The sequence below is a fragment of the Testudinibacter sp. P27/CKL/0425 genome (assembly GCF_052931395.1).
On sequence record NZ_CM128801.1, the window covers coordinates 2361206 to 2591891 of the forward strand.

The 230686-nt window shown below is 46.7% G+C and carries 217 protein-coding genes, 2 tRNA genes, 5 pseudogenes, 1 CRISPR repeat array and 1 riboswitch (2 of these 226 cut by a window edge); of the genes and pseudogenes, 88 read left to right on the top strand and 136 right to left on the bottom strand.

Annotation, left to right across the window (positions count from 1 at the left end):
• The 3 genes from ACUHGC_RS11645 to mobA all read right to left on the bottom strand — a co-directional run.
• On the bottom strand, positions 1-290 hold the beginning of the coding sequence (locus tag ACUHGC_RS11645; protein WP_446833451.1) for an ABC transporter substrate-binding protein. The gene continues 1309 nt to the left of window position 1, outside the view; the window shows 290 of its 1599 coding nt (coding positions 1-290); it begins with the start codon at positions 288-290; its stop codon lies off the left edge, out of view.
• Positions 291-419: 129 nt separating this feature from the next.
• Entirely contained in the window at positions 420-1802 is a 1383-nt protein-coding gene (locus ACUHGC_RS11650) for a DHA2 family efflux MFS transporter permease subunit (RefSeq protein WP_446833452.1), read from the bottom strand.
• Positions 1795-2946 (bottom strand): molybdenum cofactor guanylyltransferase MobA, encoded by a 1152-nt coding sequence (mobA, locus tag ACUHGC_RS11655; RefSeq protein ID WP_446833453.1) that lies wholly within the window; start codon positions 2944-2946, stop codon positions 1795-1797. The genes ACUHGC_RS11650 and mobA overlap by 8 nt, the downstream gene beginning before the upstream one ends.
• A gap of 75 nt (positions 2947-3021) precedes the next feature.
• Here mobA and ACUHGC_RS11660 point away from each other — a divergent pair, with 75 nt between their 5' ends.
• The 6 genes from ACUHGC_RS11660 (at position 3022) to ACUHGC_RS11685 (ending at position 6559) form a co-directional block, all read left to right on the top strand.
• The gene (locus ACUHGC_RS11660; protein WP_446833454.1) at positions 3022-3288 is read left to right on the top strand and encodes a YihD family protein; all 267 of its coding nucleotides are present in this window, start codon (positions 3022-3024) and stop codon (positions 3286-3288) included.
• Positions 3289-3318: 30 nt separating this feature from the next.
• Positions 3319-3945 carry a thiol:disulfide interchange protein DsbA gene (dsbA, locus tag ACUHGC_RS11665; RefSeq protein ID WP_446833455.1) on the top strand — a complete coding sequence of 209 codons (627 nt, stop codon included), beginning with the start codon at positions 3319-3321 and terminating at the stop codon, positions 3943-3945.
• Between the two features lie 274 nt (positions 3946-4219).
• Positions 4220-4552: a DUF413 domain-containing protein gene (locus tag ACUHGC_RS11670; protein WP_446833456.1), complete on the top strand. Its 333-nt coding sequence runs from the start codon at positions 4220-4222 to the stop codon at positions 4550-4552.
• A complete protein-coding gene (locus ACUHGC_RS11675; RefSeq protein WP_446833457.1) occupies positions 4527-4655 on the top strand; it encodes a hypothetical protein in 129 nt (42 codons plus the stop codon). Before ACUHGC_RS11670 ends, ACUHGC_RS11675 begins: the two co-directional genes overlap by 26 nt.
• A 36-nt stretch (positions 4656-4691) precedes the next feature.
• Positions 4692-5786, top strand: a complete 1095-nt coding sequence (gene trmA, locus ACUHGC_RS11680; protein ID WP_446834904.1) for a tRNA (uridine(54)-C5)-methyltransferase TrmA — start codon at positions 4692-4694, stop codon at positions 5784-5786.
• A complete protein-coding gene (locus ACUHGC_RS11685) occupies positions 5786-6559 on the top strand; it encodes a class I SAM-dependent methyltransferase (protein WP_446833458.1) in 774 nt (257 codons plus the stop codon). Before trmA ends, ACUHGC_RS11685 begins: the two co-directional genes overlap by 1 nt.
• A 69-nt stretch (positions 6560-6628) precedes the next feature.
• Here the strand turns inward: ACUHGC_RS11685 and ACUHGC_RS11690 are convergent, their stop codons facing one another.
• The 5 genes and pseudogenes from ACUHGC_RS11690 to ACUHGC_RS11710 all read right to left on the bottom strand — a co-directional run bounded on the left by ACUHGC_RS11690 (position 6629) and on the right by ACUHGC_RS11710 (position 17894).
• Positions 6629-7378: an OmpA family protein gene (locus tag ACUHGC_RS11690; RefSeq protein ID WP_446833459.1), complete on the bottom strand. Its 750-nt coding sequence runs from the start codon at positions 7376-7378 to the stop codon at positions 6629-6631.
• A 70-nt stretch (positions 7379-7448) separates the two neighbouring features.
• On the bottom strand, positions 7449-13937 hold the full coding sequence (locus tag ACUHGC_RS11695; RefSeq protein WP_446833460.1) for a YadA-like family protein: 6489 nt from the start codon (positions 13935-13937) through the stop codon (positions 7449-7451).
• Positions 13938-14408: 471 nt separating this feature from the next.
• Positions 14409-14610 (bottom strand): annotated as a pseudogene (locus ACUHGC_RS11700) (transposase); the annotation flags it as partial.
• Between the two features lie 195 nt (positions 14611-14805).
• Positions 14806-15450: a superoxide dismutase [Mn] gene (sodA, locus tag ACUHGC_RS11705; RefSeq protein WP_446833461.1), complete on the bottom strand. Its 645-nt coding sequence runs from the start codon at positions 15448-15450 to the stop codon at positions 14806-14808.
• A 173-nt stretch (positions 15451-15623) separates the two neighbouring features.
• Complete coding sequence (locus tag ACUHGC_RS11710) at positions 15624-17894, bottom strand: NADP-dependent malic enzyme (RefSeq protein ID WP_446833462.1); 2271 nt, start codon at positions 17892-17894, stop codon at positions 15624-15626.
• A 235-nt stretch (positions 17895-18129) separates the two neighbouring features.
• Between ACUHGC_RS11710 and rsuA the strand changes: the two genes are divergently transcribed.
• A complete protein-coding gene (gene rsuA / locus ACUHGC_RS11715) occupies positions 18130-18825 on the top strand; it encodes a 16S rRNA pseudouridine(516) synthase RsuA (protein WP_446833463.1) in 696 nt (231 codons plus the stop codon).
• Positions 18826-18849: 24 nt separating this feature from the next.
• Positions 18850-20052 (top strand): Bcr/CflA family multidrug efflux MFS transporter, encoded by a 1203-nt coding sequence (locus ACUHGC_RS11720; protein ID WP_446833464.1) that lies wholly within the window; start codon positions 18850-18852, stop codon positions 20050-20052.
• Positions 20053-20215: 163 nt separating this feature from the next.
• On the opposite strand, the gene pfkA is transcribed toward ACUHGC_RS11720, so the two are convergent.
• The 5 genes from pfkA to ung form a co-directional block, all read right to left on the bottom strand.
• Positions 20216-21181 (bottom strand): 6-phosphofructokinase, encoded by a 966-nt coding sequence (pfkA, locus tag ACUHGC_RS11725; protein WP_446833465.1) that lies wholly within the window; start codon positions 21179-21181, stop codon positions 20216-20218.
• A 165-nt stretch (positions 21182-21346) separates the two neighbouring features.
• A complete protein-coding gene (locus ACUHGC_RS11730; protein WP_446833466.1) occupies positions 21347-22246 on the bottom strand; it encodes a cation diffusion facilitator family transporter in 900 nt (299 codons plus the stop codon).
• A gap of 15 nt (positions 22247-22261) precedes the next feature.
• Complete coding sequence (locus ACUHGC_RS11735) at positions 22262-22840, bottom strand: hypothetical protein (protein WP_446833467.1); 579 nt, start codon at positions 22838-22840, stop codon at positions 22262-22264.
• A 3-nt stretch (positions 22841-22843) separates the two neighbouring features.
• Complete coding sequence (yaaA, locus tag ACUHGC_RS11740; RefSeq protein ID WP_446833468.1) at positions 22844-23620, bottom strand: peroxide stress protein YaaA; 777 nt, start codon at positions 23618-23620, stop codon at positions 22844-22846.
• An 81-nt stretch (positions 23621-23701) separates the two neighbouring features.
• Entirely contained in the window at positions 23702-24373 is a 672-nt protein-coding gene (gene ung, locus ACUHGC_RS11745; RefSeq protein ID WP_446833469.1) for a uracil-DNA glycosylase, read from the bottom strand.
• Positions 24374-24683: 310 nt separating this feature from the next.
• Here ung and grcA point away from each other — a divergent pair, with 310 nt between their 5' ends.
• Both grcA and ACUHGC_RS11755 read left to right on the top strand, forming a co-directional pair.
• The gene (gene grcA, locus ACUHGC_RS11750; RefSeq protein ID WP_446833470.1) at positions 24684-25067 is read left to right on the top strand and encodes an autonomous glycyl radical cofactor GrcA; all 384 of its coding nucleotides are present in this window, start codon (positions 24684-24686) and stop codon (positions 25065-25067) included.
• Positions 25068-25370: 303 nt separating this feature from the next.
• Positions 25371-25718 (top strand): annotated as a pseudogene (locus ACUHGC_RS11755) (GNAT family N-acetyltransferase); the annotation flags it as partial.
• A gap of 237 nt (positions 25719-25955) precedes the next feature.
• On the opposite strand, the gene ACUHGC_RS11760 reads toward ACUHGC_RS11755, so the two are convergent.
• Together ACUHGC_RS11760 and ACUHGC_RS11765 are read right to left on the bottom strand one after the other, a co-directional pair.
• Positions 25956-26792 carry an SDR family oxidoreductase gene (locus tag ACUHGC_RS11760; protein ID WP_446833471.1) on the bottom strand — a complete coding sequence of 279 codons (837 nt, stop codon included), beginning with the start codon at positions 26790-26792 and terminating at the stop codon, positions 25956-25958.
• Between the two features lie 14 nt (positions 26793-26806).
• Positions 26807-27634: a formylglycine-generating enzyme family protein gene (locus tag ACUHGC_RS11765; protein WP_446833472.1), complete on the bottom strand. Its 828-nt coding sequence runs from the start codon at positions 27632-27634 to the stop codon at positions 26807-26809.
• Positions 27635-27956: 322 nt separating this feature from the next.
• Here ACUHGC_RS11765 and ACUHGC_RS11770 point away from each other — a divergent pair, with 322 nt between their 5' ends.
• Positions 27957-28172 carry a hypothetical protein gene (locus tag ACUHGC_RS11770; protein ID WP_446833473.1) on the top strand — a complete coding sequence of 72 codons (216 nt, stop codon included), beginning with the start codon at positions 27957-27959 and terminating at the stop codon, positions 28170-28172.
• 148 nt (positions 28173-28320) lie between these two features.
• On the opposite strand, the gene ACUHGC_RS11775 is transcribed toward ACUHGC_RS11770, so the two are convergent.
• The 8 genes from ACUHGC_RS11775 to ACUHGC_RS11810 form a co-directional block, all read right to left on the bottom strand.
• Positions 28321-28443 (bottom strand): hypothetical protein, encoded by a 123-nt coding sequence (locus ACUHGC_RS11775; RefSeq protein WP_446833474.1) that lies wholly within the window; start codon positions 28441-28443, stop codon positions 28321-28323.
• Positions 28444-28485: 42 nt separating this feature from the next.
• Positions 28486-35597: a CRISPR direct-repeat array (repeat unit 28 nt; unit sequence TTTCTAAGCCATCTGTGTGATGGCTAAC).
• Between the two features lie 132 nt (positions 35598-35729).
• Entirely contained in the window at positions 35730-36377 is a 648-nt protein-coding gene (gene cas6f, locus ACUHGC_RS11780; protein WP_446833475.1) for a type I-F CRISPR-associated endoribonuclease Cas6/Csy4, read from the bottom strand.
• A gap of 6 nt (positions 36378-36383) precedes the next feature.
• Positions 36384-37376, bottom strand: coding sequence for a type I-F CRISPR-associated protein Csy3 (gene csy3, locus ACUHGC_RS11785; RefSeq protein ID WP_446833476.1), 993 nt, complete (start codon positions 37374-37376; stop codon positions 36384-36386).
• 20 nt (positions 37377-37396) lie between these two features.
• On the bottom strand, positions 37397-38350 hold the full coding sequence (gene csy2 / locus ACUHGC_RS11790; protein WP_446833477.1) for a type I-F CRISPR-associated protein Csy2: 954 nt from the start codon (positions 38348-38350) through the stop codon (positions 37397-37399).
• On the bottom strand, positions 38347-39699 hold the full coding sequence (gene csy1 / locus ACUHGC_RS11795; RefSeq protein ID WP_446833478.1) for a type I-F CRISPR-associated protein Csy1: 1353 nt from the start codon (positions 39697-39699) through the stop codon (positions 38347-38349). Before csy1 ends, csy2 begins: the two co-directional genes overlap by 4 nt.
• 9 nt (positions 39700-39708) lie before the next feature.
• Positions 39709-43113: a type I-F CRISPR-associated helicase Cas3f gene (gene cas3f, locus ACUHGC_RS11800; protein ID WP_446833479.1), complete on the bottom strand. Its 3405-nt coding sequence runs from the start codon at positions 43111-43113 to the stop codon at positions 39709-39711.
• A gap of 643 nt (positions 43114-43756) precedes the next feature.
• Complete coding sequence (cas1f, locus tag ACUHGC_RS11805) at positions 43757-44725, bottom strand: type I-F CRISPR-associated endonuclease Cas1f (protein WP_446833480.1); 969 nt, start codon at positions 44723-44725, stop codon at positions 43757-43759.
• 402 nt (positions 44726-45127) lie between these two features.
• Entirely contained in the window at positions 45128-46333 is a 1206-nt protein-coding gene (locus ACUHGC_RS11810; protein WP_446833481.1) for an aspartate aminotransferase family protein, read from the bottom strand.
• Positions 46334-46539: 206 nt separating this feature from the next.
• Between ACUHGC_RS11810 and ACUHGC_RS11815 the strand changes: the two genes are divergently transcribed.
• Positions 46540-46773, top strand: a complete 234-nt coding sequence (locus ACUHGC_RS11815; RefSeq protein WP_446833482.1) for a recombinase RecA — start codon at positions 46540-46542, stop codon at positions 46771-46773.
• Here the strand turns inward: ACUHGC_RS11815 and tldD are convergent.
• From tldD to ACUHGC_RS11860, 9 genes are all read right to left on the bottom strand, one after another.
• Positions 46770-48215 carry a metalloprotease TldD gene (gene tldD / locus ACUHGC_RS11820; RefSeq protein WP_446833483.1) on the bottom strand — a complete coding sequence of 482 codons (1446 nt, stop codon included), beginning with the start codon at positions 48213-48215 and terminating at the stop codon, positions 46770-46772. The genes ACUHGC_RS11815 and tldD overlap by 4 nt on opposite strands.
• A gap of 28 nt (positions 48216-48243) precedes the next feature.
• Positions 48244-49722, bottom strand: coding sequence for a ribonuclease G (rng, locus tag ACUHGC_RS11825; protein ID WP_446833484.1), 1479 nt, complete (start codon positions 49720-49722; stop codon positions 48244-48246).
• A 184-nt stretch (positions 49723-49906) separates the two neighbouring features.
• A complete protein-coding gene (gene murA, locus ACUHGC_RS11830) occupies positions 49907-51184 on the bottom strand; it encodes a UDP-N-acetylglucosamine 1-carboxyvinyltransferase (protein ID WP_446833485.1) in 1278 nt (425 codons plus the stop codon).
• A gap of 44 nt (positions 51185-51228) precedes the next feature.
• On the bottom strand, positions 51229-51483 hold the full coding sequence (locus tag ACUHGC_RS11835; RefSeq protein ID WP_446833486.1) for a BolA family protein: 255 nt from the start codon (positions 51481-51483) through the stop codon (positions 51229-51231).
• Positions 51484-51503: 20 nt separating this feature from the next.
• Positions 51504-51833 (bottom strand): STAS domain-containing protein, encoded by a 330-nt coding sequence (locus tag ACUHGC_RS11840; RefSeq protein ID WP_446833487.1) that lies wholly within the window; start codon positions 51831-51833, stop codon positions 51504-51506.
• Positions 51834-51842: 9 nt separating this feature from the next.
• Complete coding sequence (gene mlaC / locus ACUHGC_RS11845; protein ID WP_446833488.1) at positions 51843-52487, bottom strand: phospholipid-binding protein MlaC; 645 nt, start codon at positions 52485-52487, stop codon at positions 51843-51845.
• A gap of 40 nt (positions 52488-52527) precedes the next feature.
• Complete coding sequence (gene mlaD / locus ACUHGC_RS11850; RefSeq protein ID WP_446833489.1) at positions 52528-53025, bottom strand: outer membrane lipid asymmetry maintenance protein MlaD; 498 nt, start codon at positions 53023-53025, stop codon at positions 52528-52530.
• A 40-nt stretch (positions 53026-53065) separates the two neighbouring features.
• Positions 53066-53851 (bottom strand): lipid asymmetry maintenance ABC transporter permease subunit MlaE, encoded by a 786-nt coding sequence (gene mlaE / locus ACUHGC_RS11855; protein WP_446833490.1) that lies wholly within the window; start codon positions 53849-53851, stop codon positions 53066-53068.
• A complete protein-coding gene (locus tag ACUHGC_RS11860; protein ID WP_446833491.1) occupies positions 53848-54642 on the bottom strand; it encodes an ATP-binding cassette domain-containing protein in 795 nt (264 codons plus the stop codon). The genes mlaE and ACUHGC_RS11860 overlap by 4 nt, the downstream gene beginning before the upstream one ends.
• Before the next feature lie 198 nt (positions 54643-54840).
• Between ACUHGC_RS11860 and lptC the strand changes: the two genes are divergently transcribed.
• The 7 genes from lptC (at position 54841) to ACUHGC_RS11895 (ending at position 59699) form a co-directional block, all read left to right on the top strand.
• Entirely contained in the window at positions 54841-55422 is a 582-nt protein-coding gene (gene lptC / locus ACUHGC_RS11865) for an LPS export ABC transporter periplasmic protein LptC (RefSeq protein WP_446833492.1), read from the top strand.
• Positions 55403-55909: a lipopolysaccharide transport periplasmic protein LptA gene (gene lptA / locus ACUHGC_RS11870; protein WP_446833493.1), complete on the top strand. Its 507-nt coding sequence runs from the start codon at positions 55403-55405 to the stop codon at positions 55907-55909. Before lptC ends, lptA begins: the two co-directional genes overlap by 20 nt.
• Before the next feature lie 20 nt (positions 55910-55929).
• Positions 55930-56655: an LPS export ABC transporter ATP-binding protein gene (gene lptB / locus ACUHGC_RS11875; protein WP_446833494.1), complete on the top strand. Its 726-nt coding sequence runs from the start codon at positions 55930-55932 to the stop codon at positions 56653-56655.
• A gap of 32 nt (positions 56656-56687) precedes the next feature.
• Positions 56688-57197: a PTS IIA-like nitrogen regulatory protein PtsN gene (gene ptsN / locus ACUHGC_RS11880; protein ID WP_446833495.1), complete on the top strand. Its 510-nt coding sequence runs from the start codon at positions 56688-56690 to the stop codon at positions 57195-57197.
• Positions 57198-57229: 32 nt separating this feature from the next.
• Positions 57230-58087 (top strand): RNase adapter RapZ, encoded by an 858-nt coding sequence (gene rapZ / locus ACUHGC_RS11885; protein ID WP_446833496.1) that lies wholly within the window; start codon positions 57230-57232, stop codon positions 58085-58087.
• A gap of 7 nt (positions 58088-58094) precedes the next feature.
• Positions 58095-58171: transfer RNA gene (locus ACUHGC_RS11890), tRNA-Arg, on the top strand.
• 214 nt (positions 58172-58385) lie between these two features.
• On the top strand, positions 58386-59699 hold the full coding sequence (locus ACUHGC_RS11895) for an anaerobic C4-dicarboxylate transporter (RefSeq protein WP_446833497.1): 1314 nt from the start codon (positions 58386-58388) through the stop codon (positions 59697-59699).
• A 50-nt stretch (positions 59700-59749) separates the two neighbouring features.
• Here the strand turns inward: ACUHGC_RS11895 and arcB are convergent, their stop codons facing one another.
• From arcB to miaB, 30 genes and pseudogenes are all read right to left on the bottom strand, one after another.
• On the bottom strand, positions 59750-62104 hold the full coding sequence (arcB, locus tag ACUHGC_RS11900; RefSeq protein WP_446833498.1) for an aerobic respiration two-component sensor histidine kinase ArcB: 2355 nt from the start codon (positions 62102-62104) through the stop codon (positions 59750-59752).
• 124 nt (positions 62105-62228) lie between these two features.
• Complete coding sequence (locus ACUHGC_RS11905; RefSeq protein WP_446833499.1) at positions 62229-63089, bottom strand: phosphoribosylaminoimidazolesuccinocarboxamide synthase; 861 nt, start codon at positions 63087-63089, stop codon at positions 62229-62231.
• A 142-nt stretch (positions 63090-63231) separates the two neighbouring features.
• Positions 63232-64149 carry a UDP-3-O-acyl-N-acetylglucosamine deacetylase gene (gene lpxC, locus ACUHGC_RS11910; RefSeq protein ID WP_446833500.1) on the bottom strand — a complete coding sequence of 306 codons (918 nt, stop codon included), beginning with the start codon at positions 64147-64149 and terminating at the stop codon, positions 63232-63234.
• A gap of 33 nt (positions 64150-64182) precedes the next feature.
• Positions 64183-65397 carry a cell division protein FtsZ gene (gene ftsZ, locus ACUHGC_RS11915; RefSeq protein WP_446833501.1) on the bottom strand — a complete coding sequence of 405 codons (1215 nt, stop codon included), beginning with the start codon at positions 65395-65397 and terminating at the stop codon, positions 64183-64185.
• Positions 65398-65469: 72 nt separating this feature from the next.
• Positions 65470-66747, bottom strand: a complete 1278-nt coding sequence (gene ftsA, locus ACUHGC_RS11920) for a cell division protein FtsA (RefSeq protein ID WP_446833502.1) — start codon at positions 66745-66747, stop codon at positions 65470-65472.
• A 26-nt stretch (positions 66748-66773) separates the two neighbouring features.
• Positions 66774-67586: a cell division protein FtsQ/DivIB gene (locus ACUHGC_RS11925; RefSeq protein ID WP_446833503.1), complete on the bottom strand. Its 813-nt coding sequence runs from the start codon at positions 67584-67586 to the stop codon at positions 66774-66776.
• 3 nt (positions 67587-67589) lie between these two features.
• Positions 67590-68516 (bottom strand): D-alanine--D-alanine ligase, encoded by a 927-nt coding sequence (locus ACUHGC_RS11930; RefSeq protein ID WP_446833504.1) that lies wholly within the window; start codon positions 68514-68516, stop codon positions 67590-67592.
• 16 nt (positions 68517-68532) lie between these two features.
• Positions 68533-69972 carry a UDP-N-acetylmuramate--L-alanine ligase gene (gene murC / locus ACUHGC_RS11935; RefSeq protein ID WP_446833505.1) on the bottom strand — a complete coding sequence of 480 codons (1440 nt, stop codon included), beginning with the start codon at positions 69970-69972 and terminating at the stop codon, positions 68533-68535.
• 37 nt (positions 69973-70009) lie between these two features.
• A complete protein-coding gene (gene murG / locus ACUHGC_RS11940) occupies positions 70010-71065 on the bottom strand; it encodes an undecaprenyldiphospho-muramoylpentapeptide beta-N-acetylglucosaminyltransferase (protein WP_446833506.1) in 1056 nt (351 codons plus the stop codon).
• Positions 71066-72253 (bottom strand): putative lipid II flippase FtsW, encoded by a 1188-nt coding sequence (gene ftsW / locus ACUHGC_RS11945; RefSeq protein ID WP_446833507.1) that lies wholly within the window; start codon positions 72251-72253, stop codon positions 71066-71068. It lies immediately after the preceding gene.
• A gap of 1 nt (position 72254) precedes the next feature.
• Entirely contained in the window at positions 72255-73589 is a 1335-nt protein-coding gene (gene murD, locus ACUHGC_RS11950; protein WP_446833508.1) for a UDP-N-acetylmuramoyl-L-alanine--D-glutamate ligase, read from the bottom strand.
• Between the two features lie 30 nt (positions 73590-73619).
• On the bottom strand, positions 73620-74702 hold the full coding sequence (gene mraY, locus ACUHGC_RS11955) for a phospho-N-acetylmuramoyl-pentapeptide-transferase (protein ID WP_446833509.1): 1083 nt from the start codon (positions 74700-74702) through the stop codon (positions 73620-73622).
• Positions 74696-76072 carry a UDP-N-acetylmuramoyl-tripeptide--D-alanyl-D-alanine ligase gene (gene murF, locus ACUHGC_RS11960; RefSeq protein WP_446833510.1) on the bottom strand — a complete coding sequence of 459 codons (1377 nt, stop codon included), beginning with the start codon at positions 76070-76072 and terminating at the stop codon, positions 74696-74698. Before murF ends, mraY begins: the two co-directional genes overlap by 7 nt.
• Entirely contained in the window at positions 76069-77544 is a 1476-nt protein-coding gene (murE, locus tag ACUHGC_RS11965; protein ID WP_446833511.1) for a UDP-N-acetylmuramoyl-L-alanyl-D-glutamate--2,6-diaminopimelate ligase, read from the bottom strand. The genes murF and murE overlap by 4 nt, the downstream gene beginning before the upstream one ends.
• A gap of 9 nt (positions 77545-77553) precedes the next feature.
• On the bottom strand, positions 77554-79380 hold the full coding sequence (gene ftsI, locus ACUHGC_RS11970; protein WP_446833512.1) for a peptidoglycan glycosyltransferase FtsI: 1827 nt from the start codon (positions 79378-79380) through the stop codon (positions 77554-77556).
• 10 nt (positions 79381-79390) lie between these two features.
• Positions 79391-79711: a cell division protein FtsL gene (gene ftsL, locus ACUHGC_RS11975; RefSeq protein WP_446833513.1), complete on the bottom strand. Its 321-nt coding sequence runs from the start codon at positions 79709-79711 to the stop codon at positions 79391-79393.
• A 3-nt stretch (positions 79712-79714) separates the two neighbouring features.
• Complete coding sequence (gene rsmH / locus ACUHGC_RS11980; protein WP_446833514.1) at positions 79715-80683, bottom strand: 16S rRNA (cytosine(1402)-N(4))-methyltransferase RsmH; 969 nt, start codon at positions 80681-80683, stop codon at positions 79715-79717.
• Positions 80684-80784: 101 nt separating this feature from the next.
• Complete coding sequence (gene mraZ, locus ACUHGC_RS11985; RefSeq protein ID WP_446833515.1) at positions 80785-81243, bottom strand: division/cell wall cluster transcriptional repressor MraZ; 459 nt, start codon at positions 81241-81243, stop codon at positions 80785-80787.
• A gap of 290 nt (positions 81244-81533) precedes the next feature.
• Positions 81534-83507 (bottom strand): tRNA(Met) cytidine acetyltransferase TmcA, encoded by a 1974-nt coding sequence (locus tag ACUHGC_RS11990; protein WP_446833516.1) that lies wholly within the window; start codon positions 83505-83507, stop codon positions 81534-81536.
• Positions 83508-83525: 18 nt separating this feature from the next.
• On the bottom strand, positions 83526-83993 hold the full coding sequence (ybeY, locus tag ACUHGC_RS11995) for an rRNA maturation RNase YbeY (protein WP_446833517.1): 468 nt from the start codon (positions 83991-83993) through the stop codon (positions 83526-83528).
• On the bottom strand, positions 83990-85087 hold the full coding sequence (locus ACUHGC_RS12000; RefSeq protein WP_446833518.1) for a PhoH family protein: 1098 nt from the start codon (positions 85085-85087) through the stop codon (positions 83990-83992). The genes ybeY and ACUHGC_RS12000 overlap by 4 nt, the downstream gene beginning before the upstream one ends.
• 132 nt (positions 85088-85219) lie before the next feature.
• Entirely contained in the window at positions 85220-85666 is a 447-nt protein-coding gene (rpiB, locus tag ACUHGC_RS12005) for a ribose 5-phosphate isomerase B (RefSeq protein ID WP_446833519.1), read from the bottom strand.
• Entirely contained in the window at positions 85666-86565 is a 900-nt protein-coding gene (gene alsK / locus ACUHGC_RS12010; RefSeq protein ID WP_446833520.1) for an allose kinase, read from the bottom strand. The genes rpiB and alsK overlap by 1 nt, the downstream gene beginning before the upstream one ends.
• A gap of 13 nt (positions 86566-86578) precedes the next feature.
• Positions 86579-87256, bottom strand: coding sequence for a D-allulose 6-phosphate 3-epimerase (gene alsE / locus ACUHGC_RS12015; protein ID WP_446833521.1), 678 nt, complete (start codon positions 87254-87256; stop codon positions 86579-86581).
• Positions 87257-87276: 20 nt separating this feature from the next.
• Positions 87277-88221, bottom strand: a complete 945-nt coding sequence (gene alsC, locus ACUHGC_RS12020) for a D-allose ABC transporter permease (protein WP_446833522.1) — start codon at positions 88219-88221, stop codon at positions 87277-87279.
• Positions 88211-89761, bottom strand: a complete 1551-nt coding sequence (alsA, locus tag ACUHGC_RS12025; protein ID WP_446833523.1) for a D-allose ABC transporter ATP-binding protein AlsA — start codon at positions 89759-89761, stop codon at positions 88211-88213. Before alsA ends, alsC begins: the two co-directional genes overlap by 11 nt.
• A gap of 62 nt (positions 89762-89823) precedes the next feature.
• Positions 89824-90762 (bottom strand): D-allose transporter substrate-binding protein, encoded by a 939-nt coding sequence (alsB, locus tag ACUHGC_RS12030; protein ID WP_446833524.1) that lies wholly within the window; start codon positions 90760-90762, stop codon positions 89824-89826.
• Positions 90763-91094: 332 nt separating this feature from the next.
• Positions 91095-91952, bottom strand: a complete 858-nt coding sequence (alsR, locus tag ACUHGC_RS12035; protein WP_446833525.1) for a transcriptional repressor AlsR — start codon at positions 91950-91952, stop codon at positions 91095-91097.
• Positions 91953-92046: 94 nt separating this feature from the next.
• A pseudogene (ggt, locus tag ACUHGC_RS12040) lies at positions 92047-93654 on the bottom strand (gamma-glutamyltransferase); the annotation flags it as partial.
• Between the two features lie 210 nt (positions 93655-93864).
• Positions 93865-95295 carry a tRNA (N6-isopentenyl adenosine(37)-C2)-methylthiotransferase MiaB gene (gene miaB, locus ACUHGC_RS12045; protein ID WP_446833526.1) on the bottom strand — a complete coding sequence of 477 codons (1431 nt, stop codon included), beginning with the start codon at positions 95293-95295 and terminating at the stop codon, positions 93865-93867.
• A 210-nt stretch (positions 95296-95505) separates the two neighbouring features.
• Here miaB and ACUHGC_RS12050 point away from each other — a divergent pair, with 210 nt between their 5' ends.
• Entirely contained in the window at positions 95506-96681 is a 1176-nt protein-coding gene (locus ACUHGC_RS12050) for an FAD-dependent oxidoreductase (RefSeq protein ID WP_446833527.1), read from the top strand.
• Positions 96682-96828: 147 nt separating this feature from the next.
• Here the strand turns inward: ACUHGC_RS12050 and ACUHGC_RS12055 are convergent, their stop codons facing one another.
• The gene (locus ACUHGC_RS12055) at positions 96829-98235 is read right to left on the bottom strand and encodes a multicopper oxidase domain-containing protein (protein ID WP_446833528.1); all 1407 of its coding nucleotides are present in this window, start codon (positions 98233-98235) and stop codon (positions 96829-96831) included.
• Positions 98236-98248: 13 nt separating this feature from the next.
• Positions 98249-98977, bottom strand: a complete 729-nt coding sequence (locus ACUHGC_RS12060; protein ID WP_446833529.1) for a 1-acylglycerol-3-phosphate O-acyltransferase — start codon at positions 98975-98977, stop codon at positions 98249-98251.
• A 93-nt stretch (positions 98978-99070) separates the two neighbouring features.
• On the opposite strand from ACUHGC_RS12060, the gene lpxH reads away from it, so the two are divergent.
• Complete coding sequence (gene lpxH / locus ACUHGC_RS12065; protein WP_446833530.1) at positions 99071-99796, top strand: UDP-2,3-diacylglucosamine diphosphatase; 726 nt, start codon at positions 99071-99073, stop codon at positions 99794-99796.
• A 57-nt stretch (positions 99797-99853) separates the two neighbouring features.
• Here the strand turns inward: lpxH and dsbB are convergent, their stop codons facing one another.
• From dsbB to msrB, 3 genes are all read right to left on the bottom strand, one after another.
• Positions 99854-100390 (bottom strand): disulfide bond formation protein DsbB, encoded by a 537-nt coding sequence (gene dsbB, locus ACUHGC_RS12070; RefSeq protein ID WP_446833531.1) that lies wholly within the window; start codon positions 100388-100390, stop codon positions 99854-99856.
• A 12-nt stretch (positions 100391-100402) separates the two neighbouring features.
• Entirely contained in the window at positions 100403-101947 is a 1545-nt protein-coding gene (gene nhaB, locus ACUHGC_RS12075; RefSeq protein WP_446833532.1) for a sodium/proton antiporter NhaB, read from the bottom strand.
• A gap of 133 nt (positions 101948-102080) precedes the next feature.
• Positions 102081-102473, bottom strand: coding sequence for a peptide-methionine (R)-S-oxide reductase MsrB (gene msrB / locus ACUHGC_RS12080; RefSeq protein ID WP_446833533.1), 393 nt, complete (start codon positions 102471-102473; stop codon positions 102081-102083).
• A 292-nt stretch (positions 102474-102765) separates the two neighbouring features.
• Between msrB and gapA the strand changes: the two genes are divergently transcribed.
• The gene (gene gapA, locus ACUHGC_RS12085; protein ID WP_446833534.1) at positions 102766-103776 is read left to right on the top strand and encodes a glyceraldehyde-3-phosphate dehydrogenase; all 1011 of its coding nucleotides are present in this window, start codon (positions 102766-102768) and stop codon (positions 103774-103776) included.
• Positions 103777-104050: 274 nt separating this feature from the next.
• Positions 104051-104938, top strand: coding sequence for an IS256 family transposase, variant Zn-binding type (locus tag ACUHGC_RS12090; RefSeq protein WP_446834861.1), 888 nt, complete (start codon positions 104051-104053; stop codon positions 104936-104938).
• A 130-nt stretch (positions 104939-105068) separates the two neighbouring features.
• Here ACUHGC_RS12090 and ACUHGC_RS12095 read toward each other — a convergent pair whose 3' ends face one another.
• The 4 genes from ACUHGC_RS12095 to serB form a co-directional block, all read right to left on the bottom strand.
• Complete coding sequence (locus ACUHGC_RS12095) at positions 105069-106583, bottom strand: carbon starvation CstA family protein (RefSeq protein WP_446833535.1); 1515 nt, start codon at positions 106581-106583, stop codon at positions 105069-105071.
• 310 nt (positions 106584-106893) lie between these two features.
• Positions 106894-107076 carry a DUF5363 domain-containing protein gene (locus ACUHGC_RS12100; protein ID WP_446833536.1) on the bottom strand — a complete coding sequence of 61 codons (183 nt, stop codon included), beginning with the start codon at positions 107074-107076 and terminating at the stop codon, positions 106894-106896.
• Between the two features lie 43 nt (positions 107077-107119).
• Complete coding sequence (locus ACUHGC_RS12105; protein ID WP_446833537.1) at positions 107120-107611, bottom strand: YajQ family cyclic di-GMP-binding protein; 492 nt, start codon at positions 107609-107611, stop codon at positions 107120-107122.
• 41 nt (positions 107612-107652) lie between these two features.
• A complete protein-coding gene (gene serB, locus ACUHGC_RS12110; RefSeq protein ID WP_446833538.1) occupies positions 107653-108609 on the bottom strand; it encodes a phosphoserine phosphatase in 957 nt (318 codons plus the stop codon).
• Positions 108610-108716: 107 nt separating this feature from the next.
• Between serB and ACUHGC_RS12115 the strand changes: the two genes are divergently transcribed.
• From ACUHGC_RS12115 to ACUHGC_RS12135, 5 genes are all read left to right on the top strand, one after another.
• Positions 108717-109403 carry a YtjB family periplasmic protein gene (locus ACUHGC_RS12115; RefSeq protein WP_446833539.1) on the top strand — a complete coding sequence of 229 codons (687 nt, stop codon included), beginning with the start codon at positions 108717-108719 and terminating at the stop codon, positions 109401-109403.
• 101 nt (positions 109404-109504) lie between these two features.
• Positions 109505-110566, top strand: a complete 1062-nt coding sequence (locus tag ACUHGC_RS12120) for an ABC transporter substrate-binding protein (protein ID WP_446833540.1) — start codon at positions 109505-109507, stop codon at positions 110564-110566.
• Positions 110553-111569 carry a FecCD family ABC transporter permease gene (locus ACUHGC_RS12125; protein WP_446834905.1) on the top strand — a complete coding sequence of 339 codons (1017 nt, stop codon included), beginning with the start codon at positions 110553-110555 and terminating at the stop codon, positions 111567-111569. Before ACUHGC_RS12120 ends, ACUHGC_RS12125 begins: the two co-directional genes overlap by 14 nt.
• The gene (locus ACUHGC_RS12130) at positions 111559-112368 is read left to right on the top strand and encodes an ABC transporter ATP-binding protein (protein ID WP_446833541.1); all 810 of its coding nucleotides are present in this window, start codon (positions 111559-111561) and stop codon (positions 112366-112368) included. The genes ACUHGC_RS12125 and ACUHGC_RS12130 overlap by 11 nt, the downstream gene beginning before the upstream one ends.
• On the top strand, positions 112346-113083 hold the full coding sequence (locus tag ACUHGC_RS12135) for a substrate-binding domain-containing protein (protein ID WP_446833542.1): 738 nt from the start codon (positions 112346-112348) through the stop codon (positions 113081-113083). Before ACUHGC_RS12130 ends, ACUHGC_RS12135 begins: the two co-directional genes overlap by 23 nt.
• Positions 113084-113251: 168 nt before the next feature.
• Here the strand turns inward: ACUHGC_RS12135 and tnpA are convergent, their stop codons facing one another.
• Positions 113252-113716: an IS200/IS605 family transposase gene (gene tnpA, locus ACUHGC_RS12140; RefSeq protein WP_446833543.1), complete on the bottom strand. Its 465-nt coding sequence runs from the start codon at positions 113714-113716 to the stop codon at positions 113252-113254.
• A 193-nt stretch (positions 113717-113909) separates the two neighbouring features.
• Positions 113910-114176: a 30S ribosomal protein S20 gene (gene rpsT / locus ACUHGC_RS12145; protein ID WP_446833544.1), complete on the bottom strand. Its 267-nt coding sequence runs from the start codon at positions 114174-114176 to the stop codon at positions 113910-113912.
• Between the two features lie 289 nt (positions 114177-114465).
• On the opposite strand from rpsT, the gene murJ reads away from it, so the two are divergent.
• The 6 genes from murJ (at position 114466) to ACUHGC_RS12175 (ending at position 122097) form a co-directional block, all read left to right on the top strand.
• A complete protein-coding gene (murJ, locus tag ACUHGC_RS12150) occupies positions 114466-116034 on the top strand; it encodes a murein biosynthesis integral membrane protein MurJ (protein WP_446833545.1) in 1569 nt (522 codons plus the stop codon).
• 47 nt (positions 116035-116081) lie between these two features.
• Entirely contained in the window at positions 116082-117023 is a 942-nt protein-coding gene (ribF, locus tag ACUHGC_RS12155) for a bifunctional riboflavin kinase/FAD synthetase (protein WP_446833546.1), read from the top strand.
• Positions 117024-117229: 206 nt separating this feature from the next.
• Positions 117230-120052 (top strand): isoleucine--tRNA ligase, encoded by a 2823-nt coding sequence (gene ileS / locus ACUHGC_RS12160; protein ID WP_446833547.1) that lies wholly within the window; start codon positions 117230-117232, stop codon positions 120050-120052.
• 99 nt (positions 120053-120151) lie between these two features.
• Positions 120152-120661: a signal peptidase II gene (gene lspA, locus ACUHGC_RS12165; protein ID WP_446833548.1), complete on the top strand. Its 510-nt coding sequence runs from the start codon at positions 120152-120154 to the stop codon at positions 120659-120661.
• Positions 120658-121602 (top strand): 4-hydroxy-3-methylbut-2-enyl diphosphate reductase, encoded by a 945-nt coding sequence (ispH, locus tag ACUHGC_RS12170; RefSeq protein WP_446833549.1) that lies wholly within the window; start codon positions 120658-120660, stop codon positions 121600-121602. Before lspA ends, ispH begins: the two co-directional genes overlap by 4 nt.
• A gap of 162 nt (positions 121603-121764) precedes the next feature.
• The gene (locus ACUHGC_RS12175) at positions 121765-122097 is read left to right on the top strand and encodes a ComEA family DNA-binding protein (protein ID WP_446834906.1); all 333 of its coding nucleotides are present in this window, start codon (positions 121765-121767) and stop codon (positions 122095-122097) included.
• 43 nt (positions 122098-122140) lie between these two features.
• On the opposite strand, the gene ACUHGC_RS12180 is transcribed toward ACUHGC_RS12175, so the two are convergent.
• On the bottom strand, positions 122141-122290 hold the full coding sequence (locus ACUHGC_RS12180; protein WP_446833550.1) for a hypothetical protein: 150 nt from the start codon (positions 122288-122290) through the stop codon (positions 122141-122143).
• 16 nt (positions 122291-122306) lie between these two features.
• Positions 122307-123767 (bottom strand): membrane-bound lytic murein transglycosylase MltF, encoded by a 1461-nt coding sequence (mltF, locus tag ACUHGC_RS12185; RefSeq protein WP_446833551.1) that lies wholly within the window; start codon positions 123765-123767, stop codon positions 122307-122309.
• 149 nt (positions 123768-123916) lie between these two features.
• On the opposite strand from mltF, the gene purL reads away from it, so the two are divergent.
• Positions 123917-127810: a phosphoribosylformylglycinamidine synthase gene (gene purL / locus ACUHGC_RS12190; RefSeq protein WP_446834907.1), complete on the top strand. Its 3894-nt coding sequence runs from the start codon at positions 123917-123919 to the stop codon at positions 127808-127810.
• A gap of 294 nt (positions 127811-128104) precedes the next feature.
• Positions 128105-128947 carry an IS256 family transposase, variant Zn-binding type gene (locus ACUHGC_RS12195; RefSeq protein ID WP_446833552.1) on the top strand — a complete coding sequence of 281 codons (843 nt, stop codon included), beginning with the start codon at positions 128105-128107 and terminating at the stop codon, positions 128945-128947.
• A 99-nt stretch (positions 128948-129046) separates the two neighbouring features.
• Here ACUHGC_RS12195 and ACUHGC_RS12200 read toward each other — a convergent pair.
• From ACUHGC_RS12200 to rpsU, 4 genes are all read right to left on the bottom strand, one after another.
• Positions 129047-129123 (bottom strand) — tRNA-Ile (locus ACUHGC_RS12200).
• 174 nt (positions 129124-129297) lie between these two features.
• Complete coding sequence (rpoD, locus tag ACUHGC_RS12205; protein ID WP_446833553.1) at positions 129298-131157, bottom strand: RNA polymerase sigma factor RpoD; 1860 nt, start codon at positions 131155-131157, stop codon at positions 129298-129300.
• A gap of 92 nt (positions 131158-131249) precedes the next feature.
• Entirely contained in the window at positions 131250-133001 is a 1752-nt protein-coding gene (dnaG, locus tag ACUHGC_RS12210) for a DNA primase (RefSeq protein ID WP_446833554.1), read from the bottom strand.
• A gap of 174 nt (positions 133002-133175) precedes the next feature.
• Positions 133176-133391: a 30S ribosomal protein S21 gene (gene rpsU / locus ACUHGC_RS12215; RefSeq protein WP_034614227.1), complete on the bottom strand. Its 216-nt coding sequence runs from the start codon at positions 133389-133391 to the stop codon at positions 133176-133178.
• 238 nt (positions 133392-133629) lie between these two features.
• On the opposite strand from rpsU, the gene tsaD reads away from it, so the two are divergent.
• Positions 133630-134649: a tRNA (adenosine(37)-N6)-threonylcarbamoyltransferase complex transferase subunit TsaD gene (gene tsaD / locus ACUHGC_RS12220; protein ID WP_446833555.1), complete on the top strand. Its 1020-nt coding sequence runs from the start codon at positions 133630-133632 to the stop codon at positions 134647-134649.
• Positions 134650-134698: 49 nt separating this feature from the next.
• On the opposite strand, the gene ACUHGC_RS12225 is transcribed toward tsaD, so the two are convergent.
• A complete protein-coding gene (locus ACUHGC_RS12225) occupies positions 134699-135526 on the bottom strand; it encodes a glycerophosphodiester phosphodiesterase (RefSeq protein ID WP_446833556.1) in 828 nt (275 codons plus the stop codon).
• Between the two features lie 214 nt (positions 135527-135740).
• Between ACUHGC_RS12225 and ACUHGC_RS12230 the strand changes: the two genes are divergently transcribed.
• The 6 genes and pseudogenes from ACUHGC_RS12230 to ACUHGC_RS12255 all read left to right on the top strand — a co-directional run.
• Complete coding sequence (locus ACUHGC_RS12230; RefSeq protein ID WP_446833557.1) at positions 135741-136811, top strand: ABC transporter ATP-binding protein; 1071 nt, start codon at positions 135741-135743, stop codon at positions 136809-136811.
• Entirely contained in the window at positions 136808-137677 is an 870-nt protein-coding gene (locus tag ACUHGC_RS12235) for an ABC transporter permease (RefSeq protein ID WP_446833558.1), read from the top strand. The genes ACUHGC_RS12230 and ACUHGC_RS12235 overlap by 4 nt, the downstream gene beginning before the upstream one ends.
• On the top strand, positions 137674-138516 hold the full coding sequence (locus ACUHGC_RS12240; protein WP_446833559.1) for an ABC transporter permease: 843 nt from the start codon (positions 137674-137676) through the stop codon (positions 138514-138516). Before ACUHGC_RS12235 ends, ACUHGC_RS12240 begins: the two co-directional genes overlap by 4 nt.
• Before the next feature lie 40 nt (positions 138517-138556).
• Positions 138557-139642, top strand: a complete 1086-nt coding sequence (locus ACUHGC_RS12245) for an extracellular solute-binding protein (RefSeq protein WP_446833560.1) — start codon at positions 138557-138559, stop codon at positions 139640-139642.
• A gap of 63 nt (positions 139643-139705) precedes the next feature.
• On the top strand, positions 139706-140830 hold the full coding sequence (locus ACUHGC_RS12250) for an ROK family protein (protein WP_446833561.1): 1125 nt from the start codon (positions 139706-139708) through the stop codon (positions 140828-140830).
• A 74-nt stretch (positions 140831-140904) separates the two neighbouring features.
• Positions 140905-141340 (top strand): annotated as a pseudogene (locus tag ACUHGC_RS12255) (IS481 family transposase); the annotation flags it as partial.
• 95 nt (positions 141341-141435) lie between these two features.
• Here ACUHGC_RS12255 and ACUHGC_RS12260 read toward each other — a convergent pair.
• From ACUHGC_RS12260 to lsrA, 7 genes are all read right to left on the bottom strand, one after another.
• Positions 141436-142101, bottom strand: a complete 666-nt coding sequence (locus ACUHGC_RS12260; RefSeq protein ID WP_446833562.1) for a hypothetical protein — start codon at positions 142099-142101, stop codon at positions 141436-141438.
• A complete protein-coding gene (gene lsrG / locus ACUHGC_RS12265; protein ID WP_446833563.1) occupies positions 142088-142402 on the bottom strand; it encodes a (4S)-4-hydroxy-5-phosphonooxypentane-2,3-dione isomerase in 315 nt (104 codons plus the stop codon). Before lsrG ends, ACUHGC_RS12260 begins: the two co-directional genes overlap by 14 nt.
• Positions 142403-142473: 71 nt before the next feature.
• Entirely contained in the window at positions 142474-143352 is an 879-nt protein-coding gene (lsrF, locus tag ACUHGC_RS12270) for a 3-hydroxy-5-phosphonooxypentane-2,4-dione thiolase (RefSeq protein WP_446833564.1), read from the bottom strand.
• 20 nt (positions 143353-143372) lie between these two features.
• Positions 143373-144389, bottom strand: a complete 1017-nt coding sequence (gene lsrB / locus ACUHGC_RS12275; protein WP_446833565.1) for an autoinducer 2 ABC transporter substrate-binding protein LsrB — start codon at positions 144387-144389, stop codon at positions 143373-143375.
• 62 nt (positions 144390-144451) lie between these two features.
• Positions 144452-145459, bottom strand: a complete 1008-nt coding sequence (lsrD, locus tag ACUHGC_RS12280; protein WP_446833566.1) for an autoinducer 2 ABC transporter permease LsrD — start codon at positions 145457-145459, stop codon at positions 144452-144454.
• A 35-nt stretch (positions 145460-145494) separates the two neighbouring features.
• Positions 145495-146469, bottom strand: coding sequence for an autoinducer 2 ABC transporter permease LsrC (lsrC, locus tag ACUHGC_RS12285; protein ID WP_446833567.1), 975 nt, complete (start codon positions 146467-146469; stop codon positions 145495-145497).
• 9 nt (positions 146470-146478) lie between these two features.
• On the bottom strand, positions 146479-147993 hold the full coding sequence (lsrA, locus tag ACUHGC_RS12290; RefSeq protein WP_446833568.1) for an autoinducer 2 ABC transporter ATP-binding protein LsrA: 1515 nt from the start codon (positions 147991-147993) through the stop codon (positions 146479-146481).
• Positions 147994-148253: 260 nt separating this feature from the next.
• Between lsrA and lsrR the strand changes: the two genes are divergently transcribed.
• The 4 genes from lsrR to ACUHGC_RS12310 all read left to right on the top strand — a co-directional run bounded on the left by lsrR (position 148254) and on the right by ACUHGC_RS12310 (position 152346).
• Entirely contained in the window at positions 148254-149216 is a 963-nt protein-coding gene (gene lsrR / locus ACUHGC_RS12295) for a transcriptional regulator LsrR (RefSeq protein WP_446833569.1), read from the top strand.
• Between the two features lie 38 nt (positions 149217-149254).
• The gene (lsrK, locus tag ACUHGC_RS12300) at positions 149255-150832 is read left to right on the top strand and encodes an autoinducer-2 kinase (RefSeq protein WP_446833570.1); all 1578 of its coding nucleotides are present in this window, start codon (positions 149255-149257) and stop codon (positions 150830-150832) included.
• 145 nt (positions 150833-150977) lie between these two features.
• Positions 150978-151811 carry a class II glutamine amidotransferase gene (locus tag ACUHGC_RS12305; protein ID WP_446833571.1) on the top strand — a complete coding sequence of 278 codons (834 nt, stop codon included), beginning with the start codon at positions 150978-150980 and terminating at the stop codon, positions 151809-151811.
• 7 nt (positions 151812-151818) lie between these two features.
• A complete protein-coding gene (locus ACUHGC_RS12310) occupies positions 151819-152346 on the top strand; it encodes a SprT family zinc-dependent metalloprotease (protein ID WP_446833572.1) in 528 nt (175 codons plus the stop codon).
• Here the strand turns inward: ACUHGC_RS12310 and ACUHGC_RS12315 are convergent.
• The 5 genes from ACUHGC_RS12315 to dapF all read right to left on the bottom strand — a co-directional run bounded on the left by ACUHGC_RS12315 (position 152295) and on the right by dapF (position 155549).
• Complete coding sequence (locus ACUHGC_RS12315) at positions 152295-152636, bottom strand: helix-turn-helix domain-containing protein (RefSeq protein ID WP_446833573.1); 342 nt, start codon at positions 152634-152636, stop codon at positions 152295-152297. The genes ACUHGC_RS12310 and ACUHGC_RS12315 overlap by 52 nt on opposite strands.
• On the bottom strand, positions 152626-152961 hold the full coding sequence (locus ACUHGC_RS12320; RefSeq protein WP_446833574.1) for a type II toxin-antitoxin system RelE/ParE family toxin: 336 nt from the start codon (positions 152959-152961) through the stop codon (positions 152626-152628). Before ACUHGC_RS12320 ends, ACUHGC_RS12315 begins: the two co-directional genes overlap by 11 nt.
• A gap of 152 nt (positions 152962-153113) precedes the next feature.
• Positions 153114-154022 (bottom strand): tyrosine recombinase XerC, encoded by a 909-nt coding sequence (gene xerC, locus ACUHGC_RS12325; protein WP_446833575.1) that lies wholly within the window; start codon positions 154020-154022, stop codon positions 153114-153116.
• Positions 154023-154715: a DUF484 family protein gene (locus ACUHGC_RS12330; protein WP_446833576.1), complete on the bottom strand. Its 693-nt coding sequence runs from the start codon at positions 154713-154715 to the stop codon at positions 154023-154025.
• A 9-nt stretch (positions 154716-154724) separates the two neighbouring features.
• On the bottom strand, positions 154725-155549 hold the full coding sequence (dapF, locus tag ACUHGC_RS12335; protein ID WP_446833577.1) for a diaminopimelate epimerase: 825 nt from the start codon (positions 155547-155549) through the stop codon (positions 154725-154727).
• Positions 155550-155687: 138 nt separating this feature from the next.
• Between dapF and ACUHGC_RS12340 the strand changes: the two genes are divergently transcribed.
• Together ACUHGC_RS12340 and ACUHGC_RS12345 are read left to right on the top strand one after the other, a co-directional pair.
• Entirely contained in the window at positions 155688-155924 is a 237-nt protein-coding gene (locus ACUHGC_RS12340) for a hypothetical protein (protein ID WP_446833578.1), read from the top strand.
• Between the two features lie 6 nt (positions 155925-155930).
• Positions 155931-156509, top strand: a complete 579-nt coding sequence (locus tag ACUHGC_RS12345; protein WP_446833579.1) for a thymidine kinase — start codon at positions 155931-155933, stop codon at positions 156507-156509.
• 109 nt (positions 156510-156618) lie between these two features.
• On the opposite strand, the gene rfbA is transcribed toward ACUHGC_RS12345, so the two are convergent.
• Both rfbA and rfbB read right to left on the bottom strand, forming a co-directional pair.
• Positions 156619-157500: a glucose-1-phosphate thymidylyltransferase RfbA gene (gene rfbA / locus ACUHGC_RS12350; protein ID WP_446833580.1), complete on the bottom strand. Its 882-nt coding sequence runs from the start codon at positions 157498-157500 to the stop codon at positions 156619-156621.
• Between the two features lies 1 nt (position 157501).
• The gene (gene rfbB, locus ACUHGC_RS12355) at positions 157502-158587 is read right to left on the bottom strand and encodes a dTDP-glucose 4,6-dehydratase (protein ID WP_446833581.1); all 1086 of its coding nucleotides are present in this window, start codon (positions 158585-158587) and stop codon (positions 157502-157504) included.
• A gap of 235 nt (positions 158588-158822) precedes the next feature.
• On the opposite strand from rfbB, the gene infA reads away from it, so the two are divergent.
• The gene (gene infA, locus ACUHGC_RS12360) at positions 158823-159041 is read left to right on the top strand and encodes a translation initiation factor IF-1 (protein WP_034612205.1); all 219 of its coding nucleotides are present in this window, start codon (positions 158823-158825) and stop codon (positions 159039-159041) included.
• A gap of 80 nt (positions 159042-159121) precedes the next feature.
• On the opposite strand, the gene lnt is transcribed toward infA, so the two are convergent.
• Positions 159122-160702, bottom strand: coding sequence for an apolipoprotein N-acyltransferase (gene lnt / locus ACUHGC_RS12365; RefSeq protein WP_446833582.1), 1581 nt, complete (start codon positions 160700-160702; stop codon positions 159122-159124).
• Positions 160702-161592 (bottom strand): CNNM family magnesium/cobalt transport protein CorC, encoded by an 891-nt coding sequence (corC, locus tag ACUHGC_RS12370; RefSeq protein WP_446833583.1) that lies wholly within the window; start codon positions 161590-161592, stop codon positions 160702-160704. The genes lnt and corC overlap by 1 nt, the downstream gene beginning before the upstream one ends.
• Before the next feature lie 221 nt (positions 161593-161813).
• Between corC and ACUHGC_RS12375 the strand changes: the two genes are divergently transcribed.
• Positions 161814-162068 carry an AbrB/MazE/SpoVT family DNA-binding domain-containing protein gene (locus tag ACUHGC_RS12375; RefSeq protein WP_446833584.1) on the top strand — a complete coding sequence of 85 codons (255 nt, stop codon included), beginning with the start codon at positions 161814-161816 and terminating at the stop codon, positions 162066-162068.
• 3 nt (positions 162069-162071) lie between these two features.
• A complete protein-coding gene (locus tag ACUHGC_RS12380) occupies positions 162072-162416 on the top strand; it encodes a type II toxin-antitoxin system PemK/MazF family toxin (protein WP_446833585.1) in 345 nt (114 codons plus the stop codon).
• Between the two features lie 56 nt (positions 162417-162472).
• Here the strand turns inward: ACUHGC_RS12380 and ACUHGC_RS12385 are convergent, their stop codons facing one another.
• The 13 genes and pseudogenes from ACUHGC_RS12385 to purM all read right to left on the bottom strand — a co-directional run bounded on the left by ACUHGC_RS12385 (position 162473) and on the right by purM (position 175667).
• Positions 162473-163897 carry a sucrose-specific PTS transporter subunit IIBC gene (locus tag ACUHGC_RS12385; RefSeq protein ID WP_446833586.1) on the bottom strand — a complete coding sequence of 475 codons (1425 nt, stop codon included), beginning with the start codon at positions 163895-163897 and terminating at the stop codon, positions 162473-162475.
• A gap of 182 nt (positions 163898-164079) precedes the next feature.
• On the bottom strand, positions 164080-164673 hold the full coding sequence (locus ACUHGC_RS12390; protein ID WP_446833587.1) for a porin family protein: 594 nt from the start codon (positions 164671-164673) through the stop codon (positions 164080-164082).
• Positions 164674-164762: 89 nt separating this feature from the next.
• A complete protein-coding gene (gene holA / locus ACUHGC_RS12395; protein WP_446833588.1) occupies positions 164763-165803 on the bottom strand; it encodes a DNA polymerase III subunit delta in 1041 nt (346 codons plus the stop codon).
• A gap of 28 nt (positions 165804-165831) precedes the next feature.
• Complete coding sequence (locus tag ACUHGC_RS12400; RefSeq protein ID WP_446833589.1) at positions 165832-166338, bottom strand: LPS-assembly lipoprotein LptE; 507 nt, start codon at positions 166336-166338, stop codon at positions 165832-165834.
• 127 nt (positions 166339-166465) lie between these two features.
• Complete coding sequence (leuS, locus tag ACUHGC_RS12405; protein ID WP_446834908.1) at positions 166466-169048, bottom strand: leucine--tRNA ligase; 2583 nt, start codon at positions 169046-169048, stop codon at positions 166466-166468.
• Between the two features lie 184 nt (positions 169049-169232).
• Positions 169233-169535, bottom strand: a complete 303-nt coding sequence (locus ACUHGC_RS12410; protein ID WP_446834909.1) for a heavy-metal-associated domain-containing protein — start codon at positions 169533-169535, stop codon at positions 169233-169235.
• A 44-nt stretch (positions 169536-169579) separates the two neighbouring features.
• Positions 169580-169930, bottom strand: a complete 351-nt coding sequence (locus ACUHGC_RS12415; RefSeq protein WP_446833590.1) for a hypothetical protein — start codon at positions 169928-169930, stop codon at positions 169580-169582.
• Positions 169905-171019 (bottom strand): annotated as a pseudogene (locus ACUHGC_RS12420) (transglutaminase-like domain-containing protein). The gene ACUHGC_RS12415 and the pseudogene ACUHGC_RS12420 overlap by 26 nt, the downstream one beginning before the upstream one ends.
• A 133-nt stretch (positions 171020-171152) precedes the next feature.
• Positions 171153-171974 (bottom strand): bis(5'-nucleosyl)-tetraphosphatase (symmetrical) ApaH, encoded by an 822-nt coding sequence (apaH, locus tag ACUHGC_RS12425; protein ID WP_446833591.1) that lies wholly within the window; start codon positions 171972-171974, stop codon positions 171153-171155.
• A gap of 10 nt (positions 171975-171984) precedes the next feature.
• The gene (gene rsmA, locus ACUHGC_RS12430) at positions 171985-172827 is read right to left on the bottom strand and encodes a 16S rRNA (adenine(1518)-N(6)/adenine(1519)-N(6))-dimethyltransferase RsmA (RefSeq protein ID WP_446833592.1); all 843 of its coding nucleotides are present in this window, start codon (positions 172825-172827) and stop codon (positions 171985-171987) included.
• Between the two features lie 90 nt (positions 172828-172917).
• Positions 172918-173865, bottom strand: coding sequence for a peptidylprolyl isomerase (locus tag ACUHGC_RS12435; RefSeq protein WP_446833593.1), 948 nt, complete (start codon positions 173863-173865; stop codon positions 172918-172920).
• A 120-nt stretch (positions 173866-173985) separates the two neighbouring features.
• Complete coding sequence (gene purN, locus ACUHGC_RS12440; protein WP_446833594.1) at positions 173986-174624, bottom strand: phosphoribosylglycinamide formyltransferase; 639 nt, start codon at positions 174622-174624, stop codon at positions 173986-173988.
• Positions 174621-175667 carry a phosphoribosylformylglycinamidine cyclo-ligase gene (gene purM, locus ACUHGC_RS12445; protein ID WP_446833595.1) on the bottom strand — a complete coding sequence of 349 codons (1047 nt, stop codon included), beginning with the start codon at positions 175665-175667 and terminating at the stop codon, positions 174621-174623. The genes purN and purM overlap by 4 nt, the downstream gene beginning before the upstream one ends.
• Positions 175668-175924: 257 nt before the next feature.
• Here purM and upp point away from each other — a divergent pair, with 257 nt between their 5' ends.
• From upp to hda, 3 genes are read left to right on the top strand one after another with little or no spacing between them, the layout of a single operon-like run.
• Positions 175925-176551 carry a uracil phosphoribosyltransferase gene (gene upp, locus ACUHGC_RS12450; protein ID WP_446833596.1) on the top strand — a complete coding sequence of 209 codons (627 nt, stop codon included), beginning with the start codon at positions 175925-175927 and terminating at the stop codon, positions 176549-176551.
• 26 nt (positions 176552-176577) lie between these two features.
• Positions 176578-177840 (top strand): uracil-xanthine permease family protein, encoded by a 1263-nt coding sequence (locus tag ACUHGC_RS12455; RefSeq protein WP_446833597.1) that lies wholly within the window; start codon positions 176578-176580, stop codon positions 177838-177840.
• Between the two features lie 20 nt (positions 177841-177860).
• Entirely contained in the window at positions 177861-178562 is a 702-nt protein-coding gene (hda, locus tag ACUHGC_RS12460) for a DnaA inactivator Hda (RefSeq protein ID WP_446833598.1), read from the top strand.
• Here the strand turns inward: hda and arsC are convergent.
• Positions 178557-178907, bottom strand: coding sequence for an arsenate reductase (glutaredoxin) (gene arsC / locus ACUHGC_RS12465; RefSeq protein WP_446833599.1), 351 nt, complete (start codon positions 178905-178907; stop codon positions 178557-178559). The genes hda and arsC overlap by 6 nt on opposite strands.
• A gap of 124 nt (positions 178908-179031) precedes the next feature.
• Here arsC and ACUHGC_RS12470 point away from each other — a divergent pair, with 124 nt between their 5' ends.
• Together ACUHGC_RS12470 and thiC are read left to right on the top strand one after the other, a co-directional pair.
• Positions 179032-180102, top strand: a complete 1071-nt coding sequence (locus tag ACUHGC_RS12470) for an AI-2E family transporter (protein ID WP_446833600.1) — start codon at positions 179032-179034, stop codon at positions 180100-180102.
• A gap of 138 nt (positions 180103-180240) precedes the next feature.
• Positions 180241-180344: riboswitch (TPP riboswitch) on the top strand.
• 128 nt (positions 180345-180472) lie between these two features.
• Positions 180473-182407 (top strand): phosphomethylpyrimidine synthase ThiC, encoded by a 1935-nt coding sequence (gene thiC, locus ACUHGC_RS12475; RefSeq protein WP_446833601.1) that lies wholly within the window; start codon positions 180473-180475, stop codon positions 182405-182407.
• A gap of 68 nt (positions 182408-182475) precedes the next feature.
• On the opposite strand, the gene bcp is transcribed toward thiC, so the two are convergent.
• Positions 182476-182943 (bottom strand): thioredoxin-dependent thiol peroxidase, encoded by a 468-nt coding sequence (gene bcp, locus ACUHGC_RS12480; RefSeq protein ID WP_446833602.1) that lies wholly within the window; start codon positions 182941-182943, stop codon positions 182476-182478.
• A 188-nt stretch (positions 182944-183131) separates the two neighbouring features.
• Here bcp and dapA point away from each other — a divergent pair, with 188 nt between their 5' ends.
• Positions 183132-184031: a 4-hydroxy-tetrahydrodipicolinate synthase gene (gene dapA, locus ACUHGC_RS12485; RefSeq protein WP_446833603.1), complete on the top strand. Its 900-nt coding sequence runs from the start codon at positions 183132-183134 to the stop codon at positions 184029-184031.
• A gap of 66 nt (positions 184032-184097) precedes the next feature.
• On the opposite strand, the gene ACUHGC_RS12490 is transcribed toward dapA, so the two are convergent.
• Positions 184098-185450 (bottom strand): TolC family outer membrane protein, encoded by a 1353-nt coding sequence (locus tag ACUHGC_RS12490; protein ID WP_446833604.1) that lies wholly within the window; start codon positions 185448-185450, stop codon positions 184098-184100.
• 109 nt (positions 185451-185559) lie between these two features.
• Here ACUHGC_RS12490 and nudF point away from each other — a divergent pair, with 109 nt between their 5' ends.
• Both nudF and cpdA read left to right on the top strand, forming a co-directional pair.
• Entirely contained in the window at positions 185560-186177 is a 618-nt protein-coding gene (gene nudF / locus ACUHGC_RS12495) for an ADP-ribose diphosphatase (RefSeq protein WP_446833605.1), read from the top strand.
• Between the two features lie 162 nt (positions 186178-186339).
• Positions 186340-187170 (top strand): 3',5'-cyclic-AMP phosphodiesterase, encoded by an 831-nt coding sequence (gene cpdA / locus ACUHGC_RS12500; protein WP_446833606.1) that lies wholly within the window; start codon positions 186340-186342, stop codon positions 187168-187170.
• A 457-nt stretch (positions 187171-187627) separates the two neighbouring features.
• Here the strand turns inward: cpdA and pntB are convergent, their stop codons facing one another.
• A complete protein-coding gene (gene pntB, locus ACUHGC_RS12505) occupies positions 187628-189001 on the bottom strand; it encodes a Re/Si-specific NAD(P)(+) transhydrogenase subunit beta (protein ID WP_446833607.1) in 1374 nt (457 codons plus the stop codon).
• Between the two features lie 10 nt (positions 189002-189011).
• Complete coding sequence (pntA, locus tag ACUHGC_RS12510) at positions 189012-190544, bottom strand: Re/Si-specific NAD(P)(+) transhydrogenase subunit alpha (RefSeq protein WP_446833608.1); 1533 nt, start codon at positions 190542-190544, stop codon at positions 189012-189014.
• A 251-nt stretch (positions 190545-190795) separates the two neighbouring features.
• Here pntA and sfsA point away from each other — a divergent pair, with 251 nt between their 5' ends.
• Together sfsA and htpG are read left to right on the top strand one after the other, a co-directional pair.
• Entirely contained in the window at positions 190796-191527 is a 732-nt protein-coding gene (gene sfsA / locus ACUHGC_RS12515) for a DNA/RNA nuclease SfsA (RefSeq protein WP_446833609.1), read from the top strand.
• A 391-nt stretch (positions 191528-191918) separates the two neighbouring features.
• Positions 191919-193805, top strand: a complete 1887-nt coding sequence (gene htpG, locus ACUHGC_RS12520) for a molecular chaperone HtpG (protein ID WP_446833610.1) — start codon at positions 191919-191921, stop codon at positions 193803-193805.
• Between the two features lie 72 nt (positions 193806-193877).
• On the opposite strand, the gene ACUHGC_RS12525 is transcribed toward htpG, so the two are convergent.
• From ACUHGC_RS12525 to ACUHGC_RS12540, 4 genes are read right to left on the bottom strand one after another with little or no spacing between them, the layout of a single operon-like run.
• The gene (locus tag ACUHGC_RS12525; protein WP_446833611.1) at positions 193878-194834 is read right to left on the bottom strand and encodes a phosphatidate cytidylyltransferase; all 957 of its coding nucleotides are present in this window, start codon (positions 194832-194834) and stop codon (positions 193878-193880) included.
• A gap of 4 nt (positions 194835-194838) precedes the next feature.
• Positions 194839-195447 carry a lysophospholipid acyltransferase family protein gene (locus tag ACUHGC_RS12530; protein WP_446833612.1) on the bottom strand — a complete coding sequence of 203 codons (609 nt, stop codon included), beginning with the start codon at positions 195445-195447 and terminating at the stop codon, positions 194839-194841.
• Positions 195444-196094: a CDP-alcohol phosphatidyltransferase family protein gene (locus tag ACUHGC_RS12535; RefSeq protein WP_446833613.1), complete on the bottom strand. Its 651-nt coding sequence runs from the start codon at positions 196092-196094 to the stop codon at positions 195444-195446. The genes ACUHGC_RS12530 and ACUHGC_RS12535 overlap by 4 nt, the downstream gene beginning before the upstream one ends.
• Positions 196091-196861, bottom strand: a complete 771-nt coding sequence (locus ACUHGC_RS12540; protein WP_446833614.1) for a 4'-phosphopantetheinyl transferase family protein — start codon at positions 196859-196861, stop codon at positions 196091-196093. The genes ACUHGC_RS12535 and ACUHGC_RS12540 overlap by 4 nt, the downstream gene beginning before the upstream one ends.
• Positions 196862-196920: 59 nt before the next feature.
• On the opposite strand from ACUHGC_RS12540, the gene ACUHGC_RS12545 reads away from it, so the two are divergent.
• Together ACUHGC_RS12545 and ACUHGC_RS12550 are read left to right on the top strand one after the other, a co-directional pair.
• Positions 196921-197634, top strand: a complete 714-nt coding sequence (locus tag ACUHGC_RS12545) for an AzlC family ABC transporter permease (RefSeq protein ID WP_446833615.1) — start codon at positions 196921-196923, stop codon at positions 197632-197634.
• Positions 197627-197953, top strand: coding sequence for an AzlD domain-containing protein (locus tag ACUHGC_RS12550; RefSeq protein WP_446833616.1), 327 nt, complete (start codon positions 197627-197629; stop codon positions 197951-197953). The genes ACUHGC_RS12545 and ACUHGC_RS12550 overlap by 8 nt, the downstream gene beginning before the upstream one ends.
• On the opposite strand, the gene ACUHGC_RS12555 is transcribed toward ACUHGC_RS12550, so the two are convergent.
• Positions 197954-198082, bottom strand: a complete 129-nt coding sequence (locus tag ACUHGC_RS12555; protein ID WP_446833617.1) for a hypothetical protein — start codon at positions 198080-198082, stop codon at positions 197954-197956. It abuts the gene before it with no gap.
• Positions 198083-198341: 259 nt separating this feature from the next.
• Between ACUHGC_RS12555 and metK the strand changes: the two genes are divergently transcribed.
• Positions 198342-199496, top strand: coding sequence for a methionine adenosyltransferase (metK, locus tag ACUHGC_RS12560; protein WP_446833618.1), 1155 nt, complete (start codon positions 198342-198344; stop codon positions 199494-199496).
• Positions 199497-199523: 27 nt separating this feature from the next.
• Here the strand turns inward: metK and ACUHGC_RS12565 are convergent, their stop codons facing one another.
• Together ACUHGC_RS12565 and plsY are read right to left on the bottom strand one after the other, a co-directional pair.
• On the bottom strand, positions 199524-199757 hold the full coding sequence (locus ACUHGC_RS12565; RefSeq protein ID WP_446833619.1) for a plasmid mobilization protein: 234 nt from the start codon (positions 199755-199757) through the stop codon (positions 199524-199526).
• Between the two features lie 79 nt (positions 199758-199836).
• Entirely contained in the window at positions 199837-200439 is a 603-nt protein-coding gene (gene plsY / locus ACUHGC_RS12570) for a glycerol-3-phosphate 1-O-acyltransferase PlsY (protein ID WP_446833620.1), read from the bottom strand.
• A 98-nt stretch (positions 200440-200537) separates the two neighbouring features.
• Here plsY and folB point away from each other — a divergent pair, with 98 nt between their 5' ends.
• On the top strand, positions 200538-200894 hold the full coding sequence (folB, locus tag ACUHGC_RS12575) for a dihydroneopterin aldolase (protein WP_446833621.1): 357 nt from the start codon (positions 200538-200540) through the stop codon (positions 200892-200894).
• Complete coding sequence (locus tag ACUHGC_RS12580; protein WP_446834910.1) at positions 200894-201802, top strand: DMT family transporter; 909 nt, start codon at positions 200894-200896, stop codon at positions 201800-201802. Before folB ends, ACUHGC_RS12580 begins: the two co-directional genes overlap by 1 nt.
• On the opposite strand, the gene yigB is transcribed toward ACUHGC_RS12580, so the two are convergent.
• Positions 201788-202498, bottom strand: coding sequence for a 5-amino-6-(5-phospho-D-ribitylamino)uracil phosphatase YigB (gene yigB / locus ACUHGC_RS12585; RefSeq protein WP_446833622.1), 711 nt, complete (start codon positions 202496-202498; stop codon positions 201788-201790). The two genes, ACUHGC_RS12580 and yigB, sit on opposite strands and share 15 nt — an antisense overlap.
• Before the next feature lie 126 nt (positions 202499-202624).
• Positions 202625-204049: an aspartate ammonia-lyase gene (gene aspA / locus ACUHGC_RS12590; RefSeq protein WP_446833623.1), complete on the bottom strand. Its 1425-nt coding sequence runs from the start codon at positions 204047-204049 to the stop codon at positions 202625-202627.
• Positions 204050-204286: 237 nt separating this feature from the next.
• On the opposite strand from aspA, the gene ACUHGC_RS12595 reads away from it, so the two are divergent.
• The 3 genes from ACUHGC_RS12595 (at position 204287) to groL (ending at position 206864) form a co-directional block, all read left to right on the top strand.
• Entirely contained in the window at positions 204287-204757 is a 471-nt protein-coding gene (locus tag ACUHGC_RS12595; RefSeq protein ID WP_446833624.1) for an FxsA family protein, read from the top strand.
• Between the two features lie 132 nt (positions 204758-204889).
• Complete coding sequence (locus tag ACUHGC_RS12600) at positions 204890-205180, top strand: co-chaperone GroES (RefSeq protein WP_446833625.1); 291 nt, start codon at positions 204890-204892, stop codon at positions 205178-205180.
• Positions 205181-205223: 43 nt separating this feature from the next.
• Positions 205224-206864 (top strand): chaperonin GroEL, encoded by a 1641-nt coding sequence (groL, locus tag ACUHGC_RS12605; protein ID WP_446833626.1) that lies wholly within the window; start codon positions 205224-205226, stop codon positions 206862-206864.
• A gap of 262 nt (positions 206865-207126) precedes the next feature.
• On the opposite strand, the gene ACUHGC_RS12610 is transcribed toward groL, so the two are convergent.
• Positions 207127-208986, bottom strand: a complete 1860-nt coding sequence (locus tag ACUHGC_RS12610) for an SLC13 family permease (RefSeq protein ID WP_446833627.1) — start codon at positions 208984-208986, stop codon at positions 207127-207129.
• 98 nt (positions 208987-209084) lie between these two features.
• Complete coding sequence (locus ACUHGC_RS12615) at positions 209085-209546, bottom strand: LexA family protein (protein WP_446833628.1); 462 nt, start codon at positions 209544-209546, stop codon at positions 209085-209087.
• 368 nt (positions 209547-209914) lie between these two features.
• On the opposite strand from ACUHGC_RS12615, the gene sstT reads away from it, so the two are divergent.
• From sstT to ACUHGC_RS12640, 5 genes are all read left to right on the top strand, one after another.
• Positions 209915-211174: a serine/threonine transporter SstT gene (gene sstT, locus ACUHGC_RS12620; protein WP_446833629.1), complete on the top strand. Its 1260-nt coding sequence runs from the start codon at positions 209915-209917 to the stop codon at positions 211172-211174.
• A gap of 86 nt (positions 211175-211260) precedes the next feature.
• Positions 211261-212721: a molybdate ABC transporter ATP-binding protein ModF gene (modF, locus tag ACUHGC_RS12625; protein WP_446833630.1), complete on the top strand. Its 1461-nt coding sequence runs from the start codon at positions 211261-211263 to the stop codon at positions 212719-212721.
• An 18-nt stretch (positions 212722-212739) separates the two neighbouring features.
• The gene (locus tag ACUHGC_RS12630; RefSeq protein ID WP_446833631.1) at positions 212740-213663 is read left to right on the top strand and encodes an SPFH domain-containing protein; all 924 of its coding nucleotides are present in this window, start codon (positions 212740-212742) and stop codon (positions 213661-213663) included.
• 20 nt (positions 213664-213683) lie between these two features.
• Complete coding sequence (locus tag ACUHGC_RS12635) at positions 213684-214130, top strand: NfeD family protein (RefSeq protein ID WP_446833632.1); 447 nt, start codon at positions 213684-213686, stop codon at positions 214128-214130.
• An 11-nt stretch (positions 214131-214141) separates the two neighbouring features.
• Positions 214142-214735 (top strand): NAD(P)H-dependent oxidoreductase, encoded by a 594-nt coding sequence (locus ACUHGC_RS12640; RefSeq protein ID WP_446833633.1) that lies wholly within the window; start codon positions 214142-214144, stop codon positions 214733-214735.
• A 32-nt stretch (positions 214736-214767) separates the two neighbouring features.
• On the opposite strand, the gene mprA is transcribed toward ACUHGC_RS12640, so the two are convergent.
• Complete coding sequence (gene mprA, locus ACUHGC_RS12645) at positions 214768-215277, bottom strand: transcriptional repressor MprA (RefSeq protein ID WP_446833634.1); 510 nt, start codon at positions 215275-215277, stop codon at positions 214768-214770.
• A 246-nt stretch (positions 215278-215523) separates the two neighbouring features.
• Between mprA and ACUHGC_RS12650 the strand changes: the two genes are divergently transcribed.
• The 3 genes from ACUHGC_RS12650 to dctM all read left to right on the top strand — a co-directional run bounded on the left by ACUHGC_RS12650 (position 215524) and on the right by dctM (position 218512).
• Positions 215524-216528 carry a TRAP transporter substrate-binding protein gene (locus tag ACUHGC_RS12650; RefSeq protein WP_446833635.1) on the top strand — a complete coding sequence of 335 codons (1005 nt, stop codon included), beginning with the start codon at positions 215524-215526 and terminating at the stop codon, positions 216526-216528.
• Between the two features lie 67 nt (positions 216529-216595).
• Positions 216596-217219, top strand: a complete 624-nt coding sequence (locus ACUHGC_RS12655) for a TRAP transporter small permease (protein WP_446833636.1) — start codon at positions 216596-216598, stop codon at positions 217217-217219.
• A 9-nt stretch (positions 217220-217228) separates the two neighbouring features.
• A complete protein-coding gene (dctM, locus tag ACUHGC_RS12660; RefSeq protein ID WP_446833637.1) occupies positions 217229-218512 on the top strand; it encodes a C4-dicarboxylate TRAP transporter large permease protein DctM in 1284 nt (427 codons plus the stop codon).
• Positions 218513-218580: 68 nt separating this feature from the next.
• On the opposite strand, the gene ACUHGC_RS12665 is transcribed toward dctM, so the two are convergent.
• The 4 genes from ACUHGC_RS12665 to rsmC form a co-directional block, all read right to left on the bottom strand.
• Positions 218581-219867, bottom strand: a complete 1287-nt coding sequence (locus tag ACUHGC_RS12665) for a hypothetical protein (protein WP_446833638.1) — start codon at positions 219865-219867, stop codon at positions 218581-218583.
• A 5-nt stretch (positions 219868-219872) separates the two neighbouring features.
• The gene (gene dcd, locus ACUHGC_RS12670; protein WP_446833639.1) at positions 219873-220454 is read right to left on the bottom strand and encodes a dCTP deaminase; all 582 of its coding nucleotides are present in this window, start codon (positions 220452-220454) and stop codon (positions 219873-219875) included.
• Positions 220455-220464: 10 nt separating this feature from the next.
• Positions 220465-221139, bottom strand: a complete 675-nt coding sequence (udk, locus tag ACUHGC_RS12675; RefSeq protein WP_446833640.1) for a uridine kinase — start codon at positions 221137-221139, stop codon at positions 220465-220467.
• Between the two features lie 64 nt (positions 221140-221203).
• The gene (gene rsmC / locus ACUHGC_RS12680; RefSeq protein ID WP_446833641.1) at positions 221204-222202 is read right to left on the bottom strand and encodes a 16S rRNA (guanine(1207)-N(2))-methyltransferase RsmC; all 999 of its coding nucleotides are present in this window, start codon (positions 222200-222202) and stop codon (positions 221204-221206) included.
• Between the two features lie 74 nt (positions 222203-222276).
• Here rsmC and ACUHGC_RS12685 point away from each other — a divergent pair, with 74 nt between their 5' ends.
• From ACUHGC_RS12685 to vapC, 4 genes are all read left to right on the top strand, one after another.
• Positions 222277-222702: a DNA polymerase III subunit psi gene (locus ACUHGC_RS12685; RefSeq protein WP_446833642.1), complete on the top strand. Its 426-nt coding sequence runs from the start codon at positions 222277-222279 to the stop codon at positions 222700-222702.
• A complete protein-coding gene (rimI, locus tag ACUHGC_RS12690; protein ID WP_446833643.1) occupies positions 222699-223142 on the top strand; it encodes a ribosomal protein S18-alanine N-acetyltransferase in 444 nt (147 codons plus the stop codon). The genes ACUHGC_RS12685 and rimI overlap by 4 nt, the downstream gene beginning before the upstream one ends.
• 115 nt (positions 223143-223257) lie before the next feature.
• Positions 223258-223488, top strand: coding sequence for an antitoxin (locus ACUHGC_RS12695; protein ID WP_446833644.1), 231 nt, complete (start codon positions 223258-223260; stop codon positions 223486-223488).
• On the top strand, positions 223488-223880 hold the full coding sequence (gene vapC / locus ACUHGC_RS12700; protein ID WP_446833645.1) for a type II toxin-antitoxin system tRNA(fMet)-specific endonuclease VapC: 393 nt from the start codon (positions 223488-223490) through the stop codon (positions 223878-223880). The genes ACUHGC_RS12695 and vapC overlap by 1 nt, the downstream gene beginning before the upstream one ends.
• A 54-nt stretch (positions 223881-223934) precedes the next feature.
• Here the strand turns inward: vapC and ACUHGC_RS12705 are convergent, their stop codons facing one another.
• A complete protein-coding gene (locus tag ACUHGC_RS12705) occupies positions 223935-224276 on the bottom strand; it encodes a zinc ribbon domain-containing protein YjdM (protein ID WP_446833646.1) in 342 nt (113 codons plus the stop codon).
• 96 nt (positions 224277-224372) lie between these two features.
• On the bottom strand, positions 224373-224636 hold the full coding sequence (locus ACUHGC_RS12710) for a GrxA family glutaredoxin (protein ID WP_446833647.1): 264 nt from the start codon (positions 224634-224636) through the stop codon (positions 224373-224375).
• Positions 224637-224790: 154 nt separating this feature from the next.
• Here ACUHGC_RS12710 and nfsA point away from each other — a divergent pair, with 154 nt between their 5' ends.
• From nfsA to ycfP, 3 genes are read left to right on the top strand one after another with little or no spacing between them, the layout of a single operon-like run.
• Complete coding sequence (gene nfsA / locus ACUHGC_RS12715) at positions 224791-225528, top strand: oxygen-insensitive NADPH nitroreductase (protein WP_446833648.1); 738 nt, start codon at positions 224791-224793, stop codon at positions 225526-225528.
• A gap of 11 nt (positions 225529-225539) precedes the next feature.
• Positions 225540-226496, top strand: coding sequence for an ATP-grasp domain-containing protein (locus ACUHGC_RS12720; RefSeq protein WP_446833649.1), 957 nt, complete (start codon positions 225540-225542; stop codon positions 226494-226496).
• 51 nt (positions 226497-226547) lie between these two features.
• The gene (gene ycfP, locus ACUHGC_RS12725; protein ID WP_446833650.1) at positions 226548-227087 is read left to right on the top strand and encodes an alpha/beta hydrolase YcfP; all 540 of its coding nucleotides are present in this window, start codon (positions 226548-226550) and stop codon (positions 227085-227087) included.
• Positions 227088-227127: 40 nt separating this feature from the next.
• On the opposite strand, the gene gloA2 is transcribed toward ycfP, so the two are convergent.
• The 3 genes from gloA2 to nfo form a co-directional block, all read right to left on the bottom strand.
• Positions 227128-227535: an SMU1112c/YaeR family gloxylase I-like metalloprotein gene (gene gloA2, locus ACUHGC_RS12730; protein WP_446833651.1), complete on the bottom strand. Its 408-nt coding sequence runs from the start codon at positions 227533-227535 to the stop codon at positions 227128-227130.
• A 16-nt stretch (positions 227536-227551) separates the two neighbouring features.
• Positions 227552-228049, bottom strand: a complete 498-nt coding sequence (locus tag ACUHGC_RS12735; RefSeq protein WP_446833652.1) for an NlpC/P60 family protein — start codon at positions 228047-228049, stop codon at positions 227552-227554.
• Positions 228050-228225: 176 nt separating this feature from the next.
• Positions 228226-229074 (bottom strand): deoxyribonuclease IV, encoded by an 849-nt coding sequence (gene nfo, locus ACUHGC_RS12740; protein WP_446833653.1) that lies wholly within the window; start codon positions 229072-229074, stop codon positions 228226-228228.
• Between the two features lie 69 nt (positions 229075-229143).
• On the opposite strand from nfo, the gene ACUHGC_RS12745 reads away from it, so the two are divergent.
• The 3 genes from ACUHGC_RS12745 (at position 229144) to ACUHGC_RS12755 (ending at position 230547) form a co-directional block, all read left to right on the top strand.
• Positions 229144-229710 (top strand): TorD/DmsD family molecular chaperone, encoded by a 567-nt coding sequence (locus ACUHGC_RS12745; RefSeq protein ID WP_446834911.1) that lies wholly within the window; start codon positions 229144-229146, stop codon positions 229708-229710.
• Positions 229711-229957: 247 nt separating this feature from the next.
• Positions 229958-230233 (top strand): type II toxin-antitoxin system RelE/ParE family toxin, encoded by a 276-nt coding sequence (locus tag ACUHGC_RS12750; RefSeq protein WP_446833654.1) that lies wholly within the window; start codon positions 229958-229960, stop codon positions 230231-230233.
• An 11-nt stretch (positions 230234-230244) separates the two neighbouring features.
• Complete coding sequence (locus ACUHGC_RS12755; RefSeq protein WP_446833655.1) at positions 230245-230547, top strand: HigA family addiction module antitoxin; 303 nt, start codon at positions 230245-230247, stop codon at positions 230545-230547.
• Here ACUHGC_RS12755 and yccS read toward each other — a convergent pair.
• Positions 230524-230686, bottom strand: partial view of a YccS family putative transporter gene (gene yccS / locus ACUHGC_RS12760; protein WP_446833656.1) — the 3' portion only. The gene runs 2030 nt beyond the window's last position; the window shows 163 of its 2193 coding nt (coding positions 2031-2193); its start codon lies off the right edge, out of view; it ends in the stop codon at positions 230524-230526. The genes ACUHGC_RS12755 and yccS overlap by 24 nt on opposite strands.

Genomic DNA, 230686 nt, shown 5'->3' on the forward strand with positions numbered 1-230686 from the left:
TTCACGCCTTTACGCAGATGAAAAGTATATTCCAGCCCGTCGTCGCTGATATCCCAGCTTTCCGCCAAGCCCGGCTCTAAATTAGTGGTGCCGCGTTCAAATTCGACCAAACGGTTATAAACCTGCTGTGAACTGGCGTTATACGACAAGCCGTCCATCACCAATGCAGGGCTAAAGCCGGTCGGCGAGCGACTGGTGCAATTGATAAAGGTGTCTTTGTCAGCGGCTTGTGCCACTGTGCTGAGACCGACTAAAAGTGCGGTCAGCGAAAGTTTGCTGCGTAATTTCATAGAATCTCCCGAAGAATAAAGTAAAGTATCGAGTTTGATGTGGCTGCTACAATACCGTTGTCCGGCGTATTTCAAAAGATCAAAATCATCTTGATTATAACCAAATCATCTAAAAAATAGCCAGCCAGATTATTGATTGTGGCGACTCATGTTTTCGCCGTCATGGGCGTCGAGTTTAAGGATTAACCAAAGTTGCAAAACCCCGATTGCCGCTACGGTGAAGAAAGTGTAACTGAACGCCTGCGCAACCGCACTTTGATCCAGCATTTCCAAATAAATGTTCAACACCACCGCCGCGAACGCGATCCCCAAGCCCAAACCGACTTGTTGGGTCACACTCAGCAGCGTGCTGCCTTCACTGTTGCTCTCTTTGGAAAATTCGCTGATCGTCAGGGTGTTGGTGGCGGTAAACAGCGTGGACATTGCCGCGCCGTACAATACTAGCGGCGGCAAAAGCCACCAAACCGACCAACTTTTTTGCATTAAACCGAACAAAATCAAGCTGCTGCACAGCAAGAAAGTGGCCGCAAGCAACACCTTTTTATAACTGAAGCGGATCAACAGCGGGCGCAGGAACGGTTTGCAAAAAATTGAGCTAATCGCAATCGGCGCCAATAGCCAACCGGCAATGTCCGCCGGATAACCGTAGGCGACTTGCAACATCAGCGGCAATAAAAACGGCGCGCCCGAACCGCAAATCCGCAACACCAGATTCACCTGGGTGCCGATATTGAAAGTGCGGTATTGAAACAGTGAAAAGCCGATTAACGGATTGCTCACCTTGCGCGCATAATAAAAATACAGGGTGAACAGCGCCAAGCCCGCCACCAGCACGATGATCGCCGAGCCGACGTTAAACGTGCGGTTGCCGATCATATCCATGCCGAGGGTGATGCCGACCAACGCGCCGCCGAACAGTAAAAAACCGAGCCAGTCGAAACGGAACACGCTGCCGGTCATATTCAGCATAAACAGGCCGCACAGGAAAAAGCCCAGCACCCCAATCGGAATATTAATCAAAAAAATCCAGTGCCAGCTGGCATAAGTCACCAGCCAGCCGCCGAGAATCGGGCCGACAATCGGGCCGATCAGCCCCGCCATCACCATCATATTTAAAGCGGAAATAATCTCGTGGCGCGGCACACTTTTTATAATCGCCAAACGTGCGGTCGGCATCATCAACGCGCCGCCCGCGCCCTGTACAATTCGCGCCAAAATCAAGGTGTCCAAACTCACCGCCAACGAACAAAAAATCGAGCCGACAATAAACAGCACGATTGCCGAACGGAACACCGTCAGCGTGCCGAAGCGATCCGCCAACCAGCCGCTGAGCGGGATCAGCAGCGCCACTGTTAACGCATAACTAATCACCGCCAGCTGCATTTCCAGCGGTGCTTCATGCAGATCGGCGGCAATCGCCGGCAGCGCAGTGTTTAGAATGGTCGCGTCCAACGTTTGCATAAAAAGTGCGGTCGATGCCACCCACGCCAGACCTTGATAACTTTTACTCATATCCTGTCCGTTGTTGATTTTCGGCTGCCAGCCACTGTGCGATAAACTCGGCAATCTGCGGCACGGCGTTTAAATCTAAGCGCCGTATCGACGGCGCAATCGCGTTTGGCAATGCGTAATCGGTCGCCAGCGCCAACACATAATGATCCACTTCCGGCAATGGTTTGCTTAAGGTTTGGCGGTGCAATAAAATTTTCGGCAACGGCTCGTGTTTAAAGCCTTCCACCAGCACTAAATCGCTCAACGCCGGATCGAGTTGCTGCGCCAAATAACCGAGTGAAACCGCACTTTGCGCCGTTTCAGTTGTGTTTGGCGTTTCGGTCATCAATGCCCAACGCTGATCGCACGCCACCGCCACTTGCGACGCGCCCGCTTGAGTCATGCGCCAGCTGTCTTTTCCCGTTTTGTCGGTGTGGAGATCGTGATGAGTGTGTTTGATCACCGCCACTCGCAACCCTTTTTGCTGCAATTGCGGTAACAGTTTTTCCAACAGCGTGGTTTTGCCGCTGCCGCTATAGCCGCTGATGCCGAGCATCGGAATCGGGCTGACCGCACTTGTGGTGCTACGATTGATTTCGTCCAGTTGCGACAAATAATTAAAATTGGCAAACGCCTGCGGCTGATCGCTGAAATCGACCACCACATGGCGTTGCGCCCGCATAAAATCACGCACCTTGCGCCCGCCGTCGAGCAGATATTGCTGTAAATTGGCGATCAGCCTTTTGTTCATCAACACAAACGTCGGGTGCTCACGCTCGCCATCGCTGACATACGCCAAATCCAGCGCCGCTTGCTGCACTGCACTTAACAAACGCGGCGCCAAATCCAACGGCAGAAACGGCGCATCACAAGGCACGAACAGCACCCATTCCGTTTGGCTGTGTTTTAGCCCGCTTAACATGCCGCTTAACGGTCCGAGAAAGCCGTCCAACTCATCGCTAAACTGCAGCAAACCGCACTTGGCATAGTGTTGTTGGTGACGGTTGGCATTAATCAAAATCTGTTGCACCTGCGGCTGCAAACGTGCCTGCACATGAACAACCAACGGCTTGTGCTGCAACAGTTGCAATCCTTTATCCGCGCCTTGCATTCGTCGCGACAATCCGCCGCATAAAATCACCGCCGTCAGCTGTTGTTTATTCATACAATCTCTCTTTTGCAATTCCGTTGTTCGGTGCTATCATTGCACAAATCAAAAATGAAACCTATAGGACAAACTATGAAATGTCATCGCCTTAACGAAGTGCTGGAACTGATTCAGCCGCACTGGTCGCAAGATCCGGATCTCAGTTTAATGGAATTTTTACAAAAAATCGCTGTCGAAGCTGGGTTCGACAAACCGATTGCCGAACTGAGCGACGAAGTTATCATTTATCATCTGAAAATGCGCGGCACGGACAAACACGAGCCGATTCCGGGCATTAAAAAAGATTATGAAGACGATTTCAAAACCGCACTTTTAAAAGCGCGCGGCATTCTCAAATAACTGAATTTACTTTTTCAAATAAGGATATGTATGAAAAAACTACTTTTGATTTTGGCAACTCTGTTCAGCGTTAACGCAGCGCAAGCCGCTGACTTTGCACCACAGGAAAGCAAACACTTTATCACCGTTGCACAACCGGCTACGGTCGATAAAGAAGTGATTGAATTTTTCTCATTCTACTGCCCGCATTGTGCCAATTTCCAAATGGAATATAAAATCCCGCAAGCGATTCAAGACAAAATGCCAGAAGGCACTCAATTCGTGAAATACCACGTTAACTTCTTAGGCCGCGCTTCAGAAGATTTAACCCGCGCGTGGGCATTCGCAATGGCGACCAACAACACCGATTTAGTTGAAAACGCGCTGTTCGAAGCGGCACAAGCCAATAAAATCAACAGTATGTCCGATATTCGCGAAATCTTTTTAGCCAAAGGCATCAGCGCCGAACAGTTCGACAACGGTATCAACAGCTTTGCGGTGAACGGCTTGGTGAACAAGCAGGTGAAAGCCCTTGAGCAATATCAAGTGCGCGGCGTGCCGGCATTTTTCGTCAACGGCAACAAGCAAATCAACATGAGCGGTTTCAGCGATTCCGCCAGCGTGGAACAATTTGTTGAGAATTACACCAATACGGTTTTGTATTTGTTGAACAAGTAACCTCCCCCAGCCTTCGGCAGCCCCCTCCGTAAACGGAGAGGGCGAAGCAAATTTTATTGCTTGTAATTGATGATAAACACAATTTTCTCTCCCTCCGCTGGCGGAGGGAGATGTCCGAAGGACAGAGGGAGGCACGGGCGATTTTCCGCCAAACTTGCCTCACCACAAAAGCCACCGGCAGAAATTTCCGCCATAATACAAAAAAAAGTTGACTTATTTTTATGAGTTGGTTTAATGCTTGCCGACTTATCTTTCGTATTATAGAGGAACCATTATGGCTGAAAGTTTTAGCGTAACCCGCCGCTTTTTTGATGACAAAAACTACCCGCGCGGCTTTTCCCGCCACGGCGATTATACCATTCGCGAATCCGACACTTTAGAAAAACACGGACAAGCGTTTATTGAATTGGATCTGGGCAACCGTGCGCCAGCCACTGACGAAGAAAAACAATTCGTTGCCGTTTGCCGCAAAGAGCGCGAGCCGGAAACTTTCTTTGAAAAAACCTGGTGCAAATACCGTTCGCGCATTGCCAGCGTTAAACGCGTTTACACCTTGTCCGGACTGGCTGCCGGCGATAGCGTTGACGATTACAGCAACAACGACTAAACAGCCGCATAATTCCGTTGGCGCACGCGATGTGCGCCTGCCTTACAAACCGCACTTTTCTTCTGCCGAACGGCAAAAAGTGGTACACTTGCCGACATTCTGATTTTAACAACGAATTTCCCTGATTATGCCAAACGCTATGCAATCCCTGCCGACTGCCGATTATGCTCAACTGTTAGCCGACAAACACCACGCACTACAACAGCTGCTTGCACCGTTTTCCGCCCCTGAGATCGAGGTGTTCGCCTCTGCCGAACAACATTACCGTATGCGTGCGGAATTTCGCATTTGGCACGATCAAGGCGAGATCTATCACATCATGTTTGATCCGCAGACCAAGCAACGTTATCGGGTCGATCAATTTCCGGTGGCAAGCCGCTTAATCAACCGCATGATGAGTGCCATTTTGCCGCTGTTGCAACAACAGCCGATTCTGCGCCATAAACTGTTCCAGATTGATTATCTCAGCACCGAAAGCGGAAAAATTATCGTCAGCCTGCTGTACCATAAAAAGTTGGACGACCAGTGGCAGCAACAGGCGCAGGCATTGCGCCAACAGCTGCAACAGCAGGGTTTTGACTTGCAACTGATCGGGCGTGCCAGCAAGCAGAAAATCAGCCTTGAGCAAGAGTATGCGGACGAAGTGCTGAGCATTAACGGCAAAGCCTACACCTATCGCCAAGTGGAAAACAGCTTCACTCAGCCGAATGCCGGTATCAATGTCAAGATGATCGAATGGGCACTGTCTTGCACCGAAAACAGTGACGACGATTTGTTGGAGCTGTATTGCGGCAACGGCAATTTTTCGGTGGCATTGGCGCAGAATTTCCGCAAAGTGCTGGCGACCGAAATCGCCAAACCGTCGGTGGCAGCGGCACAGTTCAACATTGCGGCAAACGGCTGTGATAACCTGCAAATTATCCGAATGTCGGCAGAAGAGTTCACCCAAGCCATTCAAGGCGTACGCCAATTTAACCGCCTTCAGGGGATTGATTTAAGCGATTATCAATGCAAAACCGTGCTGGTTGATCCGCCGCGTGCCGGTTTGGATCAGGACACCGTGAACATGGTGCAACAATACGAGCGGATTTTATATATCTCCTGCAATCCGCATACCTTGTGCGATAACTTAAACAGCTTGTGCCAAACCCACCGAATTGAACGGGCAGCGTTGTTTGATCAATTCCCTTACACCGATCACATGGAAAGTGGTGTTTGGTTAGTGAAACGTTGATGAGCATTCAGCTGGTATGCGAAGCGGCAGCCAAGCAAACAGCGTTTGACCGCACTTGCCAAACTCTCGGCTTGCAGCACGATCCCGATGCGATTTTAGCCCTAGTGCAAACCGAAGTGCGGTTAGAATTGCGCAAACTTGACGAACCGAAATTAGGCGCGGTAGCGGTGGATTTTGTCGGCGGTGCGATGGCGCATCGGCGCAAATTTGGCGGCGGACGCGGCGAGGCGGTGGCAAAAGCGGTCGGTATCAAACAAGCTTATCTGCCAACGGTGATTGACGCCACCGCCGGTTTAGCGCGCGATGCATTCGTGTTGGCGGCGATCGGCTGCCAAGTGCGGTTAATCGAACGCCAGCCGGTGGTATTTGCGCTGTTGCAAGACGGCTTGCAACGCGGTTATCAAGATCCTGAGATTGGGGACTGGCTGCAACAACGGCTGCAACTGCTGCCTTGCCACAGCCTGACCGCACTTGATCCGCCCAACGACTGCGCCGATGTGGTCTATCTCGATCCGATGTATCCGCATAAACAAAAAAGTGCATTAGTGAAAAAAGAGATGCGGATTTTTCAGCATTTAGTCGGTGCTGATCTTGATGCTGATCTATTGCTTCAGCCGGCATTGCAATTGGCAAAAAAACGCGTGGTGGTGAAACGCCCCGACTACGCGCCATTTCTCGCCGAGCAGAAACCGCACTTCAGCCAAACCACCAAAAATCACCGTTTTGATGTGTATATGGGGCTGGCGCCAAATTCAGCAATTGATTCTCAATAAATGCGAAAACAAAAAAACCGCACTTGCCGTTGAACAGCCAAGTGCGGTTGGAATAAAGTTTAACCGGCGTTATTTAGCCGAGATGACCACACGGCGGTTGGGTTTCAAACAGTCACGCAATGCCTGCCCCTGCTCCGCTTCGCACGCTACAACTTGATCCGCTTTTCCATAGCCGACTGCACTAACCGCACTTGGCGCAAAACCTTGTTGAACGAAATACGCTTTTACCGCTTCGGCACGACGTTGCGACAGTGCCAAATTATAGCGGTCTGATCCCAAACGATCGGTATAACCGGCGATCTCAACCGCATTCACCTGTTGCGATTTCAAACCACTGATCACACCGTCAAGCACATTTTTACCTTTCGTCGTCAACCCTGCCGCATCAAAATCAAACAAAAAATCGCCTGACAACTCAAACTGGTTATTACAGCCTGCCGGTTTCCAGAAGAACGATTGTGCGTTCATATCGGTGTCGAACAACACTTTGAATTGACAGATTTTATGCACACCATTTTGACGATAGTTGAACACATAATCCCATTCGCGTACCGCGAACAATCCTTCTAAATGATGCGGACGACCGATTAAATAATACAGCTGATCTTTGTTCATGCCCGCTTCGATTTGGCGCACATTGTCCCAATTTGGCCAAATGCCGTATTGTGAGCCGCTATAATTTACGCCAGCGTCTTCGATTTTCGGGAAAATCGGTTCATCGGTGGTGCCGTCGGCTTTAACATCGCTTAAACGACAGCCGGTCAGGGTTGCTGCAACAACCAACGGTAATAATAATGCTGATAATTTAAATTTTTTCATATTGATAATCCTGTTCGTTAAATCGCTCGGATATAAACCGCACTTGTTGGCAAGTGCGGTTTACGCTGTATTACCACTGATAACCCACGCCAACACCGCCGGTTAAATCACCACGGCTGTTATGCGACGCATTCAATTTCAGGATAACTTTACCGTTATCCGAAATGCGAGACACACCCAAGGCAACCGCATTTTGCGATTTGTGCGCCCCTCCGGCAACCGCCACCATTGAATGACCCGGCAAGTAAGCTTGTGGCAAGCTTGCCATTGCCGCGGCTGTCGCGCCCACGCCGTCAATATCTTTCGCCAAGCCGTCAACTCGGTTGCTCACGTTGTTGATCGCTTGATTGGTGCGATGTAACTGGCTGCCATTGACCACTTGCTTCGAGTCGGCAGAAATTTCGCCGTCTGCGACGTTATTGATCGTTTGGCTGTTAGCGTTGATGCCGTCTTTGCTAATATAGGTTTTATCACCTACTTTGTAGCTGTTTGCCGTCACACTGGTGAAGGTCGGCGTATCGCTCATTTTCACCTTGATATTGCCTTTGCCGTCAGACTCGGTGCTGATATTTTTGCCGTCGCCCTGAATGTTTACCGTGCTGCCCAATGTCGCCGCATAAGCAGTGCCACTGTCGGCGCCGAAGGTGATCGGCTTAATCACTTCGTTATTCAAGGCGTTCAATGCCGCGCCCACTGAGTTGGCAGTTGTTGTTCCACCCTGGGTGCCGGTGATGGTATAGGTCGGCGCGGTCACTTTGCCGTCTTTATCCACCGTTGAACCGCCGCCAAGTGCGCTCGCCACCGATTGCGCAGTGCCGTGTAACTGGCTGCCGTTAATCGCATCGGTTGAGTCGGCATTCACTGCACCGTTGGCAACGTTGGTCAGTTGCATTGGTTGATCACTCACAATCCGCACTTTCGCCGGTGTTGCCGGTGTCAGCGTGATAGTGCCGTCGGCATTGGTTTGTGAGCTGTAGAAATTGCCGCCCACATTGGTCAAGGCGTTGCCGCTCGCATCCAAATACTCCATCGGCAAGCCCACGACGTCAATTTCATAGCTGTAGTTGCTTTGCGCATCTTTCGCTATCGCAGAAGTTTGGGTGTTTTTGCCGTGGTTGACGGTGACGGTTTGCCCTGCGACTTCGCTCGGATCTTGTGCCGGAGATTGTTCTTTATCCCCTTCAGTTGCTAACTGCCATGGTGTGCCATTGCCGATTGCACCGGTATCACCTGTAGCGCCGGTCGCACCTGTAGCTCCAGTAGCACCTGTAGCTCCGGTTGCACCTGTGGCTCCAGTAGCACCTGTAGCACCTGTAGCACCTGTAGCACCTGTAGCACCTGTAGCACCTGTAGCACCTGTAGCACCTGTAGCACCTGTAGCACCTGTAGCACCTGTAGCACCTGTAGCACCTGTAGCACCTGTAGCACCTGTAGCACCGATTGTACCATCTTTACCGTCTACGCCATCTTTGCCATTGGCTCCAACGTCACCTTTTTCACCTTGAGCACCGGTATCACCTTTTTCGCCTTGGTCGCCTTTCATCACTTTCGCGCTAATGGTGATCTCTTGTCCATCTGATGAGATGTCAATATTATCGCCGGCGATAAATTTAATGGTGTCACCGAGCTTCACGGCTTCGGATATTGCGCCATTCTCTGAGTATTTGACACTAGTATTGGTGCCATTGCTTTTACCAATGCTAAAGTTCCAGCCGCTGTTCATCACGGCAAACAGTTGGCTGCCATTAATGGTATCGGTGCTGTTTGCTGCGATCAAACCGGGCGCAACATTTTGAATGCGGCGGGTTTGCAGCGTGCCGTCTGCATTCGTGCCACCGCCAACGCTAACCACACCCACCACTTGCTCGCCACCGGCAAAATCCAACGTTGTGGTGTCGTTAACTTTATAGCTCAGATAATCCTTCGCGATACCTTTGGTTCGCATATTATCATCTGCTAAATACGCGGTAGAATCACCCAGGAATACCGAATTTGCAACAGTATTTTTCACCTGATTACCCAGCACGAATACGTTTTGATGTTGCACGCTGTTGTTATAACCGACAATCGCTGAATTAGACGCATCAGTTTCATCTTTAATACCGTCGGCAGTGGTGATTACGCCGTTAGCATCACGCGTTACCGCCGCACCGCCAAGATCATTCCGACCACCGAAAATAAAGGCATTGCTGGTCGATTTTCCGACCGCATTGTTATATCCGTAAGAATAGCTGTAGCTGCCGTCAATAATCGACGGATCACCAATCGCACTTGAACCGACACCGCGTACAATATTGCCTAAACCGATTGAAATCGTGTTCACTGCCAAGGCTTGAGCGCCGTAGCCGATAGCGATCGCGTTGTCGGCATCTTTACCTAAAACAGCTTCGGTACCGATTACAACCCCGTTATCCACATTATCGCCCACGGTTACATTACTGCCGCTGATAAAGTTATTGGTCAAATTGGTTCCCAAATAGGTCTCTTTCGGCGAACGTTTAAATCTAGTCTCGGAGTCAGAACCATCAAAATTAGCGGCGCCGTCATCCCCGTCATGGAATGAGAGTACCACATTGCGTTGAGCCAAATTATCGGCATCCGCCCCTTTCAGCTTGTTGAAATTACCCATTACGATATTTTCATTAGCATTTTCAACGCGGTTATAGCTCCCTGTGACCACCGTGTTATCGATATTCGTACCGATATTGCGATAGCCGTTTAACGAGTTAAAGGCACTGAATGTGCTGTAGCCGTCACTGATATTCTGCGCGTTGTTCAAATAGTTGAATCCGTTTGGTTCGCTGCCGCTCAAACGGTTTCCTACCCCGCTCAAAGTTGAAAACAGCGCATAATCCGCATGGTTGCCCGAACCGAAAGTGCTGACCGACGCCAACTCGCCGAGATTGGCAATTTCACCCAGAAATTTTTGCGGATCAGAAATGTTTTCTTCACCCAACAGCCCGCCTAACCACATTGCACCGGTTGTCGGGTTATACAGGTTTAAATAACTGTTGCGCACGCTGTTGCCGACACCGATCTGAATCGAGCCGTTGCTGGCTTCTGAACTGTTTGCCACCCCGTTAATAATGCTCGACATGCCGTCAAAATATTTCGGCGTGCTATCGGAAAAATTAGACGTGCCGGTAACACTGTTCCAAGAGCCGGAAATGGTGGACGCAAAACCACCCGCGGTGAAGACCACTTCAGGAACTAATCCAAAAAATGTTGCCGGTCTCAGCATCACTTGTCTGCCGTTATTTTGAATCACCGAACCCGTACCCATAATGGTGCTGTAAGTGGCACCACCGTATGAGTTCGTACCAACTGTTGTCGAACCTCGATAATTTTGATGGTTCGCACCATTGTAAGTCGGATTGTTGCGATGACCGATATCAATCGCATTTTCCGTAGAGAGCGCCCCGGCACCAATGGAGATCCCCGACGTGGCATTCGGTGATTTTACCCGACTGGAGACACGATCATTCTGTGCCACCGCACCTTTACCAATCGCAATGCCGTTTGCTTGATGATAGGTTCTTGCACCGTCACCAATCGCCACACTGCTTTCCGTACCGGCTGCCGCCTGCCCGACTGCAACCGCACTTTTCACTGCCGATGAATTTGCTCCGATTGCAGTGGCAAATTCGCCTCTGGCATTAGCATTATAACCAAGCGCACTGGCATGTTCTACCGTTGCTTTTGCAGACACACCAATTGCCGTTGCACGAAGTGCGGTTGCTGTTGCACCAGAACCGACTGCGGTTGCATTGGTTGCTGTCACCGTCGCAGCGGTTGTTGCCGTATTCAGTGCCGCTTTAGCATCCGTTTCCGCCTTGGTCAGGGTTGTGATTTCAGCGTTCAATGTCGCAATCGTTGCGGTATAGGTATCAATTTGTGTTTGTGCCGCTGTTTTGGCTGTATCTGTTGTCGCAACAGCCAAAGCGGACTGTGCGGCTGAAAGCTGGGTTTGTGCGGTGCGAAGTGCGGTTTGTTTAGTCGCTAAATTGGTGCGTGCAGTATTTAACGCCGCTTGCGCTTCATCAATGGTTTTACGCACTGAACCTGCGGTGTTGGTTGAATCTCCGGCAAACGCAGCATTACCGATCGCGGTATTATTTGTGCCGTAGGCTTGAGCGCCTGTTCCCTGTGCTAAACTGCTGGTGCCGTAAGCTTTGCTGTTATAGCCTGATGCCGACGAATAATTGCCTGCCGACGCGGCATTAACGCCCATAGCCATACCACTGCCGCCTACTGCACCGTCATTTCTTGAGTTGTTGTTATTACTGTCAATCTTATTCGCATTCACGCTGAAATAACGGGTTTTATCTCGATTAATGGTTTCAAAAGCACGATACAACTGGCTGCCGCTCACCGCATCGGTGCTGCCCGATGCAACCAAGCCTGCCGACACCCCTTGAATCCGACGATTGCCGACCGCAACCACGCCCACCGGCGTGCCGCCAGCAAAACTTTGAGCATTGTTGAATAGATTTTCAGCGGCATAGGTAACCACACCCGCGGTGCCGCCTGTTTTCGCGGCGGTTGCATTCGATTGATTCCCCAAATAAACCGAGTTGGCAATGCTGGCACTCACATTTCGCCCTAATACAAACGTATTTTCTGCTGCAAGTCTATTGCCGACACCAACCGCAGCCGAATATCTCGCTGCCACATTGGTGATACTATTACCCTGCCCCACTAAAGTTGAATACATTAGTTTATTGGCATCTGTTGTGCCGTCAGGGAAATTAACAATCTCTGCGGTATTGCTCTGACCGAAAGCGTACACGCTACTACTGCTGATTGCGTTTGACACCCCGACGGCAACGCTGTTGGTGGTTGGAGTGGTGTCGGCGGGAACCACGCCGCTGACCGCTCTGATACTTTCACCTACACGGTTCCCCTGCCCCATCGCCACCGAATTAGACACCGTGCCGAGTGCATTGTTGCTATTGCCGGTTAACGTAATATTCTGTGCTTTGTTTGTGCCGTCGCCCAAGGTATTGGAATAACCGGTTACACCGCTGGTTGTGGTATTATCTTTAATGGTATTCAAACCACCGGTTACAGTGACTGAAGCAATCCCCACTTGCGTATCACCTGCTGAGGCAAGTGTTTGGTTAGACGCACCGGTAATAATGACACTGGTTAATTTTCCTTCAAGTTTTGTATTGCTTACACCATTAACCACCGTTTGCGTTACCGCATTTTTGCCGTCACCCAACGTATTGTTATAACCCTCAATCGTGCTGTTGGATACATTGGATTTTACGGTGTTCGTACTGCCTGAAACAGCAACCGCGCTAACCGCAGCCACGTTGCCGTTAGCACCCGCCACGGCAAGGGTTTTATTGTTGTAACCGGTAACGCTGGTATTGCTTACCACGCCAGCAAGATTATTTTGTGTGCCGTTTACCGTTGCAGCTGTAATTTTATTTGTGCCATCACCAACAACATTGTTTGCTCCTTCAACAGTGCTGGTAGCCACATTACCCTGAACTCGATTACTAAATCCGTCAACCAACACCGACGTTACCGCTAAATTACTGCCGTCACCAACGGTATTGCTGTTTCCGCTGACAGTAACGCCGTTTAGATTTCGATATAACGTATTGCTGTTGCCGCTCACAGTCGTTTGCTGAATATTACGGCTTGCATCCGCATTGTTCTGTGCCGGGTTCAAGATCCCGACTTTATTTGATGAGCCGACAATATTGCCATAACTGAGTTTTAAGATCTGATTTGATAATCCGGTGATCGTTGAATTGCTTGAGGAGCCTGTGGTGTTAGTTACATTGTCTGTTGCAGCTGCGCTGATTGTCCCCACTAAATTACTAGAACCGTTGACGTGTACATTATTATTGTTTGCCGCAACGGTATTTGAATTGCCTTGAATGGTTGAATGCTGGTTACTATTACCTAAAGTATTTTTATAGCCTGCAATATTGTCAAATGTATTGCTGTTACCCAGTGTATTTTCATTACCGTTGATTACGGTATTGGTGTTGCTGTTGCCTAAGACGTTTTTATAACCTGACACATTATCATAGTTATTGCCTGTTCCTAGTGTGTTTTGATTTCCTACAACCGCACTTTGTTGAGAGCTACCGCCTACATTATTTGAATTGCCAACAACCGATGTATAATTGGCACTGGCTGCTAAGCTGTTTGATGTACCGATTGCAATCGCTTGTGTTGTATTGGCTACAGTTGACTTACCTACTACGATAGAATTTGTACCGGTAACACTTGCTCCATTGCCGACCGCAACAGTGCCCGTGCCCGCCGCACTTGCACCGTCACCACACGCCACTGTATTTGTTCCTGTTGCCGTGCCGACTGCCGTTCCGGCTGAATCAACACAAACCGCATTCACTGCGTGAGCGACAGGGCTAACGCTAAAGCCCGCCAGCAAAACGCTCGAAAGTAAAAATGCCGAACCTAACGTGCCAAGCACCACGCCGGAACGCGAACTGCGGGAATATCCGCTTGCCAACTCTGAAACCGCAGTCCATGTTTGTGTCGATTTGTTCCAAATTACTTTGTATAGCTTATTCATTTTAGCTCCCATAAGCTCCATTTGACATTAAATAACAAATTAAAATCATTTCATTGCATTAAAAAACAAAAAAACGATCAGCGCAGAATAAAAAACATTTTGTTTATTATATTTCATCATTTTAAATTGACAATGACTTATAATTTTATTGCTGAATTATTTTTATATTTAATTGATATTACAAATAAAAGGAAATTGGCTTGTATTGTCATGTTGGCGTAATCAAATGGAAAGCAGGTTGAAGTTGTGACTGATTGATGAAAACAAATTAGGAAGTGTAAATAAAAACATATTTCGGCTAATTTTTTAGCCGACAATGTGAGCGGGAGAGGTAAAAATTATTTTGGAGTGAAAATTAAATAGATCAAAATGAAAGTGCGGTTTTTCAACCGCACTTCAGACCGCTCAACTCAGATGAGATTGCGCCCGCGATCATGCCCATCAGCAGGAAAAAAAGCAGCCGCACCATTCAGCGTTTTTCTTCATATTTTGTGCAATAGCCGCTAAAAAGCACTGCATTTGCATCTTGCTCAGCCCTCTAAAGCCGGCATAACGGTGTCCGTGATGTTGTTTGGCGTCGGTAAAGGCGCTTGCCTTGCGTTGTGAGCCTCATTCGATTCTCCTGATCGACACTTTCCTGATAAATATGTCGTGCAATCACTTTCTCCCCTTTTTGCACACTAAGTGGTCTTGAGGCACGAGCTCTTGGGTGATGGTTTCGATGGTGTGTTGGTGTGGCTGCGGATTTTTTAACATAGGGTATTCCTTTTATTGATACCCTTATTAGATCAAAGGCCTAGCAAAATGTCTAGACCTTTATCCGCTGTCTGAAAGCACTCATCCGGGTGCTTTTTTCATCTTGATAAGATTATTTATCTTGGCAACCGCAACCGGCTAATTTCTTTTCAAAGCGGGCGCTGGCTTCGTCCCAGTTGACGACGTTCCAGAAGGCTTTGATGTAGTCCGGGCGACGGTTTTGATATTTCAAGTAGTAGGCGTGTTCCCAAACGTCTAAGCCTAAGATTGGGTAACCTTCAACACCGGCAACGTCTTTGCCCATTAACGGGGAATCTTGGTTCGCAGTGGAAACAACCGCCAATTTGCCGTCGTTGATCAATAACCATGCCCATCCTGAACCAAAACGGGTTGCCGCCGCTTTTTCAAATTCAGCTTGGAACGCTTCCACCGAACCGAAATCACGCACGATTGCGTCTTTCAATGCGCCTTGTAAGGTTGTGCCTAATTTCAGGCCTTTCCAGAACAGTGAGTGGTTTGCGTGTCCACCGGCATTGTTGCGAAGTGCGGTACGTTTGTCGGCAGGCAGTTTGTCCAAGTTGGCAATCAGTTCGCCCAGGCACTTGTCTTGAAATTCGCTCAATCCTTCCAGCGCCGCGTTAGCATTGTTAACGTATGCTTGGTGGTGCTTGGAATGGTGAATTTCCATGGTTTCTTTGTCAAAGTGCGGTTCTAGTGCATCGTATGCGTAAGGTAATTCAGGTAGAGTATAAGCCATTTTAATCTCCTCATTAGTTGAATAAAAAATGCTATTAAAGGCTTTTTGTTAGGAAAAGCGGGGTGAATTTTCTCGATCAGTATAGCAAAAAAATTGATCAAGATCATTAAATGTTTATTTTGTGTTAAAAAAAGAGCAGGACAATCCTGCTCTTTTGGGATTAGTGCGTGATGTTAGGCTTTCGACTCATTCACCGCCGCAACCGCAACCATGTTGATGATCCGGCGCACGGAGGAAACCGGCGTCAGAATGTGAGCGGCTTTGTTAACGCCCATCAAGATTGGCCCGATGGTGATCGGCGTTGCGGTGCCCTGCAGCAAGTTTAAGCTGATACGCGCCGCTTCCATGTTCGGCATGATCAACACATTTGCCGCCCCTTTGAGCGGGCTGTCAGGCATGATCTCTTTGCGCAGGCTTTCGGTGAGCGCCACGTTACAGTGCATTTCCCCGTCGATAATCAGATCCGGCGCTTGTTGTTTAACCAATTCCAGCACTTTGCGCATTTTAACCGCACTTGGATCATCAATCGAACCGTAGTTGGAGTGAGAAACCAGTGCGACTTGCGGTTCAATCCCGAAACGGCGTACTTCCGCAGCGGACATGATCGTGATATTGGCAAGCTCTTCCGCCGTCGGGTTTTGGTTTACAAAGGTATCGGCGATAAACAAGTTGCCGGTCGGCAATACCAAGCCGTTGACGGTTGCCGGAATCAAGCCGTCTTTTACGCCGATCACTTCTTTAATGCAGCCCAGGTGTGAGGCATAAGGCCCGACCAAACCGCAAAGCATTGCATCACCGATGCCTAATTCCAGCAACATAGTGCCAAGTGCGGTCGGGTTGTGCATCATTTTACGTTTTGCGCCGGATAGCGTCATGCCTTTGCGTTTTAATTTTTGGTAATACGCGCTGCAACACGCATCATAATGCGGGTTGTTTTCAATGTCGATGATCTCAAAATCGCGCCCTTGTTCAAGGTGCAAGCCTAATTTTTTGATTGTTTGTTCAATCACATTGGTGCGCCCCAACAGAATCGGCGTAGCAATGCCCAAGGTGGCGATCTCTTGCACTGCGTGCAATACGCGGGTTTCTTCGCCGTCGGTTAAGATCACACGTTTTTTGTTTTGTTTGGCTTGCGCAAACACCGGCTTCATAAACAGATTGGTTTTATAAACGAATTGGGTCAATTTTTCGATGTAAGCATCAAAATCGGTAATCGGACGAGTGGCGACGCCGCTGTCCATTGCGGCTTTCGCGACTGCCGGCGCGATTTTCACGATCAAACGCGGATCGAACGGTTTTGGAATCAGATAATCCGGACCAAACGACAATTCCGCACTGTCGCCATACGCGGAAGTCACCACTTCGCTTTGCTCGGCAAGTGCCAGGTCGGCAATTGCATACACCGCCGCCAGTTTCATCTCTTCATTAATGGTGGTGGCACTCACGTCCAACGCGCCGCGGAAAATGAACGGGAAACAAAGCACGTTGTTCACCTGGTTCGGATAGTCGGAACGGCCGGTGCAGACGATCGCATCCGGACGAACAGCTTTGGCAAGCGGCGGCAGGATTTCCGGCTCAGGGTTGGCAAGGGCTAAAATCAGCGGGCTTGGTCCCATGGTTTTTACCATCTCTTGCGTCAATGCCCCGGCAGCCGAACAGCCTAAGAAAATGTCGGAATTTGGCACGGCATCGGCAAGGGTGCGTTGGCCGTTGTCGTCAATCGCGTACAGTTTTTTGGTTTCGTCCATGCGATCGTCACGATTTTTGTAGATAACCCCTTTAGAGTCGCAAACCGTGATATTTTCGCGTTTCATGCCCAGTGAAACCAACAGGTTCAAACAGGCAATCGAAGCCGCACCGGCGCCGGAAGCGACCAAACGGACATCTTCGATTTTTTTGTTTACAATCCGCAAACCGTTGATCACGGCGGCGGCAGAGATAATCGCGGTGCCGTGTTGATCATCGTGGAAGACCGGGATTTTCATGCGTTCGCGCAGTTTTTGCTCAATATAAAAACATTCCGGCGCTTTGATGTCTTCAAGGTTAATCCCGCCGAAAGTCGGCTCTAAAGAGGCGATAATGTCGACGATTTTATCCGGATCTTTTTCGTCGATTTCAATGTCGAACACATCGACACCGGCGAATTTTTTGAATAACACGCCTTTACCTTCCATCACCGGTTTACCGGCTAATGCGCCGATATTGCCCAATCCCAAAACCGCGGTGCCGTTGGAGATCACCGCCACCAGATTGCCTCTGGCGGTGTAGCGGTAGGCAGCGGAAGGATCCGCCTGAATTTCTAAACAAGGCTCGGCAACCCCCGGGGAGTAGGCTAATGCCAGATCGCGCTGTGTTGCGAGGGATTTGGTCGGAGTGACTTCAATTTTTCCCGGAACCGGAAATTCGTGAAAATCGAGGGCGGCTTGACGTAGTTGTTTATCCATTCTTGGTTTCCTCATGGCATGGGTGAACGTAATTGATCAGATTATCGAAATAAAATGTTATCAACGTTAAAAATTGGAAGAAATTATACTCCTTATTTTTACAAATTTAAAAACCCATAAAGGAGTATGTGATACAGCACACAGAATTTTTTTTGTTTTAAAATTTAATCCTGCCTGTATCTTTGGTTTGAAACAGGTACAATACACTGTTTATGGATCAAAAGGTTTCAAAATTGTGCGCTTGGATAAATTTTTAGCAGAACAAACGGGGTTGAGCCGATCACAGGTGACTAAAATGTTGAGTGGCGGGCTGGTTGAACTGAATGGTGCCTCGGTGAAGTCGGGGGCAACGCAAATCAGTCGGGCGGATCAAATTCTGTTTGACGGCGAGCCGTTACACTGGCTGGAAAGCGGGCAATATTTGATGTTGTATAAGCCGCAGGGCTACATCTGTTCGCATGACGACGGCGAATACCCGACGGTTTATCAATTTTTTGATTATCCGTTAAAAAACAAACTGCATGCCGTCGGGCGCTTAGACGTAGACACCACCGGGCTGGTGTTGCTGACCGATGACGGACAATGGTCGCACCGCATTACCTCACCGAAATATCACTGTGAAAAAACCTATTTGGTGACCCTTGCCGATCCGATTGAAGGCAATTATCAAAGTGCGGTCGAACAAGGCATTTTACTGCGCGGCGAGAAACAGCCGACCAAGCCGGGCAAATTGGAGATCATAGACGATTACAACCTGAACCTGACAATCAGCGAAGGGCGTTATCACCAAGTTAAACGGATGTTTGCCGCGCTCGGCAATAAAGTCGTCGGGCTGCACCGCTGGCGAATCGGTGAGGTCGTCTTGGACGAACAGATGGACGAAGGCGAATACCGCACTTTGACACCAATGGAAATTGACAGCTTTAACTAGCCGTTGCAACAACTGGATCAACTCATGCTACAAACAGAACAAATCAGACAGATTAAGAAAAGCCCCGTATTCGTATTAATTTTAGGTATTCTGGCAATGCTGCCGCCGCTGGCAATCGATATGTATTTGCCTTCGTTTTTGGATATTGCCCGAGATTTGGCTGTCAATTCGGAGCGGGTGCAGAATACGCTGGCGCTGTTTACCCTCGGCTTTGCCATCGGGCAGTTATTATGGGGGCCTTTTGCCGACAGCTTCGGGCGCAAACTGCCGATTATGATCGGTACCTTGGTGTTCGCCGGTACCGCACTTTTCTTGACTCAAGTCGATAATATTGAAAATTTCCTGCTGTTGCGCTTCATTCAAGGCTTCTTCGGTGCGGCGCCGGCGGTGGTGTTGGGGGCATTGCTGCGTGATCTGTTCTCGAAAAACTACTTCTCTAAAATGATGTCGATGATCATGCTGGTGTCGATGATTGCGCCACTGCTTGCGCCGTTTATGGGCGGTTATCTGGCGAAGTTTTTCCATTGGCACTCGATTTTTTATGTGTTGGCATTTTTCGGCATTTTAAGTTGTGTGCTGGTGTGGTGGAAAATTCCCGAATCGCACGCGGTCGAAAAACGCGTGCCGTTTAATCTGGGCATCGTGTTGCGCAATTTCGCCTCGCTAATCCGCGTTAAAGCGGTGGTTGGTTATGTGTTAGCGGGGGCATTTTCGTTTGCCGGAATGTTCTCGTTCCTGACGTCCGGCTCGATTGTGTATATCGATATTTATCAGGTCTCTCCCGAACATTTCGGTTATTTTTTCATTATGAATATGAGCGTAATGATCCTGTTCACCTCGATTAACGGGCGCATGGTGGTGAAAGTCGGCGCGGAAAAAATGTTGCGTTTCGGCTTAACCCTACAATTTCTTGCCGGTTGTTGGCTGCTGCTGGTGGCGCTGTTTGATTTCGGCTTTTGGCCAATGGCGCTCGGTATTTCGGCGTTTGTCGGCATGCTTTCCACCATCGGTTCGAATGCCATGGCTGCGATTTTAGATCGCTTTCCGCAGGTGGCGGGCACCGCCAACTCACTTGCCGGCACCATTCGTTTCGGCATGGGCGCGGTGGTCGGCTTTTTAATTTCACTGGTGCCAATCACCAGTGCGGTGCCGATGTTGCTGTCGATGTTTTTATGTACGCTACTTTCGGTGCTGAGTTATTATTTTTTGACTTATCGCAGCTTATAAGTACACAGTTAAATAGAGATAAGTAATATCAGAGTCTGATGTATAAGCAGATTGGTCTACTATGCCATTACAAAGAGCGAATGGGGAAGTACCGCACTTTAACCGTAGAAGATCACCATAAAAAAACCCACCGACATCGGTGGGCTTGCTCATTTCAAAGTGATTAATACAACTTTCTTGAGGCTTCGAACCAGTCTGCTTTAAACGGACGTTTCATGTTGGTAATCGCATCAATAATATCGTGGTGCACCAGTTTTTCATTTTGGATCCCGATGCAGCGTCCACCGATACCTTCTTTCAGCAATTCCACCGCATAAACGCCCATGCGTGAGGCAAGAATGCGGTCGAATGCGCAAGGTGCGCCGCCGCGTTGAACGTGGCCTAAAATGGTGGCACGGCTTTCCAATTTAACACGCGCTTCAATTTCTTTTGCTAATTCGTTCACATCACAGATGTGTTCGGTGATCGCGATGATCGCATGGCGTTTACCTTTCTCAAAGCCGTATTCTACTTTTTTGATCAACGCTTCGCGCTCAAACGGACGCTCCGGCACTACGATGAACTCACAACCACCGGCAATTGCCGCGCCTAAAGTTAAATCACCGCAATGGCGCCCCATGATTTCGATAATCGAAACGCGTTGGTGCGAGCTTGAAGTGTCGCGCAGGCGGTCAATCGCTTCCAGTGCGGTTTCAAGTGCGGTTTGGAAACCGATAGTGTAATCAGTGCCGGCGACGTCGTTATCGATCGTGCCCGGAATGCCGATACATGGGAAACCGTATTCTTCGGTGATCAATTTTGCGCCCATGTAAGAACCGTCACCGCCGATGACCACTAACGAATCAATCCCGTGTTGGCGCAAATTTTCCACCGCTTTGGCGCGCACCGCCGGATCTTTAAATTCCGGGAAACGTGCCGAACCTAAAAATGTACCCCCGCGTCCAATAATGTCGGACACGGAAAAACGTTCTAATTTCTTGATATTATTATTATATAATCCCAAATAACCGTCATATACGCCATAAACTTCCATGCCTTCGCACAGCGCCGCACGCACCACGCCACGAATGGCTGCATTCATGCCCGGCGCATCACCACCGCTGGTTAAAATAGCAACTTTTTTTACCATGTTGAGTTACCTTCTATTTAATTTTGATTGAAAAATAATGTTGTGTGTAGGGTACACGATCCCTTGTTCAGTCTCTATAAAAAAATGATTTTTTCGTGATATTTTTATCGCCTTTTAACATTTTATCAATTTTGTGTTTCGATTTTATGACAAACTCAAAACACTTCAGTTTTTCAGTAATTGCTGCTCTTTTTGCACCACCGAGGTCGGCTCTTGGTGAATGATAATGTCCGACATCGGGAACGCCATCAACAGCCGGTTTTCCAGGTTGTCAGTGATTTGATGCGCTTTCCATAACGGCAGGTTATCGTCCAGTTCCAAATGCAGCTGAATAAAGCGAATCGCACCGGATCGGCGGGTGCGCAGATCGTGAATGCCGATAATTTCTGCTTGGCTGGAGGCAATTTTCCAGATTGTGTCGATCTCATTTTCAGGCAAAGTGCGGTCTAGCAGCAGTTGAACCGCTTCAAACAGCATTTTTAGCGCATTCAGCAGAATATAAGCCGCGATCAGCAGCGCAAAAATGCCGTCAGCATACAGATAGCCAAATGCACTCAACCCCAATGACACTAATACCGCCACATTCATCAGTAAATCGGTTTCATAATGCAGTTTGTCGGCACGAATTGCAGGGCTTTGGGTTTTGCTGATCACATAGCGTTGGTAACGAATCAATACAAATGTCAAAATCAGCGTGATCAACGTCACCACAATGCCAAGCGCTGCCGATTGCAGCGGCTGCGGATTGATAATCCGTTCAACGCCTTGCAGCAACAGCAAAATCGCCGAGCCGGAAATAAACGCCCCTTGAATCAAGGTCGCCAACGATTCCGCCTTGCCGTGCCCGAACGAGTGGTTGTCGTCGGCAGGCATCAACGAAAAGCGCAAAATGATCATGCTGGTAAAAGACGCTAGCAGGTCAAGCAACGAGTCGATAATCGACGCTAACATACTGACCGAGCCGGTCTGCCACCATGCAACGCCTTTGATTAAAATCAGGCTAAGTGCGGTACACACCGCAAAGATCGACGCCCGACGAACCAAGCGCCCGTACTTTTCATACATACTCTCACCGCTTTATTATTGGCACTGCCATTGCCAAGGTTGTTGTTGCAACCGGGTTAAATGCTGACGGGCGCGCGGATAAATTTTGCGCGCCAGAAACGCCGCTTCCTGCGCTTTTGGCTGCGCTTTGCCGTTCACGCTGTAACGATATTGAAACTCTAAAAAGCCGCATTGGTCGATATTTTTACCTTTGCTCAGTTCCACACCCCAATCGCTAAACTGGCGGCTCGGGCGGTAGATCAACATCGAATACAGCGTCTGCTGATCGATTTTCAGATCCGCCAAGGTGTTTTCACTTTGCTGATAGCTGCGCTGGCGCAATTCCAAACGCTGTTGTAAACTCAGCCCCTGTTTATTTTTATCGAAAAATAAGGTCACTTTTTCGCGCGATGTGGTGTCGCCGTTCGGGTTATACACATAGCGCACCATTTCGGTCAAATCCAAAGTTTTGCCGCGCTGAAAGGTTTTTCCGTTAAACCGCACTTTGCTGTCGGGCTGAAAAGTCAGCGGGTTTTCGATTGCGGTCGGCTCAACCGTACACCCGCTTAGCCAGATAATCAGCGGCAGCAGCCAAAAATAGCGTTTGTTTTTCATCGTTTAATCCTGTGAATCGCGTTTAAACACCAGTTCATCGGCGCTGGACTGCGCTTCATCGAACCAATATCCGCCCAAATCGAAGCGCGTTAATTCCTCCACCGTCGAAGTGCGGTTTTGGATCATATAACGGCACATCAAACCGCGCGCTTTTTTGGCGTAGAAACTGATCACTTTATACTTGCCGTTTTTAAAATCTAAAAAGATCGGCTTCACAATTCGCGCGTTTAACGCCTGCGGTTTCACCGCCTTGTAATATTCATCTGATGCAAGATTGACTAAAACAGTGTCCTGTTGCTGCTCAAGTGCGGTTTGCAGCTGCTCGGTGATCACCTCGCCCCAAAATTCATACAGATTTTTGCCTTTCGGGTTATTCAGTTTAGTGCCCATTTCCAAGCGGTACGGCTGCATCAAATCCAGCGGTTTCAACAAGCCGTACAGCCCCGACAGCATTCGCAGATGCTGCTGTGCATACAGCACCTCATCACGGGTCAAACTCTCGGCATCCAATCCGGTATAGACATCGCCTTTAAACGCATAAATCGCCGCTTTGGCATTTTGCGAATGATGTTCCGGCTGCCATTCGGCAAAGCGCGCGACATTCAGCCCCGCCAGTTTGTCACTGATGTGCATTAACGAGCCGATTTGCGCCGGCGTCAATTCACGACAAACCTCAATCAACTGCTGACTGTAGTCGGTTAATGTCGGTTGGGTGAAGTCAAATTGAGGCGTTTCGGTTTGAAAATCCAGCGTTTTCGCCGGAGAAATGATTGCTAACATAGGGCTTCCGTGAATGAAGTAAACAGGGCGCGATTATAGCAAGAATCACGCCAATTCTCTAATCCTGAACCGCACTTTTACTTAAATCGTCGACGGCAAATGCCAATCAATCGCCGCCTGCCCGTGTTGCGCTAAATAGGCGTTGGCTTGTGAAAAATGGCGGCAGCCGAAAAAGCCGCGATGCGCCGACAGCGGCGACGGATGCGGCGCGGTTAAAACACTGTGGCGCTGGCGATCGATAAACTGCCCTTTTTTCTGCGCATGGCTGCCCCACAACAAAAATACCAGGTTTTCGCGGTGCAGATTCAATTGGCTGATTACCTTGTCGGTAAAGGTTTCCCAGCCGAATTTAGCGTGCGAATGTGCCTGCCCGCGTTCGACGGTCAACACCGTGTTCAGCAGCAGCACGCCCTGCTCCGCCCAATGGCTTAAATAGCCGTGTTGCGGAATTTGGAAACCGTCAATATCGCTCGCCAATTCCTTATACATATTCAGCAACGACGGCGGTGGCGCGATCCCCGGCTTGACCGAAAACGCCAAGCCGTGCGCCTGATTCGGGCCGTGATACGGATCTTGCCCTAAAATCACCACTTTCACCCGATTAAACTCAGTCAGTCGAAAAGCGGTGAACACTTCGTCGTGCGGTGGATAAACGGTTTTACCGCTCTTTTTTGCCTGCTCCACCTGCGCCATAATATTTAAAAAATAAGGCTCATTTTTTTCCTGCCCGATCGCATCATGCCATGTTTTCATTGCTTGTCCCTCAATTGCCGTTTTGGAAATTATAGAAAAAGTGCGGTGAAAATCCTAGCGGCTATTTGTATTCGGCTGATGATTTTGTTAGCAAGATGTAAATGCAAAATAAAATATCCGTTAATATTCAGCATTGGGTTTTGGCATTTATTTGACCTAGGTCAAATAAATAGATTTGCGTGTGAAATAGTGAGTTGTTCTGGGTCAATTAAACTTAAATTTATTTGAAAGTTTCAACCAAAGTGATAAAATTCTGAGCAATTAAGCAACGATTTTAATCCACCCACGATAATATTATTGGAGTTCTATTATGATTAAAGGTATTCAAATTACACAAGCGGCTAACGACGATTTATTAAACTCTTTCTGGTTATTGGACAGCGACAAAGGCGAAGCGCGCTGCCTGTGCGCCAAAGGCGGCTACGCAGAAGATCAAGTTGTGGCAGTGAACGAATTAGGTCAAATCGAATATCGCGAATTGCCGGTTGACGTGGCGCCGACTGTGAAAGTTGAAGGCGGTCAACACTTGAACGTGAACGTATTGCGTCGCGAAACCTTGGAAGATGCGGTGAACAACCCTGAAAAATACCCACAATTAACCATTCGTGTTTCAGGTTATGCGGTGCGTTTCAACTCATTAACGCCGGAACAACAACGCGACGTTATCGCGCGTACTTTCACTGAAAGTCTGTAATATTGCCGATCAAAGCGGATCGACAATAAACAAAGAATGCCTTTATTGAAAAATAGAGGCATTTTGGCATAGTAGACAAAAATGTGGCTGAAATTTCGTGCTAAAGTGGCAATATTCAAAATCGACAATTGGAACACCGCCATGCAATACAACGCATTCAATCAGCCGATCGGCAATCCCGTTGCCGATCACCCGCCCGCCACTTTGCCCGACGCAAGCGGCTTTAACGGCAGCAGTTGCCTGCTCGAACGGCTAAATTACGCCAACCATTTTGCCCTGATTTGCGATTGCTACCTCAACCACATGGATCCGCAAGATTGGACTTATCTGCCGATTGATCCGCCACGCAACGAACAGCAAGTGCGGTCGCTGGTGCAACAATTCACCCCCGCCAACGGGCTATATTGTTATGTGATCATGGATCCGCAGCGACAATCGGTGCTCGGCACTTTCTGCCTCATGCGGGCTGACACCGCAAATCGCAGCATCGAAATCGGCTGGGTGATATATTCCAATCGCTTAAAACGCAGCAAAATGGCGACCGAAGCACAATTTTTATTGATGCAATATGTGTTTGATCAACTGCGTTTTCGCCGTTATGAATGGAAATGTGATGCGCTCAACGCGCCGTCACGCAATGCCGCACAACGGTTAGGCTTTCAACACGAAGGCACATTCAGAAACGCCGTGGTTTACAAAGGGCGAAATCGCGACACTGCCTGGTTTTCGATCATTGAAGACGACTGGGCAACGATAAAAACCGCACTTCAGCGCTATCTTGCCTCAATCAATTTTGATTCACAACACATCCAACGGAAACCGTTGCGCGATTTTTTAACGTACGCTTTATTCGCCAGTTCTCACCCAAGATATGCTCAGCAAGTGCGGTTAGTTATGCGGCAAACCCGCCCCGCCATACCAATACGCGGCACTCACGCCGCCGTCCATCAGCAAATCACTGCCGGTGATAAAACCACCGTCTTTGCCCATCAGCAATTCTGCCACTGCCGCCACCTCATCGGGGCTGCCGCCGCGCCCAACCGGGCTGTTGGCAAGCATGGTTCGGTACATTGCACCGCGCGTTTTACTGTTTAATTCAGCCAGCGCTAGCGGGGTGTAGATGATGCCGGGGCTGATGCAGTTGACGCGTGCGCCGCGTTTCGCCCAGCGTACGGCTTCCGCCTGCACGCGCAGGGCATTACCGCGTTTGGCGATTTGGTAGGCATACAGGCTGTCGTCTATGGTTTTGACTAGTGACAAATCGAGCAGCGCTTCGATGGGCGTGGTGGCAAGGGCGCAGTTTTCTTCCACGCTTAAGGGCGGCAGACGGTCGCTGGATTGCGAACCGATCACCACGGCGGAACCACCACGGGCAATAATATTGCCGAACAATTCTAACACCAGCGCCGTACCGTATAAATCGACTCGGCACACGGTTTGCGGCGTGGCTTGCGAAGGCGACACGCCGGCAAAATGAATTACGCCGACCACCTCACCAAGCGCACCCGCCAGATCCGCCAATGCTTGCACCGAAGTGCGGTCAGCAACATCGGTTTGCACGGTTTGACATTCAAACCCCGCCTCACGCAAGCTCTGCGCAGCGGCTTCAGCATTTTCCAAACGTACATCCGCCAGCAATACTCGCTTGCCCACGCTCACACGGCGGGCGCAGGCAACAGCAATCGCACCGGCGCCGATAACTACGATAACATCTTTATTCATCATCACTTACTCCCCTCTTATTTAGGCTCGGCCACCAATCTGAAACCGATGCTGATACCGCGGTAATCGGCGGAATACGGTTTGCGCCATGCACTGTACCAGCCGCCGGCGGTGCTGTGCCAACTGCCGCCGCGCACGGTTTTGTCGCCGGTGGGGGCGGAAGCGTAATCAGCGCGCCAAGCATCTTGCCCCCATTCCCACGCATTGCCGTAAATATCATACAAGCCCCACGGATTCGGTGCTTTTTGGCCGACCGGATGCGTGCCGCCGCTGGCAAAATCTTCGCCAAACCAAGCATAACGCCCCAAATCGGCGCGGCTGTCGCCAAAGAAATAGCGGCTGCGGCTGCCTGCGCGTGCGGCATATTCCCATTCAGCTTCTGTGGGCAGGCGGTAGCGGTATTGTGTGTCTTGCGCGTTTAAGCGGGCGATAAATTCCTGCGCGTCACGCCACGATACGGTGGCAGGGTGGTTGGGGCGGGTAATCCGAGCGGCCATGCCGGGCAGGTTGTAATATGGATTGGAGCGGTCGCGCACATACGGGTTTTCACCCATCACGTTTTCCCAATCGGCCTGCGTCACCTCGTGTTGCGCCAGATAAAACGGGCGCGCAATGGTTTCTGTGTGCGCCGGTTGTTCGCGCCGGTCGACGCCGGTTTCGTTAGAACCCATGACAAACTGCCCGGCAGGAATGGCTACAAACTCCATGCCCAACCGATTGCGAACGTTTTCAAACGGCGCCCCCCTTTCAACCACCGCCGCAGCACCCTGCTCTGCCTGATTCGGCGTGTCGGCACTGCACGCAGCGGAAAAGCTTATCGCCAAAAGTGCGGTTAGCTTACGCATACTGTTCTCCTAAAAACGCAAAATTTGAATAAATTAATAGTAACGCGTTTGCCGCCGCCGATTAAGCGCGTAAACTTGCATAAACTTATGAATAAAATTCACGAATTTGCGAATGGACCACAAGTTAAAACCGCACTTATCTTCCAAAATTGACGTTAGGCAAATTGAAGCTTAAGTGAATTGGTTTGCAGCTTCAACCTGCCACTGGCGTGGAATAAGGTGTATATCGAGCGGATAGAATAACGATAAAGTGAAACACCGCCAAAGTGCGGTTTCGCAGTGACGGCAAGAAAGACTGTTTGCTGAAAAAATAAGGAACATCATGTCTTTCCAAACCTGGCTGCTGTTTGTATCGGCCACTTTTTTTATTTCCGCCACGCTCGGCTCCAATATGCTGTTGGCGTTCCAATTCGGCTTGAATTACGGTTTCAAAAAAACGCTCTACACGCTGGTCGGACTCACCCTCAGCTTGCTGATGCTGCTGATGCTGTCGCTGGCGTTTGAAATCATGAGAATCGCCGCCTGCTATCTGGCGTGACTCGGCGTGCGTTTGTGGCGGGATGCGGCGGGTTTGCTGTGGGATATGTGGCAGGCGCGTTAAATGCCTGTCTGAAAACCGCACTTTCATTGTGAAAGCGGCTTTCAGATAGGCTTTTTTCTGCCTAAATAAAACACAATACCCTATTTCACTGCTGTAAAATGGCTTCTACCACGGCATCAGGTTGCGATAAAATCGGCATATGGCTGGCGGCAATGCGGGTAGGCGTTGCACCGATTTGCTGTGCCAGCTTTTGTTGTACCTCAGGCATAAGTGCTTGCTCTTGTTCAGTAAGAACATAATCGGCATGGCATTTCTAAGCCATCTGTACGATGACTAATAAATTAACAAATAAGCCTAACTCATTGAGTTATTTCTAAGCCATCTGTGTGATGGCTAACGGTGAGGGAGCGGGAATGTTTTCCCTGTCCTCTTTCTAAGCCATCTGTGTGATGGCTAACTTGTTCTTTTACTACACGATTAAGATCAATATTTTCTAAGCCATCTGTGTGATGGCTAACAAATGATGCATTCGATTGTAGTGATCTCGCAATTTCTAAGCCATCTGTGTGATGACTAACTTAGGGGATTAATTATGAGCGCTCGAATTAGTTTTCTAAGCCATCTGTGTGATGGCTAACTTGCCACGCCGTCGCCACGTTTTTAAACGTTTTTTCTAAGCCATCTGTGTGATGGCTAACGTAGACCCCTTTCAAGCTTCCCTTTTTAAGCATTTCTAAGCCATCTGTGTGATGGCTAACAGGCAATATCAAAAAAGCCAGCGAAGCTATCGTTTCTAAGCCATCTGTGTGATGGCTAACAAATCGGCTTGCCTTTTTCACTTTCGCTGTCATTTCTAAGCCATCTGTGTGATGGCTAACATAAATCATAATTTGCCGGATGGTTGGTTGTGTTTCTAAGCCATCTGTGTGATGGCTAACTGATTAAAATTGACGACATATCCGATATGGGCTTTCTAAGCCATCTGTGTGATGGCTAACCTGATCATCAACAATATCAGCTACCTCATCCGTTTCTAAGCCATCTGTGTGATGGCTAACACTGGCGGCAGTTGGCAGTGCGACTGAAATCTTTTCTAAGCCATCTGTGTGATGGCTAACATCAAGATAAAACCCTTTCTGTGTGGTTGTAGTTTCTAAGCCATCTGTGTGATGGCTAACCTAACAAGCTACCGCTTTTAAATGCAGGCGTTTTTCTAAGCCATCTGTGTGATGGCTAACAGACGAGATAGGCTCGCTTGAGATAATAAAAATTTCTAAGCCATCTGTGTGATGGCTAACCAGCACCGACCCTTTTTTCTCTACGATATTTCTTTCTAAGCCATCTGTGTGATGGCTAACATAATCATGATTATATAGTCAAGCATTATTTTTTTCTAAGCCATCTGTGTGATGGCTAACTTATTTCTGTATTTGTAAGATAATTCACCAGTTTTCTAAGCCATCTGTGTGATGGCTAACTCACTTTTGAAACATCCATATTGAGTATAGATTTTCTAAGCCATCTGTGTGATGGCTAACAGCTTCATCATCACTAGATGAGCGGCAGTCAATTTCTAAGCCATCTGTGTGATGGCTAACGAGAACAGAAAGAGGGAAAGTGAGGTTTTTAGTTTCTAAGCCATCTGTGTGATGGCTAACGATAACCATTCCGAGCGAACCCCCTTTTTTTATTTCTAAGCCATCTGTGTGATGGCTAACGGTCTCAATCCGCATACTTCGGGATTTTCTTGTTTCTAAGCCATCTGTGTGATGGCTAACATATTTCTTTAAAAATCACACACATTTCATTTTTTCTAAGCCATCTGTGTGATGGCTAACTTATCATTGACCCGCATGTAAAACCAACAGCATTTCTAAGCCATCTGTGTGATGGCTAACATTCTGCGCTAGATTGGTGGCTCATTTGTAACTTTCTAAGCCATCTGTGTGATGGCTAACGAAGTGCGGTTGATGGTCGCGAAAATGCAAGCTTTCTAAGCCATCTGTGTGATGGCTAACGTTAATGGTTGATTTTTGTTTGCCCTTGTAACTTTCTAAGCCATCTGTGTGATGGCTAACGGTGGCTTGAGCGCACAGGCGCGTGATGTGATTTTCTAAGCCATCTGTGTGATGGCTAACGATACAAGGTATATGACGATAATTAGGAAAAATTTCTAAGCCATCTGTGTGATGGCTAACAGTTAGCGTTAGATCTGGCTGGCTTGCAGCAATTTCTAAGCCATCTGTGTGATGGCTAACACAGTCTTGCAATATGCGACACAAATTACAGGTTTCTAAGCCATCTGTGTGATGGCTAACGTTATCACAGCTTAATCGTAAGGTTGATGAGCTTTCTAAGCCATCTGTGTGATGGCTAACTTGAGTATTCGTTAGTTGGGGCATTTCTGATTTTTCTAAGCCATCTGTGTGATGGCTAACGGTCTAATGTGTCCATGTTTCCCCCTCATATCTTTCTAAGCCATCTGTGTGATGGCTAACCCTTTCTGCAATTGGTTTGCCGTCTATGCGTGTTTCTAAGCCATCTGTGTGATGGCTAACACAGAAGTGAATTTTGGTGGCGAGATTATCCTTTTCTAAGCCATCTGTGTGATGGCTAACACAGAAGTGAATTTTGGTGGCGAGATTATCCTTTTCTAAGCCATCTGTGTGATGGCTAACTTATTTCTGTATTTGTAAGATAATTCACTAGTTTTCTAAGCCATCTGTGTGATGGCTAACAACCTATTTAATCTATTTACTATTCTGCTAACTTTCTAAGCCATCTGTGTGATGGCTAACATAAAGCCTTTTAACAACAATTCATGCAATATTTTCTAAGCCATCTGTGTGATGGCTAACTGTTGAGCGACATGAAGCCCCGCGCTATGCCGTTTCTAAGCCATCTGTGTGATGGCTAACTACTGTTCGTGACTTGGTAGTTTCGCCAGTGCTTTCTAAGCCATCTGTGTGATGGCTAACCAATAATACAATATACTCATCAAGACGAGATATTTCTAAGCCATCTGTGTGATGGCTAACGGATGTAAAACATCAGCAGCCTTTTAGTTAATTTTCTAAGCCATCTGTGTGATGGCTAACATCAAGTCCAACTGTATCAATGGCGTGATCGTTTTCTAAGCCATCTGTGTGATGGCTAACCCGAACAACGGGCCGCAGTTAAAGCCAAATTCTTTCTAAGCCATCTGTGTGATGGCTAACACTGATTTAAAAGAGCCTCGATTAACCTTTGATTTCTAAGCCATCTGTGTGATGGCTAACTCGATAATGTTAGCCTTGTTTCGACACAAGGCTTTCTAAGCCATCTGTGTGATGGCTAACTGCAATTGCTTTTCCGCCCGTTTTAGATTGGCTTTCTAAGCCATCTGTGTGATGGCTAACTCTGATAAACAATTTGTTTATTATTGCGTTGATTTCTAAGCCATCTGTGTGATGGCTAACACAAGTTCACCGACGGTGATTTTTTTCTATCATTTCTAAGCCATCTGTGTGATGGCTAACTTACTATCCAAACTCTTTCCCACAAAGTAATGTTTCTAAGCCATCTGTGTGATGGCTAACGACGAAATCAATAAATCCTACGGCAGCCTTGATTTCTAAGCCATCTGTGTGATGGCTAACCGTGTTCGGACTGAAATCAAACCCTTTTGAGCGTTTCTAAGCCATCTGTGTGATGGCTAACTATAACATTCTCAACGGGAGAAAAGCTGTTTATTTCTAAGCCATCTGTGTGATGGCTAACATTTGCTGTCCGATTTGAGTAAGTTGCCTAGATTTCTAAGCCATCTGTGTGATGGCTAACTAATAATTATATTGCTATAATTATCACCGCGTTTTCTAAGCCATCTGTGTGATGGCTAACCGGTTGCGCGAGAATATGCACGCCATCGGCAATTTCTAAGCCATCTGTGTGATGGCTAACATTATTTATAAGCGCGGCGAAGGCTATATCATTTTCTAAGCCATCTGTGTGATGGCTAACTCACCCACTTTAACTCTAGTCAGTCGCACGCCTTTCTAAGCCATCTGTGTGATGGCTAACCGGTCATGAAGTGATGAACCAACTTGCCGATCTTTCTAAGCCATCTGTGTGATGGCTAACAACCAAATGTAAGCGTTAAGGTGATCAATAACTTTCTAAGCCATCTGTGTGATGGCTAACATCGATAAGCATTTTATTGTCATCTTCCAACCTTTCTAAGCCATCTGTGTGATGGCTAACCCTGTATCTGCCACGTCTTGACTTCATACTCATTTCTAAGCCATCTGTGTGATGGCTAACGGTGAGGGGTTTTTGCTAGCAAAACAGCTACATTTCTAAGCCATCTGTGTGATGGCTAACGTACCTCGATGTTGCCACTGATACCGCTTGATTTTCTAAGCCATCTGTGTGATGGCTAACCTTTTTCTGCTGCAATGTCAGCAGCGTTGTTCTTTCTAAGCCATCTGTGTGATGGCTAACCGACTAATCTTGCGTTACGGCTTGAAGAGGCGTTTCTAAGCCATCTGTGTGATGGCTAACCAGTCGTGCTGTAAAACTCCGTCCTTTAGGGCTTTCTAAGCCATCTGTGTGATGGCTAACCCGGAGATATCTCCCTCAATCAGTAAGATTTCTTTCTAAGCCATCTGTGTGATGGCTAACTCCTCCCCTTATACTCCATAGCAATTAAACAATTTCTAAGCCATCTGTGTGATGGCTAACCGATCAGTTTGTTGGCGCGTCTACCGCTTGAGTTTCTAAGCCATCTGTGTGATGGCTAACGGGTTAGATTGAGTGCTGAGCGTGCATTAGAATTTCTAAGCCATCTGTGTGATGGCTAACCATTATAAAAATGTTCAAACGTTAATTTTTCGGTTTCTAAGCCATCTGTGTGATGGCTAACTAACCCGTCCGTTATTGTCGTAATCAATGCGATTTCTAAGCCATCTGTGTGATGGCTAACTTTCTAATTGATTTGTCAGATAAGGTTGGATCTTTCTAAGCCATCTGTGTGATGGCTAACAATAACGCGGATATTTCTCTTCCGTTCAATGCTTTCTAAGCCATCTGTGTGATGGCTAACTCTGGTAACGATAATTGCTGAGATTTGTGTAATTTCTAAGCCATCTGTGTGATGGCTAACGTATAGTCTGTTATTTTAGTGTCTTTCGGTATTTTCTAAGCCATCTGTGTGATGGCTAACTAGACAATGACACAGGAGTAACAACCCAATGATTTCTAAGCCATCTGTGTGATGGCTAACTGATAAATCGTGGCTCGTGCAGAAATATGGGATTTCTAAGCCATCTGTGTGATGGCTAACAATTGGATACAATGAAATCATCTTACCTAAGATTTCTAAGCCATCTGTGTGATGGCTAACATGCATTGGTATACGGCAATGCATGGGTATATTTTCTAAGCCATCTGTGTGATGGCTAACTGACTATTTCCGGTTGTTGAATTTGATAATTGTTTCTAAGCCATCTGTGTGATGGCTAACTCCCTGAATATTGCAAAGCTATGTACGTTCGATTTCTAAGCCATCTGTGTGATGGCTAACATTTAATGAGTACCCAGTCATGGCTTTAATAGTTTCTAAGCCATCTGTGTGATGGCTAACTTATTGCGTTGAATACTTTGGAATGCGTCATCTTTCTAAGCCATCTGTGTGATGGCTAACGAGCTTTTAAATGACGAAACCGATCAGCTAATTTTCTAAGCCATCTGTGTGATGGCTAACAAGAAAGGAGGCGCTCCATCTATACTCAATATTTTCTAAGCCATCTGTGTGATGGCTAACTTTACTCCCCGTGTAATTATCCACACTGATAATTTCTAAGCCATCTGTGTGATGGCTAACGTCCAATTTTGGCATTGGGTAAAACCTTAGGCTTTCTAAGCCATCTGTGTGATGGCTAACGCTTGAACTATGAGTATGAAATTAATGTGTGATTTCTAAGCCATCTGTGTGATGGCTAACTTGATCTGACTGTTTAACGCATTAGCTAGGTCTTTCTAAGCCATCTGTGTGATGGCTAACTTAACCTCAACTTCACCTGTAGCCACGTTAATTTTCTAAGCCATCTGTGTGATGGCTAACTTTCAGCTATTCTTCCTGATGTTTTGCGTTCCTTTCTAAGCCATCTGTGTGATGGCTAACATTTTATTTTTCCTTTATTTGGTTTTCGGCATTTTCTAAGCCATCTGTGTGATGGCTAACTCCGTGATTATTTGTCGCTGCCAATGTCGGTTTTTCTAAGCCATCTGTGTGATGGCTAACATAGCTTGACATCCTCCCCGCCATAAAGTGCAGTTTCTAAGCCATCTGTGTGATGGCTAACTGTTTGAGCGAGTGCGACGCGGTGAGCAAGACTTTCTAAGCCATCTGTGTGATGGCTAACACATCATACTTAATCGTTAGATAAATTTTTAGTTTCTAAGCCATCTGTGTGATGGCTAACATGACGATGCAGTAAAGTTTATTGCGGAATTGTTTCTAAGCCATCTGTGTGATGGCTAACGGGGCTATGTAATACCGATAGATGTGGGTGGTTTTCTAAGCCATCTGTGTGATGGCTAACATTACTTTCTTGATACCGATGATGAGCTTCTATTTCTAAGCCATCTGTGTGATGGCTAACCGATCAGTTTGTTGGCTAGACTGCCGCTGGAGTTTCTAAGCCATCTGTGTGATGGCTAACTTTCAGCGCGAGGCTGACAAGGCGGGGCTGTCTTTCTAAGCCATCTGTGTGATGGCTAACTGCTGTTTTTCAACTTTGCTAAGCTTGCGATATTTCTAAGCCATCTGTGTGATGGCTAACTAATTGTCCGTCAACATATTCATATCCAGCGTTTTCTAAGCCATCTGTGTGATGGCTAACAATCATGGACACTTGACGGACGCCATTATGCATTTCTAAGCCATCTGTGTGATGGCTAACGGTTTGGGAAAAGCAGTTACAAATATCCGAATGTTTCTAAGCCATCTGTGTGATGGCTAACTTGAAAATATCTCAAAATTGCTACGTCGGTTCTTTCTAAGCCATCTGTGTGATGGCTAACTTTAACGCTGACCATTGTTTAATAATCACACTTTTCTAAGCCATCTGTGTGATGGCTAATCATCAGTGCCTGATATTACTGCGTTAAGCAAATTTCTAAGCCATCTGTGTGATGGCTAACTGTAAGCAAGCAGGAAACCGCTTCTTGCATTCTTTCTAAGCCATCTGTGTGATGGCTAACCACTTGCTGGAGAGCCGGTCCAGTTGCGTAATTTTCTAAGCCATCTGTGTGATGGCTAACATCCATTAACGTTTCTCCCGGAGACTTAGGTGTTTCTAAGCCATCTGTGTGATGGCTAACGAGAAATATCCGCGTTATTACAGGGCGTTGATTTTCTAAGCCATCTGTGTGATGGCTAACAAGACTATTATCTGCAAAATAACAGTCAAAGCAATACTCTAGTGAGAAGATCATACTTTGACCATTATTTTTGGCAGTTTTATAATAATTTGATAAATAACATATTTTAAAAGAGCGTTGAAAAATAGGTTTTTACCATGTCGGTACGGTGGCTGTACTGCTTAATCCGTAACTATTAAACCTTCCCTTAACCGCACTTTCAGTCAACGTTTGCTCTATTTCCAAAGAATATTGCAATTGAGAATGCAGACTTTGGATTTTAATAAACGGGCGTTCTTTCAAAATTGGATTATGATAGTGCGCCACAGACTGTTTATAGGTTAATTGATGTTTATCCGCAAACGTTTGAATCCGTTCCTCTTTCGCCGCCTCAAAACTGAGTTGATGTTTTTTAGCATAGGCTCGAGTAATTCGGTCATTATTTGATTTTTGCCGTAATCGGCTGACAATCAAATGCTGCGTGATGTTATCCGGCACTGGCTGTACACTGCGAATATGAACGTAATCGGTAAGTCGTACAAGCCATTGAGGTAAATTCAGTTCCTTAAGTTCTGCCTTAGAATGTGCGAACACACGCAGTTTACAACCGAGCGTTTTAACCGATTGCTCTGTATCTTCAACACATCGATATTCCGGAAAACTGACGCCGATGTCGCTGCGATTCTCTGAATCAAGCTGCTCTACTAGCGCCAAATGCAGCTGAGTATAAAGCTTGCTCCAGATAAAATAAGGCGAAATCTCCGGATTTTTGATAATCGTGATCTCTTGGTAATACTGCATAACGCACTACTCCTTGCCACTGGCGCCGAACACCCCACCACGGATCAAAATACCAATCACGTAGTGTTGTTGTTCCGCTTCCGGTTTCTCGCCTTTTATGATCCAATTATCAAATAACGTATAAAAATCCTGTTTTTGTTTTGGTTGACGATAGGCTTTCCCCATGGTGGTTACCGCCCCATAAGGTTCAATCGCAATCGGAAATTCAGCATCGAGATACCAAGTATCAACCGTGCGAATTGCATTGCTGACTTTTTGTGAGTGCATTCCCCCTTTATTATTGATTTGATAAAGAATTTTGCTTTTCTTATTTCCAGTATCCAGCACCAATTCTTGGGACGGATACACTTCTTGTCCGTAGCCAATTTTCACGCTGGCTTCAATTTCCAGTAAAGTAAACGCCTCACCGGAAAAGCCTTTTTCAATCCAGCCAGCGACTTTCTGCACATTCTCATCAACAGGAAACGCATTCAGACTATAATCCAACGCATCTGAAATGGTTACCGATTCCTGACCGCACTTGATCTGAATTTGAATTGTTTCTGCGCCGACACGATTACGCCACAACCAACGGGCATTAATTAAATTGACGGCATAACGCTGCGCCAACACCGAAAAGCCATGTTCGTTCAAATAACCTCGCACCGTTTCAACCAATGCTGCTTGATATTCTTGATTATTGCAAACACTCGGTTTGCCGCAGAAAGGCAACACTTTACAAGTCCATTTTACAACCAAGGTGTCATTTTCGGCATCTAACGCCGCCATATCCACTCGTTGTAAATTGGCTTTTTCAATTTCTGCGTCAAGCTTAGCAGGATCGTTGATAATGGCATTCTTCAAGCGATTACTGATAGTGCCTCGCACCGATTTTTCACGAATGTTGACCGCACTTTCCTCCGCAGTCGGATCGTTACTATTCCGTTGTGAGAAAAAGGCATCGGAAATATCCAGTTTACGTTCAAATGCTAAGACGCTGGCAACAGTTAATTTACTCATTGTATTCTCCTTTTATAGAACTAAATATGATCTGTTTGGTTCGGTTGAATGGTTAAATAAAGATGTTTTTCAGCATCGTGGTGGTAATGCCAAAATGCTTGCTGAATATCATCGATTCGATGGGGGAAAACCCATTTTCCCAAGCTATAAACCGCTTCGACGTATTGGCTGCCGTATTCGGGATTGCGGCTATGCTGCATAACTCCCGGCTCAAAACACGCTGAAATACCTTGAAAACCTAACGGTATCGGCACTAACCAACCACGCCCACTTTTTTCCGACTTCGTGTACCAATCCACCCCGCCGTGTTGGTTTGATTCCGGAATATGGCGCAACGTAACCGCTTCAATCAAAGCGTCAAGTGCGGTCGCTGCAGCGTTTTCTTGCTGCAACGTTTCGGTGATCGCTTGCAAATCTTGCTGTGCGTTCATCAATACAAACGCCGGCAATAAGTAACGTTTAATTTGCTCCACATCTTCCGCAGCCACATAGCGCACCGGTTCATAATTTGCCAGCCCCATCACGCTGCCACCGGCAAGACGCTGTTGTTGAATCCATTGTTGGCTAAGTGTGATTAGCGTCTGAATATGCTGTTCGACATTCCAAATATCATCGGTGCGCACTTCAACAACCAGTGTTAGCAGCAGATCGCATTTGCCCTCTTCAATAATGGAAGCCGTTGAACCGTCTTTTTTAACCGGATTGCGAGTTTGATTAAAGGTGAAATCACTGTAACTGCTTTGGCGATAGGCTTTCACTTCGCATTGATGACAGGCAATAAGCACACCGTCTAACGACAAATGCGACAGTGATTGGTGTTGTTCTAATCGGCGAGACATGGCATGAAATGCACCGAGAAACCCGCTAATTGCCGGAAAGCCGTAAGTAAGCGGGCTAGAAATAGCGTTGGCATTTTGCACCTTTACCCGATTGAACACCAAATATCCGGCAATTGCTTTTGTTTGCATACTCATTGGAACACCTCCTTACCACTTAACAAGCTATCCTTGATCACATCATTCATCACCCCACGCCATTCGCTATGTTCGGGATCGGCAAAATCATCTTTAATTGTTTTGAAGTGTTGTTTCAGCTCATAATTCAGCCAATTCGCAAACCGCTCTGCGACTTTTTCACGCCAACGTCCTTCATTGCGGTCAATTTTAAACTGTTCCTGATCAGCTAATTCCGCACGCTGCGGATCTAACCATAATTTTTCGTGATAATTTAATTCAAGCGCCGTTGTCCAGCCCGGCGCTTTACTGCTTTGAATCGCCATAGCCTGCTGTAAAATACGAAATAAAATATCATCTAAAATAGATTCTCGAGCATTTCGAATCCTGAAACTTTTATAATCCCTTTCAATCAGTTTAAATAGCGCCTCTAACGGTTCTCTGCAAATATAAGCTAAGTTTTTAGCAAAGATACTCTCTGTTCTTGCACCAATTCTCAAACCTCGTTGCCGCTGAAAGTGCGGTGGTAAAGAAGGCAACAAATAATTTCGCCCGCCCTGTTTGCTCATCAATTGGCTGACATTCTGTGGCTTAGTTCCACCTAATTGAGTTGTCGCAGTATTTAATATGCTGAGGTAAGGTTTTTGCTCTGCGGTTTTCTTAAAACGATTCTCTCTTGCCGTTTTATTTTCTTCAGAAAAGCGCAACCCAATAATGCGTTGGTAAAATTCGTGCGTTAACACGGAAGGATAGAGCGGAATAATACAACGGTAATTTCCCGTTCCGAGCGAAAAGAGCAATTGCTTATTGCGTTCGTGAGTAGTCGGTTCCTGTAATTCACTGGATAACGCCGCTTTAAATTGGCGTTGATAATGTGCCGATAGCGTTTTATTTTCGGCAAATACGCCGTCTAATAATGGGCTATCCTGCATAATCAAAGCCCGAAGTTTCGTTGGGCTTTCACCAATATTTATATCAAAAAAAGCGGCTAAGGGCAGTGCCGCAGCATTGCCGTTAGCATCTAATAAAAGGCTATCAATACTCTGTGAGCCGACCAGCCCTATAGGCAAAGTGCGGTCAGTCTGAAAATTGATATTATCACCTTTGGCATCAGGGTGAATCCCTTTCGAGATATGCGTACCAAATTTCAACTGCTTCGCCATGCGTTCCGCTTCGACAATCCAGTTGTCCAACTGATATTTTTTCCGAGTGCCTGCTAATGATGCCTCCAGCTCGCTGACTTTAGCCAAATCATTTGTCTCTTTTGCTTTCGCCAACTGCTTGCGTTCAGCTTCGGTTTTCTTCTCATATTGAGCGGTTAGAAATGCCTGAACCGCACTTTTAATCTGCTCGCTGGTAATCTGCTCCATATTGTCTCCTTATTTATTACGCCAAAATCCCAGCCATTCATTAAAAAACCAACCGTGTCGATTTTCGTCCAACGTAACACACGAATAAGTGATGGCTAAACTTTTTAAACTGCGCTGTTCTGAGTTTTGCTGCTGCAACTGCGCAAGTGCGGTTTCTAAATCAATACAAAGCCAAGCACTCAATTGTGGATTTTGAAATGTGATTGGCTCATATCGAACATAATGATTATGTCGAGCAGACGCTGCTAAAGTCAGCTTTCTCACCTGCTCAGATGAATACACATCAAAACCGTCATCACTCGGAATCAATAACCATTCGTCCTCAGCTTTTCCCGCACGAAACGGGCTCAACACTTGCAAATGGCTGGTTGCCCGATTAGAGGTTGCAGTTTCACTCCAATAGGCATTAACAAAGTTAATCTCGTCGTGATTTAACAGATCTTTGATCACCTGATGTTCCAGATCCGCCAGAATCTCCTGTGGCTGAAGTGATTCCGGCTTGGCAATTCTGACGATGGAATCCACGCTTTGTAGCTGTTCGGCGGGCATGAGCTGAGTCATATCATGCGTTGCCAGTTTGAATTGTTCGCTTTCATATCCGGGTTTGGTAAATCCCACAGCTTCATGCTGCAAGGCACGAATATTTTTCTGTAGAATCAAAAGATTAGCCGATTCCGCTTTTTTATCCGGACGATGTCGCCAAATTCGCCCTGCCAACTGAATAATTGAGCGCATTGACGACGGTTCCACAATCGCCCAATCATAATCGTGATCACGTCCCACCTCGGCGACCGGTGTCGCCAATACAATAAAAATATGCTGTTTTGCCGGATACTGTTTTATTGCTACACAAATGTCAGGCTGTTCAAAAAGGGATTCCGGACGTGCGGCATCACGCTTCAAAGTGCGGTCTAAACGACTCTCTAAGATATTGCGCAGCAGCAACAGTTGCCTTGCATGATAACAGCACAAATGAATATGCACGTCCTCATGCAGTTTCACTGCCCGATTAAACGCATTGGCAAGCTGAACAATGTTGATCGTGTTGGCTATCCGAATCAAACCGACACTCACCGCCTCCGCTTTTTTCGGATGTTGAATATGATGTCGTTGATGTAGTAATAGCGCTGAATCTGCCAAACATTGCGCTAACTCATCAAAAAATTGAGTTGGGTTATCCTTCCGATATTGCACATTCAACGGCATCACTTCCGCCATTCGCCGCACAGACTGTTGTTGCAAAAAGAGGATCCGCTTGATAACAAACGCAAGATGTTCACGTTCAAAATTAGCACTATGCTGGCATTGAATCGTTTTCATTGCTTTGTCTTGTTCGTCAATCCAAGCGCACACCACATTCGGCAAGCGCTTGCCGTAATGACGATGATAGGCGGTTCTGCCCGCCAAATAGCTGTTGAATAATCCTTGAATTAAATCCGGCGGCAACGTTGCCGATGACAGCAAAATCCGTCCGCCCAACAAACCGACCAAATGCACTAAGCGAGTTAAAGCCGGCAAATCCGCTTGGTCAAAATCATCGGGTTCATCCAAAATCAGATCGCTACTTAACAAGCGCAAAATCGGCAACATATATTTGCCGCCACGCTTGCACTCGCTCGCCTGAATCAGATGATCAACCGTACACACCGTAATCGGTGAAAACAGCAGTTGTTTGGCTTTTGAGCTATCCAGAATTGTTTCTAAATTTAAATTGTCGAACTGGCTGTAATCAAGCGTCGAATCGACAAAGCCTTCAACAATCTCATCTGCCGATTCACTTCCCCATGCCGTTTGCAGCGCTGGATTCTCATCTAATTCATTTTCTATTTCTTCTGGCTGCTCCGATTTGTCTGCAGAGCCTGAATTTAACATTTCATATAATTTACGCTGTGCACTGCCGCCGACCAAAATGGCTAGCTGTGCCGCATTCAAGCCTAAATTATCACGGTAACTTTGACCGGTTTGCAATGTCAGCACTCTTAGCCCCAATGCCACCGTAAAGCGTGCGCCTTGTGTTTTATCCGCCAACGCATACATAATTCGAGCATTACCGATGGTTTTTCCGCAGCCGGTTGATGCCATATTGACACCAAAAAAGCCGTTTTCTTGCGATAATTCCTGCACCGATTTTGCCAGTTGAAACGCTTTATTTTGCCAAGTAAATCGAGGAATCGCCGTATTTTTAATCAAGCTGTCTTGCTGAATCAATCGAGGCAGTTCAGCCGCAACAATCGGTAAAACACGAGCAAATTGTGCCGCTGCACCCGCAACGCCCAGCAAATGCTCGTCTAACGTTTGCTTAACCTCTTTGGTGGTTTTATCGGTATTCGCCCACAGCGTAGCGAACTCTTTAGCTCCACTCACTCTGCGCTTATCATCACGATCAAGGCTGGAATAATGATAATCCGCCATCATCAAACATAATCGTGAAAACTGTAGTAATAATGTATCTTCAATCGGTTTACCACTCTGCGCCGCCAGCTCACTGAGCTGCAACAGCGGTTGATGTTGTAACGCTTTTCTCGCCCAGCGCTTTACTGCTTTTTGCCAAGCCGGACTGGCTAAAATCAAGGTATCAAACTGCCAATACTCCTCTTGTTTCGACTTCGGCAACGCCTCCTGTGCCGTTGGATTTTTCACCCAGAAATCAACGGCTTTCATGTGCTGATAAACTCGCAGCAATGCTTCTCTTAAGTATTGTTTATCTTGTTTTCGCTGCTTAATCTGACCGGAATTATAGTGAACCTTATCAAAAGGTGCTGTTCGGTGGTGGGTAACAATCAGCCAAGCAATCCATTGTGCTAATGGCGGGAATGTGTCAACTTTTGCCGCATCACGCTGCTGTTGTAAAAAATCTTGAAGTGAAATTGTAGGGTTTGCCAAATAGGCTTTAATATCAGCAAGGCGTGTCAGCCACATTTGATCGTTACTACAGCCCTGCAGCAGCCATTCAAAAATTTTAAGAGAGATCCACTCATGCCGATAAGGATCGCCTTTGACCGCACTTTGTCGTAATTTCCCTTGAAAGCCCACAGTCGATTTGCCTAAATCGTGCAGCAATGCCGCCAAGGTCGCTATAATCTGAATGCTAGCAATACAATGATTTTCCCACTCGCTGTGCAATAAATTACGCCGAGTATGATTCACCGGCACAACGCCCTGTAAATTAAAACGCTGTCGATTGCCGACAATCCATAACAAATCCGAGCGAGAACGTGAACGAATCCAATGGCAGCTGACGGCAGTATTTTTGCTGGCGGTTTGCCGCAATAATCGCCGTACTGTTTGCAAACCGTCATCGGTGATCACCGTTTGCCAAGTATTATCGCCAATCCGATTCGCAAACGCATCTAACACTTTTCTGCTGCGGGTAAGCGCCTTCTTTTCACACTGGCTGACAAAAATCACCATCATACTGCTTCACCTACCGCCACTAAACAGATTTAATTCACAATTGAAAAATTGTACTCTTCTTAATAATTATTTATCAAACAGTTAAATCGGAAAATTTGCCTTTCATCACATTAATTCAGTCAATATTTTCTGCCATCGGTGCGATGGCTAACACTCGCGGGAACGCTGCTATATGGTGACCAATTTTCTAAGCCATCTGTGTGATAACTAACAAGAATACTTTTCGACAAATAACCGGTAAAACAATAAGATAAACATCAAAGCTAAATTATCCCGTTATTTTCTCAACGCCTGTAATTATTTGATAAATAATATATTTTAAAAGAACAATTCAAACAGGTCGCATTTCAAAAATAAGCTAAGTGCGGTTAAGGAGCCCCTAACCGCACTTTAACGTCTATATCACATACGTAGTGAGCATATCCGAATCCTTGGTGAGTGACCGATCGCACTAAAGCCGGTTTCAACCTTAGATTGATTAAATACTAACCTTCTTACCACAAAATTTCAAACCAAATGTTATTTAATATAATTATTAATTATTGACGTCCCACTGAGATTTTCGTATATACTATAGATCTACTGCTACAGTAGCTTAGAAAAAATATTATTTTATATAGAGTTAACTATCCAACCGATAGGTTCATTCACTGGCGTTATGTTCTAACGCCAGTTTTTTCACCACATCAAACATAAAATCCAACACACTATGTTGTGTAAAAGCCCTTAGGCATTCCTGCCGAAATTCTTGCTCGCTTGCTTGTTCCTTGGCACAGATAAAAGCAAGTGGCAACACGATGGCATCTTTCACTAAATCAGCAATATCAAACACCAATGCGCCACGACGAGTTTTGCCGTGCATAACCGCAAAGCCGTGCGGAATACCTAGCACCCACGTTGTGGTTGCCGCTAGCCCATAAGCTAAATAATTGCCGTGATTGAGAAAAATATTGGCTCGATCTCCGGCATCTCTATCGCGGGTAAATTCGCCATTCTGCGTGGTTTGTGCCGCAAATTTATACAGTTTTTTGGTAAAGCGTGCTTCCTGCTGCAATAATGCGCTAACATCCCGCTGCGAATCCAAATCTTGTAATTGCTGCAACAAAAGTGAATTTAATTCCTGATTTGCCGTGTCAAAACCTTCCGCCTTTAACTCTCGGTCTTTACTCCACGTTTGTTGTAAAAACTGAATCCGAGCTTGCTGTAAGCGTTTTGCCGCCTGAAAACGCTTTTCATCATCAAACCACCAGCTTAGCCAACCTTGCACATATTCTGTCGGGCGATATTCACTTTGTGGTGTCAGCCACTCTATTTCCGTTCCCATAAAGAGCGGTGTGCCGCCCCCGCCACTAAACCCGACTAACACGCCTGCCGCTGCCAACATTCGAATCGCAGCTTGGGTGATCGACGTTCCGGTTCCCAAAATAATACTGGTGGTATTGGCAATCGGAATATTCCAATACAAATTTTCTTTTTTGGTTTCAGTTAGATATAAAATTCGCCCGTCTTTTTGCATAACACGGCAATGTTCAAGATAATAAATATTCGCTCGTTTACTATGTAAAATCGTTTTTAAATCTGACGGGGCTAAATATTGATTAGAATGTTTCATTGTATCTCCTGCGAACTAAAAAGATAACTCAATATCCTATTTCCATAATTAGACAATTATTTCTAAGATTATTTGTTTCGAGCTCAATAATTACTAATTTTTAATATAAAATTCATCCACTTTTTTAATAAACATCATCTAATTTAGATGAGGAATTTATAACATAGATAATGATTAAATTTGAGAAATAAACTATTTATACACTGTTTATTTAATATGTTAAACCATTAAAGGAAAGATGGCTAAGCAAGTAATACCACAAGAAAATATCATTATTAAACAAGGAATGGCTGTTGCTTTTAAAATTAGTGATATTAATAAACAAAAAAATCTGCCTATAAAAATTGATTATATTCATTTAACTTTTAAAAGGCAGATCAATACTTACTCTTGGTTTGTATATTATTCCGATAACGAATCCAACATTTGCTCGAAACGTTGCATTCCGAGGGAAAATTCGTCATCGCTGATGTTCAGTGCCGGGGCGAAACGCAGCACGTTGGGTCCGGCGACTAAGATCATTAAGCCGAAGTCATTGGCTTTTTTGCACAGATCCGCCGCTTTGCCGTGGTATTTTTCAATTAATTCGACGCCGACCAACAGCCCTTTGCCGCGCACTACGGTAAACAGTTTGGCTTTTTGATTAAGCTGTTCCAGCGCTTGAATCAGTTGCTGCGAGCGCTTTTCCACTTGCTGTAAAAAGTGCGGTTCGCTGATGATGTCCACCACTTTCGCCGCCACCGCACACGCCAGCGGGTTGCCGCCAAATGTGGTGCCGTGTACGCCCGGCGCGAAACTTTTCGAGATTTTGTCGCTGGTCAACATCGCACTGATCGGGAAGCCGTTCGCTAACGCTTTGGCGGAAGTCAGGATGTCGGGCACCACGCCGTATTGCATATACGAGAACAGCGCGCCGGTGCGCCCTAAGCCGGTTTGCACTTCATCGAAAATCAGCAACGCTTGATATTGATCGCACAACTCGCGCAGCCCTTGCAGAAACGCCGGCGTCGCCGGTTGAACGCCGCTTTCGCCTTGGATCGGTTCGACGATAATCGCGCAGGTGTGATCGTCGATCACCGCTTTCACCGCGTCTAAATCGTTAAACTGCACATGGATAATATCCGCCGGTTTCGGCCCGAAGCCGTCGGAATATTTCGGCTGCCCGCCGACGCTGACGGTGAACAGCGTTCTGCCATGAAAACTCTGTTTAAACGAGATAATTTTGCTTTTTTGGTAACCGAAATGATCGACTGCATAACGCCGCGCCAGTTTCAGCGCCGCTTCGTTGGCTTCCGCGCCGGAATTGGCAAACATCACACGCTCGGCGAAAGTTTTTTCCACCAGTTTCGACGCCAATTCCAACACCGGTTCGTTAGTGAACCAGTTGCTCGAATGCCACAAGGTTTCGCCTTGACGCTTCAGCACCTCGACCACTTCATCCGGACAGTGCCCCAACGCATTCACCGCAATGCCGCTGGTGAAGTCGATATAATCCTTGCCGCTTTGATCCCAAACCGTGCTGCCTTTGCCGCGCACCGGAATAAAATCCGCCGGGCTGTAATTTTGAATTAAGACCTGATCAAAGGTCGCTCTGGTGTATTGTGTCATGGTTGTTCCTTAATCTGATTAGCGCGTGTACGATAAATAAAAGTGCGGTCCAATAAATACTTTGTCTAAAATAAAACGATTTGCGCAAGCAATCAATAGTTATCGAAAGGTAATTTCTCAAGCGCGGTGTTCCAGTTGAATCTCGCTTCGCCTTTATGTCATACTTGAATGAAACTTAACCAAATACACAGCGAGAGGAAATGATGATGTTTTCAGCATCCGAAAGGGAACAACTACTACAAATCAAAGGCGTAGGCAATACCATTATCGCACGACTGGAGCAAATCGGCATTCACTCTTTCGAACAATTGGCAAATGAATGTTATGAGGATATTTGCCGCCAAGTGGCGGAAATGCTGGATAGTTCCTGCTGGCGGAACAGCCCGCAAGCCAAAGCGGCGATTAACGCCGCGATTGAATTGGCGAAACGTCGGCGTTAGTTAGTGCCGCCGACGGTAATATTGTCGATTTTCAACGCAGGCTGCCCAACACCGACCGGCACGCTTTGCCCCTCTTTGCCACATACGCCGATGCCGGGATCGAGTTCGGATTTATCGGCGACCATTGAGATGTTTTGCATCACTTCAATTCCGCTGCCGATCAAGGTGGCGCCGATCACTGGCTTGGTGATTTTGCCTTTTTCGATTAAATAGGCTTCGGCTGCCGAGAACACAAATTTGCCCGAGGTGATATCCACCTGCCCGCCGCCAAAGTGCGGTGCGTAAATGCCTTGATCCACCGAGGCAATCAGATCGTCAAAATGGCTTTCACCTGCCAGCATATAGGTGTTGGTCATGCGCGGCATCGGCAAATGCGCATAGGATTCGCGCCGTCCGTTGCCGGTCGGGGCGACGCCCATTAAACGCGCGTTCATTTTGTCCTGCATATAGCCTTTTAAAATACCGTTTTCGATCAATACATTGCGCTGGCTCGGCACGCCTTCGTCATCGACGGTTAATGAGCCGCGACGATCGGCAATCGTGCCGTCATCAACAATCGTACACAGCGGTGAGGTGACCAATTCACCGATTTTGCCGCTGAACAGCGAGGATTTTTTACGGTTGAAATCGCCTTCCAAGCCGTGCCCAACCGCTTCATGTAGCAGCACGCCCGGCCAGCCTGCGCCCAGCACCACCGGCATCATGCCCGCCGGCGCTTGCACCGCACTTAGCTTGACTAACGCTTGCCGCACCGCTTCTTTGGTGAACCACACTGCGCGACTGACACCTTGATAATCCTGCAAGAACCAATCCAACGAGAAACGCCCGCCCGCACCGGCGCTGCCGCTTTGACGTTTGCCGTCTTGTTCCACCAGCACCGACACCGACAGCCGCACCAACGGGCGAATATCCGCCGCCAATGTGCCGTCACTTGCCGCCACCAAGATTTCCTCATACAGCGAATTTAAACTGGCGGAAACCTGAATCACGCGCGGATCTTCGCGGCGCGCGGTTTGGTCGATCAAATGCAGCAGTTCGATTTTTTTCTCACGACTTAAACTTTGCAGCGGATCGATCGCTGCATAGCGCATTTCCGCCGTCGTCGGTTTTAAAATAATCGGCGTGCGGGTTGAGGCCTGTGCTTGAGCGATGCCTTTGCTGGCGTCAACGCATTGCAGCAGTTGTTCCAAATTGATTTGATCGGCATACGCAAAACCGGTTTTCTCACCACTGACCGCACGCACGCCCACGCCGCGATCGATATGAAAGCCACCCTCTTTGATAATACTGTCTTCCAGAACCCAGTTTTCGTCGGTGGACGATTGAAAATACAGGTCGGCATAGTCAATGTCGCGATCGGAAAAACGATCTAAAATGTTGGCTAATTGCGAAAGTGACAGGTTGTCGGCTGCCAATAAATTGGATGATACTTTTGTTAACATGAATGTTCTCTGTTTAAACGCGTTGTCGCTACATGATGACAACGTCAAATTGTTCCTGATTGTAAAACACTTCGGTTTTAATCTGCACTTGTTTGCCGATAAACACTTCCAACTCCGCCAAAATGCCGTGCGCTTCCTCGTTGATCAGATAGTCCGCCACCGCTCTTGAGGCGTAAACCAAGAATTGTTCGCTGTCGTATTGGTGGTGAATCCGCACGATTTCGCGCACGATTTCATAACTGACGGTTTCCACGGTTTTCAAACTGCCGCGCCCTTTGCACGCCGGACATTCGGTGCATAAAATATGTTCCAAACTTTCGCGCGTGCGCTTGCGGGTCATTTCGACCAGACCTAACTGGGTAAAACCGTTGACACTGGTTTTCACCCGATCGCGCGACAGCGCTTCGTTCAGCGATTGCAACACCCGCTCGCGGTGTTCCTCGCTTTGCATATCAATAAAATCAATGATGATGATCCCGCCCAGATTGCGGAGTTGTAGCTGCTGCGCGATAGTTTGGGTGGCTTCAACATTGGTGTTGAAAATGGTTTCCTCTAAATTTCGGTGCCCGACAAAGCCACCGGTGTTGATGTCAATCGTGGTCATCGCTTCGGTCTGTTCAATAATCAGATAGCCGCCCGATTTCAAATTCACCCGCTTTTCCAGCCCGCGCTGAATCGCATTTTCCACGCCGTACAGATCAAACAGCGGCTGATTGCCTGCATACAGCGCCAGCCGTTCGGTCAATTCCGGCATAAATTCTTGAGTGAAAGTTTGCACTTCCTGAAAGGTCAGTTTGGAGTCAATCCGAATCAGATCAATCGGCGTGCCGACAAAATCGCGCAATACCCGCTGCGCCAGCGCCAATTCGCCGTATAGCATTGAACGGGTCGGGTATTTCAGCTTGCGCTCCATCACTTTGCGCCACAGCCGTTTGAGGAATTGTGCGTCTTGCTGCAATTCGTCCTCGGAACAACCTTCCGAGGCGGTGCGCACAATAAAGCCGCCCAATTCATCACAATAGCCTTCCACCAACTCTTTCAGCCGCGCACGCTCTTCTTCGCTTTCGATCCGCTGCGAAACGCCGACATGGCTGTTTTCCGGCATAAACACCAGATAACGCGACGGCAGCGTGATGTCGGTGGTCAGGCGTGCGCCTTTGGTGCCGAGCGGATCTTTCACCACTTGCACCACGATGTCTTGCCCTTCACGCACCAATTCGCTGATGTCTTTCACCACGAATTGTTTTTTCTCGGATTCGTCAACGCATTCGGTGTGCGAAACGATGTCGGAAGCGTGCAAAAACGCCGCTTTTTCCAAGCCGATGTCGACAAATGCCGATTGCATTCCGGGCAGCACCCGCATCACCCGTCCTTTATAGATGTTTCCGACCAAACCACGTTTGGCTTCCCGTTCGATATGCACTTCTTTCAGCACGCCGGTATCAAGCAGCGCAATTCGGGTCTCGTTTGGTGTGACATTCACCAATAACTCTACACTTGAGGCCATACTATATCCGTTCTCTTTTTAAATTAATGCGTTGTATTCTATCGTAAAACCGCACTTGGCAGAAATTGGATTTGCATTTCGTCGGGTTATTTTTTTGTTATTGTGATGAAGCGCAAAAAGAAACCCGGACAAGCCGGGTTTTAATTGATCCGTTATCTTAAAAAGACAACATAAATACAAAACATTACTGCTCTACTTCCGCCTCAGAAAAACGTTCGATCCGAGCGCCTAAGCCGCGAAGTTTTTCCTCGATATGTTCGTAACCGCGATCGATGTGGTAAATGCGATCGACCACTGTTTCGCCGTTGGCAATACAACCTGCCAGCACCAAACTTGCCGATGCGCGCAGATCGGTTGCCATCACTTCCGCGCCGTTCAAGGTGGAAACGCCGTAGCAAATTGCAGTATTGCCTTCGATATCGGCTTTCGCGCCCATCCGCACCAATTCCGGAATGTGCATGAAACGATTTTCAAAAATGGTTTCGGTGATCACACCGGTGCCTTCCGCCACCATATTTAACAGTGTGAATTGTGCCTGCATATCGGTCGGAAAGCCCGGATGCGGAGCGGTGCGAATGTTGACCGCTCTTGGTCGATAGCCCAGCATATCCAGTGTAATGGTGTCTTCGGTGGTGTCGATTTGCGCACCGGCTTCGCGCAGTTTTTCAATCACCGCGTCCAGTGTGGAAGCGCGCGTGCCACGGCAGACAATTCGCCCGCCTGAAATGGCAGCGGCAATCAAGAAAGTGCCGGTTTCGATTCTGTCCGGAATCACATGGTGTTCTGCGCCACCTAAACGCTCAACGCCTTCAACCGTGATTAAATCGGTGCCTGCGCCGCTGATTTTCGCACCCAGTTTGTTCAGGAAAAGTGCGGTATCAGTGATTTCCGGTTCGCGCGCCGCATTTTCGATAATCGTCGTGCCTTTCGCCAAAGTTGCCGCCATCATCACCGACAAAGTCGCGCCCACGCTGATTTTGTCCATTACGATGTTCGTGCCTTTCAAGCGACCGTCAACAAATGCTTTAACATAGCCGTCTTCCAGTTTAATTTTCGCACCCAATTTCTCTAAACCGGAAATATGCAGATCCACCGGACGTGCGCCGATAGAACAGCCGCCCGGCAGGGAAACCTGCCCTTGGCAGAAGCGCGCCACCAGCGGCGCCAACGCCCAAATCGAGGCACGCATGGTTTTTACCAGTTCATAAGGGGTGACGAAATTATTGATGTTGGATGCATCCAGATAAATCGTGTTGTTGTCTCTTTTTTCAACCGCTACGCCCAATTTTTTTAAAATTTTCAGTGTTGTGGACACGTCTTTCAAGTCAGGTACATTGGTCAATGTCACCGGTTCTTCCGCCAAAATCGCGGCAAACAGAATCGGCAATGCCGCATTTTTTGCGCCTGAAATATCTACGCTGCCTTTTAAACAGGTTTTACCGTAAATACGAAACTTTTCCATGATTTTTCCTTTTACTTGCTTTGCTGCTGTAATTCGAGATTAACTTAAAGTCCGTTCAATAACCGCACTTGCTGCCATTTTGCGACCGTGAAGGTTTTGATTGATAACGCATGAATTTCATTGGTTGAAATGTATTGCATTAACGGGGCGTAGATCAGCTGCTGCTGTTTCACTTTGCTGATTGAGGCAAAATCGTCACTGACAGCGGTCACGTTAAAGTGTGCGTTTTCGCCGCTGACATACACTTCGTCTAAATTCAGTTGCTCGCGCAAAATCGTTTCTATTGCTTGTGCGTCCATTGATATTTTTCGTTCCTTGATTACTGCTGTATAAAAGGGGTTAACCACTGTTCCAGATCGTACAATTCGGCAAAATCCTGCACCAAGTGCGGTACCGCAGTTAATTTCACCGTGTTGCGCTGCGAATAGTGATGAAGAATTTCACATATTAACACAAAACCGGCAGAATCCAGCGTTTCCAGATGATTTAGTTCAATATATAGGCAAGACTCGACGGGTAAATCGGTATTTTCGGCAAATAGCAAAGCACGCCGCTGCCAGAGTGGCAACAGCGTGCTGCGGGTTAAATCGCCGTTTAGTTGCAGGTGCAGCTCTTTTTCACTGTGGCTGACATTCCATTCAAAACTCAAATCGACACCTTATTTTTCCAGTTTAATCGGCACGGCGGCGCTTTTCTCAATTTGTGCCGTCAGCGCGTCGATCCCTTGCTGGCGCAGAATATTGCTCCATTCGTTTTTCTTGGTTTCGACCATGCTCACGCCTTCCGCCGCCATATCGTAGGCTTGCCACTCGCCGGTGCGGGTGTTTTTGCGCCATTTAAAATCCAGTTTCACCGGCGCCGCGCCGTTGGTTTGGATAATATTGACCCGAATGCTGACAATGCTTTGATCGCCAATCGGTTTTTCCTGTTCAATCTGAATTTGCTGATTGTTATACATGGTCAGCACTTGCGCATAAGACTGCTCGATGAAATTAGCAAACGCATTGAAAAACTGGTCGCGCTGCGCAGGGGTGGTGCTTTTGAAATATTGCCCCAGCACCAATGAACCGGCGTAGTTAACGTGAATATACGGCATCAATTCTTGTTTCACGATAGTGCGCACCTGATTCGGATTTTGCTGAATTTTCGCCTGATTGCTGCTGATTGAGGCAAACAGTTTGTCCGACGCTTGTTGCATCAGTTTATACGGGTTATCCGCCGCCGAGGCGTGCACCGTCGTGAACAGCGCCATAACCAATACCGCACTTGTGGCAAACCATTTGTTTAACATTCTTTTTAACATTAACTTTCTCCTGTCTGATAGCCGTGAATCGGTTCAACGGCTATTCTGTTGTTGCGTCGGTCTGTTTGTTCTCGCTTTTATCGCCGTAAAGGAACTGACCGATTAAATCTTCCAACACCATTGCCGAAGTTGTGTCGTGGATCGTATCTCCATTTTTCAGCATGGCAATTTCACCGTCATCGAATCCGATGTTCAGTGCAACATATTGTTCTCCCAGCAAGCCGGAAGTCTTAATCGAAAGCGAGCTGGTTTCGGGAATCTGATCAAATTGTTGATCGATACTCAAGCTGACTTTCGGCAAATAGGTTTGCGGATCCAGATCGATCGCCGTGACCCTTCCGATCACCACACCGCCGGTTTTTACCGCTGCCCGTACTTTAAGACCACCAATATTGTTAAAAGTTGCTTGTAAATTATAACTTTTGCTTTCGCTGAAGCCCTGCACGTTGGTTACACGCAAGCCTAAGAACACCAGCGCGGCGATCCCTAACAATAAAAATAATCCGACCCAAAATTCATATTTAATAGTTTGACGCATTTTTCTTTCCTTTGCTGTCTCTTGAACGATTCGTCAAGCGTTAATTCCCGCCGAACATCATGGCGGTTAAAATAAAATCCAAAGCCAATACGGTCAATGACGCGTGCACCACGGTTTTGGTGGTAGCACGGCTGATCCCTTCCGATGTCGGGCGCGCGTCATAGCCGTTAAACAGTGCAATCCACACCACAGCGACGGCGAAAACCGCACTTTTAATAATTCCGTTGAGAATGTCGGTACTCCAGCTGACCGAATTTTGCATCACCGACCAGAAACTGCCGCCGTCCACGCCTTTCCAGTCAACGCCGACCAGTGAACCGCCCCAAATGCCGACCGCCACGAAAATCACGGTCAGCACCGGCATCGAAATAATCCCCGCCCAAAAACGCGGCGAGATCACCCGACGCAGCGGATCAACCGCCATCATTTCAAGGCTGGAAAGCTGTTCGGTGGCTTTCATTAAGCCGATTTCAGCGGTCAACGCCGATCCGGCGCGTCCGGCAAATAGAAGTGCGGTCACCACCGGCCCCAATTCACGCAGCAGCGATAACGCCACCAGCTGCCCCAAACTGCTTTCGGCGGCAAACCCGACCAGCACCACATAGCCTTGCAGCCCGAGCACCATGCCGATAAACAGCCCGGATAACAGAATAATCAACAATGACTGCACGCCCAGCACATACAGCTGTTTTATCAATAACGGGAAATATTTTTTCGGCTGCGGCACGCCGACCAATGCGCCGTACAACATAAACGCCGAACGCCCCAGTGCGCGAAACACGCTGATCACCGAAGCGCCCAATTTGGAAATGGCTGAACTGATCATACAAATAACTCGTCTATATAATTTTCGGCAGGATAGTGGAACTGCACCGGCCCGTCTTCGTTGCCCGCCAAGAATTGGATCACGCGCGGATCGTCGCTTTGTTTCAGTTGTTCCGCGGTGCCTTCGGCGATGACCGTTTTATCCGCCACGATATACGCATAATCGGCGATGCTCAACACTTCGCTCACATCGTGGGTCACCACAATTGATGTCAGATGTAGGGTTTTATTCAGCCGTTTAATCAGGCTGACGATCACGCCCATGCTGATAGGATCTTGCCCGGTGAACGGTTCATCATACATTACTAAATCGGGGTCGAGCGCCACCGCTCTTGCAAGGGCAACCCGGCGTGCCATGCCGCCTGATAATTCCGACGGCATTAAATCCGCCGCGCCGCGCAAGCCGACCGCTTCCAATTTCAGCAACGTCAACTGGCGAATCAATGCTTCCGGCAGATTGCTGTGTTCACGCAGCGGAAATGCCACGTTGTCAAAAGTAGAAATATCGGTGAACAGCGCGCCCGACTGGAACAGCATTCCCATTCGCTTGCGCAGTTGGTACAGTTTGGCATTGGATAGCCGAGTGATGTCTTTTCCGTCGAACAGAATTTCACCGGATTCGGGGAACAGTTGCCCGCCAATCAGCTTTAACAACGTGGTTTTTCCGATGCCCGACGGCCCCATAATTGCGGTGATTTTGCCGCGTTCGACTTTCAGGTTCAGCCCCTGATAAATCGTTCTTGAACCGCGTTTGAAGGTGAGATCTTTCACTTCAACCAAATAGTTATTCATTTTCCGCCTTGTGTTGCGCTGCGCATTTGTCATCTTTGCCGAGAGGCAATTAGGCGGAATCTTGTATGAATTTCAGGGTAATGTCAAATATTCACCGCACTTGAAGCGCGATTAATTGTGGCGGACTTGCCTAAAAGCGGCGAATTTATGTTAGAATTTCGCAATAATAAATTCTGACAATACTTAACAGGAAAGCGAATGAATTTTCGTTGGAACATTGTCTTGGTTGTGATTGCACTCGGATTGCTGGCTTGGTATTACTCGCTGAACCAACAAGACGAAAGTGTTTTGAGCGCTCGCATTCAAACCAGTGACAGCCCCGATTATGTGGCGAACCGCATGAAAACCACCCTGTATTCCGTTGACGGTCGCAAACAATATGTCGCCACCGCCGATCAGGTGGAATATTTTCAACAGAACGGCGATACGGTATTTAAATTTCCGGTGGTTTACTTATTTGAAACCGCCAAAGACAGCAATAATCTGGTGCGCAGTTGGAAGCTGAGCGCCGATCAAGCTAAAATTGACAGCAATAAAATCCTGTATCTTGATGATAATGTGACGATTGAAAGCCTGCTGCCGGAAAGCAAAATCCACAGTTTGAAAACCTCAAGTGCGGTTGTCAATTTAACGACACAAGATATAACATCTGATACAATGGTTAGTGTTGTTGGTCAAAGTTTCACCACCACAGGGAAACGCTTGGTCGGCAATCTTCGTCAACAGGTCGCAACATTAAAAGAACAGGTGAAAACTCACTATGAAATCCAAACTCATTAATTCCTTGACCTTGGTCACTGCGTTGGCGCTCTCTTTTTCCGCCTCCGCGTTAAAAAGTGACACTCAGCAGCCGATTAATATCAGTTCAGATAATCAGTCGTTGGATTTGGAAAATAATATTGTGACTTTTTCCGACAATGTGGTGATTACCCAGGGATCGATCCTGATTAATGCCAACAAGGTCACGATTATTCGCCCAACCAACGACAGCGGCAAAGAGAAAATTGAAGCCACCGGCAATCCGGTGACTTTCCAGCAGCAATTAGATAACGGCAAACCGATTAACGGCAAAGCCAGTAAAGTGAATTACGATTTAGGCAGCCAATATCTGGTGCTGACCGGCAATGCACAGTTAAAACAATTAGACAGCCAGATCAATGCCGAAGTGATCACTTATGATGTGCAGCAACAAAAAATGATTGCTAAAAACAGCGGAAAAGGACGGGTGAAAACCATTCTGTATCCATCCCAGCTACAGCAGAAATAAAAATAACAGGTTAAGATTCTATGTCTATTCTTTCGGCACAAAGTCTGGCAAAATCCTATAAAGGTCGCCAAGTGGTGCACAATGTCAGTCTGAACGTAAATTCCGGCGAAATTGTCGGCTTACTGGGTCCGAACGGCGCCGGTAAAACCACCACTTTTTATATGGTGGTCGGCTTGGTCAAAAGCGATCACGGCTCAATTAAAATTGATGATCAAGATATTACCCTGCTGCCGATGCACAATCGCGCTCAACAAGGGATCGGCTATCTGCCGCAGGAAGCCTCGATCTTCCGCCGTTTAAGCGTGTATGACAACCTGATGGCGGTGTTGGAAATCCGCAAAGATCTGACGCCGAAACAGCGCAAACAGCGCGCCGAGGAGTTGATTGAAGAATTTCATATCGATCACATTCGCAATAATTTAGGGCAATCGCTGTCAGGTGGCGAACGCCGTCGGGTGGAAATCGCGCGGGCGTTGGCGGTGAATCCGAAATTTATTTTGTTAGACGAGCCTTTTGCCGGTGTCGATCCGATTTCGGTGATTGATATTAAGAAAATTATTTTACACCTCAAAGATCGCGGTTTGGGCGTGTTGATCACCGATCACAACGTGCGCGAAACCTTAGACGTGTGTGAGCGCGCTTATATTGTCAGCGCCGGCAACATGATTGCCACCGGAACCCCGCGCGAAATTTTAGAAAATGAAGATGTGAAACGAGTATATTTGGGCGATCAGTTTAAATTATAGATCTGTTCCCGCCCAATCAGAGACGTTGTATTATGAAATTGACTCATTTGCTTAGCTTAGACAATATTCGTCAAGGCTTGATGGCATCTAGCAAAAAAAGAGTGTTGGAAATCCTGAGTGAGATTGTCAGCACACAAACCGACGCCAAGCCTAGGGCGTGTTTTGAACACTTATGTGAACGGGAAAAAGTTGGTTGTACCGCACTTGGCGGCGGCATCGCCCTGCCACATGCCAAACTGGCTGAAGGCAATCAACCGATTGCGGTGTTTTTGCAATTAGCCAATCCGATTGATTATAAAGCAGCGGACAACCGTGAAGTGGATTTGCTGTTCGCCCTGTTTATTCCTGAAAATTTATGTAGCGACTGCAAGCTGATGCTACCTGAAATCGCAAAAAAATTAAGCAATAAAACCATCGTAAAACAGTTGCGTGCCGCACACAGCAAAGAAGAGATCTGGGATATTTTTTCTAAACTGGATCTGCACAACGAAGAAGTAGAAGCACCGGAAAGCGCGCCTGAAGTCGCTTTAAGCGAAGCATAGCGAAAAAACCGCGGGACTTAAGAGGAATACTTATGGAACTGATCATCATCAGCGGCCGCTCCGGCTCAGGCAAGTCCGTCGCTTTACGCGTGTTGGAAGACATCGGCTACTACTGCATTGATAATCTTCCGTTGGCGCTGTTCAGCGAAGCGATCGAGCTGCTGACACAAAAACAGGACGCCGTTGCGATCAGCTTAGATATTCGAAATATGCCGGAATCGCCCATTCAAATGGAACGGTTATTGAGCAAGCTGCCGGAAAGTATTAAAGTCCGAGTGGTGTTCCTCGACTGCGAACCGAATATTTTAATCCGCCGTTATAGCGATAGTCGCCGTTTACACCCGCTTTCAGTCAAAAACATGACGCTGGAATCCGCAATTGAATTTGAGCGCGAGTTATTAGAACCGCTATTCCAACACGCGGATTTGGTGTTAGATACCTCAACCATTTCCACTCACGAACTGGCAGAAAAATTGCGCCAATTTCTGCGCGGCAAGTCAGATAAAGAGCTGAATATTGTGTTTGAATCGTTCGGTTTCAAATACGGCATTCCTTTAGATGCCGATTATGTGTTCGATGTGCGCTTTCTGCCCAACCCGCACTGGGATCCGCAACTGCGCCCAATGACCGGACTGGATGAACCGGTGATCGATTTTCTCAATCGACATAACGAAGTACATAACTTTATCTACACCACCCGCAACTATATCGAAACCTGGTTGCCGTTATTGGAACAAAACAACCGCAGCTATTTAACCATTGCTATCGGCTGCACCGGCGGCAAGCACCGTTCAGTTTACATTGCACAACAACTCGGCGAGTATTTTTTAAGCCGCGGCAAAAAAGTGCAGATTCAGCATTTATCATTAAGCAAACATAAAACCGCTTAATCTTTACGGACGTGTAGCTCAGCCGGATAGAGCAATCCCCTCCTAAGGGATAGGCCGGCGGTTCAAATCCGCCCACGTTCGCCATTCTGCATTTCAATTTTATCAAAATCTGCCTTGTTTTTGATATAAAGCCCGTTTTCGCGTATTTACACTTCTTTTTTATTTTGCACCTGATAAAATATGCGCCATCTGATTTTACCTGCTTGACATTGGCTACAGGTCAAAATTTGATTTCCAATCAACGTTCTCTTTTATCATAGAGAATATCATTATTTATAACGAAAACAGTGGAGCAATTATGTTTTTAATTCAATTTGCTATTGTCTTAATTTGCATCCTGATTGGTGCGCGGATTGGGGGAATAGGACTTGGTGTCATGGGGGGCGTGGGCTTAGCGATTTTAGCCTTTGGATTCGGCTTACAACCTGCGGGATTACCAATCGATGTTATGTTAATGATCATGGCGGTCGTTTCAGCCGCAGCGGCCATGCAGGCGGCGGGCGGTTTAGACTATATGATCAAAATTGCGACCAATATTTTGCGCAAAAATCCAAAATATATCACATTCATGGCGCCAGCTGTGACTTGGACTTTTACCGTATTAGCGGGAACCGGGCACGTTGCTTATTCTGTATTACCGGTTATTGCCGAAGTTAGCCGTCACAACGGAATTCGCCCTGAGCGTCCGCTGTCAATGGCGGTTATCGCATCGCAATTTGCGATTGTTGCCAGCCCGATTGCAGCGGCGGTGGTTGCGGTGGTTGCTTACCTTGAGCCACAAGGCATTCATTTAGGCGATGTATTGATGGTCACGATGCCGGCAACCATTCTCGGTTTGGCTTTGGCTTGTGTGTTTGTTAATAAAATGGGCAAAGAGCTGAAAGACGATCCCGGCTACCAACGTTTGCTGCAAGATCCGGAATATGTCAAAAATAACCATTCCGATATTAATCCGGCTGAAATTCAAATCAGCAAAACGGCTAAAATCTCAGTCGGTCTATTCCTATTCGGCGCATTGTTAGTCGTTCTTATGGGCGCATTTCCGGCATTACGTCCGGCATTTGACGGGAAACCGATGGGCATGGCACACACGATTGAAATCGTGATGCTGTCGGTCGGTGCGTTGATTATCTTATTATGCAAGCCAAACAGCAATGCGATTACTCAAGGCTCAGTGTTCCACGCCGGTATGCGTGCGGTGATTGCGATTTTCGGTATTGCATGGTTGGGCGATACCTTAATGCAAGCACACATGACCGAAGTGAAAGAAAGCGTGAAAGTGTTGGTTGAAACCGCACCTTGGGCGTTTGCTTTTGCCTTATTTGTACTATCGGTTTTGGTTAATAGCCAAGGCGCAACGGTTGCTACGTTGTTCCCGGTGGGGATTATGTTAGGTATTCCTGCACCGATTTTGATCGGGGTATTTGTGGCGGTAAACGGTTATTTCTTTATTCCGAACTACGGCCCGATCATTGCCTCAATCGACTTTGATACCACCGGCACCACCAAAATCGGCAAATACATCTTTAACCACAGCTTTATGATCCCTGGGCTATTGAGTATGGTATTCAGCATCTGTTTTGGTTTGTTGTTCGCCAATCTGTTCCTGTAATATCTTACAGTGCTAAAAAAATACCGCCGATTGGCGGTATTTTTATTTTATTAACGGCTGATTAGCCACTTTTTCAATGCCTGCAATGACGACTGCCACTCTTGGAGCATCGCCACCCAACGGGCAATATTCTCTTGCCAGTTTTCCGCATCCTCATGCTGTGCCGCTTCTGCCACATCGCGAATCGCATTTAAACCGATTGAGGCTGCCGCGCCTTTGATTTTATGCGCATCTTCCGCCACCGCCTTTTTCCGGCTGTGATCGGCTTGATATTGCTTGTAATGCAGATTCAGCTCGTCCACATAAGTCGGCATTAACTGTTCAAACAGCTCTACACTCGCCAGCACTTTGTCTTTGCCCAGCAATTCAATCAGCTCACTTAATAACGGGTAATCAAACTGTATTGCCGCTTGTTTATGTTCACTTTCCGCCGGCAACGTGGTCGGCTCAGGCGCAAATCCATCTTCATCAAACAAGTATGCCAACGTGGTATTCAGCGCCTCTTGCGATAACGGTTTCGACAACACATCATCCATCCCTTGCTGCAAATAATCGGCTTTGCTGTTCATCACGTTCGCCGTCAACGCCACCAGCGGTGGCAGATAATCAATTTCATCCTCTTGATATTCACGTCGCAGGAGCTGAGCAATATCAAAGCCCGACATATCCGGCAGTTGAATATCCAACAACAGCAGATCATATTCACGCTGATGAAATTTTTCCAACGCTTCACTGCCGCTCATAGCGACATCGACCTGATGCCCCAATTTTTCCAACACCGATTTGGCAACAATGATATTCACCTCAATGTCTTCCACCAGCAGGATAGTCAAAGTGCGGTTCACCGCTTGGCTTGGCTGGGGGGCAAGTGCGGTCAGCGCAGCAATTTGCGGTGCTTTCACTCGTAGAGTAAAGGTCGTACCGACATTTTCCTCGCTTTCCACCGTTAAATCGCCGGACATCAATGAAGCGATCTGTTTCGAGACCGCCAGCCCGATCCCGCTGCCGAGCGCGCGCATATTGTCCTGCGATTTCACTTGGTAATACATGGTAAAAATTTTGTTCAATTCGGTTTGCGGGATGCCGATGCCACTATCGCTGATTTGAAAACTGAGCTCGTCCTCACCGGTTTTAGCAACCGACAACCGTACCCAGCCTTGCTTGGTAAATTTCACCGCATTACTGATTAGATTCCACAGCATTTGGTTTAAACGAATCGGATCGATCCGCACCCATTCCGGCAAATCATCAGCCAGCTTCATTTCGAATCTCAGATTTTTCTGCTCCGCCATTACCGAAGCGATATTATGAATGTCATTCAATAACCCGTTGAAATCGCAATCTTTTTCAAACAACTCGATCCGGTGAGTTTCAATTTTCTCCAGATCGACTAAATCATTAAAAATATGCCCGAGTGAGACCGCACTTACCTTAATAGTTTGAAGATAATTCCGCTGCTGTTCGCTCAACTTGCCGTCCAGCAAAATGCGGCTTAAGCCGATAATCCCGTTCAGCGGCGTTTTCAATTCATGGCTAATCGTAGTCATCAAATTGGTTTTATCACGGCTGTTTTTTTCAATCGCTTCCCGATAAGTGGTACGCTCGGTGATGTCGCGCCCGAATGCGATGATCATATTTTGTTTGCTGATTTTATCGTAGTACGGCACTTTCAGAATTTCAAAGCACGCAGCCCGCCCGTCTGGATAATACAGCCACTGCTCATAGCGCCTCCCTTGCTTCTCACGACTGACCTGCAAATCACTTTCAATCGCTTTTTTTGCTGTCCGCTCGCTATACAGATCAAGCGGCGTCATCAATTTCAGCTCGTCACTTTTTTTGCCGGTCAGCTGTTCCATCGCCCGATTTGCGCCCAGAAAACGGTGATCTTCGCCACGATAAAACACCAAATCCGGCGAGGCATCAAAAAAGGAACGTAACAACTGGGCACTCTGTTCCAATTCCAATTGAATACGTCCGCGCTGTTTAATCTCCAGCTCTAAGTGCAACAACGCGGAAGTCAATTCCTGTTCTGCCTTGGCTCGCTCTTCAATTTCACGGCTCAACAATAGATTTTTTTTGTTCAATTCCTGATTCAGTTGGTAATCCTGCATTCGCAGCACTTTCAGCTGCACCAGCGTTTTTTCCGCGCCTTGCCGTGCCAGTTCTAATTTTTCAACAATCACCAAGAAAAAATAGATCACAAAAGGTGCGGAACACAGTCCGAAAATCACCGAACGCAGAATATCGCCCCAATCAAGCGAACCGGTGAATAACAGCGTGCTGCCGGCTTGGATCAACAACGCATAAGCCGCCAGAATCAACAAGCCCAACACGGAAAACTTGATTTTGCCGATGCGGATAATCCAGTCAATGTAATTTTGCAGATAGATTTTTACGTTTTTCATAATACTATTTTTAGATTCGGGTTAATTCGGCTGCTCAACAAGAACATTCACTTGAAAAATAGGGGCGGATCTACAATCCGCCCCTAGTCAGTGATGAAAGTGCGGTTTAAACCGCATAATTCAGTTATTTCGTCAGCAATTCCAAGGCTTCTCGGTATTTATCGACCGTTTTTTGGATCACATCCGCAGGGACTTTTGGCGCTGGTGGCTGTTTATTCCAGCCGCTTTGTTCCAACCAATCACGGATAAATTGTTTATCAAATGACGGCGGATTCGTGCCTTCTTGGTAATTTTCAATCGCCCAAAAACGGCTGGAATCCGGTGTTAACACTTCGTCCATCAGCGTCAATACCCCATTTTTATCCAAGCCGAATTCAAATTTGGTATCACAGATGATAATTCCTTTGGTCAGCGCATATTCCGCCGCAGCGGTATATAGTGCAATCGCTTTTTGTTTAACTTCTGCCGCCAGCTCTTTTCCGATTAGCTGTTCACACTGCGCATAACTGATGTTTTCATCGTGATCGCCCACTTCGGCTTTGCTGGACGGGGTGAAAATCGGTTCCGGTAGTTTGCTCGCTTCTTGCAGCCCTTCCGGCAATTCTAACCCGCAGATTGTGCCAGTGGCGCGGTAATCTTTCAAACCGCTACCGGTCAGATAGCCACGAACAATCGACTCGATTTTCACCGGCGTTAAGCGTTTGCACACCACCGCGCGATCTTTGACTTGATCGGCTTCTTCTTTCGGCAACACATCATACACCGTATCGCCAGTAAAGTGGTTCGGCATAATATCCGCCAGTTGTTTAAACCAGAAATTGGAGATTTGGGTTAAAATTTCACCCTTCGCCGGAATCGGATCGTCTAAAATCACGTCGAACGCCGAGAGGCGATCGGTCGCCACCATCAACATTCTTTCGTCATCGATCTCATACAGATCCCGCACTTTACCCGAATAAATTTTCTTTAAGCTGATTTGTTGCATTGCTTTGTCCTATTTCAAGAAGTTCCGTATCAATAACCGTTTTATTGTAGCGCACTTTAAACCGCACTTTGTATTTTTTAAGCCTTGCACCATGAAAAAAGCCATATTTCAATTGAAATATGGCTTTTTGTGAATCTTCGGCTTAGATCATAATCTGAGCAGGCACTAAGTACCCTTGAGGAACGCTCGCTTCGCGCTCAAAGGTGACATATTCCCACGCTTCCTGATCCGCCAACACCGCTCTTAGCAGTTTGTTGTTTAATCCGTGTCCGGATTTATAGGCTTTAAACGCGCCGATGATATTGTGGTTCGCCATATAAAGATCGCCAATCGCATCTAATAGTTTATGCCGCACCAATTCATCTTTAAAGCGCAAGCCGTCTTCATTCAGAATACGGTAGTCATCTAACACAATCGCATTATCTAGACTGCCACCCAGTGCCAAGCCTTGCGCTTGCAGATATTCAATGTCTTTCATAAAGCCGAACGTACGCGCACGGCTGATTTGTTGAATAAACGCTTGGGTTGAAAAATCCAGTTTATAATTGGTTACATCACCGGAAATCGCCGGGTGTTTGAAATCAATAGTGAAATCCAAGTGGAAACCGTTGTACGGTTTAAATTCCGCCCATTTATCACCGTCTTCAACCCGCACCGTTTTTTTAATGCGAATGAATTTTTTCGCTGCCGCCTGCTCTTCAATACCGGTGTCTAACAGCAAATAGATAAACGGTGCCGCACTGCCGTCCATAATCGGAATTTCCGGTGCATCGACTTCAATAATAATATTGTCGATTCCCAGTGCCGCCAAGGCAGAATTGATATGCTCGACGGTGGAAACTCGCACGCCGTCGTCATTTACCAAACAAGTACACAACATCGTGTCACGAATCGCATCGGCATTAGCTACAAAGCTGACAGGCGGATTCAGATCGGTACGACAATAGATCACGCCGGTATTGACTTCAGCCGGGCGCATGGTCAAGGTGACCTTTTTCCCGCTGTGCAATCCGATACCGGTGACTTTTACACTCTGTTTTAATGTTCTTTGTTTAATCATAATATCTGAGTACCTTTTTAGATACAGTGCCGCCTAGTCGGCCTGATTGCGCAAGAATGACGGAATATCAAATAAGTTATTTTCATCAAATTCTTTCGGTTTGGCAACTTCAGCCCCGACGGCTGTTTTATTGCCATAATTATTATATCCCTGATTATTAGACTGCTGCTGCGAATTAAAGTTCGATTGTCCTTCAAAACCGGATTGCACCGGGTTCGCTTGTGGCGCCGGAATATTATTTGCTTTCGGCGTAATCACTTTCAATTCGTGTTGTTCTTCTTTGCTGCCAATCCCGGTTGCGACGATCGTCACGCGAATTTGCTCGCTCATTTCCGGAATCAGGGTGCTGCCGATAACCACGGTCGCATCTTCTGAAGCAAACGCCCGCACGGTGTCACCGACGGTAGAAAATTCATCTAATGACAAATCCATACCGGCGGTAATATTCACCAACACACCGCGCGCACCGGATAAATCCACATCTTCTAATAATGGGCTGGCAACCGCATCTTGCGCCGCTTTATCGGCACGACCGTCACCGACTTCGCCGTTGGCGATACCGGTTCCCATCATGGCGTGTCCCATTTCCTGCATCACGGTTTTCACGTCGGCGAAGTCCACGTTGATCAAACCCGGAGAGGTGATCATATCGGAAATACCACGCACCGCATTACGCAAAATTTCATTGGCTGTCGCAAAGGCATTAACCAGGGAGATATTTTTGCCTAAGACTTTTAATAATTTTTCATTCGGGATGACGATCAAGGAATCGACGAATTTAGACAATTCACGAATGCCCATCTCTGCCAATTGCATCCGTTTTTTGCCTTCAAAGCTGAATGGCTTGGTCACCACCGCAACGGTCAAAATGCCTAATTCTTTAGCAATTTGCGCAACAACTGGAGCGGCACCGGTTCCGGTTCCACCACCCATACCGGCTGCGATAAACACCATATCCGCCCCTTCTAGGATATTACGGATCGCGTCTTTATCATCTTCCGCCGCTTGGCGACCGACGTTCGGATTCGCACCAGCACCGAGGCCTTTGGTTGTATTGCCACCGATTTGTACAGTCTGTTTAACCAAACTTTTACGCAAAGCTTGCGCATCAGTGTTAATTGAGAAAAACTCAACACCGTGCATTTCTTCCTGCACCATATGATTAACGGCATTACCGCCACCACCACCAACACCGACAACTTTAATTACGGCATCAGTAATGTCGTCAAACTCGATAGGCTCAAACATATATTCTCCCCGTTATGTTTGTTTTATTTTGCAAACCAATAATTTTCTATTCTATGCGATAACCGGAAATTATCAAAACTGATTTTTTATCATTGTAAAAAATTTAACGATATTTTCCTTGATTCCCGACACCACACCAATTGAACCGGCGGAGGAATCTCGTTGTCGGATTTCGTCGGCATTATTGTAGTTATGGTGCAACAACCCCAACACTGTCGCATATTGCGGTTTATTGACATAATCAGTCAAGCCCGCCAAATTTAGCGGCGTACCAACCCGCACTTGCGGTCCGAAAATATCGGCGGCACATTCGATAATGTCTTCGATTTGCGAGCCGCCACCGGTTAATACCACGCCGGCAATCAAATCGGATTTAATTTGTTTCGCGTCCAGTTCATGCTTCAGCAGCGTCAACTCTTTTTCTACTAATTTCAACAGCTCCTTATAACGCGCTGCGGTGACCACTGACAACATCTCTTTTGCCAAACTGCGCGGTGCACGCCCGCCGACGCTTGGCACTTCAATTTTCTTATCTGGATTATTGCGTGCCGGTGTGACCGCACTTCCGTAAGCCACTTTAATCTTTTCGGCTTCCATTCTGGAAGTGCCAAACGCATACGCCACATCATCGGTAATTCGATTGCCAGCGTAAGGAATCACTTTGCTGAAACGCAGTGCACCGTTGGTATAGACAATAATATCAATCGTACCGCCACCGATGTCGATTAAGCACACACCCAGCTCTTTTTCATCTTCGGTTAACACCGAATAGCTCGACGCCAAGCCGGAAAACACCACTTCATCAACTTTAAGACCGGCGCGCAACACTGCTTTTTTCAGATTATTCAACCAACTTTGATGACAGGCAATCAAGTGCGCTTGCGCCTGTAAGCGTACGCCTTGCAAGCCGAGCGGATTTTTAATATTCAACTGTTTATCAACAGCAAATTCTTGCGGAATGACGTGCAAAATGCTCAGCCCTTCGCCCATTTTGACCGATTGTGCGATATTCATCGCACCTTCAATCTCATCTTGGGTGACTTCGTCATTTGCAATCGGCACCAAGCCGCTTTCATTGAGGCTTTGGATATGTTCGCCGGTGATCGCCAATGAAACACTGACAATCTGGCAATCAGCAATCGATTCCGCTCCTTCGATCGCGCGTTGGATCGAGTTAACCACCGCATCCAAATCGGTGATACTGCCGCGATCAATCCCTTTTGACGGGCTACTGCCTACGCCAAGTACATTGACGACACCGTCCGGCAGGACTTCGCCCACCACCGCCACGACTTTGGAAGTGCCGACTTCCAGTCCTACTTTGATTTTCGCTTCAACAATCTTTGCCATATTTGTTTTACTTAGTTGTCAATTAATTAATTTCCGTTGCTCTCTGCCGGCGTTTGTACCGCTTGCGGCATCGCTTTAAAGCCGACCGCCGCGCCACGGTTATACCGCAAATCCACATAATCCAGCACTTGATGTTCAGGCACTTCGATTTGCGGGTAGATCGTGGCAAACCGTTCTATTTTTTGCTTCCATTCGCCACGCCCTAATTTCAATACAATGCCGTTGCTCAGGCTGACCTGCCAAGCGCCGCGTCCGTCAATCTGCATGGCTTGCAACGTCATATTTTTCGCTTTTAACGCATTGCTGATTTGATACCAAGCCGATAACACTTCACGGCTCTGAAAATCGTTACCTTGCAAGGCAGGCAACTGTAAATTGCCGCGTTTTTCCGCCGGTAGGCTAAAAATCGCACCGTCTGCCGCCAATAACTGATCACCGTTCCATGATGCCACCGGCGAATATTCCGCCACTGCAATGCTCAATTTGTTCGGCCAAAGCTTGCGCACCAGCGCGCCTCTGACCCACGGCATTTTTTCAATTTGCTGCTGAATGGCTTTCACATCTTGTGAAAAATAGCCTTGCAATTCGCCAAACTCAACCAAACTGTCTCGAATATCGTTATACGAGGTGTACTGAGGCTGTCCGACGACGGCAAACGAATTTAGCGGCTGTGAATCCAACGAGGCTAAAAAATCTTGCCAATGTGTGTAGCAATAATAACCAAATCCTACGCATAATATCACAACTAGCGATTTAAGCGGCAGAAAAAACTTAAAACCGCTCTCCTCCGCTCGTTGCGGCTGAATGCGTTGCTGACTCCGGTTAGGTCTTACCGCCATAACTTATACACTCAACTCCAAAATCTTCACCACCAGCTGCTCGAAACTGTAGCCGTTGACTTTTGCCGCCATCGGGAACAGGCTGTGGCTGGTCATACCCGGTGTGGTGTTGACCTCCACCAGATTAAAACGTCCTTCAGCGTCTGCCATCACATCCACTCGACTCCAACCGCGACAGCCGACGCTATCATACGCCAATTTCACCAAATCTTTCAGCTCCTGCTCACGCGCTTCGCTCAAGCCTGCCGGGCAGAAATATTGAGTATCATCCGAAATATATTTCGCATTGTAATCGTAAAATTCTGCGCTCGGCTGAATACGAATCGGCGGCAACACTTCGCCGTCCAGCACCGGCACAGAATACTCTTCACCGGCAAGCCATTCTTCGATCAGCACGGTTTCATCATATTGAAACGCATATTCAACCGCACTTTGCAGATCTTCGGTGCGTTTTACTTTGGTTAAACCGACACTCGAACCTTCCAACGACGGTTTCACCATTAACGGCAAACCTAATTTAGCCACCACCGCTTGCGGATCAAAGCCTGCAAAACGGGCTTTATGCACCACTTCCATTTCGGCAACCGGCAAACCAAAACCTTTCCATAACATTTTGGTGCGCATTTTATCCATGGTTAAGGAGGAGGTCAGCACGCCGCAGCCGGTATAAGGAATGCCTAAAAATTCCAACACGCCCTGCACCGTGCCGTCTTCGCCGCCACGCCCGTGCAGAATATTAAACGCTCGATCAAAACCTTGCAGTTTGAGCTGTTCCAAGCTCACTTCTTTAGGATCAACGCCATGCGCATCGAAACCTTGGCTTTGTAATGCTTCCAGCACCGCTTTACCTGAATTGAGCGAAACTTCACGTTCCGCCGACGTGCCGCCGTATAACACGGCAATTTTTTGTTGTTTTAACGCTTTCATCATTTACCCGTATTCGCTCTTATTTTTTATTATTCCACAAATCCATTAAATTTCGGGATAATTTACTTACGCTGCCGGCGCCCTGCGCCAACACCAAATCTCCGTCTTGCAATACTTGTTCCATAATCTGTGGCAATTTTTCGGCATCCGACAATAAAATCGGATCGACTTTACCCAGATTGCGGATAGAACGGCACAAGGCGCGACTGTCCGCACCGGCAATCGGCTCTTCGCCCGCCGCGTATACGTCGAGCATAATCAGCACGTCCACATTCGACAGCACTTGCACGAAATCATCAAACAGATCACGAGTGCGTGAATAACGATGCGGTTGGAACACCATCACCACCCGTTTATCTTGCCAGCCTGAACGCGCTGCTTCAATCGTCACATTCACTTCTGTCGGGTGATGGCCGTAATCGTCCACTAACATCACTTTGCCACACGGGCGTTCAAACACACCGAGCTGATCAAAACGGCGCCCTGCGCCTTGGAAATCCGCAAGGGCGGTCAGAATCGCCTCATCACCGATGCCTTCCTCTTTCGCCACTGCTAACGCGGCAATCGCATTCAGCGCATTGTGTTTACCCGGCACATTCAACACCACCGAAATACGTTTGCCGGACGGATAAATCACATCGTATAACCCTTGAAATGCGGTTTGGCGATAATTTTCAATTCGATAATCGGCGTGTTGGCTGAAACCGTAAGTGATCACTTGCCGCCCGACACTTGGAATAATTTCCTCTAACTCTTTATCATCGGCACACATCACCGCCAAGCCATAGAAAGGCAAGTTATGCAGGAAATCAATATAAGTCTGTTTCATTTTGGCGAAACTGCCTTGATAAGTTTCCATGTGATCCGGTTCGATATTGGTCACCACCGACACCATCGGCTGCAAATGTAAGAAAGAAGCGTCACTCTCATCGGCTTCGGCGATCAGATAACGGCTTAATCCCAAATGGGCATTGGTGCCGGCGGACTTCACCAAGCCGCCGTTGACGAAAGTCGGATCCAATCCGGCTTGCGCGTAAATCATCGCGATCATTGCGGTTGTTGTCGTTTTGCCGTGCGTGCCGGCAATCGCAATGCCGTGACGGAAGCGCATGATTTCCGCCAACATCTGTGCCCGCTGGATCACCGGAATCCGCGCTTCGCGTGCGGCAACAACTTCCGGGTTATCGGCTTTAATCGCGCTGGATACCACCACCACACTAGCTTCTTTGACGTTCACCGCTTCATGCTTAAAAAAGATTTTCGCGCCTAATTGCGCCAAACGCCGAGTCACCGCACCGTCGGCAATATCCGAGCCGGTCACCACATAGCCTTCGTTCAGCAACACTTCGGCAATCCCGCCCATTCCGGCGCCGCCGATGCCGACAAAATGAATCTGTTTTACCCGACGCATACCCGGCACAAAATCACGCAGGCGTTTTTGAAAATCATGTTCTTCCATTCTTTTTACTCTTTTCTCTTTTTGATACTTAAATTCATTATTCAGCAACGCTGACAATGACTTCCGCCACCCGATCCGCCGCCAGCGGTTTCGCCATAGTTTTGGCTGTTTCCGCCATTGCCGCCAGTTTATTGCGATCAAGCTGCTGCAAAAGTGCGGTGATCCGCTCCGCGTTCAGCTCACTTTGCGGCACGATCGTCGCCGCGCCGACGTCCGCTAAATAGCAGGCGTTCAAATATTGCTGCTGATCTTTATGCTGAAACGGCACAAAAATCGCCGCACTGCCGACCGCGGCGATTTCACACACCGTCAACGCACCAGAGCGGCAAATAATCAGATCCGCCCAAGCATAGGCTCGCGCCATATCATCAATAAATTCCGTCACTTGTACATTGGCATTTTCAGGGTAACGAGCCTGAATGCTTTCGACATTGCCTTGTCCGACTTGGTGGCGAATTTCCAGCGGTTGTGTGGCTTGCTTCGCCACTTCCGGCATCAATAAGTTTAGCACGCGCGCCCCTTGACTGCCGCCGACCACCAGAATTTTCAACGCGCCTTCTCGCTGCTGATACCGCACTTGCGGTTCCGGCTGCTCAAATAGCGCCTGACGCACCGGATTGCCGACTGCTTCGGCATCAGCGAACGCCTTCGGAAACGCTTGCAGCACACGGGTTGCAATTTTTGCCAGCCATTTATTGGTCAGCCCCGCCACCGCATTTTGCTCATGCAGCACAATCGGCACGCCGCACAGTTTTGCAGCAATCCCGCCCGGGCCGGAAACGTAGCCGCCCATCCCTAACACCGCGTGCGGGTGATAGCGTTTAATGATTTTGCACGCCTGCCAAACCGCTCTTGCGATCGCAAACGGCGCCACTAACAAGGCCTTCAAGCCTTTGCCACGCAAGCCGGAGATCTGGATAAATTCGATCGGAATACCGTGTTTCGGCACCAAAGTCGCTTCCATTCGATCACGCGTGCCCAGCCAGCAAATCTGCCAGCCTTGTTGTTGTAATTTTTGTGCGACCGCAATCGCCGGGAAAACATGACCGCCGGTTCCGCCCGCCATCACTAATAACCGTTTTTGTTCCGTCATTTAATCGTCCCTCAAATGTGCATGCCCGCGCATCAGCCGATTTTCGTGGTCGATACGCAATAAAATGGCAATCACCAGCGCATTAATGATCAAACTGGAGCCGCCATAACTGACAAACGGAAAAGTAAACCCTTTGGTCGGCAAAATCCCCATGGTCATGCCCAAATTAAAAGCACCTTGGAAGAAAAACCATGCCACAACCCCAAATGCAAAATAACCGCCGAAGCGCTGCTCTAACAATAACGATTCTTTGCCGATTTTCAGAATGCGGAATAACAGCAGCGTGAACAGGGTGATCACCGCGATAATTCCGATCAAGCCAAACTCTTCGCCGACGATCGCCATAATAAAGTCAGTGTGCGCTTCCGGCAGATATTCCAGTTTTTGAATCGAATTGCCTAACCCGGTTCCCCAAAATTCGCCGCGCCCGAATGCGATCAGCGAGTTACTCAGCTGAAAGCCGGAACCGAACGGATCGGCAAACGGATCGGTGTACGACGTTAATCGTTTCAAGCGATATTCTGAGGTAAGAATCAGTAGATAAATCGCAAAAAAGCCCAACACCGCCAAGGCGATAAATTGGAAAATTTTGGCGCCGACCATAAACAACATCATAAACACGATAAAGCCCAGCACTACGCTGCTACCCAAGTCGGGCTGAAACAGTAGGAAGCCGGAAATCAGCACCAACACCACGGTTGGCTTGACCACGCTTAACTGTTTGTTGCGCACTTCATCATAACGGCGCACAAAATAGCTGGAGAGATAACAAATCAGCGCAAATTTCACAAATTCCGCCGGCTGGAAATTAAAGAGCACCAACGGAATCCAGCGTCTTGCGCCGTTTACCGTTTTGCCGATGCCCGGCACCAGCACTAACACCAGCAACAATAGCGCAATCAACAGCAAATACGGACTCCATTTTTCCCATTTCTCGACCGGAATAAACACAAAAATATACGCAGTCAGACAGGCAAGCGCCATATACACCAAATCACGCAACGCAAAGTGGAACGGATCATCGTATAAACGGCTGCCTTCGGCGACCGAGGCGGAGGTGATCACCACGAAACCTAAGGTCATTAGCGAGATAAACAGCCAAAACAGTGCGCGATCATACAGCAGATTATTCGGCACAATTCTGACCCAACGCTCCGTTCCTGATTTGATCAAATCCCAACCCGACATTTTATCCCTCTGCTCCGGTTGCCAAGCGGGCAAACATTTCGCCGCGCTGTTCAAAATTTGCAAACTGATCCAAGCTGGCACACGCCGGCGACAACAGCACCAAATCCCCCGCCTTCAAGTGCGGTCGTAATTCGGCTACCGCCTGTTGCATGGTGTCAAACAGCTGACTTTGTGTTGAAAGGGCTGCCAATGCCGCGCCGTCGCGCCCGAAACAATATAATTGGATATGCGGCTGATTGACCGCTTTTGCCAATTCGGAAAAATCCGCGCCTTTGCCGTCGCCGCCGAGTAACAGATACAGCGTGCCTGCTACTTCTAAACCTTGCAACGCCGCCAACGTACTGCCGACGTTAGTGGCTTTCGAGTCATTAATCCAAGTGATTCCGTCTTGACGTTGAACTAATTGAAAGCGGTGATCCAAACCGGAAAATTCGCACAGCGCATGGCATGAAGCGGCGCGTTCAATCCCAGCAGCATCAGCGAGCGCCAGTGCCGCCAAGGCATTCATATAATTATGACGCCCAACTAATTGCATTTCGTCGGTTGCCAACACCGCTTGCTTGTTCACTGCCAATAAAGTGCGGTCATGTTGTTTTAACAGATGATAATCACCTTGCTCACCAAAACGCAGCGGTGCAACCGCACTTTGCGCTACGGCTGGCATCGTGAGCGGATCTTCATCATTGATAATGCAGGTTTCCGCCCCTTGATAAATCATCAATTTTGCTTGACGATAAGCATTTAAATCCGCATAGCGATCCATATGATCTTCGGTCACATTCAGTACCGTCGCCGCTTTGGCACGCAGTGACGTGGTGGTTTCCAGTTGGAAGCTCGATAGCTCCAGCACATACAAATCACAATCGTGTTGCAACAGCGACAACGCCGGAATCCCGATATTGCCGCCCATGCCGACTTTTTTGCCGGCGGCTTTTGCCATTGCCGCCACGAGTGAGGTGACGGTGCTTTTGCCGTTTGAACCGGTGATCGCGATAATCGGCGCCTTAGCTTCCCGGCAAAACAATTCAATATCGCCGACCACTTCCACATCGTTCGCAAGTGCGGTTTGCACTTCCGGCGTAGCCAATGCCAAGCCCGGGCTGATGACAATCAAATCCGATTCCAACAGCCATTGTTGTGGAATCTCACCAAAATGCGCCTGTTTAACAAACGTCGGCAAACTAGGCTGTTTTTCTAACGGCAAATTGCGGGTATCAATCACCCGCAAGTCTACATTTTTATCTTTAAAAAATTCAATACAAGAAAGGCCGCTCTTACCTAGCCCCAAGACGGTGACTTTCTTGCCGCGGTAATCATAGCTGTTATCCGGTTGCATGATGTTGGTATCCTCGTTTGGCAGTCGCGATTAACGCAGTTTCAGGGTGATTAACCCCAATAACACCAACACCAACGAGATAATCCAAAAACGGATAATCACGCGCGGTTCCGGCCAGCCTTTCAATTCAAAATGGTGGTGAATCGGCGCCATGCGGAAAATGCGCTGTTTGCGGATTTTGTACGAACCGACTTGCAAAATCACCGAAATGGTTTCCATCACGAACACACCACCCATCACCAACAGCAGAAACTCTTGGCGCACCAATACCGCAATCGTGCCTAATGCGCCGCCCAACGCTAACGAGCCGACATCGCCCATAAACACTTGCGCCGGATAGGTATTGAACCACAAGAAGCCTAACCCTGCGCCGACAATTGCGGTGCACACAATCACCAGCTCGGCACTCAATTTGATATACGGAATATGCAGGTAGTCGGCGAAATTCACGTTGCCGGTCGCCCATGCTACGAATGCAAAAGCGCCCGCCACCAACACGGTCGGCATGATCGCCAAGCCGTCCAAGCCGTCGGTCAGGTTGACCGCATTACTGGTGCCGACAATCACAAAATAGGCTAGCACAATATAAAACAGCCCCAACTGCGGCATAATTTCTTTAAAAAACGGCACCACCAAACGGGTGGCGTTAGTGTCTTTGCCGATCGCATACATCGCAAACACCGCGACCAATGCCACCACCGACAACCAGAAATATTTCCAGCGCGCGATTAATCCGTCGGTATTTTTGCGCACCACTTTGCGATAATCATCGACAAACCCGATTGCGCCGTAGCTGAACAGTACAAACAGCACACACCACACATAGGCATTGCTTAAATCCGCCCATAACAAGGTGCTCAATCCAATCGAAAACAAAATCATCACCCCGCCCATAGTCGGCGTGCCGCGTTTGCTGAAGTGGCTTTCCGGTCCGTCGTGGCGCACCACTTGTCCGATTTGCAGCATTTGCAGACGACGAATCACTTTCGGGCCAATCCAAAGCGAGATTAAAAGTGCGGTCAGCAGTGCAATAATTGAGCGAAAGGTCAAATATGACACCACATTAAAAATTGAATGATATTGGACTAAATAATCCGCCAACCAAACTAACATAATTTATCCTTCAATGAATCGATCACCTCTTCCATTTTCATGCTGCGTGATCCTTTTGCCAACAATACGACATTCTTTTTGTTGTTTGATTGTTGGTGAATTTGTTGTTGTAAAAATAAAACCAGCTCTGCTTTGTCGTCGAAATGTTTTCCGTGCGACAATCGGCTGATCACCTCGCTTTGCTTGCCGAAACTGACGACAAGATCCAGTGCTGCCTGTTCGGTAAATTCCGCCACTTGTTGATGGCAAAGTTGACTATTCTCGCCCAATTCCGCCATATCTCCAACAACAAAAATGCGAAATCCGGCATAATTTTTTAACACCGCAATCGCCGACTCCATCGAATCGACATTGGCGTTGTAAGTATCGTCTAACAACAAAATATTCGGCTGAACTTGAATCGGATATAATCGCCCCTTAACCGCTTGTTTTTGCTCTAAACCGCACTTCACCTGCATCAAATCCGCCCCTGCCAACATGGCAAGTGCGGTCGCCGCCAACGCATTGCTGACATTATGAATGCCTAAATAGGGCAGCTGAATTGCAATGCTGCCTTGCGCTGTCACCAAGGTGAAATCCGCACCTTGTTGATGCAGACGGATTTGATCGGCATAAAAGTCTGCTTCCGGCTGAGAAAGCGAAAATGAATAGTGTCGATGGTTGCCAATTTCTTGTTGCCAGTCAGCAAGATAATGGCAATCTAAATTGATCACCGCACAGCCGCTTTCAGCTAAGCCACGGTAAATTTCGCCTTTGGCTTTTGCCACCCCTTCCAGTGATCCGAAACCCTCTAAATGCGCCGCCGCTACGTTATTAACTAACGCAACATTCGGTTGCACCAAATCAGTGGTATAGGCAATTTCACCGACATGATTCGCCCCGAGCTCTACCACCGCAAATTGATGCTGCGGCTCTAAGCGTAACAGTGTTAACGGCACACCGATGTCGTTGTTAAAATTGCCTTGAGTGAACAGCACTTGCCCTTTTTGGCTCAAAATTGCCGCTGTCATCTCTTTCACCGTGGTTTTGCCGGACGAGCCGGTCATCGCCACAGTGGTCGGCGCTAATCTGGCTTTGAGCCACTTTGCCAATTGCCCCAACGCCAAACGCGTGTCCGCCACCACTAACTGCGGAACATTAATGTCTGCTTGCGCTTTTTCAACCACCAAAGCGACAGCGCCTTGTTCGACGGCTTGTGCAAGATAATTATGTGCGTCAAAATTGCCGCCTTTGAGCGCAAAAAACAGCGCGTTTTGGCTCGCTTTGCGGGTGTCGGTGGTGATTTGCGACACCACAATTTGCGCGCCGTTTGTGCCAATCAATTCGGCAGACAAAATTTCTGCCAATTGGCAAATATCCAAATTAATCATTGTTGTTCTTCTAACATAAGTTGCTGCACGATTTCTTGATCGGAAAAATGCAGTTTGATATCGCCGATAATCTGGTAATCTTCATGCCCTTTACCGGCAATCAATACCACATCGTCAGCCTGTGCCTGCTGTATCGCATATTGCAATGCCAATTCGCGCCCGTGGATTATGCTGGCATTCTGCGGCTGTTTTAATCCCGCTTGAATATCTTGCAAAATCAACGACGGATCTTCGGTGCGCGGATTGTCATCGGTTAAGATCACTTCGTCGGCAAATTGTTCGGCAATCGCCCCCATTAACGGGCGCTTGCCGCTGTCGCGATCGCCACCGCAACCAAACACGCACCACAACCGCCCTTTGCAATGCAAACGTGCCGCTTGCAACGCTTTTTGTAACGCGTCGGGCGTGTGAGCATAATCGACAATCGCCATCGGGCGGTTTTTGGCGCTGAACATTTCCATTCGCCCGCAAACCCCATTCAATTGATTGACCGTGACGCACAATTTCGCCAAAGAGTAACCCAGTTGCAGCATGGTGGCGGTCACTAATAACAGATTGCTGACATTAAACGAACCGATTAAACGGCTGCGCAGCTCGCCGCTGCCCCAACTGGACTGAAAGCCGATCGTTGCGCCGTCATCATGGAACGCAATTTTTTCGGCATACAGATAAGGGTGGTGATCAATCTGATAATTCGGATCGCAGCTCACCGCCACCGCTTGTGGCAATTGCGCCAGCCATTCCGCGCCGATTTCATCATCAGCGTTGATCACTTGATTTTCACAATCAAGTTCGCTGAACAGTCTGAACTTGGCTGCCGCATAGGCTTGCATGGTTTGGTGATAATCCAAGTGATCACGGCTGAGATTAGTGAAAAGTGCGGTTTTAAAGTGCAAGGCTTCAACGCGATGTTGTACCAAACCGTGCGATGACACTTCCATCACCGCAAATTCTGCGCCTTGCTGCACAAAATCGGCTAAGTTGGCTTGCACTTCTGCCGCCGAACCGGTGGTGTTCGCCGCTTCCACGGTTTTACCGTATAGCCCGTTGCCAATCGTTCCCATCACCGCCGACGGTTTGCCCAACAGTTGCACCCATTGCGCCAGCAGTTGTGCCACGGTGGTTTTGCCGTTCGTGCCGGTGACGCCGACCAGCGTTAACTGTTTTGAAGGATGATTGTAAAATTCGCCGGCAATCGCGGAAAGATGTTTATCCAGTTGATAATAATGAATAATCACAACGTTTTGCTGCGTTGTGATTGTTAGGTGTTGTTCGGGCGCTTCGGTCTGCGCCAAGACCGCACTTGCCCCCTTTTCGAGCGCCTGCAAAATGAATTTTCGCCCGTCTTGCCGGTGTCCGATCAGGGCGACAAACAAGTCGTCCGTTTGCACTTTGCGACTGTCTAGCGTGATGCGCTGCAGTGACAGTCGGGGAAGTCCTTGCAGAGAAAAGAGCTTCGCCAATCTTTGCATAACCGCCCCTTAATTAATGTGACTCGGCTGTGAGGAAACCGATGATTGCTGTTGATCTAAACGAATGATCCGTGCGGCGGTCTCTTCTTCGTTCAAGGCATCCGGCTTCACATTTTGTGAGCGCAAAGTGTGCCCCATAATTTTCGAGAACACCGGCGCGGAAATCGCACCGCCGTAATATTTTCCGGCTTTCGGTTCATTAATCAGCACCACCAGCGCATAGCGCGGATTGCTGATTGGCGCAACGCCTGCGGTATAAGCGATGTACTTATCGACATATTTGGCGTTTTCGAGTTTTTTCGCCGTACCGGTCTTAATCCCGACGCGGTAACCGTCAACCATCGCAGCTTTATTTTTAATCGCCACTTTTTCCATCATGTTGACCACTTCACGGGTGTTTTTCTCAGAAAATACGCGATTGCCAATCACCGGCGGATCCACTTTGGTGATCGACAGCGGGCGGTAAATCCCGAAACTGCCCAAGGAAACATAGGCTCTGGCAAGTTGCAATGGCGTCACGCTGATACCGTAGCCATACGACACGTTCGCCCGTTCAATATCCGACCAACGTTTACGCTCGGCATTCAATAATCCCGACTGTTCGCCGACCAGCCCAAGATTAGTCGCAGTGCCCAACCCGGCATGTTTATAAGTATCCATTAACACATTCGGCGGCATCCGCAATGCAAGGCGGCTGACCCCGCGGTTACTGGAGTTTTCCAGAATCTGATCAAGGGTTTGTCTGTCGCGCGGCGCCACGTCTTTGATCTCATGGCGGTTCAATACCAACGGCCCGGTGTCAATCACTTCATCGCGGCGCACCGCACCTTGCTGAAGTGCGGTCAGCACCACAAACGGTTTCACGGTCGAACCCGGTTCAAAGGTATCGGTAATCGCGCGGTTACGCATTAAATCCGCTTTCACGCCGGTGCGGTTATTCGGGTTATATGACGGTGCATTCGCCATCGCCAACACTTCGCCGGTGCGAATATCCACCAACACCGCAGTGCCGGATTCGGCTTTATTTTCAGCAACCGCTTCTTTAATTTGGCGATACACCATGGATTGCAGCTGCTCATCAATACTCAAGGTCACATTGTGCGCGTCATATTTCTTGGTATCGTCAACCGCTTCCACCATGTTGCCGTAGCGATCTTTACGATAAGTACGCGAACCGTCTTGTCCGATCAGCAGCTTATCAAAACTTTTTTCGATCCCTTCGATCCCAACACCGTCAATGTTGGTGTAACCAATCAAATGTGCGGTTTCTTCTACTTTAGGATAAAAACGGCGGAATTCGGTTTGTAGGGTCACACCCGGAATTTTCAACTCACGTGCATATTTCGCAACGCTCGGCGTCACTTGGCGCGCCAAGTACAGAAAGCGGCTTTTTGGATTTTTACTGATTTTGTCTTTTAAAATTTTATTTGAAGTGCCAATCGCATCTGCCAAGGCTTTCCAACGTTCTTGATCCTGCAACGAGCCCTTTTCAAAAATTTCTTTCGGATCGGCAACCACGGAAAACATCTGCACGCTCACCGACAACCATTGTCCGTTGCGATCTAAAATCATACCGCGCGAGGAGTGGATCGCCTGTGTACGCAACGAACGCTTGTCCGCTTCTTGGTTCAACTTTTTCGAGCTGCTGATTTGCACATCAACCGCGGTCGCCACCAGCGACGCCATGCTGACCAAAATCACGCTGATCACCGTCCAATAGCGCCAACTGACGAAAGTGTTCATCGGTTTCGCCGCACTTTTCGCTGTGGTTCGGGCGGCAGCACTACTGTTGAGTTGCGCGCCCTGCCGGTTTTTATTTTTGTTAAATATCGCCATTGCCAGCACCCTAGTGATTGTTTTCAATAATAACCACTTGTTGATCAGAGCTGACATAGCCCATCTTCAAGCGGTTTGCAATGGAAGTGATCCGCACATTGTCATCCAGTGTCCGTTCTTCCAGCTTTAAATTAATATATTCGTTTTCCAATGCTTGTTTTGCCAGAATCAATTCGCCGTTTTGCGCGTTCAACTGGCGAGTTTGGTGGATAATCCAAATCGTCGCTACCGCACTTCCGACCATTGCCAGCCATAGCAACAACGCAATTTTGTTTGAAACAAACAAGTCGTCCAAAATCAATTTTCTTAACGGATAACGTTCGCCGCTCATCTCTTATCCCATTCTTTCCGCTACACGCAACACCGCACTTCTGGAACGCGGGTTTTGCTGTTGTTCTTGTTCGCTCGGCATAATCGCTTTGCCGATCGTTTTTAAGGTTTGGTTACGTTCGATTTGATCTTCGCGCAGCGGGATCCCTTTCGGAATCTCCACGCCTTTGCTCTGTTTGCGCATAAAGCGTTTCACCATGCGATCTTCCAGCGAATGAAAGCTGATGATCGACAATCGTCCTTGTGGCGCCAGTACTTTTAATGCCGATTCCAGCGCACGTTCCAATTCGTCCAGTTCACTGTTGATAAAAATCCGAATCGCCTGAAACGAACGGGTTGCCGGATGTTTGTGTTTGTCTTTAAACGGCACGGCATCGCTGATCAGCTGCGCCAGTTGCAAAGTACGGTTTAAGCCGCTTTCGCCGTTCTCACGCGCAGTCTTATTAAAATTCACAATCGCGGTGGCGATCCGCTTGGCAAACCGCTCTTCGCCAAAGGTTTTCAACACCCACGCCAAATCGTCAATTGAAACCTGCTGCAACCATTGTGCCGCCGAAAGCCCTTGCGTGGTGTCCATTCGCATATCCAGCGGGCCGTCATTCATAAAGCTGAAACCGCGCTCCGCTTCGTCGAGTTGCGGCGAAGAAATGCCTAAATCCAGTAAAATTCCGTCAACTTTGCCGGTTAACGCCTGCTGCTGACAAATTTCCTCAATCTGCGAAAATGCGCTGTGCACAATCATAAAACGAGGATCTTGGATCATATTTGCTTCCGCAATCGCTCGCGGATCGCGATCGATCGCCAGCAACCGTCCGTTGTCGCCCAATTGAGAAAGTATCAGGCGTGAATGTCCGCCACGCCCAAAGGTACCGTCAATATAAGTGCCGTCTTTTTTTACCGCTAATCCTTGCACGGCTTCGTTTAACAGCACCGTGATATGCGGATTTTTATTCTGTCCTACAGGCAAACTCATATTTTTATTCCATTTGATTAAAATGGGTTCGCGGCATATCCATATATGCCGCTTGCCCTGCTAGTGCTGCCGCCACCGGCGGAAAGATTGTTCTTTCTCTTTTACAATGACAGCGTTTTTAATTCTTCCGAGAGAGCGAATGCGCCGCTGCTGCCGACTTCAATATCTTCGGCAATTTGCGCCAGCCACGCTTCTTCACTCCAGATCTCAAATTTGTTCAACTGCCCGACCAACATGATATTTTTATCGAGTTTAATGTGGTTGCGCAGAGTCGGGGTCAATAGGATTCGCCCGCTTTTATCCAGATTGCATTCGCTGGCATAGCCCAGCATCACCCGTTGTAAACGGCGCTGCTGCGGTTCAAAGTTGGAGAGTTCGGATAATTTCTTTTCAACGATTTCCCATTCATTCAGTGGATATAACAATAAGCAAGGCTGGCGAATATCAACGGTGCACACCATCTGCCCCTCGTTTTGTTCTAAAATTTCGGCGCGATAGCGGGTAGGCACGGCAAGCCGTCCTTTGCTATCTAAGCTGACTGAAGTCGCACCACGAAACATAGAAGCCCTATTTTTTGCTGATTGTTACCACAATTTTCCACTGAATGGCGATTTCGGTCATTTTATCCCACAAAACCCCACAATTCACCACTTCAAACTAAGTTTATTATCTGAGCACGCTTGTTGCAAGTTTTTTGTCAATTATTTGTGTGGTAAGGATCACATTTAATCGATTATTTTTTAAGCATTTTGTGGAATAACAAGAATAGAGAACACCAATTAGGGATTTCGTCTCAAGTATTTTTACTTGACCGGTTGCTGAACTGAAGAAAAAGCGCTTAATTGTAAAGTTAGTAAACTTCAGCCACTTTTTGGCGCAGGCGTGCCAATTTCTGCTTTTTGCTTAAATCAGCGAGCTGTAAGAGGGGCGATAACCCCAAGTACGGTCGGCTTGCCGCTAGGCGGCGAAGTACAGGATAAGTGGAGGCCAAAGTGCGGTTGGTATAGGCAAAACCGTGTAATTGACGTTGATCATCAAGCGTCAATTGCCAATCAATTGGCGGGAAATCCAGCCGCTGTTGCAGCCTTGCTAGCAGCGGATGTTCACTGAGCGGGAAATTGCGCAAAAATTGCTGTTCCCCTTGTTGGCACAAATGTTCGCCTTGCGCCGATAGCGGGCAAATCGCCATTGCGCTGTAACAGCCGCTGCTGGCTTCGGTGCGGCTGCTGAGATGCAACAGTATAAAACCGCACTTTTGCCAAAAATCCGCCAGTGCGTCGCTGTAGCCGAAACTGACTGAGATAAAATCCAGCTTGTCACGGCAATCAGCAATCAGTTTCCGAACCAACTGCCGCCCCAAGCCCTGACGCTGCAATGGCGGTGGCAGTGCGATTCGGGAGATCCGCAGCGATCGCAATTTGCACGCCGCAGGTAAATCGGCTTGAAAGCACAACGCCTGTGCCACTAAATTGCCGCTAGGTCGTCGTTCACCACGCCAAATTTGTGCGATCAACGTTGGATCGTCCATTCCACCCTCAGCAATCGCCCAAATAGCGCCGCCAATTTCTCTGCCATGTTGCAACAGCCAAAAACGCTGTGCTTGCCCATCGAGTAAACGCCGCAAATCAAGCGGCGAAGTGCGGTAGTGCGCCAGTGTCAGCTGGCGATAAACTGCCAGCAGCTTGGTACGATCCGCCACCAGCTCCGGCTGTGTGATTTCCGCCAATCGTGGCGGCTGCTCTGAGGTGTCTGTCGGCAATGGATTATCGCTAACCGATTCCTCTAAACACAACAACGCTTGAATCCAGCGCTCCAGCGGATCGTTTTGCGGATAGCGCAGCGGCTGTTGCAGATGCAAAATTTCACAACTGCGCTGCAAGTACGGTTTGAATTTCAGTTCAAAGCCGCGCCCCGTCCCTTCGTAACCATGAATGGTGGTGGTGAATAAAATATGCTGAAAGTGGCGACTAAATAACGTCAGCATTTCCAGCGGAATCATCGCCGCTTCATCGACAATCAACCAATCTGCGCAGAACGCCTCGGAATTGCTTTCCAGCTGCGCCGCCAGCGCATCGGGAGCGATAAAGTGCGGTTTATGATTTGGACAGTGGGCATACAACGTTTGCACCGCACGTTGATTTGGAGCGGTCAGCCACACCGTTTGCGTTGCACCCAGTTTTTCCGCCAACATACCTGCCAGCGCAGATTTGCCGCGCCCTCGGGCGGCGGTTAATAAGTAGCAATCCTGCTGTGCGGCTAAGATTTGGTTCAACACCTGCTGTTGTTGCTGAAGTGCGGTCGGTGACAACTGCCAGATTTGATGTGAACACTGCGGCAACTCAAATGGCGTATGCTGTGATTGATAACAAGGAATATGATGAGCCTTGATTGACGCTTGTAGCCAGCGATAAAAATGCTGCGGCACAATCGCATCGCTCGTGCCATTCCAGCGCGTTGAATCATAATCTTGACAGGTTAATAGCCGATGCCAGTCGGGCAACAGCAGCAACAGTACGCCGCCCGCTTTCACCGTTGCCGCCACAATCGCCAGTGCCTCTAAATTCACGTTTAAACCGTCTGCTTGGCGTGCGTCATAAATTGCCAGTTCAAACTCTTGCCCTAACAGGTTTTTGGCTTGCGAAAACGGGTAAAACCCCCCGTTTTGAGGCAAATTTTCAATCGGAACAGCAGAGGTATAAACCGCACTTCGCCCAGTATTGGCGGCAAAAAAGCGGCGCAATTGTGGTTGCAGCCAATCATCATCGCCACTCAAAATCGCCACGCGGCGGAAAAACTGCTCGTCTATTGGCATTGCTGTTGTCATGCGCGATCGTAGCCACTACTACTGCTTTTCACTCAAGTACGGATCGTCAAAACCCAGCTGCTGCATAATATCGCGCTCTAGGCTTTCCATTTCCTCAGCTTCGTCATCTTCAATATGATCGTAACCCAACAAATGCAAACAGCCGTGCACCACCATGTGCGCCCAGTGTGCCAGCAACGGTTTTTGCTGCTCGTCGGCTTCACGTTCGACCACTTGGCGACAGATCACCAAATCGCCCAATAACGGCTGTTCCACTTCGGCAGGCGATTCAAACGGAAACGATAGCACGTTGGTCGGGTAATCCTTGCTGCGATAAGTGCGGTTCAGCATTTGGCTTTCGGCCTCGTCCACAATCCGCACCGTCATTTCTAAGTCATCAAGGGTTGGCTTCACCGCACTTTGCGCCCATTGTGCGATTTGCGCTTCACTCGGCAAACCCTGTTGGTTTTCACTCGCCAGTTGTAAATCAATAATCAAATTTTTCATGCCGATTCCACCTGCGCTTGTAACCGCTCTTGTTGTCGCTCTAATTTACGTTGCTCTGCTTGCTGCTGGCGGCGGATTTCATCTTCCTTTTCCCAAATTTCATAGGCTTGCACCACTTTTGCCACCACCGGATGGCGCACCACATCGCCGCTTTCAAAGAAGTTAAAGCTCAATTCCGGCACATTTTGCAGCACTTCCATCGCATGTCGCAAACCGGATTTCTGGCTGCGTGGCAAATCCACTTGGGTGACATCACCAGTGATCACCGCTTTGGAATTAAAGCCAATACGCGTTAGAAACATTTTCATCTGCTCAACCGTGGTATTTTGGCTTTCATCGAGAATAATAAAGGCATCATTCAATGTGCGCCCGCGCATATAGGCAAGTGGGGCAATTTCAATCACATTGCGTTCAATCAACTTCTCCACCCGCTCAAAGCCGAGCATTTCAAACAACGCATCGTAGAGTGGGCGCAGATATGGCTCGATTTTTTGCCCTAAATCGCCCGGTAAAAAGCCGAGTTTTTCCCCGGCTTCCACCGCAGGACGGGTCAGCAAAATCCGTCGGATTTCCTGTTTTTCCAACGCTTCAACTGCCGCCGCCACCGCTAAAAACGTCTTACCCGTGCCCGCAGGCCCGATTCCAAAACTGATGTCATGGCGCAAAATATTGTGCAAATATTGAACCTGATTCGCTCCACGTGGCTTGATCACCCCGCTCTTGGTTTTAATCGCCGTGGCGTGAACTTTCGCACCTTTTTCGCTCTGTTCTTGGTTGTCCGCCTGCGACAAAATTCGGCTCTCCTGAATGGCGATATGTACATCTTCCGGCTCCAGTTCTTTAATTTTGCCTTTGAGCGGCGCAGTTTCGGCGTACAGCTGCTTAATCAGCTTCGCCACCGCTTTCAGCCTCGCCCCGACATGCGAATCCTGCGCCTCGGATTTCAAACTGAAACGAAAATCGCGTCTGGCAATTTGCAGATTAAACGCCTTTTCGATCCGCTGCAGATGATCGTCAAACACCCCGCAAAGCGATTGCAAACGCGCATTATCCTGCGGCTCTAAGGTAAAAGATTCAATAATTTGCTCGCTCAAAACTGCCTCACTACTTGTTAGATTGCGTGAAATTAGTATAAAGGTTTTTCGCCAGATTGGGAAAGGAAAGAAAACTCAAGTGCGGTTATTGTACCGCACTTGGGGTGGTTTATTTAAATTGCACAAGTAGTATTAATAACTTTCAAAATGCTCAATCATTTCAAGTCGTTTCTGATGTCGCCCTCCATCATAAGATGTATTCAGCCATAGGGTTGCTAAAGCTAATGCCTTTTCTTGCGAGATAATATTTGCACCAAAAGCAATAATATTACTGTTATTATGCTCACGCGACATCAATGCACTAAATTCATCAGCACATAAAGCACAACGGATACCCTTAATTTTGTTAGCAGCAATTGAAATACCAATACCAGTGCCACAAATTAAAATCCCTGAATTCACTTCCCCAGAAACGACTAAACTTGCAACTTTCTCAGCATAAACAGGATAATCTGTCCGCTCTGTCGAAAGCGTTCCTGCATCAACAATGTGATAGCCTTGCTTTTCCAATTTTTCAATTAAGAATTGTTTATGCACCAAACCGATATGATCAGAGCCAATCGCGATTTTTTTACTCATTATAATTCTCCTTGAATTGCACACAATGCCGCACCAATTGCACCGTTAAATGAAGATGACGATGCCTTCAATAAGGTTAATTGATCATGAGGCAATGGTTTTCGAGCATAGGATAAGCAATATTTTTTTAATGTAGAATAAGGAAAATCCTTCATATCCATAACCCCTCCACCTAAAACCACGGCATCAGGATCAAAGAGATTGATACAAGTCCCCACTGCTTTAGCAACTCTTATTAAATAGCGATGTATAAATCCATCCGCTTCTGCATAGCTAAATAGGTCATCAATTGGATAATTTTTAGCTGAACTATCGTACCAGCGCTTTAAAGCAATCCCAGAACAATTCGTTTCTAAACATCCATAATTTCCACACCCACAACATAAATCATCATCACCATAAGGGATATGCCCTAGCTCTCCTGCTACGCCATGTGCGCCTAAAAATATTCGTCCTTCATTCCACACCGAAAATCCCATACCTGTACCTAAATATAATCCAAGCACCAATTTATCTTTTAAATTAAAATGTGAAACATCATATATAAGTTGCAAATTAACATCTCTCTCCAACCGCACTTCACAGTTAAAAGTATGACGAAGATAAGGTGCTAATCGATTAAACTCATGTTGAGATATGGATAAATTAGGAACCGATAACACTTGTTGGCGATCTCGTGATATTGCTGCTGGCAATCCTATTACTATACCCTGAACAGAATATCCCTTTGAATAGCCATAACAAAAATCTCTTACTCCTTGTAAAAAGCTCTCTCCAATAATGTCTTTTGTTTTCTTTTTCTCTGTTATCAGTATTTCATTCGATAATCCCATAAGGCAAATTCGAGTATGCGTAGCCCCCATATCAACACCAATAACTACAGCTTTTTCTGTTAGCATACTGCCTCCAAACCTAGCAATATTGTGATAGATTTTCTTGCATCATATTCCATGCTTTTTCAATGTTTGGATCGTTATTGAATAGCCCCGATGTACCCACAATCAATACATCTGCACCAGCATTAATCAGTATTTCATAAGTATTTGGATTGCAAGAACCGTCTATCTCGATTTCATAAGATAAGCTATTATTCTCTCTGAATTCTTTAAGTTCAGTGATTTTGGTTAGCATTTCGGGAATAAAGGACTGTCCTGCAAACCCAGGATCGACAGTCAATACTGTAACTTTATCGACTTTATGTAGATAGTATTTGGCAAACTCAATTGATGTTTCAGGATTAAATATCAAACCGACTTTCATTCCTAAATTTCTAATTTTTTCAAATAGCCTAAATGCTTGACCGGAGATCGTCTCTACATGGACGGTCACCATATCGCAACCTGCAGCAGCTAAGTCATCAATATAGTTTTCAGGATTCGTTACCATAAGATGGCAATCCAAAGGGCTTGTCGAAATTTTATTCACCTGACTAACAAAAAATGGAGATAATGTAATATTAGGAACATAGTGTCCATCCATAATATCAATATGAAAATATCCAACTTTTTTATCTAAAAATTCAATTTGCTCTTTAAATTTAACTAAATCCATGCACATTAAGGATGGTGAAATTAAAATGTTTTTATTCATAAATCCCTCTACTATTAAAATTAACGACTTATCAATCTATCTAAAGCTACCGCAGCAATAATTAATCCACCCATTACAACAAGTTGGTAATAGGTTTGCACTTGAAGAATATTCAAACCATTATTAATAGTTCCAATTATCAAGCCGCCAATTACAACTGAGAAAATTCTACCTTTACCACCAAAGAAGCTTGTGCCACCAATAATTGCGCTTGCAATTGCATAAGTTTCAAACCCAACTCCCGCTAATGGTTCTGCGGCGCCTAATCTGGCAGTTGATACAACTCCAGCTAATCCAGCACATATTCCTGAAATAATAAATACAGCTAAGGTATGAAATTTAACATCAATACCTGAATAATAGGCTGACTCTTTATTTCCGCCTAATGCATAAATATTTCGACCTAATCGCATTTTAGTTGTTAAAAACCATAGAAATATCGCAATGACAATCGCAAATATGACAGGGACAGGAATACCTATTACACTCTGTGCAAAGAAATCAACAAATTCAAAAGAAAAACCGTATACTGAATTAGCATCAGAAATAACTAATGTCATACCACGAAAAATCGCATTGGTTCCCAATGTAATAATAAAAGGGTGTAATCCAGTATAATTCACTAATAACCCATTAATAGCGCCTAACCCGCCTCCGACGAAAACACCACCAATAACAGATGCCCATAAGGGATCAAAGCCCGCTAACATTAATTTAGCTGTCACCATACCTGATAACGCTAAGATTGCACCAACAGATAAATCAATTCCTGCAATCAGAATAGCGAAGAACTCTCCCATACCGATTAATACTGTTACTGAGCTTTGAACAAATATTTGCTGAATATTATTTCCAGTTAAAAAGTATTGCGGAGAAATAGAACCAAAAATAACAACAATAATTGCAAGTATAAAAAATGTTCCATATTGCTCCCAAAACTCAGGGAAATTAAATTTATTTTTCATTGAAAGTAACTCCTTCTCCATCTGGCAGTGCCCAACTCATAATTAATTCCTCTGTCAATCTATCATCATTATCTAATATGGCTGATATTTTACCCTCTCTAAATACTGCAACCCTATCACATACTGACATTATTTCAGGTAACTCTGATGACACCATCAATATTGCCTTTCCATCATTTGCTAACTCTCTCATTATTTTATATATTTCTGCCTTAGCTCCAACATCGATTCCTCTTGTTGGCTCATCAAATATAATAACTTTAGGTTCGCAAGCCATCCATTTAGCAATAATGACTTTTTGTTGATTCCCTCCAGATAACTCCGTGATATTTTGTTCAATAGACGAACACTTTATTGATAATGCTGTCTTTTGTTTCTCTGCTAATTTAATCTCATTCTTTGTATTAAAAGTGCCAAAAGCCCCCTTAAAGCCACCATCTTTTAGACTTTTGGAAAGTGCAATATTCTTATTTATAGTAAAATTAGGAAAGAATCCATTTTCTCGCCTACTTTCTGTAATATATGCCATTCCTTTTTTTACTGCGTCAAATGGAGATGTTGGTGTTATTTTTTCATTATTTAAATAAACTTCTCCTTTTGTTTTTTTGTCAACACCAAAAATACAATTCATTAATTCTGTTCTTCCAGCCCCAACCAATCCAGCAAATCCTAAAATCTCTCCTTTATTCAATAAAAAAGAGATATCATTAACTTGCTTTTTATTCTTTCCAGTTAAATTTCTCACCTCAAAAACAACATCATTATCTACTTCACTTCTATGAACTTGTTTAAAATGAGATTGCAATTCCCTTCCAACCATCAATCTTATTATATCTGCATTAGTCACATCTTTAATCATTCCAGATGTAATACTTTCACCATCTTTTAACACTGTATATCTATCACATATCTTTCTTATTTCATTTAATTTATGCGAAATATAAATAATAGCCTTACCATCCTTTCTCAATTGATTCATTATTAAAAATAGATATTCAATTTCCGAATTAGTCAAGGATGAGGTAGGTTCATCCATAATAATAATATTTACATCAGAGATCAGTACTTTAGCGATCTCAATCATTTGCTTATAAGATATTGAAAGCTCTGAAACCTTCTGATTTAAATCAACTTTAATCCCTAATCTTAGAAGGATAATTGCTGCCTGAACACGCATTGTTTTCCAATCAATAACAGGAATGCCAAAGATTTTTTTATATAATAATCTTCCTATATATAAGTTTTCTAATACTGTAAGCTCATCAATAAGACTAAGCTCTTGATAAATAATTCCGATACCTAATTCAGATGCGATCTTATGATCTAAATATTCATATTCACTTTCTTGTATAGTTATTTTTCCAGATGTTGGCTTATGGATACCGGATAGAACTTTCATTAAAGTTGATTTTCCTGCTCCATTCTCACCTAATAAAGCATGAATCTCATGGGTATAAATATCAATATCAACATGTTTTAATGCTCTAACCATACCAAAATTCTTAGATATCCCCTTCATACTGACTAATAATTCATTCATAAAAACCTCGCTTAGAAGTAGGGGATGGGGATAATGACTATCCCCATTTTTTAATAAAAGATTTATTTAGTAACTAAAATTGAATCAATCGTTTCAAAATTAGGTTCTTGTTCTACAGGGATTTGTTTTCCGCTTTTAACAGCATCGACTAATATCACCAATCCTTTAGCCCCGATTTCGGCTGGGTTTTGTGCGATAGTTGCAGTTAATTTTCCTTCCTCAACCATTTTTTTAGCTTCAGGCACTCCATCAGTACCAACCACTAATACGGAATCAAGCTTTCCAGCATTAATTACAGCTTGAGCAGCTCCCATTGCCATTGTGTCATTAGCTGCATAAAATGCTTTTATGCCGGTATTGCGAGACAAAACATTCGTCGCAACATCTAGTGCTTTAATTCTGTCCCAATCTGCAGGCTGACTTGCTACTAATTTAATTTGAGGGTTCTTTTCAAAAACTTCAGTTGCCCCACGCCGACGAGCCTCACCTGAAGCATTTCCTGCTTTTCCCTCAATAATTGCAACTTCTCCGCCTTGCTCTCCTAATCTATCTACAATAAACTGAGCCGCTTTTGCCCCAACAGCAACATTATCTGTTGTAATAAATGCCTCAACGTTCCCCTTTGCTTTACGTAAATTATCTAGATCGGCCTTTTCATCAAGATTCACCAAATAAATTCCTTGCCGGTAGGCTTTAGCGGCAGGCATGACCAAATTTGCTGGCGATAAAGGCGCAAACGCGATCCCCTTATATCCTTTATTGATCAAATCTTCGAAAAGTTGTAATTGTGATTGATAGTCTCCTTCCGAAGGGGAGGCAAAGATATCTACCGTCACATCTAATTTTTGCGCTTCTTCTTCAATCCCCTGTTTCATTTCAACCCAAAAAGGATTAGACAGTGTTTTCAAAATCACTGCATAATCAGCAGCTTTTGCCGCCATAGAAAATGCCATTCCTAAAATAGCTAAACAGGAAGCAATTACTCTAAAGTTCTTTTTCATGATTCGTCCTCATTTTTAGTTACCAATACCTGTCAAGTTTTAATCTGAACAGAGATAATGCCAATCACTGAACTCACCACTCATACTTTACGGCTGATGTGATTCTGTACAGATGTTCGTATTTATAGCACTAAAATCGATTAAAAAAAGCGATCAACTTCACGGTATAATGTTTTTTGTGAAGTTTTTTTCGAGAAGGACTGATTTTAACGGTGGATATGATTAGATGAATTTTATATAACAATTTGAAAAATAAGTAATTCCCAATATTGAATGAGATTCAATTTATCTTTAGGTATTGATTGATATGATAATAAACTTAAGATGATCATCTATTTCTGACGGAAATAGTCTGTAATATGAAGTGTTTTCTCTAAATTCACTTCTGAAAATGCCATATTCTGCAATGCTACAGAAACAAAAAAGGCATCGACAAGAATTAACTGGAGAATGCGCGCAGATGCATTTTTGCCTAATAATGGTGTATCAGGCGCCGGGGTACAGATAACAAAATCAGATAACTCTGCAATTGGTGAAGTGTAACTATTTGTAATACATATAATTTTTGCGCCATTTCGTCTTGCTACACTGACTGCTTCTAATAAGTCGCTCGTTTTGCCTGAATGCGATACCACAAGCACAACATCCTCGCCACTTAACATTGAAGCTGACATCATCATCAAATGAATATCTCGGTATGTATTACAACGAATTCCTAGCCTTAAAAATTTGTGAGCAATATCGTCTGTAACGGTGTTAGAACCACCGGCGGCATATAAATCTCGATTTTTGGCATAAAAAAAATGTTTTGCCGCCTCCTCTATTACTTTAGAATCAATTATCGATTTACCTTCTTTGATAGTCTGTAACGAAATATCAAAGACTTTATGCACCAGCTCATGAACCGTATTATGTTCTGACAGCTCAATATCAATTGTATTTTTATCATGAAAATAGCGCGATAAATTAGCTCTTAAATCACGGAAGCCACTAAAACCTAATAATTTTGCAACTTTAACGACCAAAGCCTCTGAAACCGAAAGACTTTTGGCAACCGTATGAAGTGCGGTTTTGTTTGTTAAATTTTTTGGATTCAGTAGCCACTCCACAATTTTCTGTTCAGAAGAGGTCATATTTTCTTGAATCATTCTGATTTGTGGAATTAGTGATTCAGATTTTTTACTGTTCAACTATGTAATCTCCATGAAAATTTCTGGCTGTTATTTTATTTATAACACTTAACTGGGCTTGATTCCTAGAACTACCTCACAAAAATTTATATGTGATGCGGATTTCGTCCGGCAGCCATTGGTGATGCACTCGCGGCACCATAATCGCTTCCGCCGGATTCATACCATAATCAATGGTATTCACGATGCTTTGCTTGCAATACCGTTGTGATAATCCGCGCGCCGCCCGGGCTTCCTGTGACCAACCACGGTTTATCGTCTTTCATCACGATCGTTGGTGTCATCGAGGATAACGGACGTTTTTTTGCTGCCACAGCATTGGCATCGCCGCCAATCAAGCCGAACGCATTTGGCACACCCGGTTTGGCTGAGAAATCATCCATTTCATTATTCAGCAAAATTCCAGTGCCTTCGGCAACAATACCGCTGCCGAAATTTAAGTTTAAGGTATAGGTTACCGCCACCGCATTACCGGCTTTATCCATAATCGAATAATGCGTGGTTTGATCGCTTTCATAAGGATGCGGTTTTCCCGGTTTGATCTCCGCCGAAGGGCGAATGCTGTCGGCTTTAATGGTGGTCGCCAATTCATCGGCATATTTTTTCGATACCAACCCTTTCACCGGAATGTTGACAAAATCCGGATCGCCTAAATATTCGGAACGATCGGCATACGCCAGTTTCATGGCTTCCGCATAATGGCGAATGGATTTGGCACTATTTTGCCCATACTCTTGCAGCGGGTAACGTTCTAAAATATTTAAAATTTGTACTAAATGGATCCCGCCGGAGCTTGGCGGAGGCATGGTGACTACTTTATAACCACGATATTCTCCCTCAATCAGTTGGCGTTCGACCGTTTGATAATTTTTCATATCTTCTAAAGTAATCAAGTCGCCATGTTTTTCCATTTCAGCCACAATTTTTTGTGCGATCTCACCCTGATAAAATGCACTGGCGCCTTGCTCGCTAATCAAACGCAACGAGTTAGCTAAATCTTTTTGCACTAGCAGATCGCCAACGCCTAACGGCTCGTCACCTTTAAAGAAAATCGCCTTGCTATCCTGCCATTTGCCGAGATTCTCTTTTTCTGTGGCAATCGTTTGCCCCAGGGTATCACTCACCACAAATCCTTTTTCTGCTAGCTCAATTGAAGGCGCGATCACCTGTGCCAAAGACATGGTGCCCCATTTTTTCAATGCGTGCTCCATGCCTGCAACCGTTCCCGGCACGCCGACAGCAAAGTGCGTGAACAACGATTTGCCGTCAACCACATTGCCATCTTTGTCTAAATACATATCCCGAGTAGCTTTTAACGGCGCCATTTCGCGGAAATCCAGTGCAGTGCAATGCTTTGCTTACTCTTGGCATCATACACCACCATAAAACCGCCACCGCCGATATTGCCGGCATTCGGCAACACCACCGCCAATGCAAACCCAACCGCAACCGCCGCGTCAATCGCATTGCCGCCTTGCTTTAGGATATCCAGCCCGACCTGAGTCGCTAATGCTTGCTCAGTCGCTACCATGCCATTTGCCGCATACACAGGATGAAAAATATCCATGCTCTGATCATAGCGAATCGACGCCTGTTGGCTTTGAGTCGGGATCACGTTCGCAGCAAAGGCTGGCGCCGTAATCGAGGCACTAAATACGGAGAGTGTGAGTGAGGTAATCAGGAAAGATTTATTGAATTTCATCAAAATGCTCCTTATGTATTAAAGTTTCAAATGACTGTAAATTTAATATCTCTTTCACAATAGCATTCAAATCTTAAAAAGCAATAATTGATAAATATTTTTTATATTAAAATTTAATTTGATGAATAATTTATAAAAATAACCGGTAATTATTAAAAAACCCTTTTGCTAGCTTCATAACAAAAGGGTTTTTATGATTATCAAATGATGTTACAAATTCACCACATACTGCCCCACGCCCAGTTCATCTTCTTGGCGGGTGCGTTGGATCACGCTTTGTGGGCTTTGTTGCACGCGCAAGCCCATTTGATCTTCGGTGCGCACCACATCGCCACGCAGCGAGTTGGTCCACACGTCGGTGATTTTAATATCCACAAATTTGCCAATCATGTCTGGCGTGCCAGCGAAATTCACAATGCGGTTGGTTTCGGTTCTGCCTGTCAGTTCCATCACATCTTTTTTCGATGGGCCTTCCACTAACACGCGTTGTTCCGTGCCGAGCATTTTACGGCTGAACTGCATAGCTTGTTGGGTGATGCGTTGTTGTAGCAAATATAACCGCTCTTTCTTCTCGTCTTCGCTCACATCATCTAGCATATCTGCCGCTGGCGTGCCGGGCCGTGCGGAGTAGATGAAGCTGAAACTCATGTCGAAATTTACTTGTGCGATCAAATCCATCGTTTGCTGGAAATCTTCCGTGGTTTCCCCCGGGAAGCCCACGATAAAATCGGAGCTAATTTGAATCTCTGGGCGCACTTGGCGTAGTTTGCGGATAATCGCTTTGTACTCCAGTGCGGTATGGTTACGTTTCATCATCGTTAACACGCGATCAGAACCGCTTTGTACCGGCAAGTGTAAGAAACTCACCAATTCAGGCGTATCACGGTACACATCTACAATGTCATCAGTAAATTCAATCGGGTGGCTGGTGGTGAAACGCAAGCGGTCAATGCCGTCAATTGATGCCACCAGACGCAATAATTCAGCGAAAGTACAAATGCCGCCGTCAAAAGTTGCCCCACGGTAAGCGTTCACGTTTTGCCCCAATAGGTTCACTTCACGCACGCCTTGTGCAGCGAGTTGTGCGATTTCAAACAGCACGTCATCAACAGGGCGGCTCACCTCTTCGCCACGGGTGTAAGGCACCACGCAGAATGAACAATATTTGTTGCAGCCTTCCATAATGGAGACAAATGCGGTTGGGCCTTCAGCTTTTGGCTCTGGCAAACGGTCAAATTTTTCAATTTCAGGGAAGCTGACATCTACGACTGAACTTTTGCCGCCGCGAATTTGGTTCAACATTTCAGGCAAGCGGTGCAGAGTTTGTGGTCCAAAAATAATATCCACATACGGCGCGCGATCACGAATGTGCGCGCCCTCCTGAGATGCCACACAGCCGCCCACGCCGATCACTAAATTCGGGTTGGATTTTTTCAGATCTTTCCAGCGCCCCAATTGGTGAAACACTTTCTCTTGTGCTTTTTCACGGATCGAGCAGGTATTCAGCAGCAGCACATCGGCTTCATCGGCATTTTCGGTTAATTCAAAGCCGTGCGTGCTATTTAATAAATCCGCCATTTTTGATGAATCGTATTCGTTCATCTGGCAGCCCCAGGTTTTAATGTGTAATTTTTGTGTCATGATTCGTTCTTCGTTAGGACGCGGTTATCGACCGCACTAATAGTTAAGATTAAGGGTGAGGCTCATGTTGCCATGAGTTCAAGCCGCGCTATTCTACCGATTTGCATGATTGCTGACCAGTAAAAAGCGATTTTATTTGTGATTTACTTTAGAAAATGGCGTGCTGCGAGTAGAATAAACCGCAATTCAATCAGACGGTAAGGGGCGGATATGCAACATCAACAAGCGGTGATCATTGTCGGCGGCGGCATGGTTGGCTCGGCGGCTGCGCTAGGGTTGGCGCAATTGGGTGTGAAGGTGCATTTAATTGAACGCGCTCCACTACCGCACTTTGCCCCTGAACAGCCGTACGATATTCGCATTTCTGCGATCAGCGCCGCGTCAGTCGCACTTCTTCAGCAGTTACAAGCGTGGCAAAGCATCAAACAGATGCGCGTTTGCCCGTATCGTCATTTGGAAACGTGGGAAATTGACGGCTTTTCCACCCGTTTTTCCGCCGAGGATCTGAATTTGCCTGAATTAGGTTATATGGTGGAAAACAATGTGCTGCAACTTGGGTTGTGGCAGCAATTTAGTCATTACCCGAATTTGAGTTGCAGTGTCGGCACGGACATTCAGCAGATTGAAAAATGCGATGACGATCACTGGCAGATCACCCTAACGAATGGCGAACAATACACTGCGCCGTTGTTGTTAGCCTGCGACGGGGCAAATTCTCAACTTCGTCCACTGGCTGGCATTGGGCTGACGGGCTGGCAATATCGCCAAAGCTGCTTGTTAATTTTAGTTGAAACCGCACTTGAGCAGCAAGATGCCACTTGGCAGCAGTTTTTCCCGAGTGGCCCTCGTGCCTTTTTGCCGCTGTTGGGCAATCAAGGTTGTTTGGTGTGGTACGACAGCCCTGAGCGAATTCGCCAGCTGCAACAACTGTCATTAGATAAACTCGATCACGCCATTGCCAGCGCATTCCCTGCTCGTTTAGGCAGCGTGAAAAGCCGCAGCACCGCGGCGTTTCCACTGACGCGCCGCCATGCGCAAGCGTATGTGAAAAACGGCATTGTGCTGTTGGGCGATGCGGCGCACACCATTAACCCGTTAGCAGGGCAAGGGGTGAATTTGGGCTTTAAAGATGTGAACGTGTTTTTATCCGTGGTTGCTGAGGCACAAAAGTGCGGTCAGGCTATTCATAATCCTGCGGTGTTAGCGCGCTATCAGCGGTTGCGCAAGCCTGATAATCTGTTGATGCAAAGCGGCATGGATCTGTTTTATAAAGGTTTTAAGCACGATCTGCTGCCGCTAAAAATCGCACGTAATTTGGCGTTATTGGCGGTGGATAAGGCAACACCGCTGAAAAAGCAAGCGTTGAAGTATGCGTTAGGCTTGTAGCTGGGCGCTGGTTATTCTCGGTTGGTTGTGATTTAACGATCGGGTTTTGCCGATGGCGCGACTGATTTTTCTCTTTCAACTGTAGTGTGGGCTTGCCAGCCCACTTACATTTCAGAGTAAAACGTCAGTCCGCAATGTGATGAACCGTTACTGCACCACCAACATACCCATACAGCCTTTATCCGCCAACATTAAATCACTGCTGCCAAAGGTGAAAGGATAATTATTCGACGAGGCATGATCAAATTTCACCAGCAATGAAATATTGCCGTTCAACCACACGGTATCTCGCCAGCTTAATTGTGAAGCATCCACCAATTGCCCGTTAAATGATTCCAACATGAATCTCGCCCCTTGCACGCTAAAGCCAATTGGCGAAGTGGCGGTTAAATTCCAACGTTCATACGAACCTAATTTCGCATTCACATCAATACGGCGCGGATCAAATTTTTGGCGGTTGATTAAGGCGTTATCCACATCAATCACAAAGTCACGCTGCTGCGCCACCTCCACCTGATGCGAAAGTTGCTCCGCGCGCTGAAAATCCGGTTTTTGATTAAACACCGAAAGCAAGCCGTCAGGACGCAGCTCCAACACGGTGTTATCCACAAGCTCGTCATCATCGGCAAACCAAGCGGTCAATGAATCCAAAAAGCCGCGTTTTTCGCCGCTGATCAACGACACATTGCCGCCTTCATTCAGATCAACCAGTATCTCAATTCGTTCGCCCGGCGGCACAAATACTGACCGCACTTCGCGCAGTTGCGGCAAGAAGCCGAGACTGCCTGCCAGCACAAACAAGCTGCGTCCGTCATCAAGACTTAATTGGTAACTACGGGAAACCGAAGCGTTCAAAATGCGCAGCCGCACCCAGTCACGCGCCACATTGAGATAAGGCGCTTCACCGCCGTTAACGAACAGTCGGTTGCCCAAAAAGTGTTGTTGATTCAAGTTGAACAGCTGTTCACCCTGACTGTTCAAACTTAAATCTTGTAAAATTAATGGAATATCATTAATCCCGTATTTATTCGGCAAATTGGCTTTGCGGCTTTCGGCGTCATCAATCAACCACATTCCCACTAAGCCGCGATACACCTGATAGGCGGAATGCGCCAAGGTATCGGCATGATACCAGCAAGTTGCTGCGGGTTGAGTAATCGGCACAATCGGCGACCACGAGGCGGACGGCTGAAACTGTCGCCCGATACCGCCATACAATTCTCCACTCACCTGCAAGCCCTGCAAGCTGAGCGAAACCGCCTGCGGCAGCTGGTTACTATAGTTCAGACGAACGAAATCGCCTTGCTTACAACGAATCGTCGGACCGAGATACAAGCCGTTAAATCCCCAAGCCTCAACTTTTTTATTGTGATCAAACACCCGATTGCTGCTTCCCATTGTCAGCAACACCGGACGACCGCGTCCAATGTCCAACAATGGCGGAATATGCAACGGCTGCTTGCCGGCGGCTATCGCCAGCGGCGGGCAAACCGCACTTGCTCCCAGCAGGCCGGCGTTTTTCAGTAATTTTCGACGAGATAAATCGGGTTTCATCTGAGCCTGCCGTTTAAGCCTTGGTGGATTGTGCAATTTCTTGATCAAGTTGCTCAATTTTCTGTTTCATCACCGCATGGCAATGATTCATCAGTTCGCGTACGTTTTCACGGTTGTAACCAGAGGTGTCAATTGGCGGCAACATTTCACAAATCACTTTGCCGTTGTCCCAACGGTTCAAATCAATTTTATTGTGCAAATTGCTGCAGCACACCGGCACAATCGGCACGCCCGCCGCAACTGCCGCATGGAACGCCCCGGTTTTAAATGGCAGCAACCCGCGACCACGGCTGCGCGTGCCTTCCGGGAACATCCAGATCGATACCTTATCTTGATTGATCCGTTTTGCTAACTCGCCCATGGTCGAGTGCGCTTTGCTTTTATTGTCACGATCAAGCAAGATATTGCCACTTGCCCAATAAAGTAGCCCGAAAAACGGAATAAACGCCAAGCTTTTTTTACCTACGCTCACAGTTCGCGGTCTGACCATATAAGCCATCGTCACCATATCATAGTTATTTTGGTGGTTACCGATATAAATACACGACCCGTTATTGTCTGCATTCGGCGCAAAACGGTGTTCGACTTCAATGCCAAATAACGGATGCAGGCGCCCAAACCAACGCGCGACCACGCCGACATTGCTTGGGTTTTTAAAACGGATAAGCGAATAAATCGTTCCTAAGATACAGATTAAAAGTGCGACGAAAATCACCGCAACAGCACGCAAAAATAATAACATAGACACATTCCTAAAAATTTTGCTAGAGTATAGCGAAAATAGCAAAATATGTGTATCAAATCAGCATAATTCCAATAAAAATAGACCGAAAACATGACAAAAACCTATTTTATTGCCGATCTACATTTAAGCGAGCAGCAACCGCACTTAACCGCACTTTTCACCCGATTTATGCGCGAAGAAGCCGTGCAAGGGGAAGCGTTATATATTTTAGGTGATCTGTTTGATTTTTGGATTGGCGATGATGAAAACTCCGCCCTTGCACAACTGGTGCAAGCAGAAATTAAACGCCTAACCGAACGCGGTATTCAGGTTTATTTTCAGCACGGCAACCGCGATTTCTTACTTGGTATACGTTTTGCACAAAAGTGCGGTCTGGTGCTATTAGGTGATTATCATGTGATCGATTTATACGGCGCGCCAACATTATTATGCCATGGCGATACGCTGTGCACTGACGATCTGAATTATCAGCAATATCGCAAGAAAGTTCATACTCGCTGGCGGCAGCGGATCTTTTTGTGTTTGCCGTTATGGATTCGCTTATGGATTGCCAATAAAATCCGCCGTAAAAGCCAGAAACAAAAAACGGAAAAGCGCGCCGAGATCATGGACGTTAATCCGGATTTTGTGGTGAAAATCATACAACACTTTAACGTAACTCAACTGATTCATGGACATACCCACCGACAAGCAACACATCAAATTGATACGGAAAACCGCACTTTTACTCGAATCGTGCTTGGCGATTGGCGCGACAGCGCACCATTTTTAGTTTATACACAAAACAGGTATCAGTTTGATGAAATTAAGGCATAACAGACAAAGAGCGGTTTTGAAAACCGCTCTTTAGCATTTATTCGCTTGATATTATGGTTATTTAAATAAATTCCGGTGGCGTGAACGAGTTGGTTTCAATTGGCTAATCAACACCAATCCTAACACCAAAATATAAGCGGCAAACACCACAATCAGCCATTGCGGCATGGCGAAGCCCAGGAATGACCATTGCAGTTCGCTACATGAGCCGTAAGCTTCGAACATTTGCGGCAGCCATTTGTTTAACGGCAACGTAGTTGGAAATTCCACCATCAACGGACATTGATTCCACGGTGCCGGATTAAGTTGGTAATCCGTATGCTGTAACGCCAGCAACAAGCCTTTCACCGCACTGAACAAGCCGATTGCCAATGCCAGTAAGCGAATCAGCAGCGAACGCGGTGCTAACATTCCAATGATTGCCGCCAATGCAATTCCAAGAATCGCCACCCGTTCATAAATACACATCACGCAGGGTTCAAGTTTCATGCCGTGCTGAAAATACAAGCCCGCGCCCTCAAATGCAATACAAGAGAGCAGCAACAAAAACCAACTGCCGCGACTGAGCGAGGCTTGCTTTAAATAACTGAACATTCGCTTTCCTTCTTATGGTGTAACAAGCAGACCGAGACTTTCAAACCAAGGCATCAGTTTCGGTAAAAATAATTCTACTGATATTAACCCAACTAGCGATAAAACGATAGTATAAGGTAAAGCCATGTAAACCATTCGCCCATAAGATAAGCGAATTAATGGCGCAAATGACGAAGTCAGCAAGAATAAGAACGCCGCTTGTCCGTTCGGCGTCGCGACCGACGGCAGATTGGTGCCGGTGTTAATCGCCACGGCAATCAGTTCAAATTGCGACTGAGAAATAGTGCCCGCCGTGAGTGCCGCTTTGGCTTCATTGATATATACCGTGCCGACAAATACGTTATCGGAAATTGCTGAGAGCAAGCCGTTAAAAATATAAAATAGCGCTAATTGCGTTTCTTCTGACGCATTCAAAACGAATTGAATAATCGGTTGGAATAACCCTTGATCGATAATCACTGACACCACTGCAAAGAACACCACCAACAAGGAAGCAAACGGCAGCGCGTCTTGAAATGCTTTGCCTAAGGCGTGTTCCTCGGTCACGCCGCAGAATGCCGTTGCCAGAATAATCACGCTCAAACCGATTAAACCGACCGCCGCCAAATGGAAGGCTAAGCCGCAAATCAGCCAGATTCCGACTAATGCCTGAATATACAACTTCGCACGATCCTGATCGCTCAGTTTACGGGCTTGTTCGCGTTCATAACGAGCCAATACCACCCACACTTTTTGCGGTAAGCGTTGTCCGTAGCCGAACACTTTAAAGCGTTCTAATGCAACACAAGTTAAAGTTCCGCAAATCAACACCGGCAAAGTGACCGGCAGCATTCGAAGGAAAAATTCACCAAATCCCCAGCCGGATTGCGCAGCAATAATCAAGTTTTGTGGTTCCCCAACCATGGTCATCACCCCACCAAGTGCGGTTCCGATTCCAGCGTGCATCATTAGGCTGCGTAAGAAACTACGAAACTGTTCCAACGTATTGCGCGACATATCAATTTTTTGGTCGTTAAAAATATCGTCGGAATTATCATCGAAGGTATAACCGGACGCCACTTTATGATACACCGCATAAAATCCGGTGCCGACGCTGATAATCACCGCCACCACGGTTAACGCATCTAAAAAAGCGGATAAAAACGCCGAACAGAGACAAAATGCCAGCGAAAGGCGTAGTTTAGAATGGATTCCCAATAATAACTTGGTGAAAATAAACAGCAGCAACTGCTTCATAAAGAAAATTCCCGCCACCATAAACATCAACAGCAACAGAACTTCAATATTCGCCATTACCTCGTGCATAATTTGATGCGGCGTGGTCATGCCGATAAAAATCGCCTCAATAACCAGCAATCCCCCTGCCTGCAACGGATAACATTTTAATGCCATTGCCAAGGTAAAAATAAACTCGGCGACTAATAGCCAGCCAGCCCAAAAGGGGCTGATAACAAAATAAACAATCGGATTAATAATTAAAAACCCGACAATACACAGCTTATACCAATCCGGTGTTTTCCCTAAAAAATTACGCAAAATCGCACGACTATAATTCATTTTTTTGTCCTGAAATGCTTTTTAATTTAAATATGATAATAAATTGAAGCCTATTGTAATCAAGATTGCTCAAAAGGATAGGTTCGTTGTGAGCGAATGTAAAAAAATGCTAGCTAAATCACATTTTAACGAACTAACCTTCGATTCGTTCTCCGTTCGCTTGATCTTCAAAAATCAGCGAAACCGAGTTGACGCAAAAGCGCAAACCGGTCGGCGGCGGACCGTCGTCAAAAACGTGTCCCAGATGAGAATCACAATGCCCGCAGCGAATTTCGGTGCGATGACGTGCCAGGCTGTAATCATCCAAATAACGAATCGCCTGATCCGAAACCGCCTGATAAAAACTCGGCCAGCCGCAGCCGGCATCAAATTTGGTGTCCGAAAAGAAAAGCGGCGAATCGCACAATAAACAGCGATACAATCCGACATTCTGTTGTTGCAATAATTTTCCGCTAAACGGCCGCTCGGTTCCCTGTTCCAGACAAATTCTCCGCTGTTCCGCACTGAGTTGTTCTTTGGTTTTCATATTTTCCCTTAAATTTCATCTCCTAAACTGAAGCCATTCTAAAACAAAATACGGCAAAATATCTTGATTTTTCTGCCTCTATACCTCTTTTTCATTATCTGCTATATTTTTCCCGCTATCTTGACTTGCCTCAATAATTTGTTGTTTCAGGGCGAGGTAAACCTGTGATATACTTCACAGAGTTACATGAAACTGCCATTACGCAGGAAAACACTACGAAATGTAATGTTTTTCGGCAAAATAGCAGCGAAATGTAGTAATTTTGTTAAACTTAATGAAGGGTAAAAATCTCATGGCAATTAAAATTGGTATTAATGGTTTTGGCCGTATCGGTCGTATTGTTTTCCGTGCAGCGCAACAACGTGATGATATCGAAGTTGTTGGTATCAACGACTTAATCGATGTTGACTACATGGCTTATATGCTGAAATACGACTCAACTCACGGCCGTTTCGACGGCACAGTTGAAGTGAAAGACGGCAACCTAGTTGTTAACGGCAAAAGCATTCGTGTAACAGCTGAACGTGATCCGGCAAATCTGAAATGGAACGAAATCGGTGTTGATATCGCTGTTGAAGCGACCGGCCTGTTCCTGACTGATGAAACCGCACGTAAACACATTACTGCCGGTGCTAAAAAAGTTGTTTTAACCGGTCCATCTAAAGACAACACCCCAATGTTTGTTAGTGGCGTAAACTTCAGCGAATACGCAGGTCAAGATATCGTTTCTAACGCATCATGCACCACTAACTGCTTGGCGCCTTTGGCTCGCGTTATCCATGAAACTTTCGGCATCAAAGACGGTTTAATGACCACTGTTCACGCAACCACTGCAACTCAAAAAACTGTTGACGGTCCTTCAGCGAAAGACTGGCGTGGCGGTCGCGGTGCGGCACAAAACATTATCCCTTCATCAACCGGTGCTGCTAAAGCGGTAGGTAAAGTATTGCCTGCATTGAACGGTAAATTGACCGGTATGGCGTTCCGTGTTCCTACACCAAACGTTTCTGTGGTTGACTTGACTGTTAACTTAGAAAAAGCAGCTTCATACGAGCAAATCAAAGCAGCTATCAAAGACGCGGCTGAAGGTAAAACATTCAATGGCGAATTGAAAGGCGTATTAGGCTATACTGAAGATGCTGTAGTTTCTACTGATTTCAACGGCTGTGCGCTGACGTCTGTATTTGATGCAGACGCCGGTATCGCATTGACTGACACTTTCGTTAAATTAGTTTCTTGGTACGACAACGAAACCGGTTACTCAAACAAAGTATTAGACTTAGTTGCTCACATTGCTAAATAATTGAGCAGACCGTTGTGATGAAATACCGCACTTCAAGTGCGGTATTTTTTTATCTGTCGATTGAGGATTCGATTCTCTGCCAAATAAACCTAAAGTGCGGTTCGGAAAGAAAGACTATCCGTCAGCTCACATTACGCCTTACTTTAAGCACAAAAAACCTCGGCATAGTAGACAAAAATGTGGCTGAAATCTCGCTTAATCCCTTATAGAATAAGGCGTTAAGTGAGATTTTTTAAAATGACCAAAAAATTGCTATTTCTGTGGTTCAGAACACATTAAAAAACACGGTAAAAATTCAGGCAAGCAACGCTATAAATGCTTGGATTGTTTACGGACATATTCTCACACAAATTACCTTCAATCCGCCCAAATCTGGCACGATTACACCGTCGGAAAACAGACGTATAAGCAGCTTGCGTTAACCTATGATTGTTCGGTCAGGACTATCCAAAGGCACCTGAAAAAAGCCCCTAAAACGCCACTCAGCACACCGCAAACCACAATGTTGAATCTTATTATGGATGTCACTTTTTTCGGGCGACAATTCGGCGTATTAGTCATAATGGATTCCCGCTCAAAAAAGGTGATTTACCACCAAATCGTTCGTACCGAAAAGGACATTTACTATACCAAAGCCATCAATCGATTGCGTAAAAAAGGATTTATTATTCAATCTATTACTTGCGATGGGCGACGGGGCTTATTGAAAGATATATTTAATACGCCAACCCAAATGTGCCAATTTCACCTTGTTGCAATGGTGATTCGCAAGCTGACGAGAAACCCTAAATCCGTTGCCGGAAAGGAACTGAAAACAATGGTTAAAACACTCAAGCAGAGTCACAAAAATGACTTTTATGTCCGTTTGCATCACTGGTTTTTGCAGCATAAAGCTTACTTAGAAGAACGGTCTGATATACCCGATAATCAGGGTAAATTTCCTTATAAACATCGCAAATTGAGAGGGGCTTATGCCAGTATTAAACGCTATATGGATTACTTGTTTGTCTTTGAAAAATACCCGGAGTTACGGATAGAAAAAACGACAAATCGGCTGGAAGGGCTGTTTAAGGATTTAAAGCAGAAATTATCCGTTCATAATGGACTAAACCGAAGGAATAAGATTATGTTTATACAGGATTTTTTGAATAAAAAGAGCTAGAAAAACTAGCGCTTTAAGAGGAGTAGCCACAAAAATGTCTAATAGAAGCTTAGATCTCAAAATCAGCCACATTTTTGGCTACTATGCCAAAACCTCGCGTAACGGCGAGGTTTTTCATGGTTAAGACAAATTAACCGGCGACTTCTGAATCCGGATCGCCGTTGGCGATTGGTTTTAACATCAGGAAGAACGCTAAGGTAATAACAACCGTGATAGCAAAACCGACGTAAACCGCAGTTTGATATTCTAAACCGAAGCCAATCGGCGCGTATGCCAAGAAAGTCGTACAGACAGTCGTCATAAAGATCGCTGGAATAGTACATACCCAGTGGAACTTGTTATAGCGGTATAAGTAAGCTGCTGCCACCCATAACATTACGGTCGCCGTTGTCTGGTTCGCCCAGCCGAAATAACGCCATAAAATAGAGAAGTCTACTTTTGACACCGCAAAACCGACCGCAAACAATGGGATCGCGATCATCAGACGTTTAGCAATATTACGTTGATCTAAGTGGAAGAAATCCGCAATTAACAAACGAGCTGCACGGAAGGCAGTATCGCCAGAGGTAATCGGCAGAATAACCACGCCTAACACCGCTAACACACCACCGAACACGCCCAGCATACCGATAGCCGAATCATACACCACTTTAGACGGTGTACCGGCTGCAATCGCGGCATTCATCGCTTCGGAAGATTCATAGAAACTCAAACCGACCATACACCAGATCAGTGCGATAACCCCTTCACCAATCATCGCACCGTAGAAAATAAAGCGACCTTCTTTTTCATTTTCGGTGCAACGTGCCATTAACGGAGATTGTGTGGCGTGGAAGCCGGAAATCGCACCACAAGCAATCGTGATGAACAGTAACGGCCAAATCGGCAACCCTTCTTTCGGATGCAGATTTTGCAGGAAAGTAGAGAAATCAACATCCATGCCGATTGAGCGGAACATCGGAATACCGTTCCAGATTAATCCTAACAGCATACCAACTGTCATAAACAACAATAATGCGCCAAACAGCGGATAAACTCGACCAATAATTTTGTCAATCGGCACTAAGGTGGCAATGATATAGTAAACAAAAATAATCGTAGTCCAAATCACCAAAATTTGCGCATTGCTTACGCCTGCATCTTCATTCACTGCACCGACAGCACCGGAATTCAATAAATCACCGGTAATATTGGTTAACAACGATGCCGGACTTGCCACAAACACCACGCCCACTAATAACAACAATAAAATTGCCAACACATTCATAAAATGTTTGACCGGTTGTCCTAAGTATTTACCGGCTAAGAACGGAATATTCGCCCCTTTATTACGGATACTGAGCATTCCGCAGAAATAGTCGTGTACCGCACCGGCAAAAATACAGCCGAATACAATCCACAACATTGCCACCGGACCATATAACGCCCCCAAAATCGGTCCGAAAATCGGGCCTGTTCCGGCGATGTTTAATAACTGAATTAACCAGATTTTTTTCTTTGACATCGGCACATAGTCTACGCCGTCCGCCATTTGATGCGCAGGTGTCGCTCGCGCGGGATTGATTTTGAAAATTCGTTCGATAATCGAACCGTAGATGAAATAACCAGCGAGCAGTAATGCAACGCAAAGTAAGAACCATAACATAGTAAGCACCTCAAAAATTTGACATATTAGGGTGCGGGCATTCTACCAGAATTTATGATGAGTGAAAGAAATGTAAAAAAATATTGAATAATTTTATATCAGAAATGTGATAAAAAACACAATTTGTCTACAAGCTGGCTGCAAACATGAACAAATAATCAGATTAATCCCCCATTTCGAGGTAGCAAAACTGCCATTCTGTTGCCGGAATAGAATCGCTCCGCTGCCGATAAAACCCAAATAACCCCCCCACTTCAATTGAAGTGCAATCGAAGCAGGGGGTTATTCTTGATGCGGTGGCGATTAGAGATTATTTCGTTTCGCCTGCGTTATCTTTCTTTTCCAGTTCCGGATCTTGTTTCACAATCGGCACGCAACGACGGCAGCCGCCGCCTTGATCAACGCCCATGTCGCTGCAAAGCTCGTTGTATTTATCCAATACTTTTCTGAATAAGCCTTTTTTCTGCGTTGCAGACTGTTCTTGTTGTCCCATATCTTTCCCCTAAATAAACGATTCGCCGTAGATAACTTGTCGACTAATCACGGAAATTATTAAATTGGAACGGCTGCCCCAATTCCGCACTTTTCACTAACTGAATCACCGCTTGCAGATCATCACGCGATTTACCGGTCACCCGCACTTGATCGCCTTGAATCTGGGTTTGCACCTTAATTTTGGCGTCTTTCACCAGTTTGGTGATTTTTTTCGCCATCTCGGTTTCGATCCCTTGCTTAATTTTTACTTCTTTGCTGTAAATTTTGCCGCTGTGCTCAAATTGATCGTCAATATCCAGCGAATTATTTTCAATTCCACGTTTAATCATCGCATTGCGCAGAATATCCAACAGCTGATCCACTTGGAAATCCGACTCGCTGCTGACTTTAATTTTGACGTCTTTTTCGTTCAGCTCAATCGTGGCGTGAACGTTTTTAAAATCCCAGCGGTTGGTCAAATCACGGTTGGCATTTTCCACCGCATTTCTGACTTCGTGGACGGTTACTTCCGATACGATATCAAAAGAAGGCATAATTTATTTCTCCTAAATCTCAATTTTTTGGTTTTTAATATTTAAAACGCCAGCATTTGAAAACGGCGATTTGCCTCTAATAATAACAAAAGTGCGGTCAAATCGGCAAAGTTAATCACAATCTGTGCTTGTTGCTGCACTTTTGGTTTAGCATGAAACGCTACGCCATAACCTGCTTCAGTCAACATCGGCAGATCATTTGCCCCATCACCGATAGCAATAGTGTTCTGCTGGCCAATGGCAAAGGTTTCGCGCAAACGGTTCAAGGTTTCCGCTTTATACGCCGCATCGACCACCTGCCCGACCACTTGCCCCGTCAGAAAGCCGTCGGCGATTTCCAATTGATTCGACACTGCCGCATCTAATTTTAAGTTTTGCTTTAAATAATCGGCAAAATAGGTGAAGCCACCGGAAGCAATCGCGGTGCGCCAGCCGTGCTGTTGCAACACTTGCAGAGTTCTCTCCAAACCGGGCATCAACGGCAGCTTCGACCGCACTTGCTGTAAAATACTTTCCGACGCACCTTTTAACGTGCCGACTCGGCGACGCAAGCTCTGCTCAAAATCCAGTTCACCACGCATTGCCAGCTCGGTGATTTCCGACACCAGTTCGCCGGTTCCCGCCAATTTGGCAATTTCATCAATACATTCGATCTGAATGGCGGTCGAATCCATATCCATCACTAACAAGCCGGGCTGCTGCAATTGCGGCGCTTCGCCTAACACCGCCAGATCCAATTCCAACTGATGTGCCGTTTGCAGCAATGTCGGGCTTGACTGGGTTTTTAATATCACGGCAACGTACTGTTCTGTCACCCAAGCATCGCACAGCAACAACGCTTGTACGCTGCGTTCGGAAAAAGCCAACAGCTGCGCTTTATCCAGCGCTTTGCCGTACAGCACAAATGTGTGCTGCGGCGCGCCGGTGGCATAAGTCGGATTTAATTCAGCTGGAAATTTCCAAAAACCGGTGATCGTATTTAAAGCGTGTTGTGGCATAATCGTTCCAGAATGTTTTAATATGCTATAATTTGCGGTTGCTGGGCGTTATTAATAGCATAATTTGACAGTTTTGAACATTGATTTGAAATGGATACGAGGCGACGTTGGTCTATTTAAACAAAGAAAAAGTCATTAAATCGGCTTTATTGCTGACGATTATTCTGGCTTGCGCAGCGATTATGAGTGTGATTCTGTACGGCGTGAACCAGTTTAAGGTCGGTTCGCAGCTCGCCAGCATCAATCAGGTCTCTTATCTGTCGCATACTCTGGTGCGCCAACAGGCGAATCTACTGTCAGTGCTGTTAGTCAACAACGCCAAAACCGAAAGCCTTACAGATAGTCTCGATCAATTCCGCTTGCAGGAGTTTGTACTCGACGCCACAGTCTATTCTGCGCAAGGCACCATTCTGGCACAAAGCAGCAACAATTTTAATTTTCGCCAACGAATCAGCTTAGATAACTCGGGCAGCGATGAAAACCACAGCAGCCAGCAAATCGTCGAACCAATTCACTCCGCCTCACGCGGCTTGCTCGGTTATCTGCGCGTCACCTTCGACACTCAATACGGCGGGCAAAGCAGCCAAAATAAAATCAATGCCTTGTTTCATCATCTGTACGGCGAACTGATTATCGTATTCCTATGCGGTGCACTCCTCGCCAGCAGCATTCACTATTTCCTACGCAAGCGACGTAAAATCGTGGTGATCAATAAAGAGGGTAAAAGTGCGGTTAAAGCAACTGTTAATAACCCTGCACGGCAATTCCATTCCAGACGAAGAAAATTTAGATAGCAGCTAACTTCAATCCGATTTGGATTTATTTGAACTTCCCTACAATTACTGATAACATTCGATATATAAAAAAATATATCACGATATAGAAAGGGAACTCTATGTTATTCAAGAAAAAATTAGCTTTTTTAGCTACACTCATCTGCTGCTGTATATCTTTTTCAGTAAGCGCACAGCGAACCGTTGTCGATCAATTAGATCGTGAAGTGATCATTCCCGATCAGATTGAAAGAGCGGTTATCTTACAGCACCAAACATTAAATATTGCCGTACAACTCGACGCCACTAAGCAAATCGCCGGCATATTATCTAATTGGAAAAAGCAATTAGGCAAAAACTACCAACGACTTGCCCCAGAACTAGATCAATTACCAATGCCGGGCGATTTAAACCAAGTCAACTTGGAAAGCCTTTTAAGTCTTAATCCTGATGTCGTTTTTGTGACTAATTATATTTCACCCGAAATTATCAAACAAATTAGTGATGCTGGCCTGCCCGTGATTGCGATATCGCTGCGCATTTCATCCGAAGATGAAAAAGCAAAATTAAATCCGTCTCTGGAAGATGAAGACTATGCCTATAACGAAGGTTTAAAACAAGGAATCCGCTTGATTGCCGAGGTGTTCAACAAACAGCCACAAGGCGAAGCATTAATTCAAGCCGCCTTTGCTAACAGACCGCTCTTGGCTAAGCGTTTAGCAAATGTCAGTGCCGAGCAGCGCATAAAAGTATATATGGCAAATCCTGATTTAACGACCTATGGCTCCGGAAAATATACCGGATTAATGATGAATCATGCCGGAGCCAATAATGTTGCTGCAAGCACAATCAAAGGCTATCAGCAAGTTTCATTAGAAAACGTGTTAGATTGGAACCCCGAGGTTATCTTCGTACAAGATCGCTATCCGGATGTTGTCCCACAAATTACCGCTTCTGCGGAATGGAAAAATATTAATGCCGTCAAAAACCAGCAAGTCTTTTTAATGCCCGAATATGCTAAAGCTTGGGGATATCCAATGCCTGAAGCACTTGCTTTGGGTGAACTTTGGATGGCGAAAAAGCTCTACCCACAGCGCTTTGCAGATATTGACTTAGATGAGAAAGTCAATAGCTACTACCAGCAGTTTTATCGGACACCATACGCAACTGATAATGCCAAGTAATCATTCTAAAATTATTTTATCGCTTGTTATAGTATTGATCTTTACCGCCCTCATTTCACTAGGAATTGGGCGGTATTCCCTTTCTATTCCCCAAATTTTTGAATTAATATTCGCAAAACTCACAAATGCCCCATTAGATCCGATTCAAGAACAGGTACTCTTTCAGGTTCGCTTTCCGCGTATCATGACTGCCGCAGTTGTTGGAGCCGGTTTAGCTATGAGTGGGGTTACACTGCAGGGAATATTTCACAATCCTTTGGTTGATCCCCATGTGATAGGCGTAACTTCCGGTTCCGCTTTTGGGGGCTGCCTGGCTATTTTCTTGGAATTTAATGTCGTTGGCCTCTTTTTTTCGACTGTTATATTTGGAATAGCAACATTAATTTTTGTCTTTTTGCTAAGTCATCATTTTATAAAACGCAGCTTATTAATTTTGATCTTAATGGGCATGATCTTGAGCGGTTTTTTTTCCGCGCTTGTAAGCTTATTACAATATATTGCTGACACGGAAGAAAAATTACCTAGTATTATTTTTTGGCTCATGGGAAGTTTTGCCACCGCAAATATGCAAAAACTCACTTTTTTTCTCATCCCTTTTCTATTGTGTAGCCTTATTTTATTGGGGCTACGTTGGAGAATAAATTTAATCTCTTTAGGCAGTAAAGAGGCTCGTGCGTTAGGGATCAATATCAATTTATTACGTTGGAGTGTTTTATTTTGTAGCGGTATTATTGTTGCTTGCCAAGTTGCAATTAGCGGTAGTATTGGCTGGATTGGACTTATCATCCCGCATATTAGCCGAATGATCGTTGGTTCAAATCACCAAATTGTACTTCCCTGCTCCATGTTAATTGGCAGTATCTATATGATTATTATTGATAATCTTGCAAGAGGATTAACGAATGGCGAAATCCCAATTAGTATCTTAACTTCACTACTGGGTGCGCCACTATTTGCTTTTCTGGTATATCGATTAAAGAAAGGTCATTTGCATGAATCATAATAAAATTATTGAGATACAACAGCTAGGCTTCTATTATCGCCCGACGGAATGGTTATTCAACAATCTTACCTTTCAACTTAAGAAAAGCGAAATATTAGCCATTTTAGGACCGAATGGTTGCGGAAAAAGTACCCTACTAGATATTTTATTAACTATTCATCGACCACAAGTCGGCACAATAAAAAGCCAGTGCTCTTTTGGATTTGTGCCGCAATTTTTTACCCCAAACTTTTCATATAGTGTGTTAGACATCGTCTTAATGGGAAGGGTGAAGCATATTCGCACTTTTTCCGTACCAAGTGCACGAGATAAGCAAATTGCATTGCAGGCATTAGATGATCTCGGGTTAGTATCTCTAGCCCATCATAATTTTTCACTATTATCCGGCGGTCAAAAACAATTGATTTTAATTGCTAGAGCCATTGCGACAGAGTGTCAAACCATGCTGCTAGACGAACCAACCTCCGCATTAGACTTACATAACCAAGATACGGTACTCTCTTTGTTATATCGTTTATCAAGAGAACGCCAACTGACAATCATATTCACCACTCATCAACCGAATCATGCTAGTGCAATTGCAGACAAAACACTGCTCATGAATCCAAATTCGCCACTATTCGGCTGTACGAAAACGATCCTTAGCATAGAAAATCTTAGTCGTTTATTCAAAATAAAAATGCTTAAAGAACAAATTGCTTATCAAAAAAACACTTTTGATACGATCATTCCGCTGTATAAAACATTATTGCAAGACTCTCAGGAATCAAATGATTATGAAACCGTTAATTATCTTTAGTGCGGGAAGCTTTAAAAAAGCGCTACAACAACTTAACGCATTATTTCAAGAAGTAAATCCATGCGTTATTCAAGTTCATATTGGACCTGCAGGATTATTACGAGAGCGTATCGAAAAAGGAGAACGATGTGACATTTTTATTAGCGCCAACGAAGAAAATATAACCAAACTTGCTCGACATATCACTATAATTAGGAAAAAAACGATTGCATTTAATCAGCTTGGCATAACCACACTAAACAACCCCGAATATCAAAACAGCTCTCCCTTAGAGTTGCTGCTGAATCCTAAACTACGCTTGGGAATATCAACACCTGGAAGCGATCCCTGTGGAGACTATGCTTACCAGCTATTTGCATTGATTGAGAAATTATACCCTGGTAAAGGAATACTTTTGAAAAACAAGGCACATTCTTTGGTGGGAGGAGAAAATACGATTCCCATTCCTAAAGGAGAAATTGCATCACAATATTTATTAGAAAATGGCTATACGGATGTTTTTCTTGGTTACTCCCACTATGCCAAAATTCTGCAACAAAATCCTAGACTGCAAACATACTCTTTGCCAAAAGAGCTAATCATTATTGCAAGCTACCCGATAGCGCAACTCACCCAGCATCCATATATCGATCACTATTTTCAATTTCTGAACACGCCTCGCGCGCAAACTTGCATCCAAAATAATGGCTTTCAAATAACCGCTTCCTCTGAATAAACAGATTTGGATTTGGCTTAGGCTAGCCCAATCCATTTAAGCTATATCTAGCAAATAACAATCCGCACGTAAAACGTGCGGTTTTTAGGCTACCCTATAAGGGCCTATTACTTCACATGCCCCTCAAGGGGCATGTGAACACTGACAACCGTACAATAACTCTATGGCTTACCCCTTAAAGGGGTCTATATATTCTTTCTTCGATAAATTATCCTGAATCATATCTTCTTTTTCTTGATTCCTGATATATTCTTCTACCACTTTCGTGTTTAAACCTACCGTACTTACATAGTAACCTTTCGCCCAAAAATGCCTATTACCATATTTGTATTTTAGATTCGCATGCCGTTCAAATATCATCAGTGAGGATTTACCTTTCAGATATCCCATAAAACTTGATATCGCCAGTTTAGGCGGGATCTTTAAAAGCATATGGATGTGATCTTTCATTGCATGCGCCTCTATTATTTCTACATTTTTGTAACTACATAATTGCCTTAATATTCCGCCTATATCTACCCGCAATTTTCCATAAATTGCCTTTCTTCGATATTTCGGAATAAACACGACATGATACTTACAGTTCCATCTTGTGTGTGATAGACTCGAATCGTCATTGGATTTACTTACCATGACTTATCCTCCTATATTTTGAATTTTGGTTGTCAGCCTTATTCATTATTTAGCGAGGATTTTCTTTTCACCGCTTAAGCTTTTTGGTTCCATACACATAGCGTATGGTTTTTATAGCGAGACGTTGTCTCGCTATAATAAAAAACCGCACTTTAAAGTGCGGTTTTTATTTAACAATCACAACAAATGGAAATTAAGCTGCTAATTTTTTGATTTGAGCAACTAATTTTGATTTGTGGTTTGCAGCTTTGTTGGCGTGAATTAAGCCTTTAGAAGCCATTCTGTCCAAAACTTTTTGCATTTCAACGAATGCAGTTTCTGCTGCGGATTTGTCACCAGTTGCTACGGCTGCGTAAGTTTTTTTGATGTAAGTACGCATCATAGAACGTTGACTTGCATTGTGCTGACGGCGTTTTTCAGATTGAACCGCACGTTTTTTAGCTGACTTGATATTAGCCAAGGTCAAACTCCCAAGAATTTCTGTAAAAATGAGACATAAAAATAAGGCGTAAAATATGCCTGCTTTCTATGCGTTTGTCAAATAGTAATCTGTATTTTGTTCGTTATCGCCGCGCATTGCTACAACAAGACACGATTTAAGCCGCAGCCACAGCGAAAACTGGTTTAGAGTGAAAGAGCCACTTCCACACAAGGATGGAATTTTAGCAGTTTTTTTTATCAGAATATAGCTAAAAAACAAATTTTCTATACAATTATCCCAGATTGATCCTTAACTCCGAGATCCTGTTTTGAGTAGACCATTATTAAAATCCGGCATGATTGTCAGCAGCATGACCTTGCTGTCGCGTGTTTTGGGTTTGATTCGCGATGTGGTGATCGCCAATTTGCTCGGCGCCGGTGCGGCTGCCGATATTTTCCTGTTTGCCAATCGCATTCCCAATTTTCTTCGCCGCCTATTTGCCGAAGGCGCATTTTCGCAGGCCTTTATCCCCGTGCTCGCCGAATACCGCAAAGAGGGCAATTTAAGTGAAACACAGGAGTTTGTGGCAAAAGTAAACGGTACACTCGGCGGCTTGGTGGCAATCGTCACCGTGGTTGCGATGCTTGGCTCCCCTGTGATCGCCGCCATTTTCGGCACCGGCTGGTTTATCGATTGGCTTAATGACGGCGCGAACGGTTATAAATATGAACAAGCCTCGTTGCTGCTGAAAATCACCTTCCCCTACTTGTGGTTCATCACCTTAGTCGCGCTATCGGGGGCGATTTTAAACACTCTCGGTAAATTCGGGGTGATGGCATTTTCGCCGGTGCTGCTGAATATTGCGATGATCGCCACCGCACTTTTCCTTGCGCCACGCATGGATAGTCCGGATATGGCACTGGCAATCGGGATTTTTCTAGGCGGCTTGCTGCAATTTTTGTTCCAAATTCCGTTTTTAAAACAGGCGAATATGTTGGTGAAACCGAAATGGGCATGGAACGATCCGGGGGTAAAAAAAATCCGCACCTTGATGATCCCTGCACTATTTGGGGTGTCGGTCAGCCAAATCAATTTGTTGCTGGATACTTTTATTGCCAGCTTCCTGATGACCGGTTCGATCAGCTGGCTGTATTATTCCGACCGTTTATTAGAATTTCCGCTAGGCTTATTCGGCATTGCGATTTCGACGGTGATTTTGCCGACACTGGCACGCCACCATGTCAATCGTGATGCGGCAAGTGCGGTCGTCAGCCAAGATTTTCGCAATACGATGGACTGGGGCGTGCGCATGATTTTGCTGCTCGGTATGCCAGCGGCAATCGGGATTGCGGTATTGGCGCAGCCGATGTTAATGGTGTTATTTATGCGTGGCAGCTTTTTGCTATCGGACGTGGTCGCTGCATCGTATTCATTGTGGGCGTTCACTAGCGCACTGTTGAGCTATATGTTGATTAAAATTCTCGCCAACGGCTACTACGCGCGCCAAGACACCAAAACGCCGGTTCGTTACGGGATTATCGCGATGGTGAGCAATATGGGTTTTAACCTGTTGGCAATTCCGTTCAGCTATGTCGGCTTGGCGATTGCATCGGCAATGTCGGCAACCTTGAATGCCTATTTGCTGTATCATGGTTTAGCCAAAGCCGGCGTGTATCAATTCAGCAAAACCACGTGGCTGTTTGCACTGCGTTTGCTTGCAGCGGCACTCGGTATGGGGGCGTTTATCTGGTATCACTCGCCGACACTAAATCAGTGGGCGGCAATGGCGTTGTTTGACCGCATTCACTGGTTAAGCTGGCTGATTGTCGGAGCGGCATTAATCTATCTGCTGTTATTGGCGCTTTTCGGCGTGCGAAAACAGCATTTTCGCCACTAATATGCTATGATTCGGCTCAACTTTTTTGATGATTTTACGATAACGCTATGCAACTGATTCGCGGCATTTACAATCTCCCCGCCTTTCCCCGAGGCTCTGCGCTGACCATCGGCAATTTCGATGGCTGCCATTTGGGGCACCAGCACATTTTGGCTCACTTGCGCCATAAAGCGGCACAAGCCGATTTGCCGACGGTGGTAATGTTATTCGAGCCGCAACCGAACGAATTTTTCAGCCGCGAACAAGCCCCGGCAAGGCTGATGCGGCTGCGCGACAAAGTGCGGTTTTTAAAACAGGCGGGCGTGGATTATGTACTATGTATTCGCTTCGACCGCACTTTCGCAGCATTAAGTGCCGATCAATTTATCCGCCACTATTTAGTAGAGAAGCTAAATATTCGCTTTTTATCGATCGGTGATGATTTCCACTTCGGCGCACAACGGCAAGGTAATTTCCAAACCCTGTTAAAAGCGGGAAAAACGTTCGGTTTTGAGGTGGAAAACAACGACAGTTTTTTCCTCAATCAACAACGCATCAGCAGCACATTAATTCGCCAAGCGCTTGCCAACGACGATCTTGTGCTTGCCGCCTCGCTACTTGGCAAACCCTACAGCATTCACGGACGCGTGGCTCACGGCAATAAGTTAGGACGCACCATCGGCTTCCCTACCGCCAACATTCACCTGCACCGCCAAGTGAACCCAGTTCAAGGCGTCTATGCGGTCGAAATTCTGACCAAGCAAGGCGAACGTTATCAAGGTGTCGCCAACGTCGGCAACCGCCCTACCATCGACGGCAAAACCCGCCCGTTATTAGAAGTGCATATTTTTGATTTTCAACAAACCCTCTACGGACAAGCCATTGAGGTGGTGTTTCGGCATAAAATCCGCAATGAGATTAAATTTGCTGATTTTGAACAATTAAAACAGCAGATTGCGCAAGATGCAGAAAGTGCGAAAGAATTTTTTGCTTCAATGTATGCCGGTTAATAATTTGGGTTTGTCGGCACACAAACTTTTCTTGGCCATTCTTTGATATTTAAATTATCACTATCGTATTGCAACAATGAATAGTTGAAGACCTCATCAAAGAAATCCAATAATTGAATCTCAAACAACAGCACATAATCAATGGCAACACCACCGCACTTTGCGTATAATGTGACGATTATTTGCTTAAAAACATGGAATAAACAATGTCGAACGAAACTATTGACTATAAAAACACGCTCAACTTGCCGGAAACGGGCTTCCCGATGCGCGGCGATTTGGCGAAACGCGAACCGAAAATGTTGGAAAACTGGTATGAGAAATCGCTGTACCAAAAAATTCGCCAATCGGCAAAAGGCAAAAAAAGCTTTATTCTGCACGACGGTCCGCCGTATGCCAACGGCACGCTGCACATCGGGCACGCGGTCAATAAAATTTTGAAAGACGTGATCATCAAATCCAAAACCGCATTGGGCTATGATTCGCCGTATATCCCAGGCTGGGACTGCCACGGCTTGCCGATTGAATTAAAAGTCGAAGGCTTAGTGGGCAAACCGAATCAAAAAATCAGTGCCGCCGAATTTCGTGAAGAGTGCCGCAAATATGCCGCTTCACAAGTGGAGGGGCAGAAAAAAGATTTTATCCGTTTCGGCGTGTTGGGCGATTGGGAAAATCCGTATTTAACCATGAACTTCGACACCGAAGCCAACATTATCCGCACCCTCGGCAAAGTGATTCAAAACGGGCATTTATATAAAGGCTACAAACCCGTTCACTGGTGTTTGGATTGCGCTTCGTCCTTGGCGGAAGCGGAAGTGGAATATGAAGAACACACATCGCCATCACTTTATGTGCGCTTTGGGGCTTGCGATCAAAGTGCGGTTGCGGCCAAATTTAATGCTACGCCAAACGGCAACATTTCGGCCGTGATTTGGACAACCACGCCGTGGACGCTGCCGTCAAACCAAGCGATTTCAATCAACCCTGAACTCTGTTACCAATTAGTGCAATTAAACGGTGAACAACCTGAAGCACTGATTTTGGTGAAAGAACTGGTTGAAAGCGTGATGAAAGCACTGAACATCAGTGATTATGCGGTATTAGGCGAAGCCAATGGTGCGGATTTAGAACTGCTGCGTTTTAATCACCCGTTCTATGCTTACAGCGTGCCGCTAGTTTTAGGCGATCATGTTACCACCGATGCCGGTACCGGTTTGGTACACACTGCGCCGGATCACGGTCTGGACGACTATAATGTGTCGCAAAAATACGGCGTTAACATGGTCAACTTGGTGAACGATGACGGCACATTTAACAACAAAGCCGAATTTTTTGCCGGCTTAAATGTGTTTAAAGCCAACCCTGTGGTGATCGAAAAACTCAACGAAACGGGCGCATTGCTGAAAATGCAAAAAATTGCCCACAGCTATCCACACTGCTGGCGCCACAAAACCCCGATTATCTTCCGTGCCACACCACAATGGTTTATCGGCATGGAGACCCAAGGCTTACGCCAACAAGCGTTAAAAGAAATTCAAGGCGTGCAATGGATTCCAGATTGGGGGCAAGCACGGATTGAAACCATGGTCGCGAACCGCCCTGACTGGTGTATTTCTCGTCAGCGCACGTGGGGCGTGCCATTAGCGTTGTTTATTCACAAACAAACCGAAGAGCTGCACCCACGTTCGCAAGAATTGTTGGAAGAAGTGGCAAAACGGGTTGAAAAGCGCGGTATTCAAGCGTGGTGGGATTTAGATCCCAAAGAATTGTTAGGTGACGAAGCGGATCAATACACCAAAGTGCCGGACACCTTAGATGTGTGGTTCGATTCAGGGGCAACATTTGGCGCCGTTGTGCCACACCGTCCTGAGTTGAACGGCAAATCGCCGGATATGTATCTGGAAGGATCGGATCAGCACCGCGGCTGGTTTATGTCATCATTAATGCTGTCCACCGCCACCGAAAACAGAGCGCCATATCGTCAAGTATTGACTCACGGCTTCACCGTTGACGGGCAAGGGCGCAAAATGTCGAAATCGATCGGCAACACCGTTGAGCCGCAAAAAGTGATGAATACCTACGGTGCGGATATTCTGCGTTTATGGGTGGCTTCCACCGATTACACCGGTGAAATTGCGGTTTCTGATGAGATCTTCAAACGCACCGCTGATGCGTATCGCCGAATCCGTAACACCATGCGTTTCTTGTTGGCAAACTTAAACGGTTTTGATCCGAAAACCGATATGGTGGCTCGCGATGAGATGATTACCTTAGATCGTTGGGCGGTGGATTGTGCGTTACAAGCGCAGCAAGACATTGCCGACAACTACGATAACTACCAATTCCACTTAGTGGTGCAACGGTTAATGCGCTTCTTCTCGATTGAGATGGGCTCGTTCTATTTGGATATTATCAAAGATCGTCAATACACCACCAAAGCCGACAGCATTGCCCGCCGCAGCTGCCAAACCGCACTTTACCATATCGCCGAAGCCGCGGTGCGCTGGATTGCGCCGATTTTATCATTCACTGCCGATGAAGTGTGGTCATACCTGCCGGGTGAGCGCGGTGAATTTGTGTTCACCGAGGAGTTTTATGACGGCTTGTTCGGCTTAAACGACAGCGAACAGATGAACGATGCCTACTGGCAACAAATTCTGAAAGTGCGGTCGGAAGTGAACCGCGTGTTAGAACAAGCGCGTGGCGACAAAGTGATCGGTTCAGGATTAGAAGCAGAAGTGACACTCTATGCCGATGAACAATTGCTGCCATTACTACAGCAATTGGGCGAAGAACTGCGCTTTGTGTTAATCACTTCGAAAGCCGATGTGAAACCACTGAACGAAGCTGACGTTGAAACAGGCGAACTTCAGGGCTTGGCGGTTAAGGTGATTCGTTCACCGCATGAAAAATGCCCGCGTTGCTGGCACTATTCTGATACCATCGGTTTAAACCCTGCACACCCGCAGTTGTGTGGTCGTTGCGTGGAAAATGTTGATGGCAATGGTGAAGCGCGCCAATTTGCGTAATCACAAGCGTGATATTGTGCCCCACAACATGGGGCAATATGACCGTATGAAAATCTTTCTCTGGGGCATTTCTGCCCCTGATTATTAATGAGCGTAACAATGAATAAACCCAAAACAGGGCTGCCGTTTCTTTGGTTAAGTGCGGTGGCATTCATTCTGGATCTGTTCACCAAATGGTTAGTGGTGAGCCGTTTTGAATTATATGAAAGCATCACGATTTTGCCCGTGTTTAACCTCACTTATGTGCGTAACTATGGTGCGGCATTTAGCTTTTTAGCGGATCACAGCGGTTGGCAGAAATACTTTTTTATTTTACTGGCACTGGGAATTTCGGCACTGTTAATCAGCTGGCTGGCACGCAGCCGTTTCACGCAAACCCTGGCAAACAGTGGCTATGCTTTGATCATCGGTGGTGCGTTGGCAAACATGGTTGACCGCACTTATCATGGCTTTGTGGTCGATTTTATTCACGTTTACTGGGATATTTACCACTATCCGGTTTTCAATATCGCCGACATCGCAATTACCGTCGGCGCCAGCTTGCTGATTTTGGATTATTTTCTCAATCCCGAAAAAGCCAAATCCAAAGAACAAGGTGAAACAAAATGAAGATTATTTTAGCCAATCCGCGCGGATTTTGTGCTGGGGTTGATCGGGCGATCAGCATTGTGGAACTTGCGTTAGAAATTCACGGCGCACCGATTTATGTGCGACATGAAGTAGTGCACAACCGTTTTGTGGTTAACGGCTTGCGTGAACGCGGCGCGGTGTTTGTCGAGGAATTGGACGAAGTGCCAAACGGTGCAATTGTGATTTTCTCCGCTCATGGCGTTTCGCAGCAAGTGCGGCAAGAGGCAAAAGCCCGTGGGCTCAAAGTGTTTGATGCCACTTGCCCATTGGTGACCAAAGTGCATATGCAAGTGGCGCGTGCCAGCCGCAAAGGCACCAAAGCGATTTTGATCGGACACCAAGGACACCCTGAAGTGGAAGGCACCATGGGGCAATACGATAACCACGACGGCGGGATCTATTTGGTCGAATCGGTGGAAGACATCGCCCACTTGCCGCTGAATCAGCAAGATGATTTAACCTTTATGACTCAAACCACCTTGTCGATCAATGATACCAGCTCGATTATCGACAGCCTGAAGCAGAAATATCCTGCGATTCAAGGTCCGCGCAAAAATGATATTTGTTACGCCACCACCAACCGCCAAAATGCGGTGGAGGAGCTGGCAAAGCTGTCGGATTTGGTACTGGTGGTCGGCTCTAAAAATTCGTCAAACTCTAATCGTTTGGCGGAATTGGCTTCACGCATGGGCGTGACCTCACGCTTAATTGATGATGCGGACGATATTGATCCGAACTGGCTGCTCGATGTAAACGTAATCGGCATTACCGCCGGGGCGTCTGCGCCTGAAGTGTTGGTGCAATCGGTGGTCAGTCGGCTGCGCGAATTGGGCGCTGACAGCGTGGAGGATTTGGAAGGCTGCGAGGAGAACACGGTGTTTGAAGTACCGCGCGAGCTGCAGATTCAGGAAGTTCAGTAAAATTGCAAGCGTTTGATCGCACTCATTTGCCATTTTGCGATCCGGATCGAGAAAATTTCTCACTGCACTCGGTTTCTTGAACAAATAAAGGCAAAGTAACGCTGTCGATTTGATCGGCAGCGTTTTTTATTTATTAATCAAGGAAATATTATGTCTATGAAAATGCGATTAACCTCCAAATTAAGCCAACTCACTCTGCTTGCCTTATTCAGCGCAGCGATTTCCGGCGCAGCATTTGCCGGTGCCAAGCCGGATAGCTCAAGTGCGGTCGAACCTACCAATATCAGCGTCAGCAGTGAGCAAAAAATCAATCTCAACAGCGCCAGCGCGCAAGAGTTGGAAAAAGGCTTATTGGGCATCGGTGCGAAAAAAGCCGAGGCGATTGTGGAATACCGCACTAAAAACGGCAATTTCATCAGCATTGAACAGTTGAGTGATGTGTCCGGCATCGGCAAAGCTACACTGGAGAAAAACCGTCATTTATTGACGCTATAAGATCAAGCAGCCCGACAATATTTTTTGTCGGGCTGTTTTAAGCTTAATCCTGTTCCACTAAAAACTGAAACCAGTGGCGTTCTTCAATTCGCGCTTTGATCCGTTTGCGACGACGCAGGCGCAGTAAACGGCGATGGTTGTTTTGTAGCGAGAGGGATTTTTTGGGTTTAAAAAATACTCGCGACCTTCTCATGTTTTCTCCTTTTTAATTAACTTAGCGGAACGCCGTACTCGTTCTCTTTTATTGCATTATGACTGGTATCTGCCGGGGTGAGCTTGCGATCAATCGCTTTTTCAATTTCTTTTAAGCGGTAATGTTTGCTGATACTACTCATATAGCGGCGAATATTCTCCACATAGGCGTAAGCCTCATAGCCGCGTGCATAGCCGTATTTCAGCTTGGAATAGTAGCGTTTTTCCGCCAACAGCGGTAAGTTGTTTTTCACATCCAACCAGTTATCCGGATCGCCGCCCAGTTCTTTGGTCAAACGCCGCACATCCAACAAATGCCCCAAGCCCATATTGTATGCCGCCAGCGCATACCAAATTTTATCCTCTTGCCGCACAGTGTCCGGAATTTGGCGCATCAGCATATGCAGATATTCCGCGCCGCCACGAATGCTCTGTTCCGGATTGGTGCGATCTTGCACTTTCATTCGCTCGGCTGTCTCTTTGGTCAACATCATAATCCCGCGCACCCCGGTCGGTGAAGTGGCGGTTTCATTCCAGTGTGATTCTTGATAGGCAATCGCCGCCAGCGTGTGCCACTCCAGCTCGCCGCTGTAACGTTTAAAATAATCAATGTATTTCGGCAGCGTGTTTTCGATAGCGTTTAAATAGGTGCGGGCGTCGACATAATCAAAATTCTGCATATGGTTGAAGTATTTTTCCTCCAAACGCGCGACAAAACCGGTCTCAAGTGCGGTGTGCATAAATTCCAGCGATGCTGCTTGCAGCTCGTTGTAGGTATTTTTTGAGAAATACCAATGCACGCTGGATTCTTCGCTGGCGTCAAAAGCCACGCTTAATTGCGGTTTGATTTGCTGCGCCGAGGCAATATCAATCGAACCGGCAATCGCATAATCCTGCTTGCCTTCCGCCACCATCAGCAAAATTTCTTCTTGAGTCAGGTTCTCGTTCACCTGCCAATTGAGGTTAGGAAAGCTCTGCTTGGCTTTTTGCAACAGCGCGATCAGTTCCTTACTAAACGGAATCAGAATCGAGGTGGTCACCTCGGCAAAATTTTTCGGACGGCTTTCGCCCATGCGATACACCAACTGCCATGATGCCGAGGTGTAGCCCGGGCCGGTTTGAAAATCGCTGGTTTTTTCATGCTGATAGCGCAATCCCGCCGCCGCCATATCAATTTGACCGCTCTTTAACGCATCGAATAATTGGCTGCTGTTATCTAGGCTGACAATATTCAGTTTCACGCCTAAATATTCGGCAAATGCGGCGCTCAATTCATATTCCAGCCCCTGCGCTTCCTCGTTGCCGATAAAGTAGTAAACCGGATTATTGACCGTGCCGACCACCAATTCGCCCTTTTCCAGCACCGTGACATAATGATTTTTTTCCGACGACATCATTTTTTGCCACGGGAAAATCATGTCGATTGCCCACAGCAATAAACCGATTGCAAAAATCGTGCGCAGAATTAACCCTTTCAAATAAAAATCCCGTCTTGTCGCCAAAGATAGCGCATTTTAACTGTTCTTAAGCAGAAAACCAAATCTGTTCCGTTCAAGAGGAGTTTACTGTACAATATGTACGATTTTTAACTCCCTCGACAACCTACGGTAAAATACGGTAAAAGATGATGATGCAAATTTTCCGCGGCTCTCCCGCCCTTTCTGACTTTCGTTTAAATCAATTGATGACCCAATTCCGCCAAGCCGAGCTGCCGGTCAGCGAATGTTATGCCGAATATCTGCACTTTGCGGATCTGACGCAAGCCCTGACCGCAACGGAAACCGAGCAGTTGGAACAGCTGCTGCACTACGGCCCGACGTTAGCGGAACATGAGCCGGTCGGAAACTGTTTTATCGTGATTCCGCGCATCGGCACCATTTCCTCTTGGTCGTCCAAAGCGACCGACATTGCACATAACTCGGGATTGGACAAAGTCAAACGGGTGGAACGTGGCCTGGCTTATTATATTCAAACTTCATCTCCGTTAACCCCGCAACAAACCCAAACCCTGACCGCACTTTTACATGACCAAATGCTCGAATCGGTAATCGAATCGCCTCAAGATGCTCAAGCCCTGTTCAGCCAGTTAACCCCGAAACCGTTCACCACCGTAGACATTTTGCAACACGGCCGCACCGCACTTGAGCAAGCCAATGTGAATTTGGGACTGGCACTGGCGGAAGACGAAATTGATTATCTGTTGGAACAGTTCACTCAATTAAACCGCAATCCGGTGGATATTGAACTGTATATGTTCGCTCAAGCCAACTCTGAGCACTGCCGACATAAAATTTTCAACGCCGATTGGATTATCGACGGCGAAGCGCAGCCGAAATCACTGTTTAAAATGATTAAAAATACCTTCGAACAAACTCCGGATTTCGTGTTGTCGGCGTATAAAGACAACGCAGCGGTAATGGAAGGTTCGAAAGTCGGGCGTTTCTTTGCCGACAGCGATGGCAAATACCGTTACCACCAAGAAGACGCACATATTTTAATGAAAGTGGAAACCCACAACCACCCGACGGCGATTTCACCGTTCCCAGGCGCCGCCACCGGCTCCGGCGGCGAAATTCGTGATGAAGGCGCAACAGGGCGAGGCGCAAAACCGAAAGCCGGTTTAGTCGGTTTCTCGGTTTCCAACCTGTGCATTCCGGGCTTTGAACAGCCGTGGGAAAATACGCTGAGCAAGCCAAATCGAATCGCTTCGGCATTGGATATTATGCTCGAAGGCCCGTTAGGCGGCGCGGCATTCAACAATGAATTCGGTCGCCCTGCATTGTTGGGTTATTTCCGTACTTATGAGGAAAAAGTGAATAGTTTCAACGGCATGGAGGTTCGCGGCTATCACAAACCGATCATGCTGGCGGGCGGAATCGGCAATATCCGCGCCGAACACGTGCAAAAAGGCGAGATTCCGGTCGGTGCGAAATTGATCGTACTCGGCGGTCCGGCGATGAATATCGGCTTGGGCGGCGGCGCGGCATCATCAATGACTTCCGGCAAATCTAAGGAAGATCTGGATTTTGCCTCGGTGCAACGCGACAACCCGGAAATGGAACGCCGTTGCCAAGAGGTGATCGACCGCTGCTGGCAGCTGGGCGATGACAACCCGATTCTGTTTATCCATGATGTCGGCGCCGGCGGTTTATCCAATGCAATGCCGGAATTAGTCAACGACGGCGGGCGCGGCGGCAAATTCGAATTACGCAAAATTTTAAGCGATGAGCCGGGCATGAGCCCGCTGGAAATCTGGTGTAACGAATCGCAAGAGCGGTATGTGTTGGCGGTTTCCGCTGAGCAGTTGCCGCTGTTCGAAGCGCTGTGCCAACGCGAACGTGCTCCTTATGCAGTAATCGGCGAAGCGGTTGCCGAACCGCACTTGACCCTGAACGACTCGCATTTCAACAACAAGCCGATTGATATGCCGTTGAACGTATTGCTTGGCAAACCGCCGAAAATGACTCGCGACGTGCAAAGTGCGGTGGTGAGCAATCCGCCGTTAAATACGCAAGCGATTGAACTAACCGATGCGTTACACCGCGTGTTGCGTCTGCCGGTGGTTGCAGAAAAAACGTTCCTAATCACCATTGGTGACCGCAGCGTCACTGGCATGGTGGCACGTGATCAAATGGTCGGACCTTGGCAAGTTCCGGTTGCCGATTGTGCGGTCACCACTGCCAGCCTCGACAGCTACTACGGCGAAGCGATGTCAATCGGCGAACGCGCACCGATTGCACTGTTGGATTTTGCTGCTTCCGCCCGTATGGCGGTTGCCGAGTCAATCACCAATATTGCCGCCACCGATATCGGCGATATTAAACGGATTAAATTGTCCGCCAACTGGATGTCCGCTGCCGGTCACCAAGGCGAAGATGCCGGTTTATATGCAGCGGTGAAAGCAGTCGGCGAAGAACTTTGCCCGGCGTTAGGTTTAACCATTCCGGTCGGCAAAGACTCAATGTCAATGAAAACCACTTGGCAGGAAAACGGCGAAAACAAACAAGTCACCTCCCCGCTTTCATTAGTGATCAGTGCCTTTGCCCGCGTAGAAGACGTGCGCAAAACCGTTACTCCGCAACTGCGCACCGACAAAGGCGACAGCCGTTTATTGCTGATTGACTTGGGCGAAGGCAAAAACCGCCTCGGCGCGACCGCACTTGCGCAAGTGTATAAACAATTGGGCGACAAACCAGCCGATGTAGTCGACGTGGCAAAACTGAAAGGCTTTTACGACGCCATGCAGCAGCTGGTGCAACAAGAAAAATTACTGGCTTACCACGACCGTTCCGACGGCGGCTTAGTCGTCACTTTGGCGGAAATGGCGTTCGCAGGACATTGTGGTGTGGACGTGCAAATCGACAGCCTCGGCGACGATGCGCTGACCGCACTTTTCAATGAAGAATTGGGCGCAGTGATTCAGGTGAGAACTGCTGATTTAGCGGCAGTCAATGCTATCTTGGCACAACACGGCTTAAGTGCGGTCAGCCATGATTTAGGCAGTGTGACCGAAGGTGACGCATTTGTTATTCGCAACCAAAACGGCGTTGTGTTACAACAATCACGCAACCAACTGCGCGGCATCTGGGCGGAATTGACCCACCAAATGCAGCGCTTGCGCGATAATCCGGCTTGCGCCGATCAAGAATTTGCAGCGAAAAAAGAGCCGAACGATAAAGGCTTCTCCTCACAGTTAAGCTATGACATCAACCACGACATCGCCGCGCCGTATATCGTCACCGGTGTGAAACCGCGAATTGCGGTGCTGCGCGAACAGGGCGTTAACAGCCATGTGGAAATGGCGGCAGCATTTGATCGCGCCGGCTTTGATTCGATTGACGTGCACATGAGCGATCTGATGAGCGGACGCATCAGCCTGGATTCCTTCAACGCATTAGTCGCTTGCGGCGGCTTCTCCTACGGCGACGTATTGGGCGCCGGCGGCGGCTGGGCGAAATCCATTCTGTTCAATACCGCACTTCGCGATCAATTCGAAGCCTTCTTTAACCGCGACGACACCTTAACATTAGGTGTGTGTAACGGCTGCCAAATGGTTTCCAACTTAGCCGAAATCATCCCGGGCACCGAAGCCTGGCCGCGTTTTGTGCGCAACACTTCAGAACGCTTCGAAGCACGTGCGGCACTAGTGCGGATCAACGACACCAATTCGCTGTGGTTCAACGGCATGGCAGGTTCCCATATGCCAATTGCCGTTTCACACGGTGAAGGTCGCGTTGAATTTAAACACGATCAGCAACTGGCATTATTGCGCGAACAAAACTTAGTGATCGCCCAATATATCGACAACAACCTGCAACCAACCGAAGTTTACCCGGCCAACCCGAACGGCTCAGTAGACGGCATCACCGCACTTTCCAACACTAACGGACGCGTCGCGATCATGATGCCACACCCTGAACGCGTATTCCGCACCGTCGCCAACTCCTGGCACCCGGAAGAGTGGTCTGAAGACGGCGCTTGGATGCGGTTGTTTAGAAATGCGAGAGTGGTTTTGGGGTAATTTTAGAAATTCATCTTCGATAAAATGTGATGGTATATGCCATCACATTTTTCTATAGTTTAGCAGTAATACAACTGAACAATACATTTAATCGTCGTCACTAGCCTATTTTTCTATATAGATATAGATGATTTAAGGCATAGTAGACAAAAATGTGGCTGAAATCTCGCTTAATCCCTTATAGAATAAGGCGTTAAGTGAGATTTTTTAAAATGACCAAAAAATTGCTATTTCTGTGGTTCAGAACACATTAAAAAACACGGTAAAAATTCAGGCAAGTAACGCTATAAATGCTTGGATTGTTTACGGACATATTCTCACACAAATTACCTTCAATCCGCCCAAATCTGGCACGATTACACCGTCGGAAAACAGACGTATAAGCAGCTTGCGTTAACCTATGATTGTTCGGTCAGGACTATCCAAAGGCACCTGAAAAAAGCCCCTAAAACGCCACTCAGCACACCGCAAACCACAATGTTGAATCTTATTATGGATGTCACTTTTTTCGGGCCACAATTCGGCGTATTAGTCATAATGGATTCCCGCTCAAAAAAGGTGATTTACCACCAAATCGTTCGTACCGAAAAGGACATTTACTATACCAAAGCCATCAATCGATTGCGTAAAAAAGGATTTATTATTCAATCTATTACTTGCGATGGGCGACGGGGCTTATTGAAAGATATATTTAATACGCCAACCCAAATGTGCCAATTTCACCTTGTTGCAATGGTGATTCGCAAGCTGACGAGAAACCCTAAATCCGTTGCCGGAAAGGAACTGAAAACAATGGTTAAAACACTCAAGCAGAGTCACAAAAATGACTTTTATGTCCGTTTGCATCACTGGTTTTTGCAGCATAAAGCTTACTTAGAAGAACGGTCTGATATACCCGATAATCAGGGTAAATTTCCTTATAAACATCGCAAATTGAGAGGGGCTTATGCCAGTATTAAACGCTATATGGATTACTTGTTTGTCTTTGAAAAATACCCGGAGTTACGGATAGAAAAAACGACAAATCGGCTGGAAGGGCTGTTTAAGGATTTAAAGCAGAAATTATCCGTTCATAATGGACTAAACCGAAGGAATAAGATTATGTTTATACAGGATTTTTTGAATAAAAAGAGCTAGAAAAACTAGCGCTTTAAGAGGAGTAGCCACAAAAATGTCTAATAGAAGCTTAGATCTCAAAATCAGCCACATTTTTGGCTACTATGCCCAAAAATAAGATGGTGGCCCCAACAGGACTTGAACCTGTGACCAATCGATTATGAGTCGACTGCTCTAACCGACTGAGCTATGGGGCCAAGTGCGGTATGCGATTGCATAAGGAGTTGAGATTATAGAGGAAGTGCGGTATTAAGTCCATAAGTGAGCGAAGAGTTGCTGAAAAAACAAACGTAATCCGCAGATAAACAAAAAGTGCGGTGATCATTATCAATCAACCGCACTTTGTTCTATTTAAGCCTAAGCATTTTCGACTATTCGTCTAAGAAGCTTTTCAGATTTTCTGAACGGCTCGGGTGGCGTAATTTACGCAGCGCTTTCGCTTCAATTTGACGAATCCGTTCACGGGTCACGTCGAACTGTTTACCCACTTCTTCCAAAGTGTGATCAGTGTTCATGTCGATCCCGAAACGCATTCTCAACACTTTTGCTTCGCGTGGGGTTAAACCGTCCAACACTTCTTGAGTTGCCATTTTTAGGCTTTCTGCGGTAGCAGAATCCAACGGCAGCTCTAAGGTACTGTCTTCAATAAAATCGCCTAAGTGCGAATCGTCATCATCACCAATCGGGGTTTCCATCGAAATCGGTTCTTTGGCGATTTTCAACACTTTACGAATTTTATCTTCCGGCATATTCATGCGTTCCGCCAGCTCTTCAGGAGTGGCATCTCGTCCCATTTCCTGTAGCATTTGGCGAGAAATGCGGTTCAGTTTGTTGATGGTTTCAATCATGTGCACCGGAATACGAATCGTGCGCGCCTGATCAGCAATCGAGCGAGTGATCGCTTGGCGAATCCACCAGGTTGCATAAGTGGAGAATTTGTAGCCACGACGATACTCAAATTTATCCACCGCTTTCATCAAGCCGATGTTACCCTCTTGAATCAGATCCAAGAATTGCAAACCACGGTTGGTGTATTTTTTCGCAATCGAGATAACCAAACGTAAGTTGGCTTCCACCATCTCTTTTTTGGCACGGCGGGCTTTCAGCTCACCTTGTGAAATGCGCTCACCGATTTCACGGATTTGCGAAACCGACAGACTGCTGTCTTTTTCGATCACTTCAAAGCGCCCGATAATGGTGCGGATTTCAGTTTCGTAGTTTTGCAGTTTTTCCGACCACGGTTTGCCGGCGGTCAACGCTTTCACCAACCACGCATCGCTGGTTTCATGCCCGATAAAACCTTTCGGGAAGTGGCTACTTGGCACTTTGCTGTAGTCGCTGACCAAACGGCGCAATTGACGTTCTTCGGTGCGAATCCGTTTTAACATGCCACGCATCAACAACACCAAGCTGTCGAATTGCTTCGGCACTAAACGGAACTGTTGGAACACGTCCGACAGCACTGCAATATGTTCACGGGCTTTTTTACTGGTACGGCCGTGTTTTCTGATCACTTCCAGCGTCACGCTGTAGTGTTCTTTTAATTCGGTGAATTTTTGACGGGCAAACTCCGGATCAATGCTGTTGTCGGAATCATCTGCATCGCCGGAGTCATCGCTTTCGCTTTCTTCTTCGTCGTCATCCAGATCGTCAACAGCAGCGCCGCTTTCTTCGTCTTCATCGGCAAATTCGTCTAATTCGGCAGTTTCTTCCGCCACCACATCATTCAAATCAACAAAGCCGGTGATCAAATCGGTTAAACGAATAGTGCCCGCTTCCACTTGATCGTATTGTTCTAACAACGAGGTAATCGCTTCCGGATATTCCGCAACCGCACTTTGAACTTCGTTGATCCCTTCTTCAATGCGCTTGGCAATGTCAATTTCGCCTTCGCGGGTCAACAACTCCACGCTGCCCATTTCACGCATATACATCCGCACAGGATCGGTGGTGCGCCCTAATTCGGCTTCAACGCTGGACAACACTTGGGTTGCTTCTTCCACCGCATCTTCATCGGCAATGGTTTCATTCAGCATCAGATCATCGGCATCCGGGGCGCTTTCCAACACTTGGATCCCCATGTCGTTGATCATCTGAATAATATCTTCAATCTGCTCGGCATCGACCAATTCCTCAGGCAGGTGATCGTTCACCTCGGCAAAGGTTAAATACCCTTGCTCTTTTCCCTGAGCAATTAGCAATTTTAATTGAGATTTAGAGGTTTGCTCCATAAATTAGATATCCGCACTTATTGATTATTGAGGTTAAAAGGCAAATTACAGCTAGTTATTGTAACATAACCGCCGGTGCTTACCCAATGGATTTATTTACTTGCCATCAGCAATTGTGCTAACTCTTTTTTCTCGTCGAGACTTAAGGTTTGGTTTCGATCTTTGGCGATTAGCAATTCCATGCGTTTTTCAATTAACTGGTTATACAGATAACTCAAATTATCGGTAAAGGTTTTTTCGACGTTCTCGTCATTAATAAGATGATCCCACAGCGCCAACATTTCAAGGTGTCGGCTGTTTTCTTTTCCGCGCCAATATTCCAAAATCTGCCCGGTAGTTAATCCCACCCGCTCGCGACACAGGCTCGCCAGCTCATAAAACAGCTGAAAACCCGGATCTTGTAACGCTTGCAGCGCCTCAATATCGGGGATTATCCCCACCAATTTAGGATTTTGCAGCAACAGCGCAATCAGCAGGCGCATTGGTGTCTGTTTGATTTTCGGCTGACTAAAGTGCGGTTTTTCCGGCTTATCCGCTGGCAATGATAGCAACTGTTGCAACTGATTCGGGTTCATAATCCCCAGTTTGCTACCTAAAATTTCCACCAAATAGGTGCGCAACAGTTTACCCGGAATTTGCTGAATCAACGGTTCGCTGAGCGCCGCCAATTTGGCTTTGCCTTCTTTGCTGGTGAGATCCACCTGCGCCAACAGATGCTCAAACAGAAATTCATTCAGACTTTTGGCTTGCCCGACAAATTGCAAAAATGCCTCTTTGCCGACTTGGCGGATATACGAATCCGGATCTTCGCCGTCGGGCAAAAACACAAATTTCAGCTGCCGCCCGTCCTGCAAGTGCGGTAACGCATTTTCCAACGCACGCCATGCCGCATCGCGGCCGGCACGATCACCGTCATAGCAACAGATGATCTGTTCACAACTGCGGAAAAGCTGATAAATTTGCTCGGAAGTGGTCGCCGTGCCAAGAGCCGCAACCGCATTATTTACGCCGAATTGCGCCAACGCCACCACGTCCATATAGCCTTCCACCACCAGCAAAAAGCTTGGTTCATCATCGCTTTGCAGTGCTTCATGCAGCCCGTAAAGTTCATTTCCTTTGTGATAAATGGCGGTTTCCGGCGAGTTCAGGTATTTTGGTTTTTCATCGCCCAGCACTCGCCCACCGAAGGCGATCACTCGTCCACGACGATCACGAATCGGAAACATCAACCGATTGCGAAAACGATCATAAACCGAACCGCGATCATTTTTCGACAGCATTCCTGTGTCTAACAACTGCTGCTGCGCATCTTTGCTTCTGCCGAATTGCTTCAGCACCGCATCCATACGATTCGGCACAAAACCGATTTGATAACGTTGCACCACTTCAGTCGATAGTCCACGTTTTTCCACATACGCCTGCGCCGGAATGTCATTTTGCAAATTTTGCTGATAAAACAGCGCAATATCCTGCATTAATTGATGCAGATCGCGCTTACTTTGATAATTTAGCCGCGTGCCACCGCCCTGATCGAATTTGCTCTGCTCGCGCGGCACGTCCAAACCGTGCATTGCCGCCAGTTCTTCAACCGCCTCGACAAATTCCAGTTTGTCATATTCCATTAAAAAACCGATGGCATTGCCGTGCGCACCACAACCGAAGCAGTGATAAAACTGTTTATTTTGGCTAACGGTAAAAGAGGGGCTTTTTTCGTGGTGAAACGGACAACAGGCTTGGTAATCCCGACCGGCTTTTTTGAGCTTAACCCGACCGTTGATCAGCTCGACAATGTCGGTGCGCGCCAACAAATCGTCAATAAAGGTTCTGGGGATCGGTCCTTTCATCGGTACGGTTGCTCCGTTATCAGGCTTCAAGCGGCGAAACAGAAATCTATCAAAAGGATATGCCTAGCGGCTGATATAATAAAACCGTGAACCCCAAAGGCTCACGGTTTTATCGAATTTTAGCAAATGACTTCGTCTCTTCGGCTGTGCCAAAGTGCGGTCAAATGGCTGAAATTAGTATAAACGAGTATGACGTGCGTTTTCACGAGCCAATTTTTTAGCGTGGCGTTTTTGCGCAGACGCTTTTTCGCGTTTACGGATTGTCGTTGGTTTTTCATAAAACTCACGGCTGCGAACTTCGGCTAAGATACCGGCTTTTTCGCATGAACGTTTGAAACGACGTAATGCAACGTCAAATGATTCGTTTTCACGTACTTTAATTACAGGCATGTGCCATTCACCTCAAAGGAATTTTGTTATTTTAAACTAAATTGCCGCACTTATGGCGACAGGACTATATAAAGGTTTGCAATTCTAATGCAAAAGGCGGGTAAAAGTCAAAACAAAGTTTCTCCTTTTTCTAAAAAACCGTGTGGATTTGAACCGGCGCCAGAGAAAAAATGCAAAGTGGCGCGGAATTGCGTAAAATAGCCGCCAATCATTTTTTTAACTGACAGGTAAACAAAGAATGCGGATTTTAGGCATTGAAACCTCATGTGACGAAACCGGTGTTGCCATCTATGACGAACAACACGGTTTGATCGCCAATCAACTCTATTCCCAAATCGCCCTGCACGCCGATTACGGCGGCGTAGTGCCGGAGCTTGCCTCGCGCGATCATATCCGCAAAACCGCCCCGCTGATTCAGGCCGCATTGCAAGAAGCGAATTTAAGCGCCGATCAAATTGACGGCGTGGCGTACACCTCCGGTCCGGGTTTGGTCGGTGCGCTGTTGGTCGGCGCAACTGTCGCCCGTTCATTGGCGTATGCGTGGAACGTGCCGGCATTGGGCGTTCACCACATGGAAGGACACCTGCTTGCGCCGATGTTGGAAGACAACCCGCCAGAATTTCCGTTTATTGCGTTGCTGGTTTCCGGCGGACACACCCAATTGGTGCAGGTGGACGGCGTGGGCGAATATCAACTGCTGGGCGAATCGATCGACGATGCCGCCGGTGAAGCATTTGATAAAACCGCAAAACTACTGGGATTAGACTACCCCGGCGGCGCAACCCTCGCCAAACTGGCAACGCAAGGCAAACCGCACTTCACCTTTCCACGCCCGATGACCGACCGTCCGGGGCTGGATTTCAGTTTTTCCGGCTTAAAAACCTTTGCCGCCAATACGATTGCCAACAACCCGAATGACGAACAAACCCGTGCCGATATTGCGTTTGCGTTTCAAGAGGCAGTGGTCGATACCTTGATGATCAAATGCCGCCGTGCGCTGCAACAAACCGGCTTAAAACGCTTAGTGATTGCCGGTGGCGTGAGTGCCAATACCGCACTTCGCAGCGGGTTGGCTGCCTTGATGCAGCAATTAGGCGGCGAAGTGTTCTATCCTCAGCCGCAATTCTGCACCGACAACGGCGCAATGATTGCTTATGCGGGATTCTTACGTTTAAAAAACGGGCAGACTTCCGATCTGGCAATTGAGGTCAAACCCCGTTGGAATATGACCGAGCTTGCGCCGCTAGCCGATAATTGATCGCATGCAAACCGCACTTTACAAGTGCGGTTGATGGATTAAGACAGGATTAATACGGTTTTTTGCCGGCTTTTTCGATCAGCTTACAAAGATACGGAATATCATCGTGGCTCAACATATCAATCAGCCCCTCACGCAGCCAACCGATAATTTCGCTTTCCACATCAAAACCATATTTTTCGTTATACACTTGGGTGATCTCTTGCCCTTTCGGTGATTCATGCAGATATAAACGCACCGACAAGCCGGCTTGTTTGTAGGCAATCAAATCATCACGATGAATATAGTGATATTCCACACAGGCACTGGACGCATTCGAGCCTAGCGTGGCTTCCAGCTGTTTGTGATAGCGCGCCAATGTAACCACCTGTAATTTCACGTGTGGAATAATCGCTTTAACACGGTTGATCAACACATGATCGAACGCCAACAACAATACATTATCCACCGCATTGGTCGCTAACAGCACCTCTGCCAACACTTCGGCACAACGCTGATGATGCTGTTTCTGTTTCACTTCCAGCACCACGCCGACATGATTTGCCACCGCCCACAGCAACACTTCGCTCAATTCGGGAATCTGCGTACCAGCAAATTTCGGATCGAACTTCACCCCGTAGTCATATTGCTTCAGCTCGGCCAATGTCATCTGTTCCACATAGCCTGTGCCGGTTGAGACTCGGTCGATGGTGAAATCGTGATGCACCACCAATTTCTCATCTTTGGTCATGTGAATGTCCAACTCAATCGAATGCGTACCGGCTGCCAATGCCGCTTCAAATGCCGGCATGGTATTTTCCGGATAGCAATGGCTGTAACCACGATGGCTGTTTGCTAACACAACGCCTTGATCGGCAACAATAAAATTAAAACCCATTTTTCCTCGCTCTAAAAACCAACCACTTATTGAATTTAATTATCAAACAATTAAGCTTAACTTAATAGCAATATATCAGATTATTGCGATCAAAATCACAATTTAAATAAAAATTTGAATTTATTTTTTAAACTGTAATGAAACTGTCATCTTTGTGCTGTATTATCGCTGCAACCGAGCCGACAGGCTCAATGATTTCTTCAACGGAGGGTGTATGGCAACGTTAACGATCAACAATATCACGAAGAAATTCGGTGATTATTATGCGGCAAACAATATTTCATTCACGGCGGAAGAGGGCGAGTTTGTAACCCTGCTTGGGCCTAGCGGCTGCGGCAAAACCTCGTTATTGAAACTGATTGCCGGTTTCCATGTGCCGGATTCGGGCGAAATCTTAATCGACGGCAAAAACGTGAACAACGTACCGCCGGAAAAACGCAACACCGCCATGTGTTTCCAATCCTACGCCTTGTTTCCGCACTTGAATGTGGCGCACAACATCTGCTACGGTTTGCAACAACGTAAAATCATTCCGCCGGAACAAAAAGAGCGGTTAGATGTCGCATTGAAACAGATGGATCTGGAACTTCACCGTTTAAAACTACCGGGTCAACTTTCCGGCGGACAACAGCAGCGTGTGGCGTTGGCTCGGGCAATGGTTACCCGCCCTGATGTGATTTTGTTCGATGAACCGTTGTCAAATCTCGATGCCAAACTGCGTGAAAGTGTGCGTTTTGAAATCAAACAGCTTTCCCACCAATACAACCTGACCAGTATCTACGTCACCCACGATCAGGCGGAAGCGTTGGCCATGTCGGATAAAATCATCGTACTCAACAAAGGCAATATAGAACAGATCGGCACACCGGAAGAGATCTATTACCGCCCGAAAAACCGTTTTGTTGCCGATTTTATCGGGGTTGCCAACATCACGGAAGCCGAAGTGCTGTCTTGCGGTGAAAATCGGTATCACGTCAGCTCGGTATTCGGCGATTTTACCGTCGAGTCGGAAATTGCACCGCAAGCCGAGCGGATCTACATCTGCTTCCGCCCTGAAGATGCGGAGCTGTGCGACGACAGCAACGCTGAAAACGGCTTTGAAGTGGATATTCTGCAAACCGCCTTTATGGGCAATTTAACCGAAATTCAAGCACAAGTTGAACGGGGGCGCGAAAGCCAAAAAGTGCGGTTGCAAGTGAAAAACTTTCTGCAAATTCAAGGCAAAACCAAATTGCGCTTTGCCCTGCCCCGCAATGCGATTCACTTCTTGGAGGCGGTGCAATGAAAAGCCTGAGAAACGATTTAAAAGCATGGCTGCTACTCTGTAGCGGCTTAGGCACGATTTTGCTGCTGATGGGATCAACCTTTTATATTGTGGTGGCACAAAGTTTCGGCTTGCACAATGTCAACAACGCCGAACCGCACTTTACGCTGGCGTTTTGGCAAACCGTGCTGTCCGATTCGGTGTTCCAAAAATCACTGTTTTATTCGATCAAAGTTTCACTACTCGGTGCACTGCTGTCGATTATGGTGTCATATCCCATCGCTATGTGGTTAAGAAAACCGATTCCGGGCAAAGTGAGCATCATCACCATTTTGCGTGCCCCAATGCTAGTGCCGGGGTTGGTGGCGGCTTTCCTGTTTATCAATGTGATCTCCTATCACGGCATTTTGAACGAATCACTGGTTTGGCTCGGCATTTGGGCTGAACCGAAAAGCCTGCAAAACGATGAATTTGGCTGGGGTGTGGTGATTTTGCAAATGTGGAAAAACATTCCGTTCGCCCTGATCTTAATCGGCGGCGCAGTCAACGGTTTGAAAAACGATCTGCTTGATGCGGCTGCCAACTTGGGTTCAAATGCGTGGCAACGTTTTCGCTACGTGATTTTTCCGATGACACTCGGTGCGGTGCAAGTGGCATTCGTGCTGATTTTTATCGGCGCACTGGGCGACTTTGCGTTCTACACCATCGCCGGTCCTCGCAGCACCTACTCACTGGCTCGCCTGATGCAAATGACCGCCTACCAGTTTGAAGAGTGGAATCAAAGTGCGATTATGGCCATGATGATCATGCTCACTTCCGCATTTTTCACCATCTTGATTTCCGTGATTATCCGTCCTTTGGCAACTAAACGAGGAGATATTAAATGAGCGCAGTGAAAACCAAAAACGGCAGACTGATTGCCAAAATATCCCTCATCTTTTTTGTGCTCGTCAATGTGGTCTGGTTGGTAATCCCGTTAGTCATGGCAGGGCTGTGGTCGCTGGTTGATCCCGAACACCCGTGGAGCTATCCGGATCTGTTCCCGCAGTCGCTCTCGTTCGCCCGTTGGTTTGACGTGTGGGAAAATACCGCACTTCCGGAAGCGATGCTGAACAGCTACACCATTGCCCCGACCGTTTCCGCCCTTGCCATTACCCTCGCGTTACCGACCGCCTACGCCTTCGGACGCATGGAATTTCGCGGCAAAAAAATTGCCGAAATGCTGACCTTAATCCCGTTAGTCATTCCGGGCATGATTATTGCACTGTTTTTCAGTGCTGTGCTGTTGGATTTGGATATTCGCAGCCCGTTTATCGGCATCGTAATCGGACACACCGTGATGACGTTGCCGTATGCCATTCGGATTTTATCGGCAGGCTTCTCGTCCGTGCCACAAGATCTGATCGACGCCAGCCGTGATTTAGGCGCATCACGTTTCACGACCTTCAAAGATGTCTATTTACCGATGTTAAAACCGAGCTTTTTAGCCTCGATCATCTTCTGTCTGGTAAAAAGTATTGAAGAATTTGCTATCTCGTTTGTTATCGGTTCGCCGGATTTCATCACCGTGCCGACCATTCTGTATTCGTTCCTCGGCTACTCTTTTGTGCGTCCGAATGCGGCGGTGGTTTCACTGATTTTGTTAATCCCGAATATTATTTTACTCATGATTATCGAGAAATTGTTGAAAGGGAACTACCTTTCTCAATCCACCGGTAAAGCGTAATTCGTGTTTATCTTATTTCATTCACAACAGGAGCTCTCTAATGCGTTATTTCAAAAAACTCTCTCAACTGGGTCTTGCCGTATCGACTTTAGCCCTCGCCACCGTTTCGCAAGCCGCCACGCTTGACGGCAAATCTTGGGCGGAAATTGAAGCCCTTGCCAAACAAGAGGGCGAAGTCACCTTCAGCGTCTGGTATCTGCAACCGGCTTGGCGCACTTTTGTCAAAGATTTTGAAAACCAATACGGCATTAAAGTGCGGATTCCGGAAGGCACGCTGGACGGCAACGTTAACAAGCTGATCGCCGAGAAAAATCTTGCCCCCGGTAAAATGGACGTGATCGCCGTTGCGGCAGATCGCGTCAGTATGGTAAACAACTTCGGTGTGAACAAAGATTTGAGCGGTTTGCCAAACTTTGAAAAACTGAATCACTACCTGCAAGGTGTAGATTTGGGCACTAAAGCCATCGGCTTCTGGGGCAACCAAACCGGCTTGGCGTATGATCCAATGCGCCTGAAAGCGGAAGAGTTGCCGCAAAGCTGGCAGCAAATGGAAGCCTATATCAAGGCGAATCCGAAAAAATTCGGCTACTCCGATCCGAACGGCGGCGGCTCAGGCAATGCGTTTATTCAACGCGCCATCGTTTATACCTCCGGTGAGTATGACTACCAACAGCCGACTGTTGACAATGAACAAGTGAAAAAATGGGAAACCACATGGCAATGGTTCAGAGACAACAGTGCCAACATGACCCGCACCTCGTCCAATGCCGACAGCTTAACCCGTTTAAACGACGGTGAGCTGAATTTGGTTGCGGCTTGGCAGGATCACCTGTTCAGCCTACAACAACAAGGCGCAGTCACCAAACGTTTAGCGTTTTATGTGCCTGAATTTGGCATGTTAGGCGGCGGTAACGCGGTGATTGTAGCGGAAAATTCACCACGTCCGGCGGCCTCGTTGTTGTTCACCCACTGGTTAACTTCACCTGAAACCCAACAAAAACTGAACGCCCATTTCGGTGTGCGTCCGTTAAGCAGTGAATCCGGCAAAAAAGACATTGTCGGCTTCGGCGCAGACTGGGGCAAAGCGCAAGTGTTAGGCTTCACCAAAGAAGTCGTTTCACACTAGAATCACAACTCGGAATAGGGGATAATGCGTTATCCCCTTTTTTAACCCTAAATTTGGATCATCATGCCTAAATCGGACTATTTCAGCTTTGAGTTACGCCCCAGCCAAAAATTATTATTGAATTTAATCCGTCAATACTCCCCTTCTCGGGCTGAGTTGAGCCAGCTATCAGGCTTAACACCCGGTGCAATTACCCAATATTGCCGTGAGCTGTTGTTTTTGGGATTGATTAAAGAAGGCGATAAAATTGTCGGCAAACGGGGATTGCCGTCATACCATTTAGAACTGAATCCTACCGGTTGCTGCGCTGTCGGGGTGTCGTTTTCTGAAGACCGTTTTGATGTGTCGATTGTCGATTTAAGCGGTAAAAAGCTCGCTACCTACAGTGAAAAATACCACCATACCGAACAGCTTTCCGGCCCTGCCGAGCAGTTTACCCACATTGTGCAACAGATTAAAAGTGCGGTTGCTACGCTGCTGGAAAAGAAATTTTTAACCACCGCCAGCATTCTCGGCATCGGCTATGCTGTGCCGGGCTACTTACAGGCAGACGGCTCTCGCTCGTCTCCTTGGCTGCCGATGTTACAGCATAAACCAAACCTGTCGGATATTTTTGAGCAACAGCTCGGCTTGCCAACATGGGTGGAGAACAATACCAATGTCAGTGCGATTGGTGAGTTTTATTCCGGCAATTGGAATAAAATTAAAGACATGACAGTGATCAGCATTGATTACGGTTTAGGCGCCGGGGTGATCAATCAAGGCAAGCTGACCAAAGGCGGTTTTGGCAATGCCGGTGAGATTGGCGCATTTTTCCCTAGCGGCGATTGTCGCCCGACATGGAAAGATCTGAAAAAAACCTTGATCGTCGCCGATTTGCCACTCGATCAGCTAGATCGCTTAATTGCGGAAAACCACCCCGTGATTGTGCAATGGCTGGCTCGGGTGAGCGAACAGTTACGCTTGGTGATTCAATCGGTGCTGTATTGGCTGGATCCGGAAGTAATTGTGCTCACCGGTTTACTGCCGCCGAGCCTGACCGAACAGATTATTCACAACATTAAACAATCACTGTTCTGTCAAGAACCACCGAATAAACCTAAACCGATTCTGTATTGTTCGGAAAACAATATAGTGAGTATTTCTCTCGCAGCTGCCTGTTTACCGATTTATCATCTATTGAATTGAGAGCTAACCGCACTTGGCTATTTTCTGTTGTTTACACCTTCAATTATCAATTCATGCTGATGCCGATCTCCGCACACTCACCGTGTGCGATTGAGCATATTGAAACGGCACACCCCAGCTATCTCGGCTCGCAAGATAGGTTTTATGTCGGGCATTTTAAGGGAGTGGGCAAGGTTTAGTTGATACTTACAGTAAAGTTGCTTTTGTTAAGCTCTATACGATGAAAACAGCCATCACAGCAGCGGATATGCTCAATGATAAAGTACTTCCGTTTTTTGAGCATCACCAATTGCCAATGTTGCGTATTTTAACCGGCAGAGGCAGTGAGTATTGTGGTAAAAAACGTATTTATACGGATTTAGCTGAGTTACAGGCTGATTTAGATGCGTGGCTGAGTTATTACAATTACCATCGAACCCATCAAGGTAAAATGTGCTGCGGGCGCCCCCGATGGAGACATTGCCGGATGGAAAACGCATTTGGGCTGAAAAGAATTTAAGCTCAAATTAATCTGACAGACACTCTGTTCTAAATGGACGACTGTCAGATTGGGGTTGATCTTCTACAGATCATTGTTCCACTGTTTTAAGCGATTATCCAAATCTTTATCGGTAAATAAAGCACTGCCTGAAACAACCCAGTCGATCCCCAAGCTGCTTCACTTTGACGGCTAATTCCAGTGTCATTGAGCCATCTACAGTGATAATTTTGTCTTTTCTTCGTTCTCCAAGGATATTAATTATCGACTTAATTCGAGTAACAACAGAAAATTCGTCAGCTTTTATCCCTGTTCTTGGATCCAATGTTAAAAGTTGTATGATATCTATCTGATCAAGAAAAGGCTGCAATTGTGATAAATCCGTTTCAGGACACACACTCAGACCACTCAAAATAGGCTGGTTATCATCATGAACCGCACTTTGCTTATTCAACCAGGTTAAAATTTCATCTATATTGCCATCACTTTCCAACTGCAATGTTACTATTGTTGCACCACTCTTAACACTCTCTGCTGCTTGTTTAGCTTGGTTCTTTACCATTAAGTGAACATCTTTATGAAAGTGAGTTGGAAACTGTTTAATCGCGCCCGTACCAACCGTAAACATTGGCGAAAACTGTCCATCCGCAATATCAAAATGTAACAGATTAATTTGATTATGACTTAATACAGGCAGTGTTTCCTCTAATGCTAACCAATTGGACGCAAGGATGCCGACGCTTATTTTTTGTGATTTTAGTTCCTGAATTAATGCTAACTTAGATTTTTTCATTACGGCAGTCCTGAGGCAAAATCCAGTTAAAAATCTTTTTGCTTCTGGCTCCAGTCATCAACGGTTCAAGTTCTTTTACACACTGATGATAATGCTCTGTTTTCCGGTGTTGCTCTAAAGCCGATTCGCTGTCATACACTTCATAAGCATAAAAGCGGGTTGAAACCTCAGGATCTTGTAATACGTCAAACCGTAAGTTTCCGGGTTCTTTGCGCGTACCATAGTGATTAGCAGCAAAGACTTTTAGGAACTCATCCTCTTTTCCCTCTTTAACATTAATCTCTACCAACATCGCAAACATAATAAACTCCTAAACATATTCTTTTTTAAAATATGTTGGCAAGCCTAGGAGCTAGCCAACATCTCAGACTATTAGCGATTTTTCTCATCTAAATAGAGTTGATAGGCTTTTTCTGCACTTTCTCCCCCATGTACCACAGCATGAACCGCTTTAAGCATCGCAATTGGTGCATCTGATTGGAAAATATTACGCCCCATATCAACCCCTGCGGCACCTTGATCAATCGCTTGATAGCACATCTCTAATGCATCTAACTCAGGTAATTTTTTCCCACCAGCAATAACGATTGGCACTGGGCAGCCGGCAGTAACCCGTTCAAACCCCTTATCAACATAGTAGGTTTTAATGACATGAGCCCCCATTTCTGCAGCAATTCGAGTAGCTAATGAAAAATAGCGTTGATCTCTGACCATATCCTTACCAACACCCGTTACCGCCATCGTCGGAATACCATAGCGAGTTCCTTGATCGACTAGCTGAATGATATTTTTGATCGATTGATGTTCATGCTCTGAGCCAATATAAACCTGAGCTGCCATTGCCGAAACATTCAAACGAACCGCATCTTCCACACAAACAGCAACCGCCTCATTGGATAATTCAGTCAAAATTGAATTTGCGCCTGAAGCACGTAATACGACTGGCTTTCCAGTATCTGGCGGCACTACACTTCTTAAAATTCCGCGTGTACACATTAATACATCGGTATATTCAAAAAGTGGCGCAATGTGCAGATCAATACGTTCTAAACCGGTTGTTGGCCCTTGAAAATAACCATGATCAAACGCCAACATGATCGTTTTGCCTGTTTTAGGATTAAAAATATTGGCTAAACGGGATTGCATCCCCCAATCTAAAGCCCCCAACCCTTTCATATAAAACGCTTTGTTCGTTTGTGGTTTATCTAATCCGAAATCTTTTCCGTCTCGGATATCATCTAAATCAGCCATTATTTTCTCCTCTCTGACATTTAGAAATTATAGTTATCAATATTTTCTTTAGTGAACACGACGCGTTCTGGCAATACCACAATGCCATTGCCTGCCGCTTCGTATTCATAACCTTGTACGCTATTTGGTGAAACCTCTACCTCGCCAACTCCTTCAACATTTAATTTATCGCCTACTTTTAACGATTTCCCTTTAAGTACATCATTTGCGACCGCTACAGAAATTTTTCCTTGTTGCACAACATCCCATAAGCCAAACTGGTTGACAGTTCCACGTTTCACATAAGGGCGCATCACGTTTGGCGTACTAAAACCAACAATCACCACACCTTCACGTTTTAAATTTTCTGCTGCTTGAGCGGCTGCAGGTAGTGCATTTGCATCTGGCGCAATGATTGCATCAAGATCAGGATAAGCTTTCAAAATCCCTTCCGCAGTCTGTAACGATTTAATTGCATCGTTATACCCGAATTGTGTTGTTACAATTTCCCACTCAGGATGTTCTGCCGCAATTTTATCTTTTGCTACTTTAACCCATTGGTTTTGATCGGTTACTGTCGGGCTAGAATAGAAAAATGCGACTTTCGCTTTTGGCTTTGTAATTTGGCTCGAAGCCATTTCGACTAACATTGAACCTAGCTGTGTTGGCGTACCCTGGTTAATATAATAACTACGGCATTCTGGATTGGTATCCGAATCCCAAGTTAACACCTTAACGCCGCGTTTCATGGCTCGCTGCAATGTGGAACACAATCCATCAGGAGAAACCGCCGCCACTACAATTGCGTTATAACCTTGGTTAACAAAGTTATTAATTAACTGAACCTGATTCGAAACACTGGGTTCTGTTGGACCATCATAAGTCACATCAACGCCAAGTGTTTTTCCCATTTCAACCGCACCTTGCCCCCCACTTGTGAAATAACCCACTCCGACGAGCTTTGGAATGAAGGCGATTCTATCTGCTGCCTGTACTGAGAGAGCTGAAAATCCTAGAGCAACGGCAAGTGCGGTTGATTTAATAACTAAGTGTTTCATAAAATTTCTCCTTATTGAGTTTGATAAAACATACTAGTATCAGTACGTTCATTCACCATTATTTAATGGCTTCCAACAACCTGCTTTCCTGTTTTACGGCTAATCCAATAACGAATTGAGGCATAATGTAAACTGATTGATTTTCCAATTAACACAATAATTAATAAAGCACCGGATAATGCACTGGATATTTCATTCGGAATGCCAATCATCTGTAATCCCTGCTGTAAATAACCAATTAATAATGCAGCGATTGCTGTGCCTAGAATAGAACCTGAACCACCGTAAATATTAGCACCACCCAATACAACGGCAGTTAAAACTGGCATTAATAAAGAACTCCCTAAATCAGAACGCGCTGAACCAAAATAAGATACTAACAATACCGCAACAAATGCCGCGACTAATCCGATTGCCGCATAAATAATAAACAGTGTTTTATTGATTGGAGTTGCACTATAACGAGCTGTTCTTTCACTTTGTCCAATAAGAAATGTACTTCTTCCCACTGTGGTTCTATGCATTAACAGCCAAAAACCAAGCGTCATAAAAGCGAAATAAATAATTGGTGTCGGAATCCCTAATAGGGTTTGGTTAGCAAAATGCAATAAACTATCAGGAAAACCACCAATTCCTTCATAGCCTGTTGCGCCTGCGAATCCTGATAGTAATAATGCCCCGCCACCATATAAATACATTGTGCCTAAGGTGATGACCAATGGGTTCACTTTGGTATAAATAATTAATCCAGCATTAATTAATCCACATAGCACACCCAAAAAGAAAGTTAAAGGAATAGCAATGAACAATGAAACATCGGCTTTAAATAGTACACCAAGAAAAATGGCACAAAGTCCTACTGTTGAACCAAATGAAATATCAATTCCGCCACTAACAATAATCATCGTTAGTGGTAATGCCAGCATACCAATATAAATAAAATCGCTGGTGCTATATAGCAAAACATTAAGATCTAACATTCTTGGATTGATTAATCCAAATCCTAATATTTCTACGACAAGCAATATAAACAGTGTTATCTCCCAGCCATAACGTTTTAATTTCAACATATTATTCACCTAAGATTGTTTTATATTGGACATCATTATTTTAAGAAGCGAGCATATCTCTGTTGTTTGATACTTTTTTCGATCATAATTCGAATTCTTCCATCAAACACCAATACTGCAAGCAAAACAATTCCTGCGACAAAGTTATTCCAATAAGCAGGGACTTTTAATAACACTAAAATTGTATCAATTTCAATTAAAAAATAAGCACCTAAGATTGCCCCGATAATATTACCTGAACCACCAAGCAAACTAATACCACCGAGAACACAAGCTGCAATTGCTTTCATTTCTAATCCATTTCCTGTTGAATTGGGTACAAAACCGATTTGAGAAGCAAATACAATTCCAGCTAATGCAGCCATCACGCCATTGATACCAAATGCTGAAATTCTAACCGTATTGATTCTAACGCCTAACTGTAACGCACCTTGCAAATTATCACCGATAGCATAAAAATTTCGACCTAAACACACTTTAGTTAATAAAAAATACGCTACGATAATCAATGCTATTAAGATCCAACCAATTAGTGAAATATTGAGAAATATCGGTTCAGAAAGTGATTTTAATTCTTGTGGCAGTCCTTCAATCCATTTCCCTCCGGTAATTAACAACATGATGCCTTTGTACAATCCCAATGTACCCAATGTTGCAACGATAGCTGGGATGCGCAAAATGGTGACTAAGAGACCATTAAATAAACCCGCTAATAAACCGCATAAAACCGTACCTAAAAATGCCGGAAGCAATGAATAACCTAAGTTTAATAAACTTCCCATAATGACTGCGGATAGTCCCATAATCGAACCGACAGATACATCTATATTTCGAGTTAAGATAACAAAGGTCGCACCAATCGACAGTAACATCACAATTTGAGCCGAATTAAAGATCATAGTAATCGTTTGAAAGTTAAAACCACTTCCCCAAACCATTAATAGGATAAAAAGGAACAAAATTGCAAATACAATTGTCAGCTCACGATTATTTTGTATAAATTTCCACATACTTTATCCTTATCTAGCATCGCCACTAAATGCCATGCGCATAATATTCTCTGAATTAATGTCATTACCTGTTAGAGGTGAACCTATTCTTCCATCATGCATAACAAAAACTAGATCAGACATTTGTTCAATTTCTTCTAAGTCAGATGAAATAAAAAGAATCGCAACATTTTGTTTAGCAATACTTTTAATTAATTGATAAATATCAGCTCTTGCCCCGATATCAACCCCTCTGGTTGGCTCATCAACAATCAGTAATGCGGGATCTGCCTCCAAGCATTTCGCAATAAGAATTTTCTGTTGATTGCCACCAGATAATGTTCTAACTGGCTGCTGAGCATGATTAAATTTAATGCCAATTGCACGATGATAACGCTCAAGAATGGCTTCTTCTTTTGAGTTATCAATCCAAAATCCCATATTTGTATAAGTAAGCCCACAAGTATTCCAAGAGAGCGGTGCATCTAAATAAAGCCCTGAGGCTTGTCTATCTTCCGGTAAATAAACTATGCCTCTTTCTAACCGTTCTTTGGTACCAAATCGGTTAATATCTACATTATCAAATAGTATTTGACCGCACTTTTCTTTTCTTAAGCCATACAATGTTTCTGCTAATTCTGTTCTACCAGCACCAACAACTCCTGCTAATCCTAAAATCTCTCCAGGATAAATTTCAAAACTAATTTCTTTAAATCCTTCTCCTGTTAAGTCCTTTATTTTTAATATAGGATGCTCTTTTGTTTTTATACGATTATGGCCAGGAAGTTCTAACCATAATTTTTGTGATTCGGTCAACTCTCCAGACTTCGATTTTGGTTTGATCGCTGAAATCACATCATCACGATTTAATTCATTAGTATTCCCGCTCAAGGCAATACAGCCATCTCTCATGACACTGATAAAATCAGAAATCTGCCAAACTTCAGGTAATTTATGAGAAATAAAAACAATCCCAACGCCTTTGGCTAATAAGGATCTTATTTTGATAAATAAACTGTCTGTTTCTACGGGAGTTAATGATGCGGTTGGTTCATCAAGAATGAGAATAGAAGCATCACGCATTAATCCGCGCATAATTTCAACTAATTGTTGATCCGCAACCTCTAATAAACCCGCCTGTGTATCCAGTTTTAAATGAGAATCCATCTCCTCAAGTAACCCTTTCAATTTTTTATCGTTACTATGGTTTTGCTCCAATCCAAATAGAATATTTTCTTTAACGCTTAAATTAGGAAATAACAGTGGCTCTTGTGGTACAAGATAGATACCCAGTTGATGTGCTTTGTTTGGTGACAGCGAACCGTGCATCTCACCGTTAATTTCGATCTCACCTGAATCCTGCGGTTGAATTCCGGCAATAATTTTCATTAATGTCGATTTTCCTGCACCATTCCCGCCTAACAAAGCGTGTACCTGCCCAGAATAGAGTTCAAAATGAATATCTTTTAGAACTTCAACACCTGAAAAAGATTTGCTGACATGACGAATTGCAAGCAAGCATTTTCGATCAGAAATATGATTCACGCTCATTCCTCCACACCCATTCAAGATGAATAAATGTATTTTTAATTTTCATTTGTTCAATACCCTATCAGGTAATTTTTCGAATAACAGTGACAAAGATCACGAAATGAAAACAAAATCGATGGAAAATTCACCAAAATAGCGAAAAAGTAGTCCTATCGTGATCTTTGTCACGCTTATATAAAAAATTTAAATGAACAATTGATAAATTGATAAATCACATGAATAATAAGTTCAATTGCTATTAAGGATGCTGCACCATGAACCATATTAAAGAAAACGCCTCATTCCCACACAGCATGAGCGAAGAAGAAATGCTGGCAAGGATTGCATGGTTTTATTATCACGATAATTTGACCCAAAGCGAAATTGGAAAACGCTTGGATATTCCTCGGTTAAAAGTTTCTCGCTTACTGGAGAAGGGACGGCAAATCGGTTTAATTAAAGTCCAAATCAACTCCCGCTTTAAAGGCTGTTTAGAACTCGAAGAAGCATTACAGCAACACTTCAAGTTAAAACATATTCGAGTATTGCCGGCACTTGAGCAGCATGAAGTCAATACTCGTTTAGGTATTGCTGCATCACAGATGCTGATGTCACTAATGCGTCCAAATCAATTGCTTGCGATTGGCTTTGGCGAAACGATTATGCAAACAATCAAATACAGCAATGAGTTTATTACCAACAACCAGTTAAAACTGATCACGCTTTCCGGCGGAGTTGGGCCTTACATGAAAGGTATCGGCGAATTAGATGGCACTTGTAGCATTAGCATTATTCCTGCGCCATTAAGAGCATCGTCCATTGAAGCCGCCAATCTATTTAAACGTGAAGCCTGCGTCAGAGATATCATGCTAGCCGCCGAAGCCGCCGATGTTGCCATTGTTGGTATTGGCTCCACACAACAAAAAGGGCAAGCAACACTATTACGCTCTGGATATATAAATGAAGACAGTCAGCAAGAATTACGCAGCAAAGGCGCAATCGGCGATATTTTAGGCTATTTCATGCAGAAAAACGGGGCAATCCAGCCTGATACGCCATTACACGATGAACTGATTAGCGTCCCATTGGATAAATTAGTAAAAATTCCAACAATAGTCGGTATCGCCGGTGGGGAAAATAAAGTCGATGCCATTCTAAGTGCATTAAAAGGAAAATATATTAATTCATTAGTTACCGAAGAAATGACAGCAAAAATGATTCTCGCCAAAACAGTATAGGGGCGAATACAACATTAATTTCATTGAGGAGAAATTAAATGGATAGTCAATCAGCACGTTATCTTATGGCGCTCGATGCGGGAACCGGCAGTATAAGAGCGGTTATTTTTGATTTGAATGGGAACCAAATCAGCACAGCTCAAAAAGAATGGACTCATTTCAGCGATCCTCAAATTCCCGGTTCAATGAATTTTGATTTACCTACAAATTGGCAACTGGCCGTGCAATGTATCAAGCAATCAATTCAAAATGCACAAATTGATGCTGAACAAATTATTTCACTCTCCACCTGCTCTATGCGCGAAGGCATTGTGCTTTATGATGAGAAAAATCATCCCATTTGGGCTTGTGGAAATGTTGATGCAAGAGCAATTGAAGAGGTTAAATATTTAAAAACATTAAATAACGGTACTTTTGAAAAGCAAATCTATGATATTTCAGGACAAACATTAGCATTAAGTGCAATTCCCCGTCTATTATGGCTTGCGAATCATCAGCCTGAACTTTATAAAAAAGTCCGTTCTCTTAGTATGATTAGCGACTGGTTAGCTTTTATGTTAAGCGGGGAGCTTGCTGTAGAACCTTCAAATGCGGGAACAACCGGAATACTCAACTTAGGTAGCCGAAATTGGCAAGCAGAATTGTTAGAAACAATTGGCCTTGATTCGACAATATTACCCATGGTGAAAGAAACCGGAACCATACTGGGCAATATTACAAGTGAAATAGCCATGCTAACCGGTCTATCAACCAAAACGTTAGTCGTCGTTGGTGGTGGTGATGTCCAATTAGGATGTTTAGGATTAGGTATTACCGATGCAGCTCAAGCGGCAATTATTGGCGGAACATTTTGGCAACAAATAGTAAATCTGCCAAAAGCTTCAACTGATCCTGAGATGAATATCAGAGTTAACCCTCATGTGATCCCGCCACTTGTACAAGCCGAATCGATCAGTTTTTTCACCGGATTAACGATGCGTTGGTTCAGAGATGCCTTTTGTGAAGCTGAAAAACATCTTGCAAGCCAACTAGGCATAGATGCTTATACGTTACTGGAACAAATGGCAGCTCGAGTACCCGTCGGATCAAATGATATTGTGCCTATTTTCTCCGATGCCATGCACTTTAAGTCTTGGTACCATGCCTCACCATCATTTATCAATCTTTCTCTTGATTCGGATAAATGTAATAAAGCGGCATTATTCCGGGCGTTAGAAGAAAATGCAGCAATAGTTTCCTCCTGTAACTTAGATCAAGTTGAGAAATTTTCTGGCGTAAAACTTAATTCTGTTGTTTTTGCCGGAGGGGGGGCTAAAGGTCATCTTTGGAGCCAAATATTAGCTGATGTTACAGGACTAACCGTCAATATTCCGGTTGTCAAAGAAGCGACCGCACTTGGTTGTGCTATTGCAGCGGGTGTTGGCGCTGGTGTCTATCCTTCACTAGCAGAAGCCGGGAAAAAACTGGTTACATTCGAACGCCAACATAAACCGAATGCTGATAATCATAGGTTATACCAAATACATAAACAAAAATGGATTGAAATTTACCATCAACAGCTACAGCTGGTTGATTCCAATCTCACAACATCACTTTGGAAAGCCCCCGGATTGTAAAAAGAACAAGCAGAATGTATTGAACCCAATAATACATTCTGCTTCCATTCGTAAAAATCTAATTTATATCATCTGATTATTTTACTTTTTCTCAGAAATTTGTAGTATAAGGCAATCAATTTGACTGAATCGACAGGAATGTTTAATGTGCCAACTACTCGGAATGAACTGCAACACCCCGACCGATATTGTGTTTTCGTTTGAAGGGTTTCGCTGCCGTGGCGGTTTGACCGATTCGCACGCCGACGGCTTCGGGATCGGTTTTTTTGAAGATCAGGGCGTGCGGCTATTCCACGATGACAAAGCCAGTGCCACTTCCCCAGTGGCGGATTTGGTGCGTAATTATCCGATTCAATCGAAAAATGTGATCGCACATATCCGCAAGGCAACTCAGGGGAGAATTTTGCTGGCAAACACCCACCCGTTTATGCGCGAAATGTGGGGGCAATATTGGCTGTTTGCGCACAACGGCAATTTAAAAAACTTCAATCCGGCAACGGGGCAATACTACCGTCCGGTCGGCAACACCGATTCGGAAACCGCTTTTTGTTATCTGCTGGAAACCTTGCGCCAAAAATTCGAGCAAGCCCCAAGCATTGAGCAAATTTTTGCCGAAGTGGATCGAATTGCACAAGAACTGCGCCAATATGGTTTGCTGAATTTTCTGCTATCGAACGGCGAATGGCTGATCACCCACACCGGATCACTATTGCATTATATCGTGCGCAAAGCACCGTTCGGCGAGGCTAAATTGGTCGATGATGATGTGCAGATTGATTTTGCCTCGGTTACCACCCCGAACGATAGGGTGGCGGTGATTGCCACACTGCCGCTGACCGATAACGAAAGCTGGCAGCAACTGGCGGTTAACGAGCTGGCGTTGTTTCAAGACGGTGAAATTCTGTTGCGCCACACGCCGGACAATCCGCATTATCCAACAGAAGCCGAAGGGCTGGAAATGGCACGTCAGGCGATTTAAGCTCAACATGTCAACCGCACTTTCTGCCGCACAGCAACAACAGCTGCGCCATCTCAACATTCAGATCGCACGCAGTTTGCGTGCCTGTTTGGATCTTGCCGAGCGACATTTTAACCGCACTTTCCCTATGCCGAGCGTGAATTTTAACTTGCGTGGCATGAAAGCCGGTGTTGCCTATCTGCAACAAAATGAAATCCGCATGAACCGCACTTTGCTGTTAGAAAACCGCGATGATTTTCTCCAGCAAGTCGTGCCGCATGAACTGGCGCATTTAATCGTCTATCAACAACACGGGCGGGTGCAACCGCACGGCAAAGAGTGGCGTTTTGTAATGCAACAGCTTTTCCGACTGCCGCCCGACACCTGCCATCAATTTGATATTCAACGCGTACAAGGCAAAACCGTAGCTTACCGCTGCGATTGCCAAACTCATCAACTCAGCTTGCGCCGCCATCAGAACATCGTCAAAAACAAAGTGCGGTATCATTGTCGGTTGTGTAAAACGGAACTGTCCGCAATCGACGATGAAAGCTGAAATTCAAACGTTAACCAGCCACCTAATGCGTGCGCATAGCGTGATAATGTTTTCAAGGTTGGCGCACCGACGCCCCTCTCCAAGCGGCTGATATTTTTAACATTAATGCCTGATTTTTGTGCTACATCAAGCTGAGTTAAATTCAATTGCAGACGCGCCGCTTTCAGCGCATCAATTAACCTGCGCCGTTCTTCCAACTCATCATATTCCACTTTAAAATCAGCATTCTGCATTAATTTGGCTTTTACCTCCGCCAACGAGATCAATTCCAATTCAGGATCATTCATCATTTTCCAGCTCCTTTTGTAATTTTTGCATTCGGCTATAGGCTAGCGCCAATATCCTTTGCGGCGTTTTTTGGGCTTTCTTTTGCAGAATATGCACGATATATGCGCGCTTTCCTCGCATGAAAAAGAAAAAACTGCGCGAAATCCCCTCTTTACTGTTCACTCGCAGCTCTTTTAATCCCTTTGCCAAGGTTTTAACATCCGGTTCTCGCAACAAATGCCCTTCTTTTGCCAATTTTTCAATCGCCTGCAAAGTTGCCGCCTGTAGCGCAATCGGCAAAGAAAGCAGCTCTTTTTCTGCTTGCTTCGTCAATAATATCTTAAACATCATTTAGCCTTTTTATCATACAAACAACAGCAAAAGTAATCAAGTTTGATTACTTTGATTTTTGCAAATATGAGATGACTATATGAAAAGCAGTTTAAAAACGTAGTGAATAGCAAATATTTTACGATCCTGATCGCAAAATTAAGATTTTCTCACTTCCGCTTCGCTCTCGGATGCGCCGAATCATAAACATCGGCTAAATGTTTGAAATCCAAATGCGTGTAGATTTGAGTGGTTGATAAATTAGAGTGCCCTAGCAGCTCTTGCACCGCTCTTAAATCCGAGCTGGATTCCAACATATGTGTGGCAAACGAATGGCGCAATTTGTGCGGATTAAGATGCGTCGGTAGTCCTTGTCGCTGCCCCCACACCTCCATGCGTTTTTGAATCGCACGGTGGCTGATGCGTTTGCCGCGTTGGCTGACAAATAAGGCATCATCTTCCGGATTAAATAGAATCCGCACCGCCAGCCATTTTTGAATCGCTTGGGCAGCGAAGCGTCCGTAGGGTAAGATCCGCTCTTTGTTGCCCTTGCCGATCACCCGCAGTTCGCGCGTGCGGCTTTGCAAATCTTGCAGATTCAGTTGTTGCAGCTCGTTTAAACGCAAACCGGCACTGTACATCAGCTCCATCATCGCCAAATCACGCAAATCAATCGGCTCTTTACTGCTATTATCCAACAGCTGTCCGACCTGTTCCGCCTCAATATTTTTCGGCAGCCGTTTCGCCTGTTTCGGGGCAGAAACGGCGGTTGCCGGATTCACCTCGATCACACCTTGCGATAATAAATATGTTAAAAAGCCACGCAAACTGGAAAGGCGCAACGCCAAACTTTTGGCGTTTAAGCCTTGCTGTCGGCTTTTCGCCAGCACATAACGCACCACGCCGGCATCGACCTGTTGCCAGTTTTCAATACCTTGTGCGTGTAAAATCTCAATAATTTCGGCGAGTTGGTGTTGGTAATTGCTCAGGGTGTGCGGACTGAGCTGACGTTCAATCCGCAGGTAATTCCAGTAACCTTGCAGCGGGTGTGAAAGTGCGGTTTGCAGCGCGTCACTCATTTACATTTTCTCAATCAGCCAATGATCCAGATGCTGCTCCACCATCTCTGCCAACTGGCGCAAAAAGGTGGTTTCCTGATTGCGGTGAAAATGGCGCTCGTCTTTGGCGGCAAACACCAGTACGGCGGTGTAAGGGTGGCGTGATTTACGCTTGCCTAACAGACAAAATGCCACCGAACCCAGCGGGAAATCTTGTGGCAAAAACATCAGCGTTTTTTCACGATGGCTCAAAGTGCCGAGATAGTGGCGCTGTAAGCCGAAACGTTCTAAGCGGATAATTTCAAAGGCGGTACGATCCAACCAGTTTTGTTCGGCGATTTCACCGCTTTCGACCCAACTGTCACGAAACAACAACACCGTGCCTTTTTGTAGCCCAAGTGCGGTGGTCCATTGCTGCAACATTTCCAACCCATCGTTAAAGCGTTTTGCTTGAGCGAATTGTTGCTGTAGCGGCAATAAACTGAAAAACATTCGTTCGTTGTGCTCCGCCAATTGATGAATTTTATCCAGATCCCGTTGCTGTTGTTGCAGCTGATCGCGCTGGCGTTGCAATTTCGCTTCCACCAACGATAAAATCCCTTTCTGCGGATGCACCACCTGCAATTCATCTAACAACTGCGGGTATTGCTGAAAAAAATCAGGGTGCTGTTGCAAATACTCCGCCACCGCTGCGGCTGTCAATGCTTCACTCATCATCTTGTCCTATAAACGAATGTAACCGTCAAATAAATGGGTGGCGTCGCCGGTCATAAACAGCGGCTTGCCTTCGCCTTGCCACTCAATCAGCAGTTTTCCGCCCGGCAGCTCGACTTCGACCTGACTGTCTAACGCCCCCTGCATAATCCCGACTGCCACTGCCGCACAAGCGCCGCTGCCACACGCCTGTGTTTCCCCTGCGCCACGTTCGAACACTCGCAATTTAATTTGCCCACGGTTTAAAATCTGCATAAAGCCGATATTCGCGCGTTCCGGAAAGCGCTCATGGCTTTCCAGTAAGGCACCCAACCGCTGCACCGGTGCAGTTGCTACATCATCGACCGTCAACACACAATGCGGATTGCCCATCGACACCACCCCGCACAGCACCGTTTCCAACTCGGTGCGCAAGATATAATTTTTCTCAAATTTATTGGCCGTAAACGGTACTTTCGCCGGTTCCCAAATCGGTTCGCCCATGTTGACCCGAACTTGATCGTCATCTTTAATGCTCAACACCATTTTGCCTTTGGCAGTGCTGACCTTAATCTCTTTTTTATTGGTCATGCCTTTCAGCTGCACAAAACGGGCAAAACAACGCGCGCCATTGCCGCATTGCGCCACTTCGCTGCCGTCGGCGTTAAAGATCCGATAATGGAAATCCATATCGGGATCGTAAGGCGGCTCGACCAGCAACAGCTGATCAAATCCAACCCCGCGGTGACGATCCGCCAGACGGCGAATCGTGCCTTCCGGAAAAAACACGTTTTGGGTGATGCCGTCCACCACCATAAAATCGTTCCCCAAGCCGTGCATTTTTGAAAATTGCATAAACAGTCCTTAAATTTTATTGATAGCGGCATTATAGAACCAAGCCGGGAGAATGTCTAAATGATTCATCCGCCGATAGTTTGCTAAACCCTTACGTTGTGATAGGATTCTGACAATCATTTATTTGCAGGATAATATATGGAAAATCTTAAAAAAATTCAGGCGATGCGGATTGCCGGTCTGGGCTGTGTGATTACGATTGTAATTATCGCATTCTTCCTGTTTTCGCTACCGACCGCACAATTGATGGATCACCTGACCGCACTTGGGAATTGGTTTGGCGCGAGTACGACTATCGGCATTTTCGTCTTGGCTTGCTTGCCACCGCTAGTCAGCACCCTTTGTTACTGGCTCTATTATTGGTTAAAAAATTAATCCAATATGGCAAAACTTTATTTTTATTATTCCTCAATGAACGCCGGCAAGTCCACCACCTTGCTGCAATCGTCCTACAATTACCAAGAACGCCAGATGAACACCTTGGTTTACACCGCGGCAATTGACGATCGTTTCGGCACGGCGAAAGTCACCTCGCGCATCGGCATCAGCCAAGATGCGCTGGTGTTCACAACCGACAGCGATCTGTACAACCAAATCAAACAGCAGATTCAGCAACAGCCGCTGCACTGTATTTTAGTTGATGAAGCACAATTTTTGACTAAATCACAAGTTTATCAATTAAGCGATGTGGTCGATAAGCTGCACATTCCGGTGCTGTGTTACGGACTGCGTACCGACTTTCAGGGCGAACTGTTTGAAGGCAGCCGCTATTTGCTGGCATGGGCGGATCAGCTTGAAGAGTTAAAAACCATCTGCTACTGCGGACGCAAAGCCAATTTTGTGCTGCGCTTAAATGAAAACGGCGAAGTGGTGCAAGCCGGCGAACAGATTCAAATCGGCGGCAACGACAGCTATCTTTCCGTTTGCCGCCGCCATTACAAAGAGCGAATGGGGAAATGACCGCACTGTGGTTATAAAAATGCGGAGGCGAAAAACTTTTTAAAATATTTCAGTTTCATGGCCTCCTCTCTTATACCAACAATGATGAATAAAGCTAATGAATCAATCTTTACCGACTATCTATTCTTTCTTTTACCACACTTAACAGATATTGCCCGTAGCTGTTTTTTGCCATTTTGTTGGCTAAATCAAGCAATTGTTGCGAACTGATCCAGCCGTTGCGCCAAGCGATTTCCTCCAGGCACGCCACTTGCAGCGCTTGAATATTTTCAATCGTGCGTACAAAAGAAGCGGCTTCAAGCAGGCTTTCGTGGGTGCCGGTATCCAACCAAGCAAAGCCGCGCCCCAACAGCTGCACATTCAATTCGCCGGCTTCCAAATACATCTGATTAATCGACGTAATTTCCAGCTCGCCACGCGCTGACGGTTTAACTTTTTTGGCAAAATCAATCACCCGATTGTCGTAAAAATACAATCCGGTGACAGCCCAACTGGATTTCGGCATTGACGGTTTTTCTTCAATCGACAACGCTTTATAGTTTTCGCCAAACTCCACCACGCCAAAGCGTTCCGGATCTTTCACTTGATAAGCAAAAACCGTGGCGCCTTGTTCTCGGTTAACCGCTTTTTGCAGCAACGGCGTGAAGGATTGTCCGAAAAAGATGTTGTCTCCCAATACCAGACAACAGCTGTCCTTGCCGATAAACTCTTCGCCGATAATAAACGCCTGTGCCAAACCGTCCGGACTCGGTTGCACCGCATAGCTCAGTTCAATCCCGAAATCGCTGCCGTCACCTAACAAACGCTGAAAACCCTCACTGTCTTCCGGCGTAGTGATAATTAAAATCTCACGAATGCCCGCCAGCATCAATACTGACAGCGGATAATAGATCATCGGCTTGTTATACACCGGCAGTAACTGTTTGGAAACGCCGCGCGTGATCGGATATAACCGCGTGCCGGAACCACCGGCAAGTACAATCCCTTTCATCTTATTCCCCCAAACCTAGGCGTTGTCCGTTATAGCTGCCGTCTTGAATCCGTTGCCACCATCTCGGATTCGCCAAATACCATTCCACGGTTTTCCGAATCCCGCTTTCAAAGGTTTCTTGCGGCTTCCAACCTAATTCGCGCTGGATTTTCGCCGCGTCAATCGCATAGCGTTTGTCATGCCCCGGTCGATCTTGCACAAAGGTGATCAGCTGCGCATAATGCTGAATATCAGCAAGTGCGGTATTTTCAGCGCACGGTTTAATTTCATCCAAAATCGCGCAAATGGTTTTCACCACCTCAAGATTGGTCTTTTCGTTATGTCCGCCAATATTATAGCTTTCACCAATTTTGCCCTGCGTTAACACCAAATACAGCGCCCGCGCGTGGTCTTCTACAAACAGCCAATCGCGAATCTGATCGCCCTTGCCGTAAATCGGCAACGGTTTACCGTGCAGCGCATTTAAAATCACCAACGGAATCAATTTTTCAGGAAAATGGAAAGGACCATAATTATTCGAGCAATTGGTCAGCACCACCGGCAAGCCATAAGTGCGGTTCCAGGCACGCACCAGGTGATCACTTGCAGCTTTGGAAGCGGAATACGGACTGCTCGGCGCATACGGCGTGGTTTCGGTGAAAAGTGCGGTTGTGCCTTCCAAGTCGCCGAATACTTCATCGGTTGAAATATGGTGGAAACGGAAAGCGGCTTTCTGCTCGCCGTCCAATGACGCATAATATGCCCGCGCGGCTTCCAGCAGCGTATAGGTGCCGACGATATTGGTTTCAATAAATGCCGCCGGTCCGTCAATCGAACGATCCACATGGCTTTCCGCCGCCAGGTGCATTACCGCTGTTGGACGATATTTGGCAAACAGCGCTTGTAGCGCCGCCGTATCACAAATATCAACTTGCTCAAAATAATAACGCGGATTATCCGCCACGCTCTGCAACGAATCTAAATTGCCCGCATAGGTCAACTTATCAATATTCACTACGCTGTCTTGCGTGTCGTTAATAATGTGGCGCACAACCGCCGAACCGATAAAACCGGCTCCGCCGGTGATGAAAATGGTTTTTTTATTCATAAATAACTAACTACATCCTGGTTCAAGAAAATATTCTTGCCACAAAGTATATACTCTTTTGACAAGAAACAAATTAAATTTTAAGACGGCCTAAAATATAAAAAAACTTCCCGAATCCCGTTGATACAGGTATAATCTGCGCCTTGTAACGGAAACTGATTGGTAGCGATGCGCAAGTGCGGTGCTGGTTTCCGGCGAATGAATGTCATTAAGATTAAAAATTTCAGAGGAATGAATGGCTAAAGAAGATAGCATTGAGATGCAAGGAACGATTTTGGAAACCTTGCCAAATACCATGTTTCGGGTTGAATTGGAAAATGGCCACGTTGTTACTGCGCATATTTCAGGCAAAATGCGTAAAAACTATATCCGGATTTTAACCGGCGACAAAGTCACCGTTGAATTGACCCCTTACGATTTAAGTAAAGGGCGCATTATTTTCCGTAGCCGCTAATCTCGCTATTTCCTATCTGACAACAAAAAGCACTGCTTGTGAGTAAACAGTGCTTTTTGTGTTTCCTTTTTTCTTACTTATTATTGCGCTTTCGCCGCCAGCTGTAATAATTTTCGGCGGAAAAGTGCGGTCAGAATGTGTAAGCCTAATAACAGCAACGATAAGATATATAACGGCTTATCGCCAAAGGTTGTATAAGGCGTAATCCGTTTTTCCGTTTGCAGTGTGGCGGTCAGCGTGGTTTCCACAAACTGCGGCGCTTGTGCGATGACGCTGCCGTCGGCATCAATAAATGCCGTGATGCCGGTGTTGGTTGCGCGAATCACTGTTTTGCCGTTTTCCAGCGCGCGCATTCTTGCCATTTGGAAATGCTGCCAAGGCCCGATAGAATCCCCAAACCAAGCGTCGTTCGAGACGGTCAGAATGAAATCGGTATCGCTATTTTGCGTCAGATTTTGTTGCAGCTGGCCGCCCAAGATAATTTCATAACAAATCGCCGTATTCAACTCCAGCCCTTTGGCTCGCAGCGGCGCTTGCAGATAATCCCCTTGTTTAAAATTCGACATCGGCAAATTAAACATACTACCGAGCGGGCGCAACAGATTTTCCAGTGGCACATATTCGCCAAACGGCACTAAGTGGTGCTTATTATAGCGATTTTCGCTATCAAGCTGATACGGTTGCTGCGGATTGCCGAGCACCACCACCGAATTATGGAAGCGGTCAGTCAAACTGTCGTGATACACCGTCCCGACAATCAACTCACTGCCGCTTTGTCGCGCCGCCGCCTGCCAACTTTCAAACAACGGTTGAACTTGATTTTCCAGCGTCGGAATCGCCGCTTCAGGCAAAATAATCAGATCGCTTTTGCCCAAGTGCGGTGCAATAAGGCTTTGATAAATATTGATGGTTTTGCTGAAATATTCCGGATCCCATTTCAAATTTTGTTCAATATTGCCTTGTACCAAGCTAATGGTTAATTCTTTAGCTTCAGGTTGGTTTTTCACCCGATAATCGGCTTTTTGTCCGATATAAAATGCCGCACCGCCCAATAGACTTAACATCAATAAGGAACTGATAATCAGCGAAGTGCGGTTAGCTGTCGGTTGTATCGCACATTTAATCAAGCTGACTAACAATGCCGCAGTCCAAACCACAAAAAAGGTCAATCCCTGCACGCCGAACAGCGGAGCCAAACCGAAAAACGGACTGTCGATTTGTGAATAGCCGAATTGCAACCAAGGAAAACCGGTCATCACCCAACCGCGCAGAAATTCTGTGAAGGTCCATAAAATCGCGAATAAAACCGCACTTTGCACTTGGAAACGTTGGATAAGGTAGGTAAACAGCAGCGGATAGAGCGACAAATACGCCGCCAGCAGCAACACCGCCAAATAGCTTAACAGCAGCGGCACGCCGCCGAACAGATTGATGCTGACATGGATCCAGTTGATTCCGAACGCAAAAAAGCCCAGCGCCCAAAAATAACTACAATAAAGTGCGGTTTTGCGTGAGCTTTGCGTGGCAAGTAAAATCAGTCCGCCGATGCTGAGATATGCCATGCCCCAAAGATCGAACGGCGCAAACGCCAGCACGCCACTTGTTCCCAGCAGTACGCTGAGCGGGATCTTAACCCACGGAGAGGAGAAAAACGCCGACATTAAATATTTTCCGCCGATTCGGTTTCTACCACAATTTCATCCGGCACCCGCACTCGCAATTGAATAATTTTGCGGCTATCGGCAGATACTACTTTGAATTGCATTCCTTCCAGCTCAATTTCCTCATCACGGTTCGGCAAATAGCCAAACGCCTGCATAATCACGCCGCCGATGGTATCCACTTCTTCGGATTCAAAATGGGTACCGAATTTTTCATTGAAATCTTCAATATCGGTCAGCGCCAACACCGAATAAGTGTGACGCGAAAGCTGGCGAATATCAGCAGCTTCCTGCTCGTCAAATTCATCTTCAATGTCGCCGACAATCTGTTCCAAAATATCTTCGATCGTGACCAAACCGGAAATCGCGCCAAATTCGTCCACTACAATCGCCATGTGAAACCGCTCGGAGCGAAACTCTTTTAGCATCCGATCCACACGCTTACTTTCCGGCACAATCACCGCCGGACGCAGAATCGAGGACATATCAAACTGTTCGGCATTACTGCGTGAAAACGGCAACAAATCTTTTGCCAACAGTAAGCCTTCAACATTATCGCGCTCATCGCTCACCACCGGAAAACGTGAGTGCGCCGATTCGATAATCACATCTAAGCAAGCGTCCAACGTCTGTTCTTTGTGAATAAATACAATCTGCGCACGCGGGATCATAATATCGCGCACCCGCAGCTCGGAAATTTCCATTACGCCCTCAATCATTTCGCGGGTGTCTTGGTCAATCAGCTCGTTTTGTTCGGAATCACGAATCACTTCGACCAATTCCTCTCGGTTTTTCAACTCGCCTTGAAATAAACCGCCGAATAGCGATTGAAAAAATCCCCGTTTTGCCCCGGATTCTTGATTGTCGTTCGTTGTTTGTTCTTCGCTCATACTCTTTACTGTGTTATCGATCGTATTATGAAATTATTTTTCACAAACTAGCATATTTTATCTGGCTCCGCTAGCCGTTTGCTGTTTCCGAAAAATAAAAAACCAACCGCACTTTCTATATCACATTCTCTACCTGGGTTCCGGATTAAATTCTATACCAACACATTGCTAAATTGATATTAAAATGATACGATTTTGAAAAATATTCGGAAGGAGGCAACATGATTTTAAAAGAACAAGCCACGCTCAGCTCTTGGGGAAATTGTATCGGTTTACGGATCACCGGCAATCTGAGAAAAATTCCACAATTTTCAATTGGTGAAGTTGTCGACGTTGAAATAACCGAGCAAGGACTATCCATTCTCAAACAAAAAACCACCCGCTACACTGAAATGGAATTACTCAGTGATTTAACGCCAAGCAGCGCACATAGAGATGAGTTAGCCTCGCTTTTAACCTCAGAAACGGATTATTAAGTGATGTATATTCCAAAACGTAATGACATTGTTTGGTTGGATTTTGAGCCGACCAAAGGCAAAGAGATTCGCAAATATCGTCCGGCGCTGATTCTGAGTCATGAAATCTATAACAAATCGACCGGACTGATCATCTGCTGTCCGATAAGCACCAGCATTCGTGGAGCAAAAACGGAAGTTCCAATCACTAATTTAGCCTCGCCGTGCGTGGTCGCCACCACCTTGATTCAAACCCTCGATTGGAAAACTCGCAAAGTTAAGCTGATCGACGTTGCCGAGCCGCATATCTACGATGAAGTATTAAAACGCGTTATCCCGTTATTGGGCGGCGAACATCTGCTGAAATAACCTACTTCAATAAACCGCACTTTTCAGTTTGGTTGGTTTTTAGCGTTAATCACCGATTATTTCGCTTTTTTCTGTGCTCTTTTGCCCAGTACGACGGTGACTGAGAACGCCACCACAAACGAGATCAGCATCCCGATCACATACATACTGATGTCGTTCGGTTTGATCGAGATAATTCCCGGTAAACCGGCTGCGCCCAATGCCTGCGCTTTCACATTAAACAAGGCAACGAAGGCGCTGGCACAACCTGCACCGACCATGGCGCCGATGAACGGATAACGGTAGCGTAAGTTCACCCCGAACATTGCCGGCTCAGTGATGCCCAACAGCGCACTGATGCCTGACGGCAAGGCGATGCCGCGAGTTTTCACGTCTTTCATAATCACGAATACCGCCAAACACGCCGCGCCCTGCGCGATGTTTGACATTGCCGCAATCGGGAAAATAAAGGTGCCGCCGGTGGTGGCGAAATCCGCCAATAATTGCGTTTCAATCGCGATAAAGGTCTGGTGCATCCCGGTGATTACGATTGGCGCATACAACGCCCCGAACAGCGCGCCGCCGATAAAGCCTGCGGTGTCATATAACCACGTTAAGCCTGCGCCCAGCAAGAAACCGGCTTCACGCGTGATAGGTCCGACAAAGCTGAAGGTCAGTAAACCGGCGATAAACAGCGCCAAGAGCGGTGTCAGCAAGTTATCCAAGACCGACGGAACCACTTTGCGCAGTGCTTTTTCCAGCGTCGCCAAAATCCAAGATGCAACCAAAACCGGCAACACTGAGCCTTGATAGCCGACACGTTCAATATTAAAACCGAAAATATTCCAGTATGCCAATTTGCCCTCGGCAACTACGCTGGTGTAGTTCCAGCCGTTGACCAAATCCGGGTGCACCAACAACATCCCTAATGCAGCACCTAAGAACGGGTTACCGCCAAATTTGCGGGTTGCCGAAAATGCAATCAAAATTGGTAAAAACACAAATGGCGCATTGGCGAAGGCATTAATCATTGCGGCTAAATCCGCCAATTCAGGGTGAGTATCGATTAACGACATTCCCTCAACGAACAGATCTTTTGCCATAAAGACATTGGCAAGCCCCATTAACAAACCGCCGGCAACGATTGCCGGAATAATCGGAACGAAAATATCAGCCAGCCCTTTCACTAAGCGCTGCAACAGGTTTTGGTTCTGTGCGCCAGCGGCAGCGACATCGCTTTTGGTCATATCACCCATGCCAAGCAGCCCGCTCATTTCCGCATGCACTTTATTTACCGTGCCGGAACCAAAAATAATTTGGTACTGCCCGGCAACGGAAAATTGCCCTTTCACGCCGTCGATATTCTCGATCGCTTCTTTATCCACTTGCGTTTCGTCTTTCAACACAATCCGTAAACGGGTGGCACAGTGCGCCAAGGCGCTGATGTTGTCTTTTCCGCCAAGTTTTTCAATCACTTGTCGGGCAATTTTTGGAAAATCCATGATTTTTCTCCTGTAGTTCAAACTGCCTGATTATAATGTGTGCAATTTTAACTAAAACGTTTTAGTTGCGCCATCACTTTAACTAAAACGTTTTAGTTGAAATCTGTTTTTGTGATCCAGTTAACAAAAAAGCCTCGTTTTACTAAACGAGGCTGGTGTGCAAATCATTTTGTGCGTCGAGCTTAAAAACGGTACGAAGCGGAAAAATCAAAGGTGTTCAATTTCAGTTTATCGTCGCCGTGTTTCAGATTAGAACGGATATATTCCACGCCCAGTTCAATATCCGAATCCAACGCATAGCGCACACCGGCACCATAGCCGAAACCTTTAAAATTGCGTTTGTCGTTGTTCAAATTTTCAAATTTGATTTCGGAATAGTTGTAGTTCAATTTGCCGAAGCCCAGTAGGTTCGGAGTGATGCGATACCCTTGCGCATAGCCTAAGGTGTAATGATCACGCTGTTCAATTTTATTGCGCGAAGAGTTGCTGATATTCAAGGTGTCCGATTGGCCGAGTTTGTCACCGAACAATTTAATTGAAGCGTACGGCAAGCCGACAAAATCATTGCCGTAATCAAAGCCGTAATCACCGATTAAGTTTAACGAGGTGAAACGCTTGAAGGAAACTTCGGTGCCGCCGCTGGAGGTGCCTTTATTGGTTGCCAGATTTAATCCGACTGAGGGGCCGACAAAAGTTTGCCCTGCCGGCACAGCTTGTACCGCACTTGAGGCGACCACGCCGACAGCAATTAAAGTTGCCAATAATCCTTTTTTCATACTCTGCTCCTTTTCATGATAAAACAATCAACATTAAACTGCTGTTATTTTAACCAAAAATACTTCATGTGACCAGCGTCAATCGGTTGTTAGTGGTGAGAAAAGACCAAGGTAAAATCTTCAAATATCGGCCAAACATCGGCATCAAAATCTCGTTTCAATTGTCGCTCGATTTCCGCCAGCTTCTGCCACAAACGATATAAATCGGCATAGCACATTCGCTGAATCGCCTTGGTAAACAACATTCGGCGGTTTTGCCACACCCGCAGGCGGTCAAATTGCTGGCGCAGTTGCTGCAACGGCAATGGCGCGCTGCTGTCAACCGCACTTTCCCCACCGGTGAGCTGTAACAAGGTATTCAGTTCTTTTTGAGCGCTGCGCAGTAAAATCAGCGGCTGAACGTCTTCATTTTTGAGCGCGTGCAAAATCCGTACCGCTCTTTTGGTTTTGCCTTCCAGCATCGCATCCAGCCATTGATAAGGGGTAAAAATCGAGGACTGCTCGACGCACTCTTTGACTTTGAGATAGCTCACTTTGCCTTCGGGATACAATAATTTCAACAAATTCAGCAGCTGTTTCAATGCCAACAAATTGCTTTCGTAGCTGTAACTGAGCAGCTGCAACGCTTCGTTGTCAAGGCTGAGTTGTTCCTCTTTGGCGCGTTGTTGAATCCATTGCGGCAATTGTTCCGCCGTCGGCGTTTGGCAGTTCACCAAAATGGTCGCGCCGTTGGAATATTGCTCAAGTGCGGTAAACCACGGCTGTTTTTCGGTCTGCAAGTTAAAACGGCTGAGTTGTAGGATCAACAGCACATCTTGATGCAACAGTTCGACCAGTGCATGTAATTTTTTTTGCAGGGCTTGGCTCAGACTGTCCGGCAAGATCAGCAGCAATACCGATTTATCGGAAAACAGCCCGCGCGAACGGCAGCTTTGATATAGCTCGTCCCAATCGGTGCCGTTATCCACCGTGCGCTGCACGATTTCATCAAAATGCTGTTTTTTTGCCGTTTGCAGCAACCCTTGGCGGGCTTCATCCAGCAACAGCGGGTCTTGCCCGAGCAAAAGATAGCTCGGTGCAAGTGACTGTTTGAGCTGTGTTTTTAGCTGAATGGCAGGAATGCGCTTCACAATATCGCCAATTCGAAATGCTGAATCACTATGGTTTTGCTGTTGCCAACTGTTTTTCCAAGCTGATCATTTTAATCAGCAGCTGGCGCGCCGCCTGAGTGCGCATATCATTATAAATCACATCTTCTTCCGCCGATTTCGCCAATGCTGCGCGGGAATCATCAAAGAAAGTGCGGCTGTTGCGAAGGCTCAACGGAAATTCGCCGCGTCCCGGCACATACATGGTTGCGTTTAAATTTAAGGTCAGCAGTTTTTCTGCTTCTCTACCCTGTTTAAACACCGACACCACATTGGAAGATAACGAATGCCCTTTAATCCGCAGCTCGGGCACGTCGCCGCTTTCAACCACACGAACTTGATGCAGCCGCAATTGGTTGCGCACTTCACGGGTTAAATAATCATACGGATCGGAACTGCTCAGTTTAACCGTTTGAAATTGTTGCTCAATGCCGCCTTGGTTGGAAAATTGAAAGCCGCAGCCGCTTAATAAAGCCACCATGGTGCAAACAAACAATAAATAGCTTCTTTTCAACATATTAAAATCCTTGTGTTGCGACTAACGTCTTGATCTTAAAACCGCACTTGGGGGATTGGTTTCGGATTATCAATTGGCTATCTTCGGGCGTATGTCATACGCCTCAAAGATATTAAATAACACCCTGCTATTTTGCCACAAAACTCAATAATTTGCCCGGCACATAAATCACTTTCACGATATTCAAGCCGTCCAAATGGCGGGCGACGTTGTCATCGGCAAGTGCGGTTTGCTTGATCTCATCTTCAATCGCATCTGCCGCCACGGTCAATTTACCGCGCACTTTGCCGTTCACCTGCACCACGATCAGTTTTTCATCGTCCACCATCGCTTCAGCATCGGCTTGTACCCACGGTGCGAAATCAATGGTATTTTGGTTGCCCAATTGATGCCACAGAGTGAAACAGATATGTGGTGTAATCGGATACAACATTCTTACCACCGCACTTAGCGCTTCCGCCATCACTGCACGATCTTGCTCGCTTTCCAACGGCGCACGGGTCAGCTTGTTCATCAATTCCATAATCGCCGCAATCGCGGTATTAAAGGTTTGACGGCGACCGATGTCATCACTCACTTTGGCAATGGTTTTGTGCAGAGCACGGCGCAATGATTTTTGTGCCGCTGACAAACTTGCCACGTCCAGTGCGCCGGTTGCCGGGTTGCGCTGATATTCAAACACCAAGTTCCACAAGCGACGCAGAAAGCGGTTCGCCCCTTCCACGCTGGCTTCTTGCCATTCTAAGGTCATTTCCGCAGGGGAAGCAAACATCATAAACAGACGCACGGTGTCCGCCCCGTATTTTTCCACCATTTCTTGCGGATCGATACCGTTGTTTTTCGATTTCGACATTTTGGTCATGCCGGCGTGCACTAATACGTGTCCCTCTTTATCGACCGCTTTGGTAATGCGCCCTTTCTCATCACGTTCAACGCTGACTTCGGTTGGCGAAACCCAAATGCGTTCGTTGGTGTCGGAAATATAGTAATACGCGTCCGCCAGCACCATGCCTTGACACAACAGTTTTTCGACAGGTTCATCAGCACGCAATAAGCCGGCATCACGCAGCAATTTGTGATAGAAGCGGAAATACAGCAAGTGCATGGTGGCGTGTTCAATCCCACCAATATATTGATCGACCGGCAGCCAGTAATTCGCTTCTTCCGAATCCAACATGCCGCCTTGATATTGCGGGCATGTGTAGCGCGCGTAGTACCATGACGATTCCATAAAGGTATCGAAGGTATCGGTTTCACGCAGTGCAGGCTGTCCGTTAAAGCTGGTTTTCGCCCAGTTCGGATCAGCTTTGATCGGGCTTTGCACGCCGTCCATCAGCACATCTTCAGGCAAAATCACCGGCAAATCGTCCATCGGCACCGGCACCACATCACCGTTTTCCAAGGTCAACATCGGGATCGGCGCGCCCCAATAACGTTGGCGCGAAACGCCCCAATCACGCAAGCGGTAGTTCACTTGGCGTTTGCCGACACCTAACGCTTCCAACTCATCGGCGATCGCATTAAATGCCTGATCAAAATCCAAGCCGTCAAACTTGTCGGAGTTAAACAACACGCCCGGCTCAACGAACGCCGCGCTGCTAATATCAAGTGCGGTTTGATCGGCTGGGCGAATCACCGCCTTGATCGGTAATTGGTATTTTTGCGCAAATTCATAATCGCGTTGATCGTGCGCCGGCACAGCCATTACTGCGCCGGTGCCGTAGTGCATTAACACGAAATTCGCCACCCACACCGGTACTTTTTCGCCGGTTAACGGATGGATCACACTCAGCCCGGTTGCCATGCCTTTCTTTTCCATGGTGGCAAGATCAGCTTCCGCCACTTTGGCATTTTTGCTGTCGGCAATAAATTGCGCCAATTCAGAATTGTTTTGCGCCGCCAGTTCTGCCAGCGGGTGCGCCGCGGCAACGGCTAAATAGGAAACGCCAAAGAAGGTATCCGGACGGGTGGTGTACACCGCCACGGTTTGATCGCTGTCCGCCAGTTTGAAGCTGATTTCAACCCCTTCGGAACGTCCGATCCAGTTGCGCTGCATACTTTTTACTTGATCCGGCCATTGTGGCAAGCCGTCCAGTCCTTGCAATAATTGCTCGGCGTAGTCGGTAATTTTCACAAACCATTGTGGAATCTCTTTTTGCACCACCGGGGTGTCGCAACGCCAACAGCGGCCTTCGTCCACTTGCTCGTTTGCCAATACGGTTTCATCGTTCGGACACCAGTTCACCACTGAGGTTTTTTTATAAACCAAACCTTTTTTATATAACTCGGTGAAGAACCACTGCTCCCATTTGTAGTATTCCGGCTTACAGGTGGTGAGTTCACGATCCCAATCGTAACCAAAGCCCAGCATTTTCAGCTGTTGTTTCATGTAAGCGATATTTTCATAAGTCCATGGCGCAGGTGCGGTTTTATTTTTAATCGCCGCATTTTCCGCCGGCATCCCGAAAGCGTCCCAGCCGATCGGCTGCAACACATTTTTGCCGTTCATTCGCTGATAGCGCGCCACTACATCGCCGATAGTGTAGTTACGGACGTGTCCCATATGCAAACGTCCGGACGGATAAGGGAACATCGAGAGGCAGTAATATTTTTGTTTGCTGAGATCGATTTTGGCGGCAAACACTTTGTTGTCCAGCCAATAATTCTGCACTGTCGGTTCAATCAGATCCGGACGATATTGTTCTTGCATAGCTTGTTCTTGCATGGCGAAATTACCTTTTATCAACACAAAAAACCGCACTTTGCGGTTATCAATATAAAATGGGATATAGGATAGCCTAGAATGGCTTAGAATAACAGAATTTATTGATGATACAGCCCGCGGATTAGCAGATTTTGCCGCTCATTCCGCAAGCTGAAAATCGATGATCAGACTACTCTGCCGGCAACACTGCGGCGGTATAATGCAAGCCGTCCATTGCCTGAATTAAGCGCTGGTTATCAAACGGCTCTTTAACCACCACCTTCACCAATTGCGTTTTGATGTTCGGTTTGGTTGAAACCACGCCGTCAAGGTTACGCAGCTCTTTATTAACTAAATACGCACACAATTGGCAATTCATTTCATTAACTTGCAGCGTGAGCTGGCGCTCGCCGGAAGTGTTTGCCGTTTCCGCAGCTGTGGCAAACCCGCTGAATGCCGCCCACAACATCATCAAGGTGACTATTTTTTTGATCATAAATCTATTCTCTTATCAATAAATTATTCTAAAAAGCCTGACTATAACAGCCAAGGCAGCACTATCGGGTATGACAGAAAAAACAGGATCACCACAAACACCAAGCAATACAACACCACCAAAGTGCGGTGAGAAACATACTTGCTGCAAATAATCTTGTTTGAAAACACCAATAGCCAGAAGCCATAGCCGAAAAGCGTCAAGGACAAAATCAACATCGGAATTTGCAAAAACGCCAGCTGATTGAGTTCCATCAGAAACGGCGACGAAATGCCGAACACCAGATAAACCAACGGCGCGATGCAACACAAAGTTGACGCCACCGCCGAGGTTAATGCCGCCATTCCGGCGGCAAAAAACCGACGATTATAATTTTTTGGAAATAAATTCATATTTGAATTCTTTCGGATCAAAGAAATTTAGCGGATCGCCGCCGATTTCAGCATACGGATAGCCGAAGTTATTTAGCGGCGTCAGTTCAGGAACCGGATATAAGTCAAAATCACGTCCGTGATTATAGCCGACCCAGTTCATTTCCCAGTTGCCGAATAGATAATCCGCCACCGTTTGTACGTCGGCGTCATCAACCGCTTTTTTCTCTGCCAAACGCATTTTGGCAACGTCCGCCGAATCGACCGGAACCCAGCCGAAACCGGCTAAATAGAATTCGGCGCGGCAGTGTTGTCCGCCGCTGACATTCGCCACTTGATGTTCATCTGCGCTGCCGAAAGCAGTTTTTGAATACTGTTCCAATTTCGGTGCTGCTCCTAAACGCACGCCGAACACTTCACGCGCCGGAATATCCGCCGCCCGCGCCAAAGCGACAAACACTGAGTTAATATCGGTACATTTGCCACGCAGCACGCCGGTGGTTAAGATTTTTTCCACATCGCCGTCGCCGCAGCCCAACACCGAGTTATCACGCTCCATGTTGTTGACAATCCAGTGATGGATCAATTCGGCTTTTTTCAGCGGATTGGTTTCCGTGCCGACAATTTTATCGGCAAACTCTTTCACGATGCCGTCAGTTTTAATGTGTTGAGTCGGTTTTAAATACTCCTGCACATCGACCGAATAATTGATTTTTTCCGGCACTTGGTATCCGTTTAACGCACCGCTTTTTTCTGTTCACGATCTTTGGTTTCAATCACCATTGTCACTTTCAAATCGCGTTTCTCGGCATTGTCCGCCCAAGTAGCATATAAGGTTTTTGCGCCATAGGCGTTATTTTCGGTGATATACGCTTGTTGGAAATTGCCTTCATACCGAATGGATTTCAAATTTTGGTAATCATTGCTGAACGGAATCGGCACCCAAAGTTGAGTTTCGCCGCTTGCGCCTTTCGGGGCAACAATATCAAAGGTCTTGGTCAGTTCAAAAGTGTGGGAATCGGTATTGACGTTCTGTTGTTGAACGGTGGTGTTAGCGTTGGCAACGCCGAAAGCACACGCCAATGCAGTGGCGAGCATTAATTTTTTCATGGCTAGAATCCTGTATTGATATAAACAAAACTTGTTATATAACTCGTGCTTATCGGGTGAGTTGACAATAAGCACCGCTAAGGATAAGGGAAAATGGCAAAAAAGCAACCCGCTTTCGCGATTATTGTGCGAATCAGGTGTAACTTTTGACCGCTCTTTGATAGAAATACTGCTGATCGTCCCAACGCAGCATGGTCATATAGTTGCCCCAAACACAGCCGGAATCCAGAGCATAGATCCCTTTCGGCATCGTTTCGCCCACTAGACTTGCCCAATGTCCGAACAAAATCGGCTGTTGTTGATACGTCGGGTTATCCAATTCATACCACGGAAAAAGCTCGGCAGGCGCTTCCGCCAAAGTGGTTTTGCAGGCAAAATCCAAGCGGTGATCAGCGTAGCAAAAACGCATTCGGGTGAAGGCATTGATAATATAGCGCAAACGTTCGATGCCTTTCAGCTGCTTGTTCCAACGATCAGGCTGCTCACCATACATCTCTTTGATCAAAGTGCGGTAATCACCGTGTTGCAGCACCGCTTCTACTTCGGCGGCACATTTTTTCGCACGGCGTAGGCTCCAATCCGGGCTGATTCCGGCATGGCAAAGTAAAAAGCCGTGTTTCGGGTGTTGACGCAGCAACGGCTGATGGCGAAGCCAGTCAATCAACTCAGCAAAATCATCGGCAGCAAAAATCGCATCGACCCGATCTTTTTTCTTCACCGATTTCAAACCAAGTGCGGTTGCGATCAAATGCAGATCATGGTTGCCCAACACGGTTTTCGCCGCTTCGCCAAGCCCTTTGACAAAGCGCAAACACTCCAACGATTTATCGCCACGCGCCACCAGATCGCCGACCAGCCAGAGTTCGTCCTGTTGCGGATCGAACGCCACTTTCTGCAATAGCAGCTGCAATTCATCAAAACAGCCTTGTAAATCGCCGACGATATAAGTTGCCATATTATGCCGCCTAGTCTGCGTCGCTCAAAGGTTCGCGTTCGACTTGCGGCGGATTGTCATGCAGCCAGTTTGCCAAGCGGGCATAATCGGCAATCGACAGATTTTCCGCGCGCGCATTTTGATCAACCCCAAGTGCGGTCAGCTGTTCTGCGCTGAACAGCGTGGAAAGCGCATTGCGCAAGGTTTTGCGCCGTTGGTTGAAGGCTTGGCTGCACACTCGGTTGAGCCAATACAGATCTTTCACCGGATGCGGCAACGTGCGGTGCGGAATCAAACGCACCACTGCCGAATCCACTTTCGGCGCCGGTTTAAACGCCGACGGCGGCACTTCCAACACCGGCATCACTTGGCAAAAATATTGCGCCATGATGGTCAAGCGCCCGTAAGCCTTGCTGTTCGGGCCGGCACACAGCCGTTTCACCACCTCTTTTTGCAACATAAAGTGCATATCTTGAATGCTGTCGTAGTAGTTAAACAGGTGGAACATTAATGGTGTGGAAATGTTATACGGCAAATTGCCGAACACCCGCACTTTCTGCCCCGCCTGCTCAAACAGTTGGCGAAAATCGACAGTCATCGCATCTTGTTCGATCACGGTCAATTTCTGATGCAAAAACGGATGGTGGCGCAAGCGCTCCGCCAAATCTCGGTCCAGCTCAATCACCGTCAAGCGATCAAGCTGCTCGGCAACCGGCTCGGTCAGTGCGCCCAAACCCGGCCCGATCTCGATCAGATACTGATCTTTCTGCGGATGGATCGCCGCCACAATGCCTTGAATAACGTGTTGATCGTGTAAAAAATTCTGTCCGAAACGCTTGCGCGCGGTGTGTCCCAAATGTCTTTTTGAATTCATGGATAGTCTGTCTGTTCGCAATAAAATTGCCGCTAAGTATAAAACAAAATCCCGACGAATGCGGGATTTTGTTGACAAAGTGCGGTTTGATTAATCTAAAATTTTAATCTCAGCCCGTTTGCGCAAGCCACTGACCCAATCACGGGCTTCCGCTTGTGCTTGTTTGTTAACGATTTGCTCGTATGCTTTTTGGCGGTAGAAATCATCCGTTCGGTCGCCTTTGCGACTGTCGGTGACTTCTAAAATATGCCAGCCGTGTTCGGTTTTAAACGGCTGTGAAATCACCCCCTGTTTGCTGCCGCGCACCATTTTGGCAAATTCCGGCACATAAATATCCGGGAAAGCAAAGCCTAAATCACCGCCCTTGTCGCCGGACAAGTAATCTTTAGAGTGGGCTTTTGCCGCCGCTTCAAAGCTGGTTTTCTTGGCTAAAATGTCGGCGCGGATTTTGCTCAATTCGGCTTTGACTTTTTGATCGGTCAAAATCGGATTGGTTTTCAGTAAAATATGGCGCACGCGATATTCCGGTGCGGTGTGCTTTTTCACTTTACCGCTCTTTTCCGCTTGTTGCTGCAAGCTGTTGCCTAACGCTTCGACTTCTTCACGGGTAACGCTGATGCTTTTGCCGATATTTTGCTGACGCACTTCGCTCATTAATAACTGATGCGCAATCTGGTTGCGGTATTGATGATAGTTGATACCTTGGTAATCCAACACATCCAGCAATTGCCCCCAGGTTAAACCGTTGCTGTCGGCAATGCTTTGGAACACTTGATCGACTTGTCCACTGCTGATCCGCACGCCGGATTCACGAATCGCTTGTTGCACTAGAATATCATCGATCAAACCGTCTAATGCTTTTTGGCGGTTCGCCGCATTATCCGCTTTTTTGCCCAGCCCTTTTTTCACTTGGCTGGCTAGCACCGGATAACCATTCACCGTCGCCACCACTTTCTCTGCGGCTTGCAGCGGCAGGACGAAAGCGAAGAAAAACGCTAAACTACAAATAACTTTTGCTTTGATATTGTTCAATTTCATTGTTCTTCCAATTCTCATCATTAAAAGGATACGTTGCTTAGAACCTATTTTTGCAAAAAAATTCCAAATCAGGCGGTTAATCGCTTAATTGTTAGGCAATTTCTGTCAATTTGCGGCGAATTAATCCGCCGCGTAGCCGTTTTCCGCTAACGGTTGGTTATCCAAATAGGCTTTGCCGTCTTGCAAACGCAGGCGTCCTTCGGCAAACCAAGCAACCACCAGCGGATAGATTTGCAATTCCTGTGCTTTTACCCGCTCAACTACATCTTGTTGCTGATCATCCTCGAAAATCGGCACTTTCGCTTGCAGCACGATTGCGCCGCCGTCGACAATTTCATTGACAAAATGCACCGTGGTGCCGTGCTCCTGATCACCGGCTTCCATCGCTCGGCGATAAGTATCCAAGCCCGGATATTTCGGCAACAGTGACGGATGAATATTCAGGATTTTTGCAGGAAAACAACGGATAAACTCGGCGGTTAAAATTTTCATATAACCGGCAAGCACCACTAAATCCACCTGTTGTTGCTGCAAATAATCCGCGATCGCCAAATCCATACTTTGATTGTCGGCATAGGCTTTACGCAGGAAAGTGCGGTTTTCAATTCCCGCTTGCTGCGCGCGCTGTAATCCGTAAGCCTCGGCTTTATTGCTGACCACCGTGACAATCTTGCCGTTGATTTTGCCGTTTGCGCAGGCATCAATCAATGCCTGCAAATTCGAGCCGTCGCCAGAAATTAAAACTGCGATTCTGATCATACTGCCGGCATAACCACTTGTTCTGTTTCATCATTACCCAACGCGTCGATATGCCCGATCACCCAAGCTTTCTCGCCGGCTTGTTGCAGCAATGCAAGTGCGGTTTCCACATCTTTTTCAGGCAGTGCAATCACCATGCCTACGCCACAGTTAAACGTGCGGTACATTTCGTGACGATCGATGTTGCCTTGCTGTTGCAGCCAGTTAAACACCGCCGGCCACTGCCAGCTGTTTTCATTGATCACCGCTTTCACGTGCGCCGGTAACACACGCGGGATATTTTCCCAGAAACCGCCGCCGGTCAAATGGGAAATCGCGTGCACATCAACGTGTTTAATCAGTTGCAACACCGATTTCACATAAATTTTGGTCGGCGCCAACAGGTGTTCTGCCAACGGTTTGCCGTCCAGTAATTCGCTTGCCGCATCGGCACCGCTCACTTCCAACACTTTACGAATTAGGGAATAACCGTTTGAGTGTGGGCCGCTAGAGGCTAACGCGATTAAGGCATCACCCACTTTAACTTTGCTAGCATCGATAATCTCGCTTTTTTCAACCACACCGACGCAGAAACCCGCTAAATCGTAATCACCGGCGTGATACATTCCCGGCATTTCAGCCGTTTCGCCGCCGACCAGCGCACAGCCGGATTGTTCACAGCCGTCGGCAATGCCTTTAATCACATCCGCCGCCACATCGACTTCTAATTTACCGGTCGCGTAATAATCCAGGAAAAACAGCGGTTCAGCACCTTGCACCACCAAATCGTTGACGCACATCGCGACTAAATCCACCCCGATAGTATCGTGCTTGTTCAGATCAATCGCCAAACGCAATTTGGTGCCGACGCCGTCGGTGCCCGACACCAACACCGACTCTTTATATTTGCTCGGAATAGAACACAGTGCGCCGAAACCACCAAGCCCGCCCATCACTTCCGGACGGCGCGTCCGTTTGACATCTTCTTTAATTCTGTCAACCAAGTCGTTACCCGCATTAATATCAACACCGGCATCTTTATAACTTAATGATTTCTTTTCCACGATCAGTTCCTGTTTCAGTTGTTTAGCAAAAGACAAATGTTTAATAAAAGGTTTGTGCGATCAACACCGCTCATTATTCAAACGGTGATAATTGTAGCACGCCCGACGGATTATTGGCGATAGCTAAATGCAGGAATCGTTGCGCTTCATAATTTTTCAGCGCAACCACACGAATTTCGCGGCGTTCAAGATAAAAAGCTATTAATTCTTTGGGCTATCTATTAAAATTTAGCGGATAAAAACTCAAGGAGCTGAAAATGAAACTGGTTCAAGTCAAACACCCTCTCATCAAACACAAACTCGGCTTAATGCGTGCCGCTGAAATCAATACTAAAAATTTCCGTCAATTAGCCACCGAAGTCGGCAGTTTGCTGACCTATGAAGCCACCGCCGATCTGGAAACCGAAAAAGTGATTATCGACGGCTGGAACGGTCCGGTCGAAGTGGAACGGATTAAAGGCAAAAAAGTCACCGTGGTGCCGATTCTGCGTGCCGGTTTAGGCATGATGGACGGGGTGCTGGAGCATATTCCCAGCGCCAGAATCAGCGTGGTCGGGATGTACCGCAATGAAGAAACCTTAGAGCCGGTGCCTTATTTTCAAAAACTGGCGGGCGATCTGGAAGAGCGGTTAGCGATTGTGGTTGATCCGATGTTGGCAACCGGCGGTTCGATGGTCGCGACCATTGATTTGTTGAAAGCCAAAGGCTGCCGCCACATCAAAGTGTTGGTGCTGGTTGCCGCACCGGAAGGGATTGCGGTGTTGGAAAAAGCGCACCCGGATGTTGAGCTGTACACCGCGTCTATCGACGATCACTTGAACGAACAAGGTTATATCATTCCGGGCTTGGGCGATGCCGGTGATAAAATTTTCGGTACTAAATAACCTCTTTCTGCAACGGAAAATTCATCATGCAAAATTCAATTCCGGCTCACGACGATTTGCCGGCACAAAGTTTACCGAAACAGGCTTTCGTCGGGCTGCAAATGCTGTTTGTCGCCTTCGGCGCATTGGTGTTAGTGCCTTTAATTGTCGGGCTTGACAGTAATACCGCACTTTTAACCGCCGGTGTCGGCACGTTGCTGTTCCAACTGTGCACCCGCCGTCAAGTACCGATTTTCCTCGCCTCTTCTTTCGCCTTTATTGCGCCGATGCAATACGGCATCGCCACCTGGGGCTTGCCGGTGACCATGGGCGGCTTGATGGGCGCCGGTTTGGTGTATGTCGCTTTGAGCGCCTTGGTGAAACTGAAAGGCGCGGCGATTTTACAACGCGTGTTCCCGCCGGTAGTGGTCGGGCCGATTATCATCATTATCGGCATGGGGCTTGCGCCGCTCGCGGTGAATATGGCAATCGGCAAAGGCGGCGACGGTTCCCAGCTTTATCCGTATGAACAAGCTGTTCTGGTTTCGATGGCGACCTTGATCACCACACTGGTGGTGGCTGTGTTCGCCAAAGGCTTACTGAAATTAGTGCCGATTATGTTCGGCATCGCAGTCGGCTATATTTTGGCATTGACCATGGGGCTGGTTGATTTCAGCGCCGTCAGCAACGCCGCTTGGTTTAGCGTGCCGACTTTAACCACGCCGGAATTTAAACTGGAAGCGATTTTGTATTTATTGCCGATTGCAATTGCACCGGCAATTGAGCACGTCGGCGGCATTATGGCGATCAGCTCGGTGACCGGCAAAGATTTCTTAAAAAAACCGGGCTTGCACCGCACTTTGCTTGGTGACGGCATCGCGACGTCTGCCGCTTCATTCTTGGGCGGCCCACCGAACACCACTTACGCCGAAGTAACCGGCGCAGTGATGCTGACCCGTAACTTCAATCCGAATATTATGACTTGGGCGGCGTGTTGGGCGATTGCGATTTCATTCTGCGGCAAAGTCGGCGCCTTCTTGTCTACCATTCCGACTATCGTAATGGGCGGGATTATGATGTTGGTATTCGGTTCAATTGCGGTGGTCGGGATGAGCACCTTGATCAAAGCGCAGGTGAATGTGTCCGAGCCGCGTAATCTGTGTATTATCTCGGTGGTAATGACCTTCGGCATCGGCGGCATGATGCTAAATGTCGGCGAAGTATCGTTAAAAGGCATCAGCTTATGTGCGATCGTTGCGGTGATTATGAATCTGGTCTTGCCACGCGCCAAAGAAGAAACCATGATTTAATCGAAAGACCAGGTGAGCGTTTGACGACAGCAATACAACTCACACTTCCTATCCAACAAGCGGACGATTTGACTCTCGATAATTTTTACGCGGAGAATAATCGCCTGCTGTTGGACAGTTTGCGTCGTCAATTGCAACAACCGCAGCAACAATTTTTCTATTTATATGGCGAAAACGGCAGCGGAAAAAGCCACTTACTCAAAGCCTGCTGCCACGAACGCTTTGACCGCGGCGGCAGTGCCAGTTTTATTCCGCTGAAACACGCGGTGCATTTTTCTCCGGACGTGCTGGATAATCTGGAAAATCAGGATTTGGTGTGTATCGACGATCTGCAAATGATCGCCGGGCAGGTAAAATGGGAAACCGCACTTTTCGATTTATATAATCGGATCAAGGAGCAAAAGCACACCACCCTCATTCTGAGTGCCGACAGCTCCCCGCGTAATCTCGCCGTTTCACTCAACGATCTACGTTCGCGCCTCAGCTGGGGCGAAATCCATAAACTCCTGCCGCTGGATGAAACCCAAAAACTCAAAGTGCTGCAACAACGCGCTTACCTGCGCGGGCTGGAGCTGCCGGACGAAGTCGGGCTGTTTTTACTCAAACGGCTAGAGCGCGACACCCGCAGCCTGTTCAACACCCTGCAACAGCTGGATGAAGCCTCACTGCAGGCGAAACGCAAATTGACCATCCCGTTTGTCAAACACTGCCTGAATTTATAAAATTTCCAACACGGCTTCCGGCGGACGCCCAAACCGCGCCTGATCGCCGTTGATCACAATCGGGCGTTCCAACAGCGCCGGATTTTGTGCGATCGCTGCTAATCGCTGCTCCTGAGTAAATTCCGGATCATCCAGACCCAAAGTGCGGTATAACTCGTCATTCACCCGCATCATTTTCCGAACGTCATCGATCCCCAGTTGGCGGCGAATCTGTTGCAATTCGCTCACCGAATACTGTTTTTGCGAATAAAGTTCGATTTCAGGCTGAATTCCGCGCTCTTGCAACAATTTTAGGGTTTCACGGCTCTTGGAACATTTTGGATTATGTAAAATTTTTACGCTCATGCTGCTCTCCTTAATTAATTTTTGTCGGTGTGAAAATAGTTTTAATCTTCCTTTGAGTCAATAACTTGTTATAATCAAAAAGTCTGATTTACTTGACTCTACACTTAACAACAGGAAAACGCCTATGTGGGAAATGTTTCAAAAATGGTATAAACGCCGCTTTACTGATCCACAAGCCTTGGGGCTGTTTGCCATCTTATTTTTCCTTTTCGTTGCCATCTATTTTTTTAGCGATATTATCGCACCATTGCTGATCGCGCTAGTGTTGGCGTATTTATTGGAAACGCCGATCACATTTCTGTCGCAGAAACTTAAACTACCACGAATCGCCTCGGTTAGCATCACGCTGTTGCTGTTCGTCACGCTGATTGTGTTTATTATGATTGTTGTCGTACCGCGGCTGTGGACGCAAACTATCTCGCTGGTGCAAGATTTGCCGAACATGATCAACCAGCTGCACGAATGGCTGTTGACCCTGCCGGAACACTACCCTGACCTGATCGACTATCCGATGTTAGACGCACTGTTTAGCAATGCACGCGTTAAACTGTTGGCATTCGGCGAATCCGCGCTGCGTTATTCGCTTTCCTCACTGCTCAGTCTGGTAACTATCGGGATTTATGCGTTCTTAGTGCCGCTAATGGTGTTTTTCTTGGTTAAAGATAAAAATGAATTAATTCTAGGCGTGATGCGCTTTCTGCCGCGCAACCGCACTTTAGCCTCGCAAGTTTGGCTGGAAATGAAAACCCAGATTTCCAATTATATTCGCGGAAAATTTATGGAAATTGTGATTGTCGGCGCCGTCACTTATATTCTGTTCCTCTTTTTCGGGCTTCGCTACCCATTGCTGTTGGCGCTTGGCGTCGGTTTATCGGTGTTAGTGCCTTACGTTGGCGCGGTGTTGATCACAATTCCGATTGCCTTAGTGGCGCTGGTACAATTCGGCGTAACCCCGGCTTTCTGGTATTTAATGCTAGGCTATTTAATTATTCAAATTCTGGACGGCAATTTATTAGTGCCGGTATTGTTCTCGGAAGCCGTGAATCTGCATCCGTTAATTATTATTTTAGCAGTACTGATTTTCGGCGGCTTATGGGGGTTTTGGGGCGTATTTTTCGCCATTCCGCTGGCAACCTTGGTCAAAGCGGTGGTCGGTGCCGCCTGGCCGTCAGATGAAGAATTGGAACAGCACTAATAATATTTTTTAGCCTTTCAAGTGCGGTTTCAAACCGCACTTTGCCCTGGTTCAAGTGCTGATTTCTGTGAAAACCCTACCGAAATCACACTTTTCAATCTTAGCCATTGCCTGCGTTCCGCCAGTTGCCTATACTGCCGGTTCTTGTCGGAGTGCCAATTGCGATTGGCTGAGACCGTAAATCGGGATCCGTAGAACCTGCTCGGGTTAAGACCTGCGAAGGGAACAAGTCAATCATCCATTTTGCCTCATGATGATTTTCTAACCTCAATAAACCGCACTTGAGTTGTCATCAACAGCACTATTGCTGTTTGTGTTCTTCCGCTCCAGACAAGCTTGTTATCGCTTATTTTGCATAAAGGAACTTGCCATGTCTGACACCATTATTTATGTCGAAAAAAATAGCCGTCGCCAAAAACGCGAAGCGGCGCAACAATTTATCCGCAGTTTGAAAGGGACGCCTTATCCCAATTCCAAACGAATTTATCTGCAAGGTTCACGCCCTGATCTGCGCGTGCCGATGCGCGAAATTCAACTAAACCCAACACTCGTCGGCGGCGATAAGCTCAATCCACAATTCGAGCCGAACGAAGCGATTCCAGTGTATGATACCTCCGGTGTATACGGCGACGAATCACAAACCATTAATGTCAATCGAAGCATTACCGCACTTCGGCAGGCGTGGATCGCCGAACGACAAGACACCGAAACCCTAAGTACGGTCAGCTCAAGTTACACCCGATCACGACAGCAAGACAACACACTTGATGAGCTTCGCTTTCGGCTACAGCGCCCGGCACGACGCGCACAAGCCGGCAAAATCGTGACCCAACTGCATTACGCCCGCCAAGGTATCATCACGCCTGAAATGGAATTTATCGCGATTCGTGAAAATATGGGCAGATCGCGGATGGAAAGTGCGGTATTGCTTCAACAACACCCCGGACAAGCCTTCGGCGCTAAGTTACCCGCTGAAATCACCCCTGAATTTGTGCGTCAAGAAGTCGCCGCCGGACGCGCGATTATTCCTTGTAACATCAATCATCCCGAATCCGAACCGATGATTATCGGGCGTAATTTTTTAGTGAAAGTGAACGCCAACATCGGAAATTCGGCGGTCACTTCATCAATTGAGGAGGAAGTGGAAAAATTGGTGTGGGCAACCCGCTGGGGCGCGGATACGGTGATGGATCTCTCCACTGGGCGCAACATTCACGAAACCCGTGAATGGATTCTACGCAACAGCCCGGTGCCGATTGGCACAGTGCCACTGTATCAAGCGCTCGAAAAAGTCAAAGGCATTGCCGAAAATCTCACTTGGGAAGTATTTAAAGACACCTTAATCGAACAAGCGGAACAGGGCGTGGACTACTTCACCATTCACGCCGGCACACTGCTGCGCTATGTGCCGATGACCGCCAAACGCCTCACCGGAATTGTTTCTCGTGGCGGTTCGATTATGGCGAAATGGTGTCTTTCCCACCATCAAGAAAATTTTTTATATACCCATTTTCGTGAAATCTGTGAAATTTGCGCTGCCTACGATGTGGCGCTATCGCTCGGCGACGGTTTGCGCCCGGGCTCAATTCAAGACGCTAATGATGAGGCACAATTTGCCGAATTATACACGCTCGGCGAACTGACTAAAATCGCCTGGGAATATGATGTGCAAGTGATGATCGAAGGGCCGGGGCATATCCCGATGCAGATGATTCAACGCAACATGGAAGAAGAGCTACGGCACTGCCATGAAGCGCCGTTTTATACGCTCGGGCCACTCACCACCGATATCGCACCGGGTTACGACCATTTCACTTCAGGCATTGGCGCGGCGATGATCGGCTGGTTCGGTTGCGCCATGTTGTGTTATGTGACGCCGAAAGAACATTTGGGCTTGCCGGATAAAGAGGACGTGAAACAGGGGCTAATCACCTATAAAATTGCCGCCCACGCGGCTGACCTTGCCAAAGGACACCCCGCGGCACAAATCCGCGATAATGCAATGTCGAAAGCGCGGTTTGAATTTCGTTGGGAGGATCAGTTTAATTTGTCGCTCGATCCCGACACCGCACGCGCCTACCACGACGAAACACTGCCACAAGAATCCGGCAAGGTCACCCATTTTTGTTCGATGTGCGGGCCAAAATTCTGCTCGATGAGAATTTCACAAGAAGTGCGTGATTATGCGGCTGCACTGCCGCCGGAACAGCAACAAGGGCTGGCGAAAATGGCGCAGGAGTTTAAACAAAAAGGCGGTGAAATTTATCATCAGCCACAGCAGCTACAATCAGAATCATCGGAGTAAACGCCATCACGGCACGCTAACATATCAGCGTGCCGTTTTTTGCAATACCGACCGCACTTGAGCCGCTGTCAGGCGTTCAGATAATCCAGTACCACCTGGGCATGATCTTTGGTTTTGAATTTATCGAAAACCTTGGCGATTACGCCGTTTTCATCAATCAAAAAGCTGATGCGGTGAATGCCGTCAAAGGTGCGCCCCATAAATTTTTTCTCGCCCCACACCCCAAACGCTTCCGCAACCTGATGATCGGGATCAGACAGCAAGGTGAAATTTAAATCTTTTTTCTGCTCAAAATTGCGTAATTTTGTCGGCAAATCCGGACTGATACCCAAAATCACCACGCCTGCTTTTTCTAGCTCGGCTTTGGCATCGCGCAGATCGCAGGCTTGTGTGGTACAGCCCGGCGTTAACGCTTTCGGGTAAAAATAAACCAACACCTTTTTGCCTTTGAAATCGCTCAGGCTGACCGCATTCTCGTTTTGATCGTTCAGGGTAAATTGTGGTGCAGCAACGCCGCTGTTTAAAATAGATAACATCGTTTTTTCCTTCCTTTTAATCGAATTGAGCCGCACTTAAACTACCACTAAATCAGCCCCTTTTCACTTTTTTTGATTTATCTGCAAGAAAATACAAAAACCACTTGCAAACTGCGGCAAATTTGGCAATCTAGGTTAATCAGTTTATTTCATCAATAAAACAACAAGAAACGTACAGGAGAAACTCTATGTCGGCTAGTAACCCTTTATTTTCAGGCAGTATCGTTGCACTTATCACGCCAATGGATAGTTCCGGCGAAGTGAATTACACCGAACTCGAAGCGCTGGTCAATTTTCATATCGAAGCAGGCACCGACGCCATTGTTTCGGTTGGTACCACCGGCGAATCCGCCACGCTCAGTATTGATGAAAATGTGAAGGTTATTCTGAAGACCGTCGAATACGCCGCCGGTCGTATTCCGATTATCGCCGGCACCGGCGCTAACGCCACCAGCGAAGCGATCACTATGACCAAGTTATTACACGGCAGCGGCGTTGCCGGTTGTTTGTCGGTTGTGCCTTACTACAATAAACCGACCCAAGAGGGTATGTATCAGCACTTTAAAGCGATTGCCGAAAGCACCGATTTGCCGCAAATCCTGTATAACGTACCGGGGCGCACCGGCAGCGATCTGAAACCGGAAACCGTTGCTCGTTTGGCAAAAATTCCAAATATCGTCGGCATTAAAGAAGCGACCGGCGATGTCAGCCGCGTCGGCAAAATTAAAGAACTTGCCGGTGACGATTTTATTATTCTCAGCGGCGACGATGCGACCGGCCTAGAAGCGATGAAAGCTGGCGGTGAAGGCGTGATTTCGGTCACCAATAACGTTGCCGCCGCCGAAATGGCAAAAATGTGCCGTTTCGCACTGAAAGGCGATTTCGCACAAGCGGAAGAAATCAACAATCGTTTAATGCCGTTGCACAAAGATCTGTTTGTTGAGTCCAACCCGATTCCGGTGAAATGGGCGTGCTACAAAATCGGTTTAATCAGCGAACCGTTCCTGCGCCTGCCGTTAACCGTTTTAAGCGAAGAAGCGCAACCGGTTGTCAGCGCAGCATTAAAAAGCAGCGGATTGTTAAAGTAGTAAATCAGCATGAATTAAAAAGGCAACCTGTGCTCCACTGGTTGCCTTTCCGTTATTATTAAGTCGTTATAACTTGGTTTTCACTGTCAGCAGATTGTGCAAACGGGTCAAATCATTTTCATTCAGCGTACCTGCCAATTGACGCAGTTGCAATTCCAGCAACAGGTAGTTATAACGCGCCGAAGCCAGCTGGCGCTGCGCTTCATGGCGAGTGCGAGTGCTGGTCAACACGTCTAAGATAGTACGCGTTCCGGCATTGTAGCCGGATAATGTCGCTTGATACGCACTTTCCGAAGAGCGTACATATTGCTGATAGGCTTTAATCGAACTCGACGAGGCATTCAGGCTGTTGACGGTGAAGCGGATGTTGCGCACCAAGTCACGATAAGTCGATTCCAAGCCTTCTGAGCTGCTGACAAAGGCGTGCTGCTGTTGGCGCACCTGCGAGGAGGTTCGCCCGCCGGTGTACAACGGCATCGACACTTCTAAGCCGATAGTGGCTTGATCCACGCTGCGATCAGGGATGCCGTAGTTGCTGGCAATCGGCATTCGCGAGTTGGTATGCGTTAATCCCGCGACCAAGTTGACGGTCGGCAAATAAGCGCTTTCCGCCACTTTAATCCCCTCTTTCGCCAGCTCTTTACCCATTTTGTAATAGGTTAGCGTCAAGTTCTGCTCTTCGCCTTGGGCAATATATTGATTCGGGTTGGCGTAAGTTTGCGTTTTAAATTTTTGGGTTGCTAAACGATTAATGTCTAACGGATATTGCCCGGTGATTTCATATAAGGCTTCAACGCTGTTATCCACGCTATTCTTTGCCATGATCTCATTGGCAATCACGCTGTCGTATTGTGCCTGCGCCTCATCAACGTCGGTGATCGCCACCAATCCGACTTGATACAGTTGAGTGGTGTCGCTGAGTTGGCTGTAGACCGCCTTTTTCTCCGCTTCAACCGATTTCAAGGTTTCAATGCTGTTCAACACTGAAATGTAGGCGGTTGCCACGCGGTAGAGTAAATTTTGCTGTGCCGCCTGATAGGAAACCTCCGCCTGTTTTGCGGTTTTTTCTTGCAGCGACAAATTGCGCCACAGGCTCATATCAAACAAGGTTTGGCTTAAATTCAATCCGACACTGAAAGTGCGGTTTTGGCTGAAGCTGTTGTTATAACCGCTGTTATGTTGCGTGCCGTGATCGACATAACGGCTTGAGCCGTAGCTGGCACTAGCGTTCAATTGCGGTAGCAATGCGCCTTTTGCTTGGTTTTTCCCTTCGATAATCTGTTGGCTGTCGGCATACGCTTTTTTCACTACCGGATCGCTGTTTTTCGCCTGTTCATAGGCTTCCATTAATGACGCCGCCATAGCCTGTTGTGTCAATCCCAAGCTCAGCACTGACAGCAACAATGTGATTTTTTTCATTTCTTTTCTCCACTAAATGATCGTTCATTCATTTTACCTAAAAGCCGGTGCAAAAAAAACCGTTAATTTGCTAAACTAATCCGCAGATTAACGCCATAAGGAATCCACTATGTCTATCGAACAATTTTCCGCCGCCGACCTAGAAATTCAGCAGCAAGATCTGGTTTACGACGGTTTCTTCAAACTATATAAAATCCAATTTCGGCATAAACTGTTCGCCGGCGGCTACAGCGGCACGGTTAGCCGCGAATTGCTGTATAAAGGGGCTGCATCTGCCGTCATCGCCTACGATCCGCAACGCGATGAAGTGGTGTTGGTGGAGCAAGTGCGGATCGGCGCTTATGTTGCCGACAGCGAAAAATCGCCGTGGTTGCTAGAGCTGATCGCCGGTATGGTTGAGGAGAACGAGCAGCCGTTGGAAGTGGCGCAACGCGAGGCGCAAGAAGAAGCCGGTATTGAAATTGAACTGATCGAACCGGCGTTAAGTGTGTGGGACAGCCCGGGCGGTGTATTCGAGCGGATTCATCTGCTCGCCGGCAAAGTCAACGCGACAAAAGTCGGCGGTCTGCACGGTTTGGCAGAAGAGCATGAAGACATTAAAGTCCATGTGGTCAACCGCGAACAGGCTTATCAATGGGTCGAAAACGGACGGATCGACAACAGTATTGCAGTGATTGGTTTACAGTGGCTACAGTTGAATTATCAGCAGTTGCAAAACCGTTGGTGATCACGGAAGAAAAAGTGATATTGCGCAAATTCTTGCCGTTTGTTTACGATAAAATGTGCGCTTACTAACACTTTTAATAGAAAAATGCTGACATTCGGATAAAAAACAGTATCTTATACCTTATAAAATTTTTTGATTTCTTATTGTTTTTGTTGGTGCATTTTGAAAACAACCTATCTTCACCATTCCGACAGCACACCGGTTCGTTTTATTCAAGTAACGGATCCGCACCTGTTTGCCGATAAAACATCCGAGTTATTGGGAGTTAACACCTACGATAGCTTCACGGCAGTGCTGTCTGAAATAAAACAAACACCGTTCGATTTTGAATTTGTGTTGGCGACCGGTGATTTGGTGCAAGACAGCAGCTCGGAAGGCTACCGCACTTTCTGTGAAGAAATTCAAACCCTGCAAAAACCAACATTTTGGATTCCCGGCAACCATGATTACCAACCGCACATGGTCGAAGTGCTGAATCAGTATCCGCAGGCGATTTCCCCGCTGAAACATATTGTGATCAATCAGCAATGGCAGATTCTGATGCTCGACAGCCAAGTGCTTAATGTGCCGCACGGTTATTTAAATCAATATCAACTGGATTGGCTGCTGGCTAAATTAGAGCAATATCCCGATTTACACACCTTGGTTGTGCTGCATCACCATATCGCTCCAACGCGTTCGGCTTGGTTGGATCAACATAACTTACGCAATACTTCCGAATTTCTGAGCTGCCTGGCAACGCATCAACGGATTAAAGCGATTATCAGCGGGCATATTCATCAGGCGATGGATATTCAGTGGAATAACTATCGGATTTTAACCACGCCGTCCAGCTGCATTCAATTCAAATCCGACAGTTATCATTTTAATCTCGGCGTCATGCCACCGGGTTGGCGCGAATTTGAACTTTATCCGGACGGCAGTCTGCAAACCCGAGTCAAACGCATCCCCGATAATTTATTCACCCCGGATTTTAATATTTCGGGTTATTGAAAATAAATATTAAAAAAATAATAAGTAAGATAATATCGTTTTTGAATAATCCTATATTAAATAATAAGTTTACTTCAATTACTTTGTATTGAAATAAACTTATTATCATTCCTAAATATCCCTCTACCTAGCAGCTGTAGTTGACCACTACACCAAAGGGCAGAGAGAGGGATTTTATTTCATCGCTGCAGCAAACACAGTTGCTACATATCGAGCAAACTCATAACATTTAGTCGTAAAAAAGATTAAAATCCTTCACACCGCACTTTGATTTATGGCGGCTCTTATCAGTCAAACTGTTTGATAAAGAAAGGCAAAATATTTTTTGGACAAGCAAAAAAAGTAAGTCGCCAGCGGCGAAATACGATAGTTAAATAGCAAACAACCGAGAATAACCAACCCACAAAAAACCCGCCATCAGGTGATAGCGGGTTCAATTTGCAATTTAAAAGTGCGGTTACAGCGCTTTCAAAATATCGTCCACGCGTTCTTTGGCATCGCCGAACAACATTTGAGTATTGTCTTTGAAGAACAGTGGATTTTGCACGCCGGCATAGCCGACTGCCATCGAGCGTTTGAACACGATCACGTTTTGTGCTTTCCAAACTTCCAGCACCGGCATACCGGCGATTGGGCTGTTTGGATCGTCTAATGCCGCCGGGTTAACGGTGTCGTTCGCACCGATGACCAACACCACATCAGTGTCCGGGAAATCTTCATTGATTTCATCCATTTCCAACACCACATCGTAAGGTACTTTCGCTTCCGCCAACAGCACGTTCATGTGCCCCGGCAAACGCCCTGCAACAGGGTGAATACCAAAACGCACGTTCACGCCTTTATCACGCAATTTTTGTGTGATTTCCGCTACCGGATATTGCGCTTGCGCCACTGCCATGCCGTAGCCCGGGGTGATGATCACAGAGCTGGCGTTTTTCAACAATTCCGCCACTTCTTCGGCGTTGGTTTCACGATGTTCTCCTTGTTCTTCGTCTGATGACGCTTGAACGTCGTTACCGAAGCCGCCCGCAATAACACTGATGAAAGAGCGGTTCATCGCTTTACACATGATATAAGACAGAATCGCGCCGGAAGAACCCACCAGCGCACCGGTTACGATCAATAAGTCGTTATTCAACATAAAGCCTGCCGCTGCCGCTGCCCAACCGGAATACGAGTTCAGCATTGAAACCACCACCGGCATATCCGCACCGCCAATAGAGGCGACCAAGTGCCAACCGAACGCTAACGCAATAATGGTCATCAGAATCAATGGGAACAGGCTGGCATCGCCGACAAACGTACTCATCAATAATACGGAAACCACAACCGCCGCCAAATTCAATTTATGGCGATGTGGCAATGCCAACGCTTTGGAATCAATAATTCCGCGCAGTTTACCGAACGCCACAATCGAACCGGTGAAAGTAACCGCACCGATAAAGATGCCTAAAAAGACTTCGACATCGTGGATATTTTGCATCACAGCATCGGTGATGCCATGCGGTTCAAAATAGCTGTTAAAACCGACCAATACCGCCGCCAAGCCGACGAAGCTATGCAGAATCGCAACTAATTCCGGCATTTCGGTCATTTCCACTTTCAATGCGCGCTGAATGCCTAACACCGCACCGATCGCCATAGCAATGATAATCCACCAGTGACCTTGAGTATCCGGTCCGAAAATCGTTGCCACCAACGCAATCGCCATCCCGACGATTCCGTACCAACAACCTGCTTTTGCCGTTTCATGTTTAGAAAGGCCCGCCAAACTCATAATAAACAGTAGCGCTGCTACAATATAAGCGGCTTGTACAAAACCTGCTGACATTTTCTTCTCCTTAACCTTTTCTAAACATCGCCAACATACGCTGGGTTACTTTAAAGCCACCAAAAATATTGATGCTGGCAACCAACACTGCGATAAACGACAAGAATGTCACCACGCCGTTGCCATGCCCGATTTGCAGCAAGGCACCGACAATGATGATCCCTGAAATGGCGTTGGTCACTGCCATCAGCGGGGTGTGCAGCGCATGGCTGACATTCCACACCACATAATAACCGACCACGCAAGCCAGCACGAACACCGTGAAATGCGACAAAAATGCCGCCGGTGCAACCGACGCAAGCCATAAGAACGCCGCTGCCGCGCCACCCATGATGCCGTATTTCACCGCCGGGTTGACCGGCTTCTCTTCTTTTTTCGCCACCGGTGCGGCAGCCGCTTTTTGTTGTGGTTGTGCCGAAACTTGAATCGGCGGTGCAGGCCAAGTGACTTCGCCCTCACGCACAATGGTCACGCCGCGCAAAATCACGTCATCAAAATCGATGTTGATATTGCCGTCTTTCTCTTTGCACAGTAATTTCAATAAGTTGACTAAATTTGTACCATACAGTTGTGAGGATTGGGTCGGTAAGCGGCTTGGTAAATCGGTGTAGCCAATGATTTTGACTTGATTTTCCGTGGTCACCACTTCACCGGCTTTGGTCAATTCGCAGTTGCCGCCGGTTGCCGCCGCCAAATCGACAATCACGCTGCCCGGTTTCATGCTTTCCACCATTTCTTTGGTGATCAAGCGTGGCGCCGGCTTGCCCGGGATAAGTGCGGTGGTGATGATAATATCCACTTCTTTCGCCTGCTCGGCATACAACGCCAACGCACGACGGTTAAACTCATCGGACATCACTTTGGCATAGCCGTCGCCACTGCCGCCTTCTTCTTTGGAATCGATTTCAAGGAACGATGCGCCCATACTTTGTACTTGTTCTTTCACTTCAGGGCGTGAGTCAAAGGCTCGCACAATTGCACCCAAGCTGTTTGCCGCACCGATCGCCGCCAAACCGGCAACACCTGCGCCGATAACCAGCACTTTCGCCGGTGGCACTTTCCCCGCAGCGGTGATTTGACCGGTGAAGAAGCTGCCAAATTCGTGCGCTGCTTCCACCACCGCACGGTAACCGGCGATGTTTGCCATTGAACTCAAGGCATCTAACGATTGTGCGCGCGAGATACGCGGAACGGATTCCATACCCAGCACATTAATTTTTTTCGCTGACAGCTTTTCAACCAATTCAGGATTTTGAGCAGGCCAAATAAAGCTGACCAAGGTAGCTCCTTCTTTAATTTGGGCAATTTCCGCATCGGTCGGCGCATTGACTTTGAAAATAATATCGGAATTCCAAACATCACTCGCCGTGCCGACAGTAGCACCGGCTTCGCTAAAAGCCGCGTCTTCAAAACTGGCTTTAAAACCGGCATCGTGTTCTACAACCACCTCAAAACCCAGCTTTAAAATCTGCTGTACGGTTTTCGGCGTTGCCGCTACCCGACTTTCATTGTCGAGCAGTTCTCTAGGTACACCAATTCGCATAATCGTTTACTTCCTTAATTGGCTGGTTAAAAACAGCTTGAGCACGCAACCGCACTCAACCCAAAAAGCGCAGACTGACTCCAATCTTTGCTACGATTTCTGCCGCTCGATTCACGCCGAAAAGCAAAAATCAAATCGGTTTAACTTTATCATTTATCTCCGCAAAATGGGTAAAAAATTTTTGAAAAAAATCTATCTGTTTAAATCGGAATATGCTATTTAACTATTTTCTAATAAAGAGAGCTAATCTTATGCAATTACCGCACTTACAGCCCGCCGTTCTACTCCGCCGTTATAAACGTTTTTTGGCTGATATTGAATTGCCTAACGGCGAGATGATCACCATTCACTGTGCCAACACCGGTGCAATGACCGGCTGTGGCGAGCCGGGCGATACGGTGTGGTATTCCACTTCGGACAATCCGAAACGCAAATACCCGCACTCTTGGGAGCTGACTGAAAAGCCGAACGGTGATTTGGTGTGTGTGAATACCATTCGCGCCAATCAATTAGTGCATGAAGCACTGTTGCAACAGCGGATCAGCGAGTTAAGCCAATATCAAACGATTTTGCCGGAAGTCAAATACGGCGAGGAAAACAGCCGAATTGATTTTCTGTTGCGACAAACCGCACTTGCCGATTGCTATGTTGAGGTGAAATCCACTACCTTGGTTGAAAGTGCGGTCGGAATGTTCCCCGACGCCAAAACTGCTCGTGGGCAGAAGCACCTGCGCGAATTAATCCAAATGACCCAACAGGGAAAATGCGCGGTGATCTTTTTCGCCGCCCTGCACAGCGCAGTGCGCACATTCCGCCCTGCCGCGCAGATTGATCCGAAATATGCCGAATTGCTGCAACAAGCGCAATCCGCCGGTGTACAGCTGCTGAGCTATGCTTGCCGCTTTGAGAAACAACAAGGCGTTCCGACCGCACTTGAACTGACGAAATCGATTTCAGTAGAATTAAAACGTAAAGAAATGTAATTTCGGTTTCCATTGTTAGTGAGAATTATTATCATTAACTCACTAGATAACATTTATTCTATAAATCTAGATAATCACTCCAACATTTCATGCCTCTCCCCACAAGAGGCTTTTTTTTGTCTAAAATTCAATATACTGATTTAAAACACTCCAACATTTCATGCCACTATGTCAATTTGCCCACAAGAGGCTTTTTTGTCTGAAATTTATCACTTTTGAATTATTAGACCACTACACCATCGGCGAAACCCGATCGTTGCATTTCCAAAAATACAAAAACACAGTTAGTTCTAAACCGCACTTCCCCCTTGAAATCCGCTGAAGTGTTCCCATATCTAATTTCATCATCTTTCTATCACCTTTTTGTTTAACATTGAAACAGGAAATAACAATGAGCAACAATCAAGAAACCCGTGGTTTTCAATCCGAAGTCAAACAACTTCTGCAACTGATGATCCACTCCCTCTATTCCAATAAAGAAATCTTCCTGCGTGAGCTGATCTCCAACGCCTCCGATGCCGCCGACAAATTGCGTTTCAAAGCCCTGTCTGCGCCGGAATTGTATGAGGGCGACGGCGATTTAAAAGTGCGGGTGAGTGCGGATAAAGACAAAGGCACGCTGACCATCAGCGACAACGGCATCGGCATGAACCGTGAGCAAATCATCGATCATCTCGGCACAATCGCCAAATCCGGCACTAAAGAATTTCTGAGTAATCTAGGTTCTGATCAAGCCAAAGACAGCAAACTGATCGGACAATTCGGCGTCGGCTTCTATTCTGCGTTTATCGTTGCCGATAAAGTGACGGTAAAAAGCCGTGCGGCAGGTGAAAGTGCGGCGCAAGGCGTGCTGTGGGAATCGGCAGGTGAAGGTGAATACAACGTTGCGGATATTGAAAAAGCGGATCGCGGCACCGAAATTACGCTGCATTTGCGTGAAGATGAAAAAGAGTTTTTAGACGATTGGCGTTTGCGCCAAATCATCGGCAAATACTCCGATCATATCGATCTGCCGGTGGAATTGTTGGTGAAAGAGTTTGACGACGAAAGCAAAGAAAGCGGCGTGAAATGGGAGAAAATCAACAAAGCACAAGCGTTGTGGACTCGTAACAAAGCCGAAATCAGCGATGAAGAGTATCAAGAGTTCTACAAGCACATCAGCCATGATTTCAGCGATCCGTTGCTGTGGGCGCATAATCGAGTGGAAGGCAAACAAGAATACACCAGCTTGCTGTATTTACCGGAAAAAGCCCCTTGGGATCTGTTCAACCGTGAGCACAAACACGGCTTGAAATTGTATGTTCAGCGTGTGTTTATCATGGACGATGCCGAGCAATTTATGCCGAATTACCTGCGTTTTGTGAAAGGCTTGATCGACTCTAACGATCTGCCGTTGAACGTTTCACGCGAAATTTTGCAAGACAACAAAGTGACCGCTGCGCTGCGCAAAGCCTTAACCAAGCGTGCATTGGGTATGCTGGAAAAACTGGCGAAAAATGAAGACAAAGCCCAATATCAAAACTTCTGGAAAGCGTTTGGTTTAGTGCTGAAAGAGGGCTTGGCGGAAGATCACGCCAACCAACAAGAGATCGCCAAACTACTGCGTTTTGCTTCCACCGAGCAAGACAGCAGTGAACAAAACGTATCGCTTGATGAGTATGTTGCGCGCATGAAAGAGGGGCAAAAAGCGATTTACTATATCACCGCCGACAGCTATGTGGCCGCGAAAAACAGCCCGCACTTGGAGCTGTTTAACAAAAAAGGCATTGAAGTGTTGCTGTTGTCGGATCGCATTGATGAATATGTGTTGGGCTACTTCACTGAATTTGATGGCAAGCCGCTACAAGCGATCAGTAAATCGGATCTGGATCTGGGCGACTTGGCGGATAAAGAGCAGGAAGAAGCACAAAAAGAACAGGATAAAGAATTTGGTTCGTTTATTGATCGTGTGAAAGGCTATTTAGGCGAGCGTGTCAAAGAGGTGCGGTTGACCCACCGTTTAAGCGATACGCCAGCGATTGTTTCTACGGATAACGATCAAATGACCACTCAAATGGCAAAACTGTTCGCCGCTGCAGGGCAGCCTGTTCCAGAGGTGAAATACACCTTTGAACTGAATCCAGAGCATGCGTTGGTGAAGAAAACCGCCGACACCAGTGATGAAGCTGCATTTGGTGAGTGGATTGAGCTGTTGCTTGATCAAGCGATGCTGTCCGAGCGCGGTACGTTGGAAAACCCAACGGCGTTTATTAAGCGCGTGAATAAATTGCTTGCTTAAGCAAATAAGCAATAAGCGATAGATGTGAAGTGCGGTCAGTGGTTGCTGACCGCACTTTTGCTTTGTAGGCTATCAAAAATAAACATAACGCACCAGATGGAAAAACACCGGTGCTGCGAATAACACCGAATCGATCCGATCCATAATGCCGCCGTGTCCTGAAATCATGGTGCCCCAATCTTTTGCGCCCATGCTGCGTTTCACTGCCGATAACGACAGTCCGCCAAGGAAACCGCAAATCACGATCACCAATGAAAACAGTGCCGCATAGCCAATGCTGAACGGGGTGATCCACCAAAGGGAAGTGCCGATTAACACCGCAATCAAGCCGCCGCCGAATAACCCCTCTACGGTTTTACTCGGACTGACGTTCGGCGCAATTTTATGCTTGCCGAACAGTTTGCCGACCACATACTGAAACACATCACTTAACTGCACCACAATCAATAAATACATCAACAGCAGCAAGCCTTGCCCTTGAAATTCTAGATCTTGCAATAACAATAAGGCGGGGGCATAGCTTAAGCAGTAAATGGTGAGCATCATACCCCATTGAATTTCGGTAGTGCGTTCAAAGAACTGTTCGGTGTCAGCGGAAAGGGCTTGAATCGCGGGCAAAATCAAAAAGCCATAAACTGGCAGGCACATCACGAACAGCCCGTACCACTCAATGCCGATCAGCCAATATTGCAACGGAATTGCCACATAAAAACAGAACACCAACGCCCAATAATCGGCGCGTCGGGTTGGTGTGAGGGTGATAAATTCTCTCAAAGCGAAAAAGGATAATGCGGCATACAAGATTAAAGTGGCTACTTTGCCGAAAATAAAGCACAGCACTAACACCGCCACCATGCCCCACCATGCGTTAATCCGATGATTCAGATTCTCAACCACCTCACCGCTTTTTTTGTGTGCCAACCAGCGCCCAATCCGCGTGGCAAGCAGTAACAAACTCAGCATACCAGCCAATACCCACCAAAATTTAGACGGAACCGCACTGATTCTTTCGGTTAAAAAATGCCACATAGTGCTACTCCTTCGTTATTGGGTGAGATAACGCAATCACCGCTTGCCGTGCCGCCTGTAAAAAAGCGGCTTTCTCTTGTTGCGGATCAAACACTAACGGCGCACCGAAAGTCACCGAACAGGTGAACAGCAGCGGTAAAAAAGCACCTTTCGGCAAACTGCGGCGGGTGTTGTCCAGATAAATCGGCACTAATTCCACCTGCGGATAGCGCTGTGATAAGTGATATAAACCGGCTTTAAATTCGCCGGGTTCGGCGGCATCGGAACGAGTGCCCTCGGGAAAAATAAGTAATGAATCCTCTTGTTCAAGTGCGGTATAAAGTGGTTCTAGCGGATCGTCGCTGCCGCCTTGGCGATCGATCATCACCACGTTCAACGCACATTTGGCAATTAACCCGCGCAATCCGCCTTTGTCCCAATAATCTTTTGCCGCCACCGGACGAATTTGGTGTCGAAACGCTTTCGCAAAAGATGACCAAATAGCAAGGGTGTCTAAATGGCTGCTGTGATTGGCAAAATAGATTCGTTGGTGTGTGCTTGGCGTATTATTGCGCCAGTAAGGATATGCACCGATAAACAGTTTGGTCAGCGCGGCTAATATCGTGGCAATCATGCTGCCTCCGATTTTTGTGCCAGTTCGCGTGAAATCGCACGGCTACGTAACACACAGGTGAGCAGTGAGCCTATCACAATCGCGAGCAACGCAAACCACAACGCATATTGCGAATGCCCGTTCCACGTTTCAATGGCGCCAACGATACACGCCGCCGTCAACACCGCCATGCGGTGCTGTTTTGCCATTGGTCCGCTGAAACGCTGCGCCAGCCCTAGTGAGCCGCCTAACAGGCGAATATAAGCAGTGATCGCCGCCAATAACGCGCCCAACCAGCCTAGCCACGGTTGCCCGACTGCAAAACCGAGTGCCACGATCAACAGCGAATCCGCCACTCGATCGGGAATTTCGTTATACAACGCACCGTTTGCCGTTTTTTTACCGCCTTCAACCGCGACCATGCCGTCGAGCAAATTACAGATTAACCGCAGTTGGATACAAAGTGCGGTCAGGATTAAGCCGAAGGTATTCGGCAAAAAAGCCAAGAGTAGCGCACCGAACAACGCAAACACAATACTGAGTAATGAAATTTGATTCGGGGTGGGAATAGTTTGCCGTGCCAGTTTGCTTGCCAATGCTTGCGCCCAGCGGCTGCCTCTCACTGCCAGCGGGCGACGGTTTTTGTCTCGCTCCATTTCTTCTGTCATGTTTTGTCACCATTTACTTGATAAATCAGTTGTTTTGTCAAATTAGCAGAAATCATGCGATCTTGCCAATAAAATAATTCAGGTGGGTTTTCATTGTTCTGCTGCACAAAATATGCCAGATAGAACGGCAGTTCATCAGTAAAAAATAGCTTGCCGCGCGGGGCGTAGTCACACTGAATTTGCAACTGCTGAGGCTGATGGCACACCGAACGCAATTTTACGATCCCGACACCTTGTGATTTCAACACCGCCTCGCGTAGGCACCAAGTGCGGTAGAACGCGGCTTCGGACTGCGGTTGTTCAGCAAACCAAAAACGTTCTTCATCTGAAGCATAAAAGCGGATTAAGCCGTCAAAATTGCGTGTTTTCTGCGGGCTTTCAATATCAATCGCCACCGCGACCGCACTTTCACCCGGTTCGGTAATTGCCAGCACCACCGCCACCCAATCGGCAGAGTGGCTGATATTAAAATCCAATTGCGGCTGATTGGCGAAATACGGGCGACCGCTGGCGGTGCGTTGAATCTGACTGAGCAACGTTCGCGGCAACTGGAATGTATCCAACAGCTGCGCCAGTAAAAAATGTGCCAATAGGCTGCAATGCAAACGCTGTTGGCGGCGAGGATTGGCTCGTGCCATCAGGTGTTGACGTTTGTGCAGCAAATCCGCCGGCAGAGCTTGCTGCAATCGTTCATCGGACGGCATTTCCGATAAATTGCCCCAAATAACCGCACTTCGCATTCGTTTACCCCAATTGATTAATGACAAGTTGATGTGTCTTGGTTAGACTATCGACTTTTGCACAAAATAACAATTGTTTATCTGCTATGAAAACCGCCTATTCCTCGACCGCATTCGGCTGGTCGGATTTAATCAAAATGACCTTGCCGATTGCAATGGGATACTACGCCGCGGGCATCGCTTACGGCATTCTTGGTGTCAGCGCCGGCTTGCCGCTGTGGCTGGTTGTCGGCTTGAGCATTTTCGTTTATTCGGGGGCTGCGCAATATGCGGCGATTCCGTTATTCGCTTCGGCGGCGGGCTTTTTCCCACTGGTCATCGGCACGTTGTTGATCAGCCTTCGCCAGATTTTTTATACCTTGGCACTGCATTCGGATTTGCCGAAAAAGGGCTGGCAACGTTGGTATAGCACCGCGTCTATCACCGACGAAAGTTATGCGTTGATTTCCACTCAGCCGAAAGCCGAACGTGCAGCACTGACCACCCGAATTAATTTTTTATGCCAGTTTTATTGGGTGTCGTCTTCACTGATTGGCGCACTGTTGGGCGCTGAATTGGCGGGCGCAATACCGCACTTGGAGTTTGCCCTGCCGTGTCTGTTTATTATTTTGGCATACGAACAATACCGCCAAGTACGGCAAATTTTTCCGCTGTTGCTGGCGGTGCTGGCGTTTGTGTTGGCGAAATTATTTGCTGCCGATTGGCTGATGTTAGGCGCAATTTTATTCTGTATTTTAGTGATTTTAGCGCGCTACAATTTGAATTTGCAGCGCCAAATAAAAGGTGAAACCCATGAGTAACAGCCAATTACTACTCACTCTGCTTGGTATGGCTGCGGCGATTTTTGCCTGTCGAGCATTACCGCTGTTTTTGCCGCAACGTTGGCTGCAACTGGGTTGGCTGCAAAGCCTAAACCGCACTTTGCCGCTGTGTATTATGTTGATTCTGCTGTTCAGTAGTTTAAGCATTCCGACCGTACTTTCCGATTCGCTGCAAGCGCTAGGCGTTGAATTATTGGCGCTAAGTGCGGTGCTGCTCAGCTATATTTGGCTGCGCAACACTTTGCTCAGCGTCGCGCTCGGCGTGCTGGGAATTAATCTGCTGTATTGGTTGGTTTGATTAGCTAGAAGCAACCAAAATGTGATCAACGCGATAAAGCCAAGGCAAAATGGCGAAGATTACCATATTTTCCGTTAATCTTTCTAAACCATCTGTGTGATGACTAAATCCAGTTTGCGTTGCAGTCATATTTATTTCTTTTTCTAAGCCATCTCGGGGCAAGATCGCACTTTTTTCAAAAATATCCCTTTCTTGAAATCCGGTTCTTAACCATAAGTGCGCGTTTGCCCTGAAAGTCCGGTCAGCCGAACCCTATTTCGCTGAAAATAACAAAAAAACCGTTTGGTATTTATACGCAAAATCGGTATTATAGCCGTCCAGATGGTTACCCGTCTAAAGAGTGCGGTTTCCACCCAAATTATGTAATAGTCAAACAGAAAGAGAAACTATGTCTAGTTATTTATTTACTTCCGAGTCCGTTTCCGCCGGGCACCCTGACAAAATCGCCGATCAAATTTCTGATGCGGTGTTAGATGCGATTATCGAACAAGATCCAAAAGCCCGCGTTGCTTGTGAAACCTACGTGAAAACCGGCATGGCGTTAGTCGGCGGTGAAATCACCACCTCCGCTTGGGTTGATATTGAACACATTGCACGTCAAGTAATCTGCGACATCGGCTACACCTCATCAACCATGGGTTTTGACGGGCACTCTTGCGCTGTGTTAAACGGGATTGGCAAGCAATCTTCCGATATCAACCAAGGGGTTGACCGTGAAGATCCGTTAGCGCAAGGCGCTGGCGATCAAGGGATTATGTTTGGCTATGCCACCAACGAAACCGATGTGCTGATGCCGGCACCGATCACCTATGCACACCGTTTAATGGAACAGCAAGAAAAAGTGCGCAAAAACGGCACGCTGAACTGGCTGCGCCCAGATGCGAAAAGCCAAATCACTTTCCAATACGACAACCACAATATTGTTGGCATTGATGCAGTGGTGCTTTCCACCCAACATTCAGAAGACGTGGATCAAAAGCAAATTTATGAAGGCGTGATGGAAGAGATCATCAAGCCGATTCTGCCAAGTGAATGGCTATCCGCCAACACCAAATACTTCATCAATCCAACAGGTCGCTTTGTGATCGGCGGACCAATGGGCGATTGTGGTTTAACAGGTCGTAAAATTATCGTTGACACCTACGGCGGTGCGGCTCGTCATGGCGGTGGTGCATTCTCCGGCAAAGATCCATCAAAAGTGGATCGCTCCGCCGCCTATGCCGCTCGCTATGTGGCGAAAAACATCGTTGCCGCAGGGCTTGCGGATCGCTGTGAAATTCAACTTTCTTACGCTATCGGCGTGGCAGAGCCGACTTCCATCATGATTGAAACCTTCGGCACGGCAAAAGTGAGCGAAGATCTGTTAGTGAAATTGGTGCGCGAATTTTTTGACTTGCGCCCATACGGCTTAATCAAAATGTTAGATCTGATTCAACCGATCTACCGCAAAACCGCCACCTACGGTCACTTCGGACGCAACGAATTTCCGTGGGAAAAAACCGATCGCGCCGCAGAATTGCGCAGTGCAGCGGGGTTGAAATAATCTTCTACAGATAAAAGCCCTGTATATTCAGGGCTTTTGATTGATGTCCTTATCAGCCAGATCCAGTAAATAATGGCTGATACTTTTTCCTGCTTGCTGGCTTGCAAACGTAATTTGATCCTTTTGCTTCTGCGTGCAACGGAGCTGTATTGTTGCGCTCTTGTTTTGATCGCCTTGGCGTGCATTTGCTTTGCCCGTCATTCCGTGTTTCTTCATAATTCCCTTAAAAAAATCAATTTGATTGGTCCAGCACGCCATCATTCTAACACGTTCATTCCAGCAACTTGCTTTATTATTTGCTCATACAAAATATTCATCGTGTTAAAAAAATAAAACCTCCCTAAGACTTCCGCTTAAACTTACTCCACATTTTATCTTCCTGTCCGCGCCACAGGCGTTGGATATTTTCGTGGTGGCGGTAGATGAGCAAGCAACACACCAATGCGACGGGGAAGGTGAATTCGGGTTTGAACAGATAAACGTATAACGGGACTAAAAGTGCGGTGAGTACCGCACTCAATGACGAGTAGCCGCTGACGAGGAACACCAGCAGCCAAGTGCCGAACATACTGCCCGCCACGCTCCAAGCGATCGGGGCGATGGCGCCGAATGCGGTGGCGACGCCTTTGCCGCCTTTGAAGCCGAAATAGAGCGGGAAACAGTGCCCCAAGCAAGCGGCAAGCGCCACCATGCCGAGTTCAAATTGAGTGAGGTTCAAATAATAACCTGCCCACACCGGCAACATTCCTTTCAGCATATCGAACAGTAACACCGCCAGTGCTGCCCATTTGCCGCCGTTGCGCAGCACATTGGTCGCCCCCGGGTTGCCTGAGCCTGCGCTGCGCGGATCGGGCAAACCCGCCAAGCGTGAAATTAAGATCGCACTGGAGATCGATCCGATCAGATAGGCAAAGATCATATAAAAAACAGCAAACAAGCTCATGGCGACCTCTCGGGTTGGCAACAAAATATGAGAATGTCGTTCATTGTACCGAAAATCAATGGCATAATCTGCGTTAAATTTTCTAAAAAGGCAAAAATATGTACGATATCATTTTTATTGAAAAACTGACGCTGTTCGCCACGATTGGGGTGTATGACTGGGAACAGCAGATTAAGCAGAAGCTGGTATTTGACTTGGAAATGGCGTGGGACAGCCGCCGTGCCGCCGCAGAAGACGATGTGCAATACTGCCTGAATTATGCTGAAGTCAGCCAGTTTATTATTGATTATGTCGGCAGCAAGCCGTTTTTATTGATTGAAACCGTAGCATATCAAGTTGCCGAGCAGTTGCAGCAACGCTTTGCGATTCCGTGGCTGAAACTGAAACTCAGCAAGCCAAGTGCGGTGGCGCAAGCCGCAGCGGTCGGGATTGTGGTCGAGCGGGGACAGCGTTAATGCCGACCGCACTTTACGGCTATTTGGGGCTGTTGTTTGCCGCGCTGTTTTGGGGCGGCAATTTTATGTTCGGCAAAATCATCAGCGGCGAGATTTCGCCGATTGTATTGAATTTCAGCCGCTGGTTCCCAGCTGCGCTTATTCTGTTATTGCTGTTCCACCGCCAAATAAAACCGCACTTTGCCTTAATTCGCCGCCACTGGTTGCTGCTGACCGCACTTGGGATTTTAGGAATTATTTTCTTTCCGGTGTTTTTATATCAAGGGCTGCAAACCACCACCGCACTTAACGCCAGTATTTATCTGGCGGCGGTGCCGATGGCAACCTTGCTGATTAACCGCTTGATTTTTCACGATTCGATCGAGTGGCGAATGCTGCTCGGCGCGCTCTTAAGTTTTGTCGGTGTGCTGTATTTATTGGTGCAGGGCGATTTTACCAATCTCTCACAACTGAGCATTAACCGCGGAGATGTTTGGGCGATCGGCTCGGCGCTGAGCTGGGCGGTGTACTGCTCGATTGTGCGCCTGAAACCGCCGCAATTGGTTAACAGCGTTTTTGTCACCGCATTAGTGACAATTGGCGTGCTGCTGTTCACGCCGGTGTATCTATATGCTGTTATACAAGGTGAAAGTGCGGTTTATGCCGAATTAAGTTTGAATCAGTGGTGGATTGTGGCGTATTTGATCGTGTTTCCGTCGATTCTGTCGTATGTATTTTGGAACTACGGCATCAGCGTGGTCGGTTCGGCGAAAGGCGCCAGTTTCACCAATGCCGTGCCGCTGTTTGCCGCAGCGCTCAGTATTTTGGTGCTGCGCGAGCCGATTTATGGCTATCATTTTATCAGCAGCGCACTGATTATCGGCGGCTTGTTGCTGTGTAATCGCAAAGTGCGGTCACGCCAGCAATAGCAATTGGTTTAATTCACTCAATTCGATACTCGGCAAATTGCGGCTTTGCGCGTGCAGCCGCAGGCTGTCTGCATTCAGGTTCAACCAGCCTGCCTGACAGCCCGCTTGAATCGCCCCTTGCACATCCGTTTCCAAATTATCGCCGATATGCAGGATCTGATCCGTTGTCGTCTGAAAGCGCGCGGCGGCTTGAGCGAACAGCTCAAAGTGCGGTTTCGCCCTGCCGTGTTCGCCGCCGCGTAGGCAAAGGCTAAATTGCGTAAAGCCGATTTTTTCGGGCTCCACGTTGCCGTTCGTAATCGCAATCAGCGGATAGCGCTGCGCCAATTGGTCAAGAATCTGCAAACTCTGCGTCGGCACGTCCACTTGATGTCGCCAATCGACAAACACCGCCATAATTTCCGCTGTAAGTCTTTTCACGTCTGCCACCGAAAATGCCCGTTGGCGCAAAATGATCTCCAGCGTTCGAATCCGCCACTGCACCACATCTTCGCTCAATAACGGCTCGGCTGCCGCCACCGCACTTTTGTGTGCATTCCACTTTTCCGCCGTCAAATCCGGCAACTGCGCCAATTGCTGCAATGCCAGTAGAAACTGCTGTTCCGCCCGCATAATCACCGCGTGGTTGTCGTATAGCGTGTCGTCCAGATCAAAGCTGATCAGTTTAAAAGGGTGCAAAGGGCGGTAGAAGCGCATAATTAATCCTAAATCCAAAACAGATAGTGCCATTATGCCACTAAAACGGCGGTTATGCTGGCGAAAGTGCGGTAACAAAAAAGCCGCAGTGTGAACTGCGGCTTGGTTTTCTATCGAGTGATAAACTTATTCGTCATCAAAGGTTTTCGCTTTATATTGCGGATTCATCAAGTTTTCCGGCGATAAAATATCGTCCAGTTGTTCTTCGGTCAGCAAGCCTTTTTCCAACACTACGTCTCTTACGCTGCGACCGGTGGTGGCGCAGATTTTGCCGATCACATCGCCGTTGTGGTGTCCGATAAACGGATTCAAGTAGGTGATAATACCAATTGAATTAAACACATAGCTTTCACAAATTTCTTTGTTCACAGTGATGCCGTCGATACATTTATCGCGCAAGTTAATGCAGGCGTTGCCCAGCAAGCTGATGCTTTCAAACATCGCTTGCCCGATCACCGGCTCCATTACGTTCAGCTGCAACTGCCCCGCTTCGGCGGCAAAAGTCACCGCTAAATCGTTGCCGAACACTTTGAAACAGACTTGGTTCACCACTTCCGGGATCACCGGATTGACTTTAGCCGGCATGATTGATGAACCAGCCTGCAATTCCGGCAAGTTGATTTCATTTAAACCGGCGCGCGGCCCGGATGAAAGCAAGCGCAAGTCGTTACACACTTTCGACAGTTTTACCGCGGTGCGTTTCAGCATACCGTGCATCATCACATACGCGCCGCAATCGGAGGTCGCCTCAATCAGGTTTTTCGACAACACGCAGCGTAACCCGCTGACTTCCGCCAAATAGCGGGTTGCCAATTCCGGATAGCCTTCCGGGGTGTTAACGCCGGTACCGATCGCGGTTGCGCCTAAGTTGACTTCCAGCAACAATTCCGCCGCGCGGTGCAAATTGGTGATTTCTTCTTCCATCAACACCGAAAATGCTAAAAATTCCTGCCCGACTGTCATCGGCACGGCATCTTGTAACTGGGTGCGCCCCATTTTCAACACCGACGAAAACTCGCCGGCTTTGGCTTCAAACCCTTGTTTTAGATATTGTAATTTTTCAATCAACAGCATTAAGCTGTTATACACCGCAATGCGGAAACCGCTTGGGTAAGCGTCGTTAGTTGATTGGCTAGCGTTAACGTGATCCATCGGATCGAGGTATTGATATTCGCCTTTTTGGTGCCCCATCAATTCCAGTGCCAAGTTGGCAACCACTTCGTTGGTGTTCATGTTAACCGACGTGCCCGCGCCGCCTTGGAATACGTCGGACGGGAACTGATCCAAACATTTGCCTTGCTCTAAAATGGTGTCGCAAGCGGCAATGATTGCCTGTGCGATTTTTTTCGGAATCACTTTCAATTCGCCGTTTGCCATTGCAGCAGCTTTTTTCACCATCACCATGCCGCGCACAAATTCGGGAATATCGGAAATCACCGCATTGGAAATGTTAAAATTTTCAATCGCTCTTAAGGTATGGATCCCCCAATAAACCTCTGCCGGAACCGCTCTTTCGCCTAACAAATCTTTTTCTAATCTTGTCGCTGTCATCTCTTTCTCCTTGTTGTTCGGTTAGTTGTCATCCCATGCCAGTTGCTTCTTTATGATGGAGCCACACCGCAACTGCCTCTTGGAACTATTCTAGCCCTTTAAAATTTTTGATCATTGGATATAAATTGATTGTATCCATTAGTTTTTCTAATCCGGTTTTAAACCGCGCTTTGCCTTGAAAAGTGCGGTTTTGCCCCGATATAAAAAAAATGATTCGCTCTTAAAGAAGGTCAAATTATGCCGTTATTGATTCTACTTGCCGTTTTCGGCATTTATGTTTATCTGGAGTTGTCATTGTTAGTCGCCATTGGCGGCGCAATTGGCGTGTTGCCTTTGATTTTATTATTAATTCTTGCCTCAGTAGTCGGCATTGCGCTGATTCGGCTGCGCAGCTGGTACACAATGGTGAGAATTCAACAGCAATTGGCACGCGGCGAAATGCCGACCCACAGCCTGTTTCAAGCCGCACTTTGGCTGTTTGTCGGCATTTTATTTGTGATTCCCGGCTTGTTAAGCGATCTGTTTGCAATCCTATTATTACTGCCGATCAGCAGCCGCTTATTGGAAAAATTATTTGCCAACAAAATCAAATCTTTTACCTTTATGCGCGGCTTTGGACAGCAGACACAGCAAGGCTATGACAACAGCGACACGGTTTTCGAAGCCGAATACGACAAAAAAACCGATGAGGACAAACGCTTGCGCTAATTTTTTCTATTTGCCCCTTGAAAGCGTTGTAAACCGCCCATATAAAGGTTGCACTCGTTTCTAAAACCGCACTTTGATCATGTTTCATGTTTGAGGTGTGTTTTATTTAATCTATTAATCAGGAGAAATCAGATGAATATTCGTCCGTTACATGATCGCGTTATTATCAAACGTGAAGAAGTCGAAACCCTTTCCGCAGGCGGCATCGTGCTGACCGGCTCGGCGGCAACCAAATCCACTCGCGCCAAAGTATTGGCGGTGGGCAAAGGTCGCATTTTGGAAAACGGCACAGTACTACCGTTAGACGTGAAAGTCGGCGACAGCGTGATCTTCAACGAAGGCTACGGCGTGAAAAGTGAAAAAATCGACGGTGAAGAAGTGTTGATTATTTCTGAAAGCGATATTCTGGCGATTGTCGAATAATCCAACCGAATTTTCTCATTATTTAGACTAAAAGGAATATAACATGGCAGCAAAAGACGTTAAATTTGGCAACGACGCACGCGTTAAAATGTTACAAGGCGTGAATGTATTGGCAGACGCAGTAAAAGTAACTTTAGGCCCGAAAGGTCGCAACGTGGTATTAGACAAAGCGTTCGGCGCACCAACTATCACTAAAGACGGCGTTTCCGTGGCGCGTGAAATCGAATTGGAAGATAAATTCGAGAACATGGGCGCACAAATGGTGAAAGAAGTAGCATCAAAAGCCAATGACGCAGCAGGTGACGGCACCACCACTGCGACTGTTTTAGCGCAAGCGATTGTGAACGAAGGCTTAAAAGCGGTTGCAGCAGGCATGAACCCGATGGATCTGAAACGTGGTATTGATAAAGCCGTGGTTGCCGCAGTGGAAGAGCTGAAAAAATTATCCGTACCTTGCGCCGATTCAAAAGCGATTGAACAAGTGGGTACGATCTCGGCTAACTCTGACACGATTGTCGGTCAATTGATCGCCGAAGCGATGGATAAAGTGGGTAAAGAAGGCGTGATCACCGTGGAAGACGGCAGCGGCTTGGAAGATGAATTAAATGTGGTTGAAGGGATGCAGTTTGATCGTGGCTACCTATCACCATACTTCATCAACAAACCGGAAACCGGTAGTGCCGAATTAGAAAACCCGTACATCTTATTGGTTGACAAAAAAATCTCTAACATCCGCGAATTACTGCCGGTGTTAGAAGCGGTGGCGAAAGCGGGCAAACCGTTGTTCATCGTGGCTGAAGACGTAGAAGGCGAAGCATTGGCAACATTAGTGGTCAACACCATGCGCGGTATCGTGAAAGTGGCTGCGGTGAAAGCACCGGGCTTCGGTGATCGCCGTAAAGCGATGTTGCAAGATATTGCTGTGTTGACAGCGGGTACAGTGATCTCTGAAGAAATCGGTATGGAGCTGGAAAAAGCAACAATCGAAGAGTTAGGTCAAGCGAAGCGTGTGGTTATCACTAAAGACAACACCACTATCATTGACGGTATCGGCGATCAAGCACAAATCAGCGGCCGTGTGGCGCAAATTCGTCAACAAATCGAAGAATCTTCTTCTGATTATGACCGTGAAAAACTGCAAGAGCGTGTGGCTAAATTGGCTGGCGGTGTTGCGGTGATCAAAGTCGGTGCAGCAACCGAAGTGGAAATGAAAGAGAAAAAAGCCCGTGTTGAAGATGCGTTGCACGCAACGCGTGCAGCGGTTGAAGAAGGAGTGGTTGCAGGCGGCGGCGTGGCGTTAGTGCGTGTTGCAGCGAAGCTAACCGAGCTGACCGGCGACAACGAAGAGCAAAACGTAGGGATTAAACTGGCCTTGCGTGCGATGGAAGCGCCGTTGCGTCAAATCGTGACCAATGCCGGTGAAGAAGCGTCTGTTGTTGCACGCAACGTGAAAGACGGCGAAGGCAACTACGGCTACAACGCATCAACCGAAGTTTACGGCGATATGGTTGAAATGGGGATCTTAGATCCGACTAAAGTAACCCGTTCTGCGTTGCAATTCGCAGCCTCTATCGCTGGTTTGATGATCACCACCGAATGTATGGTAACCGAACTGCCAAAACCTGAAGCACCGGATATGGGCGCAGGCATGGGCGGCATGGGTGGAATGGGCGGCATGATGTAACCGCACTTCAGCCCGCTGAGAATAAACCCGATAGCACCTGGTGTTATCGGGTTTTCTTTTGCTGGTTTACTATTGGGTGAATATCATTGATTCGCCCTCCCCCAGCCTTCGGCAGCCCCCTCCGTTTACGGAGGGGGCGAATATATTACATAGTTTCTAAATTAGCCCAAAACGCCATTTGAATATGATAATAATGTCTAAGCCAAAGTGCAGTATTTTTCTCTCGCTCCGCCTGTGGAGCGAGATGCTAAGAAGGGCTGGACTACCCAAACAAAATCGGCACGACCAATACTGTGGCAATCATCACAATAAGCGTAAACGGGACGCCGACTTTGAGGAAATCGGAGAATTTATAGCCGCCGGGGCCGAGCACCATGGTGTTCACCGGTGATGCTACCGGCGTCATAAATGCGGCGGAAGCTGCAACGGCGATTGTAATCACGAACGGCAGCGGGGAAATACCGAGTTCTTGCGCCATTGCCATCGCAATCGGCATCATCAGAATTGCTGTCGCGGTGTTGGAAATAAACGAGCTGACCACAACACATAGTACAAACAAGCTCGCCAAAATAGCATGAATGCCCAAACCACCGACTAAATCTAATAACCCGTTTACGGCTAAACTGATACCACCGGTTTTATTTAAGGCAATGGCAAACGGCATCATGCCGACAATCAAGATCAAACTCGGCCAATGTATCGAATTGTACGCACTGCGGGCGTCTACACAACGGAACTTTGCCAACATCATACAGGCGATCAGGGCGGCAATTACATTAGGCACCAGCCCACTAACCATCAGTGCCACCATCACCACGACTGAAAATACAGCGTGTGGCGCTTGTGTCAGTGCCGGCGCGACTTGGTCAATTTCGCTCGGATAATTCAACATAAAGAAATCTTGATTGCTACTGCGCAGTTCATTGATCTGTTTCCATTCGCCGATCACCAGATATTGATCCCCGATGCTGATTTCCACATCGCCCAGCTCACCGCTGATCAGATTATTGCCTCGTTTCACGCCGGCAACAATTAAACCATATTTATTTTGAAACTGAATTTTACGGATTGTTTGCCCTAAATTGACGCTTTCCGGGATAGGAGAAATTTCAGCCATGCCGACCGATTTAGATTTTTCACTGAAATAGTTGCCCCGCACCGCCATCGGTTTTAACTTATATTCTTCACAAAAGGACAGCCAGTCCAGCTGATTGTCGGCGATGTCCAACAGCAAAATATCTTTTTCACGCAGTTCGGTTAACGCGGAAGCCGTCACCACAATATGGCGGATACGCCGCCAACGTTCCACCGCCACAACTAAAATATTGTATTTTGAATGCAAATGCAGTTCATCTAAGGTTTTGCCGATAAGCGGGGAACCGGGCATAATTAACGCTTGTTTCGAGCGTCCTTGTAATTGGTAGCTGACGATCAAATCATTCATCGAAGTGCGGTTATAATTGGCTTTATTGTTTGCATTCGTATCGCCGCTGTCTAGCAAACGACGGGCAACCAACATATAACCAATGCCTAACACCAGCACCATTAAACCGATCGGGGTGAAAGAAAAAAAGTTCAGTGCGGAATGCCCTGCTCTGACCAATTCGGCGTTTGCGATCAAATTCGGCGGCGTCGCAATCAAGGTCATCATGCCGCTGATTAAGCCGGCGATACTCAACGGCATCATCAAGCGCTTAGGCGAAATATTCAATTGAGCACAAATTGCCAAGACCACCGGAATAAAAATCGCCACGATACCGGTTGAACTCATAAACGCCCCCAGTCCGGCAACCGCAACCATAAGCAAGACTAGAATTTTAACTTCATTGTTATTTGCTGCTTTGATCAGCCATTCGCTGACTTGATATGCCACGCCGGTGCGCAGCAAACCTTCTCCCACAATGAATAACAGTGCAATCAGAATCACATTCGGATCACTAAAACCCGCCAGAATTTCCTGTACGCTGAGGATCCCACTCAAATTGAATGCGATCATCACTAGCAGTGCCACCACATCCATGCGCAGTTTATTCGAGATAAACAGCCAAATCGCAATACATAATAAAACCAATACTAGTGCCAATTGTGGGCTGACAGGCAAGATTTTTTGTAAAAAATCCATTTTTCCACTCCGGATTCGATTCTGATTGAACCCGTTTACTATAGCATAGAAGGTGCTTCAAATTGAGCTTAAATTAACCTCAAAAATCACACACTTTTCTATGCTGCTCTCCGCCCGCGAAATTGATGGATCGTATTGGTGACCACGCCGCGCAGATCCAGCGCTTGCAAGCTACTGACTTGTAAATTGGGGTGTTTAGAATCCAAAGAGAAAAAGATCAGCTTGTCCTGCTGCGCCGAAAAAAATTCATACAGCTGCAAACTCCCGTCTTGCTCAATCACCACCAGATCGCCCGGGCTGACCGCACTTTCTTCCTCAATCACCAACATATCGCCTTTTTCAATGCCCCATGAGGTGAGGTTGGGATTGGTTACTCGCATAAAAAACGTTTGCTTTGGTTTTTTGATGCAATACAGATTGAGATCCATTTTATATTTCACCGCACTGCGTTGAGCAAAATGAAAGTGCGGTTGTTGATGATCGTCATACAGCGGCATCGGCTGATATGAGTAATTGCGATCAACATAATTATTTACATTATTATTCAGATGGTTATACATTGTAGTGCCTCCGCTTGCCTTTAGTTTGCCGCACATTTGTGCACATTGCATTCAATACTGTTTTTATATACAGTTATTTATACTGTTTTTCCATACAGCATTCAAGCGGTTTTTTATACAACCGCTAAAAAAGATCTTCCGTTGATCCCAAAATCTGATAAGCGTCGGGCAGATTTTTTAGCGAATAATTAAAAAAATCAAAGAAAAATAGACATTTTCCTATTAAAACTGCACTTTAATTAATTTTATGTTTTATTCTGGAATATTTTGCGCTAATCTTAGCTCTCATCTCGCTTGCGGGGTGTTGTCAATTATGTAAAAAGACTCGGGTCTGTTTATTTTTCATCCACCATAAAAAGAAGAAAATTATGAGTAGCTCAAATCACTTTTTAACCAAACTCTTATTCCAAGGCAGCTTGATTGTCAAAATCGCCATCGGTCTCGTGCTCGGGATCATTGTCGGTTTAATCGCTCATCCATTGGTCCCCTCGTTAGGCTTTAACCTTGCGGAAAGCGTCAGTATTTTAGGTACGCTGTTTGTACGCGGTTTACGTGCGATTGCGCCGATTTTAGTTTTTATTCTGGTACTGTCAGCAATTGCCAACCGCAAACCAAGCAACGCCGAACACAGCAGCAAAGCGATGAAATCGATTATCGTGTTGTATATTCTTGGCACTTTCTTGGCTGCATTAACCGCAGTTATCGCCAGCTACCTGTTCCCTACCGCATTAACATTGAGAACCGGCAGTGCCGAATTAAGCCCGCCGAAAAATGTCAGTGAAGTTATACTGACAGTGCTGATGAATATTTTCGATAATCCGATTCAAGCCCTGTATAACGCCAACTACATCGGTATTTTGGCTTGGGCAATCGGTTTAGGGATCGCTTTGCGCCATGCTTCTGAAAGCACCAAGCGTATTGTTCACGAATTAGCCGAAGCCGTTACCATGATCGTGAAAGTGGTAATCGCTTTTGCACCGTTCGGGGTGTTCGGTCTGGTTGCTGCGGCAATGGCGGATAAAGGCTTATCAGAATTAGGGATCTACGCTAGCTTGCTGTATGTATTGGTCGGTTCAATGCTGTTTGTAGCATTTGTGATCAACCCGATTCTGGTGTTCTGGAAAACCCGTCAAAATCCGTACCCGTTGGTTTGGACGGCGGTGCGCGAAAGTGGTTTAACCGCATTCTTCACCCGTAGTTCCGCTGCCAATATTCCGGTTAACATGAACTTGGCAAAACGTCTGAACTTAGATGAAGAAGTTTATTCGGTTTCTATTCCATTGGGTGCAACCATCAACATGGCAGGCGCAGCAATCACGGTGACCGTTCTGACGCTGGCAGCGGTTACCACTTTGGGCATCGAAGTCAGCTTCGGCACCGCACTTTTATTAAGCGTGGTCGCCAGTGTATGTGCTTGCGGCGCATCCGGTGTTGCCGGCGGTTCTTTATTGCTGATTCCGCTAGCCTGTAGCCTGTTTGGGATTCCAAACGACATCGCGGTGCAAGTGATTGGCGTCGGATTTACGATTGGTGTGATTCAAGACTCGGTTGAAACCGCACTGAATTCATCGACTGACATCGTGTTCACCGCGGCAGCTGATTTAGCGGAACAACGTAAAAACGGCTAATTAATTTAGCTGTATATTTCAAGTAAGCGAATCCGAACGCTCAACGTGGATTCGCTTTTTTATTATCAAAATAGAGTGAAATCATTATGCAAAGTGCGGTTCAACTCCAACAAGCTGAAATTAAAATCACCAGCCGACTGTTTTTAACAATTGATCAGTTTCAAATCAAGCCGCATGAATTTGAGGTGATTGTCGGGCATAACGGCAGCGGCAAAAGTACGCTGGCAAAATTTCTAGCACAGAAAAACCCGCCATATAACGGGCAATACCAGAACCCGTTTGCGCATATCAACCTGCTGTCGTTCGAGCAGCAACAGCAGATTATCGAGCAGATTTTTCGTGACCTCAACAACGACTGTGTCGATCCGGATTATCACGGCAAAACCGCCGCCGAATTGATTTTGGAAGATCAAGCCGATCCGGCAGATTTAACCGAGCTGGCGCAACGATTAAATATCACGCCACTGCTCAATCGCCCGTTCAAACTGCTTTCCACCGGCGAAGGACGCAAGGTGCTGCTCGCCAAAGCGCTGATCAGCAAACCGCAGTTGCTGATTTTAGACGAGCCGCTTGAAGGCTTAGATCAGGCTTCACAAGCTTTTTGGCTGCAATTGCTGGCGGATTTATGCCGTGAAATGACGGTGATTTTAATCATTAACCGACTGAACGATATTCCGCCGCAAGCCGACAGTATCGCAATGATGAGCAATTGCCGCCTATTGCAGCAAGCCGCTGCCGCCGAGATGATCGACAGCCCGATTTTTCAGCAACTGCGCGATGCCGAAAGTGCGGTTCAACAGCCGATTCCCATGCCTGCCGAGCCGCCGCAAACACTGCCTGCCGAATTGGATTCGGTGTTTGAATTAGCTAACGTCAACGTCGGCTATGGCGACAAGCGCATTCTGACTGATCTTAACTGGCGGGTGAAAAAAGGTGAAAACTGGTGGATTAAAGGCCCGAACGGCTGCGGCAAATCGACTTTGCTCTCATTGATCAGCGGCGATCATCCGCAAGCCTTCAGCAATCATGTACATATTTTCGGCAAACAGCGTGGCAGCGGAGAAACGGTGTGGGAGATTAAGCAGAAGATCGGCTTCCTTAGTAATCAATTGCACCTCGATTATCGGGTAAATTGCAAAGCATTGGAGGTGATCGTTTCCGGCTATTTTGATTCGATCGGCGTTTATCAGCGCATTCCCGACAGCTTGCGAATCAACGCAATGCAATGGCTGGAGCGCATTAAAATGCAGCAATTTGCCGACAAACCATTCCGTTCGCTCTCTTGGGGGCAGCAGCGACTGTTGCTGATTGCACGCGCGATGGTGAAACATCCGCCGGTTTTGATTTTAGACGAGCCTCTAATGGGCTTGGACGGCATTAACCGCCACCTGGTACTGACCTTTATCGAGCAGCTGATCGACAACAGCCAAACTCAACTGCTGTTTGTTTCGCACCACCTTGAAGATCAGCCGAAGTGTATTAACCGCACTTTTGAATTTATTGCAAACGACGAAGGTTACGATTATTATCAAACTAGGATTGAATAAACTATAGGAGTTAAAAAGATGGAATTTTTAGACGGCTTGCCGATTGTTGCCCTGTTTTTCGTTCTATTTGTGATCTTTACCCTGCTTTCGGCACTGAAAACCGTGCCGCAAGGCTACCACTGGACGATCGAACGCTTCGGGCGCTACACCCGCACATTAACCCCGGGTTTGAATTTTATTGTGCCGTTTATCGATCGCGTCGGGCGCAAAATTAACATGATGGAACAGGTGTTGGATATTCCGTCGCAAGAGGTGATTTCGAAAGATAACGCCAACGTGTCGATTGATGCGGTCTGTTTTGTGCAGGTGATCGACGCACGCAATGCGGCTTATGAAGTCAACCACTTGGAACAGGCGATTATCAACCTGACGCTGACCAATATTCGTACCGTACTCGGTTCGATGGAACTGGACGAAATGTTGTCGCAGCGAGATTCGATCAACAGCCGCTTGCTGACCATTGTCGATGAAGCGACTAATCCGTGGGGCGTGAAAGTTACGCGGATCGAGATTCGCGACGTACGTCCGCCGAAAGAGCTGATCGATTCGATGAACGCCCAGATGAAAGCCGAACGTAACAAACGTGCCGACATTTTAGAAGCCGAAGGGATTCGCCAAGCGGCAATTCTGCGCGCCGAAGGGGAAAAACAATCGCGCATTTTACAAGCCGAAGGGGAAAGACAAGAAGCCTTCCTGCAAGCCGAAGCGCGCGAACGGGCGGCAGAAGCGGAAGCCAAGGCAACCCAAATGGTTTCCGATGCGATTGCGCATGGCGACACTAAGGCGATCAACTACTTTATTGCCCAAAAATACACCGAAGCACTGCAACAAATCGGACAGGCAAATAATAGCAAAGTGGTCTTGATGCCGTTAGAAGCGGGCAATTTGATCGGCTCGGTTGCCGGCATCAGTGAATTATTGAAAGGCGACAAAAAAGCCTAACTTAACCCGCGAGGTGGCAAATGGAATGGTTTAGCACATGGGAGTTTTGGTATTGGCTGGTGTTGGGGTTTATCCTGCTGATCGGCGAAGCGGTGATTCCCGGCATTTTCCTGTTATGGTGGGGGCTTGCCGCCTTTGTGGTCGGCATTCTGAACGCGATTGTCAGCATTCCTGTGGCGTGGGATTGGATTATTTTCGCCACCCTCGCGGTGATTGCCAGCTTAATCTGGTGGCGCTATCAACACCGCAAAGATCAACAAGCAGATCCGCATACCGCGCTGAATCAACGCGGCATTGCGATGCTCGGACAGCGTGGCGTGGTCACCGAAGTGCAGCAAAATAATATCGGACGCGCCCATTTCGGCGACACCACTTGGCGGATTAAAGGCGAAGCCTTGCAGCAAGGTGACGTGGTAAAAGTGATTGAAGTCAACGGCATTACCTTAATCGTCGAAAAAATGGCATAAACGGAGCGGCAATGCAGCATTTAATTATTTACGCCCACCCGAATCTAAACAGCTTCAGTAAAGCGATGGTTGACGACTGCGCCGACAGCAGCCGCAAATGCGGTTGTGATGTGGTGGTGCGTGATCTCTACCGCATGGATTTTAATCCGATTTTGTCGCATGAAGAGTTGCAAGGCTCATACCAAGGCATTGTACCGGCAGAAATTCGCTACGAGCAGGATCTGATCAACCGTGCCGATCTGATTACCTTGATTTATCCGTTGTGGTGGATGGGTTTCCCTGCGATATTGAAAGGCTATCTGGATCGCGTATTAACCCACGGTTTTGCATACAAAACCGAAAACGGCGTTTCGCAAGGTCTGCTGCAAGGCAAAAAATTGCAGCAGTTTATCTTGATCGGCAGCAGCCCGGAAAGCTATCAAAAGTGCGGTTTTAGCCACTCGCTGAAAGACACCTTAGTCGACGGGCTGTTCGACTATTGCGGCATCGTTGACATTCAACACACCATTTTTGGCGACATTCATCTTATTGATCAGGCGGCGCGCCAAGCTATGTTGATGCAAGCCGCAACCATCACGCGGCAAAACCTCAACCACGACACATAAAAAATGCCGGACTTCCGGCATTTTGGTTTCTTTTATTCACTCACACTACGATCTTTATTCACATTGGTGACGATTTTATGCAAAATCGACGACAACTGCTGCATTTCTTCGTCTGAAATTCCTTGAAAAACTCCATGAATATACTTCCATTGCTGTGGCAAATTGGTTTGAATAAACTGCTTGCCGATATTGGTTAGGCGCAATTCAAAACAGCGACGATCGCTACCGCTCACCACGCGCTCAATCCAGTTGCGCCCGACTAAATCATCTGAAATTCGGGTGGCGTTAGTGCGCGATGACCCTAAAATACTGCTGAGTTTTGACGGTTGAATGGTGTTATTAGGTTGCGTATAAAGCACCACCAGCGCCATAAATAGGGTGTCATTCAGGTCAAATTCCTTCAATAGTCTATTGCGGTGTTCCAGATAACTGCTGGCGGAATGCAATAACAAACGCAGTAATAACACTTTATCCACTGGCCAATCCGGCTCAGACTTAGCACTCTGCTTAATCGAGGCTTCTATTTCGGCGAAATTTCGCATTGCCAACTCCTTTAACGACTGAGTAAATAGTATATCAATTTTATTATAACTTCCGTTACTATAAAAGGATTAAATTAGCTTACCCTGTGAAAAAGTCCCATTCTCTGTAAAATAAATGTTAATTTTTTGTGAAGCGGATCAACATTTGATAAAAATCCGATTTACTAAAAATAGCCGATTCTCTATCTTAATTGTTAAAGTTGTCTTATCCCTCCCTCTTTTTACACTAATAAAAGGAATTATGTTATGAAATTGAAGAACACACTGTTCAAACTCGTTTCCTCCGCCGGTGCGCTTGCGGTGCTTGCCAGTGCCAACGCGTTTGCCGCCGATCCGGTGATCATCAAATTCTCACACGTTGTTGCCGACGAAACCCCTAAAGGACAAGGTGCGTTGCTATTTAAAAAACTGGCTGAAGAAAAATTCCCTGATCAAGTCAAGGTGGAAGTGTATTCCAACTCCTCGCTGTACGGCGACGGTAAAGAAATGGAAGCATTGCTGTTAAACAACGTGCAAATGTTGGCGCCTTCATTGGCAAAATTTGACAAATACGCGCCGCAAATTCAATTATTCGATTTGCCTTTCCTGTTTGACGACATCAAGGCGGTGGAACGTTTTGAAAAAAGCGACGCCGGCAAAAGCCTGTTGAATAGCATGACCGACAAAGGCATCACCGGATTAGGCTACTGGAATAACGACCTTAAACAACTGTCTGCCAACAAAGCTTTGCGTGTGCCAAAAGATGCGCGCGGCTTAAAATTCCGCGTACAAAACTCTGAAGTGTTGGATGCGCAGTTCAAACAGTTGAACGCCGTGCCGCGCAAAATGGCATTCAGTGAAATGTATCAAGGCTTGCAAACCGGCGTAGTGAACGGCGCGGAAAATCCATATTCCAATATCTACTCGCAAAAAATCCATGAAGTACAAAAATACATCACCGAATCCAATCACGGTTTGTTGTCTTACATGGTAATTGTCAACACCAAATTCTGGGAAGGACTGCCGCCGGAACTACGCAGCGGTTTAAGCGACATCATGGCTGAAGTCAGTGATGAAGTGAACAAAAAATCCCATGAATTTAATTTGGCTGACAAGCAAAAAATCGTCGATGCGAAAACCACTGAAATCATTACCCTGACTGCGGAAGAAAGAGCGCAATGGCGTGAAGCGATGCGTCCGGTATGGAAAAAATTTGAAGGCGCAATCGGTGCCGAGCTGATCCAAGCTGCCGAAGCCTCCAACCAGCAATAACCCATTATCTGCAAAAGTGCGGTTTCCCTGACCGCACTTTTGCGATTTTACGTTTTAAGGAATTACCATGAAGTCGCTCGCATTCTTGTGGGGAAAGATGGAAGAGTTTATGATCGCCGTGTCACTGGCGTTGATGACTATCATCACCTTTGTTTATGTGCTTTTTAACAACCTTTATTCTCCATTTTATGATTTGGCAGACGCCTACCCTTCGCTGGAATCGGTTTTTCTGCCGATTGCCGATTTTTCAATTAATATCGCACAGGAAATGACTTGGAGCGTGGCATTAACCAAGCTGTTTTTTGCGATGTTGATTTTCTTTGGTGCCTCTTATGGTGTGCGCACCGCCGGACATATCGGCATTGATGCGCTGGTCAAAAAATTTAACACCCCGGTGCAGCGTGTGATCAGTATTGTTGCCTGTCTTGCTTGCTTGATTTATGCCGCAATGATCGCCTACGCCAGTATCGAGTGGGTGAGTGCGATGTTTAAAGCAAAGATCGGCGCCGAAGATTTACAGCATTTCGGTATCCAGTTATGGCATATCGGGCTGATTATCCCAATCGGCTATCTGATGATCTTTATGCGTTTCGGCGAAATTTTTATTCGCTTACTGAAAGGTCAGCAAAGCGATTTGGGTTTAGCTGATGAAGCTAAAGACGCTATGAAATTACAAGAAGAAACCCATTAAGGAGCCGCCATGACTGTCGTATTTTTATTTATTTGCCTGTTCGCCCTGATGTTGATCGGCGTGCCGGTTGCAGTCGCGCTCGGTTTATCCGGCTCATTGATTATTATTTTCTTCAGCCAAGATTCCATCAGCTCGGTAGCGATCAAACTGTTTGAAACCTCGGAACACTACACGTTATTAGCGATTCCGTTCTTCCTGCTCGCCGGCGCCTTTATGACCACCGGCGGCGTGGCGAGACGTTTAATTGACTTTGCCAATGCCACGGTCGGACACATTCGCGGCGGCTTGGCAATCGCCTCGGTGCTTGCCTGTATGCTATTCGCCGCCCTGTCCGGCTCCAGCCCGGCAACCGTTGCCGCGGTCGGTTCAATTGCAATTGCCGGTATGGTGCGTTCCGGTTATCCGGTGGCGTTCGGCACCGGGATTATCTGTAATGCCGGTACCTTGGGCATTCTGATTCCGCCGTCGATTGTGATGGTGGTATATGCTGCCGCCACCGAATCCTCGGTCGGACGTCTGTTTATGGCAGGCGTTGTGCCGGGCTTATTGTTAGGCGGCGCATTAATGGTGGCGATTTATATTGTTGCGCGAATAAAAAATCTGCCCGCCTTGCCGCGCGCCTCGGTGCGCGAGTGGTTCTCCGCCGCTCGCAAAGCGCTGTGGGGCTTGATTTTAATGGTGATCATTCTGGGCGGAATTTACAGCGGCGCCTTTACCCCGACCGAAGCCGCCGCCGTAGCGGCTGTGTACTCGTTCTTTGTCGCGGTGTTCGTGTATAAAGACATCAAATTGCGCGAGTGCCCGAAAGTATTATTGGAAGCGGGTAAACTCAGCATTATGCTGATGTTTATCATCGCCAACGCCATGTTATTCGCTCATGTGTTGACCACTGAGCAAATTCCGCAGCAGCTGACCGCACTTGTCGTTGAAATGGATCTGCAGCCGTGGCAATTCCTGATTGTAGTGAATATCGTGTTGCTGATTGCCGGTGCCTTTATGGAGCCGTCTGCGATTATCCTAATCTTAGTGCCGATTCTGTTCCCGATTGCAATGCAATTAGGCATTGATCCGATTCACTTGGGGATCATCATGGTGGTTAACATGGAAATCGGCATGATCACGCCGCCAGTCGGTTTGAATCTGTTCGTGGCGTCTGCCATCACCAATTTGAGCCTACCACAAGTGATCAAAGCGGCAACTCCGTGGCTGTTGCTGATGCTCGGCTTCCTGATCGCCATCACCTACATTCCGGCGATCTCCCTTGCGTTGCCTAACTGGATAGGCGCAATGTAAGTCAACAAAAAACCGCACTTGCCGTTTTACCAAGCAAGTGCGGCTTTCTTTTATTCCTTCTGTCCGCGCTAGTTTCTTTCTTTCAACTTCTCTTTTAACAATTGCTTTAACTGATTGCCCAATTTGCGATCAATGCTGATGCGATATTGTGGAGACTGGCAAGGCCCGAACAAGCTGACCGGCAGCTGAAATTGCGAATAACCACTCTGGGTCGGTGAGAGCCGTAAATCCAAGCGACAGGTCAAATCCATCAGGTTCATCTCCCCTTTGCCGCTCAGATTCAAATCCTCGCCCTGTGCCTGAATTCGGGTCAGGTTGAGTTTGTCACGCCTCCAGTTCAACGCCATATCCAGCTGATTAAACGGCGTTTCAATACGATCGGCGTATTTCTGTGCGCCTTGGCGCAGCGGGTAATATTGACTGATCATTTCGATCAAGTTCAAGCCGTTAAGTGCGGTTTCCGTCGCACGCAAGCGCAGCTTGCCCTGCATCAACACCCCTTGCTCAAACACCGCATCGCCGTCGAAATCCGCCTTGCCACGCAGTAACACCGGCAGCTGCAAAAATTCCAATAATGGGGACAACTCTAATTTTCGTCCTTTGATTACCAACAAGTTATCTTGCTGGCGCCGAATTGAATCCACCGTCAAATTGCCGCTTTGTTGGCTGAGTTGCAGGCGAAAGTGCGGTTTCGGTGCGGCAGTCGGCACCAGCGAATAGTGCAATACCGCACTTTTCAGCGGCAATTGATTAAGTTGCGCTTGTTGCAGCACCAGTTGCAATAAAGTTTGTTGTTGTGACAACGAGATCTTTCGAGCGTGCATTTCCAGCGCTTGATTATTCAGAAAATAGCCTTCCGCCATTTCCGCCTTAAGTGCGGTATCGTACAACTCAACTCCGTTCGGGAACCGTCCGATTTGCGCATTCAGTTGAAGCCGATCGCGTCCGGCACTTTCAACGCTCAAATCTAATAACGCCGTGCGGTAGTTCGAATCAATATCACGCAGTTTAAACGCCAAATTGCGCCACTGCGGCTGTTGCGCCGCCGACAATTCGCCGCCGACAAGCTCGGCTTGCTGCACTTTGGGCGCAAAGCTGAACAAAGAAAGCCAAGAAAACTGTAACGTAGCCTGTTCGGCAGACAGCGTCCATTGCTGATAGGGATAGTTAAGCTGTGATAACGTTAAACGTGGCGAGGGAAAATAACGGATATCCGCACTGGCAAACTGGAGATTCGGCAGCGCGCGCAGGTAGTCATTTGCGCGGCGTTCTAAACTGTTTAATTGATAATGAAGTGACAAACCGAGCGCGGTTGCTGCGGCAACCACAGAATACAACACGCGCTTGTTTCGCATCGGGTTTAATCCTCGTCGATACGGCTGGCGACCGCACCTTGCTGATTTTTATATTTCGCGTTTTGGCGGCTGTTGTATGGTCGTGCCGCTTCACCGCTTAAAATTTCAAAGCTCAGCGCGCCGATCACCATTTTCGGGCGCAATGCCAGCGGCAGCTTGCCTGAGTTAAAAAACTCCAACACGATTTTGCCCTCCCAGCCCGGATCGATCCGATGCGCGGTAACGTGTACCATTAAGCCCAAACGCGCTAAGGAAGAGCGTCCGTCCAGCCAGCCGATCACGTTTGCCGGCAGTTTGACCGACTCATAAGTGGTCGCCAGTGCCAACACGCCCGGATGCAGGAAAAATGCCTCATCGTCGTTCAGCACGATCTCCTCGCTCATCACCCGTTCCAACTGCGCCGACACTTCTTCGCGCGGGCCGCTTAAATCAATATACGGCGCGCTGTATTCGCGAAATACGCGGAACGAATTGCCCAAACGCACATCAATGGTTGCGCCGTTAATTTTATCATTCGACGGGCGCGGATCGAGTGCAATAATCCCTTGATCCAAATAGGCTTCAATATCACGATCACATAATCTCATGCCGTTTCCCCTATTTTTGTTTTAACATCTGCAAAATTTGTGCTTTTAAAATATTGATCGCAATACGATTTTTTCCGCCGCGCGGCACGATAATGTCGGCAAACTGTTTTGACGGCTGAATAAATTGCAAAAACATCGGGCGCACGGTTTTGCGGTATTGCGACACCACCGACTCCAAACTTCTACCGCGCTCCTGCATATCGCGCTGCAAACGGCGGATAAAGCAGATATCCAACGGCGCATCGACGAAAATCGACGCGTTCACTTCGTTGCGAATCCGCTCTTCGGTCAAAAGCAAAATGCCTTCTAAGATAATGATTCGGCGCGGTTTAAATTCGTGGGTGTTGGCGGTGCGGGTATGCTCAACATAGCTGTATTCCGGCACTTGAATCGCCTCGCCGCGTTTCAGCTGCTGCAAATGGGTGACCAACAGCTCGTGATCCATCGAATTCGGATGATCATAGTTGGTTGCGGTGCGCTGTTCAAACGACAGGTGGCTTTGATCTTTATAGTAGGAATCTTCGGAAATGATCCCGATGTCGTTGCCGCCGACTTCTTCACACAATTCTTTGTGAATGGTCGACGCGATTAAACTTTTGCCGGACGCCGACGCACCGGCGATAGCAATAATGATCGTATTGTTAGGTTCATTTTGGGCGGTGGAATTTGAGCTATTGTCAGCCATAATCAATCCTTGCAGTGTATTTTTAAAAGTATAACAAGATTTCAGCGCTTACGCACCCGCACAATCAAGCATAAGCCGCGTAGACTTTAAATTTATTGGTTTTCGCCAGCAGCCGATGCTCGCCAAACGCCCGATCGAGCAATTCGGGATACGGCAAAAACGCATTCGCCACAATTCGCAGCTCGCCGCCTTGACGCAAAAACCATTTCGCTTGTGAAATCAGCTCCTGCACCGCACGATACGCGGTATCGATGCCGTCGTGGAACGGCGGATTGGAAATAATCAAATCAAACTTGCCGTTCAAATCGGAAAACACATCACTCGCCACCACCTCGGCAGACAGCTGATTTTGCTGCAAAGTGCGGTTTGCCGACGCCAACGCCATGGAGTGAATGTCACTCATCACCAGCTCGATTGACGGATTTTGGCGTTTTAAATAGCTGCCGATCACCCCGGCGCCACAGCCTAAATCCAGCACTCTGCCCTGCACTTTTGGGGTTAAACTCGACAGCAAAAGTGCGGTGCCTTGATCCAGTTCATTCGCGCTAAACACCCCCGGCAGGCTATATACGATTAATTCGGGCAGCTGCGGATGTTGATAGCTTTTCCAATAATCCGCCAACGCAAATTTCGGCTGCTGTTGCAACTGAAAATGATATAACCCGCAACGGCGCGCCGAATCAATTTTGTGAATATTACCGAACGGCTGCAGAATTCTCTCCACCGAACGCACGCCGCAGCGGTTTTCACCGATAATTAATACGCTTTGTCCGATTGGCGCACGCGCCAGCAGCTGCATTAATTGAAACAGCACCTCTTGCTTGTTTTTGCTCCAGTAATACACGATTAAATCTGCGTCGTGTCGGTTTTCCACGCTGAAATCGGTGGCAACCGCCGCTTCAATTTGGCGCACATAATCGTAATAACAACTGACCACCTGCACCGAACGGCTATTTTTCAGCTGCGCGGGGAAGTTGTCATGCAAACTGCCGGCAAACAGCACCGACTTATCATCAAAAAACGCGAGGTGGCGCTGTAAAACTTGGCTTTCGACTGAAATCACTATAAATCCTGCTGGTTATTGGTTAAAATCGAACGCTATTATAGCCGTGTTCCGTTATTTATTTAAGGATTATTATGCCGCTGCGCCGCGCCTTGTTGCTTCAACAAATGGGAATCGAACAATGGGTTTTGCACCGTCCGCAAGCCCTGAAAGGCGCATCGGCAATTGCGGTGGCAGCGCACATTAAATTGGTGATTGTCAGTGACGATCCCGCGCCGCCGACCGCACTTTTAGCCGATCTCTATCGCGCATTGGGTGTCAGCACCGAGCAGTGCCTGCTGATTAACCACGAACAATTGCAACGTTTGGCACTCAGTCATTCCCCGGCATTATGGCGGGTCGGCGACGCCCCCACAGAACAAGAAACACCACCAACCGCCGTTGCGCAACTGCCGCAGATCACCTCGCTGAATTGGCAACAGTTGCGCCAAAGTCCGCAAGCTAAACGCCAACTTTGGCAACAGTTACAACAATTTGCATTACAGGAATCACAACCATGATTGCTATTCAGCCGCTCGACGCCGCCGATTTTGACCGTCTTTATCAAATCGAGCAGCAAGCGCATTTGATCCCGTGGTCGAAAGGCACATTGCTGAATAATCAAGGCGAACGTTACCTAAACCTGAAAATCATTAAAAATCAAACCATTGTCGGTTTTGCCATTTGCCAAACGGTGTTGGACGAAGCCACACTGTTTAATATCGCGATTGATCCTGCTTATCAACGGCAAGGGCTCGGCGAACAGCTCTTGCTGCAATTAATCAACGAACTGCGTCAAAGTGCGGTGTTGATCTTGTGGCTGGAGGTGCGCCAATCCAATCTGGCAGCGCAAAAACTGTATGATCGTCTCGGCTTCAATCTGGTGACCCAACGCAAAAATTACTACCCCACCGCCGACAACCAACGCGAAGATGCCCTGGTAATGGCGCTGTATTTGTAGTCGCCAGTCCATATTTAAACCGTCTAATAGTGCGCTTAAAAAATCAACAATCCTTGCCCCCCAATCCGGCGTAAGATATGCTATATATCAATGATAGATAGCACAAGGAGGCTGTATGGAAACCGCAAAAATTTTCACCAGTGGCAGAAGTCAGGCGGTTCGTTTGCCGAAAAAATATCGTTTTGATTCGACTGAGGTGGCAATCAAACAGTTTGCCAATGGCGTGTTACTACTCCCGATTGATAATCCCTGGCAGATCATGCAAGAAGCCGTGCATGAATTTGAAACAGACTTTGAATTGCAACGCGCCGAACAAACCGACACACTGCACGAGGAACTGCTCTAATGTATATGTTGGATACCAATATTTGCATTTATATTATCAATCACAAGCCGGCTAGCGTTTTTCAAAAATTTCAGCAATTCCAGCTGGGGGATTTATGTATTTCCAGCATCACAGCGGCAGAACTGGCTTTTGGCGTGGCTAAATCCGGCTCAATAAAAAATAAACTCGCATTAGAAAAATTTTTAGCGCCCTTGGACACACTGGCATTGTCGGACAATATTATCTGGCACTATGCCGATCTTCGCCAATCACTGGAAAAACGCGGGCAGGCGATCGGCAGTTTGGATATGTTAATTGCCGCCCATGCGCTCGCTAGCGATTGTGTGTTGGTTAGCAACAACACCAAGGAGTTTGAATGCATTCCCCAACTTAAGCTGGAAAATTGGCTATAAAAAACCGCACTTTGCATCTACAAAGTGCGGTCTAAACCGGATTGAAACTGCCGCTTAGGCTTTTTTCAAAAATTCGGATTTCAGTGCCAGACTGACGCCGTCGATTTTGCAATCTACGTTGTGATCCGAGTTGACCAGACGGATATTTTTCGCTTTGCTGCCTTTTTTCAGCACCAATGAGCCTGAACCTTTGACTTTCAGATCTTTAATTAAAATCACTGAATCGCCGTCTTGTAAAATATTGCCGTTGCTGTCTTTAACGATAAATTCATCGCCGCTGTCAGCCGCCGCTTCTTCGCCGCTCCACTCGTTGCCGCAATCCGGGCAGACAAATTGGATGGTGTCGTGATAAACATATTCGCCGTTACATTTCGGGCAATTTGGCATTTGTTCCATGGTGTTTTCCTCATATAAAATTCCGGCGCAGTATAGCATAAAAAAACGCTTTGTGCCGAAGCGCAAAGCGTTTGATGTTGTAATAATAAAAACGGATTATGCGAACACGCCGAATTTCTCTTTCACCAGCGCTTCAAAATCGGTGCAGCCGCCGATCGGTTGTTCGTCAACGAAGATTTGCGGTACGGTTTGTACTTCTTTGCCGACGGATTTAGACAGATCTGCTTTGCTGATGCCTTCAGCGATGATATCGACATAACGGTACTCAAAATCGTCACGAGTATTTTGTAATTTTTCAGCCAATTCTTTTGCACGAACACAATATGGGCAGCCCGGACGGCCAAAAATAACGGTAAACATAGCTTACTCCTAATAGTGAATGAATGTATAAAACACAGTCATTTTAGCTGATTTGGCGGCAAATAAGAAAAGTTTTTTCCGCATTACTGCGATTGGTGTAATATATCAAGACTATTGCGCATAAACCCGCCTACTTTATGATTGGAGACTGCTGATGACCACCGCAAACACACCGCTTTCCACTACAATTGAAACCGCACTTGCCCACCGTTCTATCCGTAAATTCACCTCGCAGCCGATTGCCGAACAAACGGTGCAAACCCTGCTGGATTGCGCACGTGCGGCGTCAAGTTCAAACCATTTGCAATGTGTATCGATCATTCGGGTGACCGACAAAACCCTGCGGGCGCAATTAAAACACTGCGCTTCCGATCAGCAATATGTTGAAGACGCTGCCGAATTTTGGGTGTTTTGTATTGATTTCCACCGTCATCATCAAATTTTGCCGCAAGCACAAACCGATTACACCGAGGTGTTGATGATCGGTTGTGTTGATGCCGGAATTATGGCGCAAAATGTGCTGTTAAGTGTGGAATCAATCGGTTTGGGCGAAGTGTATATCGGCTCAATCCGTAATAAAATCGCCGAAGTCGGCGAACTGCTCGGCTTGCCGCAACACGTTGTGCCGTTGGTCGGTCTGTGCTTAGGCTATCCGGATCAAGATCCGCCGCTGAAACCACGGCTGCCAACCACAGTGCTGGCGAGTGAAAACCGCTATCAAGCGCTGGAACCGCACTTGCTGCAAGATTATGATCGTTTGGTTGCCGATTATTATTGGCAGCGCAATCAGTTAGATATGAATTGGACTCGCAACGTAATTAAAAGCCTAGACAAACCGGTGCGTCCGCAGGTGCTGGCGTATTTACAGCAACAGGGTTTTGCAAAAAAATAACGGAGCGGCAGATGAAACTGTTAATGCTTTGTCGTGAGCCGCGGCTCTACAGTTGCCAGCGCTTGCTGGAAGCGGCGGAAAGCTGCGGACACACGCTGGATATTATCGATCCGAACCGCTGTTTGCTGAAATTGGATCAAGAACAAACCCGCCAATTCAAAATTTATTACCAAGTGCGGTTTGATAAAGAGCCGTATTTGCTGCCACATTATGACGCGGTGATCCCGCGTTTTGGTTCGGGCAGCACTGCAATGGGCTGTGCGCTGTTGCGCCATTTTGAAGCGATGAATATTCCGTGCTTAAACGGCTCGCAGGCGTTTTTAAACGCACGGGATAAATGGCACAGTTTAATGCTGTTGCAGCAGCACGGTATTTCCGTGCCGCCGAGCGCGCTGTGCGGCAATGAATTTGATGCCAAATATGCGGTCAATCAAGTCGCCTCGCCGACCATTCTGAAAACGCTGTCCGGCTCGCAAGGCATCGGGGTGATGTTGGCGGAAAGAGCGCAAAGTGCGGTCAGCATTTTAGAAACCTTGAAACAGGCGAATATTTCCTCGCTGTTGCAAGATTTTATCCACGAAGCCAACGGCTCGGATATTCGCTGTTTTGTGATTGGCGGCAAGGTGATCGCCAGTATGCAGCGCAGCGGGCAAAACGGCGAATTTCGTGCCAATGTACACCGCGGCGGGCAGGCGCAAGCAATTGCGTTAAGTGAACAGGAGAAAGCGTTAGCGCTCAATTCCGCACAGGCTCTCGGTTTGGATATTGCCGGCGTGGATATTATCCGCTCAAATAACGGCCCGTTGATTTTAGAGGTGAACGCCAGCCCCGGTTTGGAATTGATTGAAAAAACCAGCAAAATCAACATCGCATTGCAGATGATCGCCTATCTGGAAAAGCAGGTCCTGCAACGGGCGGAAGACAAAATTAAAAAGGATGTTGAGATTTCGGCTGCGGCAGTTGCTTGATACGCCTAAATTGTTTATGGTTATATGACAATAATTTGAAGGAATGAACAAATGATTATTTATCTGCACGGTTTTGATTGTAACAGCCCGGGAAATCATGAAAAAATTCTGCAACTGAAGTTTATTGATCCTGATGTGCGTTTTGTAACCTACAGCACTTTGCACCCGCGCCACGATATGCAGCACTTGCTTAACGAAGTACATAAACTGGCGAACGAAAGCCAAGATCCGAATCCGCTGATTTGCGGCGTCGGGCTGGGCGGCTATTGGGCGGAACGGATCGGCTTTTTATGCGGCATTAAACAAGCGGTGTTCAATCCGAACCTATTTCCGTATGAAAATATGCAAGGCAAAATCGACCGCCCGGAGGAGTATCAAGACATCGCCACCAAATGCGTCGATCACTTCCGTGAGAAAAACCGCAACCACTGTTTGGTGTTTTTATCGCGCAACGACGGCATTTTGGACTCACAACGCAGTGCCGATACGTTGTCGCCGTTCTACGACATCATCTGGGACGAAAACGAAAGCCATAAATTCAAAAAAATCTCGCAGCATTTGCAACGGCTCGCTGAATTTAAAAAGGCTTAATGTGATATTACCCAACTAAAGTGCGGTCTGACCGCACTTGCTACCCATTCACATCAGTTTGATAAAACTCCAACGGCAAGCCGTCGGGATCTTTAAAGAAAGTGAATAATTTGCCGGTCAGCGGATCACGGCGGATCGGCTCACAATCAATGTTATGCCGTTGTAGATATTCAACCGCACTTTGCACATCTGCCACTTTAAATGCTAAATGGCGCAAGCCACAGGCCTCAGGGTTATTGGCTCTTGCAGACGGGTTTGGAAAGGAAAACAGTTCAATCTGGCTGCCGTCGGCAAAGGCTAAATCCAATTTATAGCTCTGCCGTTCGGCACGATAACTTTCATCGATAATCCGCGCACCTAAAACATCGCAATAAAAAGACTTGGAACGCAGATAATCAGAAACGATCAAGGCGACATGATGAAACCCGAGAATCGGAGTAGCCGCCATACCGCACTTTGCCTGTTTAGTTGATCACTCGACGCGATTGGGTGTAATTTCTTGCCCAGTAGCTGTCGGATAATGAATTGGTGGTCACGCCTTTGCTGGTGCTGGCGTGAATAAATTGATTGTTGCCGATATAAATCCCGACATGGTTATTTTTGCGGAAGAACACCAAATCACCAAATTCTAATTCGCTTTTGCTGATTTTCTTGCCGACATAACGCTGCTCGGCGGTGCTGCGCGGCATTGTCATACCAAAGGCGCGATCGAACGCATTCAACACAAATGCCGAGCAATCGACGCCGTGCTTAGTCGTGCCGCCCAAGCGATAACGCACACCCTGCCAGTTATTATAAAAATCATGCAATTTGGCGAATTGATCCAATGTAACACCGTTGCCCATATTTTCCGGCAAGTTGGTGCGAATGCGCGCGTCTTGCGACTGAAAAACGGTTTGCGGCCCGCTGTTACACGCTGTCAAGGTGGCGATACTTAAAATAAAAATGAGTTTGCGAAACATATTGTTATTAATGAGTTAGATTAATCGGTAACGGTATGTTACTTAAAATTAGCCCAAATTCTACGTTAAGCCGTAACGGCTTTCCAGTAAAAACCGTATTTAAATAACAAATAAGTGCATTTTTTTGACGGACTTCAAAAAATCAATAACAAAATTCGTAAATTATAAGATACGATCTAAGCCTTCGCAGCAAGACTACGCAACCAACGAATCTCATCCGCCCAAATTTCCGGCTCGATGGTTTCTAAAATCAGCGGCATATCGTTAAATTCATCGTGTTGCATAATATATTCAAACACTGCGGTGCCGATAGTGCCTGCACGCAAACTATCATGGCGATCGACCCTGCTGCCAAGTGCGGTTTTCGAGCCGTTAAGGTGCATTCCGCGCAGATAATCAAAACCGACCACTTGCGCAAATTCGCCAAACACTTGTTCGCAACCGGCGTGCGAGGAAATATCGTAACCGGCGGCAAAGGTGTGGCAGGTATCCAAGCAAACCCCGACCCGTGTTTTATCCTCAACCCGTTCGATAATGCCCGCTAGATGTTCAAATCGATAACCGATATTCGAGCCTTGCCCGGCGGTATTTTCGATCACCGCCACCACATTCGGCACTTGCTGATGTGCCAGATTAATCGACTCGGCGATAATTTCAATGCAAACCTGCTCAGAAATTTTGCGCAAATGGCTGCCGGGATGAAAATTCAACAAACTCAGCCCCAATTGCTCACAGCGCTGCATTTCATCGACAAACGCCGCGCGTGATTTTTCTAATCCCTCCGCTTCAGGGTGGCCTAGATTGATCAAATAACTGTCATGCGGCAACACGTGGCGAGGGCTGATATTCGCCTGCTGAAATGCCTGTTTAAATTGTTTAATGCTGCTCTCGCTTAACGGTTTGGCAACCCATTGACGTTGATTTTTGGTGAATAACGCAAACGCATTAGCGCCGATCGCCTGCGCATTAGCAACCGCATTTTCCACGCCGCCGCTGGCGCTGACGTGTGCTCCGATATATTTCATCTGATTTTCCTCTTTTGATTCGGCTTTTATGGTAGCATTATCACTGAATTTAACAAACCTATCGGTATCATTATGACAACCACTATTAATGACTTTTCCATGCTGTGCCGCCTGTTCGGCAACCTGTTCTACCGTGCGCCGCAAGATCCGGTGCTCGCCCCGGTTTTTGCTTGGCTGCAACAAGGCAACTTGACCGCACTTTGGGCATTGAGCACCGATACGCAAAGCGAAAAAGCGTTACAGCAGCTGCAAAGTGCGGTTGCCGATGACAAACTCGCCGCAGATTATCAGCAATTATTCGAAGCAAACGGCGCGGTTGATAGCCGCATTTCCGCTTACGGCGATTATCTGGACGAATTTATCGCCTTTCGCAATGCTCGCGGCATGGAACCACTGCCGCAGCCGGATCATGTGGCGCATTTATTGTTGACCGCTTCATGGCTGGAAGATAATGTCGACTCGCTGGCAGCACAACAAACCCTATTCGAACAATTCCTGCTACCGGTGCTCGGCAAATTTTTAGGCAAAGTAGAAACCCACGATCAAGGCTTCTACCGTGCATTAGCACAACTGTGCCGCGACGCTCTCGCTGCGATGGCGGATGAGTTAGAGGAAAATGCTGAGGGTGAGGAATAATTGATATTCCGCCATTCTTAAAACTATTATGTGCAACAATCTGTTGCACATAATAGCATCAGCCGTCTCAGCTATGATCAAATCAATATGCCAGTCAAATGACTTTATTCAATATTTTTCATTTCCACGATCCATATCGCAAAAATAAATTCCTCTCCAAGACACCTATTTTCATCAAATTAGAATAACAGCATTTATTCACATACGCCCCGTATCTGTGATACGATACATCACACAATATTCAATTATGATCAAAAGTTTTAAACATAAAGGCTTAAAACAGCTATTTGAGCGAGGAACCGGAAAAGGCCTCAATCCAGCCCATTATGCAAAACTGTTGCGTATGCTGGATCTGATTGATAAATCAACTACTGTAGAGGATTTCTGCTTTTTTCATAAAGCGCATGAGTTAAAAGGCGACAGAAAAGGCATTTGGTCGATGACGGTTTCAGGAAATTGGCGTCTTACGTTTGAATTCAGACAGGGAGATGCTTATATTTTAGACTATGAAGATTATCACTAAGAGGCAAAAAGATGAACACACGGAAGCCAACACACCCCGGTGCGATTTTGCGTGAAGATGTTTTACCCGAATTACAGATGACGGTGACTGATTTTGCCGCACACCTCGGTTTTAGCCGAGAAACGATTTCACGCATTTTACATGAAAAAGCACCGGTCTCCGCGAATCTGGCGTATCGTTTAGAATTAGCCGGCATCAGCAGTGCCAATTTATGGCTGAAATTACAAGCGGCTTACGATATTTGGCAACTTAAAACGGCGGCTTCTCCACCTCAGATCAAACCAATCCGTTTAGTCGATTCGATTACTTTCTGACAGGTTATCCACTTTCCCCGCCTCTAACCGCAACTGCTGTTGAATGCTTTGATAAAATTCCGGCAGCAGTTGGGTCATCATGCTGAGCTGTTGGCGAAGCACGCGGTCTTGCTGGAGTTGCGTTTGATTGCTGAATACC

Excerpts from the sequence above, each read along its gene's own strand:
- ACUHGC_RS11650 (WP_446833452.1), bottom strand. The coding sequence starts at position 1,802 with ATGAGTAAAAGTTATCAAGGTCTGGCGTGGGTGGCATCGACCGCACTT.
- mobA (WP_446833453.1), bottom strand. The coding sequence starts at position 2,946 with ATGAATAAACAACAGCTGACGGCGGTGATTTTATGCGGCGGATTGTCG.
- ACUHGC_RS11660 (WP_446833454.1), top strand. The coding sequence starts at position 3,022 with ATGAAATGTCATCGCCTTAACGAAGTGCTGGAACTGATTCAGCCGCAC.
- dsbA (WP_446833455.1), top strand. The coding sequence starts at position 3,319 with ATGAAAAAACTACTTTTGATTTTGGCAACTCTGTTCAGCGTTAACGCA.
- ACUHGC_RS11670 (WP_446833456.1), top strand. The coding sequence starts at position 4,220 with ATGGCTGAAAGTTTTAGCGTAACCCGCCGCTTTTTTGATGACAAAAAC.
- trmA (WP_446834904.1), top strand. The coding sequence starts at position 4,692 with ATGCAATCCCTGCCGACTGCCGATTATGCTCAACTGTTAGCCGACAAA.
- ACUHGC_RS11685 (WP_446833458.1), top strand. The coding sequence starts at position 5,786 with ATGAGCATTCAGCTGGTATGCGAAGCGGCAGCCAAGCAAACAGCGTTT.
- ACUHGC_RS11690 (WP_446833459.1), bottom strand. The coding sequence starts at position 7,378 with ATGAAAAAATTTAAATTATCAGCATTATTATTACCGTTGGTTGTTGCA.
- ACUHGC_RS11695 (WP_446833460.1), bottom strand. The coding sequence starts at position 13,937 with ATGAATAAGCTATACAAAGTAATTTGGAACAAATCGACACAAACATGG.
- sodA (WP_446833461.1), bottom strand. The coding sequence starts at position 15,450 with ATGGCTTATACTCTACCTGAATTACCTTACGCATACGATGCACTAGAA.
- ACUHGC_RS11710 (WP_446833462.1), bottom strand. The coding sequence starts at position 17,894 with ATGGATAAACAACTACGTCAAGCCGCCCTCGATTTTCACGAATTTCCG.
- ACUHGC_RS11720 (WP_446833464.1), top strand. The coding sequence starts at position 18,850 with ATGCTACAAACAGAACAAATCAGACAGATTAAGAAAAGCCCCGTATTC.
- pfkA (WP_446833465.1), bottom strand. The coding sequence starts at position 21,181 with ATGGTAAAAAAAGTTGCTATTTTAACCAGCGGTGGTGATGCGCCGGGC.
- ACUHGC_RS11730 (WP_446833466.1), bottom strand. The coding sequence starts at position 22,246 with ATGTATGAAAAGTACGGGCGCTTGGTTCGTCGGGCGTCGATCTTTGCG.
- ACUHGC_RS11735 (WP_446833467.1), bottom strand. The coding sequence starts at position 22,840 with ATGAAAAACAAACGCTATTTTTGGCTGCTGCCGCTGATTATCTGGCTA.
- yaaA (WP_446833468.1), bottom strand. The coding sequence starts at position 23,620 with ATGTTAGCAATCATTTCTCCGGCGAAAACGCTGGATTTTCAAACCGAA.
- ung (WP_446833469.1), bottom strand. The coding sequence starts at position 24,373 with ATGAAAACATGGCATGATGCGATCGGGCAGGAAAAAAATGAGCCTTAT.
- grcA (WP_446833470.1), top strand. The coding sequence starts at position 24,684 with ATGATTAAAGGTATTCAAATTACACAAGCGGCTAACGACGATTTATTA.
- ACUHGC_RS11760 (WP_446833471.1), bottom strand. The coding sequence starts at position 26,792 with ATGATGAATAAAGATGTTATCGTAGTTATCGGCGCCGGTGCGATTGCT.
- ACUHGC_RS11765 (WP_446833472.1), bottom strand. The coding sequence starts at position 27,634 with ATGCGTAAGCTAACCGCACTTTTGGCGATAAGCTTTTCCGCTGCGTGC.
- ACUHGC_RS11770 (WP_446833473.1), top strand. The coding sequence starts at position 27,957 with ATGTCTTTCCAAACCTGGCTGCTGTTTGTATCGGCCACTTTTTTTATT.
- ACUHGC_RS11775 (WP_446833474.1), bottom strand. The coding sequence starts at position 28,443 with ATGCCTGAGGTACAACAAAAGCTGGCACAGCAAATCGGTGCAACGCCT.
- cas6f (WP_446833475.1), bottom strand. The coding sequence starts at position 36,377 with ATGCAGTATTACCAAGAGATCACGATTATCAAAAATCCGGAGATTTCG.
- csy3 (WP_446833476.1), bottom strand. The coding sequence starts at position 37,376 with ATGAGTAAATTAACTGTTGCCAGCGTCTTAGCATTTGAACGTAAACTG.
- csy2 (WP_446833477.1), bottom strand. The coding sequence starts at position 38,350 with ATGAGTATGCAAACAAAAGCAATTGCCGGATATTTGGTGTTCAATCGG.
- csy1 (WP_446833478.1), bottom strand. The coding sequence starts at position 39,699 with ATGGAGCAGATTACCAGCGAGCAGATTAAAAGTGCGGTTCAGGCATTT.
- cas3f (WP_446833479.1), bottom strand. The coding sequence starts at position 43,113 with ATGATGGTGATTTTTGTCAGCCAGTGTGAAAAGAAGGCGCTTACCCGC.
- cas1f (WP_446833480.1), bottom strand. The coding sequence starts at position 44,725 with ATGAAACATTCTAATCAATATTTAGCCCCGTCAGATTTAAAAACGATT.
- ACUHGC_RS11810 (WP_446833481.1), bottom strand. The coding sequence starts at position 46,333 with ATGACACAATACACCAGAGCGACCTTTGATCAGGTCTTAATTCAAAAT.
- ACUHGC_RS11815 (WP_446833482.1), top strand. The coding sequence starts at position 46,540 with ATGTTTTCAGCATCCGAAAGGGAACAACTACTACAAATCAAAGGCGTA.
- tldD (WP_446833483.1), bottom strand. The coding sequence starts at position 48,215 with ATGTTAACAAAAGTATCATCCAATTTATTGGCAGCCGACAACCTGTCA.
- rng (WP_446833484.1), bottom strand. The coding sequence starts at position 49,722 with ATGGCCTCAAGTGTAGAGTTATTGGTGAATGTCACACCAAACGAGACC.
- murA (WP_446833485.1), bottom strand. The coding sequence starts at position 51,184 with ATGGAAAAGTTTCGTATTTACGGTAAAACCTGTTTAAAAGGCAGCGTA.
- ACUHGC_RS11835 (WP_446833486.1), bottom strand. The coding sequence starts at position 51,483 with ATGGACGCACAAGCAATAGAAACGATTTTGCGCGAGCAACTGAATTTA.
- mlaC (WP_446833488.1), bottom strand. The coding sequence starts at position 52,487 with ATGTTAAAAAGAATGTTAAACAAATGGTTTGCCACAAGTGCGGTATTG.
- mlaD (WP_446833489.1), bottom strand. The coding sequence starts at position 53,025 with ATGCGTCAAACTATTAAATATGAATTTTGGGTCGGATTATTTTTATTG.
- mlaE (WP_446833490.1), bottom strand. The coding sequence starts at position 53,851 with ATGATCAGTTCAGCCATTTCCAAATTGGGCGCTTCGGTGATCAGCGTG.
- ACUHGC_RS11860 (WP_446833491.1), bottom strand. The coding sequence starts at position 54,642 with ATGAATAACTATTTGGTTGAAGTGAAAGATCTCACCTTCAAACGCGGT.
- lptC (WP_446833492.1), top strand. The coding sequence starts at position 54,841 with ATGAATTTTCGTTGGAACATTGTCTTGGTTGTGATTGCACTCGGATTG.
- lptA (WP_446833493.1), top strand. The coding sequence starts at position 55,403 with ATGAAATCCAAACTCATTAATTCCTTGACCTTGGTCACTGCGTTGGCG.
- lptB (WP_446833494.1), top strand. The coding sequence starts at position 55,930 with ATGTCTATTCTTTCGGCACAAAGTCTGGCAAAATCCTATAAAGGTCGC.
- ptsN (WP_446833495.1), top strand. The coding sequence starts at position 56,688 with ATGAAATTGACTCATTTGCTTAGCTTAGACAATATTCGTCAAGGCTTG.
- rapZ (WP_446833496.1), top strand. The coding sequence starts at position 57,230 with ATGGAACTGATCATCATCAGCGGCCGCTCCGGCTCAGGCAAGTCCGTC.
- ACUHGC_RS11895 (WP_446833497.1), top strand. The coding sequence starts at position 58,386 with ATGTTTTTAATTCAATTTGCTATTGTCTTAATTTGCATCCTGATTGGT.
- arcB (WP_446833498.1), bottom strand. The coding sequence starts at position 62,104 with ATGAAAAACGTAAAAATCTATCTGCAAAATTACATTGACTGGATTATC.
- ACUHGC_RS11905 (WP_446833499.1), bottom strand. The coding sequence starts at position 63,089 with ATGCAACAAATCAGCTTAAAGAAAATTTATTCGGGTAAAGTGCGGGAT.
- lpxC (WP_446833500.1), bottom strand. The coding sequence starts at position 64,149 with ATGATTAAACAAAGAACATTAAAACAGAGTGTAAAAGTCACCGGTATC.
- ftsZ (WP_446833501.1), bottom strand. The coding sequence starts at position 65,397 with ATGTTTGAGCCTATCGAGTTTGACGACATTACTGATGCCGTAATTAAA.
- ftsA (WP_446833502.1), bottom strand. The coding sequence starts at position 66,747 with ATGGCAAAGATTGTTGAAGCGAAAATCAAAGTAGGACTGGAAGTCGGC.
- ACUHGC_RS11925 (WP_446833503.1), bottom strand. The coding sequence starts at position 67,586 with ATGGCGGTAAGACCTAACCGGAGTCAGCAACGCATTCAGCCGCAACGA.
- ACUHGC_RS11930 (WP_446833504.1), bottom strand. The coding sequence starts at position 68,516 with ATGATGAAAGCGTTAAAACAACAAAAAATTGCCGTGTTATACGGCGGC.
- murC (WP_446833505.1), bottom strand. The coding sequence starts at position 69,972 with ATGGAAGAACATGATTTTCAAAAACGCCTGCGTGATTTTGTGCCGGGT.
- murG (WP_446833506.1), bottom strand. The coding sequence starts at position 71,065 with ATGACGGAACAAAAACGGTTATTAGTGATGGCGGGCGGAACCGGCGGT.
- ftsW (WP_446833507.1), bottom strand. The coding sequence starts at position 72,253 with ATGTCGGGTTGGGATTTGATCAAATCAGGAACGGAGCGTTGGGTCAGA.
- murD (WP_446833508.1), bottom strand. The coding sequence starts at position 73,589 with ATGCAACCGGATAACAGCTATGATTACCGCGGCAAGAAAGTCACCGTC.
- mraY (WP_446833509.1), bottom strand. The coding sequence starts at position 74,702 with ATGTTAGTTTGGTTGGCGGATTATTTAGTCCAATATCATTCAATTTTT.
- murF (WP_446833510.1), bottom strand. The coding sequence starts at position 76,072 with ATGATTAATTTGGATATTTGCCAATTGGCAGAAATTTTGTCTGCCGAA.
- murE (WP_446833511.1), bottom strand. The coding sequence starts at position 77,544 with ATGCAAAGATTGGCGAAGCTCTTTTCTCTGCAAGGACTTCCCCGACTG.
- ftsI (WP_446833512.1), bottom strand. The coding sequence starts at position 79,380 with ATGGCGATATTTAACAAAAATAAAAACCGGCAGGGCGCGCAACTCAAC.
- ftsL (WP_446833513.1), bottom strand. The coding sequence starts at position 79,711 with ATGAGCGGCGAACGTTATCCGTTAAGAAAATTGATTTTGGACGACTTG.
- rsmH (WP_446833514.1), bottom strand. The coding sequence starts at position 80,683 with ATGAGTTTGCCTGTAGGACAGAATAAAAATCCGCATATCACGGTGCTG.
- mraZ (WP_446833515.1), bottom strand. The coding sequence starts at position 81,243 with ATGTTTCGTGGTGCGACTTCAGTCAGCTTAGATAGCAAAGGACGGCTT.
- ACUHGC_RS11990 (WP_446833516.1), bottom strand. The coding sequence starts at position 83,507 with ATGACAACAGCAATGCCAATAGACGAGCAGTTTTTCCGCCGCGTGGCG.
- ybeY (WP_446833517.1), bottom strand. The coding sequence starts at position 83,993 with ATGAAAAATTTGATTATTGATTTACAACTGGCGAGTGAAAACCAACAG.
- rpiB (WP_446833519.1), bottom strand. The coding sequence starts at position 85,666 with ATGAGTAAAAAAATCGCGATTGGCTCTGATCATATCGGTTTGGTGCAT.
- alsK (WP_446833520.1), bottom strand. The coding sequence starts at position 86,565 with ATGCTAACAGAAAAAGCTGTAGTTATTGGTGTTGATATGGGGGCTACG.
- alsE (WP_446833521.1), bottom strand. The coding sequence starts at position 87,256 with ATGAATAAAAACATTTTAATTTCACCATCCTTAATGTGCATGGATTTA.
- alsC (WP_446833522.1), bottom strand. The coding sequence starts at position 88,221 with ATGAAAAATAAATTTAATTTCCCTGAGTTTTGGGAGCAATATGGAACA.
- alsA (WP_446833523.1), bottom strand. The coding sequence starts at position 89,761 with ATGAATGAATTATTAGTCAGTATGAAGGGGATATCTAAGAATTTTGGT.
- alsB (WP_446833524.1), bottom strand. The coding sequence starts at position 90,762 with ATGAAAAAGAACTTTAGAGTAATTGCTTCCTGTTTAGCTATTTTAGGA.
- miaB (WP_446833526.1), bottom strand. The coding sequence starts at position 95,295 with ATGACACAAAAATTACACATTAAAACCTGGGGCTGCCAGATGAACGAA.
- ACUHGC_RS12050 (WP_446833527.1), top strand. The coding sequence starts at position 95,506 with ATGCAACATCAACAAGCGGTGATCATTGTCGGCGGCGGCATGGTTGGC.
- ACUHGC_RS12055 (WP_446833528.1), bottom strand. The coding sequence starts at position 98,235 with ATGAAACCCGATTTATCTCGTCGAAAATTACTGAAAAACGCCGGCCTG.
- ACUHGC_RS12060 (WP_446833529.1), bottom strand. The coding sequence starts at position 98,977 with ATGTTATTATTTTTGCGTGCTGTTGCGGTGATTTTCGTCGCACTTTTA.
- lpxH (WP_446833530.1), top strand. The coding sequence starts at position 99,071 with ATGACAAAAACCTATTTTATTGCCGATCTACATTTAAGCGAGCAGCAA.
- dsbB (WP_446833531.1), bottom strand. The coding sequence starts at position 100,390 with ATGTTCAGTTATTTAAAGCAAGCCTCGCTCAGTCGCGGCAGTTGGTTT.
- nhaB (WP_446833532.1), bottom strand. The coding sequence starts at position 101,947 with ATGAATTATAGTCGTGCGATTTTGCGTAATTTTTTAGGGAAAACACCG.
- msrB (WP_446833533.1), bottom strand. The coding sequence starts at position 102,473 with ATGAAAACCAAAGAACAACTCAGTGCGGAACAGCGGAGAATTTGTCTG.
- gapA (WP_446833534.1), top strand. The coding sequence starts at position 102,766 with ATGGCAATTAAAATTGGTATTAATGGTTTTGGCCGTATCGGTCGTATT.
- ACUHGC_RS12095 (WP_446833535.1), bottom strand. The coding sequence starts at position 106,583 with ATGTTATGGTTCTTACTTTGCGTTGCATTACTGCTCGCTGGTTATTTC.
- ACUHGC_RS12100 (WP_446833536.1), bottom strand. The coding sequence starts at position 107,076 with ATGGGACAACAAGAACAGTCTGCAACGCAGAAAAAAGGCTTATTCAGA.
- ACUHGC_RS12105 (WP_446833537.1), bottom strand. The coding sequence starts at position 107,611 with ATGCCTTCTTTTGATATCGTATCGGAAGTAACCGTCCACGAAGTCAGA.
- serB (WP_446833538.1), bottom strand. The coding sequence starts at position 108,609 with ATGCCACAACACGCTTTAAATACGATCACCGGTTTTTGGAAATTTCCA.
- ACUHGC_RS12120 (WP_446833540.1), top strand. The coding sequence starts at position 109,505 with ATGTTATTCAAGAAAAAATTAGCTTTTTTAGCTACACTCATCTGCTGC.
- ACUHGC_RS12130 (WP_446833541.1), top strand. The coding sequence starts at position 111,559 with ATGAATCATAATAAAATTATTGAGATACAACAGCTAGGCTTCTATTAT.
- ACUHGC_RS12135 (WP_446833542.1), top strand. The coding sequence starts at position 112,346 with ATGAAACCGTTAATTATCTTTAGTGCGGGAAGCTTTAAAAAAGCGCTA.
- tnpA (WP_446833543.1), bottom strand. The coding sequence starts at position 113,716 with ATGGTAAGTAAATCCAATGACGATTCGAGTCTATCACACACAAGATGG.
- ribF (WP_446833546.1), top strand. The coding sequence starts at position 116,082 with ATGCAACTGATTCGCGGCATTTACAATCTCCCCGCCTTTCCCCGAGGC.
- ileS (WP_446833547.1), top strand. The coding sequence starts at position 117,230 with ATGTCGAACGAAACTATTGACTATAAAAACACGCTCAACTTGCCGGAA.
- lspA (WP_446833548.1), top strand. The coding sequence starts at position 120,152 with ATGAATAAACCCAAAACAGGGCTGCCGTTTCTTTGGTTAAGTGCGGTG.
- ispH (WP_446833549.1), top strand. The coding sequence starts at position 120,658 with ATGAAGATTATTTTAGCCAATCCGCGCGGATTTTGTGCTGGGGTTGAT.
- ACUHGC_RS12175 (WP_446834906.1), top strand. The coding sequence starts at position 121,765 with ATGCGATTAACCTCCAAATTAAGCCAACTCACTCTGCTTGCCTTATTC.
- ACUHGC_RS12180 (WP_446833550.1), bottom strand. The coding sequence starts at position 122,290 with ATGAGAAGGTCGCGAGTATTTTTTAAACCCAAAAAATCCCTCTCGCTA.
- purL (WP_446834907.1), top strand. The coding sequence starts at position 123,917 with ATGATGCAAATTTTCCGCGGCTCTCCCGCCCTTTCTGACTTTCGTTTA.
- rpoD (WP_446833553.1), bottom strand. The coding sequence starts at position 131,157 with ATGGAGCAAACCTCTAAATCTCAATTAAAATTGCTAATTGCTCAGGGA.
- dnaG (WP_446833554.1), bottom strand. The coding sequence starts at position 133,001 with ATGAAAGGACCGATCCCCAGAACCTTTATTGACGATTTGTTGGCGCGC.
- rpsU (WP_034614227.1), bottom strand. The coding sequence starts at position 133,391 with ATGCCTGTAATTAAAGTACGTGAAAACGAATCATTTGACGTTGCATTA.
- tsaD (WP_446833555.1), top strand. The coding sequence starts at position 133,630 with ATGCGGATTTTAGGCATTGAAACCTCATGTGACGAAACCGGTGTTGCC.
- ACUHGC_RS12225 (WP_446833556.1), bottom strand. The coding sequence starts at position 135,526 with ATGGGTTTTAATTTTATTGTTGCCGATCAAGGCGTTGTGTTAGCAAAC.
- ACUHGC_RS12230 (WP_446833557.1), top strand. The coding sequence starts at position 135,741 with ATGGCAACGTTAACGATCAACAATATCACGAAGAAATTCGGTGATTAT.
- ACUHGC_RS12235 (WP_446833558.1), top strand. The coding sequence starts at position 136,808 with ATGAAAAGCCTGAGAAACGATTTAAAAGCATGGCTGCTACTCTGTAGC.
- ACUHGC_RS12240 (WP_446833559.1), top strand. The coding sequence starts at position 137,674 with ATGAGCGCAGTGAAAACCAAAAACGGCAGACTGATTGCCAAAATATCC.
- ACUHGC_RS12245 (WP_446833560.1), top strand. The coding sequence starts at position 138,557 with ATGCGTTATTTCAAAAAACTCTCTCAACTGGGTCTTGCCGTATCGACT.
- ACUHGC_RS12250 (WP_446833561.1), top strand. The coding sequence starts at position 139,706 with ATGCCTAAATCGGACTATTTCAGCTTTGAGTTACGCCCCAGCCAAAAA.
- ACUHGC_RS12260 (WP_446833562.1), bottom strand. The coding sequence starts at position 142,101 with ATGAAAAAATCTAAGTTAGCATTAATTCAGGAACTAAAATCACAAAAA.
- lsrG (WP_446833563.1), bottom strand. The coding sequence starts at position 142,402 with ATGTTTGCGATGTTGGTAGAGATTAATGTTAAAGAGGGAAAAGAGGAT.
- lsrF (WP_446833564.1), bottom strand. The coding sequence starts at position 143,352 with ATGGCTGATTTAGATGATATCCGAGACGGAAAAGATTTCGGATTAGAT.
- lsrB (WP_446833565.1), bottom strand. The coding sequence starts at position 144,389 with ATGAAACACTTAGTTATTAAATCAACCGCACTTGCCGTTGCTCTAGGA.
- lsrD (WP_446833566.1), bottom strand. The coding sequence starts at position 145,459 with ATGTTGAAATTAAAACGTTATGGCTGGGAGATAACACTGTTTATATTG.
- lsrC (WP_446833567.1), bottom strand. The coding sequence starts at position 146,469 with ATGTGGAAATTTATACAAAATAATCGTGAGCTGACAATTGTATTTGCA.
- lsrR (WP_446833569.1), top strand. The coding sequence starts at position 148,254 with ATGAACCATATTAAAGAAAACGCCTCATTCCCACACAGCATGAGCGAA.
- lsrK (WP_446833570.1), top strand. The coding sequence starts at position 149,255 with ATGGATAGTCAATCAGCACGTTATCTTATGGCGCTCGATGCGGGAACC.
- ACUHGC_RS12305 (WP_446833571.1), top strand. The coding sequence starts at position 150,978 with ATGTGCCAACTACTCGGAATGAACTGCAACACCCCGACCGATATTGTG.
- ACUHGC_RS12310 (WP_446833572.1), top strand. The coding sequence starts at position 151,819 with ATGTCAACCGCACTTTCTGCCGCACAGCAACAACAGCTGCGCCATCTC.
- ACUHGC_RS12315 (WP_446833573.1), bottom strand. The coding sequence starts at position 152,636 with ATGATGAATGATCCTGAATTGGAATTGATCTCGTTGGCGGAGGTAAAA.
- ACUHGC_RS12320 (WP_446833574.1), bottom strand. The coding sequence starts at position 152,961 with ATGTTTAAGATATTATTGACGAAGCAAGCAGAAAAAGAGCTGCTTTCT.
- xerC (WP_446833575.1), bottom strand. The coding sequence starts at position 154,022 with ATGAGTGACGCGCTGCAAACCGCACTTTCACACCCGCTGCAAGGTTAC.
- ACUHGC_RS12330 (WP_446833576.1), bottom strand. The coding sequence starts at position 154,715 with ATGAGTGAAGCATTGACAGCCGCAGCGGTGGCGGAGTATTTGCAACAG.
- dapF (WP_446833577.1), bottom strand. The coding sequence starts at position 155,549 with ATGCAATTTTCAAAAATGCACGGCTTGGGGAACGATTTTATGGTGGTG.
- ACUHGC_RS12340 (WP_446833578.1), top strand. The coding sequence starts at position 155,688 with ATGGAAAATCTTAAAAAAATTCAGGCGATGCGGATTGCCGGTCTGGGC.
- ACUHGC_RS12345 (WP_446833579.1), top strand. The coding sequence starts at position 155,931 with ATGGCAAAACTTTATTTTTATTATTCCTCAATGAACGCCGGCAAGTCC.
- rfbA (WP_446833580.1), bottom strand. The coding sequence starts at position 157,500 with ATGAAAGGGATTGTACTTGCCGGTGGTTCCGGCACGCGGTTATATCCG.
- rfbB (WP_446833581.1), bottom strand. The coding sequence starts at position 158,587 with ATGAATAAAAAAACCATTTTCATCACCGGCGGAGCCGGTTTTATCGGT.
- infA (WP_034612205.1), top strand. The coding sequence starts at position 158,823 with ATGGCTAAAGAAGATAGCATTGAGATGCAAGGAACGATTTTGGAAACC.
- lnt (WP_446833582.1), bottom strand. The coding sequence starts at position 160,702 with ATGTCGGCGTTTTTCTCCTCTCCGTGGGTTAAGATCCCGCTCAGCGTA.
- corC (WP_446833583.1), bottom strand. The coding sequence starts at position 161,592 with ATGAGCGAAGAACAAACAACGAACGACAATCAAGAATCCGGGGCAAAA.
- ACUHGC_RS12375 (WP_446833584.1), top strand. The coding sequence starts at position 161,814 with ATGATTTTAAAAGAACAAGCCACGCTCAGCTCTTGGGGAAATTGTATC.
- ACUHGC_RS12380 (WP_446833585.1), top strand. The coding sequence starts at position 162,072 with ATGTATATTCCAAAACGTAATGACATTGTTTGGTTGGATTTTGAGCCG.
- ACUHGC_RS12385 (WP_446833586.1), bottom strand. The coding sequence starts at position 163,897 with ATGGATTTTCCAAAAATTGCCCGACAAGTGATTGAAAAACTTGGCGGA.
- ACUHGC_RS12390 (WP_446833587.1), bottom strand. The coding sequence starts at position 164,673 with ATGAAAAAAGGATTATTGGCAACTTTAATTGCTGTCGGCGTGGTCGCC.
- ACUHGC_RS12400 (WP_446833589.1), bottom strand. The coding sequence starts at position 166,338 with ATGTTGAAAAGAAGCTATTTATTGTTTGTTTGCACCATGGTGGCTTTA.
- leuS (WP_446834908.1), bottom strand. The coding sequence starts at position 169,048 with ATGCAAGAACAATATCGTCCGGATCTGATTGAACCGACAGTGCAGAAT.
- ACUHGC_RS12415 (WP_446833590.1), bottom strand. The coding sequence starts at position 169,930 with ATGAATTTATTTCCAAAAAATTATAATCGTCGGTTTTTTGCCGCCGGA.
- apaH (WP_446833591.1), bottom strand. The coding sequence starts at position 171,974 with ATGGCAACTTATATCGTCGGCGATTTACAAGGCTGTTTTGATGAATTG.
- rsmA (WP_446833592.1), bottom strand. The coding sequence starts at position 172,827 with ATGAATTCAAAAAGACATTTGGGACACACCGCGCGCAAGCGTTTCGGA.
- ACUHGC_RS12435 (WP_446833593.1), bottom strand. The coding sequence starts at position 173,865 with ATGAAATTGAACAATATCAAAGCAAAAGTTATTTGTAGTTTAGCGTTT.
- purN (WP_446833594.1), bottom strand. The coding sequence starts at position 174,624 with ATGATCAGAATCGCAGTTTTAATTTCTGGCGACGGCTCGAATTTGCAG.
- upp (WP_446833596.1), top strand. The coding sequence starts at position 175,925 with ATGAAACTGGTTCAAGTCAAACACCCTCTCATCAAACACAAACTCGGC.
- ACUHGC_RS12455 (WP_446833597.1), top strand. The coding sequence starts at position 176,578 with ATGCAAAATTCAATTCCGGCTCACGACGATTTGCCGGCACAAAGTTTA.
- arsC (WP_446833599.1), bottom strand. The coding sequence starts at position 178,907 with ATGAGCGTAAAAATTTTACATAATCCAAAATGTTCCAAGAGCCGTGAA.
- ACUHGC_RS12470 (WP_446833600.1), top strand. The coding sequence starts at position 179,032 with ATGTGGGAAATGTTTCAAAAATGGTATAAACGCCGCTTTACTGATCCA.
- thiC (WP_446833601.1), top strand. The coding sequence starts at position 180,473 with ATGTCTGACACCATTATTTATGTCGAAAAAAATAGCCGTCGCCAAAAA.
- bcp (WP_446833602.1), bottom strand. The coding sequence starts at position 182,943 with ATGTTATCTATTTTAAACAGCGGCGTTGCTGCACCACAATTTACCCTG.
- dapA (WP_446833603.1), top strand. The coding sequence starts at position 183,132 with ATGTCGGCTAGTAACCCTTTATTTTCAGGCAGTATCGTTGCACTTATC.
- ACUHGC_RS12490 (WP_446833604.1), bottom strand. The coding sequence starts at position 185,450 with ATGAAAAAAATCACATTGTTGCTGTCAGTGCTGAGCTTGGGATTGACA.
- nudF (WP_446833605.1), top strand. The coding sequence starts at position 185,560 with ATGTCTATCGAACAATTTTCCGCCGCCGACCTAGAAATTCAGCAGCAA.
- pntB (WP_446833607.1), bottom strand. The coding sequence starts at position 189,001 with ATGTCAGCAGGTTTTGTACAAGCCGCTTATATTGTAGCAGCGCTACTG.
- pntA (WP_446833608.1), bottom strand. The coding sequence starts at position 190,544 with ATGCGAATTGGTGTACCTAGAGAACTGCTCGACAATGAAAGTCGGGTA.
- sfsA (WP_446833609.1), top strand. The coding sequence starts at position 190,796 with ATGCAATTACCGCACTTACAGCCCGCCGTTCTACTCCGCCGTTATAAA.
- htpG (WP_446833610.1), top strand. The coding sequence starts at position 191,919 with ATGAGCAACAATCAAGAAACCCGTGGTTTTCAATCCGAAGTCAAACAA.
- ACUHGC_RS12525 (WP_446833611.1), bottom strand. The coding sequence starts at position 194,834 with ATGTGGCATTTTTTAACCGAAAGAATCAGTGCGGTTCCGTCTAAATTT.
- ACUHGC_RS12530 (WP_446833612.1), bottom strand. The coding sequence starts at position 195,447 with ATGATTGCCACGATATTAGCCGCGCTGACCAAACTGTTTATCGGTGCA.
- ACUHGC_RS12535 (WP_446833613.1), bottom strand. The coding sequence starts at position 196,094 with ATGACAGAAGAAATGGAGCGAGACAAAAACCGTCGCCCGCTGGCAGTG.
- ACUHGC_RS12545 (WP_446833615.1), top strand. The coding sequence starts at position 196,921 with ATGAAAACCGCCTATTCCTCGACCGCATTCGGCTGGTCGGATTTAATC.
- ACUHGC_RS12550 (WP_446833616.1), top strand. The coding sequence starts at position 197,627 with ATGAGTAACAGCCAATTACTACTCACTCTGCTTGGTATGGCTGCGGCG.
- ACUHGC_RS12555 (WP_446833617.1), bottom strand. The coding sequence starts at position 198,082 with ATGACTGCAACGCAAACTGGATTTAGTCATCACACAGATGGTTTAGAA.
- metK (WP_446833618.1), top strand. The coding sequence starts at position 198,342 with ATGTCTAGTTATTTATTTACTTCCGAGTCCGTTTCCGCCGGGCACCCT.
- ACUHGC_RS12565 (WP_446833619.1), bottom strand. The coding sequence starts at position 199,757 with ATGATGGCGTGCTGGACCAATCAAATTGATTTTTTTAAGGGAATTATG.
- plsY (WP_446833620.1), bottom strand. The coding sequence starts at position 200,439 with ATGAGCTTGTTTGCTGTTTTTTATATGATCTTTGCCTATCTGATCGGA.
- folB (WP_446833621.1), top strand. The coding sequence starts at position 200,538 with ATGTACGATATCATTTTTATTGAAAAACTGACGCTGTTCGCCACGATT.
- ACUHGC_RS12580 (WP_446834910.1), top strand. The coding sequence starts at position 200,894 with ATGCCGACCGCACTTTACGGCTATTTGGGGCTGTTGTTTGCCGCGCTG.
- yigB (WP_446833622.1), bottom strand. The coding sequence starts at position 202,498 with ATGCGCTTCTACCGCCCTTTGCACCCTTTTAAACTGATCAGCTTTGAT.
- aspA (WP_446833623.1), bottom strand. The coding sequence starts at position 204,049 with ATGACAGCGACAAGATTAGAAAAAGATTTGTTAGGCGAAAGAGCGGTT.
- ACUHGC_RS12595 (WP_446833624.1), top strand. The coding sequence starts at position 204,287 with ATGCCGTTATTGATTCTACTTGCCGTTTTCGGCATTTATGTTTATCTG.
- ACUHGC_RS12600 (WP_446833625.1), top strand. The coding sequence starts at position 204,890 with ATGAATATTCGTCCGTTACATGATCGCGTTATTATCAAACGTGAAGAA.
- groL (WP_446833626.1), top strand. The coding sequence starts at position 205,224 with ATGGCAGCAAAAGACGTTAAATTTGGCAACGACGCACGCGTTAAAATG.
- ACUHGC_RS12610 (WP_446833627.1), bottom strand. The coding sequence starts at position 208,986 with ATGGATTTTTTACAAAAAATCTTGCCTGTCAGCCCACAATTGGCACTA.
- ACUHGC_RS12615 (WP_446833628.1), bottom strand. The coding sequence starts at position 209,546 with ATGTATAACCATCTGAATAATAATGTAAATAATTATGTTGATCGCAAT.
- sstT (WP_446833629.1), top strand. The coding sequence starts at position 209,915 with ATGAGTAGCTCAAATCACTTTTTAACCAAACTCTTATTCCAAGGCAGC.
- modF (WP_446833630.1), top strand. The coding sequence starts at position 211,261 with ATGCAAAGTGCGGTTCAACTCCAACAAGCTGAAATTAAAATCACCAGC.
- ACUHGC_RS12630 (WP_446833631.1), top strand. The coding sequence starts at position 212,740 with ATGGAATTTTTAGACGGCTTGCCGATTGTTGCCCTGTTTTTCGTTCTA.
- ACUHGC_RS12635 (WP_446833632.1), top strand. The coding sequence starts at position 213,684 with ATGGAATGGTTTAGCACATGGGAGTTTTGGTATTGGCTGGTGTTGGGG.
- ACUHGC_RS12640 (WP_446833633.1), top strand. The coding sequence starts at position 214,142 with ATGCAGCATTTAATTATTTACGCCCACCCGAATCTAAACAGCTTCAGT.
- mprA (WP_446833634.1), bottom strand. The coding sequence starts at position 215,277 with ATGCGAAATTTCGCCGAAATAGAAGCCTCGATTAAGCAGAGTGCTAAG.
- ACUHGC_RS12650 (WP_446833635.1), top strand. The coding sequence starts at position 215,524 with ATGAAATTGAAGAACACACTGTTCAAACTCGTTTCCTCCGCCGGTGCG.
- ACUHGC_RS12655 (WP_446833636.1), top strand. The coding sequence starts at position 216,596 with ATGAAGTCGCTCGCATTCTTGTGGGGAAAGATGGAAGAGTTTATGATC.
- dctM (WP_446833637.1), top strand. The coding sequence starts at position 217,229 with ATGACTGTCGTATTTTTATTTATTTGCCTGTTCGCCCTGATGTTGATC.
- ACUHGC_RS12665 (WP_446833638.1), bottom strand. The coding sequence starts at position 219,867 with ATGCGAAACAAGCGCGTGTTGTATTCTGTGGTTGCCGCAGCAACCGCG.
- dcd (WP_446833639.1), bottom strand. The coding sequence starts at position 220,454 with ATGAGATTATGTGATCGTGATATTGAAGCCTATTTGGATCAAGGGATT.
- udk (WP_446833640.1), bottom strand. The coding sequence starts at position 221,139 with ATGGCTGACAATAGCTCAAATTCCACCGCCCAAAATGAACCTAACAAT.
- ACUHGC_RS12685 (WP_446833642.1), top strand. The coding sequence starts at position 222,277 with ATGCCGCTGCGCCGCGCCTTGTTGCTTCAACAAATGGGAATCGAACAA.
- rimI (WP_446833643.1), top strand. The coding sequence starts at position 222,699 with ATGATTGCTATTCAGCCGCTCGACGCCGCCGATTTTGACCGTCTTTAT.
- ACUHGC_RS12695 (WP_446833644.1), top strand. The coding sequence starts at position 223,258 with ATGGAAACCGCAAAAATTTTCACCAGTGGCAGAAGTCAGGCGGTTCGT.
- vapC (WP_446833645.1), top strand. The coding sequence starts at position 223,488 with ATGTATATGTTGGATACCAATATTTGCATTTATATTATCAATCACAAG.
- ACUHGC_RS12705 (WP_446833646.1), bottom strand. The coding sequence starts at position 224,276 with ATGGAACAAATGCCAAATTGCCCGAAATGTAACGGCGAATATGTTTAT.
- ACUHGC_RS12710 (WP_446833647.1), bottom strand. The coding sequence starts at position 224,636 with ATGTTTACCGTTATTTTTGGCCGTCCGGGCTGCCCATATTGTGTTCGT.
- nfsA (WP_446833648.1), top strand. The coding sequence starts at position 224,791 with ATGACCACCGCAAACACACCGCTTTCCACTACAATTGAAACCGCACTT.
- ACUHGC_RS12720 (WP_446833649.1), top strand. The coding sequence starts at position 225,540 with ATGAAACTGTTAATGCTTTGTCGTGAGCCGCGGCTCTACAGTTGCCAG.
- ycfP (WP_446833650.1), top strand. The coding sequence starts at position 226,548 with ATGATTATTTATCTGCACGGTTTTGATTGTAACAGCCCGGGAAATCAT.
- gloA2 (WP_446833651.1), bottom strand. The coding sequence starts at position 227,535 with ATGGCGGCTACTCCGATTCTCGGGTTTCATCATGTCGCCTTGATCGTT.
- ACUHGC_RS12735 (WP_446833652.1), bottom strand. The coding sequence starts at position 228,049 with ATGTTTCGCAAACTCATTTTTATTTTAAGTATCGCCACCTTGACAGCG.
- nfo (WP_446833653.1), bottom strand. The coding sequence starts at position 229,074 with ATGAAATATATCGGAGCACACGTCAGCGCCAGCGGCGGCGTGGAAAAT.
- ACUHGC_RS12750 (WP_446833654.1), top strand. The coding sequence starts at position 229,958 with ATGATCAAAAGTTTTAAACATAAAGGCTTAAAACAGCTATTTGAGCGA.
- ACUHGC_RS12755 (WP_446833655.1), top strand. The coding sequence starts at position 230,245 with ATGAACACACGGAAGCCAACACACCCCGGTGCGATTTTGCGTGAAGAT.